At 71.9% G+C, this 228,004-nt stretch carries 203 protein-coding genes, 5 tRNA genes, 2 pseudogenes and 2 riboswitches (2 of these 212 only partly in view); of the genes and pseudogenes, 63 read left to right on the forward strand and 147 right to left on the reverse strand.

Translation table 11 applies throughout. From position 1 onward, the window contains the following. The 6 genes from ACGFZF_RS19560 to ACGFZF_RS19585 form a co-directional block, all read right to left on the reverse strand. Positions 1-669, reverse strand: the start of a protein-coding gene (locus ACGFZF_RS19560) for an acyl-CoA dehydrogenase family protein (protein WP_393555703.1). 1,320 nt of this gene lie to the left of the window's left edge; the window shows 669 of its 1,989 coding nt (coding positions 1-669); the start codon lies at positions 667-669; its stop codon lies beyond the left edge, outside the window. Between the two features lie 181 nt (positions 670-850). Continuing rightward, complete coding sequence (locus tag ACGFZF_RS19565; protein ID WP_393555705.1) at positions 851-1,999, reverse strand: winged helix DNA-binding domain-containing protein; 1,149 nt, start codon at positions 1,997-1,999, stop codon at positions 851-853. Positions 2,000-2,114: 115 nt separating this feature from the next. Then, a complete protein-coding gene (locus ACGFZF_RS19570; protein ID WP_147979945.1) occupies positions 2,115-3,560 on the reverse strand; it encodes an aldehyde dehydrogenase family protein in 1,446 nt (481 codons plus the stop codon). 139 nt (positions 3,561-3,699) lie between these two features. Further along, a complete protein-coding gene (locus ACGFZF_RS19575) occupies positions 3,700-4,671 on the reverse strand; it encodes an EamA family transporter (RefSeq protein WP_393555708.1) in 972 nt (323 codons plus the stop codon). A gap of 190 nt (positions 4,672-4,861) precedes the next feature. After that, positions 4,862-6,424 carry a PucR family transcriptional regulator gene (locus tag ACGFZF_RS19580; RefSeq protein ID WP_393555710.1) on the reverse strand — a complete coding sequence of 521 codons (1,563 nt, stop codon included), beginning with the start codon at positions 6,422-6,424 and terminating at the stop codon, positions 4,862-4,864. A 111-nt stretch (positions 6,425-6,535) separates the two neighbouring features. Further along, a complete protein-coding gene (locus ACGFZF_RS19585; protein ID WP_393555712.1) occupies positions 6,536-8,734 on the reverse strand; it encodes an ATP-binding protein in 2,199 nt (732 codons plus the stop codon). Positions 8,735-8,952: 218 nt separating this feature from the next. Here ACGFZF_RS19585 and gabT point away from each other — a divergent pair, with 218 nt between their 5' ends. Both gabT and ACGFZF_RS19595 read left to right on the forward strand, forming a co-directional pair. Then, complete coding sequence (gene gabT / locus ACGFZF_RS19590; protein ID WP_393555714.1) at positions 8,953-10,287, forward strand: 4-aminobutyrate--2-oxoglutarate transaminase; 1,335 nt, start codon at positions 8,953-8,955, stop codon at positions 10,285-10,287. Positions 10,288-10,375: 88 nt separating this feature from the next. Next, positions 10,376-11,137 carry a phosphatase PAP2 family protein gene (locus ACGFZF_RS19595; protein ID WP_393555716.1) on the forward strand — a complete coding sequence of 254 codons (762 nt, stop codon included), beginning with the start codon at positions 10,376-10,378 and terminating at the stop codon, positions 11,135-11,137. Here ACGFZF_RS19595 and ACGFZF_RS19600 read toward each other — a convergent pair. Further along, on the reverse strand, positions 11,103-12,908 hold the full coding sequence (locus ACGFZF_RS19600; protein WP_393555718.1) for a chitinase: 1,806 nt from the start codon (positions 12,906-12,908) through the stop codon (positions 11,103-11,105). The genes ACGFZF_RS19595 and ACGFZF_RS19600 overlap by 35 nt on opposite strands. Positions 12,909-13,122: 214 nt before the next feature. Beyond that, positions 13,123-13,647, reverse strand: a complete 525-nt coding sequence (locus ACGFZF_RS19605; RefSeq protein WP_393555720.1) for a hypothetical protein — start codon at positions 13,645-13,647, stop codon at positions 13,123-13,125. Positions 13,648-13,950: 303 nt separating this feature from the next. Between ACGFZF_RS19605 and ACGFZF_RS19610 the strand changes: the two genes are divergently transcribed. Continuing rightward, positions 13,951-16,284 (forward strand): MMPL family transporter, encoded by a 2,334-nt coding sequence (locus tag ACGFZF_RS19610; protein ID WP_393555722.1) that lies wholly within the window; start codon positions 13,951-13,953, stop codon positions 16,282-16,284. 84 nt (positions 16,285-16,368) lie between these two features. On the opposite strand, the gene ACGFZF_RS19615 is transcribed toward ACGFZF_RS19610, so the two are convergent. The 6 genes from ACGFZF_RS19615 to ACGFZF_RS19640 form a co-directional block, all read right to left on the reverse strand. Continuing rightward, the gene (locus ACGFZF_RS19615; protein WP_393555724.1) at positions 16,369-17,787 is read right to left on the reverse strand and encodes an NAD(P)/FAD-dependent oxidoreductase; all 1,419 of its coding nucleotides are present in this window, start codon (positions 17,785-17,787) and stop codon (positions 16,369-16,371) included. 37 nt (positions 17,788-17,824) lie between these two features. Next, the gene (locus tag ACGFZF_RS19620) at positions 17,825-18,619 is read right to left on the reverse strand and encodes an ABC transporter permease (RefSeq protein ID WP_356604420.1); all 795 of its coding nucleotides are present in this window, start codon (positions 18,617-18,619) and stop codon (positions 17,825-17,827) included. Continuing rightward, positions 18,619-19,551: an ABC transporter permease gene (locus tag ACGFZF_RS19625; protein WP_393555727.1), complete on the reverse strand. Its 933-nt coding sequence runs from the start codon at positions 19,549-19,551 to the stop codon at positions 18,619-18,621. The genes ACGFZF_RS19620 and ACGFZF_RS19625 overlap by 1 nt, the downstream gene beginning before the upstream one ends. Further along, positions 19,548-20,699 (reverse strand): ABC transporter ATP-binding protein, encoded by a 1,152-nt coding sequence (locus tag ACGFZF_RS19630; protein ID WP_393555729.1) that lies wholly within the window; start codon positions 20,697-20,699, stop codon positions 19,548-19,550. The genes ACGFZF_RS19625 and ACGFZF_RS19630 overlap by 4 nt, the downstream gene beginning before the upstream one ends. 80 nt (positions 20,700-20,779) lie before the next feature. Then, positions 20,780-22,027: a PotD/PotF family extracellular solute-binding protein gene (locus ACGFZF_RS19635; protein WP_393555731.1), complete on the reverse strand. Its 1,248-nt coding sequence runs from the start codon at positions 22,025-22,027 to the stop codon at positions 20,780-20,782. Positions 22,028-22,077: 50 nt separating this feature from the next. Then, entirely contained in the window at positions 22,078-23,592 is a 1,515-nt protein-coding gene (locus ACGFZF_RS19640; protein WP_356604428.1) for a gamma-aminobutyraldehyde dehydrogenase, read from the reverse strand. Positions 23,593-23,767: 175 nt separating this feature from the next. On the opposite strand from ACGFZF_RS19640, the gene ACGFZF_RS19645 reads away from it, so the two are divergent. Further along, entirely contained in the window at positions 23,768-24,319 is a 552-nt protein-coding gene (locus ACGFZF_RS19645) for an NADAR family protein (protein ID WP_393555733.1), read from the forward strand. 92 nt (positions 24,320-24,411) lie between these two features. Here ACGFZF_RS19645 and ACGFZF_RS19650 read toward each other — a convergent pair whose 3' ends face one another. Further along, positions 24,412-25,044, reverse strand: coding sequence for a DUF4190 domain-containing protein (locus tag ACGFZF_RS19650; RefSeq protein WP_356779398.1), 633 nt, complete (start codon positions 25,042-25,044; stop codon positions 24,412-24,414). A gap of 75 nt (positions 25,045-25,119) precedes the next feature. Here ACGFZF_RS19650 and ACGFZF_RS19655 point away from each other — a divergent pair, with 75 nt between their 5' ends. From ACGFZF_RS19655 to ACGFZF_RS19680, 6 genes are all read left to right on the forward strand, one after another. After that, positions 25,120-26,145 (forward strand): adenosine deaminase, encoded by a 1,026-nt coding sequence (locus ACGFZF_RS19655; protein WP_147979931.1) that lies wholly within the window; start codon positions 25,120-25,122, stop codon positions 26,143-26,145. A 94-nt stretch (positions 26,146-26,239) separates the two neighbouring features. Then, positions 26,240-26,932, forward strand: coding sequence for a glycerophosphodiester phosphodiesterase (locus tag ACGFZF_RS19660; protein ID WP_393555736.1), 693 nt, complete (start codon positions 26,240-26,242; stop codon positions 26,930-26,932). After that, on the forward strand, positions 26,929-27,714 hold the full coding sequence (locus ACGFZF_RS19665; protein WP_393555738.1) for an SAM-dependent methyltransferase: 786 nt from the start codon (positions 26,929-26,931) through the stop codon (positions 27,712-27,714). The genes ACGFZF_RS19660 and ACGFZF_RS19665 overlap by 4 nt, the downstream gene beginning before the upstream one ends. Continuing rightward, positions 27,714-28,874 carry a sensor histidine kinase gene (locus ACGFZF_RS19670; RefSeq protein WP_393555740.1) on the forward strand — a complete coding sequence of 387 codons (1,161 nt, stop codon included), beginning with the start codon at positions 27,714-27,716 and terminating at the stop codon, positions 28,872-28,874. Before ACGFZF_RS19665 ends, ACGFZF_RS19670 begins: the two co-directional genes overlap by 1 nt. After that, positions 28,871-29,587, forward strand: coding sequence for a response regulator (locus ACGFZF_RS19675; protein ID WP_393555742.1), 717 nt, complete (start codon positions 28,871-28,873; stop codon positions 29,585-29,587). Before ACGFZF_RS19670 ends, ACGFZF_RS19675 begins: the two co-directional genes overlap by 4 nt. Positions 29,588-29,683: 96 nt before the next feature. Then, positions 29,684-30,859, forward strand: a complete 1,176-nt coding sequence (locus ACGFZF_RS19680) for a serine hydrolase domain-containing protein (RefSeq protein WP_393555744.1) — start codon at positions 29,684-29,686, stop codon at positions 30,857-30,859. Between the two features lie 65 nt (positions 30,860-30,924). Here ACGFZF_RS19680 and ACGFZF_RS19685 read toward each other — a convergent pair whose 3' ends face one another. From ACGFZF_RS19685 to ACGFZF_RS19695, 3 genes are all read right to left on the reverse strand, one after another. Beyond that, the gene (locus tag ACGFZF_RS19685; RefSeq protein ID WP_393555746.1) at positions 30,925-31,473 is read right to left on the reverse strand and encodes a hypothetical protein; all 549 of its coding nucleotides are present in this window, start codon (positions 31,471-31,473) and stop codon (positions 30,925-30,927) included. 103 nt (positions 31,474-31,576) lie between these two features. Continuing rightward, complete coding sequence (locus ACGFZF_RS19690; protein ID WP_393555748.1) at positions 31,577-32,107, reverse strand: HXXEE domain-containing protein; 531 nt, start codon at positions 32,105-32,107, stop codon at positions 31,577-31,579. Then, a complete protein-coding gene (locus tag ACGFZF_RS19695) occupies positions 32,104-33,267 on the reverse strand; it encodes an extracellular solute-binding protein (protein ID WP_393555750.1) in 1,164 nt (387 codons plus the stop codon). Before ACGFZF_RS19695 ends, ACGFZF_RS19690 begins: the two co-directional genes overlap by 4 nt. A 132-nt stretch (positions 33,268-33,399) precedes the next feature. Between ACGFZF_RS19695 and ACGFZF_RS19700 the strand changes: the two genes are divergently transcribed. Then, positions 33,400-34,314, forward strand: a complete 915-nt coding sequence (locus ACGFZF_RS19700; protein WP_393555752.1) for a DUF1963 domain-containing protein — start codon at positions 33,400-33,402, stop codon at positions 34,312-34,314. A gap of 152 nt (positions 34,315-34,466) precedes the next feature. On the opposite strand, the gene ACGFZF_RS19705 is transcribed toward ACGFZF_RS19700, so the two are convergent. Continuing rightward, positions 34,467-35,903 (reverse strand): gamma-aminobutyraldehyde dehydrogenase, encoded by a 1,437-nt coding sequence (locus ACGFZF_RS19705; protein WP_393555754.1) that lies wholly within the window; start codon positions 35,901-35,903, stop codon positions 34,467-34,469. 193 nt (positions 35,904-36,096) lie between these two features. Here ACGFZF_RS19705 and ACGFZF_RS19710 point away from each other — a divergent pair, with 193 nt between their 5' ends. From ACGFZF_RS19710 to ACGFZF_RS19730, 5 genes are all read left to right on the forward strand, one after another. Beyond that, positions 36,097-36,588 carry an Lrp/AsnC family transcriptional regulator gene (locus ACGFZF_RS19710; protein WP_393555756.1) on the forward strand — a complete coding sequence of 164 codons (492 nt, stop codon included), beginning with the start codon at positions 36,097-36,099 and terminating at the stop codon, positions 36,586-36,588. Beyond that, positions 36,573-37,961: an aspartate aminotransferase family protein gene (locus tag ACGFZF_RS19715; RefSeq protein WP_147979924.1), complete on the forward strand. Its 1,389-nt coding sequence runs from the start codon at positions 36,573-36,575 to the stop codon at positions 37,959-37,961. Before ACGFZF_RS19710 ends, ACGFZF_RS19715 begins: the two co-directional genes overlap by 16 nt. Positions 37,962-38,198: 237 nt before the next feature. Next, positions 38,199-38,933 (forward strand): ABC transporter ATP-binding protein, encoded by a 735-nt coding sequence (locus ACGFZF_RS19720; protein ID WP_393555759.1) that lies wholly within the window; start codon positions 38,199-38,201, stop codon positions 38,931-38,933. After that, positions 38,915-40,057 carry a hypothetical protein gene (locus ACGFZF_RS19725; protein ID WP_393555761.1) on the forward strand — a complete coding sequence of 381 codons (1,143 nt, stop codon included), beginning with the start codon at positions 38,915-38,917 and terminating at the stop codon, positions 40,055-40,057. Before ACGFZF_RS19720 ends, ACGFZF_RS19725 begins: the two co-directional genes overlap by 19 nt. A 196-nt stretch (positions 40,058-40,253) precedes the next feature. Beyond that, on the forward strand, positions 40,254-41,201 hold the full coding sequence (locus ACGFZF_RS19730; protein ID WP_393555763.1) for a hypothetical protein: 948 nt from the start codon (positions 40,254-40,256) through the stop codon (positions 41,199-41,201). A gap of 45 nt (positions 41,202-41,246) precedes the next feature. Here the strand turns inward: ACGFZF_RS19730 and ACGFZF_RS19735 are convergent, their stop codons facing one another. The 5 genes from ACGFZF_RS19735 to ACGFZF_RS19755 all read right to left on the reverse strand — a co-directional run bounded on the left by ACGFZF_RS19735 (position 41,247) and on the right by ACGFZF_RS19755 (position 47,090). Further along, a complete protein-coding gene (locus tag ACGFZF_RS19735) occupies positions 41,247-42,278 on the reverse strand; it encodes an ABC transporter ATP-binding protein (protein ID WP_393555765.1) in 1,032 nt (343 codons plus the stop codon). Further along, complete coding sequence (locus ACGFZF_RS19740) at positions 42,278-43,891, reverse strand: ABC transporter permease (protein WP_393556193.1); 1,614 nt, start codon at positions 43,889-43,891, stop codon at positions 42,278-42,280. The genes ACGFZF_RS19735 and ACGFZF_RS19740 overlap by 1 nt, the downstream gene beginning before the upstream one ends. A 53-nt stretch (positions 43,892-43,944) precedes the next feature. After that, entirely contained in the window at positions 43,945-45,009 is a 1,065-nt protein-coding gene (locus ACGFZF_RS19745) for a thiamine ABC transporter substrate binding subunit (RefSeq protein WP_393556195.1), read from the reverse strand. A gap of 104 nt (positions 45,010-45,113) precedes the next feature. After that, a riboswitch (TPP riboswitch) is annotated at positions 45,114-45,223 on the reverse strand. A gap of 29 nt (positions 45,224-45,252) precedes the next feature. After that, entirely contained in the window at positions 45,253-46,359 is a 1,107-nt protein-coding gene (gene rlmN / locus ACGFZF_RS19750) for a 23S rRNA (adenine(2503)-C(2))-methyltransferase RlmN (RefSeq protein WP_147979919.1), read from the reverse strand. Positions 46,360-46,496: 137 nt separating this feature from the next. Continuing rightward, a complete protein-coding gene (locus ACGFZF_RS19755; protein WP_393555767.1) occupies positions 46,497-47,090 on the reverse strand; it encodes a class I SAM-dependent methyltransferase in 594 nt (197 codons plus the stop codon). Between the two features lie 352 nt (positions 47,091-47,442). Between ACGFZF_RS19755 and ACGFZF_RS19760 the strand changes: the two genes are divergently transcribed. After that, positions 47,443-48,690 (forward strand): acyltransferase family protein, encoded by a 1,248-nt coding sequence (locus ACGFZF_RS19760; protein ID WP_393555769.1) that lies wholly within the window; start codon positions 47,443-47,445, stop codon positions 48,688-48,690. 86 nt (positions 48,691-48,776) lie between these two features. On the opposite strand, the gene ACGFZF_RS19765 is transcribed toward ACGFZF_RS19760, so the two are convergent. Then, positions 48,777-49,193 (reverse strand): arsenate reductase ArsC, encoded by a 417-nt coding sequence (locus tag ACGFZF_RS19765; RefSeq protein ID WP_393555771.1) that lies wholly within the window; start codon positions 49,191-49,193, stop codon positions 48,777-48,779. Between the two features lie 109 nt (positions 49,194-49,302). Here ACGFZF_RS19765 and ACGFZF_RS19770 point away from each other — a divergent pair, with 109 nt between their 5' ends. Both ACGFZF_RS19770 and ACGFZF_RS19775 read left to right on the forward strand, forming a co-directional pair. Beyond that, the gene (locus tag ACGFZF_RS19770) at positions 49,303-49,611 is read left to right on the forward strand and encodes an ArsR/SmtB family transcription factor (RefSeq protein WP_393555773.1); all 309 of its coding nucleotides are present in this window, start codon (positions 49,303-49,305) and stop codon (positions 49,609-49,611) included. A gap of 34 nt (positions 49,612-49,645) precedes the next feature. After that, on the forward strand, positions 49,646-50,416 hold the full coding sequence (locus ACGFZF_RS19775) for an aquaporin (protein ID WP_393555775.1): 771 nt from the start codon (positions 49,646-49,648) through the stop codon (positions 50,414-50,416). Positions 50,417-50,530: 114 nt separating this feature from the next. On the opposite strand, the gene ACGFZF_RS19780 is transcribed toward ACGFZF_RS19775, so the two are convergent. Next, the gene (locus ACGFZF_RS19780) at positions 50,531-50,893 is read right to left on the reverse strand and encodes a metalloregulator ArsR/SmtB family transcription factor (protein WP_356604479.1); all 363 of its coding nucleotides are present in this window, start codon (positions 50,891-50,893) and stop codon (positions 50,531-50,533) included. 241 nt (positions 50,894-51,134) lie between these two features. Between ACGFZF_RS19780 and ACGFZF_RS19785 the strand changes: the two genes are divergently transcribed. The 4 genes from ACGFZF_RS19785 (at position 51,135) to ACGFZF_RS19800 (ending at position 55,567) form a co-directional block, all read left to right on the forward strand. Continuing rightward, the gene (locus ACGFZF_RS19785) at positions 51,135-52,508 is read left to right on the forward strand and encodes an NAD(P)-binding domain-containing protein (protein ID WP_393555777.1); all 1,374 of its coding nucleotides are present in this window, start codon (positions 51,135-51,137) and stop codon (positions 52,506-52,508) included. Positions 52,509-52,545: 37 nt separating this feature from the next. Next, positions 52,546-53,010 (forward strand): ArsI/CadI family heavy metal resistance metalloenzyme, encoded by a 465-nt coding sequence (locus ACGFZF_RS19790; protein WP_393555779.1) that lies wholly within the window; start codon positions 52,546-52,548, stop codon positions 53,008-53,010. 7 nt (positions 53,011-53,017) lie between these two features. After that, positions 53,018-54,259 (forward strand): MFS transporter, encoded by a 1,242-nt coding sequence (locus tag ACGFZF_RS19795; RefSeq protein WP_393555781.1) that lies wholly within the window; start codon positions 53,018-53,020, stop codon positions 54,257-54,259. 207 nt (positions 54,260-54,466) lie between these two features. Then, positions 54,467-55,567, forward strand: a complete 1,101-nt coding sequence (locus ACGFZF_RS19800; RefSeq protein ID WP_393555783.1) for a hypothetical protein — start codon at positions 54,467-54,469, stop codon at positions 55,565-55,567. 171 nt (positions 55,568-55,738) lie between these two features. Here the strand turns inward: ACGFZF_RS19800 and ACGFZF_RS19805 are convergent, their stop codons facing one another. From ACGFZF_RS19805 to rpsB, 6 genes are all read right to left on the reverse strand, one after another. Then, entirely contained in the window at positions 55,739-57,355 is a 1,617-nt protein-coding gene (locus ACGFZF_RS19805) for an MFS transporter (RefSeq protein ID WP_393555785.1), read from the reverse strand. Positions 57,356-57,521: 166 nt separating this feature from the next. Then, positions 57,522-58,622, reverse strand: a complete 1,101-nt coding sequence (locus ACGFZF_RS19810) for a phosphatidate cytidylyltransferase (RefSeq protein ID WP_393555787.1) — start codon at positions 58,620-58,622, stop codon at positions 57,522-57,524. Then, positions 58,622-59,179, reverse strand: coding sequence for a ribosome recycling factor (gene frr / locus ACGFZF_RS19815; RefSeq protein WP_158990977.1), 558 nt, complete (start codon positions 59,177-59,179; stop codon positions 58,622-58,624). Before frr ends, ACGFZF_RS19810 begins: the two co-directional genes overlap by 1 nt. A gap of 94 nt (positions 59,180-59,273) precedes the next feature. Next, positions 59,274-60,038: a UMP kinase gene (pyrH, locus tag ACGFZF_RS19820; RefSeq protein WP_147979912.1), complete on the reverse strand. Its 765-nt coding sequence runs from the start codon at positions 60,036-60,038 to the stop codon at positions 59,274-59,276. A gap of 158 nt (positions 60,039-60,196) precedes the next feature. Continuing rightward, entirely contained in the window at positions 60,197-61,033 is an 837-nt protein-coding gene (tsf, locus tag ACGFZF_RS19825) for a translation elongation factor Ts (RefSeq protein ID WP_393555790.1), read from the reverse strand. Positions 61,034-61,145: 112 nt separating this feature from the next. After that, complete coding sequence (gene rpsB, locus ACGFZF_RS19830) at positions 61,146-62,054, reverse strand: 30S ribosomal protein S2 (protein ID WP_356775273.1); 909 nt, start codon at positions 62,052-62,054, stop codon at positions 61,146-61,148. A gap of 253 nt (positions 62,055-62,307) precedes the next feature. On the opposite strand from rpsB, the gene ACGFZF_RS19835 reads away from it, so the two are divergent. Beyond that, positions 62,308-62,778: a murein hydrolase activator EnvC family protein gene (locus ACGFZF_RS19835; RefSeq protein ID WP_393555793.1), complete on the forward strand. Its 471-nt coding sequence runs from the start codon at positions 62,308-62,310 to the stop codon at positions 62,776-62,778. Between the two features lie 139 nt (positions 62,779-62,917). On the opposite strand, the gene ACGFZF_RS19840 is transcribed toward ACGFZF_RS19835, so the two are convergent. The 17 genes from ACGFZF_RS19840 to ACGFZF_RS19920 form a co-directional block, all read right to left on the reverse strand. Beyond that, the gene (locus ACGFZF_RS19840; RefSeq protein ID WP_393556197.1) at positions 62,918-63,475 is read right to left on the reverse strand and encodes a TetR/AcrR family transcriptional regulator; all 558 of its coding nucleotides are present in this window, start codon (positions 63,473-63,475) and stop codon (positions 62,918-62,920) included. Positions 63,476-63,528: 53 nt separating this feature from the next. After that, positions 63,529-64,365, reverse strand: coding sequence for an RNA polymerase sigma factor WhiG (gene whiG, locus ACGFZF_RS19845; protein WP_393555795.1), 837 nt, complete (start codon positions 64,363-64,365; stop codon positions 63,529-63,531). A gap of 239 nt (positions 64,366-64,604) precedes the next feature. Further along, positions 64,605-65,885 (reverse strand): DNA-processing protein DprA, encoded by a 1,281-nt coding sequence (gene dprA, locus ACGFZF_RS19850; protein WP_393555797.1) that lies wholly within the window; start codon positions 65,883-65,885, stop codon positions 64,605-64,607. Next, on the reverse strand, positions 65,882-67,495 hold the full coding sequence (locus ACGFZF_RS19855; RefSeq protein ID WP_393555799.1) for a YifB family Mg chelatase-like AAA ATPase: 1,614 nt from the start codon (positions 67,493-67,495) through the stop codon (positions 65,882-65,884). The genes dprA and ACGFZF_RS19855 overlap by 4 nt, the downstream gene beginning before the upstream one ends. Then, on the reverse strand, positions 67,495-67,860 hold the full coding sequence (locus ACGFZF_RS19860; protein WP_356604504.1) for a YraN family protein: 366 nt from the start codon (positions 67,858-67,860) through the stop codon (positions 67,495-67,497). Before ACGFZF_RS19860 ends, ACGFZF_RS19855 begins: the two co-directional genes overlap by 1 nt. 441 nt (positions 67,861-68,301) lie before the next feature. Then, entirely contained in the window at positions 68,302-68,610 is a 309-nt protein-coding gene (locus tag ACGFZF_RS19865; RefSeq protein WP_008737534.1) for a DUF2469 domain-containing protein, read from the reverse strand. Positions 68,611-68,665: 55 nt separating this feature from the next. After that, complete coding sequence (locus ACGFZF_RS19870; protein ID WP_393555802.1) at positions 68,666-69,187, reverse strand: NUDIX hydrolase; 522 nt, start codon at positions 69,185-69,187, stop codon at positions 68,666-68,668. Continuing rightward, positions 69,184-69,924 (reverse strand): signal peptidase I, encoded by a 741-nt coding sequence (gene lepB / locus ACGFZF_RS19875; RefSeq protein WP_393555804.1) that lies wholly within the window; start codon positions 69,922-69,924, stop codon positions 69,184-69,186. The genes ACGFZF_RS19870 and lepB (ACGFZF_RS19875) overlap by 4 nt, the downstream gene beginning before the upstream one ends. Positions 69,925-69,987: 63 nt before the next feature. Continuing rightward, positions 69,988-70,920, reverse strand: coding sequence for a signal peptidase I (gene lepB, locus ACGFZF_RS19880; protein WP_393556199.1), 933 nt, complete (start codon positions 70,918-70,920; stop codon positions 69,988-69,990). Further along, a complete protein-coding gene (gene lepB, locus ACGFZF_RS19885; RefSeq protein ID WP_393555806.1) occupies positions 70,835-71,896 on the reverse strand; it encodes a signal peptidase I in 1,062 nt (353 codons plus the stop codon). The genes lepB (ACGFZF_RS19880) and lepB (ACGFZF_RS19885) overlap by 86 nt, the downstream gene beginning before the upstream one ends. After that, the gene (lepB, locus tag ACGFZF_RS19890) at positions 71,889-72,740 is read right to left on the reverse strand and encodes a signal peptidase I (RefSeq protein ID WP_393555808.1); all 852 of its coding nucleotides are present in this window, start codon (positions 72,738-72,740) and stop codon (positions 71,889-71,891) included. The genes lepB (ACGFZF_RS19885) and lepB (ACGFZF_RS19890) overlap by 8 nt, the downstream gene beginning before the upstream one ends. A 72-nt stretch (positions 72,741-72,812) precedes the next feature. Continuing rightward, entirely contained in the window at positions 72,813-73,163 is a 351-nt protein-coding gene (gene rplS, locus ACGFZF_RS19895; protein WP_393555810.1) for a 50S ribosomal protein L19, read from the reverse strand. Between the two features lie 129 nt (positions 73,164-73,292). After that, positions 73,293-74,114, reverse strand: coding sequence for a tRNA (guanosine(37)-N1)-methyltransferase TrmD (gene trmD / locus ACGFZF_RS19900; protein ID WP_393555812.1), 822 nt, complete (start codon positions 74,112-74,114; stop codon positions 73,293-73,295). Continuing rightward, positions 74,114-74,728, reverse strand: a complete 615-nt coding sequence (rimM, locus tag ACGFZF_RS19905; protein WP_393555814.1) for a ribosome maturation factor RimM — start codon at positions 74,726-74,728, stop codon at positions 74,114-74,116. Before rimM ends, trmD begins: the two co-directional genes overlap by 1 nt. Before the next feature lie 101 nt (positions 74,729-74,829). After that, on the reverse strand, positions 74,830-75,069 hold the full coding sequence (locus ACGFZF_RS19910; protein ID WP_005311361.1) for an RNA-binding protein: 240 nt from the start codon (positions 75,067-75,069) through the stop codon (positions 74,830-74,832). 2 nt (positions 75,070-75,071) lie between these two features. Continuing rightward, positions 75,072-75,512, reverse strand: a complete 441-nt coding sequence (gene rpsP, locus ACGFZF_RS19915; protein ID WP_137993109.1) for a 30S ribosomal protein S16 — start codon at positions 75,510-75,512, stop codon at positions 75,072-75,074. A 367-nt stretch (positions 75,513-75,879) separates the two neighbouring features. Next, positions 75,880-76,473 (reverse strand): hypothetical protein, encoded by a 594-nt coding sequence (locus tag ACGFZF_RS19920; protein ID WP_356604519.1) that lies wholly within the window; start codon positions 76,471-76,473, stop codon positions 75,880-75,882. Between the two features lie 436 nt (positions 76,474-76,909). On the opposite strand from ACGFZF_RS19920, the gene ACGFZF_RS19925 reads away from it, so the two are divergent. After that, the gene (locus tag ACGFZF_RS19925) at positions 76,910-77,656 is read left to right on the forward strand and encodes a class I SAM-dependent methyltransferase (RefSeq protein ID WP_393555816.1); all 747 of its coding nucleotides are present in this window, start codon (positions 76,910-76,912) and stop codon (positions 77,654-77,656) included. A gap of 47 nt (positions 77,657-77,703) precedes the next feature. On the opposite strand, the gene ftsH is transcribed toward ACGFZF_RS19925, so the two are convergent. The 6 genes from ftsH to ACGFZF_RS19955 all read right to left on the reverse strand — a co-directional run bounded on the left by ftsH (position 77,704) and on the right by ACGFZF_RS19955 (position 87,480). Further along, positions 77,704-79,626 (reverse strand): ATP-dependent zinc metalloprotease FtsH, encoded by a 1,923-nt coding sequence (ftsH, locus tag ACGFZF_RS19930; RefSeq protein WP_393555818.1) that lies wholly within the window; start codon positions 79,624-79,626, stop codon positions 77,704-77,706. A 131-nt stretch (positions 79,627-79,757) separates the two neighbouring features. Then, the gene (gene ffh, locus ACGFZF_RS19935; RefSeq protein ID WP_393555820.1) at positions 79,758-81,311 is read right to left on the reverse strand and encodes a signal recognition particle protein; all 1,554 of its coding nucleotides are present in this window, start codon (positions 81,309-81,311) and stop codon (positions 79,758-79,760) included. Positions 81,312-81,509: 198 nt separating this feature from the next. Next, entirely contained in the window at positions 81,510-83,957 is a 2,448-nt protein-coding gene (locus ACGFZF_RS19940) for a [protein-PII] uridylyltransferase (RefSeq protein WP_393555822.1), read from the reverse strand. 24 nt (positions 83,958-83,981) lie between these two features. Then, positions 83,982-84,320: a P-II family nitrogen regulator gene (locus ACGFZF_RS19945; RefSeq protein WP_069170469.1), complete on the reverse strand. Its 339-nt coding sequence runs from the start codon at positions 84,318-84,320 to the stop codon at positions 83,982-83,984. Beyond that, the gene (locus ACGFZF_RS19950) at positions 84,317-85,663 is read right to left on the reverse strand and encodes an ammonium transporter (protein WP_393555825.1); all 1,347 of its coding nucleotides are present in this window, start codon (positions 85,661-85,663) and stop codon (positions 84,317-84,319) included. The genes ACGFZF_RS19945 and ACGFZF_RS19950 overlap by 4 nt, the downstream gene beginning before the upstream one ends. Positions 85,664-86,004: 341 nt before the next feature. After that, positions 86,005-87,480, reverse strand: coding sequence for a hypothetical protein (locus ACGFZF_RS19955; protein ID WP_393555827.1), 1,476 nt, complete (start codon positions 87,478-87,480; stop codon positions 86,005-86,007). Between the two features lie 418 nt (positions 87,481-87,898). On the opposite strand from ACGFZF_RS19955, the gene ACGFZF_RS19960 reads away from it, so the two are divergent. Next, complete coding sequence (locus ACGFZF_RS19960) at positions 87,899-88,552, forward strand: bifunctional DNA primase/polymerase (protein WP_393555829.1); 654 nt, start codon at positions 87,899-87,901, stop codon at positions 88,550-88,552. Positions 88,553-88,656: 104 nt separating this feature from the next. On the opposite strand, the gene ftsY is transcribed toward ACGFZF_RS19960, so the two are convergent. Then, positions 88,657-89,868: a signal recognition particle-docking protein FtsY gene (gene ftsY / locus ACGFZF_RS19965; protein WP_393555831.1), complete on the reverse strand. Its 1,212-nt coding sequence runs from the start codon at positions 89,866-89,868 to the stop codon at positions 88,657-88,659. Positions 89,869-90,155: 287 nt separating this feature from the next. Here ftsY and ACGFZF_RS19970 point away from each other — a divergent pair, with 287 nt between their 5' ends. Continuing rightward, a complete protein-coding gene (locus ACGFZF_RS19970; protein ID WP_393555833.1) occupies positions 90,156-91,127 on the forward strand; it encodes an LLM class flavin-dependent oxidoreductase in 972 nt (323 codons plus the stop codon). 48 nt (positions 91,128-91,175) lie between these two features. Here the strand turns inward: ACGFZF_RS19970 and ACGFZF_RS19975 are convergent, their stop codons facing one another. The 4 genes from ACGFZF_RS19975 to ACGFZF_RS19990 form a co-directional block, all read right to left on the reverse strand. Then, positions 91,176-92,609 (reverse strand): sugar porter family MFS transporter, encoded by a 1,434-nt coding sequence (locus ACGFZF_RS19975; protein WP_393555835.1) that lies wholly within the window; start codon positions 92,607-92,609, stop codon positions 91,176-91,178. A gap of 214 nt (positions 92,610-92,823) precedes the next feature. Then, entirely contained in the window at positions 92,824-96,420 is a 3,597-nt protein-coding gene (gene smc, locus ACGFZF_RS19980) for a chromosome segregation protein SMC (RefSeq protein WP_393555837.1), read from the reverse strand. Between the two features lie 188 nt (positions 96,421-96,608). Then, a complete protein-coding gene (locus ACGFZF_RS19985) occupies positions 96,609-96,824 on the reverse strand; it encodes a hypothetical protein (RefSeq protein ID WP_147979862.1) in 216 nt (71 codons plus the stop codon). A 393-nt stretch (positions 96,825-97,217) separates the two neighbouring features. After that, positions 97,218-97,499 carry an acylphosphatase gene (locus tag ACGFZF_RS19990; protein ID WP_393555840.1) on the reverse strand — a complete coding sequence of 94 codons (282 nt, stop codon included), beginning with the start codon at positions 97,497-97,499 and terminating at the stop codon, positions 97,218-97,220. A gap of 191 nt (positions 97,500-97,690) precedes the next feature. Between ACGFZF_RS19990 and ACGFZF_RS19995 the strand changes: the two genes are divergently transcribed. Continuing rightward, the gene (locus ACGFZF_RS19995; RefSeq protein ID WP_393555842.1) at positions 97,691-98,677 is read left to right on the forward strand and encodes a CAP domain-containing protein; all 987 of its coding nucleotides are present in this window, start codon (positions 97,691-97,693) and stop codon (positions 98,675-98,677) included. 79 nt (positions 98,678-98,756) lie between these two features. Here the strand turns inward: ACGFZF_RS19995 and ACGFZF_RS20000 are convergent, their stop codons facing one another. Further along, on the reverse strand, positions 98,757-99,341 hold the full coding sequence (locus ACGFZF_RS20000; RefSeq protein WP_393555844.1) for a flavodoxin family protein: 585 nt from the start codon (positions 99,339-99,341) through the stop codon (positions 98,757-98,759). A 118-nt stretch (positions 99,342-99,459) separates the two neighbouring features. Here ACGFZF_RS20000 and ACGFZF_RS20005 point away from each other — a divergent pair, with 118 nt between their 5' ends. Continuing rightward, positions 99,460-99,870 carry a helix-turn-helix domain-containing protein gene (locus ACGFZF_RS20005; protein ID WP_356604548.1) on the forward strand — a complete coding sequence of 137 codons (411 nt, stop codon included), beginning with the start codon at positions 99,460-99,462 and terminating at the stop codon, positions 99,868-99,870. Positions 99,871-99,930: 60 nt separating this feature from the next. Here ACGFZF_RS20005 and mutM read toward each other — a convergent pair whose 3' ends face one another. The 9 genes from mutM to ACGFZF_RS20050 form a co-directional block, all read right to left on the reverse strand. Then, positions 99,931-100,791: a bifunctional DNA-formamidopyrimidine glycosylase/DNA-(apurinic or apyrimidinic site) lyase gene (gene mutM / locus ACGFZF_RS20010; protein WP_393555846.1), complete on the reverse strand. Its 861-nt coding sequence runs from the start codon at positions 100,789-100,791 to the stop codon at positions 99,931-99,933. Positions 100,792-100,967: 176 nt separating this feature from the next. Further along, positions 100,968-101,780, reverse strand: a complete 813-nt coding sequence (gene rnc, locus ACGFZF_RS20015; protein WP_393555848.1) for a ribonuclease III — start codon at positions 101,778-101,780, stop codon at positions 100,968-100,970. Between the two features lie 19 nt (positions 101,781-101,799). Continuing rightward, complete coding sequence (gene rpmF / locus ACGFZF_RS20020) at positions 101,800-101,973, reverse strand: 50S ribosomal protein L32 (RefSeq protein WP_030496967.1); 174 nt, start codon at positions 101,971-101,973, stop codon at positions 101,800-101,802. Positions 101,974-101,975: 2 nt separating this feature from the next. Continuing rightward, positions 101,976-102,707, reverse strand: a complete 732-nt coding sequence (locus ACGFZF_RS20025) for a DUF177 domain-containing protein (protein ID WP_261992311.1) — start codon at positions 102,705-102,707, stop codon at positions 101,976-101,978. 99 nt (positions 102,708-102,806) lie between these two features. Then, complete coding sequence (locus ACGFZF_RS20030) at positions 102,807-103,859, reverse strand: DivIVA domain-containing protein (protein WP_393555851.1); 1,053 nt, start codon at positions 103,857-103,859, stop codon at positions 102,807-102,809. A gap of 120 nt (positions 103,860-103,979) precedes the next feature. Beyond that, positions 103,980-104,471 (reverse strand): pantetheine-phosphate adenylyltransferase, encoded by a 492-nt coding sequence (coaD, locus tag ACGFZF_RS20035; RefSeq protein ID WP_187282810.1) that lies wholly within the window; start codon positions 104,469-104,471, stop codon positions 103,980-103,982. Positions 104,472-104,497: 26 nt separating this feature from the next. After that, entirely contained in the window at positions 104,498-105,082 is a 585-nt protein-coding gene (gene rsmD / locus ACGFZF_RS20040; protein ID WP_356604559.1) for a 16S rRNA (guanine(966)-N(2))-methyltransferase RsmD, read from the reverse strand. A 65-nt stretch (positions 105,083-105,147) separates the two neighbouring features. Further along, a complete protein-coding gene (recG, locus tag ACGFZF_RS20045; RefSeq protein WP_393555853.1) occupies positions 105,148-107,403 on the reverse strand; it encodes an ATP-dependent DNA helicase RecG in 2,256 nt (751 codons plus the stop codon). A 191-nt stretch (positions 107,404-107,594) separates the two neighbouring features. Beyond that, positions 107,595-109,220 (reverse strand): DAK2 domain-containing protein, encoded by a 1,626-nt coding sequence (locus ACGFZF_RS20050; protein WP_393555855.1) that lies wholly within the window; start codon positions 109,218-109,220, stop codon positions 107,595-107,597. A gap of 239 nt (positions 109,221-109,459) precedes the next feature. On the opposite strand from ACGFZF_RS20050, the gene rpmB reads away from it, so the two are divergent. Next, a complete protein-coding gene (rpmB, locus tag ACGFZF_RS20055) occupies positions 109,460-109,645 on the forward strand; it encodes a 50S ribosomal protein L28 (RefSeq protein WP_003957616.1) in 186 nt (61 codons plus the stop codon). Positions 109,646-109,819: 174 nt separating this feature from the next. Here rpmB and thiD read toward each other — a convergent pair whose 3' ends face one another. Then, the gene (gene thiD, locus ACGFZF_RS20060) at positions 109,820-110,626 is read right to left on the reverse strand and encodes a bifunctional hydroxymethylpyrimidine kinase/phosphomethylpyrimidine kinase (RefSeq protein WP_393555857.1); all 807 of its coding nucleotides are present in this window, start codon (positions 110,624-110,626) and stop codon (positions 109,820-109,822) included. Continuing rightward, the gene (locus ACGFZF_RS20065) at positions 110,623-111,585 is read right to left on the reverse strand and encodes a thiamine-phosphate kinase (RefSeq protein WP_147979850.1); all 963 of its coding nucleotides are present in this window, start codon (positions 111,583-111,585) and stop codon (positions 110,623-110,625) included. The genes thiD and ACGFZF_RS20065 overlap by 4 nt, the downstream gene beginning before the upstream one ends. Positions 111,586-111,824: 239 nt before the next feature. Between ACGFZF_RS20065 and ACGFZF_RS20070 the strand changes: the two genes are divergently transcribed. Both ACGFZF_RS20070 and ACGFZF_RS20075 read left to right on the forward strand, forming a co-directional pair. Continuing rightward, complete coding sequence (locus tag ACGFZF_RS20070; RefSeq protein WP_053137604.1) at positions 111,825-112,058, forward strand: Lrp/AsnC family transcriptional regulator; 234 nt, start codon at positions 111,825-111,827, stop codon at positions 112,056-112,058. A gap of 23 nt (positions 112,059-112,081) precedes the next feature. Next, complete coding sequence (locus ACGFZF_RS20075; protein WP_393556201.1) at positions 112,082-112,561, forward strand: DUF3515 domain-containing protein; 480 nt, start codon at positions 112,082-112,084, stop codon at positions 112,559-112,561. A 115-nt stretch (positions 112,562-112,676) separates the two neighbouring features. Here the strand turns inward: ACGFZF_RS20075 and ACGFZF_RS20080 are convergent, their stop codons facing one another. The 3 genes from ACGFZF_RS20080 to ACGFZF_RS20090 all read right to left on the reverse strand — a co-directional run bounded on the left by ACGFZF_RS20080 (position 112,677) and on the right by ACGFZF_RS20090 (position 115,668). Next, complete coding sequence (locus ACGFZF_RS20080) at positions 112,677-113,816, reverse strand: D-alanine--D-alanine ligase family protein (protein WP_393555860.1); 1,140 nt, start codon at positions 113,814-113,816, stop codon at positions 112,677-112,679. A 101-nt stretch (positions 113,817-113,917) separates the two neighbouring features. Further along, a complete protein-coding gene (locus tag ACGFZF_RS20085; protein ID WP_393555862.1) occupies positions 113,918-114,919 on the reverse strand; it encodes an NAD(P)H-dependent glycerol-3-phosphate dehydrogenase in 1,002 nt (333 codons plus the stop codon). Beyond that, positions 114,916-115,668: a lysophospholipid acyltransferase family protein gene (locus ACGFZF_RS20090; RefSeq protein WP_393555864.1), complete on the reverse strand. Its 753-nt coding sequence runs from the start codon at positions 115,666-115,668 to the stop codon at positions 114,916-114,918. Before ACGFZF_RS20090 ends, ACGFZF_RS20085 begins: the two co-directional genes overlap by 4 nt. A gap of 161 nt (positions 115,669-115,829) precedes the next feature. On the opposite strand from ACGFZF_RS20090, the gene cofC reads away from it, so the two are divergent. Together cofC and ACGFZF_RS20100 are read left to right on the forward strand one after the other, a co-directional pair. Continuing rightward, on the forward strand, positions 115,830-116,477 hold the full coding sequence (gene cofC, locus ACGFZF_RS20095; protein ID WP_361312035.1) for a 2-phospho-L-lactate guanylyltransferase: 648 nt from the start codon (positions 115,830-115,832) through the stop codon (positions 116,475-116,477). Positions 116,478-116,487: 10 nt separating this feature from the next. Continuing rightward, positions 116,488-116,694, forward strand: coding sequence for a hypothetical protein (locus ACGFZF_RS20100; RefSeq protein ID WP_393555866.1), 207 nt, complete (start codon positions 116,488-116,490; stop codon positions 116,692-116,694). A 221-nt stretch (positions 116,695-116,915) separates the two neighbouring features. Here ACGFZF_RS20100 and ACGFZF_RS20105 read toward each other — a convergent pair whose 3' ends face one another. The 4 genes from ACGFZF_RS20105 to leuC all read right to left on the reverse strand — a co-directional run bounded on the left by ACGFZF_RS20105 (position 116,916) and on the right by leuC (position 120,078). After that, positions 116,916-117,578 carry an HU family DNA-binding protein gene (locus tag ACGFZF_RS20105; protein WP_393555868.1) on the reverse strand — a complete coding sequence of 221 codons (663 nt, stop codon included), beginning with the start codon at positions 117,576-117,578 and terminating at the stop codon, positions 116,916-116,918. A gap of 143 nt (positions 117,579-117,721) precedes the next feature. Next, on the reverse strand, positions 117,722-117,949 hold the full coding sequence (locus tag ACGFZF_RS20110; protein ID WP_147979841.1) for a hypothetical protein: 228 nt from the start codon (positions 117,947-117,949) through the stop codon (positions 117,722-117,724). Positions 117,950-118,053: 104 nt separating this feature from the next. Beyond that, positions 118,054-118,647, reverse strand: a complete 594-nt coding sequence (gene leuD / locus ACGFZF_RS20115; protein ID WP_393555871.1) for a 3-isopropylmalate dehydratase small subunit — start codon at positions 118,645-118,647, stop codon at positions 118,054-118,056. A gap of 6 nt (positions 118,648-118,653) precedes the next feature. Further along, positions 118,654-120,078 (reverse strand): 3-isopropylmalate dehydratase large subunit, encoded by a 1,425-nt coding sequence (gene leuC / locus ACGFZF_RS20120; protein WP_393555873.1) that lies wholly within the window; start codon positions 120,076-120,078, stop codon positions 118,654-118,656. 181 nt (positions 120,079-120,259) lie between these two features. On the opposite strand from leuC, the gene ndgR reads away from it, so the two are divergent. Next, a complete protein-coding gene (ndgR, locus tag ACGFZF_RS20125) occupies positions 120,260-120,976 on the forward strand; it encodes an IclR family transcriptional regulator NdgR (protein ID WP_015036427.1) in 717 nt (238 codons plus the stop codon). A 121-nt stretch (positions 120,977-121,097) separates the two neighbouring features. On the opposite strand, the gene ACGFZF_RS20130 is transcribed toward ndgR, so the two are convergent. The 9 genes from ACGFZF_RS20130 to ACGFZF_RS20170 form a co-directional block, all read right to left on the reverse strand. Next, a tRNA-Glu gene (locus ACGFZF_RS20130) sits at positions 121,098-121,173 on the reverse strand. 41 nt (positions 121,174-121,214) lie between these two features. Then, positions 121,215-121,286: transfer RNA gene (locus ACGFZF_RS20135), tRNA-Gln, on the reverse strand. 16 nt (positions 121,287-121,302) lie between these two features. After that, positions 121,303-121,375, reverse strand: a tRNA-Glu gene (locus ACGFZF_RS20140). Between the two features lie 88 nt (positions 121,376-121,463). After that, a tRNA-Glu gene (locus tag ACGFZF_RS20145) sits at positions 121,464-121,536 on the reverse strand. 42 nt (positions 121,537-121,578) lie between these two features. Continuing rightward, a tRNA-Gln gene (locus ACGFZF_RS20150) sits at positions 121,579-121,650 on the reverse strand. 90 nt (positions 121,651-121,740) lie between these two features. Further along, positions 121,741-122,544: an HAD family hydrolase gene (locus ACGFZF_RS20155; RefSeq protein WP_393555875.1), complete on the reverse strand. Its 804-nt coding sequence runs from the start codon at positions 122,542-122,544 to the stop codon at positions 121,741-121,743. Positions 122,545-122,696: 152 nt separating this feature from the next. Next, positions 122,697-124,175, reverse strand: a complete 1,479-nt coding sequence (gene gltX / locus ACGFZF_RS20160) for a glutamate--tRNA ligase (RefSeq protein WP_393555877.1) — start codon at positions 124,173-124,175, stop codon at positions 122,697-122,699. After that, on the reverse strand, positions 124,168-124,953 hold the full coding sequence (locus tag ACGFZF_RS20165; protein ID WP_393555879.1) for a fumarylacetoacetate hydrolase family protein: 786 nt from the start codon (positions 124,951-124,953) through the stop codon (positions 124,168-124,170). Before ACGFZF_RS20165 ends, gltX begins: the two co-directional genes overlap by 8 nt. 80 nt (positions 124,954-125,033) lie before the next feature. Beyond that, on the reverse strand, positions 125,034-125,222 hold the full coding sequence (locus ACGFZF_RS20170) for a hypothetical protein (protein ID WP_393555881.1): 189 nt from the start codon (positions 125,220-125,222) through the stop codon (positions 125,034-125,036). A 548-nt stretch (positions 125,223-125,770) separates the two neighbouring features. Between ACGFZF_RS20170 and ACGFZF_RS20175 the strand changes: the two genes are divergently transcribed. The 8 genes from ACGFZF_RS20175 (at position 125,771) to ACGFZF_RS20210 (ending at position 136,085) form a co-directional block, all read left to right on the forward strand. Continuing rightward, a complete protein-coding gene (locus tag ACGFZF_RS20175) occupies positions 125,771-129,376 on the forward strand; it encodes a nitrate- and nitrite sensing domain-containing protein (protein ID WP_393555883.1) in 3,606 nt (1,201 codons plus the stop codon). 9 nt (positions 129,377-129,385) lie between these two features. Next, positions 129,386-129,799 (forward strand): roadblock/LC7 domain-containing protein, encoded by a 414-nt coding sequence (locus tag ACGFZF_RS20180; protein ID WP_147980025.1) that lies wholly within the window; start codon positions 129,386-129,388, stop codon positions 129,797-129,799. 131 nt (positions 129,800-129,930) lie between these two features. Continuing rightward, on the forward strand, positions 129,931-130,338 hold the full coding sequence (locus tag ACGFZF_RS20185; RefSeq protein ID WP_147979834.1) for a DUF742 domain-containing protein: 408 nt from the start codon (positions 129,931-129,933) through the stop codon (positions 130,336-130,338). Further along, entirely contained in the window at positions 130,319-130,909 is a 591-nt protein-coding gene (locus tag ACGFZF_RS20190) for an ATP/GTP-binding protein (RefSeq protein WP_147979833.1), read from the forward strand. The genes ACGFZF_RS20185 and ACGFZF_RS20190 overlap by 20 nt, the downstream gene beginning before the upstream one ends. 341 nt (positions 130,910-131,250) lie before the next feature. Continuing rightward, positions 131,251-134,469 carry a nitrate- and nitrite sensing domain-containing protein gene (locus ACGFZF_RS20195; protein ID WP_393555885.1) on the forward strand — a complete coding sequence of 1,073 codons (3,219 nt, stop codon included), beginning with the start codon at positions 131,251-131,253 and terminating at the stop codon, positions 134,467-134,469. 7 nt (positions 134,470-134,476) lie between these two features. Beyond that, entirely contained in the window at positions 134,477-134,890 is a 414-nt protein-coding gene (locus ACGFZF_RS20200; protein WP_147980024.1) for a roadblock/LC7 domain-containing protein, read from the forward strand. A 93-nt stretch (positions 134,891-134,983) separates the two neighbouring features. After that, positions 134,984-135,523, forward strand: coding sequence for a DUF742 domain-containing protein (locus ACGFZF_RS20205; protein WP_393555887.1), 540 nt, complete (start codon positions 134,984-134,986; stop codon positions 135,521-135,523). After that, the gene (locus tag ACGFZF_RS20210; protein WP_017235983.1) at positions 135,504-136,085 is read left to right on the forward strand and encodes an ATP/GTP-binding protein; all 582 of its coding nucleotides are present in this window, start codon (positions 135,504-135,506) and stop codon (positions 136,083-136,085) included. Before ACGFZF_RS20205 ends, ACGFZF_RS20210 begins: the two co-directional genes overlap by 20 nt. 206 nt (positions 136,086-136,291) lie before the next feature. Here ACGFZF_RS20210 and ACGFZF_RS20215 read toward each other — a convergent pair whose 3' ends face one another. The 4 genes from ACGFZF_RS20215 to ACGFZF_RS20230 form a co-directional block, all read right to left on the reverse strand. After that, entirely contained in the window at positions 136,292-136,489 is a 198-nt protein-coding gene (locus tag ACGFZF_RS20215; RefSeq protein ID WP_393555889.1) for an acyl-CoA carboxylase subunit epsilon, read from the reverse strand. 14 nt (positions 136,490-136,503) lie between these two features. Beyond that, entirely contained in the window at positions 136,504-138,087 is a 1,584-nt protein-coding gene (locus tag ACGFZF_RS20220) for an acyl-CoA carboxylase subunit beta (RefSeq protein WP_393555891.1), read from the reverse strand. 143 nt (positions 138,088-138,230) lie between these two features. Next, positions 138,231-140,576: a polysaccharide lyase 8 family protein gene (locus ACGFZF_RS20225; protein WP_393555894.1), complete on the reverse strand. Its 2,346-nt coding sequence runs from the start codon at positions 140,574-140,576 to the stop codon at positions 138,231-138,233. Positions 140,577-140,707: 131 nt separating this feature from the next. Further along, positions 140,708-144,565, reverse strand: a complete 3,858-nt coding sequence (locus ACGFZF_RS20230) for an endo-alpha-N-acetylgalactosaminidase family protein (RefSeq protein WP_393555896.1) — start codon at positions 144,563-144,565, stop codon at positions 140,708-140,710. A 330-nt stretch (positions 144,566-144,895) separates the two neighbouring features. Between ACGFZF_RS20230 and ACGFZF_RS20235 the strand changes: the two genes are divergently transcribed. Both ACGFZF_RS20235 and dnaN read left to right on the forward strand, forming a co-directional pair. Continuing rightward, positions 144,896-145,507, forward strand: a complete 612-nt coding sequence (locus ACGFZF_RS20235; RefSeq protein ID WP_393555898.1) for a YceI family protein — start codon at positions 144,896-144,898, stop codon at positions 145,505-145,507. Between the two features lie 347 nt (positions 145,508-145,854). Next, positions 145,855-146,985, forward strand: a complete 1,131-nt coding sequence (gene dnaN, locus ACGFZF_RS20240) for a DNA polymerase III subunit beta (protein ID WP_393555901.1) — start codon at positions 145,855-145,857, stop codon at positions 146,983-146,985. 52 nt (positions 146,986-147,037) lie between these two features. On the opposite strand, the gene ACGFZF_RS20245 is transcribed toward dnaN, so the two are convergent. The 8 genes and pseudogenes from ACGFZF_RS20245 to ACGFZF_RS20280 all read right to left on the reverse strand — a co-directional run bounded on the left by ACGFZF_RS20245 (position 147,038) and on the right by ACGFZF_RS20280 (position 156,964). After that, on the reverse strand, positions 147,038-148,372 hold the full coding sequence (locus tag ACGFZF_RS20245) for a hypothetical protein (RefSeq protein WP_393555903.1): 1,335 nt from the start codon (positions 148,370-148,372) through the stop codon (positions 147,038-147,040). Between the two features lie 77 nt (positions 148,373-148,449). Then, a pseudogene (locus tag ACGFZF_RS20250) lies at positions 148,450-150,786 on the reverse strand (glycoside hydrolase family 3 protein); the annotation flags it as partial. A 41-nt stretch (positions 150,787-150,827) separates the two neighbouring features. Further along, entirely contained in the window at positions 150,828-152,444 is a 1,617-nt protein-coding gene (cimA, locus tag ACGFZF_RS20255) for a citramalate synthase (protein ID WP_393555905.1), read from the reverse strand. A gap of 397 nt (positions 152,445-152,841) precedes the next feature. Continuing rightward, positions 152,842-154,176, reverse strand: coding sequence for an MFS transporter (locus ACGFZF_RS20260; RefSeq protein ID WP_393555907.1), 1,335 nt, complete (start codon positions 154,174-154,176; stop codon positions 152,842-152,844). A gap of 75 nt (positions 154,177-154,251) precedes the next feature. Next, positions 154,252-154,797 (reverse strand): TetR/AcrR family transcriptional regulator, encoded by a 546-nt coding sequence (locus tag ACGFZF_RS20265; protein ID WP_393556204.1) that lies wholly within the window; start codon positions 154,795-154,797, stop codon positions 154,252-154,254. A 231-nt stretch (positions 154,798-155,028) separates the two neighbouring features. Continuing rightward, entirely contained in the window at positions 155,029-155,718 is a 690-nt protein-coding gene (locus ACGFZF_RS20270) for an HAD family hydrolase (protein WP_393555909.1), read from the reverse strand. 87 nt (positions 155,719-155,805) lie between these two features. Then, the gene (locus ACGFZF_RS20275; RefSeq protein ID WP_393555911.1) at positions 155,806-156,822 is read right to left on the reverse strand and encodes an agmatine/peptidylarginine deiminase; all 1,017 of its coding nucleotides are present in this window, start codon (positions 156,820-156,822) and stop codon (positions 155,806-155,808) included. A 10-nt stretch (positions 156,823-156,832) separates the two neighbouring features. Further along, positions 156,833-156,964: a hypothetical protein gene (locus ACGFZF_RS20280; protein ID WP_393555913.1), complete on the reverse strand. Its 132-nt coding sequence runs from the start codon at positions 156,962-156,964 to the stop codon at positions 156,833-156,835. 109 nt (positions 156,965-157,073) lie between these two features. On the opposite strand from ACGFZF_RS20280, the gene ACGFZF_RS20285 reads away from it, so the two are divergent. Next, the gene (locus ACGFZF_RS20285) at positions 157,074-158,543 is read left to right on the forward strand and encodes a cytosine permease (RefSeq protein ID WP_393555915.1); all 1,470 of its coding nucleotides are present in this window, start codon (positions 157,074-157,076) and stop codon (positions 158,541-158,543) included. A gap of 103 nt (positions 158,544-158,646) precedes the next feature. Here ACGFZF_RS20285 and ACGFZF_RS20290 read toward each other — a convergent pair whose 3' ends face one another. The 5 genes and pseudogenes from ACGFZF_RS20290 to ACGFZF_RS20310 form a co-directional block, all read right to left on the reverse strand. Then, positions 158,647-159,735, reverse strand: a complete 1,089-nt coding sequence (locus tag ACGFZF_RS20290; RefSeq protein ID WP_356608095.1) for a branched-chain amino acid aminotransferase — start codon at positions 159,733-159,735, stop codon at positions 158,647-158,649. A gap of 241 nt (positions 159,736-159,976) precedes the next feature. Next, positions 159,977-161,017, reverse strand: coding sequence for a 3-isopropylmalate dehydrogenase (locus tag ACGFZF_RS20295; protein ID WP_393555918.1), 1,041 nt, complete (start codon positions 161,015-161,017; stop codon positions 159,977-159,979). Between the two features lie 512 nt (positions 161,018-161,529). After that, complete coding sequence (locus tag ACGFZF_RS20300) at positions 161,530-161,661, reverse strand: hypothetical protein (RefSeq protein ID WP_393555920.1); 132 nt, start codon at positions 161,659-161,661, stop codon at positions 161,530-161,532. A gap of 221 nt (positions 161,662-161,882) precedes the next feature. After that, a pseudogene (locus ACGFZF_RS20305) lies at positions 161,883-161,987 on the reverse strand (LysR family transcriptional regulator); the annotation flags it as partial. Beyond that, a complete protein-coding gene (locus ACGFZF_RS20310) occupies positions 161,944-162,072 on the reverse strand; it encodes a LysR family transcriptional regulator (protein ID WP_393556206.1) in 129 nt (42 codons plus the stop codon). The pseudogene ACGFZF_RS20305 and the gene ACGFZF_RS20310, both read right to left, overlap by 44 nt. Before the next feature lie 129 nt (positions 162,073-162,201). Here ACGFZF_RS20310 and ACGFZF_RS20315 point away from each other — a divergent pair, with 129 nt between their 5' ends. After that, positions 162,202-162,543, forward strand: coding sequence for a helix-turn-helix transcriptional regulator (locus ACGFZF_RS20315; RefSeq protein WP_356608102.1), 342 nt, complete (start codon positions 162,202-162,204; stop codon positions 162,541-162,543). Next, on the forward strand, positions 162,540-163,277 hold the full coding sequence (locus ACGFZF_RS20320; RefSeq protein ID WP_393555922.1) for a hypothetical protein: 738 nt from the start codon (positions 162,540-162,542) through the stop codon (positions 163,275-163,277). The genes ACGFZF_RS20315 and ACGFZF_RS20320 overlap by 4 nt, the downstream gene beginning before the upstream one ends. A gap of 85 nt (positions 163,278-163,362) precedes the next feature. On the opposite strand, the gene ACGFZF_RS20325 is transcribed toward ACGFZF_RS20320, so the two are convergent. Further along, positions 163,363-163,899, reverse strand: coding sequence for a GNAT family N-acetyltransferase (locus ACGFZF_RS20325; protein ID WP_393555924.1), 537 nt, complete (start codon positions 163,897-163,899; stop codon positions 163,363-163,365). 112 nt (positions 163,900-164,011) lie between these two features. Between ACGFZF_RS20325 and ACGFZF_RS20330 the strand changes: the two genes are divergently transcribed. Genes ACGFZF_RS20330 through ACGFZF_RS20345 form a run of 4 tightly spaced genes read left to right on the forward strand, consistent with a single transcriptional unit; the run spans position 164,012 to position 167,307 of the window. Next, positions 164,012-164,902 (forward strand): alpha/beta fold hydrolase, encoded by an 891-nt coding sequence (locus tag ACGFZF_RS20330; RefSeq protein ID WP_393555926.1) that lies wholly within the window; start codon positions 164,012-164,014, stop codon positions 164,900-164,902. Between the two features lie 35 nt (positions 164,903-164,937). Beyond that, positions 164,938-165,351: a hypothetical protein gene (locus ACGFZF_RS20335; protein ID WP_393555928.1), complete on the forward strand. Its 414-nt coding sequence runs from the start codon at positions 164,938-164,940 to the stop codon at positions 165,349-165,351. Between the two features lie 7 nt (positions 165,352-165,358). Further along, entirely contained in the window at positions 165,359-166,801 is a 1,443-nt protein-coding gene (locus ACGFZF_RS20340) for a hypothetical protein (protein WP_393555930.1), read from the forward strand. Then, complete coding sequence (locus ACGFZF_RS20345) at positions 166,798-167,307, forward strand: hypothetical protein (protein ID WP_393555932.1); 510 nt, start codon at positions 166,798-166,800, stop codon at positions 167,305-167,307. Before ACGFZF_RS20340 ends, ACGFZF_RS20345 begins: the two co-directional genes overlap by 4 nt. Before the next feature lie 61 nt (positions 167,308-167,368). On the opposite strand, the gene ACGFZF_RS20350 is transcribed toward ACGFZF_RS20345, so the two are convergent. The 3 genes from ACGFZF_RS20350 to ACGFZF_RS20360 form a co-directional block, all read right to left on the reverse strand. Further along, positions 167,369-167,605: a hypothetical protein gene (locus ACGFZF_RS20350; RefSeq protein WP_393555934.1), complete on the reverse strand. Its 237-nt coding sequence runs from the start codon at positions 167,603-167,605 to the stop codon at positions 167,369-167,371. Between the two features lie 135 nt (positions 167,606-167,740). Next, a complete protein-coding gene (gene pruA / locus ACGFZF_RS20355; RefSeq protein ID WP_393555936.1) occupies positions 167,741-169,381 on the reverse strand; it encodes an L-glutamate gamma-semialdehyde dehydrogenase in 1,641 nt (546 codons plus the stop codon). Between the two features lie 30 nt (positions 169,382-169,411). Next, positions 169,412-170,338 carry a proline dehydrogenase family protein gene (locus tag ACGFZF_RS20360; protein WP_393555938.1) on the reverse strand — a complete coding sequence of 309 codons (927 nt, stop codon included), beginning with the start codon at positions 170,336-170,338 and terminating at the stop codon, positions 169,412-169,414. Positions 170,339-170,534: 196 nt separating this feature from the next. Between ACGFZF_RS20360 and ACGFZF_RS20365 the strand changes: the two genes are divergently transcribed. Next, positions 170,535-171,647, forward strand: coding sequence for a PucR family transcriptional regulator (locus tag ACGFZF_RS20365; RefSeq protein ID WP_393555940.1), 1,113 nt, complete (start codon positions 170,535-170,537; stop codon positions 171,645-171,647). 43 nt (positions 171,648-171,690) lie between these two features. Here the strand turns inward: ACGFZF_RS20365 and ACGFZF_RS20370 are convergent, their stop codons facing one another. From ACGFZF_RS20370 to ACGFZF_RS20400, 7 genes are all read right to left on the reverse strand, one after another. Beyond that, positions 171,691-172,275, reverse strand: coding sequence for a TetR/AcrR family transcriptional regulator (locus ACGFZF_RS20370; RefSeq protein ID WP_393555942.1), 585 nt, complete (start codon positions 172,273-172,275; stop codon positions 171,691-171,693). Positions 172,276-172,360: 85 nt separating this feature from the next. Next, entirely contained in the window at positions 172,361-173,950 is a 1,590-nt protein-coding gene (gene serA / locus ACGFZF_RS20375; RefSeq protein WP_356608119.1) for a phosphoglycerate dehydrogenase, read from the reverse strand. Between the two features lie 270 nt (positions 173,951-174,220). Further along, a complete protein-coding gene (gene ilvC / locus ACGFZF_RS20380; protein WP_147979803.1) occupies positions 174,221-175,222 on the reverse strand; it encodes a ketol-acid reductoisomerase in 1,002 nt (333 codons plus the stop codon). A gap of 126 nt (positions 175,223-175,348) precedes the next feature. Continuing rightward, positions 175,349-175,873: an acetolactate synthase small subunit gene (gene ilvN / locus ACGFZF_RS20385; RefSeq protein ID WP_147979802.1), complete on the reverse strand. Its 525-nt coding sequence runs from the start codon at positions 175,871-175,873 to the stop codon at positions 175,349-175,351. A gap of 32 nt (positions 175,874-175,905) precedes the next feature. After that, a complete protein-coding gene (locus tag ACGFZF_RS20390) occupies positions 175,906-177,762 on the reverse strand; it encodes an acetolactate synthase large subunit (RefSeq protein WP_393555945.1) in 1,857 nt (618 codons plus the stop codon). Between the two features lie 205 nt (positions 177,763-177,967). Continuing rightward, a complete protein-coding gene (locus ACGFZF_RS20395; protein ID WP_393555947.1) occupies positions 177,968-181,192 on the reverse strand; it encodes a putative bifunctional diguanylate cyclase/phosphodiesterase in 3,225 nt (1,074 codons plus the stop codon). A 204-nt stretch (positions 181,193-181,396) separates the two neighbouring features. Beyond that, positions 181,397-182,359 carry a 2-hydroxyacid dehydrogenase gene (locus ACGFZF_RS20400; protein WP_393555949.1) on the reverse strand — a complete coding sequence of 321 codons (963 nt, stop codon included), beginning with the start codon at positions 182,357-182,359 and terminating at the stop codon, positions 181,397-181,399. 75 nt (positions 182,360-182,434) lie between these two features. Here ACGFZF_RS20400 and ACGFZF_RS20405 point away from each other — a divergent pair, with 75 nt between their 5' ends. Beyond that, positions 182,435-183,433, forward strand: coding sequence for an aldo/keto reductase (locus tag ACGFZF_RS20405; RefSeq protein WP_393555951.1), 999 nt, complete (start codon positions 182,435-182,437; stop codon positions 183,431-183,433). Between the two features lie 46 nt (positions 183,434-183,479). Here ACGFZF_RS20405 and ACGFZF_RS20410 read toward each other — a convergent pair whose 3' ends face one another. Continuing rightward, positions 183,480-183,968, reverse strand: a complete 489-nt coding sequence (locus tag ACGFZF_RS20410) for a MarR family transcriptional regulator (RefSeq protein WP_393555953.1) — start codon at positions 183,966-183,968, stop codon at positions 183,480-183,482. A gap of 95 nt (positions 183,969-184,063) precedes the next feature. Here ACGFZF_RS20410 and ACGFZF_RS20415 point away from each other — a divergent pair, with 95 nt between their 5' ends. From ACGFZF_RS20415 to ACGFZF_RS20425, 3 genes are all read left to right on the forward strand, one after another. Beyond that, positions 184,064-184,447, forward strand: a complete 384-nt coding sequence (locus ACGFZF_RS20415; RefSeq protein ID WP_393555955.1) for a hypothetical protein — start codon at positions 184,064-184,066, stop codon at positions 184,445-184,447. A 256-nt stretch (positions 184,448-184,703) separates the two neighbouring features. Further along, the gene (locus tag ACGFZF_RS20420) at positions 184,704-185,816 is read left to right on the forward strand and encodes a PQQ-dependent sugar dehydrogenase (RefSeq protein WP_393555957.1); all 1,113 of its coding nucleotides are present in this window, start codon (positions 184,704-184,706) and stop codon (positions 185,814-185,816) included. Between the two features lie 22 nt (positions 185,817-185,838). Continuing rightward, complete coding sequence (locus ACGFZF_RS20425; protein ID WP_393555959.1) at positions 185,839-186,090, forward strand: DUF6191 domain-containing protein; 252 nt, start codon at positions 185,839-185,841, stop codon at positions 186,088-186,090. 59 nt (positions 186,091-186,149) lie between these two features. Here ACGFZF_RS20425 and ACGFZF_RS20430 read toward each other — a convergent pair whose 3' ends face one another. The 6 genes from ACGFZF_RS20430 to ACGFZF_RS20455 form a co-directional block, all read right to left on the reverse strand. Next, the gene (locus ACGFZF_RS20430) at positions 186,150-189,206 is read right to left on the reverse strand and encodes an AAA family ATPase (protein WP_393555961.1); all 3,057 of its coding nucleotides are present in this window, start codon (positions 189,204-189,206) and stop codon (positions 186,150-186,152) included. 5 nt (positions 189,207-189,211) lie between these two features. After that, on the reverse strand, positions 189,212-189,397 hold the full coding sequence (locus ACGFZF_RS20435) for a hypothetical protein (protein ID WP_393555963.1): 186 nt from the start codon (positions 189,395-189,397) through the stop codon (positions 189,212-189,214). Positions 189,398-189,783: 386 nt separating this feature from the next. After that, on the reverse strand, positions 189,784-190,353 hold the full coding sequence (locus ACGFZF_RS20440) for a hypothetical protein (RefSeq protein ID WP_393555964.1): 570 nt from the start codon (positions 190,351-190,353) through the stop codon (positions 189,784-189,786). Between the two features lie 111 nt (positions 190,354-190,464). After that, on the reverse strand, positions 190,465-191,019 hold the full coding sequence (locus ACGFZF_RS20445) for a GNAT family N-acetyltransferase (protein ID WP_393555966.1): 555 nt from the start codon (positions 191,017-191,019) through the stop codon (positions 190,465-190,467). Then, positions 190,997-193,324, reverse strand: coding sequence for an MMPL family transporter (locus ACGFZF_RS20450; RefSeq protein ID WP_393555968.1), 2,328 nt, complete (start codon positions 193,322-193,324; stop codon positions 190,997-190,999). The genes ACGFZF_RS20445 and ACGFZF_RS20450 overlap by 23 nt, the downstream gene beginning before the upstream one ends. Before the next feature lie 280 nt (positions 193,325-193,604). After that, on the reverse strand, positions 193,605-195,704 hold the full coding sequence (locus tag ACGFZF_RS20455; protein ID WP_393555970.1) for a phosphocholine-specific phospholipase C: 2,100 nt from the start codon (positions 195,702-195,704) through the stop codon (positions 193,605-193,607). A 189-nt stretch (positions 195,705-195,893) separates the two neighbouring features. On the opposite strand from ACGFZF_RS20455, the gene ACGFZF_RS20460 reads away from it, so the two are divergent. Next, complete coding sequence (locus ACGFZF_RS20460; RefSeq protein ID WP_393555972.1) at positions 195,894-196,364, forward strand: DUF4265 domain-containing protein; 471 nt, start codon at positions 195,894-195,896, stop codon at positions 196,362-196,364. 305 nt (positions 196,365-196,669) lie between these two features. Here ACGFZF_RS20460 and gatB read toward each other — a convergent pair whose 3' ends face one another. From gatB to ACGFZF_RS20520, 12 genes are all read right to left on the reverse strand, one after another. Continuing rightward, the gene (gatB, locus tag ACGFZF_RS20465; protein WP_393555974.1) at positions 196,670-198,181 is read right to left on the reverse strand and encodes an Asp-tRNA(Asn)/Glu-tRNA(Gln) amidotransferase subunit GatB; all 1,512 of its coding nucleotides are present in this window, start codon (positions 198,179-198,181) and stop codon (positions 196,670-196,672) included. A 16-nt stretch (positions 198,182-198,197) separates the two neighbouring features. Continuing rightward, positions 198,198-198,431, reverse strand: coding sequence for a hypothetical protein (locus ACGFZF_RS20470; RefSeq protein WP_147980020.1), 234 nt, complete (start codon positions 198,429-198,431; stop codon positions 198,198-198,200). Positions 198,432-198,436: 5 nt separating this feature from the next. Further along, positions 198,437-199,936 carry an Asp-tRNA(Asn)/Glu-tRNA(Gln) amidotransferase subunit GatA gene (gatA, locus tag ACGFZF_RS20475; RefSeq protein WP_393555976.1) on the reverse strand — a complete coding sequence of 500 codons (1,500 nt, stop codon included), beginning with the start codon at positions 199,934-199,936 and terminating at the stop codon, positions 198,437-198,439. Between the two features lie 5 nt (positions 199,937-199,941). Then, positions 199,942-200,238 (reverse strand): Asp-tRNA(Asn)/Glu-tRNA(Gln) amidotransferase subunit GatC, encoded by a 297-nt coding sequence (gene gatC / locus ACGFZF_RS20480; protein ID WP_015036350.1) that lies wholly within the window; start codon positions 200,236-200,238, stop codon positions 199,942-199,944. A 164-nt stretch (positions 200,239-200,402) separates the two neighbouring features. Beyond that, on the reverse strand, positions 200,403-202,517 hold the full coding sequence (locus ACGFZF_RS20485; protein ID WP_393555978.1) for a putative bifunctional diguanylate cyclase/phosphodiesterase: 2,115 nt from the start codon (positions 202,515-202,517) through the stop codon (positions 200,403-200,405). 237 nt (positions 202,518-202,754) lie between these two features. Beyond that, a complete protein-coding gene (gene ligA / locus ACGFZF_RS20490; RefSeq protein ID WP_393555980.1) occupies positions 202,755-204,935 on the reverse strand; it encodes an NAD-dependent DNA ligase LigA in 2,181 nt (726 codons plus the stop codon). A 34-nt stretch (positions 204,936-204,969) separates the two neighbouring features. After that, on the reverse strand, positions 204,970-205,986 hold the full coding sequence (locus ACGFZF_RS20495) for a methionine synthase (protein ID WP_393555982.1): 1,017 nt from the start codon (positions 205,984-205,986) through the stop codon (positions 204,970-204,972). 28 nt (positions 205,987-206,014) lie between these two features. Continuing rightward, the gene (locus ACGFZF_RS20500) at positions 206,015-206,713 is read right to left on the reverse strand and encodes an SDR family oxidoreductase (RefSeq protein ID WP_356608156.1); all 699 of its coding nucleotides are present in this window, start codon (positions 206,711-206,713) and stop codon (positions 206,015-206,017) included. A gap of 13 nt (positions 206,714-206,726) precedes the next feature. After that, on the reverse strand, positions 206,727-207,197 hold the full coding sequence (locus tag ACGFZF_RS20505) for a hypothetical protein (RefSeq protein WP_393555984.1): 471 nt from the start codon (positions 207,195-207,197) through the stop codon (positions 206,727-206,729). A 101-nt stretch (positions 207,198-207,298) separates the two neighbouring features. Further along, the gene (locus ACGFZF_RS20510; RefSeq protein ID WP_393555986.1) at positions 207,299-209,080 is read right to left on the reverse strand and encodes an alpha/beta hydrolase; all 1,782 of its coding nucleotides are present in this window, start codon (positions 209,078-209,080) and stop codon (positions 207,299-207,301) included. Then, complete coding sequence (locus ACGFZF_RS20515) at positions 209,077-209,523, reverse strand: hypothetical protein (protein ID WP_393555988.1); 447 nt, start codon at positions 209,521-209,523, stop codon at positions 209,077-209,079. Before ACGFZF_RS20515 ends, ACGFZF_RS20510 begins: the two co-directional genes overlap by 4 nt. A 195-nt stretch (positions 209,524-209,718) precedes the next feature. Then, positions 209,719-210,258, reverse strand: a complete 540-nt coding sequence (locus ACGFZF_RS20520) for a TIGR00730 family Rossman fold protein (protein WP_393555990.1) — start codon at positions 210,256-210,258, stop codon at positions 209,719-209,721. A 123-nt stretch (positions 210,259-210,381) separates the two neighbouring features. On the opposite strand from ACGFZF_RS20520, the gene ACGFZF_RS20525 reads away from it, so the two are divergent. Further along, positions 210,382-211,191 carry an alpha/beta fold hydrolase gene (locus ACGFZF_RS20525; protein ID WP_393555992.1) on the forward strand — a complete coding sequence of 270 codons (810 nt, stop codon included), beginning with the start codon at positions 210,382-210,384 and terminating at the stop codon, positions 211,189-211,191. A 76-nt stretch (positions 211,192-211,267) separates the two neighbouring features. Here ACGFZF_RS20525 and mnmA read toward each other — a convergent pair whose 3' ends face one another. Next, entirely contained in the window at positions 211,268-212,395 is a 1,128-nt protein-coding gene (gene mnmA / locus ACGFZF_RS20530) for a tRNA 2-thiouridine(34) synthase MnmA (RefSeq protein ID WP_393555994.1), read from the reverse strand. Positions 212,396-212,456: 61 nt separating this feature from the next. On the opposite strand from mnmA, the gene ACGFZF_RS20535 reads away from it, so the two are divergent. After that, the gene (locus tag ACGFZF_RS20535) at positions 212,457-213,110 is read left to right on the forward strand and encodes an N-acetylmuramoyl-L-alanine amidase (RefSeq protein WP_393555996.1); all 654 of its coding nucleotides are present in this window, start codon (positions 212,457-212,459) and stop codon (positions 213,108-213,110) included. A gap of 31 nt (positions 213,111-213,141) precedes the next feature. Here the strand turns inward: ACGFZF_RS20535 and ACGFZF_RS20540 are convergent, their stop codons facing one another. The 11 genes from ACGFZF_RS20540 to ACGFZF_RS20590 all read right to left on the reverse strand — a co-directional run bounded on the left by ACGFZF_RS20540 (position 213,142) and on the right by ACGFZF_RS20590 (position 225,508). Further along, positions 213,142-214,305, reverse strand: coding sequence for a cysteine desulfurase family protein (locus tag ACGFZF_RS20540; protein WP_393555998.1), 1,164 nt, complete (start codon positions 214,303-214,305; stop codon positions 213,142-213,144). Positions 214,306-214,520: 215 nt separating this feature from the next. Beyond that, on the reverse strand, positions 214,521-215,360 hold the full coding sequence (locus tag ACGFZF_RS20545; protein WP_147979772.1) for a thioesterase family protein: 840 nt from the start codon (positions 215,358-215,360) through the stop codon (positions 214,521-214,523). A 23-nt stretch (positions 215,361-215,383) separates the two neighbouring features. Further along, on the reverse strand, positions 215,384-216,058 hold the full coding sequence (locus tag ACGFZF_RS20550; RefSeq protein ID WP_393556000.1) for a trimeric intracellular cation channel family protein: 675 nt from the start codon (positions 216,056-216,058) through the stop codon (positions 215,384-215,386). Between the two features lie 209 nt (positions 216,059-216,267). Beyond that, complete coding sequence (locus ACGFZF_RS20555) at positions 216,268-217,566, reverse strand: ABC transporter ATP-binding protein (RefSeq protein WP_393556002.1); 1,299 nt, start codon at positions 217,564-217,566, stop codon at positions 216,268-216,270. Next, positions 217,563-218,684 carry an ABC transporter ATP-binding protein gene (locus ACGFZF_RS20560; RefSeq protein WP_393556005.1) on the reverse strand — a complete coding sequence of 374 codons (1,122 nt, stop codon included), beginning with the start codon at positions 218,682-218,684 and terminating at the stop codon, positions 217,563-217,565. Before ACGFZF_RS20560 ends, ACGFZF_RS20555 begins: the two co-directional genes overlap by 4 nt. After that, positions 218,681-219,679 carry an ABC transporter permease gene (locus ACGFZF_RS20565; RefSeq protein WP_147979768.1) on the reverse strand — a complete coding sequence of 333 codons (999 nt, stop codon included), beginning with the start codon at positions 219,677-219,679 and terminating at the stop codon, positions 218,681-218,683. Before ACGFZF_RS20565 ends, ACGFZF_RS20560 begins: the two co-directional genes overlap by 4 nt. Positions 219,680-219,801: 122 nt before the next feature. Further along, positions 219,802-221,571 (reverse strand): ABC transporter substrate-binding protein, encoded by a 1,770-nt coding sequence (locus ACGFZF_RS20570; protein ID WP_393556007.1) that lies wholly within the window; start codon positions 221,569-221,571, stop codon positions 219,802-219,804. A 118-nt stretch (positions 221,572-221,689) separates the two neighbouring features. Next, the gene (locus tag ACGFZF_RS20575; protein WP_356608520.1) at positions 221,690-222,691 is read right to left on the reverse strand and encodes an ABC transporter permease; all 1,002 of its coding nucleotides are present in this window, start codon (positions 222,689-222,691) and stop codon (positions 221,690-221,692) included. A 313-nt stretch (positions 222,692-223,004) separates the two neighbouring features. Beyond that, positions 223,005-223,793 carry an enhanced serine sensitivity protein SseB C-terminal domain-containing protein gene (locus ACGFZF_RS20580; RefSeq protein ID WP_393556010.1) on the reverse strand — a complete coding sequence of 263 codons (789 nt, stop codon included), beginning with the start codon at positions 223,791-223,793 and terminating at the stop codon, positions 223,005-223,007. 41 nt (positions 223,794-223,834) lie between these two features. Beyond that, positions 223,835-224,575: an enhanced serine sensitivity protein SseB gene (locus ACGFZF_RS20585; RefSeq protein ID WP_393556012.1), complete on the reverse strand. Its 741-nt coding sequence runs from the start codon at positions 224,573-224,575 to the stop codon at positions 223,835-223,837. 261 nt (positions 224,576-224,836) lie between these two features. Further along, entirely contained in the window at positions 224,837-225,508 is a 672-nt protein-coding gene (locus ACGFZF_RS20590; RefSeq protein ID WP_393556014.1) for an AAA family ATPase, read from the reverse strand. A 141-nt stretch (positions 225,509-225,649) separates the two neighbouring features. Further along, a riboswitch (glycine riboswitch) is annotated at positions 225,650-225,761 on the forward strand. A gap of 170 nt (positions 225,762-225,931) precedes the next feature. Between ACGFZF_RS20590 and gcvT the strand changes: the two genes are divergently transcribed. The 3 genes from gcvT to glyA all read left to right on the forward strand — a co-directional run. Next, positions 225,932-227,056, forward strand: a complete 1,125-nt coding sequence (gene gcvT, locus ACGFZF_RS20595; protein ID WP_393556016.1) for a glycine cleavage system aminomethyltransferase GcvT — start codon at positions 225,932-225,934, stop codon at positions 227,054-227,056. Between the two features lie 100 nt (positions 227,057-227,156). Beyond that, entirely contained in the window at positions 227,157-227,537 is a 381-nt protein-coding gene (gcvH, locus tag ACGFZF_RS20600; protein ID WP_147979761.1) for a glycine cleavage system protein GcvH, read from the forward strand. Positions 227,538-227,558: 21 nt separating this feature from the next. Next, a protein-coding gene (gene glyA, locus ACGFZF_RS20605) for a serine hydroxymethyltransferase (protein ID WP_356775404.1) crosses the window boundary here: on the forward strand, positions 227,559-228,004 show its start. Its footprint extends 814 nt past the window's final position; the window shows 446 of its 1,260 coding nt (coding positions 1-446); it begins with the start codon at positions 227,559-227,561; its stop codon lies beyond the right edge, outside the window.

Raw genomic sequence — 228,004 nt, forward strand, 5'->3', positions numbered from 1 at the left:
GCCGTCCAGGACGTACGCGTCCCCGTCCGGCACCGCCGTCGTCGCGAGCCGGGCCGGGTCCGAGCCCACGTCCGGCTCGGTGAGCAGGAAGGCCGAGATGTCCGTCCGGGCCAGGCGGGGCAGGAAGGCGTCCTTCTGCTCCCGCGTACCGAAGATCTTCAGCGGCTGCGGTACGCCGATCGACTGATGGGCGGACAGCAGGGCGCCGATCGCGGGGCTGGCGGAGCCGACGAGCGCGAGGGCGCGGTTGTAGTACACCTGGGTGAGGCCGAGCCCGCCGTACTTCGGGTCGATCTTCATGCCGAGCGCCCCGAGCTCCTTGAGGCCGGCGACGACGTCGTCGGGGATCCGGGCCTCGCGCTCGATCAGCCGTCCGTCGATCCGGGTCTCGCAGAACTCCCTGAGCCGGGCCAGGAAGGCCTCCCCGCGCTCGACGTCCGCGTCGGCGGGCAGCGGGTGCGGGTGGATCAGGTCGAGTCGGAACCGGCCGAGGAAGAGCTCCTTGGCGAAGCTGGGTTTGCGCCAGTCCTGTTCACGGGCGGCCTCGGCGACCTGCCGGGCCTCGCGTTCGGTGACCTTGGGCGGTGGCGTCACCGGCCCGCCGCCGCCTGGCTCGCGGGACTGGTCGGGGTCCTGGGGGGTCTGGGGTTTCTGGGTGGGGGCCGACATGAAGGGGCTCACCTCGCCGCTGATCGGGGGGATCGTGAGGGCTCGTGGCTACCCGTCCGTAGTACCCGATTTCACCGCGTACGGAAAGACGAGGCGCCGGCCGGAGCCGCGTACCCCGGCCGGTTCCCGGTACCCCGGCCGGGGCCTCGTACGCCCGTGGCGGCGGGGGATGCGCCCGCCGTCACGGCCCGGTGGGCAGCAGGCGCACCTCGGCCGCCTCGGGGAGTTTCGCCCACCAGTGGCCGTAGCGGCCGTAGACCGACGCCTCGCGGCCGGCCAGCAGCTCCGCGAGGGACCGGGCCTCCTCGGCCAGCGCCTCCCAGACGGCGGAGGGGAGGGGATGGAAGGCCGTCGCCTCGATGCCGCCGTCCGCGGGACGCCACACGCCGGCGACGTAGCCGTCGACCAGCAGGGTGGGCAGCACGTCGCCGTTCACACGGATCACGAGACGGCGGTAGGCCGGGGGGATCAGGCGCGCCCGCTCGGCGTGGGCGAGCAGGACGCTGTCCCACATCGCCATGAGCCGCGGCGGGGCGGGGGTGTCCTCGGCCGGCCGCGGGGCGCCCGGGAGGTCGTACAGCGTGGTCCCGTCCGGCCCGTCGAGCCGCTCCACGGTGTCGTCCAGGCCGCGCAGCGCCTCGCGTACGGGCGCGCGCCGGACGAGGGCGAACTGCGCCATGTCCGCCACCGACGCGGGCCCGAAGCCCGACAGGTAGCGCAGGATCAGGGTCCGCAGCCCCTCCTGGTCGGCCTGCCGCCCCGTGGGCAGGGGCCCGGACCCGGCGGCGACGAAGGACGCCCGCCGGCCGAAGGACCACGGCCCGCCGGTCGGGGCGTGGTGGAGCGGCGCGTACCCCTTGAGGCCCCACCAGGCGCCGGCCGTCCTCTCGGCGCCGAGCCGCCGCTCGATCCACGCCTGCAGTTCGGGGGTGGTCCGGGGCCGGTCCGCGAAGGCCAGCAGTTCCGGCAGCAGCTCCTCGGCGTCCGCGGGCGTCAGTCCCGCGGCGGCGAAGCGTGCGCCCAGCCGGGAGCCGTGGAGCGTCTGCTGCATGGCGGCGCGGAACGGGGCGTAGTCGTCGGCGTGCACGGCGTGGAGGGTGATCCGCATCAGGGTCGCCTTGACCACGGAGCGGTCGGTGAAGGCGGCGTCCAGCTCGTCCGGCGCGAAGCCGGCGAGCCGGTTCCACAGCGCCAGGTAGGGCGAGGCGGGGTCCTGGGCCTGGAGGGCGACCACCCGCCGTATCCCGTCGAGGACGGGCAGGCGCTCCCGTTCCAGGAGGAGTTGGCGGCCGAGGGTGGCCCGGTTGAGTGCGCGCGCGGTGATCGTCACGGGGCGGATTCTGCCCTGCGCCTCCGACAGCGCGGCGGTAGGGCGGTGGCGGCATGTGAAGACGGCCGGAGCCCCCGCACAGTGGGCTCCGGCCGTCTCGTCCGCGGCGTACGACCTACAGCGCGAGGCCCGTGAGGACCAGCACCCGCTCGTACGTGTAGTCGTCCATGGCGTACTTGACGCCCTCGCGGCCCACGCCGGACTTCTTGGCGCCGCCGTACGGCATCTGGTCGGCGCGGTAGGAGGGGACGTCGCCGACGATCACGCCGCCGACCTCCAGGGCGCGGTGGGCGCGGAAGGCGGCCTGCAGGTCACGGGTGAAGACGCCGGCCTGGAGGCCGAAGTCCGAGTCGTTGACCGCGGCGAAGGCCTCGGCCTCGCCGTCGACCTTGGCGATCGTCAGGACCGGGCCGAAGACCTCGGCGCGGGCCAGGGTGACCTCGGCCGGCAGGTCGGTGAGGACGGTCGGGGCGTAGGTGGCACCCTCGCGCTTGCCGCCGGCGAGCAGCGTGGCGCCGGCCGCGACGGCCTCGTCGACCCAGGACTCGACGCGGCGGGCGGCGGCCTCGTCGACGAGCGGGCCGACGTCGGTGGCGTCGTCCGCCGGGTCACCGGTGACCTGGGCCTCGACGGCGGCGACGATCTTCGGCACCAGGCGGTCGTAGACGGAGGCGTCCGCGATCACGCGCTGCACGGAGATGCAGGACTGGCCGCCCTGGTAGTTGGAGAAGGTGGCGATGCGGGTCGCCGCCCAGTCCAGGTCCGCCTCGGTGGACCAGTCCGGCAGCACGACGGCCGCGGCGTTGCCGCCGAGCTCCAGGGTGCAGTGCTTGTGCGGCACGGACTCCTGGATGGCGTAACCGACCTTGTCGGAGCCGGTGAACGAGATGACCGGGAGGCGCTCGTCCTGGACGAGGGCGGGCATCCGGTCGTTCGGGACGGTCAGGATCGACCAGGAGCCGGCCGGCAGGTCGGTCTCGGCCAGCAGCTCGCCCAGGATCAGGGAGGAGATCGGGGTGGCCGGCGCCGGCTTGAGGATGATCGGGGCGCCGACGGCGATGGCCGGGGCGACCTTGTGGGCGCTGAGGTTCAGCGGGAAGTTGAACGGCGCGATGCCGAGGACGACGCCCTTGGGGATACGGCGGGTGAGCGCCAGCCGGCCGACGCCGCCGGCCTCGGTGTCGAGGCGCTGGGCCTCGCCGCCGTTGAAGCGACGGGCCTCCTCGGCGGCGAAGCGGAACACGGAGACGGCGCGGCCGACCTCGCCGCGCGCCCACTTGATGGGCTTGCCGTTCTCGGCGGAGATCAGCTGGGCGATCTCCTCGGTGCGCTCGGCGAGTCGCTTCGACACGTGGTCGAGGGCGGCGGCGCGGACGTGCGCCGGGGTCGCGGCGAACTCGTCGACGACGGCGTGCGCGGCGGCGACGGCCTCCTCGACCTGGGCCTCGGTGGGCACGCTGACCTTGCCGACCAGACGTCCGTCGAAGGAGTTCGTGACGTCGAAGGCGTCCTCGCCGGTGGCCTCGCGGCCGGCGAGCCAGAAGGCGTGGGTGGTCGTCATCGCGGCCCGGCCCCTTTCGTGTCGATGGGTGTCGCTGACTTGTCTGCGTGCCACGTTAGGGCCGAGGGGGCGCACGGTGGTTTGTCCGGTGTGGAGTAGTGGGTGGTACCCGTCCTGCCGGTTTGTCCGAACCGGCTGGTCAGCCGCGCCTCTCCGTCGACACGATGAGGCAGACGCCGCCGACGACGATGGCGCCGCCGAGCGCGATGGGCCAGGTCAGGGCCTCGTTCAGGACCAGGGCGCCGAGGAGGACGGCGACGACCGGGTTGACGTAGGCGTACGTGGCGACGAGCGGCAGCGGCGCCGCCTGGAGGAGCCAGGCGTACGCGGTGAAGGCGATCAGGGAGCCGAAGACGATCAGGTAGCCGAGCGCGACCCACGAGCGGCCGGACACCGCGGAGAGGTCGAGGCCGTGCTGCTCGCCCCGGAAGAGCCCGAGGGCGAGGCCGCCGAGGCCGCCGGCGATCATCTCGTACGCGCTGGCGGTGAAGGGGTTGGCGGGCATCGGGATCCGGGACGACGAGAAGGACCCGACGGACCACATCAGGGTGGCGACGATGACGAGGACGACGCCGCTGATCCGGACGTCGCCGCTCAGGCCGGGGAGGGTGAGCACGGCGAGGCCGGCGAGGCCGAGGAGGACTCCGGCGACGGCCCCGGCGGTGGGGCGCTCGCCGGAGCAGGCGCGCAGGACGACGACCCAGGCGGGCACGACGGCGATGAGCAGCGCGGCGAGACCGGAGGGGATGGAGGTCTCGGCGAGGACGACGAGCCCGTTGCCGCCGAGGATGAGGAGCAGGCCGATGACGACGGCCGAGGCCAGCTCCCGCGGAGTGACTTTGAGGACCTGGGGGCCCTTCCGCCAGGCGAGGAGACCGGCGAGGACGAGGCCGGCGGTGACGAAGCGGGTGCCGGCGGAGAGGAAGGGCGGCATCGTCTCGACGACGATCCGGATCCCGAGATAGGTGGATCCCCACACGACGTACACGATGCCGAGCGCGGCCCATACGGCGCCGGAGATCCGCCGCGGGGCGGCGGGCGTGCTGTCGGACAGGGGGGCGGCGGGGGTCGCCTGGACCTCGGAGGCCGGATCGACGGCAGGGCTTGTCATGACCAGGAGATTAGGGACTGAGCCGCCGGATGACCAAGAATTTTGCCCGGCATCGGGCAGCGGCGGACGATTTCCCGCGCCCGGAGGGGCCGCGAGGCGCGGGGGGCGACCGGCGGGGCACCTCTCGGAGGTGTCGCGTCGACCGGTCCGGATCAGCGCCGGGAGCCCGGCAGGATCGACGGGACGTTCCTCACGGCGTCACCGCGGTGTCCGCGCCGGTCGCCTTCAGGGCCAGCCACAGCTCCATCCGGACGTCCGGGTCGTCGAGCGAGCGGCCGAGGATCTCCTCGACCCGGCGCATGCGGTAGCGGAGGGTGTGCCGGTGCACGCCGAGGTCCGCCGCGGCCGCGTCCCACTGGCCGTGGCGCGACAGCCAGGCACGCAGCGAGGCGACGAGGTCGCCCCGGCCGGTGGCGTCGTGCTCGTACAGGGCGCGCAGCATGCCGTCCGCGAACGCCCGGACCGCGTCGTCGGCGAGCAGCGGCAGCACCGATCCCGCCGCCAGGTCCTCGTGCTCCACGAGGGCCCGCCCGCGCCGCCGCGCGACCGACAGGGCCTGCTCGGCCTGCTTGTACGCGGCCGCCGCCGCGATCGGCCCGGTCGGCGCCGAGAGGCCGACGACCAGGCCGGCCTCCTCGGCGTCCCGCTCGGCGTAGCTCTCGCAGGCGGCGACGACGGCGCCGCCGTCGCCGGCCAGGACGAGGAGCCGTTCGTCGTTCTCGGGTACGGCGAGGACCGTCTCGCCGGCCCGCGCCGCCGCCGACTCCAGTGCCTCGGTCAGGACCGGGAGCGGCGGCTCGCCATCCCGTTCGCCGGGCACCGTCTCGGCGATCAGCAGCCGGAACGGCGCGTCCAGGAGTCCGCCGTAGAGGTCGCCCGCCACGGCCCGGGCGTGGTCGGGCTGGCCGGACAGCATCATGCGGAGCACCGCCGCGCCGAGCCGCCCTTCGGCGGCCTGGAGCGAGCGCGAGCGCTCGGTCGTCAGGGTGAGCAGCGCGATCGCGGAGTGCACGGCGTACCGCTCCGCCGTCCCCAGCGGCGCCCCGGTGCCGACGGCGAGGGCGCCCCGCACCCGGCGTCCGGAGCCCAGCGACTGGAGCTCGACCCGGTCGTCGGTGCCGCCGACGACGGCACTCGCGGGCGCCGGGCGCTCCCGGAGGCGTTCGACGTCGGAGGTCAGCCGGGCGGCGCGCCGGGCGGCCCATTCGGGCGACACGGCGAGGACGGCACCGGAGGTGTCGTAGAGCGCGGCCCAGCCGTCCACGTGGGCCGCGAGCCGGGCCACCACCGCGTCCGGGCCCTCGGCGAGCGCGGCCCGGGTCAGCTCGCGCTGGGCCTCGAAGCCGGCGGTGACGGCCCGGTACTGGTCGGCGGCGATCGCCGCCGACACGGCCTTGCTGATGGCGAGGAAAGGCGTCCGCCGCGGCACTTCCAGCAGCGGCAGTCCCTCCGCCGAGGCCGCCTCGACCAGCGCCGGGGGCACGTCCTCGTAGTTCACGCCGACGGCGAAGCCGAGCCCCACCACGCCCGCGCCGAGCAGCCGGCGCACGTAGCGGAGCATCGCGTCGGCGTCGCCGGCGTCCAGGGTCAGCCCGGTGGTGAGCAGCAGCTCGCCGCCCTCCATGTAGGGCACGGGGTCGGCGAGCTCGCTGACGTGGGCCCAGCGCACGGGGGTGTCCAGGCCGTCCTCACCGGCCCGGACGGTGAGTTTGAGCGCCGAGTGCTGGACGAGGGACGCGAGGGTGGGCGGCATGGGACCGTCGAACCTTTGGGCAGAGGACTGCGGGGCGACTGCGCACGCAGCGGAGAGCGCCGCTCCGACGAACGACGCCCCCGATTGTGCCAGGGCCCACCCGGTCCCGCGTCAGCTCCGCAGATCCACCAGGAGCGGCGGCGTGTGCTCGCCGCGCACGTGGGTCAGGGACAGCACGGCGTGCCCGGCGGGGACGGCGTGCGCCAGGTCGGAGGCCGACCACCGCTGCCGCTCCACCTCCCGTACGGTCACGGCCTCGGCGGTCGCCGCCTTGCCGGTCACCACCCGCCGCATGAAGTGGAGGGCCTTGGTCAACGGCTCGTCGGAGATGATCTGGCGGTTGGTGACGTCGCGGGTCTGCACCCACTCGGTGCCCCAGGTCTCGGCGAACCGTCCGCCGTCCCAGGGGGCGATGCCGGCGAACGCCATCCGGCATCCGACGGCCCCGAGGAGCGGTCCGCGCAGCGCCTCCGGCACGTCCTCCAGACTGCGCAGGGCGAGGACGACCCCGGCGTTGGCGGAACGCAGCCGCTGCACGGACCGGACGGACTCGCCGGTGACGGTGTACGTGGCGTCGTCGAGGACCAGGCAGGCGAAGAGCGAACGGTCGCGACGGGCCAGGATCGCCTCGGAGAACTGGGCGAGCAGCAGCCGGGAGACGATCCGGGAGGCCTCGGCGTGCCCGCGCTCGGGCAGGTCGACCCGGACCCGCAGCGGATGCTCGACGGCGTGCAGGGAGAACTGACGGGTCTCGCCGTCTGTGCGGAAGAAGCGGGCGAACGCGGGCCGGTCCAGGAAGGCGATCCGCTCCGCGAGGAGTTCTCCGACGTCGTCGCCGCGTGCGGCCTGCCGCTGCCGGGCGTCGAGCTCCCGCAGCTGGGCGGGGTCGTCGCCGACGGCCGCGCGCAGCGCGTCGAGGGCGCCGGGGGTGCCGCCGAGCAGTTCGCGCAGTTCGGGCACGGCCGGGAAGCGGCCGTGGGCGGCGCGGAAGGGGCCGATCAGCTGGGCGAGCGCGGTGGCGGCCCGGCGGCTGTCGGCGACCAGGTCGCCGACGAGCGCCTCGGCGAGGATCCGCGCGGCCTCGTCGGGGTCGTCGGCCCCGCCGTAGAGGTCGAGGTCGTGGGTGGAGTCGGGCCGGCCGACGGAGACGACGACGTCGAAGGACTCGTCGGGGCCGAGGGCCGAGCCGTGCGAGGTGACGGCCACGACGGCGGCGCGGTTCGCGAGGGCCTGGAGGCAGAGCGACTCGACGACCGGCCGCACGAGCCGCACGGTCTTCCCGGCTCCCGCGGGCCCGACGGCGAGCAGCGAGGTCCCGAGCAGCCCCGGCTCCAGGGCGACGCCGGTGGTGCGGCGGGCGTAGGGGTTGCGGGGGTGGTCGGCGGCGGTGCCGATGAGCACCTGCGCGGTGGCCAGGTCGTGGGTGGCGCTGCGGACGGGCAGGTCGCGGACGCCGGAGGGGTGGCCGCAGGCGGCGGCACCGCGGGTGCGCACCGCCTCCGTGAAGGCGGCGAGCCGCTCGGGCCGGGTCCGTACGCCCTGCCAGGCACGGCGGATCCGGGCGTAGTCGACGTCCCCGAGGGTGCCACGGCGGGTGGCGTCGGCGAGGGTGCCGGCGGCCTCGGTGAGCCCGGCGTCGCGGAGCTCGGGCCAGTCCACCGGGTCGGCGGCGGGCGGGGGCGGCGGGGGCGGGGCGTCCTTCTTGTGCGCGTAGCGGCGCCAGATGTCCGGCACGTGGCCGATCCGGGCGAAGAAGACCAGGAATCCGCCGCCGACGAGGGTGTAGTACGCGTAGCTGGCGGTGGCCCAGGTCTCGGCGTCCGTGCGCCAGGAGTCCGGGGTCAGGACCAGCAGGGGCCAGAGCCAGTAGCGGCCGAGGTAGCCGTTCCACAGCAGGGACCACAGGAGCCAGCCGCTGAGCAGCGAGATCACGGCCCCGGCGAACAGCCGGCGCGCGGGTACGAGATCCGGCTCCTCCTGCGGGCGGGGCCGGTGGCCGAGCCGCCAGACTCCGGGCTCGGCGGCCGGCCGGGGGATCCGGAGCCATTCGGCCACCCCGACGCGGGTGGGGGCGTGGGCGGGCGGCGGCGGGACGACGGACCGCGTGTGCGGGACCACCGGACCGGCGGGCGGTACGAGCCGGTCCGCGGGGTGGGCGGACGGCTGCTGCTCGCCGTCCGCCGGGGGGCCGGCAGCGGGCTCCCGGGCGGGACCGGACGCCGTGGCACCCGGGTCGGCCGTGAACCCCGCCGGGCGCGGGACCGCGCCTCCCCGGGTGTCGCGTGACTCGTACGTGCCGTCGGTCTCCATGAACCCCTGCCCCCTGACCAGCCAGGTCGCCGCATCTGTGCCACCGTCAATCTAGTGGGCACGGCCCGGCCCGGAGCGGTTTCGCCGCCGCCATGTCCACACCGGACAACGACAGGCCCCCCAACACTCCCTATCGGCGCATGCCCGTACCCCTCCCGCGCGCCTAGCCTGCGGAAGAAACCCACACAGTGCGTCCAGAACACCCCCAGGAGCCCCGCATGACCGCCCTTCCGCAGGAGCGCCGCGTCGTCACCGCAATTCCCGGCCCGAAGTCGCAGGAGCTTCAGGCCCGCCGCCTCGACGCGGTCGCCGGTGGCGTGGGCTCCGTGCTTCCCGTGTTCACCGCCAGGGCCGGCGGCGGCATCATCGAGGACGTCGACGGCAACCGTCTGATCGACTTCGGCTCCGGCATCGCCGTGACCTCGGTCGGCGCCTCCGCCGAGGCCGTGGTGCGCCGTGCCGCCGCCCAGCTCGCCGACTTCACGCACACCTGTTTCATGGTGACGCCGTACGAGGGCTACGTGGAGGTCTGCGAGGCGCTCGCCGAGCTGACCCCGGGCGACCACGCCAAGAAGTCCGCGCTGTTCAACTCCGGCGCCGAGGCCGTCGAGAACGCCGTCAAGATCGCGCGTTCGTACACCAAGCGCCAGGCCGTCGTCGTCTTCGACCACGGCTACCACGGCCGCACGAACCTCACGATGGCGCTGACGGCGAAGAACATGCCGTACAAGCAGGGCTTCGGCCCGTTCGCCCCCGAGGTCTACCGCGTGCCGGTCGCCTACGGCTACCGCTGGCCCACCGGCCCGGAGAACTGCGGCCCCGAGGCCGCGGCCCAGGCGATCGACAACATCACCAAGCAGATCGGCGCCGAGAACGTCGCCGCGATCATCATCGAGCCGGTCCTCGGCGAGGGCGGCTTCATCGAGCCGGCCAAGGGCTTCCTGCCGGCGATCGTGAAGTTCGCCAACGACAACGGCATCGTCTTCGTCGCGGACGAGATCCAGTCCGGCTTCTGCCGCACCGGCCAGTGGTTCGCCTGTGAGGACGAGGGCATCGTCCCCGACCTGATCACGACCGCCAAGGGCATCGCGGGCGGTCTCCCGCTCGCCGCCGTCACCGGCCGCGCCGAGATGATGGACTCCGTGCACGGCGGCGGCCTGGGCGGCACCTACGGCGGCAACCCGGTGGCCTGCGCCGGTGCGCTGGGCGCGATCGAGACGATGAAGGAGCTCGACCTCAACGCCAAGGCCGCGCACATCGAGTCGCTCATGAAGGCCCGCCTGACGGCGATGGCCGAGAAGTTCGACGCCATCGGCGACATCCGCGGCCGTGGCGCGATGATCGCCATCGAGCTGGTGAAGGACCGCGCCACCAAGGAGCCGAACCCGGAGGCCGCGGGCGCGCTGGCGAAGGCCTGCCACGCCGAGGGCCTGCTGGTCCTGACCTGTGGCACGTACGGCAACGTGCTCCGCTTCCTGCCGCCGCTGGTCATCGGCGACGATCTGCTGAACGAGGGACTCGACATCATCGAGAACGCGTTCGCACAGATCTGACGTACCGTGTGAAGAAGCTGTGGGGGGCCGATGGCGGGATGGCGATCCGGCTGTCGGCCCCCCTTTCTCTGACGTACGGTCTTCGCAGATGAGAGAAACACCCCGCCCGCAGGGATCTGCGAGCGACTCCGGGACGATGCAACCCCAGCCCCGCCCCGGCCGTGCCCTCGCGCACACCACTGGAGCCTCTGGCTCCGGAACTCCTCACCGATCGGATGGCCGCCCGCCCCACACCCCCCGGGGCGCGCGGCAGCCCGATCCCGTCGGCCGCCCCGGAACCACCCCCCCTGTTCCGGGACGGCCGACTTTCTTCTGTGCGCTCGTGCTGCTCGCCCTCGTCACGTGGCAGGTCCTGGTCGACGGGCCGCTGGCCCGCATGGACGAACGCGTCTCCCGTCCGCTGGTCGGCACGGTTCCGCGCGGCCTGGCCGAACTGGGCGCCGATCTCGGCAACATGACGGTGGCCCTGCCGGTACTCGGGTGCGCGATGGCGTACGCGGCCTGGCGGGGACGGCGCGCCGCGGCCCTGTACGCGGGCCTCGCGATGGTCCTCGTCCCGGTCCTGGTGATCCCGCTGAAGGAGTGGACCGCCCGCCCGGGCCCGCTGGAGCCGTGGGCCGCCGGCTACTACCCCTCGGGGCACACGGCGACGGCGATGGTGGCCTACTTCGGCGCGGCGTTCCTGGTCTCGCGCCGGCTGCTGCCCGTCGCCGCCGTGCTGACGGCGGCGACGGGCGTGGGGCTGGTCCTGCGGGGTTACCACTGGCCGCTGGACGTGCTGGCCAGCCTCTGCCTGGGAGTGCTGATCCTGACCGTCAGCTCCAGTTGTACGCGTCGAAGTTCCGGCTGAACTCCCCGTTGTTGAACCGGTCCCAGTTGATCGACCAGGTCATCAGGCCGCGCAGGCCGGGCCAGGTGCCGTGGGTCTGGTAGCTGCCGCAGTCGGTCTTCCTGGTCAGGCAGTTCAGCGCCTTGTTCACCTCGGCCGGGCTGGTGTGGCCGTTGCCCGCGTTCACGGAGGCGGGGAGGCCGATGGCGACCTGGTCGGGACGGAGCGCCGGGAAGACCCGGGAGGTGTCGCCGGCGACCGGGAAGCCGGTGAGGAGCATGTCGGTCATGGCGATGTGGAAGTCCGCGCCGCCCATGGAGTGGTACTGGTTGTCGAGGCCCATGATGGAGCCCGAGTTGTAGTCCTGCACGTGGAGCAGGGTGAGGTCGTCGCGCAGGGCGTGGATGACCGGGAGGTAGGCGCCGGCGCGCGGGTCCTGGCCGCCCCAGGGGCCGGAGCCGTAGTACTGGTAGCCGAGCTGGACGAAGAAGGTCTCCGGGGCCATCGTCAGGACGAACTTCGCGCCGTACCTGGCCTTGAGGGTCTTGACCGCGGAGACGAGGTTGACGATCACCGGGCTGGTGGGGCTGCGGAAGTCGGTGTCGCCGGTGTTCAGCGAGAGGGAGTGGCCCTCGAAGTCGATGTCCAGGCCGTCGAGGCCGTACTCGTCGATGATCTTCGAGACGGAGGAGACGAAGGCGTCGCGGGCGGCCGTGGTGGAGAGCTGGACCTGGCCGTTCTGGCCGCCGATGGAGATGAGGACCTTCTTGCCCGCGGCCTGCTTGGCCTTGATCGCCGCCTTGAACTCGGCCGGCGACTCGACGCCAGGGCACTCGGTGGCCGGGCAGAGGCTGAAGCGGATGTCACCGGAGGTCACCGAGGTCGGCTCGCCGAAGGCGAGGTTGATGACGTCCCACGAGTCGGGGACGTCGGCCATGCGGGTGTAGCCGGAGCCGTTGGCGAAGCTGGCGTGGAGGTAGCCGACCAGGGCGTGGGTGGGCAGCTGGCCCGGGTTGCCGCCGCCTCCGCCGCTGGTCGTGGTGGCCGTGACGGTCGCCGACGCGGGCGACTCGCCGGCGCTGTTCGCGGCGGTGACGCGGAAGCCGTACGTGGTGGAGGCGGCAAGTCCGGTGACCGTGGCCGAGGTTCCGGAGACCGTGAGGATCTTCGTTCCGCCCTGGTAGACGTGGTACGAGGTGGCCCCGGAGGAGGCCGACCAGCTCAGCGGGACGCTCGACGACGTCGGCGAGCCGGCCGTGAGGCCGGTGGGCGCGGCGGGGATCCCGACGGGGGTGCCGCCGGGTCCGGTCAGGCTCAGGTCGTCGACGTGGTAGCCGCCGGTGCCGTACCAGCCGTGGGTGTAGATCGTCACCGAGGTCGTCGACGGACCGGTGGTGAAGGTGGTCGACAGGCGCTGCCAGTCGGGGGCGGACTGGGTCCAGGTCGACACGTCGGTGGTGCCGGTACCGGAAGCGCCGAGGTACACGTAGCTGCCACGGACCCAACCGCTCAGCGCGTAGGCGGAGTTCGGGGCGACGGTGACGGTCTGGGAGCACTGGGCGCGGTCGCTGCCCGCCGGCGTGGCCAGCAGGGCCTTCGTACCGCCGTGGACGGGTGACGAGACGACGGCCCCACTGCCGGCCGTGCAACTCCAGCCGTCCAGGCCGGACTCGAAGCCGCCGTTGCGGGCGAGTTCGGTGTCGGCCGCCTGGGCGGCGGGGGTCAGGGCGACGAGTCCGCCGGCGGCGAGCACGCCCGCCAGCGCGAGGACAAGGGGTCGGGAGCGGTCCACAACTGCCTCCGGGGGTGGGGGAATCGACGTGGGAGCGCGCCACAGCATGGTCCAGACCAATCAAGTGGTCAAGACCTCTGCCCGGTACGGCGCCGCCCGCGCCGGTCCCCGGGGAGCGGCGGCGGTCGCGGGCGGGAGCGGCGGTCGGGATCGGCGGCGGTCGCCGCCGGGGGCGGGCCGCCGCCCCCGGAACACGCGACCCGCCGGACAACCCTCAGCGCCCGGGTCCCGCACCGGCCTCCCCGGCTCCCCCGCGCGCCCCGGGTCCCCCGACCTCTCGGATCTCCCTGCCCTCTCCGGCCAGCCGGCCCGCCGCCTCGTGCATCGCCAGTTCCAGGAGCGCGGCGTCCGTCAGGGTCCCGGTGCCGTCCGGAGCCACCAGCCAGCGCATCCCGCCCGCGACGCGACCCGGGTACGGCACGGCCATCCACGTGCCGAGGCCCGCTCCGCGCACCCCCGTCCCGAGCCAGCGGGCGGCCGTGCCGGGCGGCACGAAGAATCCCGTGCGGGCGTCGCCGAAGTCGGCCAGGACCGGCCCCGGCCGGTCCACGAGCCGGGTCAGCACGTCGAGCGTGGGGTAGCCCAACTCCCCCGGCAGGATCAGCACGTCCCAGCGCCGGCCGGCGGGCAGCAGCGCCACCCCGAGCGGGTTGCGCTCCCATTCCCACCGGCACGCGTCGGGATCCGGCGCCACCGACGCCAGCCACTCCACCGCGGTCCTGGCCCCCGAACCGGTCATCGTCAACGGCCTCCTCACTGTGCGGACACGGTGTCCGCACACGGGAGAGCGCGGAAGGTGACGATCATTACGCGGGTTCGGGTCACGGATTCAGGGGGAACTGGATCATCTCCCGTCCCGCGGGGTGCGCCCCCGGCGCGCATCCGAGTGGACGCGCCCGTTCGGGTGGACGGCGCGGGACCGGGTCGGCGGCTCCGCCACCCGTCCGGCCAGGCGTGTTCCCATGAGCCTCCGCGTGTCCGCCACGACACCGCCCGCCTCGGCCCCTCCCCCTCCTCCGCCGTCCTCGCCACGGGAGTACCCATGCCGTTCCCGCAGTCCTCGGACCCCTCGCACGGCACGCCGGGGGGTGCCCCGGCCGCCGGGAAGAGCCCTCGCTCCGGCAAGGGCCTGCTGCGGCGGATGGGCGAGTGGTCCGCCCGTCACTTCGTGATCGTGCTGGTCGCCTGGGTCGTGGCGCTCGTCGCCCTGCTGGCGCTCAAGAACGCCTTCGGCGGCGAGTACTCCGACAACTACTCGCTGCCGGGCACCCAGTCCCAGGAGGGACTCGACGTGCTGCGCGCGCACGAGCCCGCCGCCGGCGGCTACAGCTCCCAGGTGGTGCTGTACGACGGCGCCAAGCCGCTCACCGACGTGAGCGACCAGGTCTCGTCCGCCGTGGAGTCGCTGCAGAAGCTGCCCCACGTCCTGAACGCCACGAGTCCGCTGCCCGCGCCGGGCACGCAGCCGCCGACCCCGCCGCCGGGCACCCCGAACGTCGGCCCCCTGTCGACCGACGGCAAGACCGGGTACATCACGGTCCGCTTCGACGTCCAGCCCGGCACCCTCGGCGACGGCTACCTGGCCGGCGTGGACGCCGCCGTCCAGCCGCTGCGCTCCGCCGGGGTCGAGGTCGAGTACGGCGGCTCGCTGGGCGAGCTGGCCCGGCCCGAGCCCGACGACCGGGTCAGCGAGACCATCGGCTTCGCGGTCGCGATCATCGTGCTCATCATCGGCTTCGGCAGCCTGATCGCCGCCGTGCTGCCCCTGGTCACCGCGCTGGTCGCGGCCCTCTGCGGCCTCTCCGTGCTCGGCCTCCTCGCCGCCGTGTGGACCTTCGCCACCGTCTCCCCCACGCTGGCGACGATGATCGGCATCGGCGTCGGCATCGACTACGCCCTCTTCCTGATCACCCGGCACCGGCAACTCCTGATGAACGGCATGGATCCGGTGGCCGCGGCCGGGATGGCGACCGCGACCAGCGGCCGGGCCGTCCTCGTCTCGGGCTGCACGGTCGTCATCGCCCTGTCGGGGCTGTGGGTGTCCGGACTGAGCTTCATCGGCCTGCTCGGCCTGGCCGCGACCTCCACCGTGGTCACGGCCGTCATCGGCGCGCTCACCCTCGTCCCGGCGATGCTCGGCCTGATCGGGCGCCACATCGACCGGCTCCACCTGCGCAAGCCGGTGGCCGAGGTCGAGCCCCAGGCCGAGGGGGACGAGGCCCAGGGCACCTGGCACCGCTACGCCCTGCGTGTGGAGCGCCGCCCCTGGTGGTTCCTGACCGCGGGCGTCGTCATCCTCGCCGTGCTCTCCATCCCGCTGTTCTTCATCCAGCTCGGACACATCGGCGACGGCGCGGATCCCAAGTCGTTCACGGACCGGCGGGCGTTCGACCTGATGTCCTCGGCCTTCGGGCCGGGCTCCAACGGACCGCTGACCCTGGTCATCGACCAGACCTCGGTCCCGGCGGCCGACCGGTCCGCGCTGGCGAGCCAGGCGCAGAAGGCGCTCACCGGGGTACCGAACGCCGCCCTGATCACCCCGCTCACCCCGACCTCGGACGGCGACGTCCTGATCGCCACGGCCTACTCGGTGGCCGCCCCGCAGGACGAGCTCACCACGTCGCTGACCAACCACCTGTCCGACGACGTCCTCCCGCAGGCGGTCAGCGGCACGACGGCGGCCACGTACGTCACCGGGACCACGGCCGCGCAGATCGACTTCCTCGACATCGTCTCCAGCCGCCTCCCGCTCATCATCGTCGTGGTCGTGGGCCTGGCCTTCCTGGTCATCCTGGTGGTCTTCCGGGGGCCGCTCGTCGCCCTCAAGGCCGCGCTGCTGAACCTGCTGTCCATCGCCGCCTCGTACGGCGTCGTCGTCGCCGTCTTCCAGTGGGGCTGGGGCGGGCCGGCGCTCGGGGTGTCCGGCGACGTCCCCATCGAGAGCTACGTGCCGATGATGATGTTCGCCATCGTCTTCGGTCTGAGCATGGACTACGAGATCTTCCTGCTGTCCCGCGTGCACGAGGCCTGGCTGCGCACCGGCGACGCCAAGGCGAGCGTGGCGCACGCCCTGGAGATCACGGCCCGCGTCATCACCTGCGCGGCGCTCATCATGGTCAGCGTCTTCGCCGCGTTCATCGTCAGCGACAACATCGTGATCAAGATGATGGGACTCGGCCTGGCCGCGAGCGTGCTGATCGACGCGACGATCGCGCGTCTGCTGCTGGTGCCCGCCGTGATGACCCTGCTCGGCGAGCGGGCCTGGTGGACCCCCCGCTGGCTGGACCGGATCCTGCCGCACGTGGACACCGAGGGCGAGGGCGAACTGGCCGCCGCGGGAGGCACGGGCGGGGCGGGGTCGCGGCCCGCGCCGTGACCCCGGCGGGGCACCTCGCACGCGAGGTGTCCCGCCGGTGGTGGAACCCGGGCCCGTCCGGGGCCGACACCGCCCGGACAGGATCTAGCTGTCGAAGCCCAGCCCCAGGCGGTCCATCGCCTTCAGCCACAGGTTGCGCCGGCCGCCGTTCTCGTCGGCGCGGGCCAGCGACCACTTGGTGATGCCGATGCCCGCCCAGGCGATCGGCTCGGGCGGGAACGGCAGCGGCTTGGAGCGCACCATCTCCAGGTCCGTCCGCTCCGTGCGCTCCCCCGCGAGGAGGTCGAGCATCACGTCCGCGCCGAACCGGGTGGCGCCGACGCCGAGGCCGGTGAACCCGGCCGCGTAGGCGACCTTGCCGCGGTGGGCGGTGCCGAAGAACGCCGAGAAGCGGGAGCAGGTGTCGATCGCGCCGCCCCAGGCGTGGCTGAAGCGGAGTCCCTCCAGCTGCGGGAAGCACTGGAAGAAGTGCTCGGCGAGCTTGAGGTACGTCTCGGGGCGGTGGTCCATCGCCGCGTTCATCCGCCCGCCGAAGGGGTAGATCGCGTCGTAGCCGCCCCACAGGATCCGGTCGTCGGCGGTGATGCGGAAGTAGTGGAACTGGTTGGCGCTGTCCCCGAGCCCCTGCCGGTTCTTCCAGCCGATGGAGGCGAGCTGTCCGGGGCTGAGCGGCTCGGTCGTCAGGGCGTAGTCGTAGACCGGGACGGTGTAGGGCCGGACCCGCTTGACCAGCGACGGGAAGACGTTCGTGCCCAGCGCGACCCGGCGGGCGACGATCCGGCCGTACGGGGTGCGCACGCCCATGCCGGCGCCGACGGGGACCAGTTCCAGGCCGGGCGTGTTCTCGAAGATCCGTACGCCCAGCTCCCGGCAGGCCCGCTTCAGCCCCCAGGCGAGCTTCGCCGGGTTGAGCATGGCGACTCCGCGGCGGTCCCAGAGGCCGCCGAGGAAGGTCGGGGAGTCGACCTCCGCGCGGACCGCGTCCCGGTCGAGGAGTTCGAGTCCGTCGCCCAGGCCGAGCCGGCGGGCCGTCTCGTGGACCTCGGCGAGCTCCTGGACCTGGTGCGGCTCGGTGGCGACGTCGATCTCGCCGGTGCGCTCGAAGTCGCAGTCGAGGGAGTAGCGGGCGACCGCCGCCTCGATGGCGTCGAGGTTGCGCTCGCCGAGCCCCTCCAGCGTGGCCAGCTCGTCCGGCCAGCGGGCGAGCCCGTTGCCGAACCCGTGGGTGAGGGAGGCGGCGCAGAAGCCACCGTTGCGACCCGAGGCGGCCCAGCCCACCTCGCGCCCCTCGATCAGAACGACGTCCCGCTCCGGCTCCCGCTCCTTGGCGAGAAGTGCGGTCCACAGGCCGCTGTAGCCGCCGCCGACCACGAGGAGGTCGCAGTTCTCCGTGCCGGTGAGGGCGGGGAGGGCGCCGGGCTTGCCGGGGTCTTCCAGCCAGAAGGGGACGGGCTGGGCGTCCGAGAGAGATCGTGCAGCGGTACGCATGGCGTCTGGGGCCATGGTTTCCAACTCCTTCAGGGCGTGCTCGGGGTCGTGCTCACTGTGCTGCCGCCTTGCGGCGCCGGTTCGTGACGATCTGACCGGCTACCACCACCAGTACGGCAATGATGAACATCGCCGTGCCGATGACGTTGATCTGGACGGGCGTGCCGCGCTGTGCCGAACCCCAGACGAACATGGGGAACGTGACGGTGGAGCCCGCGTTGAAGTTGGTGATGATGAAGTCGTCGAACGAGAGCGCGAAGGCGAGCAGCGCGCCGGCCGCGATGCCGGGGGCGGCGATCGGCAGCGTCACCCGGACGAAGGTCTGCACCGGGCCGGCGTAGAGGTCGCGGGCGGCCTCCTCCAGGCGCGGGTCCATCGACATCACGCGGGCCTTGACGGCGGTGACGACGAAGGACAGGCAGAACATGATGTGGGCGATCAGGACCGTCCAGAAGCCCAGCTCGGCGCCCATGTTGAGGAAGAGCGTGAGCAGCGAGGCGGCCATGACGACCTCGGGCATCGCCATCGGCAGGAAGATCAGCGAGTTGATCGCGCCGCGCGCCCGGAACCGGTAGCGGACCAGCGCGAAGGCGATCATCGTGCCGAGGACGGTGGCGCCCAGCGTCGCCCAGGCGGCCAGCTGGAGCGACAGGGAGAGCGAGCCGCACATGTCGGCGACGCCGCACGGGTCCTTCCAGGCGTCCAGCGAGAACTTCTGCCAGGCGTAGTTGAAGCGCCCGTTCGGCTTGTTGAACGAGAACACCATCACGACGATGTTCGGCAGGATCAGGTACGCGAGCGTCAGCAGGCCCGCGATGACGACCAGGTGCTGTCGTATCCAGCGCATCAGACGAGATCCTCCGTTCCGGCGCGGCGGATGTAGACGGTGACCATGACCAGCACGATCGCCATGAGGATGAAGGACAGCGCGGCCGCCGTCGGGTAGTCGAGCACCCGGAGGAACTGCGACTGGATGACGTTGCCGACCATCTTGGTGTCGGTGGAGCCCAGCAGTTCGGCGTTGACGTAGTCGCCGCTGGCCGGGATGAAGGTGAGCAGGGTGCCCGAGACGACGCCCGGCATGGAGAGCGGGAACGTCACCTTCCGGAAAGTCGTCGCGGGTGAGGCGTACAGGTCCTGCGCGGCCTCGTGGAGCCGGCCGTCGATCCGCTCCAGCGAGGTGTAGAGCGGAAGGATCATGAACGGCAGGAAGTTGTAGGTCAGACCGCAGACGACCGCCATCGGGGTGGCCAGGACCCGGTCGCCCTCGGTCCAGCCGAGCCAGCTGGTCACGTCCAGGAGGTGCAGGGCGTTCAGCGCGTCGACCACGATGCTGTCGTCCGCGAGGATCGTCTTCCACGCCAGGGTCCGGATGAGGAAGCTGGTGAAGAACGGCGCGATCACCAGGACCAGCAGCAGGTTCCGCCAGCGGCCGGCCTTGAACGCGATCAGATAGGCCAGCGGGTACCCGAGGAGCAGGCAGAGCAGCGTGGCCGTGCCGGCGTAGAGCAGGGAGCGGACGAACTGCGGCCAGTACTCCTGGAAGGCGTCCCAGTAGGTCTGGAAGTGCCAGGTGACCTCGAAGCCCTTCTCCAGGGAGCCGGTCTGCACGGAGGTCGACGCCTGGTAGACCATCGGCAGCGCGAAGAAGACGAGCAGCCAGATGATGCCGGGCAGCAGCAGCCAGTACGGGACGAGCCGCTTGCGGGTGGAGGGCTTGCGCGTCACCGGTTCCTCGACCGGCGCCGCTTCCTCCTTCGTCAGGGTGGAGGTGCTCATCCGGCGTCCTCCACCGTCTCCACGCCCGCGTCGATGTCCTGAGAGGCGTCCAGGCCGAAGGTGTGCGCCGGGTTCCAGTGCAGGACGACCTCGGCCCCGGGGACGAGGCGGGCGTCCCGCTCGATGTTCTGCTCGTAGACCTGCAGCTCCGCGCCCGCCGGGCTGTTCACCACGTACTGCGTGGAGACGCCGATGAAGGAGGAGTCGGCGATCCGGCCGGTGACCCTGTTGCGGCCGTCGGGTATCGACCCCGCGTCGTCGGCGTGGGCGAGCGAGATCTTCTCGGGGCGGACGCCGACGAGGACCTTGCCGCCGGTGCGGACCGTCGCCGAACAGCGCTCGGCGGGCAGTCGGAGCTTGCCGCCGCCGGCCGTGACGACGAGGTCCGCGCCGCCGCTCTCGGCGACCTCGGCCTCGATCAGGTTGGAGGTGCCGAGGAAGTTCGCGACGAACGTGGTCCGCGGGTTCTCGTACAGGTCCGCGGGGGCGCCGAGCTGCTCGACCCGGCCGCCGTTCATCACCGCGACCTGGTCGGCCATCGTCATGGCCTCCTCCTGGTCGTGGGTGACGTGGATGAAGGTGATGCCGACCTCGGTCTGGATCCGCTTGAGCTCCAGCTGCATCTGGCGGCGCAGCTTGAGGTCGAGGGCGCCGAGCGGCTCGTCGAGGAGCAGCACCTGCGGGTGGTTGATGAGCGCGCGGGCCACGGCGACGCGCTGCTGCTGGCCACCGGAGAGCTGGTGCGGCTTGTGCCGGGCCTTGTCGCCGAGCTGGACGAGGTCGAGCATGTCGGCGACCTGCTTCTTCACCGACTTGATGCCGCGCCGGCGCAGACCGAAGGCGACGTTCTCCTGGATGTCCAGGTGCGGGAAGAGCGCGTAGGACTGGAAGACGGTGTTGACCGGCCGCTTGTACGGCGGCAGGTCGGTGACGTCCTTGTCGCCGAGGAAGACCGTGCCGGTGGTGGGGTCCTCCAGCCCGGCGATCATCCGCAGGGTGGTGGTCTTGCCGCAGCCGGAGGCGCCGAGGAGGGCGAAGAACGAGCCCTGCGGAACGGTCAGGTCGAGCGGCCGGACGGCGTGGAAGGAGCCGTAGGTCTTGCTGATCCCGGTGAGACGGACATCGCCGCCGGTGTTCGTGTCAGTCATGGGTTGCGGTCCCAGGTCGTGGTGAGGAGTGGACGGCGTACATGGCCTGCGGGCGCGTGCGCCGGACTCGGCGCACGCGCTCAGGCGCCGATGAGCTTGGCGAACTTCTCTTCGTACGCCGTCTCCTCCGCGCTGGTGAGCGAGCGGAAGGCGTGCGACTTCGCGGCCATGGCCTTGTCGGGGAGGATCAGCGTGTTGGCGGCGAGCTCCGGGTCGATCTTGGCGAGCTCGTCCTTCACCCCGTCGACCGGGCAGACGTAGTTGATGTAGGCGGCCAGCTGGGCGGCGACCGGAAGCTCGTAGTAGTAGTCGATGAGCTTCTCGGCGTTGGTCTTGTGCCGCGACTGGGCGGGGACCAGCAGGTTGTCGCTGGAGGTGATGTAGCCGGCCGACGGGATGGAGAACTTGATGTCCGGGTTGTCGGCCTGGAGCTGGATGATGTCGCCGGCCCAGGCGAGACAGGCGGCGATGTCGCCCTTGTCCAGGTCGGAGGTGTAGTCGTTGCCGGTGAAGCGGCGGATCTGCTTCTTGTCGACGCCCTTCTGGAGCCGCCCGATCGCCGCGTCGTAGTCGGCGTCGGTGAACGCGCCCGGGTCCTTGCCCATGTCGAGCAGGGTCATGCCGACCGAGTCGCGCATCTCGGTGAGGAAGCCGACCCGGCCCTTGAGGGCGGGGTCGTCGAGCAGCTGGGTGACGGAGTCGACCTTCTTCCCGCCGGTCGCCTTGGAGTTGTACGCGATGACCGTGGAGATACCGGTCCACGGGTACGAGTACGAGCGGCCCGGGTCCCAGTCGGGGCGCCGGAACTGCGCGGACAGGTTCGCGTAGGCGTTGGGCAGGTTGGCCGGGTCCAGTTTCTGCGCCCAGCCGAGCCGGATGATCCGGGCGGCGAGCCAGTCCGTGACGCATATCAGGTCACGGCCGGTGTCCTGGCCCGCCGCGAGCTGCGGCTTGATCTTGCCGAAGAACTCGACGTTGTCGTTGATGTCCTCGGTGTACTTGACCTTGATCCCGGTGCGCTTGGCGAAGGCCTCCAGGGTGGGGCGGGACTTCTCGTCCTCGCTGACGTCCATGTACTCGGTCCAGTTGGAGAAGGCGACCTGCCTCTCCTTGGCCGAGAAGTCCGTGGAGGCGGGCCCCTTGTCCTCCCGCTTCGCCGGCGGGATCCCGCAGGCGCTCAGACCGGCCAGTGAGCCGATGGTGAGCGCACCGACACCGCCGGCGCGCAGCATCGAACGGCGGCTGAGGGCGCCCCGGCCGCTGGTGAGGCTGCGCCGCATCGCGGCCAGCTGCGCCGCGGACAGGCTGTCGGGCTCGTACTGCTCCATGCGCTGTGCCCTTTCGGGATGGTGTTCGCCGCTGGTCGGGCGACAGGCTGCTATCGGTCCCCGAAGATCGTGCGGTGCCAGTCCTTCGCGGCGACCGCTGTGTTGTCGTACATCACGTGCTTGACCTGCGTGTACTCCTCGAAGGAGTACGACGACATGTCCTTTCCGAACCCGGAGGCCTTGTAGCCGCCGTGCGGCATCTCGCTGATGATCGGGATGTGGTCGTTGATCCACACGCAGCCCGCCCTGAGCTCGCGGGTGGCGCGGTTCGCCCGGAAGACGTCGCGGCTCCATGCGGAGGCGGCGAGGCCGTACGGGGTGTCGTTGGCGAGCCGGATGCCCTCGTCGTCGCCGTCGAAGGGCAGGGCCACCAGGACCGGACCGAAGATCTCCGACTGCACGACCTCGCTGTCCTGCGCGGCGCCGGTGATCAAGGTCGGACGATAGTACGCGCCGGCCTTGAGGTCACCGCCCGGCGCTTCGCCGCCGGTGACGACGGTGGCGTAGCCGCGGGCGCGGTCGACGAACGCGGCGACGCGGTCGCGGTGCACGTGGCTGACGAGCGGCCCGAGGTCGGTGGCGGGGTCGAAGGGGTCGCCGAGACGGACGGTCTCCATCAGTTCGGCGACGCGCGCGACGAAGGCGTCGAAGAGCGGACGCTGGACGTAGGCGCGGGTGGCGGCGGTGCAGTCCTGGCCGCTGTTGATGAGCGAGGCGGCGACGGCGCCGTGGGCGGCGGCCTCCAGGTCGGCGTCGTCGAAGACCACGAAGGGGGCCTTGCCGCCGAGTTCGAGGTGGAGGCGCTTGACGGTGGCCGTGGCGATCTCGGCGACGCGCCGGCCGACGGGGGTGGAGCCGGTGAACGAGGTCATGGCCACGTCGGGGTGGCCGACGAGGTGCTCGCCGGTGGTGCGGCCGGCGCCGGTGACGATGTTGACGACGCCGTCGGGGATCCCGGCCTCGGTGGCCGCCTGGGCGAACATCAGCGAGGTCAGGGGGGTGAGCTCGGCCGGCTTGAGGACGATCGTGTTGCCGGCGGCGATGGCCGGCAGGACCTTCCAGGCGGCCATCTGGAGCGGGTAGTTCCACGGGGCGATGGAGCCGACGACGCCGATCGCCTCGCGGCGTACGTACGAGGTGTGGTCGCCGCTGTACTCGCCGGCCGACTGGCCCTGGAGGTGGCGGGCCGCCCCCGCGAAGAAGGCGGTGTTGTCGACGGTGCCCGGGACGTCGAACTCGGTGGTGAGCTTGACGGGCTTGCCGCACTGGAGCGACTCGGCGCGGGCGAGGTCGTCGGCCTGCTCGGCCAGGACGCCGGCGAAGCGGTGCAGGGCGTCCGAGCGCTCGCCCGGGGTCGCCCCGGACCAGCCCGGGAAGGCGTCCCGCGCGGCGGCCACGGCGGCGTCCACGTCCGCGGTGGACGCGAGTTCGTAGGTGAACACGCGCTCGCCCGTCGCCGGGTCGACGACGCTGTGCTCCTGACCTGAGGTTCCGGGCCGCAGACGCCCGCCGATGTACTGCGCGCCGTCCGCGAAGCGGTCCGTTGCCTGGAAGCGGTTGCCCATGACGCTCTCCGTTGTTCCAGATCGAATTGAGTGCCGATCCTGACAGAGGGACAACCGTCCAACAAGTGATTCCGTTGTTGCCTTTTGGTTACGCGACGGAATCGGTCGACCAAGTGTCGAGGGGTCGGTCATTTCAGCGTACGGAGTGTCCGTGGCGGCTGTCAGACTCGCGTGCATGGGGAATCTGGAACAGCTGACGGAGCAGGTCAGCAGGGGTGAACGTGTGAAGTGGCTGCTCTTCTGGGGGCACCGGCCGATGCCGGACGGCCGGCTCTCGGCGAGCTGCCTGAGCCAGTGGTGGCCGTCACCCTTCGAGGTCGACGGCGTGCGCTACGCGACGGCGGAGCACTGGATGATGGCGTCGAAGGCACGGCTCTTCGGGGACCCGGAGGCCGAGCGGGCCGCGCTGGACGCCGCGACGCCCGCGCAGGCGAAGAACGCCGGGCGGCTGGTGCGCGGCTTCGACGACGCGGTGTGGGAGCGGGAGCGCTTCGGGATCGTGGTGGAGGGCAGCGTCCACAAGTTCTCGTCGGACGAGGCGCTGCGCGGATACCTCCTCGGCACGGGCGGCCGGGTCCTGGTGGAGGCCAGCCCGCTGGACCGCATCTGGGGCATCGGCCTGGCCGCGGACGACGCCCGGGCCAAGGACCCGGCGCGCTGGCGCGGCCTGAACCTGCTGGGCTTCGCCCTGATGGAGGCCCGGGAGCGCCTGCGCACGGGGGTGTGACCGGGGCGTGGAGAAGCGGCCGGGGCGAGGGTCCGCCGCACATGCCGAGGGCGCGTGATCGGCGATCACGCGCCCTTCGCTCCGGACTGGCCCTAGCGGCGCGTCTCCACGACCAGGTGCGTCGCGAACGGGTCGTCCTCGTCGTCGAAGGACGAGGAGTCCTGGGCGATCGCCCAGATGATGAAGCCCAGGAACACCGCGCTCACGAGCGTGCCGATCGCGCCGAGCACGATGCCCGCGATCGCCATGCCCCGGTTCGTCGCCTCGCCCCGGCCCGCCTTCTTGAGGCCGATGACGCCGAAGATCAGCGCCAGGATGCCGAGGATCGCCCCCAGGCCGTACAGGCAGAAGCCGGCGGTCGCGATGATGCCGAGCACCATCGAGGCCGTGCCCATGCCGTTCGACGGCTGCTGCTGCCAGCCGGGCTGCCCGTAGCCCCCGCCGCCGCCGTAGGACGGGTAGCCGGGGTACCCGTAGCCCGACGTCGCCGGGGTGACCGGCGGGGTCGGCGCGGTGGGGTAGCCGTAGCCGCCCGGAGCGACCGGAGGCGGCGGCACCTCGCCGGTCGGCATCGACGTCATCGTCGGCTGGTCGTGCACGTGCGGCACCGGCGGTGTCGCCGGCGAGGGCGACGGCTTGCTCAATTCCACGCCGTCGCGGTTCGGCGGAGCCCACGGGTCCGCCGGGTCGTACCCGCCCTGCGGCTGGTCGCTGTTGTCAGACATGGGCCTCCCCCATCGTGGTCACGTCATGCTACGACCTCCCCCCGACAGGCGAACGGCCCGGCCTACGATGTCCCGATGACCGATCTCCACCCCTTCATCGCGGGGCTTCCCAAAGCAGAGCTGCACGTCCACCACGTCGGCTCCGCCTCTCCCCGGATCGTCGCGGAACTGGCCGCCCGACACCCGGACTCCAAGGTCCCCACGGACCCCGAGGCCCTCGTCGACTACTTCGTGTTCACCGACTTCGCCCACTTCATCGACGTCTACCTGTCCGTCGTGGACCTGATCCGCACCCCGGAGGACGTCCGGCTGCTGACCTACGAGGTCGCCCGTGACATGGCCCGCCAGAACATCCGGTACGCCGAGCTGACGATCACCCCGTACAGCTCGACCCGCCGGGGCATCGACGAGCGCGCCTTCATGGACGCCATCGAGGACGCCCGCCGGGCCGCCGAGGCCGAGCTGGGCGTCGTGCTGCGCTGGTGCTTCGACATCCCCGGCGAGGCCGGACTGGAGGCCGCCGAAGAGACCGCCCGCCTCGCCGTCGACCTGCACCCCGAGGGCCTCGTCGCCTTCGGGCTCGGCGGCCCGGAGATCGGCGTCCCGCGCCCGCAGTTCAAGCCGTACTTCGACCGGGCGATCGCGGCCGGCCTCCACTCCGTCCCGCACGCCGGCGAGACGACCGGCCCCGAGACCATCTGGGACGCGCTGAACGAGCTCGGCGCCGAGCGCATCGGCCACGGCACCAGCGCCGTGCAGGACCCCGAGCTGCTGAAGTACCTTGCCGAGCACCGGATCCCGCTGGAGGTCTGCCCGACCTCGAACATCGCCACCCGGGCGGTCCTGGACCTGGACGAGCACCCGGTCAAGGAGATGGTGAAGGCCGGCGTCCTGGTGACGATCAACAGCGACGACCCGCCGATGTTCGGTTCGGACCTGAACAACGAGTACGCGGTCGCCGCCCGTCTGCTGGAGCTCGACGAGCGGGGCCTGGCGGCCCTCGCCAAGAACGCGGTCGAGGCCTCCTTCCTCGACCCGGCCGGCAAGGCCCGGCTGGCCGCGGAGATCGACGACTACACCGAGAAGTGGCTGTCCCGCTGACCCTCCGCCCACCGGTCCCCCGGGAGGGCGCCGGCCGCCGCGCGCACCCCGTCGGGTCCGGACGCCCGGCCGTGGATGCCGCGACAATGGCCGCATGGACCACGTCACTGTCGTAGGCCACCGCGGCGACCCGTACCGCGTGCGGGAGAACACCGTCCCCTCGATCGTCTCGGCGATCGAGGGGGGCGCGGACACCGTCGAGATCGATGTCCGGCTCACCGAGGACGGCGTGCCCGTCCTGCTGCACGACGACGGGCTGAAACGGCTGTGGGGCCACGACGTCGCGCTGGCCGATCTCACCCTGGAACAGGTCCGCGACATGACCTATGACGAGATCCCCACGCTGCGCGAGGCGCTGATCGCGGCCGGCTCGCGCCGGCTGATGATCGATCTGCCGGGCGGCGACGAGGGCTCCGTCCGCACCGTCGTCGGCATCGTCCGGGAGTGCGGCGCCTCCGAGCGGGTCCTCTACTGCGCGGGCGGCGTCGCCATGCTCCACGTGCGGGCCGCGGACCCGTCCGCCGAGATCGCGCTGACGTGGACGTCGCTGGCCCCGCCGCGGACCGCGCTGCTCGAGGCGGTCCGGCCGCGCTGGCTCAACTACCGTTTCGGGCTTCTGAGTCGGGCCTTGGTGGACAAGGTGCACAGGGACGGCTACCTGGTCTCGGCCTGGACGGCGGACACCCGGCACTCCATGCGTAAGCTGATCGCGCACGGCGTGGACTCCATCACCACCAACCGGGTGGACGCCCTCGTCGCCGAACTGCGAAGGGGTGCTCCGAGGTGACCGGGACCGACAGGATCCGTACCGACGTCGCGCACAACGCCCGCGTGTGGAACTACTGGCTGGGCGGCAAGGACAACTACCCGGTGGACCGGGCCGTCGGCGACCAGGTCACCGGCTTCTACCCGAGCATCGGCGAAGTCGCCCGCGCGGACCGGGCGTTCCTCGGCAGGGTGGTGACCCACCTGGCCGGCGAGGCGGGCGTCCGCCAGTTCCTGGACATCGGCACGGGCCTGCCGACGGCCGACAACACCCACGAGGTCGCCCAGCGCGTCGCGCCGGACTCCCGCGTCGTCTACGTCGACAACGACCCGATCGTCCTGACGCACGCCCGGGCCCTGCTGACCAGCGCCCCGGAGGGCGTCACCGAGTACGTCGACGCGGACGCGCGGCAGCCGGAACGGATCCTGGAGGCGGCGGCGCGGACCCTGGACCTGTCGCGGCCGGTCGCGGTGATGATGCTCGGCATCCTCAACTTCGTGCTGGACACGGACGAGGTCCGCGGCATCGTGCGGACCCTGATGGACGCGGTGCCCTCCGGCAGCCACCTCGTCCTGACCCACCCCACCCTGGAGCCCGGCCTGGGCGGCGAGGGCAACGCCGAGGCGATGGCGTTCTGGAACGAGAACGCCACCCCGCCGATCACCGCCCGCACCCGCGCCGAGTTCGCCTCCCTGCTGGAGGGGCTCGACGTGCTGGAGCCGGGCATCGTCTCGTGCGCGAGCTGGCGGTTCGCCCCGGCGAGCGAGGTGGCGCAGTTCGGCGCGGTGGGCCGCAAGCCGTAATGGACCTGCGGGGGGAGGTACGGGACCGGTGGGAGCGGGCCCGGATGGTGGGGGCGGCCAACCCGTGGGCGGTCGACATCGGGCTGGCGCTGCTGGTGCAGGCGGCGATGACGCTGCCGTTCGTGGTGCCCCGGCCGGCCGAGCTGGAGCCGGCGACCTGGCCGGCGTACGGCATGACGACGCTCATGGTGGTCCCGCTGGTCTGGCGGCGCCGCGCGCCGCTGACCGTGCTGCTCGCGATCCTGGCCGCCGGCAGCGTGTACCAGCTGGCCCTGGAGGGCCCGGGGCAGCCGCTGCCCTACACGGGCCTGGTCATCGTCTACACGATCGCGATGCTCGCCCCGCCGTGGCAGCGGCTCGTGACCGCGCTGCTGATGCTCGTCGCCGTCCCGTGCTCCGTCTGGCTCAACACCCGGTCGGCCCGGGAACTGACCTTCTCCCTCTTCGTCTTCGCCGCGGCCTACGTCTTCGGCCGGCTGACCGTCACCCGGCAGCGGGCGGACCGGGTCGAGGCCGAGCAGGCCGCGGCGCGCGAACGGGCCAGGATCGCACGGGAGATGCACGACATCCTGTCGCACGCGGTGAGCCTGATGATCGTGCAGGCCGAGGCCGGGCCGGTGGCGGTACGGACGGCTCCGGACCGGGCGGAGGCCGCGTTCGACGCGATCTCCGAGACCGGCCGGGACGCGATGGCGCAGCTGCGCCGGATGCTGGGGGTCCTGCGGGAGGGCGACGGTCCGGGTGATTCCCCGCGTGCTCCGCAGCCGGACATCGCGGCGCTCCACGAGCTGGTGGAGCGGGTGCGGGCCAGCGGGCTCGACGTCGGGTACGAGACGTCCGGCGGCGTGCGGACGCTGTCCGCGGCGACCGGGGCGACCGTCTACCGGATCGTGCAGGAGGCGCTGACGAACGTGGTCCGCCACGCGCACGCGCGCAGCGCCTCGGTCCGGCTGAGGTACGCGGAGGGTGTCCTGGGGATCGTGGTGTCGGACGACGGGCGCGGGGCCCAGCCGGGATCGGCCGGGCACGGTCTCGTGGGCATACGGGAGCGCGCGGCGGCCCACGGCGGCACGGCGGTCACCGGTCCGGGTCCGGGCGGCCGGGGCTTCGAGGTGCGGGTGGAGATCCCCGTAACCTCTGGTGCGGAGGTGGGGAGTTGACGATCCGTGTGGTGGTGGCGGACGACCAGGAACTGGTCCGCAGCGGCTTCGCGATGATCCTGGACGTCCAGCCGGACATCGAGGTCGTCGCCGAGGCGGGCGACGGCGCGGAGGCGGTCGAGGCGGTGCTCCGGCTCGCACCGGACGTGGCGCTGCTCGACATCCGGATGCCGCGGACCGACGGCATCGAGGCCTGCCGGGCGATCAGCGAGCGGAGCGACTGCCGGACGGTGATGCTGACGACCTTCGACTCCGACGAGTACGTGTACGAGGCGCTGCACGCGGGCGCCAGCGGCTTCCTGCTGAAGGACGTGCGCCGGGACGACCTGGTGCACGCGGTGCGGGTCGTGGCGCGGGGCGACTCGCTGCTCGCGCCGTCGGTGGCGCGGCGGCTGGTGGAGCAGTACACCCGCCCCTCGGTCCGGCCGCGCCGGACCCATCCGGCCCTGGACGCGCTGACCGGGCGTGAGCGCGAGACGCTGCTGCTGCTCGCGCGCGGTCTGTCGAACGCCGAGATCGCCGCGGAGCTGGTGGTCAGCGACCACACGGTCAAGACGCACGTCGGGAACGTGCTCGCCAAGCTGGGGCTGCGCGACCGGATCCAGGCGGTGATCTGCGCGTACGAGACCGGACTGGTCGCGGCCGGCACGGCCGCTCCCCCGGCCGGGGGAGGCGGGGCGCGCGCGGACTCCCCCGCGTCGGGGAGGAACTGACCCGGGGAAGACCGCCGGTGCGGGCGATCCGCGCGACGGCGCAGGTCAGCAGGATGGAGCCATCGAGAACAACGGCTCGCACCCACGGAGTTGACCATGAAGCGCACCACCCGCACCCTGCTCGCCGCCGCCCTGGTCCTCGGGGTCGCCGCGGGCCCGGCGGTCGTCCCGGCGGTGGCCGCCGGCCCGGGCACCGCCCTCGCGGTGTCCGCCCCGCCGCTGGGCCCGGCCCTGGAGGCGGCGATCGCCGGACTGCCGACGGCCGACGCGACGGCGGCTCTGGTCCGGGCCGGCGGCACCGAAGGCGTCTGGCGGGGCAGTTCGGGCGTGCACGACCTGCGGACCGGCCGCCCGGCCGACCCCGGCGCCCGCTTCCGGGCCGGTTCGGTGACGAAGGTCTTCACGGCGGCGGTCGCCCTGCAGCTGGCCGCCGAGGGGCGGCTGGACCTCGACCGGACGGCCCGCTCGTACCTGCCTGACCTGGTCCCCGCCCGCTACGGCGCGGTCACCGTCCGCCAGCTGCTCGACCACACGCACGGCATCCCGGCCCCGGACTTCCCGGGCGAGACCGTCGAGGAGTGGTACGCGCACCGCTTCGACGTCCACGACCCCCGGGAGACGGTGCGTTCGGCGACGGCGAAGGAGCCGGAGTTCGCGCCCGGGACGAAGCAGCACTACCTCAACATCGGCTACACGATCGCGGGCCTGCTGATCGAGCGCGTGACGGGCGACTCCTACGAGCACCAGGTCACCGCCCGCGTCCTCCGGCCGCTGGGCCTGCGGGGCACGTCCCTCCCGGGGGCCGACCCGCACATCGCCGGCCGTCACAACCACGGCTACCAGACGATGCGGCTGGCCGACGGGACGACGGGGCTGCGGGACGTGACGGTGTGGGGGACGACGGACGGCTGGGCGGCCGGGGACATCATCTCCACCACGGCCGATCTGGAGCGCTTCACGCGGGCCCTGTTCCGGGGCGACGTGGTGCGCGGCCCGCTGCTGGAGGAGATGTTCACGCTGCCGAAGGTCGCGGACGCGAGGACCGGCGCCCCGGCGGCCTACTCGGTGGGGCTGTCGATGAAGAAGCTGGGCGGCAGGGAGGTGTGGGGCAAGACGGGCGGCCGGTGGGGCTACAACGCGGCGATCGCCTCGACCCGGGACGGTTCGCGCACCCTCGTGTACAGCGTGAACTCCACCGACGCCAAGGGCCAGGACATGAACAGGGTCGCGCTGAACCTCATGGTGGCGGCCTTCGGCCCGCCCTCCGCCTGACCGCCGGCGGTCCCGGTGCGGCGGCGGGTCGGCCGGTGGCCGGCGCCGCCGCCCCCGTCAGCGGCTCAGGAGACCGCGGCCGCCGGCCGCGTCGTCGGCGGGGCGGCCGTCAGGCCCTCCAGGCGCTTGATCATCCGCCGCACGACCAGCAGTGGGACCACGCCGACGACACCGAACGACATGTCGATGACCGACCACCAGAAGGGGATGTCCCGGATCGGTCCGCAGATCAGGGCGAGCGGGATGATGCCGGCGCAGGCGATCATGCCGAACTCGACGACCCAGATGTTGCGGACCGGGTCGCGGTAGGGCCCGTAGAACGCGACGGCGATGACGAGGTGGGCGAAGGCCAGCCAGTCGGTGCCGTACAGCACGAAGGGGTACTCCGCGTCGGCGGTGTCGAGGCCGACGCGCACCCGCCGGATCCAGTCGAGCAGCCCGGGGAAGAGGTCGGCGGCGGGGCTCGCCCAGGACGTCAGCGCGCTCTCGGCGAGGTGGAGTTCGGTGACCAGCGGGAAGGCGGTGAGGCCGCTGAGCACCAGGCAGACGATGAAGACGACCAGCCAGACGCGGATGCGCTTGAGGAGGGCTCTCGGCCCGTTCGTGTCGCTCATGGCAGCACCCTACGCCCCTCATGAACGTGTTCAAAAATCGGGTCGCCCCTGAGCTCCGGACGCCGGCCGCCCCCGCGATCACCCGGCCTTCACCGTCGGCCGCTCACCCGCGCCGGGTCACCCGCCGCGCCACCGTGTGCGCGGCGACGGTGGCGCCCGCGGCCACCGCGAGTCCCGTCACGGCGTCCCTCGCCCGGGCCGGCCGCAGGACCCCCGCCCGCTTCAGCCGCCCCCTGGCCCAGAGCGTGAAGGGGACGACGAGCAGCGGCGAGGTGACCGAGCCGGGCGTGCAGCCGCGGACCACGGCGGCCTGGGCGAGGTGGACGAGCCCGTGCAGCCCGAAGCCGTTCAACGCGGCCTGGTAGAAGGCGGACCGCCCCTTCGAGCGTGCCCCCGCGACGGCCGCGGCGGCGACCACGGCGCCCATCACGGCGACGGCGGCCGCGAACTCCCGCTCGTCCACTCCCTCCATGGCCTTCCAGACGGGCTCCGGCACCTCGGGGAACCGCTCGCGCAGCTCCGGCAGCCGCTCCCGGACCCAGCGCGGTCCACGCGCGAGCTCCTCGGCGTCGTGCAGCGCCCAGGCGACGAACAGGCCATACGTCACAGTCGAGTTCACGAGGATGGAACTCACAGCCCGACGATCGAGTTCCACCTCCTGGCGAACCCGGCGCGCTCCTCGGAGGTGATGTCCCGGGCGATGGCGAGCCGCCGGCGCATCGCGTCGTCCGGGAAGATCAGCGGGTCCTCGGCGAGAGCGGCCAGCTCCTCGTCGCGGGAGTCGGCGAGGACGTCACGGGCGGCGGGCACCGGGCACACGTAGTTGACCCAGGCGGCCAGTTCGGCGGCCACCTCGGGCTCGTAGTAGTAGTCGACCAGGGCCTCGGCGTTGGCCTTGTGCGAGGCGAGGTTGGGGATCATCAGCGACTCGGCCCACAGCTCGGCACCCTCCTCGGGGACGACGAACTCGATGTCGGGGTTGTCGGCCTGGAGCTGGATGACGTCCCCGGAGTAGGCCTGACAGGCCAGGACGTCGCCGGTGGAGAGGTCCTTGATGTAGTCGTTCCCGGTGAAGCGGCGGATGTGCTTGCGCCGTACGAGCCCCTCGACCTGTTCGCACAGCGCGTGGAAGTCGTCGCCGGTCCAGCGGGTCACGTCCACCCCGTTGCCCTGCATCAGCAGGGCGAAGGACTCGTCGAGCCCGGACAGCAGGGTGACCCGGCCGCGCAGGTCGCCGGCCCAGAGGTCCCTGGTCGAGCGGATCTCCCGGCCCAGCTTCCGGCGGTTGTAGGCGATGCCGGTGATCCCGGACTGCCAGGGCACGCTGTGCAGCCGGCCCTCGTCGAAGGCGGGGCCGCGCAGCTGCGGATCGAGGTGCCGGGTGATGTTCGGCTGCCGGGAGCGGTCCATCTCCTGCACCCAGCCGAGCCGCACGAAGCGCGCGGCCATCCAGTCGCTGACGACGATCAGGTCCCGGCCGGTCTCCTGGTGGTTCATCAGCGCGGGGCTCACCTTGCCGAAGAACTCGTCGTTGTCGTTGATCTCCTCGGTGTACCGGACGGAGATCCCGGTCCGCTCGGCGAAGGCGTCGAGTGTGGGGCGCTTGGACGTGTCGTCGTCGTCGGTGTCGATGTACAGGGGCCAGTTGGCGAAGTCGAGGACCCGGTCGCGCGCGGACAGGTCGCGCCCGGACCGGCGGCCGGGCTCCACGTAGGCGGCGGGCACCCCGCAGCCGGCCGTCGCCATCAGGCCCGCGGCGCCGCCGAGTCCGCGCAGCAGGGTCCGGCGGGACATGGTGTTCCTCGCTGTCGCTCTCACCCGAGCAGCCTCCCCCTGCGCCCCGCGCCGGGGCAATGGACGCTCCGTCTCCCCCGCGGCCCCTGCCCCGACACCTTGTCGATCACGGGGCGTCGTAGGTTGTGCGCCATGGCCGACGCCCCGCTCCGCACGACCCCGCCGCGCCCCGTCGACGTGGAGGCGCTCTTCCCCGAGGTGGTCCCCTACCGGCGGGAGGCCGTACGGCTGCATCCGCGCCGCGGTGAGCCGGGCGTGCTGGACAGTTCGGTCGGCGGGCCGCTGCTGTGGCCGGCCTCGGAGGCGTGGCCGCACTGCGAGGACGAGCACGTGGGCACCGAGTACAGCCCGGTGCCGCGGCCCGGGCCGGTGCCGCTCGTCCCGGTGCTCCAGCTGTACGCCCCCGACGTGCCCGAACTGCCGTTTCCCCAGGGCACGGACGTGCTTCAGATGCTGTGGTGCCCCTTCTACCACGCGCACGACTTCGGCTGGTCGCCGCGCCCCGAGCTCTACTGGCGGGACAGCGGCGCCGACGAGGACGTCCTGCCGGCTCCTCCCCCGCCGCCCGGAGCCCGGGAGAACTACCTGCCCGACCCCTGCGTGCTGCACCCGGAGCGGGTGACGGAGTACGCGCAGTGGGACCTGCCGGAGGAACTGCACGACGCGCTGGACGCCCGGTTCGAGGCCCTGGAGGCGAGCACGGGCTGGTCGTACTGGTACCACCTGTCGGTGGCGGAGGGGATCAAGGTCGGCGGCTGGCCGTCCTGGTGCCAGGAGCCGCGCTGGCCGGACTGCCCCGACTGCGGGCGGCGCACGGAACATCTGCTGACGGTCTCCAGCGCCGAGTTCGACGGTGCCTCGTGGCGGTCCTGGCTGCCGCTGGAGGAGCGGCCCGCGGAGGGCACGGTGCGGGATCTGCCGTACGAGGACCGGCGGGCGCTCCAACGGGCGCCGGGGCTGATGATCGGCGACATGGGCGGCCTGTACGTCTTCGACTGCCGGCACTGCCCCGACCGGCCGTTCTCCTACGCCTCGGACGGTTCGTAGGCCGAGGGCTCCCGGAGCGGCCGGTCGCCGGCCCGCGCCCCGTGCCGACGCGGGGACGGCGCCCGGTCCGGCCGCGGGAACCGCCCGCACGGTCCGGACGCGCGGACGGGCGGCCGGGGAGGAACCCGACCGCCCGTCCGTGTTCAGGGAGTTCAGCCCAGGGACGTCATCACGTGCTTGATGCGCGTGTAGTCCTCGAAGCCGTACGCCGAGAGGTCCTTGCCGTAGCCGGACTTCTTGTAGCCGCCGTGCGGCATCTCCGCGACCAGCGGGATGTGGGTGTTGATCCAGACGCAGCCGAAGTCGAGGGACTTCGACATGCGCATCGCGCGGGCGTGGTCCTTCGTCCAGACCGAGGAGGCGAGGGCGAACTCCACGCCGTTGGCGAACTCCAGGGCCTGCTGCTCGTCACGGAACGACTGCACCGTGATGACCGGGCCGAAGACCTCGTTCTGGACGATCTCGTCGTCCTGCTTCAGGCCGGAGACGACGGTCGGGGCGTAGAAGTAGCCCTTGTCGCCGACGCGGTGACCGCCCGACTCGACCTTGGCGTGGGCCGGGAGGCGCTCGATGAAGCCGGTGACCTGCGCGAGCTGGTTGGCGTTGTTCAGCGGGCCGTAGAGCACGTCCTCGTCGTCCGGCAGGCCGGTCTTCGTGTCGGTGGCGGCCTTCGCGAGCCGGGCCACGAACTCGTCGTGGATGGACTCGTGGACGAGCACGCGGGTGGCGGCCGTACAGTCCTGGCCGGCGTTGAAGAAGCCCGCCACCGAGATGTCCTCGACGGCCTTGTCGATGTCGGTGTCCTCGAACACGACGACGGGGGCCTTGCCGCCGAGCTCCAGGTGGACGCGCTTGACGTCCTTGGCCGCCGACTCGGCGACCTGCATGCCGGCGCGTACCGAGCCGGTGATGGAGGCCATGGCCGGGGTCGGGTGCTCGACCATCGCCTTGCCGGTCTCGCGGTCGCCGCAGATGACGTTGAAGACGCCCTTGGGAACGATCTGCCCGATGATCTCGGCGATCAGGACGGTCGAGGCGGGGGTGGTGTCCGAGGGCTTGAGGACGACCGTGTTGCCCGCGGCGAGCGCCGGGGCGAACTTCCACACGGCCATCATCATCGGGTAGTTCCACGGCGCGACCTGGGCGCAGACACCCACCGGCTCGCGGCGGACGATCGAGGTCATGCCCTCCATGTACTCGCCGGCCGAGCGGCCCTCGAGCAGGCGGGCGGCACCCGCGAAGAAGCGGATCTGGTCCACCATGGGCGGGATCTCCTCGCTCGCGGTGAGGGCGACCGGCTTGCCGGTGTTCTCGACCTCGGCGGCGATCAGGTCCTCGGCCCGCTCCTCGAACGCGTCCGCGATCTTGAGGAGGACCTTCTGGCGTTCGGCGGGCGTCGTGTCGCGCCAGGCCGGGAACGCCGCGGCCGCGGCGTCCATCGCGGCGTCGACGTCGCTCTGGCCGGAGAGCGGAGACGTGGCGTAGACCTCGCCCGTGGCCGGGTTGACCACATCGATGGTCCGCCCGTCGGCGGCGTCCCGGAACTCCCCGTTGATGTAGTTACGCAGCCGGCGCAGCTCGGTGGTCACTTGCCACCCCTCCTGTCGTTCAGAGTTCATTCTGTCCCGATGGGTGAGACACCCCCACAGTAGTCGCTCGGCGGACGCTTTCGACAGGCCCGACAGCCCCCAACTTCGGATTCAGTGAGATGATGGAGCCGAAACAACGAATTTCATCGATCCGGGCTTGCCAGACAGACGAGTCCCGGTGCAGAGTGAGCTCGTGGCCAGTCAAAGCGCTAACTCCAGGACCGGATCCGGCTCGTCCCCGACGATCGATGCCGTCTCCCTGGCGATCATCGAGCAGCTACAGGAGGACGGTCGCCGTCCCTACGCGGCGATAGGCAAGGCCGTCGGCCTGTCCGAAGCCGCCGTGCGGCAGCGCGTCCAGAAACTGCTCGACCAGGGCGTCATGCAGATCGTCGCCGTCACCGACCCGCTCACCGTGGGGTTCCGGCGGCAGGCGATGGTGGGCATCAACGTCGAGGGCGACCTGGACCCGGTGGCGGACGCGCTGACGGCCATGGCCGAGTGCGAGTACGTGGTGATGACCGCGGGCTCCTTCGACCTGATGGTGGAGGTCGTCTGCGAGGACGACGACCACCTGCTGGATGTGATCAACAAGCGCATCCGCACCCTCCCCGGCGTGCGCTCCACCGAGAGCTTCGTCTACCTCAAGCTCAAGAAGCAGACCTATATGTGGGGAACCCGATAGCCGTGAGCAACTCCCGCAGCGATCTCTCCAAGTCCGCCTACGACCACCTGTGGATGCACTTCACCCGCATGTCGTCGTACGAGAACAACCCCGTCCCCACCATCGTCCGCGGTGAGGGCACCTACATCTACGACGACAAGGGCAGGAAGTACCTCGACGGCCTCGCCGGCCTGTTCGTGGTCCAGGCCGGCCACGGCCGCACGGAGCTCGCCGAGACCGCCGCCCGCCAGGCCAAGGAGCTCGCCTTCTTCCCGGTGTGGTCGTACGCCCACCCCAAGGCCGTCGAACTGGCCGAGCGCCTCGCCCACGAGGCCCCGGGCGACCTCAACAAGGTCTTCTTCACCACCGGTGGCGGAGAGGCCGTCGAGACGGCCTGGAAGCTGGCCAAGCAGTACTTCAAGCTGGTCGGCAAGCCCACCAAGTACAAGGTCATCTCCCGCGCGGTCGCGTACCACGGCACCCCGCAGGGCGCCCTGTCGATCACCGGCCTGCCCGGCCTGAAGGCCCCCTTCGAGCCGCTGGTCCCCGGTGCGCACAAGGTGCCGAACACGAACATCTACCGCGCCCCGCTCTTCGGCGACGACCCCGAGGCCTTCGGTCGCTGGGCCGCCGACCAGATCGAGCAGGAGATCCTCTTCGAGGGCCCCGACACCGTCGCCGCCGTCTTCCTGGAGCCGGTGCAGAACGCCGGCGGCTGCTTCCCGCCGCCGCCCGGGTACTTCCAGCGGGTCCGCGAGATCTGCGACCAGTACGACGTGCTGCTCGTCTCCGACGAGGTCATCTGCGCCTTCGGCCGCCTCGGCACCACCTTCGCCTGCGACAAGTTCGGCTACGTGCCGGACATGATCACCTGCGCCAAGGGCATGACGTCGGGCTACTCCCCGATCGGCGCGTGCATCGTCTCCGACCGGCTCGCGGAGCCGTTCTACAAGGGCGACAACACCTTCCTGCACGGCTACACCTTCGGCGGCCACCCGGTCTCCGCCGCCGTCGGCCTCGCCAACCTCGACCTGTTCGAGAAGGAGAAGCTGAACCAGCACGTGCTCGACAACGAGGGCAACTTCCTGTCGACCCTGCAGAAGCTGCACGACCTGCCGATCGTCGGCGACGTCCGCGGCAACGGCTTCTTCTACGGCATCGAGCTCGTCAAGGACAAGGTCACCAAGGAGTCCTTCAACGACGAGGAGACCGAGCGCGTCCTGTACGGCTTCCTGTCGAAGGCGCTCTTCGAGAACGGTCTGTACTGCCGCGCCGACGACCGTGGCGACCCGGTCATCCAGCTGGCCCCGCCGCTGATCTCCGACCAGTCCACGTTCGACGAGATCGAGCGGATCCTCCGCGAGACCCTCACGGAGGCCTGGACGAAGCTGTAAGGCGCCTCGCGACCCACGCCGCCCTCACGGCGTGAACGGCCCGGGCATGCCGCCATCCGAGTGGATGACGGGGTGCCCGGGCCGCGTGCTGTCCGTACCGGCGGATCCGAATCCTTACGGTGCCCAGTGACCGACAGGACCGTCTCTTCGTTCCCCCGGACGGGGGAAGCACGGGGGACCACACATCAGATCCGACGCTCCTCCGATCCGACTCGATCCGACTTCGAGGTGTACGCGATGGCCCCACCGGACAACGACGTGCTCTGGGCGCGTTCCCTGCACTACTCCCTGGGGGGATCGACCGCGCTGAGCGGGGTCTCCCTCGGGGTCCGCGAAGGCGAGATCCTCGCCCTGGTCGGTCCGCGCGGCAGCGGCAAGACCGCGCTGATGCACTGTCTGTCCGGCCAGGCCGTCGCCCAGCAGGGCGAGGTCTGGTTCAACAGCAGCCCCGTGCACACCATGACCGGGCCCCAGCGCGAGCGGCTCCGCAGGGACCGGTTCGGCTGGATCGACCCCGAGCCGGGGCTCGTGCCGGAGCTGACCACCTGGGAGAACGCCGCCCTGCCGCTCCTGCTGCGCGGGGTGTCGCACCGGAGCGCCAAGGCCGCCGCCATCGAGTGGCTGGAGCGGCTCGACATCGGCATGTGCGCGCGCCGGCGCCCGCACGCCCTCAACCAGTCGCAGCGGCAGCGGATCGCGATCGCCCGCGCCCTGGTCACCACCCCGACGGTGCTCTTCGCCGACGAACCCACCGCCTCCCTGCACAGCGCCGACGGCGCGCAGGTGCTCCGCACCCTGACGGCCGCGGCCCGCTCGCACCGCATCACGGTGCTGCTCGCCACCCACGACGCCGAGGTGGCCACCCTCGCCGACCGCGCGGTCGGCCTGCTGGACGGGCGCCGCGTGAGTGCCGGCTCCCTGCCGCCGACGAACGGGGCGGAGGGCGTCGCCGCGTGCTCGCTCTCCGTCTAGTCCGCGGCACCCATCCCCTCGTCCTGCTGCGGCGGCTCCTGGTCGCCGCGGCGGCGGCGGGGGTCGGCTTCCTTCTGCTGTGCACGCTGGGGTACGCCGTGGGCCATCCGGACCGGTCGGCCTCGTCCGTGCTGCGGCTGCTGTGGTGCGTGATCCCGCTGGCCGCGACCGCGCACTTCGCGGTGGCGGTGGCCCGTACGGATCCCAGCACCCGGCCGCGGCCGGGGCTCTCGGCGATCGGGCTCGGCCCGGCCCGGCTGACGGCGCTCGCCGCCGCGTCGACGGCGGTCTCCTGCACGCTGGGCTCGATGCTCGCCCTGCTGTTCTACCTGCACCTGCGCGGCGACATCACCGGCCTGCCGTTCGACGGCGCCGCGGCCGAACTGCTCGCCGCCGACCAGCCCCTCCCGCTGGCCGCCGCGCTCACCCTGCTCGCGATCCTGCCGGTGGTCGCCTCGACGGCCGCCGGGCTCGCCCTGCGGCCGCGGAAGCCCGTCGCGCCCGAGGGCGCGGAGCGGACGACCCCGTCGGGGCTGCCCTGGGGCGTCGCGCTGCTCGCCGTGGGGCTGGCCGTGGAGACGTACGCGGGCCAGGGCGGCGGGAACGGCGACTTCCCGCTGCCGGGCCGCTTCGAGGCCAGCCCGGGAGGCGTCCTCGCCGGCTGGGTCCTCACCGCCGTGGGTCTGGCGATGGCCGGGCCCGGTCTGACCCACTGGTGCGGCCGCCTGCTGCAGGCGGTCCGGCCCGGCGCGGTCCGGCTGCTGGCCGGGCGCGTCCTGATGGACGAGTCCCGCCGCATCGGGCGCCCCCTGGGCGTGGTGTGCGCGGTGGCGTCCGGAGCGGTGGCCGCGGTCACCCTGTACGGGTCCGGGACGGGCGACTTCGGCCCGCTGACCGGCCTGGGCGCGGCGCTGGTGATGTCCTGCACGACGGCGACGCTGCTGACGGCGACCCTCGAATCGAAGCAGTGCCGCGCCCACACCACCGAGGCGCTGCTGCGCCTGGGCGCCCCGCCCACCGTGCTGCGCACGGCCGCGCTGCTGCGGGCGGGCGCCCTGCTGGCGGTCTTCCTGCCCCTGACCTGGCTGGTCGGAGAGCTCGCGGCCGTCCCGCTGGGCGCCTGACCGGCCGCGCGATCCCGGCTCCCGGCGCCCGCTCCCCGACGGCGGCGACCCGGGAGCCGACGCACCGGACCACCCGGATCCGGCCGTCCTGGCCGGAGGCCGGAGGCAACTTCGCCGCCCGGTATCCCGTCTGTCCCGGGGACGACGCAGGAACAGCACACGGCGGGGATGCCGTACGACGGAAACGGAGCCGCCAGTGCTCACAGGACTGCTCACCGCGGTCGCCGCCTCGCTCTGCTACGGCACGGGTTCGGTCCTGCAGGCGGTCGGCTCCCGCAGGTCCGCCCGCCGCGAGGCGGCGGCCGGACAGCTCAGCCGGCACGGCGGCCCGAGCCTGTCCTCGACCGCGAAGGCGGCGATGACCTGGGAGTTCATCGTCGGCACGATCCTCGACTTCGTCGGCTTCGGGCTCGGGGCCCTGGCCGCCCGGATGCTGCCGCTGTTCCTCTCGCAGACCGTGATCAGCGCCAATCTGGTGATCACGGCGGTCCTGAGCATCCGGCTCCTCGGGATCCGCCTCACCCGCGCGGAGTGGACCTCGATCGGGGTGGTCTGCTCGGCCCTGGTGCTGCTGGCGAGCGCCGCGGGCCCCGAGGGCAGCGGGCACACGTCCCTCGCCACGCACGGGTGGCTGCTCGCGGTCTCCGTCCTGCTGATGGCGGGCGGCACCGTCCTCGTCCGGCGGCTCGGCGCCCGCGCGGCGGTCCTGGCCGGTCTCCTCTCGGGCCTGGGCTTCGGCGCGCTCGGTGTCGGGGTCCGGGTGCTGAACGGCATCGACCCCTTCGACCCGGCCGCGCTGCTCGCCGATCCGGCGCTGTACGCGATCCTCGTGGCCGGCGCCGGCGGCATGTACCTGCACACGGTCGCGTTGCAGATCGGTTCGGTGAACGGGGCGACGGCGGCGCTGGTCGTCGGCGAGACCGTGCTCCCCGGCATGATCGGCGTCTGGTGGCTGGGCGACGCCTCGCGCCCCGGGTTCGCCTGGCTCGCCGTGGCCGGGTTCGTCCTGGCGGTGGCCGGCGCGGTGGCGGTGGCCTGGTTCGGGGCGCCGGAGGGCGAGCCGACGGCAGGCGCTCCGGTGCCGGACGCCCGCCGGGGCGACGGCGCCGCGCCCGCGGCCCGGGAGCCCGCCGCGACTCCGTGAGCACGGCCCCCTCCCCGTGTGCCCCGGTGCCGCCCGGGCGCGCGGTCAGCCGGAGGTGGCGTCCGCCAGGAGCACGACCTCGGCGGGCGCGAAGGTCACGCCGACACGGGCTCCGGCCTCCGGCGCGTCGTGCAGGGCGCACTCCGCCTCCAGCGCGGGCCCGTCGTCCGGGCGGAGCCGTACGGCCACGCGGCTGCCGCGGAAGGTCCGGGCCTCGACCGTGCAGGTCAGGCCGTCCGCGGGGGCGCCGAGCCGCACGCCGCCCGGGCGCACCAGGAGCCGGGCCGCACCGCGCGGCGACCCGTCCGGGACCGGGATCCGGCCCCACACCGTGTCGGCGGAGCCGGCGGCCACGGTCGCCGCCACGACGTTGTCGAAACCGAGGAAGCGCGCCACGAACTCGGAGGCCGGCCGCTGCCAGACGTCGAGCGGCGTGCCGGACTGGGCGATCCGGCCGTCGCACATGACCACGACGCGGTCGGCGAGGGCGAACGCCTCGCCCTGGTCGTGGGTGACGGCCAGCACCGTCGTTCCCAACCGGCCGAAGAGGTCGCGCAGTTCGGTGACCAGCCGTTCCCGCAGCCCGCGGTCGAGCTGGCCGAGGGGCTCGTCGAGCATCAGCAGCCGCGGCCGCGGCGCGAGGGCGCGGGCCAGCGCGACCCGCTGCTGCTCGCCGCCGGAGAGCGAGGCGACGGCCCGCCGCCCCGCTCCGGGAAGGCCCACGAGGTCGAGCAACTCGGCGACCCGGGCCTGCTGTTCGGCCCGGCCGACGCCGTGCATCCGCAGGCCGAAGGAGACGTTGCCGGCGACGTCACGCTGGGGGAAGAGCTGATGGTCCTGGAACATCAGGCCGACGCCCCGCCGGTGCACCGGCACCCCGGCCTGGTCGGTGCCGCCGAGCAGGACCCGGCCGGCGTCCAGCGCCTGCAGGCCGGCGACGGCCCGCAGCAGGGTGGACTTCCCGCTGCCGCTCGGCCCGAGCACGCACACGATCTCGTGCTCGGCGACCTCCAGGTCCACCGCGTCGAGCACCGCGCGGTCGCCGAACCGTACGGTCGCGTCCGTGAGGGTCAGCATCAGAACTCCCCGGAGGTGCGGTCGGTGCGCAGCCGTTCGAGCAGGAGCAGGGACACCGCGCACACCACCATCAGAATCGTCGAGAGGGCCATGGCCTGGCCGTAGTTGAGCTCACCGGGCCGGCCGAGCAGCCGCGCCACCGCGACCGGCAGCGTGGGGCGGTCGGGGCGGGCGATGAAGACGGTCGCGCCGAACTCGCCGAGGGAGACGGCGAACGCGAAGCCGGCCGCGATGAGCAGGGCGCGGCGCACCAGCGGCAGGTCCACCTCGCGCCAGGCGCGCAGGGGCGAGGCGCCGAGGACGGCAGCCGCCTCGCGGAGCCGGTCGTCCACCGCGCGCAGCACGGGCAGCATGGTGCGGACGACGAAGGGGACGCCGACGAGCGCCTGGGCGAGGGGGACGAGGATCCAGCTGGCCCGCAGGTCGAACGGCGGCTCGTCGAGGGTGATCAGGAAGCCGAAGCCGACGGTGACGGCGGAGACCCCGAGCGGCAGCATCAGCAGCGCGTCGAAGCCGCGGACGAGGCGGCCGGCCCGCCGGGTCAGCGCCGCCGCGGCCAGTCCGCCGATGACGACGGCGATGACGGTGGCGACGACGGCGTACTGGAGGGAGTTCGCGAGGGTGTCCGTCAGCGGGACGAGGAAGGTGCCGAAGGCGTCGACCTCCTGCAGGGCCCGGTAGTAGCCGAACCCGTACCCCTCCGGGGTGTCGAGGGACCGTTCGACGAGGACCGCGAGCGGGAGCACGAGCAGCAGGGCGATCGAGAGCAGGACGGCCCCGAACAGCGTCCACTGGCCGAGGCCCCGGGGGCGTCGCGCGGTCCGCTCGGGGGCGACGAGCCGCAGCGCGGTCTCCCGTCGCCGGACCGTCCGGGCGTGCACGGCGAGGATCGCGCCGACGGCGACGAACTGGACGATCGTGAGCACGGCGGCCGTGCCGAGGTCGAAGCGGTCGACCGTCTGCCGGTAGATCTCCGTCTCCAGGGTGGAGTACGTCGGTCCGCCGAGGATCTGGACGACGGCGAAGGACCCGGCGGTGAAGAGGAACACCATGAGGGCGGCGGCGCCGACCGCCGGGACGAGGGCCGGCAGGGTCACCTTCCGCCAGGCGGTCCAGCGGGAGGCGCCGAGGACCCGGGCGGCCTCCTCCTGCCGCGGGTCGAGCTGGGCCCACAGCCCGCCGACGGTCCGGACGACGACGGCGTAGTTGAAGAAGACGTGGGCCAGGAGGATCGCCCAGACGCCGTTGTCCAGGCGGACGCCCCACAGCTCGTCGAGGAGCCCGCGGCGGCCGACGAGCGCCAGGAAGGCCGTGCCGACCATGACGGTGGGCAGCACGAAGGGGACGGTGACGACGGCGCGCAGGACCCCCTTGCCGGGGAAGTCGAAGCGCGCGAAGACGTACGCGCCGGGCAGCGCGATCAGCAGGGTCAGCGCGGTGGAGGCGAGCGCCTGCCAGAGCGTGAACCACAGCACGTCGAGGATCTCCGGCCGGCCCAGGGTCTGCGCGAACCCGTCGAACCACCGGCCGCCGTCGCCGCCGAGACCGCGCTCGACGATGGAGGCGACGGGCCAGGCGAAGAACAGCCCGAAGAACGCGACGGGCACGGCCATCAGGCCGAGCCGCGCCGCGCTCCCGCGCACGTCCCGCCGCCGGGCTTCGCGGTCTACTTCAGAACGAGCGAGGACCACGACTTGATCCACTCGTCACGGTTCTCCGCGATCTTCTCGGGGGCCATGGTCTGCGGCTTGTCGACGACCACGCCGTGCTTGGTGAAGAGCTCGGGCAGGGTGGCGTCCTCTGCCACCGGGTTCACGAACATCTGCAGCGGCATGTCGTCCTGGAACTTCTTGGAGATCAGGAAGTCGATCAGCAGCTTGCCGCCCTCGGGGTTCCTGGCCCCGTCGAGCAGGCCGGCGAACTCGGTCTGCCGGAAGCAGGTGCCGGTGGAGACGCCGGTGGGGGCGGTCTCCGGCTGCGGCTCGGAGTAGAGCACCTCGACGGGCGGGCTGGAGGCGTAGGAGACGACCAGCGGCCGGTCTCCCTTGGCCTTCCGGCCGCCCGCGGAGCCGGAGAACTCCTGGTTGTAGGCGAGCTCCCAGCTGTCGACGGTCTTGACGCCGTTGGCCTTGAGCTTGGACCAGTAGTCCTGCCAGCCCTGGTCGCCGTACTGGGCGGCGGTGCCGAGCAGGAAGCCGAGGCCCGGGGAGGAGCGCTCGGGGTTCTCGACGACGAGCAGGTCCTTGTAGGCGGGCTTCGCCAGGTCGTCGAAGGTCTGCGGGGGCGCGAGCTTCTTGTCGGCGAAGTACTCCTTGTCGTAGTTGACGCAGATGTCGCCGGAGTCGATCGGGGTGACCCGGTTCTCCTTGTCGAGGCGGAGCGCGGCCGGGACCCGGTCCAGGCCCTTCGCCTCGTAGGGGACGAAGATGCCGTTGTCGAGGGCGCGGGACAGCAGGGTGTTGTCGACGCCGAAGAAGACGTCGCCCTGCGGGCTGCCCTTGGTGAGGATCTCCTTGTTGACGGCCTCGCCGGCGTCGCCGCTCTTGACGACCTGGACCTTGAGGCCGGTCTGGCGGGTGAACTCCGCCAGGACCTCCTTGGAGGCGTTGAAGGAGTCGTGGCTGACGAGCTTCACCGTCTTGGGGGTGCTCGCGGTGTCCTTGCCGTCGGACCCGCCGCAGGCGGCGAGGGTGGTGACGCCGAGCGCGGCGACGAGCGCCGCGGCGGCCATCTTCTTGGTGCTCACTGGATTTCCTCCTGGGTGTGACCAGGAAGAGACGCGGCCCCACCCGCCCGGCCATGGAGTTCCATGGCCGCGCGGGCAGGGCGCAACAGCTCGAGTAACGACCGAACTTCCTACCCAGAATGACCTGGGCGAGGTTCAGAGGGTCTGCGGCCTGACGGTGCCGCACTCTCAGCGCTGTGGCGCTCCCCTGTCGGAATATGCATCTGTGTTCGAGCTCAGGCTACAAGGTCAGCGCTCCGCCGCCGCAAGCTGTCCACAGGCGCCGTCGATCTCCTGGCCACGGGTGTCACGGACGGTGACGGGGACGCCGTGGGACGCGATGGCCTCGACGAACGCCTTCTCGTCCTCGGGCCGGGACGCGGTCCACTTGGATCCGGGCGTCGGGTTCAGCGGGATGAGGTTGACGTGCACCCGCTTGCCCTTGAGGAGCCGGCCGAGCAGGTCGCCCCGCCAGGCCTGGTCGTTGATGTCCCGGATGAGGGCGTACTCGATGGAGATCCGGCGGCCGGACTTCTCCGCGTACTCCCAGGCGGCGTCGAGGACCTCGCGGACCTTCCAGCGGGTGTTGACGGGCACCAGCGTGTCGCGCAGTTCGTCGTCGGGGGCGTGCAGCGAGACGGCGAGACGGCACTTGAAGCCCTCGTCGGCGAACCGCAGCATCGCCGGCACGAGGCCGACGGTGGACACGGTGATGCCGCGCTGCGAGAGCCCGAGGCCGTCCGGCTCGGGGTCGGTGAGGCGGCGGATGGAGCCGACGACGCGCTTGTAGTTCGCGAGCGGCTCGCCCATGCCCATGAAGACGATGTTGGACAGCCGCGCGGGCCCGCCGGGCACCTCGCCGTCACGCAGCGCGCGCATGCCGTCGACGATCTGGTGCACGATCTCGGCGGTCGACAGGTTCCGGTCGAGGCCGGCCTGCCCGGTCGCGCAGAACGGGCAGTTCATCCCGCAGCCGGCCTGCGAGGAGATGCACATGGTGACCCGGTCCGGGTAGCGCATGAGCACGGACTCGACGAGGGTGCCGTCGTGCAGCCGCCACAGCGTCTTGCGGGTGGTGTCGTCGTCGCACGAGATGTGCCGGACCACGGACATCAGGTCGGGCAGCAGCTCCCCCTGCAGCTTCTCGCGGGAGGCCGCCGGGATGTCGGTCCACTCGGCGGGGTCGTGGGCGTACCGCGCGAAGTAGTGCGTGGACAGCTGCTTGGCGCGAAACGGCTTCTCACCGATCGCGGCGACGGCTTCCTTGCGCTCGGCGGGCGTGAGGTCGGCGAGGTGCCGCGGCGGCTTCTTGGCTCCGCGCGGGGCGACGAAAGTGAGTTCTCCGGGCTTGGGCATGGTGCTACCAGTGTCGCAGACGCGGGCACGTGGCCCGGGGCGGAAGCCTGGGGTGGCGGTCGTCCGGGAGCGTTCCTGGTCGCCTTTGGGCACCCCATCGCGGACGAGGACCTGGCCGGCATGCCGCTGCCGACCGCTCAGCGGGCGATCTTTCCGACCAGGATGAACTCGTTGTACGGGAAGACCTTGCCGACGTTCCGCGGGAAGGGGAACGAGTAGGTGCGGTCGACGGTCAGACCGATCTTCTCCGCGTGGCCGCGCAGCCCGTCGAAGTCGACGAAGCGGACGTGGGTGGCGTCGGTCTTGTAGCCGGCCTCCTGGGGACAGATGAGGACCACGGAGCCGCCCGGCTTCACCAGCGGCAGGTACTGCTCCAGGACCGAGTTCCCCAGCGCCTCGTCCATGTGCTCCAGGACATGGGCGCACAGCAGGCTGTCGAAGGAGCCGGGGCCGCAGTCGGGCGCCTCGAAGAGCTCTTCGGAGGTGTAGGCGGTGAGCCCCCGCTCACGGCACGTCCGGACGGACGTGGCGTTGTGGTCGACGCCGACGCTGTCCGGTCCGCAGTTCAGCAGGTTGCGGCCGATGCCGCACCCGACGTCCAGCACACGGCCCAGACCGAGACGCTTCAGGTTCCACCGGTACGGGGCCTGGGTCGGCAGAAGCCGCTTGATTCCCGAGTTCTCCAGGCGGGCGAGGCGCTTGGTGTAGTCGGAGGACTCCGTACCGGACATCTGGCGACCACCTTTTCTTGACCGGGGGCTGGTGCGGCAGGAGAGAGCCTCTGGCCGATGGACGACATCCTAAGGTTGCGCGCCATCTCGGCCATGCATGATCAACACGCATGGGAGGTTGGGCGCCGCGTCATGCGACACCACGCTTCAGGTTGCCCAGAGCGCACGGGAAGTGCGCCTCGCGTCACCGGCCCTCTTCACCCCGAGCCACCGAGCCGGTTGTGACTTGAGGCACATCGAACCGCTTTTAACTGAGCGTTTATTCCGAAATGTCCCGCCCTGGATATTCGAACTGGACATCCTTTTGGCCTCAGCAGAAGATGTGGCGTTATCGAAAGCTAGGGAACTCTTCATGCAACGCGGTTTCGCGCTGCGATGGTCGCATGGCACCGTCGCCGAGCTGCTCACCGGTCGCCGCAACAGCCTCGGACTCCTCAGGCTCGTCCTGGCCTCGGCAGTGGTCGTCTCTCACGCCAGGATCCTGGGCTACGGCGGCAAGGAGTACCTGCACTCCTTCAGCGGAGGGCAGACCGACCTCGGCAAGCTCTCGGTCTACGGCTTCTTCGTACTGTCCGGGATCCTGGTGACCCGCAGCGGCATGCGACTGCCTCTCGGCCGCTTCCTCTGGCACCGCGCGCTCCGGATCTTCCCCGGCTTCTGGATGTGCCTGATCGTGGCAGGCTTCGCCATCGCCCCGGTCCTGTACTGGAAGCTCCATTCCACACTGGACGGCTTCAACGGGACGCACGGTCCACTCGACTACCTGACGGCGAACTGGGCTGTCGCGACCAACCAGTACGACATATCCGGCGTCATGACCGATGCCCAGTCAGCCGGCCTCGTGCACAACGGTGCGTTCAACGGTGCGCTGTGGAGCCTTCGCTACGAGTTCCTGTGCTATATCGCCGTCGCCACCTTGGCAGTGGTCGGTGTCCTGACCCGCGCCCGACGTGCGGTCGTCCTCGTCGCCATGGCCCTCGGCCTGACGGTCGTCAGCCAGGCCGGCACGGACGCCTTCTGGGCCGGCCCCTACGACGCACACCTCCTGCACAACTTCCAGCTCCCGCCGTTCGGACAGATCAACCCCTCCTTCCTGGTCTACCTCGGCTTCGCCTTCGCCCTCGGCGCGGTCATCGAGCTCTACAAGGAGCGCATCCCGGTAAGCGACCCCCTGGGTCTCGCCTCCTTCGCCGTACTCGTGGGCAGCCTCCACTACGGCTACCTGTTCACCGTGGGCATCCCCGCGTTCGCCTACCTGCTCGTGTGGCTCGCGATACGCCTGCCAGCCGCTTTCCGCCGCGTCGGCGCGAAGCACGACTACTCGTACGGCATCTACATCTACGGCTTCCTCGTCCAACAGACTCTCGCGCTACTCGGCTACACCCGCTGGGGCCTCGCCGCCTACCTCGCCCTGACCTTCGCCTGCACCATCCTCATCGCCGTACTCTCCTGGCACCTGGTCGAACGCCCCGCCATGAAGCTCAAGGACCTGCGCCTCAGGAAGGACGACCACTCCGACCACGGCGCATCCACGACAATCATCGAGGCGCCCCCTGCGACCGAGCGGGCCCATGCGGGCTCCTCAGGCCGGCGACCGTGATCAGCTCGGTCGCGGGTCGGTGAGGTCTCCTCTTCTCGGGCGCCCCGGGCAGGGCGTGGCGGGGCGGAAGCCCGGGTTGCCGGCGGTCACGCCTTCCGCGTCGCGTCGATCTCGGCGATGAGGCCCTCGATGAGGGTCCTGATCTCGTCGCGGATGGGGCGGACGGCGTCGACGCCCTGGCCGGCCGGGTCCTCCAGGGCCCAGTCGAGGTACTTCTTGCCGGGGAAGATCGGGCAGGCGTCGCCGCAGCCCATGGTGATGACGTAGTCGGACGCCTGGACCGCCTCGGTGGTGAGGACCTTCGGCTGCCGGTCGGAGATGTCGACGCCCACCTCGGCCATGGCCTCGACGGCGGCCGGGTTGACCCGGTCGCCCGGGATCGAGCCGGCGGAGCGGACCTCGATCCGGTCCCCGGCGAGGTGGTCCAGGAATCCGGCGGCCATCTGGGAGCGGCCCGCGTTGTGGACGCAGACGAAGAGCACGGAGGCGAGCGGAGCAGTCATCGGTTCATCCTCGGGGGACGGCGCGGTCGCGGCGGGAAGCGCCGACCGGGCAGGCAACGAGATCAGCCAGGGCTGGCATCAGCCCGAAGTGATGTGACAGTATCAGCCCATGCTGACGTCAGTCGATACTGATCTGATCCGGGTCCTGGGCGATCCCCTGCGCCTCCAGATCGTGACCCTGCTCGCCCGCGAGACGCTGTGCACCACCCACCTCGTGGAAGAGACCGGCGCCAAGCAGACCAACCTCTCGAACCACCTGAAGGTGCTGCGCGAGGCCGGGGTGGTGGAGACCGAACCGTGCGGCCGGTTCACCTACTACCGGCTCAAGCCCGACGTCATCGACGCGCTCGCGGGGCAGTTCGCCGCCCTCGCCGAGACCGCGCGCACCCACGCCGACACCAAGAGAGCCTGCCCGTAGCCTCTCGCCCCACCTGCCGAGGAGACCCCCGCCCGTGACCGCCACCGAGCCCGCAGTGAGCGACGCCATAGCCACCGACGCGTCGCCGCAGCCGGCGTCGGGCGCCGCCGCGCCCCGCACGCCGCTCGTCGCACGTGCCGCCGCCGAGCTCGTCGGCACCGCGGCCCTGGTGGCGATCGTCGTCGGTTCCGGCATCCAGGCCACCCGGCTCACCGACGATGTCGCGCTGCAGCTGCTCGCGAACTCCACCGCCACGGTCTTCGGCCTCGGCGTCCTGATCGCCCTGCTGGGGCCGGTCTCCGGCGCCCACTTCAATCCGGCCGTCACCCTGGCCGAGTGGTGGACCGCCCGCCGCGGCGGCACCGGGGTCGACGCGCGCGAACTCGCCGCCTACGTCCCCGCCCAGGTCGTGGGCGCGATCGCGGGCGCGGTACTGGCGGACGCGATGTTCGGCGAGCCGCTCGTGAAGTGGTCCACGCACGACCGCTCGGCAGGGAACCTGCTGCTCGGCGAGGTCGTGGCGACGGCCGGCCTGATCCTGCTGATCTTCGGCCTGGCCCGTACCGACCGGCTTCGCTTCGCACCCGTCGCGGTCGCCTCGTACATCGGCGCCGCCTACTGGTTCACGTCGTCCACGTCCTTCGCGAACCCCGCGGTGACGATCGGCCGGGCCTTCACCGACACCTTCGCCGGCATCGCCCCCGCCTCCGTCCCCGCCTTCATCGGCGCGCAGCTGATCGGCGCCGTCGTGGGCCTGGCCCTGGTCGCGGTGATCTTCGTACGCGGCACCACGGACACCGACTGACACACGTCGCGGATGCGAGGGAGCTCGGCGGCGGCCGGGCGGAGCTCGCCACCGGTCACCTGGCGCCAGGCGATGCGGGCGGTCCCAGGAGCGGGTACGGCGACGTCCGGGGCCTCAGGCCTCGGCGGCCTTGGTGAGCAGCTGTCCCATCGCGGCGAGGACGGCGGGCTCGACACGGTAGTACACCCAGGTCCCTCGCCGTTCGGAGGAGAGCAGGCCGGCTTCCTTCAGCTTCTTCAGGTGGTGGGAGACCGTGGGCTGGGAGACTCCGACGTCGGAGATGTCGCAGACGCAGGCCTCACCACCCTCGTGCGAGGCGACCGCGGAGAAGAGCCGCAGCCGGACGGGATCGCCCAGGGCCTTGAACATGGCCGCGGTCCGCTCGGCCTCCTCCGCCGTCAGCGGGCGCTCGTTCAGCGGCGGGCAGCAGGGCTCGACCTCGGGCTCCAGCAGCGGCAGCACCTTCACATTCGACATATGTCTATGTTGACACATGTCGAACCAAGCTCCTAGGGCGCAGCGAGCACGGAGCCCTCGCGCGGGCTCTCCGGTCGACGCGTACGGCCCGGCCGGCTCGCCGCTCACGATCGTCGCGCACTCGACGCGCCCCACTCGCCCACCCTCAAAATCGATGAACGTCTATGTTGACGCCCATCGATACAGGTGCCATTCTGGAGACGCAAGAGATCGACAGACGTCGAAACACAAGGGGATCGCCATGAACGCCACCGCCACCGAGCAGCTGCCCGTCGTGGTCATCGGAGCCGGCCCGGCCGGGCTGGCCGCCGCCGCCCATCTGGTCGACCGCGGTCTGGAGCCGCTGGTCCTCGAGGCCGGTGCGCAGGCGGGCGCGGCGGTGCGCGAGTGGGCGCACGTACGGCTGTTCTCGACCTGGGGCGAGGTCACCGACCAGGTGGCCGAGAAGCTGCTCGCCCCCACCGGCTGGGTGAAGCCGGAAGCGGACACCTACCCGACGGGCGGCGACTGGGCCGAGAAGTACCTCCAGCCTCTCGCCGATGTCCTCGGGGACAGGGTTCGCGTCGGGGCCCGGGTCACCGGCGTCTCCCGCGTCGGCCGCGACAGGATCGTCGACGCCGACCGCGACACCCAGCCGTTCACGGTGCACGTCGTCCACGCCGACGGCCGTGAGGAGAGGATCCTCGCCCGCGCCGTCGTCGACGCCTCCGGCACGTGGACCATCCCGAGTCCGGCCGGCGGCGACGGACTCCCGGCGCTGGGCGAGCGTGCGGCCGCCGACCGCGTCTCGTACCGCGTCCCGGACCTCAAGGACCCCGCCGCACGGGCACGTCACGCCGGAAAGCGCACCGCCGTCATCGGCTCCGGAGCCTCCGCCTTCACCGCCCTGGCCTCCCTCTCCGAGCTCGCGAAGGCCGACGACGGAACCGGGACGCACGCCACCTGGATCCTGCGCCGGGGCATCTCCGGATCCACCTTCGGCGGCGGCACCGCCGACCAGCTCCCCGCCCGCGGCGCCCTCGGCCTCGCCGCGAAGGCCGCCGTCGACGAGGGCCACGCGGACGCCGTCACCGGCTTCCGCACCCAGGCGATCGAACGCGCCGGCGAGCAGCTCGTCCTGGTCTCCGAGGACGGCCACCGCCTCGACCCGGTCGACGAGGTCATCGTCCTCACCGGCTTCCGCCCCGACCTCACCTTCCTCGACGAACTCCGCCTCGGCCTCGACGAGCGCCTCCAGGCCCCCGTCGAGCTCGCGCCGCTGATCGACCCGAACCAGCACTCCTGCGGCACGGTCTACCCGCACGGCGTGAACGAGCTCTCCCACCCGGAGCCCGGCGTGTACCTGGTCGGCATGAAGTCCTACGGCCGCGCCCCGACCTTCCTCGCCCTCACCGGCTACGAGCAGGTCCGCTCCGTCGCCGCCGCGATCGCCGGCGACCACGAGTCCGCCGAGCGCGTCGAACTCGTCCTGCCCGAGACCGGAGTCTGCGGCGGCGCCGGCCTCTTCGACCAGCCGCAGACCGAGGAGACGGCCGACGGCGGCGGCTGCTGCGCCCCCGCTCCCGCTCTCATCCGGATCGGCGCCGACGCCCCGGCCGCCTCCGGCGGCTGCTGACCCGCACGGATCACCCACTCACAGCAGGAGGACCGCCATGTCCCGTGTACAGCTCGCCCTCCGCGTACCCGACCTGTCGGCGTCCGTCGCCTTCTACACCAAGCTCTTCGGTACCGAGCCGGCCAAGCTCCGCGACGGCTACGCCAACTTCGCCGTCACCGAGCCCCCGCTCAAGCTCGTCCTCATCGAGGGCGCCGACGGCGACGACACCCGCCTGGACCACCTCGGCGTGGAGGTCGACAGCACCGACGCCGTCCACGCCGCCACCGCCAGGCTGGCCCAGGGGGGCCTCGCCACCACCGAGGAGAACGACACCACCTGCTGCTACGCCCTCCAGGACAAGGTGTGGGTGCACGGCCCCGGCCGCGAACCCTGGGAGGTGTACGTCGTCAAGGCCGACGCAGACACCCTTGCCAAGCAGCCGGCCGGCACGTGTTGTGCCGGCCCGGAAGGCGCCGGGACCGAGGAGCGTGCACCGGTCGCTGCAGGCGGATGTTGCTGATCCCACGATGACGGAACTCCACACCCGCGGGGCCTCGACCGGAGCAGGGGACCGGTCGAGGCCCCGCGCCGTCCTGCCCGCGCTGTGCGCCACTCAGATCACCGGCTGGGGAATCGTCTACTACGCCTTCCCCGTCCTGAATCCCCAGATCACCGCCGACACGGGCTGGTCCACCAGCACCACCATGGCCGCCTTCTCGCTCGCCCTGGTCATCTCCGGCCTCGCCGGCATCCGCGTCGGCCGCATCATCGACCACCACGGCCCCCGCACGGTCATGACCACGGGCTCCGCCGCAGGTGTCGTGAGCCTGGTCATCGTGGCCCTCGCTCCCAACGCGCCGGTCTTCTTCGCCGGTTGGATGCTCGCCGGACTCGCCATGTCCGCCACCTTCTACCAGCCCGCCTTCGCCGCCATCACCCGCTGGTGGGCCCCCGGCCACGTCCGCGCCCTCACCATCGTCACCCTCGCCGGCGGACTCGCCTCCACCGTCTTCGCACCCCTCACCGCCGCCCTCGCCGATCACTTGTCCTGGCGCGCCACCTACCTCGTCCTCGCCGCGATCCTCGCGGCCGTCACGATCCCCGCCCACGCCCTCGCCCTGCGAGCCCCCTGGCCCCCGGCCCCGCCCGCGCCCGACCACACCGACGACACCCCGAGGACAGTCGTCCGCAGCCGCCCCTTCCTCCTGCTCACGCTCGCGTTCACCCTCTCGGCGTTCGCGATGTACGCCGTCGTCGTCACCCTCGTCCCGCTCCTGATCGCACGCGGCTACAGCACCACCCAGGCCGCCTGGGCCCTCGGCCTCGGCGGCGCCGGCCAGACCCTCGGCCGTGCCCTCTACGCCCCGCTCACCCGCCACACCGGAACGACCACCCGCACCGTCGTCCTCATCACGCTCGGCGCCCTGACCACCGCGGCCCTCGCCGCCGTCCCCGGCCCCTACGGCCTGCTCATCGCCGCGTCGGTCGCGGCGGGCGTGGTCCGCGGCAACCTCACCCTCCTCCAGGCCACCGCCGTCACCGACCGCTGGGGCACGCGGCACTACGGCCGGCTCTCCGCGATCCTCGGTGCACCCGCCATGACCGCCGCCGCCCTCGCCCCCTTCGCCGCCGCCCTCATCGCCCCGCGCATCGGCGGCATCCCCCAGCTCTTCCACCTGCTCGCCGCACTCGCGCTGGCAGCCGCCCTCGCCGCCGCCACCGTCCGGGGAACGGGCACCGGCGGTTCCCCGGAGCAGGTTCGCCTCTGACGGCGGCCGGCCCGGGCGGCCCCGTACCGTCCTGCCCGGGGCGGAAGCGGGCAGCGGGTGGGCGCCGCCGGACGTCACGGACGGTCTCCGGGCCCTCAGGGCCCTCGGACCGGTCACCGAGTGAGGCGGCCCTGTCCACGAGCCGCGATTCGGCACGAGCCCCTACCTCCGATAATCGACACACCATCAGTAACAGGGGGAGCAGCCGTGTCGATCACCAGAGCCATAGCCAGGACTCACCCGACCATCGCCCGGGCGCTGGCGCGCGAACGGCTGCGGGAGCGACGAGCCTGCCGAGCGGCGGGCGAGCAGGCCCTCACCCACCTGGATCTCGCCCTCACAGGCCTGGGGCTCGCCACCGACGGCCTGCCGCACACCCGCTTCGGCCTCGTCGCCTGGTTCTCGGTCCCCGGCGACCGCGGAGTCCGCTCGTTCGGGGCGGGCGCCGTCGCCGGCTTCCTGACCACCACCCTGCTCACGCAGTGGCTGTTTCCTCTGGAGATCGACGCACTGCGCCCGGTCGTCTCCGACCGGTTCGCCGACCAGGCGCTCCTCGCGTTGAAGTACCAGAGCGTGTCCGACCTCCTGCGACACCATGGCGCGCCCATCGCCCCCATCGTGACGGCCCTCCTGATCATGCTGGTCACGATGCTCGCCGTCGGCTCGGCCCTCGGCTACCCGCTCGTCGCGGGGTTCCGCCGTCGCCGCCCCGACTTTCCCTACGCACTCCTGGGCAGCACGGCACGCGCCCTCAGCCTGTGCGCGATCCTCTACGCCTCGGAACCCGCCGACCGGCACCGGACGATGCGCGAGCTCGACAGCCGCTCCCGCCGGATCGAGGAGAAGGTGCTCAGCGCCTACCGCGACTCCCGCCTCATCCCCCGCCGATCACACCGCATCGCGCCCGCCCGGCAGCACGCCCGGCACGTCGCCGCGGCCCTCAGGCAACAACTCGCCCAGATCGACGTCGACCCCCGCCAAGGGGCCCGCCAGTACGCCGCGATGGTCGCCGAGATCGGGGAACGCTACGCCCAGGGCAGGCTGAGCGGCCTCCTGCCCGAGGAGAAGCTCGCCGGCGTCACACCGCCTTCCCCGGCCCTGACCGCCTTCCGCGAGACACTCCACATCGCCGGCGGAATCGCCGCCGCGGTCCTCGCCGCCATCGCCACCGCGGCGCTCCTGCCTCGACTCGGCTTCGTCCCCGATGACCTCCGCCCCTGGCTGGTCGCGGGCGTCGCCGCCGTCGCCGGCATCCTCACCGCGGGCTGGCACCGCGTGGCCCGCCTCGTACCGCTCCTCGGCCCCTGAGAGGGCACCGTCCGGCCCGCTCCCGCCAGGTTCCTCGACATGAAGATCGGGGAGCTGGTGGCGGCGGGCCGCCGATCCGACGCTCGGCCCGAAGGAGGCCGGCAGGCTCGACGAGACGATGGCCCTGATCACCGGGACGGCCGGTTCCTGACGCGCCCGTGACGCCTCCGCTCAGGTCGTGGGGGCTCGGGGCTGGGTGCGGGGGATGCGGGAGGTGAAGAAGAGCGCCACGAGGGAGGCGCCGGCGAGGATCGCGAGGGCGGCCCGCAGGCCGTCGAGCCGGGCGGCCTCGTTCGCGTCCAGGGCCGCCTGGGACACCTCCGGGCTGGTGCCCGCCTCGTCGAGGGCCGCAGTCAGCTGGGCGTCCGAGAGGAACGGGACGCCGCTCTGCAGCTCGACGACGGCCTGGCTCTTGACCTGCTCCGGGATCGCCTCGTTCCGCTCCACCGAGCTGAGGAACGAGGCGGTGAGCGCGGCGATCATCAGTGAGCCGGCCAGGGCCGTGCCGATCGAGGCGCCGAGGTTGGTGACGGCGTTCTGGATCCCGCCGACCTCCGCGCTCTGCCGGTCGGGCACCGCGGACACCGTGACCGAACCGAGCTGGGACGCCAGGGCGCCCATCCCGAGTCCGATCAGCAGCAGCGGGATGGTGACGATCTCCGCGCCGGCGTCCGCGTCCAGCGCCGCCATCAGGACGATCGCGCCGGCGAACAGCGCCAGCACGCCGAGCCGCACCACGCGCCGCGGCGACACGTCGGGGAGGAAGCGGGGGATCAGGACGGCGGCGCCCAGCAGAGTGAGCGACAGGGGCAGGATCCGCGCGCCGGTCTGGAGCGCGGACAGGCCGAGGGCGACGGACAGGTAGAGCGGGACGACGAAGAAGACGCCCATCTGCACCAGGTACTGGAAGAAGAACATCGTCAGGCCGCCGGTGAGCTGCCTGTTCCGCAGCATGGCCGGGTCGACCAGGGGCTCCCGGCCGTTCCTGACGAGCCGGGTCTCCCAGCGCAGGAACAGGTACACCAGCAGCAGGCCCGCCATCATCAGCCACACGACCATGGACACCCCGAGCCAGGCGGGGGCGTCGGGCTTGGGCTGGACCCAGCCCCATTCGTCGGAGCGCAGCACGCCGTAGACGAAGATTCCCAGTCCCAGGGCGGACAGCAGTGCACCGACGAGGTCGATCCGCGGGTGTGCGTCGTCGACGGCGTCGGCGATGCGGCGGGCGAACACCAGGATGACGAGCACCACCAGGACCTCGCCGGCGAAGACCCAGCGCCAGGAGAAGTACGTCGTGGCGACGCCGCCGATCAGCGGGCCGAGCGCGATGGCCACGGCTCCCGCCGCCGCGACGATGCCGTACGCGGCGGCCCGCCGCTCGGTGGCGAAGTTGCCGGCGACCAGCGCCACGATCGAGGGCAGGATGAGCGCCGCCCCGAGGCCTTCGAGAAGTGCCCAGCCGAGCAGCAGCACGGTCAGGTTCGGCGCGAGTGCCGTGGTGAGCGAACCGCAGCCGTAGACGAAGCAGCCGATCATGAAGGCCCGCCGGCGGCCGATCAGCACGCCGACCTTGCCGCCGGGGATCATGAACATCGCCATCACCAGCGTGTAGGCGGTGATGGCGCCCTGGATCCCGGTCACCGTCGTGCCCACGTCCTCGGCCACGGTCGCGATCGAGACGTTCATGACGGAGCTGTCGAGCGCCATCAGGAACTGGCCCGCCGCGAGCGTCAGCAGGACGAGACGGGCCCCAGCGGGTGCGCCGTCGGCGCCTGCCTTGGATGCCATGACCGCATTGTCCCCACGCACCCCGGTTTCGGCTCGGTGACCGCACTCCCCCGCGGCCGGCCCGGACCGGTGTCCGCTCCCACGGGGCCCGCCGCGGGGCGCCGGGGACATGCGAAGGGCCCGCCGTCCCGGAGGACGACGGGCCCTTCGGCCACACGTGTAAGGATCAGGTCGAACCGACGAAGATCACGAACAGCAGCCACACGACCGGGGCCGTCGGCAGCAGCGAGTCCAGCCGGTCCATGATCCCGCCGTGCCCCGGCAGCAGGGTGCCCATGTCCTTGATGCCCAGGTCGCGCTTGATCATCGACTCGCCGAGGTCGCCGAGCGTCGCACTCGCCGCCACCGCGAGACCCAGCAGCAGACCCTGCCACCAGGCACCCCCGTCGATCATGAACTCCATGCACAGCGCACCGGCCGCCATCGCGAACGCCACCGCCCCGAACAGGCCCTCACGGGTCTTTCCGGGACTGATCCTCGGCGCCAGCTTGTGCTTGCCGAAGCGCCAGCCGATCGCGTACGCCCCGGTGTCGCTGACGACCGTCAGGACCAGGAACGTCAGCACCCGCTGCGGGCCGTCGTCGGCGGTGAGCATCAGCGCCACGAACGTCGCCAGGAACGGCACGTAGAACGCCGCGAAGACACCCGCCGTGACGTCCTTCAGGTAACCCTCGGGGGGCTCCGTCATCCGCCACACGAGCACCGCGAGAGCCGTCAGGGCCATGGCGACCCAGGCACCCTCCGGCCCCCGCACGTACCCGGCCACGACCATCGCCGCGCCGCCGACCGCGAGCGGGACGAGCGGCGCCTTGATGCCCTTGCGCTCCTGGAGGCGGGAGGTGAGCTCCCACAGTCCGACGACGACGGCGACCGTTATGACGCCGACGAACGCGGCCTTCCAGATGAACAGCGACGCGATGATGACGGCGCCGAGCCCGACGCCGACCCCTATGGCCGCACCCAGGTCTCGCCCCGCGCTCTTCTTCTGCGGGGGCTTCGGAGCCGTAGCAGGCTGGTGCGGGCTGGGCATGGGCTCCTGCGGCTTCTCGTCACGGGACGGGTTCTCGTCACGGAACAGGGGACCGCTCAGGCGAGCGGCCCCCCGGTCGTCATCCTGGTCTCCGGCGGCCGGAACGTCGGGCACGATGGGCATGCGCCGAGTCTGCGCCGCGTTCTGCCCATCGAAGGGGGGACCCGCCGGATGGGGCCCCTGGTCGGGTCCCCAGTAGCCGGTGCCGGCCGGGGCCCCCCAGGAAGAGTCGTTCATCAGACCTCGAGCAGCTCGGCTTCCTTGTGCTTGAGCAGCTCGTCCACCTGCGCGACGTACTTCGCGGTGGTGTCGTCGAGCTCCTTCTCGCCCCGACGGCCCTCGTCCTCGCCGACCTCGCCGTCCTTGACCAGCTTGTCGATGGTCTCCTTGGCCTTGCGGCGCACGGAACGGATCGAGATCTTCGAGTCCTCGGCCTTGCCCTTGGCGACCTTGATGTACTCGCGGCGGCGCTCCTCGGTGAGCTCCGGGAACACCACACGGATGATGTTGCCGTCGTTGCTCGGGTTGACGCCGAGGTCCGAGTCACGGATCGCCTGCTCGATGTTGCGCAGCGCGCTCTTGTCGAACGGGGTCACCACGGCCATGCGCGGCTCGGGCACCGAGAAGGACGCCAGCTGATTGATCGGCGTGATCGCACCGTAGTAGTCGGCCACGATCTTGTTGAACATCGCCGGGTGCGCACGGCCGGTGCGGATCGCGGCGAAGTCCTCCTTGGCGACCACGACGGCCTTCTCCATCTTCTCCTCGGCCTCGAGGAGGGTCTCTTCGATCACCACTTGCTCCTGCGTGTCGTCGCGTCTTGTCCTGCACGGTGTACGACCGGCAGGGCTCTGTCCATCCCCTCGCGGGGTGGTACCCGGTTCAGGCTCAGGCCCGGGTGCCCTGGTCGCTCACGAGAGTGCCGATCTTCTCACCCTTCACCGCGCGCGCGATATTGCCCTCGGCGAGCAGTTCGAAGACGAGGATCGGCAGGGTGTTGTCACGGCACAGGGTGATGGCGGTGGCGTCGGCGACCTTGAGGTCGCGGGAGAGCACCTCGCCGTACTCCAGCGCGTCGAACTTGACCGCGTCGGGGTTGGTCTTCGGGTCCGAGTCGTAGACCCCGTCGACGCCGTTCTTGCCCATCAGCAGGGCCTCGGCGTCGATCTCCAGGGCACGCTGCGCGGCCGTGGTGTCGGTGGAGAAGTACGGCATGCCCATGCCCGCACCGAAGATGACCACGCGGCCCTTCTCCAGGTGGCGCACGGCACGCAGCGGGATGTACGGCTCCGCGACCTGGCCCATGGTGATGGCGGTCTGGACGCGGGAGTCGATGCCTTCCTTCTCCAGGAAGTCCTGGAGGGCGAGGCAGTTCATGACGGTGCCGAGCATGCCCATGTAGTCGGAGCGCGCCCGGTCCATGCCGCGCACCTGCAGCTCTGCGCCGCGGAAGAAGTTTCCGCCGCCGATCACGACCGCGATCTCCGCACCGTCGCGGACGACCGCGGCGATCTCGCGCGCGATTTTGTGCACGACGTCGGGGTCGACGCCGAGTGCGCCGCCGCCGGCGAATGCCTCACCGGACAGCTTCAGCATGAAGCGTCCGGCCTTTTTGCCGTGGATGTCGTCGCCCTGTGCGGCGCCCTGGTTCATGGAGATCTCCTCGTGCACATACGACGAAGGCCATTGCCGGTGGGTCCTTGCGGTTTCCCCTACGGCAATGGCCTCCTCGTCAGATCTGCGGTCGTCCTACGCGAACGCGGACAACCGCTTCAGACCCTACCGGGGTCCGGCGTCCGTTGCGTACGGACTCAGATGCCGACCTTGATACGCGTGAAGCGCTTCAGGGTGACACCGGCCTCGTCCAGGATCTGCTGGACGGACTTCTTGTTGTCCAGCGCGTACGGCTGGCCGAGCAGCGTGGCGTCCTTGAAGAAGCCGTTGACGCGACCCTCGACGATCTTCGGGAGCGCGGCCTCGGGCTTGCCCTCGGCGCGGGTGGTCTCCTCGGCGACGCGACGCTCGGTCTCGACGACCTCGGCCGGAACGTCCTCACGGGTGAGGTACTTCGGCGCGAAGGCGGCGATGTGCTGCGCGACACCCTTGGCGATCTCGGCGTTCTCCTTGTCGAACTCGACGAGGACACCGATCTGCGGCGGGAGGTCGGGCATGGTGCGGTGCATGTAGGCCGAGACGAAGCCGTCGGCGTACTGCGCGAAGCGGTCCAGGACGATCTTCTCGCCGAGGTTGGCGTTGGCCTCGTCGACGTACGCCTGGACGGTCTTGCCGGGCTCGATCTCGGACGCGAGCAGCGCCTCGAGGTCGGCCGGGGAGGTGGCGGCGACGTGCGCGGCGAGCGCGTTGGCGACGGCCTGGAACTTGTCGCCCTTGGCGACGAAGTCCGTCTCGCACTTCAGCTCGACGAGGACACCGGAGGTGTTGTCGTCGGCGATGACGGAGACGACCGCGCCGTTCTCGGCGGAACGGCCCTCGCGCTTGGCGACGCCCTTCTGGCCCTTGATGCGCAGGGCCTCGACGGCCTTGTCGACGTTGCCCTCGGCCTCGTCCAGCGCCTTCTTGCAGTCCATCATGCCGGCGCCGGTGAGCTCACGGAGCTTCTTGACGTCAGCGGCGGTGTAGTTCGCCATGAGTCTGAGTTTCTCTCTCGAAGTCTGAAAGATCTACGGGTGGACGGCGGGGGCGACTCGCCCCCGCCGTCGACATCCGAAACAACCGGACCTGTGAAGGTCAGGCCGTGGGTCAGGCCTGCTCGCCCTCGGCGGCCGGGGCCTCAGCGGCCGGAGCCTCGGCGGCGGGCGCCTCAGCGGCCGGAGCCTCGGCAGCCGGAGCCTCGGCCGGCTTCTCGGCGGACTCGTCCGAGTCGGCCTTCTTCTCGCCCTCGAGCAGGTCGCGCTCCCACTCGGCGAGGGGCTCGCCGGCGGCCTTCTCGCCCGGCTTCGAGTCGCCGGTCGCGGCGCCGGAACGGGCGATGAGGCCCTCGGCGACGGCGTCGGCGATCACGCGGGTGAGCAGGGTGACGGAGCGGATCGCGTCGTCGTTGCCCGGGATCTTGTAGTCGACCTCGTCGGGGTCGCAGTTGGTGTCGAGGATCGCGACGACCGGGATGTGGAGCTTGCGCGCCTCACCGACGGCGATGTGCTCCTTCTTGGTGTCGACGATCCAGACGGCGCTCGGCACCTTCTGCATCTCGCGGATACCACCGAGGGTCTTCTCCAGCTTGGCCTTCTCGCGGGAGAGGACCAGGAGCTCCTTCTTGGTGAGGCCGGACGCGGCCACATCCTCGAAGTCGATCTGCTCGAGCTCCTTGAGGCGCTGCAGACGCTTGTAGACGGTGGAGAAGTTGGTGAGCATGCCACCGAGCCAACGCTGGTTGACGTACGGCATGCCGACGCGCGTCGCCTGCTCGGCGATGGCCTCCTGGGCCTGCTTCTTCGTACCCACGAACATGATGGAGCCGCCGTGCGCGACGGTCTCCTTGACGAACTCGTAGGCGCGGTCGATGTACGACAGCGACTGGAGCAGGTCGATGATGTAGATGCCGTTGCGCTCGGTGAAGATGAAGCGCTTCATCTTCGGGTTCCAGCGACGGGTCTGGTGACCGAAGTGGACGCCGCTCTCCAGCAGCTCCCGCATCGTGACGACGGCCATGGCCGTATCTCCTTGGGTTTCTCGGTTATGTCCTGACGCCCCGGCGCGCCGTGCCACGAAGGACCGAAAGGCGCTGCCACGACCGGTGAAGGTGGTGGCGGGGCGTGCGAAGTCGACCCGGTGACCCGGGTCGCCATAGAAAGTGTACGGGACCCGGGGGGTGCCAGGTGACGGCACTGTCCACAACCGGCCGGTAGTCCACAGATATCCGCCATGATCCCCACGAATCCCCCCGCCACGAGACCGTTTCCCCATGCACCTCACGACATGGATCCTCACGCTCGCCCTCACGTGGCCCGTCGGCCCCGCACCCCCGGACGTGCTCCGCGGCTGGGAACCACCCGCCGGGCCGTACGCCCCGGGCCACCGCGGCGTCGACCTCGCCGCACCCCCGGGCACCGACATCCGCGCGACCACGCCCGGCCTGGTCACCTTCGCGGGCCCCGTCGCCGGCCGCGGCGTCCTCACGATCACCCTGCCCGGCAGCGGCGACCCGCCCCTGCGCACCACCTACGAACCCGTGACACCCCTCGTCACCCGCGGCGACACCGTCACCCGCGGCCAGGTGGTGGCCACGGTCGCGACCCCACCCCCGGACACGGCACCGCACTGCCCACGGTCCTGCCTGCACTGGGGCCTGCTGAGAGGCGACACCTACCTGAACCCCCTGCTCCTGCTCCATCGGCCCGCGACGCGCCTCCTGCCGGTCACCGGGGTGCCCTAGGGAGCGCAACAGACCAGGGCGACGGGCGACGACTGCGCGGCGCGAGACAGGGCCGCGCGCGAGCACAACCGAAGGGGCGGGGACGGGGAGGGAGGGGCGGGGGCGGGGGGGCGGGAGGGGAGGGCCCCGGAAGGGTGGGTCAGCCGCGGACGCCGCGGAGCGCCATCGTGACCGCCGCCTCGGTGATCCGTTCCGGGTCCTCGGCGGCGCCGAGTTCGATGCGGCGGACGGCCGCGTCGACGACGCCCTGGAGGAGCATCGCGCCGAGGCGGGGCTGGTCCTGGCCGAGGTCGCCGAGGGCTTCGACGATCATGGCGACGAGTCCGCCGTGTGCGGCGCGGATCTTCTCGCGGGCTCCGTCGTCCAGCTCGCTCACCGAGATCGCGACGACGGCCCGGTGGCGGCGGTCCCCGACGAGCTCCAGCTGCTTGCGGACGTAGGCCTCGACCTTGCCCTCGGGGTTCGCGGCGCCGGCCATGGCGGCTTCGACCTCCGCCGCCCAGACGGGGAAGTCGACGGCGCACAGCTCTTCGACGACGGCGGCGCGGGAGCGGAAGTACTCGTACACCGAGGAGCGGGCGAGGCCCGTGCGCTCGGCGAGGGCGGGGAAGGTCAGCGCCTCCGTACCGCCTTCGGACAGCAGGGATCGCGCGGCGTCCAGCAGGGCGCCTCGCTGCATCGTCCGGTGCTCGGCCACACTGGCCGCTCGAATCCTGGGCACGGCTCCACTGTACGACCGGCCCTCCGGAGTCAGCGCCCCACATCGGCCAGCTTGGCGCGGAGCTGCAGGACGGACTTGGTGTGGATCTGGCTGACGCGGCTCTCGGTGACGCCGAGGACGTGGCCGATCTCGGCGAGGGTGAGCCCCTCGTAGTAGTAGAGCGTGACGACGGTCTTCTCCCGCTCGGGGAGGGTGTTGATGGCGCGGGCGAGGAGTCTTCGCAGTTCGCGGTCCTCGGCGACCTCGACCGGGTTGTCGGCGGCGGTGTCCTCGAGGGTGTCCATGAGGGACAGGCGGTCGCCGCCCTCGCCGCCGACGTGCAGGAGCTCTTCGAGGGCGACGACGTTCGCCAGGGACAACTGGCTGAAAACGGTGTGCAGTTCCTCAAGGGTGATGTCCATCTCCGCGGCGACCTCGCTCTCGGAGGGCGTGCGGCGGAGCTGGGCTTCGAGGGTGGCGTAGGCGCGCTCCACGTTGCGGGCCTTCTGGCGTACGGAGCGGGGGATCCAGTCGAGGGCACGTAGTTCGTCGATCATCGCGCCGCGGATGCGGGTGATGGCGTAGGTCTCGAACTTGATCGCCCGTTCGACGTCGAACTTCTCGATGGCGTCGATGAGTCCGAAGACTCCGGAGGACACGAAGTCGGCCTGTTCGACGTTGGACGGCAGACCGACGCTGACGCGGCCGGCGACGTACTTGACCAGGGGCGAGTAGTGCAGGATCAGCTGTTCGCGCAGTCGCTCGTCGCCCGTGTCCTTGTACGACCGCCACAGCTCGTCGAGCGATGTCGGTGCGGGCGGTCGCACGGTGCCCCGGGCTGCTGGGGGCACCGCAGCGCGGTCAGACCCGGAGGTGTGCTGGGGCATGCGTTGCCTTGAGCCGTTCTGCCGTGGAGTGATTCTGGCTGTGTGTCCGGTGGGGAATCCTGGTGAGCGTAGCGTGACTGGACTGTTGCGGTGAGCGAACCTCTGCGGATCGCACCGGTCCGGGGGGACGCGCTCGCCCACATCTTCGAACCCGGGCCGTGGCGCGTACCGGCCCCTCGGATGCGGCCGACAGAACTCGTTTGTTCATCGGCATCACCTTTTCACCCGAATGCTCCAGGTCAAGTACCGCCTCGCCGGGCGTTCGGCCGCTCTCTGGCGTGGGTCGTCAACTTCCATTCGTCCGTGTGTCGTTCGACGAACCCGAGGGAGTGGAGTTCGTACAGCCGGGCGAGGGTGTCGTCGGGTGAGGTGCCGGCTCGGCGGGCGATCTCGGTGGCGGGGGTGGCGTGGCGGGCGGGGAGGGCTTCCAGGACGCGGGTGCAGCCGGGGTCGAGGAGGTCTCGGGGAAGGACGGGGCCGCGTCGTTCGGGGGCGAGTTCGCCCATGTCGCCGATGAGTTCGACGATGTCGTGGACGTCGGTGACGAGGGTGGCGTCGGTGCGCAGGAGTTCGTGGACGCCTGCGGAGAGGCCGCTGCTGACGGGGCCGGGGACGCCCATGGTGTGGCGGCCGAGGCGTTGGGCGGCGCGGGCGGTGACGAGGGAGCCGCTGCGGTGTTCGGCTTCGACGACGACGGTGCCGCGGGTGAGGGCGGCGATGACGCGGTTGCGGAGGATGAAGCGGCTGGGGGTGGGGTGGCTGCCGGGTGGGAGTTCGCCGATGACCAGGCCCTGTTCGGTGATGCGCCGGATGAGGCCGGCGTGGCCGCGCGGGTAGGGGGTGTCGACGCCGCAGGCGAGGACGGCGACGGTGGCGCCTCGGGCGGCGAGTGCTCCTCGGTGGGCGGCGCCGTCGATGCCGTAGGCGGCTCCGGAGACGACGACCCAGCCGCGTTCGGCGAGGTCGGAGGCGAGGGTGGTGGCGGTGTGGGCTCCGTAGGGCGTGCAGGCGCGGGCGCCGACGAGGGCGACGGAGCGCAGGGCCCAGGTGCGGAGGTCGGCTCGGCCGTGGATCCAGAGGCCGATGGGCCGGGTGTCGCCGAGGTCGTCGAGTTGCCGGGGCCATTCGGTGTCGCCGGGGATGACGAGTCGGCCGCCGTGGGCGTGGATGGTGTCGAGGTCGCGCTCTGGTCGGGCGTCGGCGGCGCGTCGTCGCCAGCCGTCGACGCGTCTGTCGCTGGTGCCGGGAAACGGTGTCGTGCCGGGGAAGGGCGCCGTCTCGATGGCTGGGGGTGGGGCGGAGGAGTGCGCGGCACGGGGTGGGCGCGCGGCACCGGGCGGGGCGCTGGGTGGGGGTGGGGTGTCCGGGGTGTCCGGGGTGTTTGTGGTGTGAGGGGCGTGGATGCGCTGGAGGAAGCCGGTGGCTCCGTATCGGCGGATCCAGCGTCCGGCGTGTTCGTCGCCGGGTTCGACGATGCGGGTCAGGGCTGCGCGGGCGAGGCGTTCCTCGGGGGTGTTCACGGCCGGGCTCCTGTCGTGGCGGGGACGCCTCGGGCGATACCGGTGCGCAGTTCGAGGGCGAGGTCGACGTCCTGGGTGTCGGGGCGGTCGTGTCCGGCGAGGTCGGCGACGGTCCAGGCGACGCGCAGGACGCGGTCGAGGCCGCGGGCGGTGAGGAGTCCGCGGTCGATGTCCCGTTCGGCGGTGGCGAGGGCGCCGGGGTGGACGAGGTAGCGGGTCCGCAGTTCGTGTCCGGGGATTTCGCTGTTGACGGTCCAGGGGGTGCCGGCGAGGCGGGCGGTGGCGCGGGCGCGGGCTTCTCGGACGCGGTCGCCGACGGTGGCGGTGGTCTCGGCGCGGCCGGCTTGGGCGAGGAGGTCGGAGCGGGTGACGGGTTGGGCTTCGACGCGCAGGTCGATGCGGTCGAGGAGGGGGCCGGAGAGTCGTGCCTGGTAGCGGCGGATGAGGGAGGCGGGGCATTCGCAGCCGGTGCCGTGGAGGCTGTGGCGGCCGCAGGGGCAGGGGTTGGCGGCGAGGGCGAGGAGGAAGCGGGCGGGGAGTCGGACGACGCCGGCGGCGCGGGCGACGACGACGTGTCCGGATTCGAGGGGCTGGCGGAGTGCGTCGAGGGCTTTTGCGGAGAACTCGGGGGCTTCGTCGAGGAAGAGGACGCCGCGGTGGGCGAGGGAGACGGCGCCGGGGCGTGGGAGTCCGTTGCCGCCGCCGACGAGGGACTGCATGGTCGCGGAGTGGTGGGGGGCGCAGTAGGGCGCGCGTCGGACGAGGGGTTCGCCGGGCGGGAGGATGCCGGCGACGGAGTGGACGGCGGTGACTTCGAGGGACTCGTGGCGGGTGAGTGGGGGCAGGATGCCGGGGAGGCGTTCGGCGAGCATGGTCTTGCCCGCGCCGGGTGGGCCGGAGAGCAGCAGGTGGTGGCTGCCTGCGGCGGCGACTTCGAGGGCTCGGCGGGCGGTGTGCTGTCCGGCGACGTCGGCGAGGTCGGGTCCGTCGGCGGGGTCGGCGGCGAGGCCGGTGCCGATGCCGGCTCCGGGGACGAGGAGTCCGGCGAGCATGGCGTCGGGGCGGCCGTCCTCGGGTGGTTCTTCCGTGGGGACGGGTTCGTCGGTGAGGACGGCGATGAGCTGGCGGAGGCTGCGGACGCCGAGGACGGAGACTCCGGGTACGAGTGCGGCTTCGCCGGCGGTCTGTTCGGGCACGACGACCTGCTGGTAGCCGGCTTCGGCGGCGGCGAGGACGGCGGGGAGGACTCCGCGGACGGGGCGGACGCGTCCGTCGAGTCCGAGTTCTCCGATGAGGACGAGGTCGGCGATGACGCGGGGGTCGATGCGTTCGGCGGCGCCGAGGACGGCGGCGGCGACGGCGAGGTCGAATCCGCTGCCTCCTTTCGGGACGGAGGCGGGGCTGAGTCCGACGGTGAGTTTCTTCTGGGGCCATTCGGCGTCGGAGTTGACGATGGCGGCGCGGACGCGGTCGCGGCTTTCGCTGAGGCTCTTGTCGGGGAGTCCGACGAGGGTGAAGGCGGCGACTCCGGCTTCGAGGTCGGCCTGGACTTCGACGACGACGCCTTCGACGCCGACGAGGGCGACGGAGCAGGTGCGGGCGAAGCCCATCAGGCCACCCCCTGGGCGTGGGTGATCTCGGGGGCGCCGTGGCGGGGCAGGATGATGCCGATGAGGTCGATGCGGATGCCGCCGGGGGGTGGTGCTCCGCCGTGGCGGTCGAGCCAGCAGGCGGCGAGGCGTTTGAGCCGGTCGGCCTTGGTGGGGGTGACGGCGGCCATGGGGTGCTCGTAGGTGCCGTCGCGGCGGGTCTTGACCTCGCAGACGACGACGGTGTCGCCGTCCTGGGCGACGATGTCGATCTCTCCGGTGCGTCCGCAGCGCCAGTTGCGGGCGAGGACGGTCATGCCGGTCTCGGTGAGCCGGCGGGCGGCGAGGTCTTCTCCGTAGCGGCCGAGTGCCGTGGTTGCGTTCATCGGTACCACCTCCGGCACCGACTGTGACGGGTGGCGACCTCGCGTGTGCGGCGCTGTGGACGGTGGGCGGTCTGTGGAGAACCGCCTCACTCGTGGGGGTGGTTTCCGGCAGCGTCCCGGCCTGGCGAAGGCGGGCTTCGGGCGGCCGTCGGCCGTGGCGGAGGGTGCGTGCGTTCCGAGCCAGGGGGCGGAAGCGGGGCCCTCTCGGCGCCGCCCGCCGGGTGGACCAGGCGCGTCCGGTCCCGTTCCGCCGGGCACCGCCGTCCTGGCCCGCCGGGCACCCGGTCCCGGTCCGCCGGGCACCAGCCCCTGCCCGCCAGGCCTCGGGCCCGGACCTCGGGCCCGGAACCGCCGGGCGCCCGGAAGCGCCGCGCCCCCGCCGAACCGCCGAACCGCCGAACCACCGGGCCTCCCGCTCGGCAGCCGGGGCAGGCTTCCCGGTCAGCTGCCGGGCAGCTCCAGGTCGGTCTTGTTGAGCTCCTCGATGTTCACGTCCTTGAACGTGAGCACGCGGACCTGCTTGACGAAGCGGGCCGGCCGGTACATGTCCCAGACCCAGGCGTCTGCCATGGAGACCTCGAAGAAGACCTCGCCCTGGACCGAGTGCACCTGCATCTCGTAGTCGTTGGTGAGGTAGAAGCGACGCTCGGTCTCGATCACGTATTTGAACAGCCCGACGACGTCGCGGTACTCCCGGTAGAGCTTCAGCTCCATCTCGGTCTCGTACTTCTCGAGGTCCTCGGCGCTCATGGCATGTTCCCCTTCAGCCGTGCGTCCCCCCATTGTGCGGCAGGCATTCGCACCCCTAGGCGATTTCCGGGGCGAGAACCACCGGTGCACTCGGAGGTCCCTCGTCGAGCAGCGTGCGCAGCAGCTCGGCGAGTCTGGTCGGGTACACCGTCTCACGCGTCGCCGACAGTTCGGCGGAGGTCCACCACCTCAGGCCCGAGACGCTGCGTTCCTCCAGCTCGGTCAGGGCCCGGGGGCCGGTCTCGGTGCGGGTGGTTCGTGCCAGGTAGTACCACTCGTCCTGGTCCCAGCGCCGCCCGTCGAAGGGGAAGGAGCAGGTGCGTCGCCAGAGGACGGGGCCGAGGGCGATGCCGGTGATGCCGGTCTCCTCGGCCACTTCGCGGCGTGCGGCCTCCTCGTGGGTCTCGTCGCCCTCCAGCCCGCCGCCGGGGGTGAACCACCAGGTCTGCGCGGGGTCGTCGGGCTCGTGTCCGTGCAGGAGGAGGATGCGGTCGTCCGGGTCGAGGAGGACGACGCGTGCCACGCGCCGCGGCTCCGCGCCGTGGGTGTCCGCCGTGGCCCCCGTGCCGTGCGTCATGCGTTCACCGTCTCCGTCTCCTTCTTCCGTCGTCCGCCGAGCCGGCTCGCCACGGGTCCGTACGCGGCGCCGAGCAGGATGAGCGCGCATCCTCCGACGATCGCGTAGAAGAGGAGCGTGACGGGCCCGGGCCGCGAGATGCCGCCGGGGAGTGCCGCGAAGCCCGTGGGGCGCTCGACGACGCCGGTGGAGGGCCAGGCGACGGCGTCGACCCGGGCGGTGACGCTGGAACGCGGGACGGATCCCTGGCCGGCCTCCTGGAGGTGGACGCGGGAGTCCATGGAGTTGTGGCGTTCGTCGCCGAGGAGGAAGAGGTTGTCGGCGGGTACGGTCGCCGAGAACTCCTGTCCGGAAGCCGGGGCACCGGCCCGCAGATACGGTTCGTCGATGGGCTCGCCGTTGACGGTGAGCCGTCCGTCGGCGTCGCAGCAGGCGATCTTGTCGCCGCCGATGCCGACGACCCGCTTCACCATCGGGCCGCCGCCCCACACCGGGTCGTCGAAGACGACGATGTCGCCGCGCCGGACCTCGTCGCCGTCGATGCGCTGGGCCAGGACCCGGTCGCCGACGTTGACGGTGGGCGTCATGGAGTCGGTGGGGATGGTGTAGGGCGCGTAGAGCACGGCGCCCCAGGCGAAGCCGCCGAGGAAGAGCAGACAGCCGACGGCCACGGCGAGCCCCGACAGTGTCCTGCCGAGGCGGCCGTGGCCGCCGTCCGTCCGTATGGTTCCGCTCATCCCAGTGCTCCCCACCTCAGAGGCCGGTTCGTCGATCTGGGACGGCACCCTACCCGCGGGTCGCTACTCGGCGGTATGCCGGGAGACGACCCGCTTCCTGCGCCACAGGACCAGCGGGAGGGCGCCGGCGAGGCCGGCCGCGGCGGGTGCCAGGGCCAGGGCCTGGTTCAGGCCGGGCTGGTCGAACGTGGCGGGGACGGGGAGCGTCGCCCAGCGGGTGACGGGCCAGGCGACGACGACGGCGCGGCCGACGACCTCGTCGTTGGAGACGGTTCCCCTGCCGGGGAGTTCCTGGTGGAAGCGGGAGTCCAGCGAGTTCTGGCGGTTGTCGCCCATCACCCAGATGCTGTCCTTGGGGATGGTGATCGGCCCGAACGGGCGGTCGCCGCACGGCGTGGAGCCGGGGGCGAGGTACGAGGCCTCGTCGAGCGCCTTGCCGTTGACGATGACCTTGCCGCCCTCCTTGCAGGAGACGGTGTCGCCGCCGATGGCGATGACGCGCTTGATGAGGTCCTTCTCCTCCGCGGACGGCATCAGGCCGATGAAGCTGAGGAACTTCTGGACGGCGTTGGGCTCGGGCGTGGGTTCGCCGCCGACGAGCCAGCCGCCCGGGTCGTGGAAGACGACGACCTCGCCGCGCTCCGGCTCGGAGCCGAACCAGGGGGTCAGCTTGTCGACCAGGACGCGGTCGCCGCGCTGCAGGGTGTTCATCATCGATTCCGAGGGGATCGAGAACGCCTGCACGAGGAACGTCTTGATCAGCAGCGCGAGCACCAGCGCGATGCCGATCAGGAGGGGCAGTTCCTTCCAGAAGGAGCGGGGCTTCTTCGCGCCCTTGCCGGGCTCACCGGTCTCGCCGTCGTTGCTTCCGCCGTCGGCGTCCGAGGGGTCGCCGGGCCGGCCTGCGGATTCATCCGTCATGGCGACCGGCGACTCGGCGAGCCGCTGGGGTCCCTTCTCGGGCTCGTCGTGTCCGGATCGTGCCCCGACGGCCAAATCCCCCACATCCACTCCTCAGTCCGTGCGTTCGCCTGACCCAGAACAGGGACAGGCCCACCACTCCCATAACGAGCGGGAGTTCCGCAGGGGTCGGGAGCCAGGGCAATCCGTTCAGATTCCGCGAGGACACACTATGCGACACACCGAGCGCGGTCGAAGATCCCGAACGCGCGTCCGGTACGGCGGCGAAGGTCTCCCTTTCCTCCAGCCGGCGCCAGTGGCCGACGGGCCAGGCGATCACGACGGCTCGTCCCACGACCTCCTCCTCGGAAATCGTCCCCCGGTCCTTCTCGTCGAGGTGGAAGCGTGAATCGGCGGAGTTGGACCGGTGGTCGCCCATGACGAAGATCCGTCCGGGCGGCACCTTCACCTCGAACCTGATCTTCGAGGGTTCGTTCCCCGGGTGTACGTAGGGTTCGTTCAACGGTACGCCGTTGACAGTGAGCCGGCCGTCCTTGCCGCAGCACGCGACGGTGTCGCCGCCGACCGCGACGACCCGCTTGATCAGGTCCTGTTCGTCGGCGGAGGGCAGGAGTCCGATGAAGGTCAGCGCCTGCTTGGCCTGCTTGACGCCGACCGGGTCGTCCTCCGTGGACGTGGTCTCGTCCTGGAGCCAGTTGCCGGGGTCCTTGAAGACCACGACGTCGCCGCGCTGCGGCGTGGAGCCGAACCAGGGCGTCAGCTTGTCGACCAGGACCCGGTCGTCGATCCGGATGGTCTGCTCCATGGATCCCGAGGGGATCACGAACGCCTGGACCAGGAAGGTCTTCAGGACGAGCGCGATCAGCAGGGCGACGGTGATGAGGAGCGGGATCTCCTTGACGGCGGAGCGCTGACGGCGGCGCTTGACCTTGCGGGCGAGGCGGCGCCGCTCCGCACGGCCGGGCATGGAGCGGCTGTCGAAGGCGGACCGGGTGCCCGTGGGCAGCGGGGTCTCGGCGCGGCTTCCGGGCGGCCGTCCGCGGTTACCCATGGCGGCCCGCCGCGGGCGCGGGTACGGCGTCGAAGGCGGCGGTCGGCGGCACGACGGACCAGCGGCCGAAGGGCCAGCCGATCCAGTCCGCGCGTCCGATCACCCGGTCGACGGGCACCATGCCGCCGCCCGGCTGCCCCAGGTGGTCACGGGAGTCGCTCGACTGACTGCGGTGGTCGCCCATCACCCACAGGGTGCCCTGCGGTACGACGATGTCGAAAGGGACTTTCGAGGGAGCGTCACCCAGGTGGACGTACCACTCGTCGACCGGCACGCCGTTGACGGTGAGCCGGCCGTCCTTGCCGCAGCAGACCACGCGGTCGCCGCCGACGCCGACGACGCGCTTCACGAAGTCGGTCTCGTCGGGCTCGGCGAGGCCGAGGGCCGCGGCCGCGCCGTGCAGCAGGCCGGTCACCGGGTTCTCCCGCGGGGGCTCCTGGACGAAGGAGCCGGTGCCGTCGAAGACGACGACGTCGCCGCGCTCGGGTGCGTCGCCGAAACGGTACGCCAGCTTGTTCACCAGGATCCGGTCGCCGACCTGGAGGGTCGGTTCCATCGAGCCGCTGGGGATCAGGAACGGCTGGAGCACGAAGTGGCTCAGCAGCAGGAGGAAGACGACGCAGGCGGCGCCGACGAGTCCGGTACGGCGCCATGAGAGCCGGAACGGGCCGCGTCCGCCGGTCGCGTCCGGCCCGTCGCCCCCGGGGGCGGTGTCCGGTGCGGGTGCCGCCTCCGGCGACGGCGCCGCGGCGGAACGGGGCCCGGACATACGCGCGGAGCGCGACCGCTCCTCCGTCTCGCCGGAGGAGCGGTCGCGCTCCGTGTGCTGTGCTTCGGTGTCCATCGGGGGCAGAGCCTATCCGGCCGCCCTGTAAGTTCTACGTCCGAAGCACCGCGCGGTCGGTGAGCCGGGGGCTCAGCGGTCGCGCTTCTCCTTGATCTTCGCAGCCTTGCCGCGCAGCTCACGCAGGTAGTAGAGCTTGGCGCGACGGACGTCACCGCGGGTCACGAGCTCGATCTTCTCGAAGATCGGGCTGTTCACCGGGAAGGTGCGCTCGACACCGACGGAGAACGAGACCTTGCGGACCGTGAAGGTCTCGCTGACGCCCGAGCCCTGGCGGCGGATGACGACACCCTTGAACTGCTGGATACGGGAGCGGTTGCCTTCGATGACGCGCACGTGGACGTTCACGGTGTCGCCGGGGCGGAAGGCGGGGAGGTCGGTGCGGAGCGAAGCCGCGGTGACCGAGTCGAGCAGGGAGGCCATGGTGGTCTCTTTCCTCGCTGATGCCACAGGTCATCAGCGGTACGTTCGAAAGTGGATGGAGCGCCGGTCGTACCGGGCGGGCGTCGTTCCCCCTGTGGCAGGGGCGCACGCAGGACAAACGGCAGCGGCCTATTCTTCCACGCCGTCCGGCCTGCGCCAAAATCGGCCGCCCGGCTCGGGGGCCCAGCCCATCATGGAGAGGATCTCCCGGTCCTTCTTGTCGAAGTCCGCGGGGTCGCAGCGTTCGATCAGGTCCGGCCTGTTGGCGGCGGTGCGGCGGAACGCCTCGTCCCGCCTCCAGCGCGCGATCTTCCCGTGGTGCCCGCTGAGCAGGACCTCGGGGATGGCGCGCCCGCGCCACTCGGGCGGCTTGGTGTAGACGGGGCCTTCCAGGAGGTTGGCCATGGCGCCGGGGGCGAAGGAGTCGTCGCGGTGCGACTCGGCGTTGCCGAGGACGCCCGGGAGGAGCCGGGCCACGGCCTCGGTGACGACGAGGACGGCGGCTTCCCCGCCGGCGAGGACGTAGTCCCCGATGGAGACCTCGTAGACCGGGAGGCGGGTGGCGTACTCGTCGGTGACGCGGCGGTCGATGCCCTCGTAGCGGGCGGGCGTGAAGATCAGCCAGGGCCGCTCGGAGAGTTCGACGGCGAGTTCCTGGGTGAAGGGGCGGCCGCTGGGGGTGGGGACGACGAGGGCGGGGCCGTGGGCGCCGGCCTCGAAGCCGTCCGCGACGATCTGGTCGAGGGCGTCGCCCCAGGGGTCGGTCTTCATGACCATGCCCGGCCCGCCGCCGTACGGGGTGTCGTCGACGGTGTTGTGGCGGTCGTGGGTCCACTCGCGCAGGTCGTGGACGTGGACGTCGAGCCGGCCGCGGGCGCGCGCCTTGCCGACGAGCGAGACGTTCAGCGGTTCCAGGTACTCGGGGAAGATCGTGACGACGTCGAGGCGCATCAGGAGGCGTCCTCGTCGGCGCGGCCGGTACCGGCGTCGGTGCCGGACGCGGCCTCGGGGGCCTCGTCGGCGTCCTCGGCGTCGCGCGCGGACGCGATCTCGGCGCGGTCGTCGATCAGTCCGGGCGGCGGGTCGATCACGGCCCGCTGCTCCTCCAGGTCGATCTCGGTGACGATCTCCTCGACGAAGGGGATCATCAGCTCGGTGCCGTCGGGCCGCTCGACGATGAAGAGGTCCTGGGACGGCAGGTGGGAGATCTCGGTGATCCGGCCGACCTCGGTGCCGTCGGCGAGGACGACGTCCAGGTCGATCAGCTGGTGGTCGTAGTACTCGTCCTCCTCCTCGGGCAGCTCGTCGGGGTCGACGTCCGCGATGAGGAGGGTGTTGCGCAGGGCCTCGGCCGCGGTGCGGTCGCGTACGCCCTCGAAGCGCAGGAGGAGCCGGCCGCTGTGCACCCGGCCGGTCTCGACGGTCAGCGGTCCGGTGCCGGCCGGGTCGGTGCTGAGGACGGCTCCGGGGCTGAGCCGGAGCTCGGGCTCGTCCGTACGCACCTCGACGGTGACTTCGCCCTTGATGCCGTGGGCGCGGCCGATCCGCGCGACAACGAGCTGCACGAGTGGTTTCTCTCCTGTCGGGGGACGACGACGGGCCGGGGCGGGCTCGAAAGCCCTCCCCGGCCCGTGCCGGCGTATTCGACGAATACAGCCGACTTCTCTCAGCGAACCTGGTCCACGTCGACGAGGTCGACGCGGATGCCGCGGCCGCCGATGGCGCCCACGACGGTTCGCAGTGCACGCGCGGTGCGGCCGTTGCGGCCGATCACCTTGCCGAGGTCGTCGGGGTGGACCCGGACCTCCAGCACACGGCCGCGGCGCAGGTTGCGCGAGGCGACCTGCACATCGTCGGGATTGTCGACGATGCCCTTCACGAGGTGCTCGAGAGCCTCCTCGAGCATGCTCAGGCCTCGGTCGACTCGGTGGACGCGGCCTCGGCCTCGTCCGCCTTCTTGTCGGCCTTCTTCGCCTTCGGGGTGATGGCCTCACCCTTGGCGTCGTCACCCTCGAGGGTCTTGGCGAACGCGTCGAAGGAGGCGCGCTTGTCCTCCTTCGTCGCCGGCTGCAGCAGCGGCGCCGGGGCCGGCAGGCCCTTGTGCTTCTGCCAGTCGCCGGTGAGCTTCAGGATGGCGAGGACCGGCTCGGTCGGCTGGGCGCCGACGGACAGCCAGTACTGCGCACGCTCCGAGTCGACCTCGATCTTGGAGGGGTTGTACGTCGGGTGGTACAGACCGATCTCCTCGATCGCGCGACCATCGCGGCGGGTGCGCGAGTCGGCGACGACGATACGGTAGTGCGGCTGGCGAATCTTGCCGAGGCGCTTGAGCTTGATCTTGACTGCCACTGGAGTGGTGTCTCCTGGTCTTGACGTGGTTGGGCACATGAGATGCCACGTGGGGTTGCGGTACTCGGGTGCCCGATGGACGCGTCAGCCGGAGGAGAGAGGGGTCCTGTGCGGCTGTCGAGTACAGCTAGCCATTGTGCCACATGCGCGCGCCGCGCCGGACCGGGGGACGGCCGGGGAGCGGTGCGCGGACGGGGCGGTTCTCCGCGGGCCCGGACGCGGGGCCGTTCCGGCGCAGGGGGCCGGGAAGGGCGGGGAACCCCCGATACCCACCCCGCACCCGCCCCCGTACGCCGGACGGCCGTCGTGCGTCCGGACCGCCCGGCGTCGCGGACCGACGCGGGCCCCGGGCGGTCGGGCCGCCGGATCAGCCGGCCGCGCCCACCGATTCGGGGATGCGGAAGGGCTTCCCGCAGCCGCCGCAGACGATCGGCGCCTGGGCGAGGACCGAGGGGACCACGCGGACGTTGCGACCGCAGTCGCAGACGGCCTTGACCCGGACGCCGCCGCCGGAGGATCCGTGCCGGGCGGCCGGGCCGCGGAAGGAGCGCTTGGTGTCGGCGGCCGTGGCGACCGTGTGCGCCTTGAGGGCCCGCTGGAGCCGCTCGATGGTGGGGCGGTAGCGGCGCTTCGCCTCGGGGTTGAGCGTGACCAGCGAGAAGCCGCTGCTGGCGTGCGGTTCCTCGGAGTGGTCCAGGCCCATCTCCTCGGCGATCGCGAGGAATCTGCGGTTGTGATAGCGGCCGGCGCGCGAGGTGTCGCGGACTCCTCGGGCGGCGGCGATGCCGTGGACTGCTTCGTGGAGCAGTCGTTCGAAGGAGAGCTCGGCGCCACAGGCGGACGAGGACTCACCGATCAGGGACTCGGGCGCGGCAAGGTCGGGCAGCTCGGGGTGGTACCGCTGAATGTCGGCCCACGCCTGTGCCAGCTCTGCGGCGAGAACAGGGGGTGTCGTGCTCACGTCGGGTACAACGAGCCGGAACGCCCCCGGGTTCCATTCCGGGGCATCCCAAATATTTTGCACGTACCCGTCAGTTGCCCTTGATGTGTCCCGACGAGGGCCAGTGCGCCGATCTGCGGAGAAGTCCGCACAGCTCGCGGCAAGCCGGTGCGTAGCGGCGCATACGCCCCTGGGCGTAGGTCCGGCGTACGGGCCGAGGGGGGTGTGGCAGGGACAGTACCCGGTGCCGGGTACCCGGGCGGCACCGCCCCCACGCGGGCCGAGGGCCCTTCGGCGTGAATTCGCCCGTGCGTCCGCGTGACGGGCCGATGCCGCGAAGAAGTCGTGCGGCTCCACCACTGGACGCGGGGACGGATGCGCAGTTCCCTGACATACGGGGGGATGCGGGCGCACATGTACGGGGGCCGTCGACCAGCCACTGATTGGGGCGCATTCCATGACACCTACGCTCGTCCCGCACCACCCCGCGCGTGACTGGGCCGAGATCCAGGAGCGCATGCTCGTGCCGCTCTACGAGGCGGTGTACGACCGTCTCGGCGTGGGCCCCCGGTCCCGCGTCCTCGGCCTCGGCTGCGGCTCGGGTCTGGCGCTGCTGATGGCCTGTGCGCGGGGCGCCCGGGTCACCGGCGTGGACCGTGACCACGCGCGCGTGGAGCTGGCGCGGGAGCGGATGCCGGAGGGTGAGGGGCACACGGTCGTCGAGGGCGGTCCGCCGGAAGCGGGGGACGTGGCCGGTGGCGCCTTCGACGTGATCACGGCTTTCCACGGCACGGCGGAACTCGGGCCGGATCTGGTCGCCGTCACCCGTTCGGCTCAACCTGGCGCGGCGGTCGTGGTGGCCGGCTGGGGGCCGCCGGAGCGGTGTGCGACGGCGTCGGTCCTGCGGGTGGCCGCGCGCCTGACGGGCTGGAGCCCGTCGCGTCGCGACGACCTGGAGGAGGTGGTGGCCCGTGCGGGTCTGCGGCCGGACGGTTCGGGGCGGGTGTCCTGCCCCTTCGGCTACGCGAATCCGGACAGCGCGGTGCGGGGCCTGCTGTCGACGGGAGACTTCGACGCGGCGATCCACGCCACGGACCCCTCGCAGGTCGAGAAGGAGATCCGGGAGGCGCTGGAGCCCTACGTGCGCCCCGACGGCACGGTGTGGATGCCCAATGTCTTCCGGTACCTGATCGCGCGGACCTGAGCCTGCGGTCCGCGGGGCGGAGCGCCGGCGGTCCGTGCGGCGCGGGGTCAGCCGTCCTTCGTGAGCCGGGTGATCCCGGCCGCGCGGTAGGCCTCGTCCTCCTCCAGCGTCTCGTTCTCCAGGAGAGCGGCGGCCAGCGCGTCGAGCCGGTCGCGGTGGTCGTGGAGCTGCCGGAGGGCGCTCGCGTAGCACTCGTCGACGATCCGGCGCATCTCGTGCTCGACGGCGTCGAGGGTGGCGGGGGCCGCCGACAGCCCGTACGCCTGCTGGGCGTCGCTCGGGATGGCGGTGAGGCGGCCGACCCGCTCGCTCATGCCCCAGCGGCCGACCATGCCGCGGGCGATGTTGGTGACCTGTTCCAGGTCGCTCTCGGCGCCGGTCGTGACCGCGTCGAAGACGACCCGTTCCGCCGCCATGCCGCCGAGGGCTCCGATGATCCGGCCGCGCAGGTACTCCTCGGTGTACGCGTACCTGTCGGCGTCCGGGGTCGACAGGGTGACGCCGAGGGCCCGGCCCCGCGGCACGATGGTGATCTTGCGGACGGGGTCGGCGCCGGGCTGGAGCATGCCGAGGAGGGCGTGGCCGCTCTCGTGGTACGCGGTGCGGCGTCGTTCCTCTTCGGCCATGACGAGCGGGCGTTCGGCGCCCAGCTGGACCTTCTCCAGGGCGTCGGAGAGGTCGGACTGGGTGACGGCCTGCTGCTGGCGTTTGACCGCGAGCAGGGCGGCCTCGTTGGCGAGGTTGGCGAGTTCGGCGCCGGTCATGCCGGGGGTGGTGCGGGCGACCTGGACGAGGTCGACGTCCTGGGCCAGGGGGATCTCGCGGGTGTGGATGCGGAGGATGGCTTCGCGGCCACCGCGGTCGGGCGGGTTCACGTGGACGACGCGGTCGAAGCGGCCGGGCCGGGTGAGGGCGGGGTCGAGGACGTCGGAGCGGTTGGTGGCGGCGATGACGATGACGCCCTCGGAGCCGGTGAAGCCGTCCATCTCGGTGAGGATCTGGTTGAGCGTCTGCTCGCGTTCGTCGTGTCCGCCCATGCCGGAGCCGGCGCCGCGGGCCCGCCCGATGGTGTCGATCTCGTCGATGAAGATGATGGCGGGTGCGACCTTGCGGGCCTCCGCGAACAGTTCGCGTACCCGTGAGGCGCCCACGCCGACGATCATCTCGATGAACTCCGAGGCGGAGGCGGAGAAGAACGGCACGCCCGCCTCGCCCGCCACGGCCCGGGCGAGCAGGGTCTTGCCGGTGCCGGGCGGGCCGGCGAGGAGGACGCCGCGGGGCATCTTCGCGCCCATCGCGCGGTAGGCGCCGGGGTTCTTGAGGAAGTCGACGACGTCGTTGAGCTCGCCCTCGACCTCGTCGATGCCGGCGACGTCCGCGAAGGTGGTGCGCTTGTCGCCCGCCTCCAGTTCGACGGGTCTGGGCGGGGCCTTGCGGCCCAGCATCCCGCCGGCGCCGCCCATGCCGGCGCTCATCCGGCGGGCGATGAACACCCAGAGGACGACGAGCAGCAGCATCGGGGCGAGGGAGATCAGCAGGTTGACGAGGAAGCTGCGTTCCGCGACGACGGGCTTGGCCGTGACGGTGACGCCCTTGGCGGTCAGCTCGTCCCAGAGGTCGTCGTCGGCGAAGGCGGGGCGCTGGGTCTCGAACTTGGTGTAGTCGCCGTCGCCGTCGGGGACGGGCTGCTTGTTCTTCAGCTGCCCCTGGATGGCGTCGCCCTTGGAGTAGATCTTGGTGACGTTGCCCGCGTTCACCTGCTTGCTGAACTCGGTGTACGAGATCGTCGGCCCGTCGCCCTCGTTGAAGAAGGACAGGACGAGGTTGGCGAGGACGTAGACGACGAGTGCGGTGAGGATGAGGCCGCCCCAGCCGCCGGGCATCTTCCGTTTGGGGGGCGGGGGCGGCGGGGCCCCTTCCGAGCGCCACGGCTGGTCGGTCCGGTCGCGCGGGGGCACGGGGTTGGCCACGCTGCTCTCCTCGGGGCGGCAATGGCCTCAGTATGGGAGAAGCGGATCATCGGGGCATTCCGGGTGGTCCGGGCGGACGACGAGGGGCCCGGAGCGGTTCCTCACCGCTCCGGGCCCCTGGTCACCGGGTCTCAGCCCATGAACTTCTTGAACTCGTCGGGGAGCTCGAAGTCCTGTCCGCCCTGGCCGGCGGCGGGCAGTCCGAACGCGCCGCCTGCCTGCGCCTGCTCGCGGCGCTCGGCGGCCGCCTGCTCCTCGGCCTTGCGCTTCATCGGGTTGCCGCTCTTGCGCTTGCCCTTGGCCTGCTTGACCTGCTTCTTCTGCCGGCCGGGGCCGCCGCCCATGCCGGGGATCCCGGGCATGCCCGGCATGCCGCCGCCCTGGGCCATGCGGGACATCATCTTGCGGGCCTCGAAGAAGCGCTCGACCAGGCCCTTGACGGCGCTGACCTCGCTGCCGGAGCCCTTCGCGATACGGGCGCGGCGGGAGCCGTTGATGATCGTGGGGTCCTGGCGCTCGGCCGGGGTCATCGACTTGATGATGGCGGCCGTGCGGTCGACGTCGCGCTCGTCGATGTTGTTGATCTGCTCCTTCATCTGCCCCATGCCGGGGAGCATCCCGAGGAGCTTGCTGATGGAGCCCATCTTGCGGACCTGTTCCATCTGGGCGAGGAAGTCGTCGAGCGTGAACTCCTGGCCCTTCTTGGACGCCAGCTTGGAGGCCATCTTGGCGGCCTCTTCCTGGCTGAAGGTCTGCTCGGCCTTCTCGATGAGCGAGAGCATGTCGCCCATGCCGAGGATGCGGGACGCCATGCGGTCCGGGTGGAACGCGTCGAACTCGTCCAGCTTCTCGCCGTTGGAGGCGAACATGATCTGGCGGCCGGTGACGTGCGCGATGGAGAGCGCGGCACCACCGCGGGCGTCGCCGTCGAGCTTGGAGAGCACGACGCCGTCGAAGCCGACGCCGTCGCGGAAGGCCTCCGCGGTGTTGACCGCGTCCTGACCGATCATGGCGTCGACGACGAAGAGGACCTCGTCGGGGCTGACGGCGTCGCGGATGTCCGCGGCCTGCTGCATCAGCTCCTGGTCGATGCCGAGGCGGCCGGCGGTGTCGACGATCACGACGTCGTACTGCTTGGTCCGCGCGTACTCGACGGAGTCCTTGGCGACCTGGACGGGGTCGCCCACGCCGTTGCCGGGCTGCGGGGCGTAGACGGCCACGCCGGCGCGGTCGGCGACCACGCTGAGCTGGTTGACGGCGTTGGGGCGCTGGAGGTCGCAGGCGACCAGCAGCGGGGAGTGGCCCTGGCCCTTGAGCCAGAGGCCGAGCTTTCCGGCGAGGGTGGTCTTACCGGCACCCTGGAGACCGGCGAGCATGATGACGGTGGGCGCGGTCTTGGCGAACCGCAGGCGCCGGGTCTCGCCGCCGAGGATGCCGACGAGCTCCTCGTTGACGATCTTGATGACCTGCTGGGCGGGGTTCAGCGCCTGGGAGACCTCGGCGCCGGTCGCCCGCTCCTTGACCTGCTTGATGAACGCCCGGACGACGGGCAGGGCGACGTCGGCCTCGAGGAGGGCGATACGGATCTCGCGCGCGGTGGCGTCGATGTCCGCCTCGGACAGGCGCCCCTTGCCGCGGAGGTTCTTGAAAGTCGCTGCAAGGCGGTCGGAGAGGGTGTCGAACACGGCGGTCGCGGATCCTCGGTGTCGGGGGCGGGCGGACGGATTGCCCTCCAGGGTATCGGGTACCGCGCGGGATCCGGGGCGGGGATTCCTCACCCCGTGGGCGCGGCCGGTCCTCGCGGCGGCCTTCGGGGCGGAGCGGGGCCCCGGGCGGGCCCCACCGGCCTCGTCGGCCCCACGGGTCTCCCCCGCTCCCCGCACTCACCCGCGCAGGGCCGTCTCCAGGGTCTCGGCGACCTTCGTGGCGTCCGTCGTCGTCAAAGGGGCGCCGGTGCCGTCCGTCACGTAGAAGGCGTCGACCGCGTTCGCGCCGAGGGTGGAGACGTGGGCGCTGCGGACGCGGACGGCGGCGGCGTCCAGGGCGCGGCCGATGCGGTGCAGGAGGCCGGGGGCGTCCTGGGCGCGGACCTCGATGACGGTGGCGAGGCGGGAGTCGCCGGCCGCGACGGTCACGCGGGGCGGTGGGGCCGTCACGCCGCGGCGGCGCGGGTAGGCGGCCTCGCGTTCGGCGAGCCGGGCGGGGATGTCCAGGGAGCCGTCGAGGGCGCGGACGAGGTCGGCGCGGAGCCGGGCCGCCTGGGGCAGGGAGCCGTACTCGGCGGCGACGCGCCAGCTCAGGACGAGGACGGCGCTCGCGCCGAGCTCGGTGGGGAGTTCGATGGCGCGCAGGTCCATGGCGCGGACGGTCAGCCGGTGCAGGGCGAGGACGCCCGCGGTGGCGGGGAGGACGCCCGGCTGGTCGGGCAGCGCGATGTGGAGTTCGACGCCGACGGGTTCCGGTTCGTCGCCGGCGTTCTCGGTTTCGGCGTGCAGGGAGAGGACGGCTTCCCCGGTGCGCAGGGCCTCGATCGCGAGTCGTTCCTGTTCGGCGCTGGGTGCGGAGGGTTCCGGTTCGGTGGCGGGCTCGCCCGCGAGGACGCCGGCCACGCGTGTGACGAGGTCGGCGACGAGGGAGGCGCGCCAGGTGGACCAGGCGGCGGGGCCGGTGGCCAGGGCGTCGGCCTCGGTGAGGGCGTGGAGGAGTTCCAGGGCGCCGGGGGTGCCGACGGCGGTGGCGACCGCCTGGACGGTCGCGGGGTCGTCGAGGTCGCGTCGGGTGGCGGTCTCGACGAGGAGCAGGTGGTGGCGGACGACGGTGGCGATGACGCCGACGTCGGCGCGGTCGAAGCCGATGCGGGTGGCGACGTCGCGGGCGATGGTCTCGCCGGCGACGGAGTGGTCGCCGGGCCAGCCCTTGCCGATGTCGTGGAGGAGGGCGGCGACGAGGAGGAGGTCGGGCCGGCCGACGCGGCGGGTCAGGGACGAGGCCCGTACGGCCGTCTCCACGAGGTGCCGGTCGACGGTCCAGGTGTGGACGGGGTTGCGCTGGGGGCGGCAGCGGACGCGTTCCCAGTCGGGGAGGAGGCGGGTGACGAGTCCTTCGGCCTCCAGGGCCTCCCAGACGGGGACGGCCGGTTCTCCGGCGCCGAGCAGGGTGACGAGTTCCTCGCGGGCTTCCGCGGGCCACGGCACGGGCAGGGGTTTGGCGGTGGCGGCGAGGCGGCGTACGGCGTGCAGGGAGATCGGCAGGCCGGACTGGGCGGCGGCGGCCGCGGCGCGCAGCGGGAGGACGGCGTCGCGTTCGGGTTTGGCGGTGCGGGCGAGGACGACCTCGCCGTCCATCTCGACGACGCCCTCGGCCAGCGGGGTGCGTTCGACGGGTTGTTTCGTGCCGCCGGACCGGCCGCCGAGGAGGGAGCGGAGCCGGGGGCGGCCGGAGCGCGCCTTGAGGACGCGGGTGACCTCGCGCCAGGTGACGTCGGTGGCGTAGGAGATGACGCGGGCGGCTTCGTACACCTCGCGGAGCAGGGTGTCGGCGTCGAGGAGGCCGAGTTCCCGGGCGACGGCGTCCTGCTCCTGGAGGGCGAGGCGGTCGGTGGCGCGGCCGGTGGCGAGGTGGAGGGCGTCGCGGGCGTCGAGGAGGCGGCGGCGGGCGCCGTCGAGGCCCTCGCGAGGGGCGTCGGCGAGCCAGGAGGCGGCGACGGCGCGCAGGACCTGGGCGTCGCGCAGGCCGCCTCTGGCCTCCTTGAGGTCGGGTTCGAGGAGGTACTGGAGCTCCCCCATGCGTTCGGCCCGCTCCCGGCAGAGTTCGTCGAGTTCGGGCAGGCGCTCGGGGGCCTGGTTGCGCCAGTCGGCGAGGACGGTGGTGCGCAGGGCCGTGACGAGGCCGAGGTCGCCGGCGACGTGCCGGGCGTCGAGGAGCCCGAGCTGGACCTTGAGGTCCTCGCCGGCGGTCGTGCGGGCCTCGGCGGGGGTGCGGACGGAGTGGTCGAGGGCGAGGCCGAGGTCCCAGACCGGGTACCAGATGCGGTCCGCGAGGGTGGCGACGGCGCCCGGGTCGGCGGTGCCGTCGTGCAGCAGGAGCAGGTCGAGGTCGCTGCGTGGGGAGAGCTCGCCGCGTCCGTAGCCGCCGACGGCGACGAGCGCCACCCCTCGTGGCGGGCCGGCGGCGGTGAACAGTCCGTTCAGCCAGTCGTCGGTGAGCCGGGCCAGGGCGGAACGGCGCGGCGGCCCGGACTGCGCCTTCTCACCGAGAAGGCGCAGCCGGGCCGCCGCGTAGCCGCTGGGTCCCGAGTCTTCCGCTTGTGTGTCCACTTCGAGGCTCGTCACCCGGCAGCTCCCTGGTTCGCGTGCTTACAGTGCGTCCGGACCGCGTTCGCCGGTACGGACCCTTACGGCCGTCTCGACGGGCACGCTCCACACCTTGCCGTCACCGATCTTGCCGGTTCGGGCCGCCTTGACCACGACATCGATGAGCTGTTCGGCGTCCTCGTCCTCGACGAGGACCTCGATGCGGATCTTGGGGACGAGGTCGACGGTGTACTCGGCACCGCGGTAGACCTCGGTGTGGCCGCGCTGGCGGCCGTATCCGCTGGCCTCGGTGACCGTGAGGCCCTGGACTCCGAAGGCCTGCAGGGCCTCCTTGATCTCGTCCAGCCGGTGTGGCTTCACGACTGCGGTGATGAGCTTCATGCGTCCACCTTCTTGGTCTCCGGGGCGGCAGGGGCGAGGACGGCGGTGGAGCGCGAGGAGGCGCCGCCGCCGGCTCCGCTGAAGTCGTACGCGGTCTCGGCGTGCTCGACCTGGTCGATGCCGGAGACCTCGTCGTCCTCGCTGACTCGCATGCCCATCGTCTTGTCGATGATCAGTGCGAGGAGCGCGGACGCGATCAGAGAGTAGGCGAGGACCGCGAAGACTCCGATGGCCTGCTTGCCGAGCTGGTCGAGGCCGCCGCCGTAGAAGAGGCCCTTGGCGTCGGACTGGACGCCGCCGGTGGCGAAGAAGCCGACGAGGAGGGAGCCGATGACTCCGCCGACGAGGTGGACGCCGACGACGTCGAGGGAGTCGTCGTAGCCGAACTTGTACTTGAGGCCGACGGCCATGGCGCAGACGAGGCCGGCGACGGCGCCGATGGCGATCGCGCCGAGCGGGGAGCAGGAGCCGCCGGAGGGGGTGATGGCGACGAGGCCGGCGACGGCGCCGGAGGCGGCACCGAGGGTGGTGAAGGAGCCGTGGCGGATCTTCTCGTAGAGCAGCCAGGCGAGCATGGCGGCGGCGGTGGCGACCTGGGTGTTGACGAACATCACGGCGCCGACGCCGTCGTCGTTGCCGAGCCAGGATCCGGCGTTGAAGCCGAACCAGCCGAACCACAGGAGGCCGGCGCCGAGCATGACCAGCGGGAGGCTGTGCGGGCGCATCGGGTCCTTCTTGAAGCCGACGCGCTTGCCGATGACGAGGATGACGCCGAGGGCCGCGGCGCCGGCGTTGATGTGGACGGCGGTGCCGCCGGCGAAGTCGATGACACCCATCTCGAAGAGCCAGCCGCCGGCGCCCCAGACCCAGTGCGCGACCGGGAAGTAGACGACGGTGACCCAGAGGGTGATGAAGAGGGCCCAGGCGGTGAACTTCACCCGGTCGGCGAGGGCGCCGCTGATCAGGGCGGGGGTGATGATGGCGAACATCAGCTGGAAGACGGCGAAGACGTACACCGGGATGGTGTAGCCGTCCCAGAGTTCGGTGATGCCGATGCCGCTGAGGCCGACGTATTCGGAGGACCAGCCGACGATCGAGCCGGAGTCGGTGCCGAAGGCGATGCTGAAGCCGTAGAGCACCCACAGGATCGTGACGATCCCGAGGCTGATGAAGCTCATCATCAGCATGTTGAGGGTGGACTTGACGCGGACCATTCCTCCGTAGAAGAAGGCCAGCGCCGGGGTCATCAGCATGACCAGGGCGGAGCAGATGAGCATGAACCCGGTGTTCGCGGCAGACAGCTCGGGGGCGTCTGCGGCCAGGGTCGTGATGGCTGGTGCCATCGGCGTCTCCTCGTCGTCGGTACGGCCTGTGCGGGGGCGGGGCCGGAGGGCGGCTTGGCCGTGAGGGGTGGCCGGTTATGGCCCAGAGGTTGGCGCAGCGCCGTTTCCGCCGATGCCGCTCGATGTTTCGGCGCAGTGACGAAGGGGTGGGGCGTGTTACGCCGCTGTGAACCCCTGGGTCACGGACATGTAACGGCGGGGCCTTCCGGGCCGGGCGGCCGGGGACGCGGACCGGCCGCGGCAGCAGTCCCTGTGTCCTTGCGGCGGGGGAGCCGAGTCGGGCAGTACGGGAGGGCTGTCGCGGCCGGGGTTCGGTGGCCCGCGGGGGCGGGGCCGTGGGGTCAGACCGCTTCGGCGGCCTCGGGGAGCAGGGCGGTGAGGCGGTCGGTGAGCTGGACGACCTCGGCGACGTGACCGTAGTCGCGGGCGGCGGTGTCGACGGTCTTGCGCAGGCGGGTGTTGACCCGCTCGGACCGAACGCTGCGGGCGACGCCGAGGGCCTTCTCGGCGAGGAGGGCGGACTGCTCGGGTTCGCGCTTGAGGAGGTGCACGGTGGCCATGCCGATGAGGTTGAGTGCGTACGAACGCTGGTGCTCGGGGTCCTTCTCGAAGAGGGCGACGGCCCGCTCCATGACGGGTTCGGCGAGGGAGGCGTAGGTCGGGGAGCGTCCGGCGACGTAGGCGAGGTCGCGGTAGGAGTGGGAGTTCTCGCCGTTGAGCTCGGCCTCGGAGAAGAAGCGGATCCAGTCGGGTTCGGGCTCGCCGTCGAGGCCGACGTCGGCGAAGGTGTCCTCGGCCATCCGGACGGCGCGCTTGCACTTGCTGGGCTGGCCCATGTTGGCGTAGGCGCGGGCCTCCATCGCATACAGCATCGCCTGGGTGCGGGCGGTGGCGCAGTCCCGGCTGCCGTACTGGGCGAGGTGGATGAGTTCGAGGGCGTCGTCGGGGCGTCCGAGGTGGATCATCTGACGGCTCATCGAGGACAGGATGTACGAGCCGAGCGGCTTGTCGCCGGCCTCCTTGGCGGCGTGCAGGGCGAGGACGAAGTACTTCTGGGCGGTGGGCTGGAGGCCCACGTCGTAGCTCATCCAGCCGGCGAGTTCGGCCAGTTCGGCGGCGCAGGCGAAGAGCCGTAGGGCGACGGCGGCCGGCTGCGGTTCCTGGAGGAGGTCGGTGACCTCGTGGAGCTGGCCGACGACGGCCTTGCGGCGCAGTCCGCCGCCGCACTGGGCGTCCCACTGGCGGAACATCGCCGTGGTGGATTCGAGGAGGTCGAGTTCGCCCGGGGACAGGCGGTGGGGGCGGCGGGTGTCGAGCACGGGCTCGGGGCGCTCGGGTTCGCCGGCCGGGGTGGGCACGAGCCAGCGCTGCATGGGTTCGATGAGGGCAGGCCCGGCGGCGAGCGAGAGGGCGGAGCCGAGGAAGCCGCGGCGGGCGAGCATCAGGTCGCTGCGGGAGAACTCGCTGAGCAGGGTGACGGTCTGGGGGCCGGCCCACGGCAGGTCGACGCCGGAGACGGAGGGCGACTGGTGGGCGGTGCGCAGCCCGAGGTCCTCGATCGCGACGACGGAGCCGAAGCGTTCGGAGAACAGCTCGGAGAGGATCCGCGGGATGGGCTCGCGGGGCTGTTCGCCGTCCAGCCAGCGCCGGACGCGGGAGGTGTCGGTGCTGATGTGGTGCGCGCCCATCTGGCGCGCCCTGCGGTTCACCTGACGCGCCAGCTCGCCCTTCGACCAGCCGCTGCGCACGAACCACGAGCTCAGCTGCTCGTTCGGGCGCTTGCCGGCAGTCGTTCCGTCTGCGCCGTTGCCGCCCACAGGAATGCCCCCATCCACATCAATGCCCTTGTTGCGCGAACCCCTATCAGAATGCCGCGAGTTGCGGCGTCCGTCTGGAGCTTGCACTCCTTCGAACTGGAAAACGGGTTGCCTCCGGCATACCCACGCGCGCATCGACTCCAGGGCTCGTGTACCGAAAGTAATCCTACGATCACCCCTCTCGCGAGGGGGATTCAAGAATCGCCACCATTCGCCACCCCTTCGAATGAACTCGCCTGGCGCCGGACGCGATTCACTTGACATGCGACGAACCAGGGGTCGGCGGGGTGTTGCGCGAGGAGGCGCGCGCGGCGGTCCGCACCACCCTTCCCGCGACGGTGCGCCAGCCATGGACACGGAGCGTGAGGGGGCGACACCCGGTCGTAACCACCGGCGCGTCCGACCCGTTGGAGGGGGCATGGGCTTCACGATCGGCGGCATCCGTGAGATGAGGACCGGCTCACGACGCCGCGTCCGCACCACGGAGTGCACGGCAGTGGCGGAGTACACCGGACTGTGGGGCTGGGACGTGCTCCCGGGAGCGAGGGCCGCCTCCGGCCAGTGCTCCTGCGGGGACCCCTCGTGCCCGGCTCCGGGGGCGCATCCGCTCCCGTTCGCCGAGGGCGTGCCGGCGGGCGCGGGCCTGGACGAGGCGACGCGGGCCTGGTCGGGGTACCCGGGAGCGGCCGTGCTGCTGCCGGTGGGACGGTCCTTCGACGTGATCGAGGTCGCGGAGGCGGCGGGCCGGCGGGCGCTGGTCCGGCTGGAGCGGATGGGCCTCCCGCTGGGTCCGGTGTGCGCGACGCCGACCGGGCGGGCGCAGTTCTTCGTGGCGCCGGGGGCGGCGGCGGAGCTGCCGCGGCTGCTGTACCGGATGGGCTGGGACGACGCCGATCTGGACCTGGAGGGCCTCGGGACCGGCACGCACATCACGGCGCCCCCGTCGGACCTCGGCGGCCTCGGTCCGGTCCGCTGGCTGCGGCCGCCCACGCTGGACACCGCGGGGGCGCCGCCGCAGGCACGGCTGCTGCTCGGCACCCTGGCGTACATCTGCCACCGCAGCCACTCCTAGCCGCCCCCGCTCCCCCGCCGGTCGGGCACCGGCGGGTCGCGGGGGCCGGTACACGACGAAGGCCCCGCCGTCGGGCGGGGCCTTCATCGTGCGTGCGGAGTGCGTCAGTCGCCGATCAGGGCGTCGACGAAGGCGCCCGGCTCGAACGGGGCCAGGTCGTCCGGGCCCTCGCCCAGGCCGACCAGCTTGACCGGGACGCCCAGCTCGCGCTGGACCGCGACGACGATGCCGCCCTTGGCGGTGCCGTCGAGCTTGGTCAGCACGATGCCGGTGATGTCGACGACCTCGGCGAAGACACGGGCCTGCACGAGGCCGTTCTGGCCGGTGGTGGCGTCGAGGACGAGGAGGATCTCGTCGAGCGGGCCGTGCTTCTCGACGACGCGCTTGACCTTGCCGAGCTCGTCCATCAGGCCGGTCTTGGTGTGCAGCCGTCCGGCGGTGTCGATCAGGACGACGTCGGCGCCCTCGGCGATGCCCTCCTTGACCGCGTCGAACGCGATCGAGGCGGGGTCGCCGCCCTCGGGGCCCCGTACCGTCCGCGCGCCGACCCGCTCGCCCCACGTCTGGAGCTGGTCCGCGGCCGCGGCCCGGAAGGTGTCCGCGGCGCCGAGCACGACCGAGCGTCCGTCGGCGACCAGGACACGGGCGAGCTTGCCGGTGGTGGTGGTCTTGCCGGTGCCGTTGACGCCGACGACCATGACGACGCCCGGGGTGTCCGCGCCGCTCTCGGTCTTCACGGCGCGGTCGAAGTCGCCGAGCAGGGTGACGAGCTCCTCGCGGAGCAGGCTCTTCAGTTCCTCGGGGGTGCGGGTGCCGAGGACCCTGACCCGCTCGCGCAGGCGCTCGACGAGCTCCTGGGTGGGAGCGACACCGACGTCCGCGGTCAGCAGCGTCTCCTCGATCTCCTCCCAGGTGTCCTCGTCGAGGTGCTCGCGGGACAGGAGCGTGAGCAGCCCCTTGCCGAGCGAGTTCTGCGAGCGGGCGAGCTTGGCCCGGAGCCGTACGAGACGGCCCGCGGTCGGCTCGGGCACCTCGATGGCGGGCAGGGCCGGCTCTTCGACGACCGGCGGTTCCTCGACGGCGACCGAGCCCTCGGCGGCCGGGAGGTCGACCTCCTCGACGGTGCGGCGTGGTTCTTCCCGCGGTGCCTCCGCCTCGTCGCCGACATGCGGTTCGGCGGGCGGAGCGGTGATGGTCGGCGTGGTGGACGGACCGGCCGGCGGCAGCTGCTTCTTCTTGCGGCCGCTGATCACGAGCCCGCTGGTCACGGCGATCGCGACGACCAGAGCGATGACTACAGCAAGGATGAGTTCCATAACCCGACCAGTATCGGACACGATGGCGCCCGAGGTCCGCACCTCCCGTCCGGGTCTCGCCGAACCCTCACGTCAGGCGGCGCCGCGAGGGGTGTCCGGTGGTCCGCCGAGCCGGGTGTGCCGCTTCTCACGACGGGCGCGGGCCCGGATCGCGCCGTGGCGCCGCCCGGGCTCCGGCGGACAGGGCCGCGGCGGGTGCCGGGGTCCGCGGGACTGTTTCCATCTGACGCGACGTCAGATACCGTCCCCCTTCGCCGGCCTTCCACGCTCGCGGAGGGGGACTTCCCATGCCCTTCACAGTCGTACGGTTCAACCTCGTCGATCCGCGGGGGACGCCGGAGTCCCTCTCGGAGCGCTATCGCGCCGCGCTCGCCATGGCCGCGTACGCCGACGAGCACGGTGTCGACACGGTGCAGACCGAGGAGCACCACGGTGTCGCCGACAACTGGCTGCCCTCGCCGTTCGCCTTCGCCGGCGCGGTGTTCGGCGCGACCCGGCGGATCGCGGTGACGGTCTCGGCGATCATCGGCCCGCTGCACGATCCGCTGCGGCTCGCCGAGGAGATCGCGGTGCTCGACCTGCTCAGCGGCGGGCGTCTGGTGACGGTGGCGGGAATCGGCTACCGGCCGGAGGAGTACGAGGAGCGCGGCGTCGACTGGGGCCGGCGCGGCAAGCTCCAGGACCTGCTCCTGGAGACGCTGCTGCAGGCGTGGTCCGGCGAGCCCTTCACGTATCAGGGGCGGACGGTGCGGGTCACGCCGCGGCCCTTCACCCGGCCGCATCCGCTGCTGCTGGTGGGCGGCTCCTCGAAGGCGGCGGCGCGGCGGGCGGCCCGGCTGGGGCTGCCGTTCTTCCCGAGCGCCCACCTGCCCGAGCTGGAGGCGTACTACCGGGAACGGTGCGCGGAGTACGGCACCGAGGGCTGGACGATGATGCCGGCGCGGGAGACGCCGCTGCTGCACGTGTCGGAGGACCCGGACCGGTGCTGGGCACGGTACGGGGAGCACTTCCTGCACGAGGCCCGCACCTACGCCTCCTGGCAGTCGAAGGACATCCGCTCGGCGGTGCGGTCGACGGCGACGACGACGCGGGAGCTGCGGGCCGAGGGGGTGTACCGGATCGTCACGCCCGACGAGTGCGTGGCCCTGGGGCTGGAGAGCCTGGTGCTGCATCCGCTGTGCGGCGGGATGCCGGTGGACGAGGCGTGGCGGAGCCTGCGGTTGTTCGGGGAGGACGTACTGCCCCGGCTCGGGGCATAGGACCCTGAGCCGGGGCAGTACGCGTGTCGAGGAGAGGGGCAGCGGGGATCAGCCCATCTCCTCCAGCGCCTTGCCCTTCGTCTCCTTGACGTACCGGAGCACGAAGGGGATGGAGAGCACGGCGAAGACCGTGTAGATGATGTAGGTGCCGGAGAGGTTCCAGTCCGCGAGGGACGGGAAGCTCGCGGTGATGGCCCAGTTGGCGATCCACTGCGCGGAGGCGGCGACGCCCAGGGCGGCGGCGCGGATCCTGTTCGGGAACATCTCGCCGAGGAACACCCACACCACGACGCCCCAGGAGAGGGCGAAGAAGAGGACGAAGACGTGGGCGGCGACGAGCGCGACGACGCCCTGCGTCTCGGGGAGCTTGCCGTCGACGAGGTCGGCGGAGAAGGCCCATGCCTCGACGGCGAGGGCCACGGCCATGCCGACGGAGCCGACGAGCGCGAGCGGCTTGCGGCCCACCCGGTCGACCAGGACCATCGCGATCACGGTGCCGATGATGTTGATGATCGACGTGGTGAACGAGTAGAAGAACGAGCTGGACGGGTCGATGCCGACCGACTGCCAGAGCGTCGAGGAGTAGTAGAACGCGACGTTGATGCCGACGAGCTGCTGGAAGACCGAGAGTCCGATGCCGACCCAGACGATGGGCAGCAGGCGGAAGCGGCTGCCGGAGACGAGCAGGTCCCTGAAGGTGGACTTGTGCTCGCGGCGCATCGCCTGCTCGATCTCGGCGACGCGGTGGTCGAGGTTGACGGCGTGGCCCTCGACCTCGGACAGGACCTCCTTGGCCTTGTCGACCTTGCCGACCGAGATCAGGAAGCGGGGGGACTCGGGGATGGCGAAGGAGAGCAGGCCGTAGAGCAGGGCGGGGACGACCATGACGCCGAGCATCCACTGCCAGGCTTCGAGGCCGCCGATCTCGCCGCGCTGGTCGCCGTCGGCGAGCTGCAGGATGCCGTAGTTGACGAGCTGGGAGATGGCGATGCCGATGACGATCGCGGCCTGCTGGAAGGAGCCGAGGCGGCCGCGGTAGGCGGCGGGGGCGACCTCGGCGATGTACGCCGGGCCGATCACCGAGGCCATGCCGATGGCGAAGCCGCCGATGATCCGCCAGAACGCGAGGTCCCACAGGGCGAAGGGCAGCGCGGAGCCGACGGCGCTGATGGCGAACAGCACGGCGGCGATCTGCATGCAGCGGATGCGGCCGATCCTGTCCGCCATGCGGCCCGCGGTGGCGGCGCCGATGGCGCAGCCGATCAGGGCGATGGCGATGACCTGGGCGAGCGTGCCGGAGCCGATGTCGTAGCGGTCACGGATGGCCTCGACGGCACCGTTGATGACGGCGCTGTCGTAGCCGAACAGGAAACCGCCCATGGCGGCCGACGCCGTGATGAAGATGACGTGGCCGAGGTGGTCCGGGTGGGCGGAGCGCCCTTCGGAAGGCGGCGGCGTGGGCGCCTGCGCGGTGCTGGTCACATGGACTCCTGGGGGCTCCGGCAGCGTCGCCGGGGCGTGGGGGGCGAGCCCTTCAAGTGGCGCACAACTTCACGCCGCCCACCACTTGAAGGTAAAAGTATCGCTGCAGAGACTATTCCTTCAAGTTTCGAAGTCAACACCCGCCCTCCTGTACATCCGGGGAAGCGGCGAGCCCACTTGTATTCAACTCTTGAATGTGATCAAGGTCGGATCCCTAGCGGAGTCGCTGGCTGATGACCTTCGATACCCCGTCGCCCTGCATGGAAACGCCGTACAGCGCGTCGGCGACCTCCATCGTCCGCTTCTGGTGGGTGATCACGATCAGCTGAGAGGACTCCTGGAGCTCCTGCATGATCCGGATCAGCCGCTGGAGGTTGGTGTCGTCGAGCGCCGCCTCGACCTCGTCCATCACGTAGAAGGGGCTGGGGCGCGCCTTGAAGATGGAGACGAGCATGGCCACGGCGGTCAGCGAGCGCTCGCCGCCGGAGAGCAGCGACAGCCGCTTGACCTTCTTGCCCGGCGGGCGGGCCTCCACGTCCACGCCGGTGGTCAGCATGTTGTCCGGGTCGGTCAGGATCAGCCGGCCCTCGCCGCCCGGGAAGAGCCGCGAGAAGACGCCCTCGAACTCCCGCGCCGTGTCCCGGAACGCCTCGGTGAAGACCTGCTCGACCCGGATGTCGACCTCCTTCACGACCTGAAGGAGGTCCGCCCGGGTCTTCTTCAGGTCCTCCAGCTGCTCGGAGAGGAACTGGTGACGCTCCTCCAGCGCGGCGAACTCCTCCAGGGCCAGCGGGTTGACCTTGCCGAGCTGCTGGTACGCCCGTTCGGCGGCCTTGAGGCGCTTCTCCTGCTCCGTTCGGACGAACGGGCGGGGCTGGTTGCGCGGATGGCCCGGGTCCTCGGGGAGCTCCTCGCCCTCGGCCGGCGGCGACGGCGGCACGAGCTGGTGCGGGCCGTACTCGGAGACCAGCCCGGCCGGTTCGACGCCCAGTTCCTCCAGCGCCTTCGTCTCCAGCTGCTCGATCCGCATCCGCTTCTCGGCGCCGAGGACCTCGCCGCGGTGGACGGAGTCGGTGAGCTTGTCGAGTGCGGCCTTCAGCTCGCGGCCCCGGGTCCGGGCGGTGGCCAGGCCCTGCTCACGCGCGCCCTTGGCGGCGTCGGCGAGTGCGCGCTCCTGCTCGGCGCGGACGAGGGAGACCTCGACGTGGGCGAGCAGCTGGCGGGCGCCCGCGGCGACGGCCGTGGCGACCTCGGCCTCGTGGCGCAGCCGGGCCCGGCGCTGCTCGGCCCGGGCGCGCGCCTCTCGTTCGGCGCGGGCGCCCCGGTCGAGGGAGTCGGCCCGGCCGGCCAGGCCCTTGACCCGTTCCTCGTGGGTACGGAGCTGGAGACGCGCCTCCATCTCGGTCTGCCGGGCGTTGGCCCCGTCGGCGGCGAGCCGGTCCCGCACGGAGGTGTCGGGCTCCTCCTCGGCCGGGGCCTCCTCCGCGACGAGCAGGCGTTCGGCGAGTTCCTCGGCCTCGACGACGGCCCGTTCCAGGGCTTCCTGGGCTCGGGCGGCCGCGGCCGCGGTCCGCTCCGCCTCCCCGGCGGCTCCGCGTGCCTGGCCGGCGAGCCGGCCGAGCTGCTGTGCCACGGCGGACTTCTCGCGGTCGGCGGCGCGGCGGACCTCGGCGAGCTCCTCGACCAGGGCGGCGGCCGCGGCCCGGCGACGGCCGGCGTCCTCCTGGGCGGCGGCCAGCTCGGCGCAGCGCACGGCGAGCCCTTCCAGCTCGGCGGCGGCCTCGTCGACGGAGGCCTGCACCTCCAGGAGACTGGGCGCACCGGCCGAACCGCCCTGGGCGAAGTGCGCCCCGAGCAGGTCTCCCTCGGCAGTGACGGCGGTGAGGTGCGGCGAGACCCGGACGAGCTCCTCGGCCTCCTCCAGCGTGTCGACGACGACGATCCCGTCGAGCAGCCGGCGTACGGCGCCCATGAGTTCCTCGGGCCCGCGGACGAAAGCGAGGGCGGGCCGCGGCCCGGCCGCCTGCTCCGCCGCGTCGGCGCCGACAAGCGGGCCGGAGCCGTGCGGGCCGCCGGGTCGGTGCGGCTCCGGGCCGCCGGCCAGGAGGATCGCCGCGCGGCCGGCGTCCTGCTTGCGCAGCAGGCGCAGTGCCTCGGCCGCCGAGGCGGGACCGGAGACGGCGATCGCGTCCGCGGCCGCCCCCAGGGCGGCGGCGAGGGGGATCTCGTGGCCGGGGGTGACCGTGAGGAGCTCCGCGGCCGGTCCGAGCAGGCCGTCCAGCGTGTCGTGGGCGTTCAGCAGCGCACCGGTGCCGTCCTTGCGCCGCAGTCCCAGGGCCAGTGCCTCGTGGCGGGCGTGGGTCGCGGCCCGGCGGCGCTCGGCGAGGGTGGCCGCCTCCCGGGCCTCCGTCGCCGCGGACTCCGCCGCGGCGAGGTCTCGGCGGGCCTCCTCGTACCGCTCTCCGCGGGCGCTGTCGTCCGCGTCGAGCCCGTCGACCTCCGCCTTGAGCTGCTCGTACTCCTCCTGGGCGAGGACCGCGCGTTCCTGGGCCTCGTCGCGCGCGGAGGCCAGCCGGTCGATCTCGGCCTGCGCCGAGGCCGCGCGGGAGCGGGCCGCGTTGACCTGGCCGTGCAGCCGGGCGAGGCCCTCGCGCCGGTCGGCGATGGCCCGGGCCACGTCCTTGAGGCGGCGCTCCTCCACCGTCAGTTCGCGCTCCAGTTCGGCGCGGTGCGCGACGGTGTCCTCCAGCGCCCGCTCGGCCGCTTCCAGGGCGGCCTCCAACTCGGCCTCCTGTTCGCGGATCCGCGCGGCCTCGCGTTCCATGTCCTCCGGATCGCGGCCCCGCCGTTCCTCCGCGGGCTGCGCCGTGGCGCTCTTCACCCGCGCGTCGGCGAGCGAGATCGTGCCGCGGACCCGTTCGGCGAGCTGGGAGAGTTCGTACCAGGTCTGCTGGGCACGCTGGAGCCGCGGGGCGAGCCGGCGGACCTCGTCCTCCAGGTCCGCCTCGTCCGCGAGCGCGGCCCGCAGCCGGGACTCGGTGCTCTCCTTGCGGGCCAGGAGCGCGGCCTCGTCGGCGACCTCGGCCTTCAGCGCCTCCTGGAGGCGTACGAGATCGTCGGAGAGCAGCCGCAGGCGCGCGTCGCGCAGGTCGGCCTGGATGACCGCGGCCCGGCGGGCGACCGCCGCCTGGCGGCCGAGCGGCTTGAGCTGGCGGCGCAGTTCGTCGGTCAGGTCCTGGACGCGCGCGAGGTTGGCCTGCATCGCGTCGAGCTTCCGCAGCGCCTTCTCCTTGCGCTTGCGGTGCTTGAGTACGCCGGCGGCCTCCTCGATGAAGGCGCGGCGGCCCATCGGGTCGGCGTGCAGGACGGAGTCGAGCTGGCCCTGTCCGACGATGACGTGCATCTCGCGGCCGATGCCGGAGTCGGAGAGCAGGTCCTGGATGTCCAGCAGCCGGCAGGTGTCGCCGTTGATCTGGTACTCGCTGCTGCCACCCCGGAACATGATCCGGGTGATGGTGACCTCGGCGTAGTCGATGGGCAGCGCGCCGTCGGAGTTGTCGATGGTCAGCGAGACCTCGGCGCGACCGAGCGGCGGCCGCCCGGTCGTGCCGGCGAAGATGACGTCCTCCATCTTGCCGCCGCGCAGCGACTTGGCGCCCTGCTCGCCCATGACCCAGGACAGCGCGTCCACGACATTGGACTTGCCGGATCCGTTCGGCCCCACGACGCACGTGATTCCGGGTTCGAACCGCAGCGTGGTCGCGGAGGCGAACGACTTGAAACCGCGAAGGGTGAGGGCCTTGAGATGCACGCCCCCGGACTCTACCCGGGAGTGTGCGTTTCACCCATGAACGTGCAGGGCAGACCCTCCCTCGAAGGAGGGGTGGGGCATGGGGGACGCCAGTGAGCGAAGAAGGAAGGGACGCCGGAGCGCCCCTTGCATATCTGGCTGTGCCGGCGTGAGTGTTTCTCACCTCGCCCCGGCACGGGGCTGAACGATCAGGTGAGTGCAGGCTCCGCCTGGGGAACGTCGAGGTCGATGCTGTCCAGCAGCGACTCTCCGTGCTGTGCGGCGGCAGCGTTGAGCGCGTCGTTCTCGTCCTGAATCCGTACAAGCTCGGACTCGAGGTCCTGGACGCGCTGCTGAAGCCGTCGCATCTCGGCGAGGAGTCGCGGGTCGGAGCCGCCGACGTAACCGAGAAGCGCCTTTGCCATGATGGATGGTCCTCCACACTGAGTGACCGACCGAAGTGGTGTGGGTCGTGAGGGATTCGCACCCGCGGTGCTCGACAGCACAGGTTGTCGTGCCGATTCCTACTGCCAAACAGCTAAGGTGCGCGGGGATTCCAGAGTCTCACCAAAAAGTTTGACGGTCAACACGATCACACCCCGTATCAAGGGGCGACCGGGGGGCCTGCGGCCGCGGATACCGCGGCGGCGCCTCGCAACTCGGTGCCTCAGGGGCGTGGAGATCATCCTTACCCGCGCAGCCTTCCACGGCAAGGCCCTCTCCGCAACCACCAGGCCATTTCCCCTTCAGGGGGCCTTCTTCGAACGTACGCCCGGCGGCCGTGCGGGTCACCGGGCAGCGTCGTGTCGACATGATCGTCAGCGGATCGCGAAGCTGTCGTAGCCACCGCGCGGAGTGCCCCATATCTCAGTGACTCCGTCCACGCGGCCGGGCGTGTCACCGGAGCGCAGCCACTCCAGCAGGCGGTGGCAATTCTCACTCGGGCCCTCGGCCACGACCTGGACGCGGCCGTCGTCGAGGTTGAGCGCGAAGCCGACGAGGCCTCCGATCTCCAGAGCATTTGCCCTGGTGAACCAACGGAAGCCCACTCCCTGTACCCGGCCGCGCACCCACGCGGTGCACCGAACGTCTTCAGTCATGACCGTACGTTAGCGGGCGAATTCCCTGCACATCACACCGCCCCGGCCCTGTCATCGCGTACAGTCCCCACGCAACGAGAGTCACCCGATCGGGTGCGCTCCATATGACACGAACTGGCGATTGCAAAGATCGGCAACTCGCACAGCACGGCTCAGCACAGAGCACTCAGGTCGTCAGGAAGGCAGAGCAGATGGGACGCCACCGTCGCTCCGGCGCCGCGCCCGCCGCAGAAGGATATGCGGATGGCTCGGACAGCCGGCACCCGGGTACCCCTCGCAGGAGGCCGGTCCGCACCGGACTTCTCGGCGCCTCCGCGGCCGTCGCGGTGGGCGCGGCGGTCGCCGTCGCCGCGGGTCTGCTGCCCGGCGGGAGCAGTGACACCGTCGGCAGCGTCAGCGCGGAGGCCCGGAAGACGGAGTCCCGGCAGGCCCCGGAACTGCTGACGCAGCAGGGCGGCGCCTCGGCGACCCCTTCGATCGAGACGAAGCGCACCGGCACCGGCACCGGCACCGGCACCGGCAAGGCGGCCTCGCCCTCCGCGAAGCCGAAGCCGAAGCCGACGACGAAGCCCAAGCCGAAGCCGACCCCTTCCCGGACCACCGCCTCCCCCGCGCCGAAGAAGACGGCGGCTCCGAAGCCGAAGCCGAAGCCGGCCGCTCCGAAGACCACCGCCGCCCCGGCGCCCGAGAAGACGGCGGCCGAGCCGTCGCGGACGGCGGCGCCGAAGAAGCCGGCCCCCACGACCCACAAGCCGGTGGAGCGCACGCAGGCCCCGTCCCCTGCCGCCCCGGTCGGCCGTGACACCGCCGCGGCGACCGAGGTCGTCCGGCTGGTCAACCAGCAGCGGGCCCTGGTGGGCTGCACCCCGGTGACCGCCGACTCCAGGCTCGCGGCTCTGGCCGACGCCTTCAGTCAGGACATGGCCGCCCGCGGCTTCTTCGACCACACGGACCCGGACGGCGCCAGCCCGTGGGTCCGCGCCCAGAAGGCCGGCATCGCGAGCATGGGCGGCGAGAACATCGCGCGCGGTCAGGTGGACGCGGCGGCGGTGATGCAGTCCTGGATGGGCAGCGACGGGCACCGGGCGAACATCCTGAACTGCGACTTCAAGACGATCGGCGTCGGCGTGCACTTCGCGGACGGTGGTCCGTGGTGGACGCAGGACTTCGGCTACTGAGGCACGAAGCCCCCGAAGCACGTCGAAGGGCCCCGTCACCGATCGGTGACGGGGCCCTTCGACGTACCGCCGTGGCGCGTCAGCGCGCGGCGCGGCCGGCCGCGAAGGTGCGGGCGGTCTCGGCGACGCGGCGGCCGAGGTGCTCGGCGGTGGCCAGGTCGGCCTTGTGGACGTCCTCCGGCCCCTGGTCGTTGTTGGACTGGGCGGCGGCGCCGGCGAAGAAGCCGAGGCGGTTGATGTCGTTCTCGGAGGCCTCGCTGGAGTTCCAGCCCGGCTTCAGGCCGAGGTTGACCCAGTGCATGCCGTGCTGACCGGCCAGGATCTGGAAGAACTGCAGGGTGTGCAGCTTGTCGCCGCTCTTGGACGCGGAGTTGGTGAAGCCGGCGGCCAGCTTGTCCTGCCAGGCGTCGGAGAACCAGCGCTTGGAGCTCTCCTCCGCGAAGGCGTGGAACGCGCCGGACGCGGTGCCCATGTAGGTCGGGGAGCCGAAGACGATCGCGTCGGAGGAGTCGAGCAGCTCCCACTGGGCGTCGGTGATCTCGTCGACCTTGACCAGGTGGACGGTGGCGCCGGTGTCGGCGGCCCCGGCACGGACGGCCTCCGCGAGGACCGCGGTGTGGCCGTAGCCGGAGTGGTACGCGATGGAGACGACAGGGGTGGTCACAGGAAAGCTCCTCATCGGCAGGGAATGCACCAGAAGTAGAGCACTAACTATTCGGAAGCGCAACCTACCAGTTAGCGCACCCCCTGGGTCAGCGCTGTGCCGGAGTATGGTGGAGGGCATGACTGACGACCTCGCGACGGAGTGCCCGGCCGGTGACCTCGGGTTCGACGTGTTCGCGCGGGCCTGCCCGTCGCGCGGCACGCTGGAACACGTGACCGGACGCTGGGGCAGCCTCACGCTCGGGGCGCTGTACGACGGCGGCTTCCGGTTCAACGAACTGCGCCGCAGGGTCGACGGCGTGAGCGAGAAGATGCTGTCGCAGACGCTGCACGCGCTGGAGCGCGACGGTCTCGTCCACCGCGAGGCACAGCCGACGAACCCGCCGCGGGTGGACTACACCCTCACCCCGCTGGGCCGGGAGATAGCCGAGCGACTGCTCGGCCTGATCCAGCTGGTCGAGGGCCGGATGCCGGAGGTCCTCTCGGCGCGCCGGACCTACGACGAGGAACGCGCCCCCGTCCCGTCCTGAACCCCGACCCGGCGGCCATGGAGGGTCACGGGTGGGCCGTGACCGGTCCGGCGTCCCGCGTCAGAGCGACGGACGCAGGGGGCGCTGGCAGCGCGGACAGAAGTAGCTGGACCGGTTCATCCAGGGGCGCCGACGTATCGGAGTACCGCACCGGCGACACGGCTCGTCCTCGCGCCCGTAGGCGTCCAGCGAGCGGTCGAAGTAACCGGACTCGCCGTTCACGTTGACGTAGAGGCTGTCGAAACTGGTCCCGCCGGCGGCGAGGGCCGCGTTCATCACGTCCCGTACGTGGCCGAGCAGTTCGGCGGAGCGGGGGCGGGTGAGAGTGGCCGTGGGGCGGTCGTAGTGCAGTCGGCTGCGCCACAACGCCTCGTCGGCGTAGATGTTCCCGACCCCGCTGATCAGCGACTGGTCGAGCAGCGCCCGCTTGACGGTCGTGCGGCGCAGGCGCAGCGCGGCCTGGAAGGCGGCGTCGTCGAACTCCCGGTCGAGCGGGTCGCGCGCGATGTGCGCGATGACGTCCGGCAGTCCGTCGGGGGTGTTGTCGTGCAGGGAGAGACCGCCGAAGGTGCGCTGGTCGACGAAGCGCAGCTCGGTGCCGAGTCCGTCCTGGAAACGCACGCGGACGCGCAGGTGCTTCTCGTCCGGCGCGGTCTCGGGCTGCACGAGCAGCTGGCCGCTCATGCCGAGATGGCCGAGGACGGAGCTGTCCGAGTCCGCGAGGGGGATCCAGAGGTACTTGCCGCGCCGGCGGGCGGCCCCGAACCGGTGTCCCTTCAGCCGCGCCGCGAAGTCCGCGCCGCCCGCCGGATGCCGTCGCACGGCCCGCGGGTGCAGCACCTCGACCTCGCCCACGGTCCGCCCGTCGACCCACCGCTCCAGCCCGCGCCGTACGACCTCGACCTCGGGCAACTCGGGCACGGGACTCCTCCGCGGGGATACGGGAACGCTGCCGAAAGCCTATCGCCCGCGGGGAACCGGGCGGGCCCGGTCCGCTGCTGCCGGGAGCGCCGGGGCGCGGCAGGGGGTGTTCACACGACCGCCCGCCCCCCGGAACGGGGGACGGGCGGGATGCCTGTGCGAAGGGAGCGTGCGAGTCAGGCCGACGGGAGGTCGGCGGCGGTCGGCGCCCCGCCGTTCTCCTCCTGCGGACCGGTCTCGCCGGCCTCGGCCGCGGCCTTGGCCGCCGCCATGCGCTCGTCCGCGGCCGCGCGGATCGCGCGCCACGCGGACTCGGCGGCCTGCTGCTCCGCCTCCTTCTTGCTGCGGCCGGTGCCGGTGCCGTACGAGACACCACCGACGCGGGCGGCAGCAGTGAAGGTCTTCTCGTGGTCCGGGCCCTCTTCGGAGACGAGGTACTCGGGCACGCCCAGACCCTCGGCCGCGGTGAGCTCCTGGAGACTGGTCTTCCAGTCCAGGCCGGCACCGAGGTTCGAGGACTTCTCGATGAGCGGGTCGAAGAGCCGGTGCACCAGCTCGGACGCCGCATCGAGGCCCTGGTCGAGATAGACCGCGCCGATCACCGCTTCCAGGGTGTCGGCGAGGATGGACGCCTTGTCCCGGCCGCCCGTGCCCTCTTCGCCCCGGCCGAGCCGGATGAAGAGGCCGAGTTCGAGGCCGCGGCCGACCTCCGCCAGCGCACGCGAGTTGACCACCGCGGCCCGCAGTTTGGCCAGCTGGCCCTCGGGCAGGTCGGGGTGGGTGCGGTACAGCGTGTCCGTGACCACCAGGCCGAGCACGGAGTCCCCGAGGAACTCGAGACGCTCGTTGGTGGGCAGACCGCCGTTCTCGTACGCGTACGAGCGATGCGTCAGCGCACGCACCAGAAGGGCGGACTCGAGCTGATACCCGAGCCGCCCTTCCAGAAGCGTGTGGGACGAGGCAGTGTCCGTCTTGTTGGACTCAGACATTGCGCCTCTCACCAGCCACTCAGACCGAGAGGACCTGGCGCTTGTTGTAGGTGCCGCAGCTCGGGCACGCGATGTGCTGCTGCTTCGGCTCCTGGCAACGCTCACACGAAACCAGGGTGGGGACCGCAGCCTTCCACTGCGACCGGCGGTGGCGCGTGTTGCTGCGCGACATCTTCCGCTTCGGAACAGCCACGGCTACTTCTCCTGCTTCTCGGCGGCGCTCTGAACGTCGTCAGATGCAGTGCCGCTCATGTTGTCCTTCTCATCGGTTCCCAGCGAACCGGCGAGATCCTGCAGTGCCGCCCAACGAATGTCGACGGCGTCATGGTGGTGGTCCGGGTGGTCGTTCAGGTTGGTTCCGCAGTCGGAACACAGCCCCGCACAGTCCTCCCGGCACACCGGCTGCATCGGCAGTGCGAGCACGACCGCATCACGCAGCAGGGGTTCGAGGTCGAACATGCCGTCCTCGAGGGGGATCATGTCCTCGTCGGCCTCGGCTTCGTCGTCCGCGGCCGCCTTGGAGCGGCCCCGGTCGTCGGAGTCGGGGTACGAGAACATCTCCTGGAAGTCCACGTCGAGATCGATCTCGACGGGCTCCAGACACCTTACGCACTCCCCCTCGGCCGATGCACGGGCGGTGCCTGTGACGAGCACCCCTTCCATGACCGACTCGAGACGGAGGTCGATCTCCACGGGCGCGCCCTCCGGCACACCGACGACTCCTTCGACACCGAGGTGCTGGGGAGCCGCCACCGAACGCGAGAGCCGCTGAAGGGCACCAGGACGCCGCCCCAGCTCGTGTGTGTCGAACACGAGGGGGTTGCGGTGGTCGAGGCGCGTGCTCAGGGTTCTTCCTGCTTTCGGATCGTCGAGGGGGCTGCCGCGTCCACCGGGTGGGGCGAAGCGGGCAGCAAGGATCGCGGGCATACGCGCGACCGAAGAGCCAGGATACTGGACGCTTCGCCCAGGACCCAATCCGGGCCCCGAGCGCATGATCGCCACGTGCCCCGCGGGATCGGACGGAAGCTAGTGGCCCTGCTCGTACCGGCGCAGCTGCTCCAGGTCGATCATGCTCGTGTCGAAGAAGCTGGTCTCGTCGAGCGCGGCCTGCTGGTGCGGTGCCTGCTGCTGCACCTGCTGCTGGTAGCCGTACGGGTCCTGCTGCTGGGGCTGCTGGTACGCGTACGGGTCCTGGGCCTGGTAGGCGTAGGGGTCCTGGCCGACGCCGTACTCGCTCCCCGCGTAGGTGACGCCGGCCGCGTACGCGTCCTGCGGCTGCTGGGGGTAGCCGTACGGGTCGGGCTGCTGCGCCGGGATCTGCGGGGCGGCCGGCTGCTGGGCCGGCTCGGGGTCGGCCAGTTCCGCGAGTCCGGCCAGGTAGTCCGCGTCGCTGGTGTGGACCGCGCCGCCCGCCGCGTCCTGGGCCGCCATGTGGGCCCCGAGGTCGTCGGTGGCGATCCGCCCGTGCAGCTTCTGCCGGCCGCGGCCGACCGCCTCCAGGGTCTTGCTGAGCACGGCCTCGAAGGCGCCGAGTTTGGCGTCGACGTACTCGTCGGCCCGCTGGATCAGGGTCTGCGGGTCGGCGCTGTACTCGGGGGCGTCCTCGTCCGCGTACCCCTGCTCGTCGAGGCCGGGGCCGCGGCCGAGGAGCTTCTCGCGACCCCGGTCGACGGATCCGATGGTCTTGTTGAGGACGACCTCGAAGTTGGCGAGCTTGGAGTCGACGTAGTCGTCGGCCTCGGCGCGGATCTCCTCGGCCTCGCGGCGGGCCTCGCCGAGGATCCGGTCCGCCTCGTCCTGGGACTGGCGGGCGACCTGGGTGTCGGAGATCAGCGACCCGCGCTCGGCGTGGGCGACCTCGATGATCCGCTCGGCCTCGCGGCGGGCCTGCTCGACCATCTGCTCGCGACCGCCGAGGAGCTCCTGGGCCTGCGCCAGCGAGCCCGGCAGGGCCTCCCGCACCTCTTCGAGCGCGGCGAGCAGCTCGGCGCGGTTGACCACGCAGGACGCCGACATGGGCATGGAGCGGGCGTTGGTGATCGTCGCAACGATCTCGTCGAGCTTCTTCTGCACGTCCACCGGGTGCTCGCCACTCTCTACAGCTGGATGGAGACGGACGGGACGACTGTAAGGGCAGTCGGCGCCCGTCCGACACCGGGTGACCGTGAGTGACGGACCGTCAACGGCCGTCGCTCGCGGTCACGTAGAGGAGCGCTGCTCGGCGAGGCGCGCGGTGAGCCGGCCGAGGACGGCGGGCGGCACCAGGTGGGAGACGTCGCCGCCCCACGCGGCGACCTCCTTGACCAGGGAGGACGACAGGAAGCTGTAGGTGGGGTTGGTCGGCACGAACAGCGTCTCGACGCCCGAGAGGCCGTTGTTCATCTGGGCCATCTGCAGCTCGTAGTCGAAGTCGCTGACCGCGCGCAGCCCCTTGACGATGGCGGGGATGTCGCGCTGCTTGCAGAAGTCGACGAGAAGGCCGTGGAAGGCCTCGACCTCGACGTTGCCGAAGTCGGCGGTGACCTCGCGGATCAGCTCGATCCGCTCGTCGACCGTGAACAGTCCCTTCTTGGACTGGTTGATCATCACCGCGACATGTACGACGTCGTACAGCTTGGAGGCGCGGGCGATGATGTCGAGATGTCCGTTGGTGATGGGGTCGAATGACCCCGGACAGACGGCGCGGCGCAACTTGGGTCCCTCGCTCTCCGGTCCGGTCATCGTGCGTCTTCGCACGTAGAGGCGGCGCGACCGTACCAAAACGTTCCCTCGCCGTAGCGACGGGCCCGCAGTGGTTCGAAACCGGCCGGCCAGCCGAATTCCCCGCCTCGGGTGCTGCGCTCCACGGTGACGAGGGCATCGTCTCCGATCCAGCCCCCGGAGCGGAGTGTGAGGAGGATCTCCCGAAGATCGTCGTCCGAGACGGCGTACGGCGGGTCGAGGAAGACCAGGTCGTAGGGGGTCGCGGGGGCCGGTCCCGTGACGATCTGCTCCGCCTTGCCGGTGCGGACCTCGGCGCCGGGCAGGCCGAGCGCCCGGACGTTCTCGCGGACGGTCTTCGCGGCTCGGGCGTCGGCCTCGACGAGGAGCGCGTGGGCCGCGCCGCGGGAGAGGGCCTCCAGACCGACGGCGCCGGAGCCGGCGTAGAGGTCGGCGATCCGGGCCCCGTCGAGGGTCCCGAGGAGCGCTTCCCAGGTGGAGAAGAGGCCTTCGCGTGCCCGGTCGGAGGTGGGGCGGGTGCCGTTGCCCGGCGGTACGGCCAGTCGGCGTCCGCCGGCGGTGCCGGCGATCACGCGGGTCATCTGAGGTCCTCGTCCTTCGCTGAGATCGGTATCTCCACGATATGGCCGGGGGCGGGTCCGTGAGGTCACCCCTTCTCCAGGAACTCCTCCCGCTCCTTGTCCAGGAGGGCGTCCAGGGCGGTCCGCAGGGCGGGATGGGACTCCAGCTCAGGGTCGGTGCGGACGACGGCGGTGGCCTCCTCGCGGGCGGCGGCGATGACCTCCTCGTCCTCGATGACGGTGAGCATCCGCAGGGAGGACCGGACGCCGGACTGGGCCTGGCCGAGGACGTCGCCCTCGCGGCGCTGTTCGAGGTCGATCCGGGAGAGCTCGAAGCCGTCGAGGGTGGAGGCGACGGCTTCGAGGCGACGGCGGGCGGGTGCGGCCTCGGGCATCTCGGAGACGAGCAGGCAGAGCCCGGGGGCGGAGCCGCGGCCGACCCGGCCGCGGAGCTGGTGGAGCTGGGAGACGCCGAAGCGGTCGGCGTCCATGATGACCATGGCGGTGGCGTTGGGGACGTTGACGCCGACCTCGATGACGGTGGTGGCGACCAGGACGTCGACGTCGCCCGCGGCGAAGCGGCGCATCACGTCGTCCTTGTCGTCCGGGTGCATCCGGCCGTGCAGGACCTCGACCCGCAGCCCGGCCAGCGGGCCGGAACCGAGCTGCGCGGCCACGTCCAGGACGGCGAGCGGCGGGCGCTTCTCGGCGTCGTCCTCGGGCGCGGCCTTCTTCTTCGCGCCCTTGGCCGCCTTGCCGCCCTTGCCGTTCTCGTCCTCGCCGTCGCCGATCCGGGGGCAGACCACGTAGGCCTGGTGGCCGTTCTCCACCTCCTCGCGCACCCGTTCCCAGGCGCGCGCGAGGAAGTGGGGCTTGTCGGCGGCGGGCACCACGTGGCTGGCGATGGGGGAACGGCCGGCCGGGAGCTGGTCCAGGACCGAGGTCTCCAGGTCGCCGAAGACGGTCATGGCGACGGTGCGCGGGATGGGGGTGGCCGTCATGACCAGGAGGTGCGGGGTGCGCTTCTCGCCCCGGGTGTGGCCCTTGCCGCGCAGGGCGTCGCGCTGTTCCACGCCGAAGCGGTGCTGCTCGTCGACGACGACCAGGCCCAGGTCGTGGAACTGCACCTTGTCCTCGATCAGCGCGTGGGTGCCGATGACGATCCCGGCCTCGCCGGTGACCAGGTCGAGCAGGGCCTGGCGGCGGGCGGCGACTCCCATGGAGCCGGTGAGCAGCACGACCTTGGTGGCGTGCTCGGAGCCGCCGAGCATGCCGCCCTCGGCGAGTTCGCCCATCATCTCGGTGACGGAGCGGTGGTGCTGCTGGGCGAGGACCTCGGTGGGCGCCAGCATGGCTGCCTGTCCGCCGGCGTCGACGACGGCGAGCATGGCGCGCAGGGCCACCATCGTCTTGCCGGATCCGACCTCGCCCTGGAGGAGGCGGTGCATGGGGTGTTCGGTGGCGAGATCGTCGAAGATCTCCTTCGTCACGCGCCGCTGGCCGTCGGTGAGGGTGAAGGGCAGCTTGGCGTCGAAGGCGTCGAGGAGGCCGTCGGGGGCGGGTCGGCGGGCGACGGCGAGCAGTTGGGTGTCCGCGTAGCGGCGGCGGGCGAGCGCCACCTGGAGGACGAAGGCCTCGTCCCACTTGAGCCGGTCGCGGGCCTGCGCGATGTCCGCCTTGGTGTGCGGGCGGTGGACCTTCCGGAGGGCGTCGGGGAGGTCGGTGAGGCCGCGTCCCTCGCGCAGGGCGGTCGGCAGCGGGTCGACGAGTCCGCCCCAGTCGGTGGCCTCCATGGAGTCCAGGGCGATGGAGACGGACTGCTCGATCGTCCAGGACTCCAGCTGCTTGACGGCCGGGTAGATCGGCAGCAGTTCGCTCGCGAAGGCCTTGGCCGTCTCGTCGCTGGTGTCGGCGTCGAGGAGCTTGTACTCGGGGTGGGAGAGCTGGAGCTTGCGGTTGAAGACGCCGACCTTGCCGGCGAACATCCCGCGCCGCCCGGGCAGCAGCTCCTTCTGGTGGAAGAAGACCGCGCGGCCGAAGAAGACCAGCTGCATCCTGCCGCTGCCGTCGGTGATGGTCACCTCCAGCCGCTGACCCGTGCCCCGCCCGCCCTTGTTGAAGGTCAGCACGCGGGCGTCGGCGACCTGGGCGACCACCGTGACGTGCTCGTCCAGGGGCAGTTCGCCGAGCGCGGTCAGCTCCCCGCGCTCGGCGTAGCGCCGGGGGTAGTGGTGGAGCAGGTCCCCGACCGTGTGCAGGTCGAGGTGCTCGGCCATCACCTTGGCGGTGGCGGCGCCGAGCAGCTTCTTCAGTGGTTCGTCGAGCGCGGGCACGGGCTCCATTGCACACCACGGGACCGACAACCGTCCCGCAGGCCGGGAAGATCCCGGGCGGGGTGTCTCGTCGATCGGCCGGATCGGCCGGGAGTCCGCCGGGTCGCCGGCACCGCGCGACGCCCCCGAGGCGGGTGGGGCGCGGGGCGGGCGGACCGCGCCGGCGGCCGGGCGGTCCCCGCTCCCCGTGCGGTCGGCCGCTACTCCACGCCGATCAGGAGCGGCGGCGCTCCGGCGCCCGCCTGGTAGGTCGTCGTGTCGACGGCCAGGTAGGTCTCGCGGACATGGCGTTCGAGGGCGGCCGCCAGGGACGGGGGCGTGCCGTCGGCCACGATGAGGGTGACCAGTTCGCCTCCCGCCGAGAGCATCCGGTCCAGGACGGTCCGGGCGGTGGTGGTCAGGTCGTGGCCGATCACCGCCACGTCGCCCTCGATCAGGCCGAGGACGTCGCCGGCCTGGCAGACGCCCGCCGAGGTGAAGGACTGCCGTTCGGCGACGGCGAGTTCCGCGTACCGGGTCGCGCCGGCCGCCGCCGTCATCGCGACCACGTCCTCGTCGAAGCGCCGGTCCGGTTCGTGGACGGCGAGGGCCGCGATGCCCTGGACGGCCGCGCGGGTCGGGATCAGGGCGACCCGGATGCCCTCCGCGCGGGCCTGTTCGGCGGCCGCGCCGGCGGTGTGCCGCAGGTCGGTGTCGTTGGGCAGGAGGACCACCTCGCGCGCGTGGGCCCGCCGGATCGCCTCGACCAGGTCGCCGCTGACCGGCGGCCGTCCCGGCCGGGCGAGCAGGGTCGTCGCTCCGGCGGCCTCGCACAGCCCCGCGAGCCCCTCCCCCGGCAGGACGGCGACCACGGCCCGCTGGGCGCGCTCGGGTGCCTCGGCGGCGCCGGGGAAGTGGGTGATGCGGATCCGGTACGGCCGGCCGGCCTCCACGCCCGCCTCGACGGCGGCTCCCGCGTCGTCGGTGTGGACGTGCACGTTCCACAGTCCGTCGCCGCCCACGACGACGAGGGACTCGCCCAGCGCGTCGAGGCGGGCCCGGAGCCGTTCGACGGCCGGGTCGGGGGCCTCCAGGAGGTAGAGGACCTCGAAGGCCGGGCCGTCCCCCGTCGCGCAGTCCTCGGCCGCGAGCGGGCGGTGCGGCGGTGCGGTGACGGGTCGGATCTGCACCTCGCCGGAGACGGCCTCGACGAGCGCTCCGAGGACCGTCACCAGTCCCCGCCCGCCGGCGTCCACGACCCCTGCGCGCTCCAGCACGGCGAGCTGTCCCGGGGTGGCCGCCAGCGCCGTCCGGGCCCCGTCGTACGCCCGGCGGGCCACCGTGACCAGGTCCCCGCCGGCCGCGCAGGCGCCGGCGGCGGCGCTCGCCACGCTGAGGATGGTGCCTTCGACGGGGTGGGCCACGGCCTGCCGGGCCGCCTCGGCCGCGGCGGCGAGCGCGCGGGCCAGGTGATCACCGTCACGTCCGTCGGCGAGCACGGGGGTCATCCCGCGCAGCAGTTGGGAGAGGATCGTGCCGGAGTTGCCCCGGGCGCCGATCAGGGCGCCGTGCGCCATGGCCCGTATGGCCGCGGCGGGGTCGGGCCCCGCCGCCTCCCCGTCGGCGGCGGTGTCGGACGCGACCGCCACGTCCGCCGCGAAGACCTCGTCGACCGCCTGCACGGCGGACTCGAGGGTCAGGTAGAGGTTGGTCCCGGTGTCCCCGTCGGCGATCGGGTAGACGTTGATCGCGTCGATCTCCTCGCGTTCCCGGCCGAGCGCGTGCAGCGCCCGTACGCACCAGGACCGGACCGCTGCGGCGTCGAGGGTCTGCGCGGTCTGCGGCAACGGGTGATCCTCCTGCTAGGGGCCTCAGGGGCTGAGCTCACCGCAGGGTAGACCCGCTCGTGACCTGGGACGGGGGCGGGGGCCGCGGTGGCCATGGTAGTTTCGTTCCACGGAAGCAGTCGTTGTATGCTGCTTCGGTTGCCCGATGAGAGTCGGGCCATTCCCCCGGCAAGCCACTTCAGAACTCTGATTCCGGTGCGCCGGATTTCACTGTAAATCTGAAGTCTTTGGAGTGACCCGTGGCTGCCAACTGCGACGTCTGCGGCAAGGGGCCGGGCTTCGGCAACAACATTTCGCACTCGCACCGCCGTACGTCTCGTCGCTGGAACCCGAACATCCAGCGTGTGCGTGCCGTGGTCGGTCGGACGCCGAAGCGGCTCAACGTCTGCACCTCGTGCATCAAGGCCGGCAAGGTCTCGCGCTAAGTGATGCTCCCCGCGCAAGTGGGGAAGATCCCGCCGACGTTTTGTCGTAGCGCAGCCCCTGCGGTTGCCTTGAAAGGCCGGTTCACCTCGGTGAACCGGCCTTTTGCCATGCCCGGAAACGCCTAGGTTCCGGCTCCGGGCGACCCTCCCGGGCTCGTGCCGGAACCGGTCCTCTCAGACCTGGCCCCGCGTGCGCCAGGCGTGGTCGACGGGACCGATGCCGGCCCCCAGGCGGAAACCGGCGGCGATGGCGCCGGTGACGTACTCCTTGGCCTCGTGCACCGCCGCCGGCACCGTCAGGCCCTTGGCCAGTCCGGCGGCCACGGCCGAGGCGAGCGTGCAGCCCGTCCCGTGGGTGTGCCGGTTGTCGAGACGCGGTGCGCGCAGCCAGTGTTCCTCGCCGCCGTCCGTGAGCAGGTCCACGGCGCCCGACCCGGCGGGCAGGTGGCCGCCCTTGACGAGGGCCCAGCGTGGTCCGAAGGCCAGGATCGCCTCGGCTGCCCGCCGCATGCCGCTCTCGTCCTCGACCCGTACGCCGGTGAGCTGCGCCACCTCGTCCAGGTTGGGCGTGGCGACCGTCGCGCGGGGCAGCAGCCGGGTGCGGACGGAGTCGAGCGCGGAGGCGGCGAGAAGGGCGTCCCCGTGCTTGGAGACGCCGACCGGGTCGACGACCACGGGGGCGTCCGTCCCGGCGAGGAGGTCGGCGACGGTCTCCACCAGGACGGTGGAGGCCAGCATGCCGGTCTTCACCGCCTGGACGCCGATGTCGTCGACCACGGCCCGGTACTGGGCCCGCACGGCCTCCTCGGGCAGTTCCCAGGCGCCCTGGACGCCCCGCGAGTTCTGCGCGGTGACGGCCGTGATCACGCTCATGCCGTGCACGCCGAGAGCGAGCATGGTCTTGAGGTCGGCCTGGATGCCCGCGCCGCCGCCGGAGTCGGATCCGGCGACGGTCAGCACCCGGGGCGGCGCGGTGGTCACTCGGTGGCCCCGAAGTGGTCCCAGCCGCCCTTGCTGTGCCAGGGGGCACCGTCCACGGTGACCTGGGGCAGTGCGGAGGGGTTCAGGACCTCGCCGATGACCTTCCAGCGGGCGGGCAGCTTCACGTCGGGCGGGAAGGTGGCCACGATGGCGTGGTCCTCTCCCCCGGTGAGCACCCACTGCAGCGGGTCCACGCCGACGGCCTGGCCGATGTCGTTCATCTGGGTGGGAATGTCGATGAGGCCGGAGCGCAGGTCGATGCGGACCTTGCTGGCCTCGGCGATGTGGCCGAGGTCGGCGATGAGGCCGTCGCTGACGTCGCACATCGCGGTGGCGCCGAGCCCCGCGGCGGCGGGACCCGCGTGGTAGGGCGGCTCGGGCCGCCGGTGGGCCTCGACGAAGGCGCGCGGGGAGCGGAAGCCACGGGAGAGGACGGCGTATCCGGCGGCGGACCAACCGAGCCAGCCGGTGTAGGCGACGACGTCGCCGGGCTGGGCTCCGCCCCGGGTCACGGGGTCGTGGTTGCGCAGGTCGCCGAGGGCGGTGATGGCGACGGTGATGGTGTCGCCGCGGACGACGTCGCCGCCGACGACGGCCGCGCCCGCCACCTGGCATTCGTCCCGCAGTCCGTCCATGAGCTCAGTGGGCCAGGTGACCGGGAGCTCGGCGGGGACGACCAGGCCGAGGAGCAGCGCGGTGGGGACGGCGCCCATGGCCGCGATGTCGGCGAGGTTCTGCGCCGCCGCCTTGCGGCCGACGTCGTAGGCCGTCGACCAGTCACGGCGGAAGTGACGTCCTTCCAGCAGGATGTCCGTGCTGGCCACCACGCGCCGGTCGGGTGCGGAGACGACCGCGGCGTCGTCGCCGGGGCCGATCCGTACCGCCGGGGTGGAGGTGAGCCGGGAGGTGAGCTCCTTGATGAGCCCGAACTCCCCCAACTCGCCGACTGTGCCCTTCACCGCGTCTCACCTCGTGTCGTCGTGCCGGACGTGCGTGCCCCGCTCCGCGGGTCGCGAGCCGCCACCGCGCCGGATACCGTCAAGTAGACCGTCAACTTCTGTCGTGCGTACGCCACACCGTGGGCGCCCCCGGGCGCGGAGGTCTCCCCGCGGCCCGCGGCGACGCGGTACCGTGGCGAACCTTTCTGCAGGTTCATTCATCTCCCCCCAATGATCCTCGTGGCCGCCCTGGAGGTTCCGTGGTACAGGCTTACATCCTCATTCAGACCGAGGTGGGCAAGGCGTCGACCGTCGCCGAGACCATCTCCAAGATCCCGGGGGTGATCCAGGCCGAAGACGTGACAGGCCCGTACGACGTGATCGTCCGAGCCCAGTCCGACACGGTCGACGACCTCGGCCGCATGGTGGTCGCCAAGGTCCAGCAAGTGGACGGCATCACGCGCACCCTCACCTGCCCGGTCGTCCATCTGTAGCCCCCGTCTACCCTTGGCCGGTGATGTCCTCCCACCGGCCTTTCGGCCTGCCCTTCGCCGCCGCAGCGGCCGCGTTGCTGCTGGGCGCCGCGGGCTGCTCCTCCACGGACGCGAAGGCGTCGGTCCCGGTTCCCAGCCCTCCGGCGGAGGAAGCCGCCTTCTGCCGGGCGCTGGCGAAGGTGCTTCCCGACACCGTGGCGGGGCTGGAACGGACCGATCCGGAGCCTGACTCCGAGCTGACCGCCGGGTGGGGGGACGCGGCGATCGTACTGCGCTGCGGCGTCCCCCGGCCCGAAAAGATGAACGATCCCCAGGCGCACGCAGTCGAGGCCGACGGCGTGAACTGGCTGCTGGAGGAACGGCAGGGCGACGGCCCCCGGTTCACCACCACGTACCGCAAGGCGTACGTCGAGGTGACGCTGGACGAGCGGTACGCGCACGACGTCGGCCCGCTGGCGGATCTGGCGGGTCCCGTCGCCGGGACCGTGCCCCCCAGCCTGTGATCCGCCCGCGCCGTGAGGCGGGGTGCGGGCCGGGGGACGGCGGCTCGGGGCACCGCCCGAAGGCGCTGCCCCGGCGGTCCGGGTCTGTCCGCCCGGACAGGTCCTGGGGCTTGCCCTAGCGCAGGCCGGTGGAGCGGGTCAGCGCGGCCTGGATGAGGCGGTCGACCAGCTCCGGGTAGCTCACGCCGCTCTCCTGCCACATGCGCGGGTACATCGAGATCGGGGTGAAGCCGGGCATGGTGTTGATCTCGTTGATCACGAACTCGCCCTCGTCGGTGAGGAAGAAGTCCGCGCGCACCAGGCCCTCGCAGGACACGGCCTCGTAGGCGGCGACCGCGAGGCGCTGGACCTCGGCGGTGGCCTCGTCCCCGATCGGCGCCGGGACGATCCCGGAGGCCGAGTCGATGTACTTGGCCTCGAAGTCGTAGAAGTCGTGGTCCGTGACGGGCGGGATCTCGGCCGGCACGCTGGCGCGCGGGCCGTCCTCGAACTCCAGGACGCCGCACTCGATCTCGCGTCCGCGCAGCAGCGACTCGACGAGGATCTTGGGGTCGTGGCGGCGGGCTTCCTCGATGGCCTCGTCCAGGCCGGAGAGGTCGTCGACCTTGGTGATGCCCATCGAGGAGCCGCCGCGTGCGGGCTTCACGAAGAGCGGCCAGCCGTGGGTCGCGGCGAACTCCACGATCCGCTTGCGGGCGGCGGCCGGGTTCTGGTCCCACTCGCGGGGCCGGACGACCTCGTAGGGGCCGACGGGCAGGCCGAAGGAGGTGAAGACCCGCTTCATGTACTCCTTGTCCTGGCCGACGGCGGAGGCGAGGACGCCCGCGCCGACGTAGGGGACTCCGGAGAGCTCCAGGAGGCCCTGGAGGGTGCCGTCCTCGCCGTAGGGGCCGTGGAGCACCGGGAAGACCACGTCGACCTCGCCCAGCGCCTTGGGCACGGCGCCGGGCTCCGTGTGGACGACCTCGCGGTTGGCCGGGTCGACGGAGAGGACGACGCCGCCCTTCTCGGACTCGGTGAGGTCGGCGACGCTCGGCAGGGAGCGGTCGGCGATGGCCATCCGCTCGGGGGCGTCGGCGGTCAGCGCCCAGCGGCCGTCGGTGGTGATACCGATGGGCAGCACGTCGTACTTGGTCCGGTCGATGGCGCGCAGGACGGCACCGGCCGTGACGACGGAGATGGCGTGCTCGGAGCTGCGTCCGCCGAAGACGACGGCCACGCGCGGCTTGCGGGGGCTCTGGGTGTTCTCGCTCATATCGCGATGAGCGTACCTTGCACCTCCGGCGGGCCCGAGGGCCTGGTCCGCCGCGCGCGGGTCGTGTCCCGGAAGGTCCCGGTCCGCCGGTTCGGGCCTGGTCAGCGGCGCTCGGACTTGGCGCTGCGCGACATCAGTTCCTTGAGGGCGACGATGGGCGGCTTGCCCTCGTGGACGATGGAGACGACCGTCTCGGTGATCGGCATGTCGACCCCGTGGCGGCGGGCCAGATCGAGCACGGACTCGCAGGACTTGACGCCCTCGGCGGTCTGCTTGGTCGCGGCGATGGTCTCCTGGAGCGTCATGCCGCGGCCCAGGTTGGTGCCGAAGGTGTGGTTCCGGGACAGCGGCGAGGAGCAGGTGGCGACCAGGTCGCCGAGGCCCGCGAGGCCGGAGAAGGTGAGCGGGTCGGCGCCCATGGAGAGACCGAGGCGGGTGGTCTCGGCGAGGCCGCGGGTGATGAGGGTGGCCTTGGAGTTGTCGCCGAGGCCCATCCCGTCGGCGATGCCGACGGCGAGCCCGATGACGTTCTTGACCGCTCCGCCCAGTTCGCAGCCGACGACGTCGGTGTTGGTGTAGGGGCGGAAGTAGGGGGTCATGCAGGCGCTCTGGAGGCGTTGGGCCACGCTCTCGTCGCTGCACGCGACGACGGCGGCGGCGGGCTGGCGCGCCGCGATCTCCTTGGCCAGGTTGGGCCCGGTGAGGACGGCGACGCGGTCGGAGGGGACCTTCGCGACCTCCTCGACGACCTCGCTCATGCGCTTGGCGGTGCCGAGTTCGACGCCCTTCATCAGGGAGACGAGGACGGTGCCGGGGGCCAGCAGGGGCGCCCACTCGGTGAGGTTGCGGCGCAGGGTCTGCGAGGGGACGACGAGGACGGTGAAGTCGGCGTCGCGGGCGGCCTCGGCGGGGTCGGTGGTGGCCCGGACGTTCTCCGGGAGGACCACGCCGGGCAGGTAGTCCGGGTTGGTGCGGGTGGTGTTGACCGCCTCGGCGAGTTCGGGCCGGCGGCCCCACAGGGTCACCTCGCAGCCGGCGTCGGCGAGCACCATCCCGAAGGCGGTCCCCCACGATCCCGTGCCGAAGACTGCTGCCTTGGTCACTTCATCCCTTCCCCTGCGGCCTTGCGCCGCTGTTCCATCCGGGCCTTGCGGTGGTCGTACGGCTCGCCGGGCGCCTTCTCCCCGCGGACGTCCTCCAGGAGCGCGGTGATCGCGGCCATGATGACCTCGGTCGCCTCGCGCAGCACCTCGGGCGTCGCCTCCAGGTCGTGGAAGCGGGAGAGGTCGACGGGCGGGCCGGCCTGCACGATCAGCGTCTTGCGCGGGAACAGGCGGAACTTGTTCTCCTTGGCGTACGGCGGCATGGCGAGGTTGGCGCCCCACTGGGCGACCGGGATGACGGGGGCCCTGGTGAGCAGCGCGACGCGGGCGGCGCCGGTCTTGCCGGCCATGGGCCACATCTCGGGGTCGCGGGTGAGGGTGCCCTCGGGGTAGAACGCGACGCACTCGCCGCGCTCGATGGCGTCGACGGCGGCCCGGAAGGCGTCCAGCGCGTTGGTGGTCTCGCGGTAGACCGGGATCTGTCCCGTGCCGCGCAGCATCGTGCCGACGAACGAGCCTTTGAAGAGGCCGGCCTTGGCGAGGAATCGCGGGACCCGTCCGGTGTTGTACTGGTAATGCGCGTACGACAGCGGGTCCAGGTACGAGTTGTGGTTGACGGCGGTGATGAATCCGCCGTCCGCCGGAATGTGTTCCGTTCCGCGCCAGTCCCGCTTGAAGAGAACCACCAGCGGCGGTTTAGCGATGACCGCCGCCAGGCGGTACCAGAAGCCGATTCTGCGGCGGGACACTCGGACACCTTCCTCTGGGACTGGGTTTGCAGGGGGTCAAGTGTCGCCCCATGCCCCTGGTCTGTCGAGGACACCGTACGCCTCGGGTTCCCGGTCCCGCCGGGCGCCGGGCCAGCCGCCCGTCGGCCGGCCGCACCGGGCGCCGGGTCACAATGGCCCCGATGAACACCGATCCGGATGGCGGCTGGTCCCTGGTCGTCCCCCTGAAGCCCCTTGTGCGGGCGAAGAGCAGGCTCGCGGCCGCCGCCGGGGAACGGTTGCGTCCACGGCTGGCGCTGGCGTTCGCGCAGGACACCGTGGCCGCGGCGCTGGAGAGTCCCGGCGTGCGGGATGTGGCGGTCGTCACGGACGATCACGCCGCCGGGCTCGCGTTGGCGGCGCTCGGGGCGCGGATCGTGCCCGACGTGCCGGCCGCGGGGCTCAACGCGGCGCTGGCGCACGGGGTGCGGGCGGTGCGCCGGTCGCGCCCGGGGGCCCGGGTCGCGGCGCTGAACGCGGACCTGCCCGCGCTGCGGCCGGCGGAGCTCGGCCGGGTCCTGGCGGTGGCCGGAGAATTCCCGCGGGCATTTCTCGCGGATGCGGCCGAAATCGGTACGACATTCCTCTCGGCGGGCTCCGGAGTAGAATTGGCACCTGCTTTCGGAGGGCCTTCACGCCGGCGGCATTTGTCGTCAGGGGCCGTGGAAATCCGGCTCGCGGGGGTCGATTCCGTGCGCCGGGACGTGGACACCGGCGAGGATCTGGCGGCGGCGCTCGCGCTGGGTGTCGGTCCGCGGACGGCCGCCCGCTGGGAACGCGCGGCCGGATAGGCTGCTGTCCATGCAGGCGACCGCGTTCACGTACGACCCCGAGACCCGCAGCGGCAGTGTGCTGCTCGACGACGGCACCCCCGTGGAGTTCGGGACCGAGGCCTTCGACGCGGGCGGACTGCGTCTGCTGCGGCCGGGGCAGCGGGTGCGCATCGAGACGGAGCCCGCGGGCGATTCCGGGCCGCGCATCACGCTGATCACGCTGCAGACCCTCTGAACCGTCGGCGGAATACCGGCGGAATTCGGCCATCCGGGGAGAGTCCGGCGTTCCGGACCGCCGCCGGGGCGATCGGCGCGTTCGGTACGGTCCGTCGGGGGGCGGGGTAGGTACCCGACGACCGCGCGCGTCTCAGGAACGCGCCGCGGGCCGGGCTCCCCGCGAGGGAGTCCGGCCCGGCGTGTGAGTGGCCCTTGGCCCTGGTGCCGCTTACAGATGCGTTACTTCTTGGCGGCGGTCTTCTTGGCGACGGTCTTGCGCGCCGTGGTCTTCTTGGCGGGCGCCTTCTTCGCCGTGGCCTTCTTCGCCGGCGCGGTCTTCTTGGCGACGGTCTTCTTGGCCGTGGCCGTGGTCTTCTTCGCGGGGGCGGCCTTCTTGGCCGCGGCCGTGGTCTTCTTCGCCGTCGTGGTCTTCTTGACGGCCACCTTCTTCGCGGCCGTGGTCTTCTTGACCGCGGTCTTCTTGGCGGGGGCCGCCTTCCTGGCGGCGGCCTTCTTCGCGGTGGTGGCCTTCTTCGCGGCGGCCTTCTTCACGGTCGCGGAAGCGCCGCCGGTGAGGCTGCCCTTGGGCGCCTTCTTGACGGAGACCTCGCCACCCTTGGGCAGCTTCTTCGAGCCGCTGACCAGGTCCTTGAAGCCCTGACCCGCACGGAAGCGCGGAACAGAGGTCTTCTTGACCCGCACCCGCTCACCCGTCTGCGGGTTGCGCGCGTACCGGGCCGGACGGTCGACCTTCTCGAACGAACCGAAGCCGGTGACCGAGACCCGGTCCCCGCCGACCACGGCACGCACGATCGCGTCCAGCACCGCGTCGACAGCGTCCGCGGCCTGCTGACGGCCGCCGAGCTTGTCGGCAATCGCTTCTACGAGCTGCGCCTTGTTCACGTCTTCCCCTTCGGAGACATTGCCAGAACGAAAGTGTTCAAGCTTTTTCGCACGTTAGGCATGTATATACCGCAAATCAAACACGAAACGGGCTAATCACCCTAGTGCCGCAACGCAGAAGTCCCGTTGCGGAGTTCCTGGTGTCAGTCGTCTTCAGGGAATCGGCCCTCGTCGAGGTCCTTCATCAACCGGTCCAGACGCGTTGCCGCGTCCGCGAGATCGTGCTTCGCCGCCGCCGTCACGACCAGCAGCTTCCGGGACAGCGCCATCCTTACGCCCTCCGGGACTTGCAGTGAGCGCACTCTTGTGTGCGCTTCCTTCAATCGGGCGGCGACTGCCTCGTAGAGCTCGAGTTGGCTGTCGCGTTCCATGCACCGATTGTGCCATCTAGGGCGAGTTGTCGCCCGACGGGGTCTCAACAAGCGACTGCGCCCCCCACCGGACGGTGGGGGGCGCAGTCGTGGAAAAGCGCTGCTCAGGCGGTAATTGTACGGGGCTTGAAGGCCGGCCGTGCCGCCTCGTAGGCCGCGATGTCCGCTTCGTTCTGAAGGGTGAGGCTGATGTCGTCCAGCCCGTTCAGCAGCCGCCAGCGGGCGTTCTCGTCGAGCTCGAAGTCGGCGTCGATCCCGGCCGCGAGGACCTTCCGCTGCTCCAGGTCGACGGTGATCTCGGCGGTGGGGTCGGCCTCGGTCAGCTCCCAGAGCGCGTCCACGACCTTCTGGTCCAGGACCACGGTCAGGAGCCCGTTCTTCAGCGAGTTGCCGCGGAAGATGTCGGCGAACCGGGAGGAGACGACGGTCTTGAAGCCGTAGTTCTGCAGCGCCCAGACGGCGTGCTCACGGGAGGAGCCGGTGCCGAAGTCGGGGCCGGCCACCAGGACCGAGGCGCCCTGCCGCTCGGGGCGGTTGAGCACGAACTCGGGGTCCTTGCGCCAGGCCTCGAACAGGCCGTCCTCGAAGCCGTCGCGGGTGACCTTCTTCAGCCAGTGCGCGGGGATGATCTGGTCGGTGTCGACGTTGCTGCGGCGCAGCGGGACGGCCCGGCCGGTGTGGGTGGTGAAAGCTTCCATGGTTCCTCAGACCCCCGCGGGCGTAGCGACGTCGGACAGATCGGCCGGGGAGGCCAGGTGGCCCAGTACGGCGGTGGCGGCGGCGACCTGGGGCGAGACCAGGTGGGTCCGGCCGCCCTTGCCCTGCCGGCCCTCGAAGTTGCGGTTGGAGGTGGACGCGGAGCGCTCACCGGGTGCCAGCTGGTCGGGGTTCATGCCCAGGCACATCGAGCAGCCCGCGTGCCGCCATTCGGCGCCGGACTCCTTGAAGACCTTGTCCAGGCCCTCCTCGACGGCCTGCAGGGCGACCCGGACCGAGCCCGGGACGACCAGCATGCGGACGCCGTCGGCGACCTTGCGGCCGCGCAGCAGGTCGGCGGCGTTGCGCAGGTCCTCGATGCGGCCGTTGGTGCAGGAGCCTACGAAGACGGTGTCGACCCGGATGTCGCGCAGCGGCTGCCCGGCGGTCAACCCCATGTACTCCAGGGCCTTTTCGGCGGCCAGGCGCTCCGAAGCGTCTTCGTACGAAGCCGGGTCGGGGACGTGCGCGGAAAGCGGCGCGCCCTGGCCCGGGTTGGTGCCCCAGGTGACGAACGGCGCCAGGGAGGCGGCGTCGATGACGACCTCGGCGTCGAAGACCGCGTCCTCGTCGGACTCCAGGGTCTTCCAGTACGCGACGGCGGCGTCCCAGTCCTCGCCCTCGGGGGCGTGGGCGCGGCCCTTCAGGTAGGCGAAGGTGGTCTCGTCGGGGGCGATCATGCCCGCGCGGGCGCCGGCCTCGATCGACATGTTGCAGATGGTCATCCGGGCTTCCATCGAGAGCTTCTCGATGGCGGAGCCGCGGTACTCCAGGATGTAGCCCTGGCCGCCGCCGGTGCCGATCTTCGCGATGATCGCCAGGATCAGGTCCTTGGCCGTGACGTCGTCGGGCAGCTCGCCGTCGACGGTGATGGCCATCGTCTTGGGGCGGGCCAGCGGCAGCGTCTGGGTGGCCAGCACGTGCTCGACCTGGCTGGTGCCGATGCCGAACGCCAGCGCGCCGAAGGCGCCGTGGGTGGAGGTGTGGGAGTCTCCGCAGACCACGGTCGTGCCGGGCTGGGTCAGGCCCAGCTGCGGGCCGACGACGTGGACGACACCCTGCTCGACGTCGCCCAGCGGGTGCAGCCGTACGCCGAACTCGGCGCAGTTCTTCCGCAGGGTCTCCAACTGCGCGCGGGAGACGGGGTCGGCGATCGGCTTGTCGATGTCGAGGGTCGGGGTGTTGTGGTCCTCGGTGGCGATGGTGAGGTCGAGGCGCCGCACCGGGCGGCCGTTCTGACGCAGGCCGTCGAACGCCTGGGGGCTGGTCACCTCGTGCAGCAGGTGCAGATCGATGAAGAGGAGGTCGGGCTCGCCCTCGGCGCGCCGGACGACATGGTCGTCCCAGACCTTCTCCGCGAGTGTCCTACCCATCGCTTTCCCTCCGGCCGGCGTGGTGTGCCGGCACTTCTAGAGACATGTGGGCCCACGTCCGTACCCCACGCGCCGGACGCCGGCAGCGGACCCGATTGGTCCGCGGGCCGCACGTACAGGTTCGCAAGTTCCCAGGAAAATTGAACTTGCGTTTCACAGAGTGAGACGCGAATATCGTTGCATGGACAACTCTAGCGGCGTAGGCGTTCTCGACAAGGCAGCCCTTGTCCTGAGCGCCCTGGAGTCCGGTCCGGCCACCCTCGCAGGTCTGGTCGCGGCGACGGGACTCGCACGACCCACGGCACATCGACTCGCCGTGGCACTGGAACACCACCGGATGGTGGCGCGCGACATGCAGGGCCGGTTCATCCTCGGACCGCGCCTGGCGGAGCTCGCCGCCGCGGCCGGTGAGGACCGTCTGCTCGCCACGGCGGGCCCGGTGCTGACGCACCTGCGCGACGTCACCGGCGAGAGCGCCCAGCTCTACCGCCGCCAGGGCGACATGCGCATCTGCGTGGCGGCTGCCGAGCGCCTCTCGGGCCTGCGGGACACCGTGCCGGTCGGCTCGACGCTGACCATGAAGGCCGGCTCCTCCGCGCAGATCCTGATGGCCTGGGAGGAGCCCGAGCGGCTCCACCGCGGTCTTCAGGGTGCCCGGTTCACGGCGACGGCCCTGTCGGGCGTACGGCGCCGCGGCTGGGCCCAGTCGATCGGCGAGCGGGAGCCGGGCGTCGCGTCCGTCTCCGCGCCCGTGCGCGGTCCCTCGAACCGCGTCGTGGCCGCCGTGTCGGTCTCCGGCCCGATCGAGCGCCTGACCCGCCACCCGGGCCGTATGCACGCCCAGGCGGTCATCGACGCCGCCGCCCGCCTCTCCGAGGCGCTCCGCCGCACCGGCTGATCCTCCGCTCCTCCGTCCGATCCGGCCCACCGCTCCAACGCCGCAGCGGTGGGCCGGAGTTGTGTGTGTGCCGTGGCCGGACGACGAAGAAGCCCTCCCCCGAAGGGAAGGGCTTCTCTCGTGGTACCCCCGACCGGATTCGAACCGGCGCTACCGCCTTGAGAGGGCGGCGTGCTAGGCCGCTACACAACGGGGGCCTTGCGGATCAGATCCGCGTTTGCAGATGAGCTCTGCAGAGCTGGCCTACCAGGACTCGAACCTAGAATGACGGTACCAGAAACCGTAGTGTTGCCAATTACACCATAGGCCATGGTGGGTTGAACCAGTACCCCCGACCGGATTCGAACCGGCGCTACCGCCTTGAGAGGGCGGCGTGCTAGGCCGCTACACAACGGGGGCCCTAGCGATCCCATCCGGCACCGGAGTGCCGGATGATGTCACCACATGATCACCGGGTGCGACCCTGGTGATCCGCAGGATGGATCTGTACCCCCGACCGGATTCGAACCGGCGCTACTGCCGTGAGAGGGCAGCGTGCTAGGCCGCTACACAACGGGGGCTTTGCGGATCAGGATCCGCGTTTTGCAGATGAGCTCTGCGAGCTGGCCTACCAGGACTCGAACCTAGACTAACGGAACCAGAAACCGTCGTGCTGCCAATTACACCATAGGCCACCAAAACTCAATCCCTTGCGGGGATCTTGTTCGGGTTGTGCTCCGTGGGTTTCGGCCTTTCGGCTTGCTCCCCTCGGCGCAGGAAGAACATTACCCGAAGGTGTCCGGCGCTCCAAAACGGGTATCCCCGCCCAGCAGCGGAGGGAGCTGGTGGAGGTCGGTGATGCGGGTCAGCTCCGGCCGCCCGCCGGTCCCCGCACGGTCCAGCCAGATGCCCAGGAGGCCGGCCTCGACGGCTCCGCGCGCGTCGATGTCGGGCTGGTCGCCGACGTACGCGACCTCCTGCGGCGGCAGGCCCAGGGCGGCGCAGGCGGCGTGGAAGGCCTCGGCGGCCGGCTTGGCGAATCCGAGTTCGGCGGCGCACACGACGACCTCGAACCGGTCGCGCACGCCGAGGACGCGCAGTTTGCGCTCCTGGTTGTGGATGCTCGAGTTCGACAGGACGGCGTGACGGTAGTCACCCGCCAGCAGGTCCAGGACGGGCACGGAGTCGGGGAAGAGCTCCCACGCGGCCTCGTAGTGCGCGAGATAGCGCCCGAACCAGGCGTCGGCCTCGGCCGCGCCCAGGTCCTCCCGCCCCAGGAAGTCGCGCACGCGCTCGCGCCGCTGCTCCTGGAAGTCGACGCCGCCGGCCTCGAAGCGCCGCCAGTGGACGACCGTGAGCTCCTGCCACCGGCGGAGGGCCTCGGCGACGGAGCCGAACCCTCCGGACCGCTCCCCGGGCGCCCCGCCGGCGTCCGCGGCCCGGTCACCGGCCGAACTCCCTGACAGGTCCCCGGAAGGGCCCAGGGCGAGGCCCTCGGCCGCGAGATGGTCGCGCATGCCCGCGAGGTCGGCGCGGGCGTAGTCGAAGAGGGTGTCGTCGATGTCCCACAGGACGGCGCGAATGACCATGGACCCACGGTACGTGAGCCTCGACACATCGACGGCTGTCAGGAGTCGCCGCAGCGGTGTGCGGGCGCGGGCTCCGCGCACGGCCGCACCGCTCCCGCGACGACGACGAGGCCCGGACCCCTGGCGGGGTCCGGGCCTCGGTGTGCATCGCCCTAGGCGGCGAGCTTCGCCAGGGCCGCGTCGATGCGGGCCAGGGTCTTCTCCTGGCCCAGGATCTCCAGGGACTCGAAGAGCGGCAGGCCGACCGTGCGGCCGGTGACGGCGACGCGGACCGGGGCCTGCGCCTTGCCGAGCTTCAGGCTGTGCTCCTCGCCGGCGACCAGGACGGCGTTCTTGAGCGACTCCGGGTCGCTCCAGTCCGCGGCCAGGAGCTTCTCGCGCGCGGTGGTGAGCAGCGCGGCCGGCTCGCCCTTCATCGCCTTGTCCCAGGAGGGCTGGTCGAAGACGGGCTCGGGCAGGAAGAGGAAGTCGACGTTGGCCGTGATGTCCGAGAGGACGGTGACCCGCGTCTGGGCGTAGGGGGCGATGGCCTCCCACGCCGCGCGGTCGAAGTCCTCGGGAGCCCACGCGGCGTGCGGGGCCTGCAGCCACGGCTCGCAGGCCGCGGTGAACGCCTTCTCGTCCAGCATGCGGATGTGGTCGGCGTTGATCGACTCGGCCTTCTTGAGGTCGAAGCGCGCCGGGTTGGCGTTCACGTCGGCGATGTCGAACTTCGCCACCATCTGGTCGATGGTGAAGAGGTCCTGGTCGGCCGAGAAGGACCAGCCGAGCAGGGAGAGGTAGTTCAGCAGGCCCTCGGGGAGGAAGCCGCGCTCCCGGTAGAGGTTGAGGGAGGCCTGCGGGTCGCGCTTGGAGAGCTTCTTGTTGCCCTCGCCCATCACGTACGGGAGGTGACCGAAGGCCGGGATCTCCTTGGCGACGCCCAGCTCGATCAGCGCCTTGTAGAGCGCGATCTGGCGCGGGGTGGAGGACAGCAGGTCCTCGCCGCGCAGCACGTGGGTGATCTCCATGAGCGCGTCGTCGACCGGGTTGACCAGGGTGTACAGCGGGGCGCCGTTGGCGCGCACGATGCCGTAGTCCGGGACGTTGTCCGGGGTGAAGGTGAGCTCGCCGCGGACCAGGTCGTGGAAGGTGATCGGCTCGTCCGGCATCTTGAAGCGGACGATGGACTCGCGGCCCTCGGCGCGGTAGCGCTCGATGCGCTCGGCGCTCAGGTTGCGGCACGTGCCGTCGTAGCCCGAGGGCTTGCCGGCCAGGCGGGCCGCGTCGCGACGGGCTTCCAGCTCCACGGCGGTGCAGAAGCAGTGGTAGGCGTACCCGCCGTCGAGCAGCTTCTCCGCGACGTCCCGGTAGATGTCCATCCGCTGCGACTGGCGGTACGGGGCGTGCGGGCCGCCGACCTCGTCCGGTCCCTCGTCCCAGGTGAAACCGAGCCAGCGCAGCGAGTCGAGCAGCTGCTGGTACGACTCCTCGGAGTCCCGCGCCGCGTCGGTGTCCTCGATGCGGAAGACGAACGTGCCGCCGTGGTGGCGGGCGAACGCCCAGTTGAAGAGGGCGGTGCGGACCAGGCCCACGTGGGGGTTGCCGGTCGGGGAGGGACAGAAACGTACGCGGACGTTCGCGTTAGCCACGCTTGATCACCCTGTTGGTGAGAGTGCCGATGCCTTCGATGGTGACGGCGACCTCGTCGCCGACGTTGAGGGGGCCGACCCCGGCCGGAGTGCCGGTGAGGATGACGTCGCCGGGAAGGAGCGTCATGGCCTCGGTGATGTGGACGACCAGGTCCTCGACGGAGCGGATCATGTCGCTCGTGCGGCCGAGCTGGCGCTGTTCGCCGTTGACCGTGGCCTGGATGGTGAGGTCGCCCGGGTCGAGCTCGGTCTCGACCCAGGGCCCGAGCGGGCAGCTGGTGTCGAAGCCCTTGGCCCGGGCCCACTGCTTCTCGCGCCGCTGGGCGTCGCGGGCGGTGACGTCGTTGGCACAGGTGTAGCCGAAGACGACGTCCTTGACGCGCTCGCGCGGCACCTCGCGGCACATGCGGCCGATGACCACGGCCAGTTCGGCCTCGTGGTGCAGCTCGTTCGAGAAGGAGGGGTACTCGATGGCGTCGCCGGGGCCGATCACGGAGGTGGTCGGCTTGAAGAAGGCGACCGGGACGTCCGGGACCTCGTTGCCGAGTTCGGCGGCGTGCTCGGCGTAGTTGCGGCCGATGGCCACGACCTTGTTGGGGAGCACGGGAGGCAGGAGCCGTACCTTGCTCAGCGGGACCTTGGTGCCGCTGAGCTCGAAGTCCGTGTACGGGATGCCCTTGATGATGTCGAGGACCAGGCCGCCGGAGTCGACGGTTCCCTCGCCCTCGACGGCGCCGAAGGCGACATTGCCGTCGATGGAGAATCTGGCGATGCGCACGAGTGCTGTCGCCCCTCACTTGCTACTGGCTGGAGTCTGACGCTCCAGGCTAACGCGGCGAGGGGCGCCGCCACCGCCTCTTAAAGGGCGGGCTGCGGCGTCGCGGGGGCGGTCATGAGGACCGTGCGACGCGGGTTGGCGGTCTGCGTGGGAAGGTCGGCCGCGTGCTCCGGCTGGGCACCCAGGTCGAGGCGGGCGGCGTCCTCGAGGTGGGCGAGCGTCGTACGGCGGGGGTTGGCCGTGGAGCGGAGCACCATCGTCGTCTTCATCACGGGTGGGAGACCTCTACAGAGTGGGGGCACTTGTAAAACGTCAGGCTAAGCATGCGGCTCCCTTCGAATGCATGGGGAAGGCACCCGTCCGTGTGTGAGTTTGCTCACGGCCTGACGGACAAGCCGGACATTACAGGCGACGTCCGAGTGTCAAACAAACGGACATTACGCCACTGAATGCTCCATTCCGCTCCTGATCATCGCGACTGGGACACTAGGGCCACGTGGGCCTTTGGGAGTGATACGCCCGATTCCTCCGTGATCATCTTCTACATGGGGTGACGCGATGTTCACGGGTTGTTATACCTCTCGTGGCCCGACACCCAGCCCTTGTTGGAGATCCGGCACTGTGCTGGAATTCCACGCACCGTCGCGGGCTTCAAGCCGGCGCGCAGGGGGCGCAACGCAGCGCCGGGTGAGCGGCGGGAAGGGGGATCTGCGCCGGTCACCGACGACCACCATGGGGTGCATTCCGCACCCCGAGACGCCGACACCGTCCGCTCCGTTCACCCGGAAGGACGCCTGGTCCAGAGGTTGCGACGCTAGTGCAGGGACGTTTCAAGAGGGATGGCAGCGCTGCGGCCGAGCAGGAGCCGCGCGCCGGAACCGACCGCGGTTCCTCGGCCCCGCACACCCAGACCCCTGGGCAGGGCACGGCCGGCGAGGGCGGTGACGCTTCCAAGCGGGGTGGTTCCACCGGCGCGGCCGCGCCGCCACCGATCAAGACCGAGGTCGACTCCGGCCCCCGAATAGCGCTGCGGAACTGGCGCATCTCGACGCGCCTGGTGGCGCTGCTGACCCTGCCCGTGGTCGCGGCCACCAGCCTCGGCGGCATCCGCATCAGCGAGTCGCTCCAGGACATGGAGCAGCTGGAGCACATGCAGCTGCTGACCAAGATGACCAAGGAGGCCACGGACCTCGCGAAGGCCCTCCAGGTCGAGCGCGACAACTCCGCGGGTCCCCTGTCCAACGGCCGTTCGCCGAACGACTACCAGGTCGCCCAGCCGCGCACCGCCACCGACCGGGCCCAGAAGGAGTTCCTGGCCGCCACCGAGGGCATCGGTGACACCGAGGGCGACGAGGCCCTGCAGGGCATCCGCCAGAGCGTCAGCCAGATCACCGCGCAGATCGTCAAGATCAAGGCGATCCGGGGAGAGGCCTACACCCAGGCCTCGCACTCGGTGACGGTCGAGGCGTACAGCCGGCTCATCCGGTCCCTCCTCAGCCTGTCCCAGGACATGGCCCAGGCGACCAGCAACCCGGAGATGATCAAGCGCACCCGTGCGCTCGCCGCCTTCTCCTCCGCCAAGGAGTACGCCTCCATCCAGCAGGCGATCATCGCCGCCGGTCTCCCCTCCGGTGACGACAAGCGCGGCAAGCTGGAACCGGGCGACCGTCTCTACGGTGAGGCCGCCCGCGAGAGCGAGGACGTCGAGCTCAAGACCTTCGCGACGATCTACGAGTCGGCCGGCGGCGACGCCAACGAGCTGATCGCACCGCTGACCACCGGCAACCCCTCCATCGAGGCCGCCGACGAGTACACGGGCCGTGTCCTGAGGAGCTCCACCGGCCTCGACAACATCACCGCCCGCGGTCACCTGAACTTCACCGACGAGTACGGCACGAAGATCACCGCGATGAACACCATCGAGGCCACCCTCCTCGGTGAGATGGAGAGCAAGGCCCGCGAGCTGCGCTCCGAGTCGCAGCGCGAAGCGATCATCAACGGTGCGCTGATCCTCCTCGTGCTCGGCGTCTCCCTCGTCGGCGCCTTCGTCGTGGCCCGGTCCATGATCCGGTCGCTGCGCCGGCTCCAGGACACCGCCACGAAGGTCGCCCAGGAACGCCTGCCCGAGCTCGTCAAGCAGCTCTCCGAGACCGACCCGCAGGACGTCGACACCTCCGTCGAGTCCGTCGGTGTGCACTCCCGGGACGAGATCGGCCAGGTGGCCGCGGCCTTCGACGACGTGCACCGCGAGGCCGTCCGTCTCGCCGCCGAGCAGGCGCTGCTGCGAGGCAACGTCAACGCGATGTTCACCAACCTCTCGCGCCGTTCGCAGGGCCTCATCCAGCGTCAGCTCTCGCTCATCTCCGAGCTGGAGTCCCGCGAGGCCGACCCGGACCAGCTGTCCTCGCTGTTCAAGCTCGACCACCTCGCCACCCGCATGCGCCGTAACGGTGAGAACCTCCTCGTCCTCGCCGGTGAGGAGCCCGGCCGTCGCTGGACCCGTCCGGTCCCGCTGGTCGACGTCCTGCGTGCCGCCGCGTCCGAGGTGGAGCAGTACGAGCGCATCGAACTCGCCGCCGTCCCGGCGACCGAGGTCGCCGGCCGCGTCGTCAACGACCTCGTGCACCTCCTCGCCGAGCTGCTCGAGAACGCCACGTCGTTCTCCTCGCCGCAGACGAAGGTCCGGGTCACCGGTCACGCCCTGCCCGACGGCCGGGTGCTCGTCGAGATCCACGACACCGGCATCGGCCTCTCACCCGAGGACCTCGCCGCGATCAACGAGCGGCTCGCGTCGCCGCCCACCGTGGACGTCTCGGTCTCGCGCCGCATGGGTCTGTTCGTGGTCGGCCGCCTGTCCCTGCGACACGGCATCCGCATCCAGCTGCGTCCGTCGGACTCCGGCGGCACCACCGCGCTCGTCATGCTCCCCGTCGACGTCGCCCAGGGCGGCAAGAAGCCGGCCCCCAAGCAGGGTGCCGGCGGCCAGGGCGCGATGCCGCAGGGCAACTCCGCCCCCGGCGGCCGGCTCGCCGGCGGCCCGGGTGCGTCCGGTGGTCCCGGCGGCGGTCGTCCGGGGCTCGGCGGTGCGCCGTCCTCCGCGGCCGGCCGGCTCGGCGCCGCGTCGGGTGCCCCGCGCGGCCAGGTCGGCGCGGGCAACGGTCCGCGTGCCGCGCTCCCCGGCCAGAACGGTCCCCAGGGGCCGGGTCAGGGTCAGGGCAACCAGGGTCCGCAGACCGCGCAGCTCCCGCAGGTCCCCCAGGAGCCGCAGCGTCCGGGCATGGGCGGTGCGGGCGGGTTCGCCGGCGGCGCTCAGCGCGCCATCCCGTCCCGTACGGACGTCTGGGGCAACCAGAGCCAGAACCAGCAGGCCCCGCAGGCCCCCCAGCCGCAGCAGGCGCAGCACGCCCCGCAGCAGCAGGGGCAGCAGGGTGCCCACCCCAACCAGGGTGGCTACCCGCGTCCCGAGCTCCCCGGCAACCAGCAGCAGCGGCCGCAGTCCACCAGCTGGGGCAACGACCAGGCTCAGCCGGTCCGCCGTCCGCAGCAGGAGATGTCTCCGCTCGACGCGCCGCGTGGGCACGAGGAGCCGGACACCACGGGTCAGTACGCCCGTCCCGGAGCCCCGCAGGGCCCGGGCTCCACGGGTCAGTTCCCGCGGCCGGACTTCAACCAGCAGCAGGCCCCGCAGGGGTACCAGCCCGCACCGCAGGACCCGGCGTCCACCGCGCAGTTCCCGCGGCCGGACTTCAACCAGCAGCAGGGCTACCAGCAGCAGGCCCCGCAGCAGCCGGCTCCGCGTCAGCGTGGCGGCGGCGACTACGGTGCGCCGCGCCCCGCCGGCAACCTGCCCCAGCAGCCCCAGCAGCCGCAGCCCCGGCTCCAGCAGCCGCGTCAGCCCGAGGCCCTGCCTCCGGCGAGCGGTTCCGGCGACGGTCGTACCCCGCTGTACGACACGCTGGAGACCAACTGGTTCCACGGGCAGGCGCAGGGTCAGGCCCCGGGTCAGCCGGACGACGGCCGGACGCCGGACGCCGAGCGGACGACGCAGAGCCCGGCCGTGCCGCAGCAGCCGGCGCAGCGCCGTCCCGCCGCCCCCCAGGGCGCCGGCGACACGGGTCAGCAGGCCGCCGCATGGCGGACCTCCCCCAATGACGAGCTGGTGCGCCAGGCCGAGCGGGTGCGCAAGCCCGCGGCCGGCGGTGTCACCACCTCCGGGCTCCCGCGGCGGGTGCCGCGCGCCAACCTCGTACCCGGGACCGCCCAGGAGCAGGCCCACACGGCCGGCCCCCAGGTCTCGCGTGCACCCGACGACGTCCGTGGCCGGCTCACCAACCTGCGCCGCGGCATCCAGCAGGGCCGCCAGGCGGGCAACTCCACCACGGGCAGCTTCCACCTCGGCCCCACCCACCAGCAGGAGCGTTAGTTGAGCGCGATGAGCCAGGCGGCGCAGAATCTGAACTGGTTGATCACCAACTTCGTGGACAACACCCCAGGGGTGTCGCACACGGTGGTGGTCTCCGCCGACGGTCTGCTGCTGGCCATGTCCGAAGGATTCCCCCGCGATCGAGCCGACCAGCTGGCTGCGGTCGCGTCCGGACTGACCTCGCTGACCGCGGGCGCGTCCCGGATCTTCGAGGGCGGTTCGGTCGCCCAGACGGTCGTGGAGATGGAACGCGGGTTCCTCTTCCTCATGTCCGTCTCCGACGGTTCCTCCCTGGCCGTGCTCTCCCACCCGGAGTGCGACATCGGCCTCGTGGGCTACGAGATGACCCTGCTGGTCGACCGGGCCGGCAGTGTCCTCACCCCGGACCTCCGCGCCGAGCTCCAGGGAAGCCTGCTCCACTAGACACACACAAAACGGCAAGGCGGTGCGCCCCTCCGTACCGCCTTGTCCCACACCCCGTCCGGCCGCCCCCATCCGGCCCCCCACCGGCCCCATCAGACGGCAGACCTCTTGCTGTCACGCCCGGAGGATTCATGACCCCGCCCCCCGCCTCTCACGATCCGTACGGCGCCTCACTCGACGAGTCGTACGGACATGAAGGCGACCAGCCGCTGGTACGTCCTTACGCGATGACCGGCGGCCGGACCCGGCCGCGGTACCAACTCGCCATCGAAGCGCTGGTCAGCACCACCGCCGACCCGGCGCACCTCGCCACGCTGCTTCCCGAGCACCAGCGGATCTGCCACCTGTGCCGCGAGGTCAAGTCGGTGGCGGAGGTGTCGGCCCTGCTGTCGATGCCGCTGGGGGTGGCCCGGATCCTCGTCGCCGACCTGGCGGAAGCGGGCATGGTGGCGATTCACCAGCCGGGCAACGGAGAGGCCGGCGGCACGCCGGATGTGACACTGCTGGAAAGGGTGCTCAGTGGACTTCGCAAGCTCTAGCGGGGGTGCCGGCTCTCCGAGCCGGTCGACCACCAGCGCGAAGATCGTGGTGGCGGGTGGCTTCGGCGTGGGCAAGACCACGTTCGTCGGCGCCGTCTCGGAGATCAACCCGCTGCGTACCGAGGCGGTGATGACCTCGGCGTCGGCCGGGATCGACGACCTCACGCACACCGGCGGCAAGACGACGACGACCGTCGCCATGGACTTCGGCCGCATCACCCTGGACCAGGACCTGATCCTGTACCTGTTCGGTACGCCCGGTCAGGACCGCTTCTGGTTCATGTGGGACGACCTCGTGCGCGGCGCCATCGGCGCCGTCGTCCTGGTCGACACCCGCCGCCTCGCCGACTGCTTCCCGGCCGTCGACTACTTCGAGAACTCCGGCCTGCCGTTCGTCATCGCCCTCAACGGCTTCGACGGACACCAGCCCTACCAGCCCGAGGAAGTCCGCGAGGCCCTGCAGATCGGCCCCGACACCCCGATCATCGTCACCGACGCACGCCACCGCGCGGACGCCAAGAGCGCCCTCATCACGCTGGTGGAGCATGCGCTGATGGCACGACTCAAGTAGGCGGACGTCTACGGCAGTTGTCGTAGGCCCCTGCTGGGGGCGGCCTGTGTCCTTTGACACGGTCCGCCCCCGCCCTTCATAACGTTTCGAATGAGAATTGGGCGGCCCCGGACACCCGACGCATCCGCGCGGTGCCACTGCGCTCACATGAGCCCCGCCATTTGGCGGGGCTCGCTCTTTATGCCCGATTTATCTGCGGCCTGGACCACTGAAAACCGTCCCTTCCGGCTGTTTGGTAGGGACACCGTTCACGTGCTGCAATTCATGAACTCCCGAGTAGTACGGCCCTGAACGAAACACCGGCACAACGTAGGTGCCGACGCCGAGAGGTTGTTGGTCGAGTGAGGCGAAGCAAGGAAGGCTCCGCGGAGCAGCAGGCGCGAGGCAACTTCACGCCGGCACGCACGGCGGCGCCGCCCGTCGAGGTACCCGCGACGCCCCAGGCCGCGAGCGGCACGGGCAGTTCGAGCAAGTTGTCCCCGCGTAACTGGCGGGTGCCCACGAAGCTGAACGCGATCCTCCTCATACCCGTGCTGGTCGGCCTCATCATGGGCGGCTTCCAGGTGAAGGGGTCGATCGACACCTGGCAGGAGGCGCAGAACGCCGAGAAGACGGCGCTCATCGTGCGCGCCGCCTCGGAGTACGGCCAGGCCCTCCTCAACGAGCGTGACCTGACCGCAGCGCCCCTGCTGACGGCCAGGACGGCCGAGGACCGGCAGAGCGACGCCGTCGCGCAGGCCTACGCCGCCACCGACGAGGCGAAGGTCAAGTTCGACGAGGCCGTCAAGAACATGCCCGAGGGCGAGGGCATGGAGCGCCGCCTGGGCCTCTTCCGCACGGCGGAGCCCAAGCTGAAGGAGCTGCGCAAGGTCGCGTACTCCAAGTCGCTCGACCCGGTGCTCACCCAGACCCGGTACACCGACGTCCAGCACTACCTGATGGAGTTCTCCAACGAGCTCGGTCTGGGCACCGGCAACATCACCAGCTACGGCCGGACGGTCTACGCCGTCCAGCTCGCCAAGGCGGCCGAGTCGCTCCAGCGCTCGATCGGCATGCAGCTCCTGGTGCGGCCCAGCGAGGACCCCAAGATCTTCGCCGCGCAGTCGGTGGCGTTCAACTCGTACAACTACCTGGAGCAGATCGCTCTCGGCGAGTACCAGTCCGGCGGCACCCAGGCCGACGTCGACCGCCTCAAGCAGGTCATGACGCAGAAGGCCACCGAGGGCGCCAAGCGGCTCACCGAGGCGCAGCTCAGCCCGCCGGTGAAGGGCGACCCGCCGTCGGTCTACGCGGGCCTGACGGACGCGATCGGCTCGGCCAAGGACGCCGACGCGATCAAGGACCTGCGCAGGGAGGACGTCACTCCCGAGACCTGGATGGGTGCGGCCACGGCGAAGTTCGACGGCTACACCGAGGTCGAGAAGGAGCTCGTCGACAAGGCCGTGACCGAGGCCGCCGAGATCTCCGACGACGCCAAGACGGACGCGTTCGTCAACGGTGGCATCGTCGTCATCGCGCTCCTCGCCGCGTTCATCGTGGCCGGCATCATGGCCCGCCAGATGAGCCGCTCGATGCAGCAGCTGCGCACCGCCGCCTTCGGCATCGCCGAGCAGCGTCTGCCGATGCTGGTCGACCAGCTGTCGCGTACCGAGCCCGGCCGCGTCGACACCCGGGTCCAGCCCATCCCCATCGACACCCAGGACGAGATCGGCGAAGTCGCCCGCGCCTTCGACCAGGTCCACCGCGAGGCCGTCCGGCTCGCCGCCGAGCAGGCCATGCTCCGGGGCAACGTCAACGCGATCTTCACCAACCTGTCGCGGCGCAACCAGTCGCTGATCGAGGGCCAGCTGACCCTGATCACCGACCTGGAGAACAACGAGGCCGACCCGGACCAGCTGGAGAACCTCTTCCGTCTGGACCACCTGGCCACCCGTATGCGCCGCAACGGCGAGAACCTCCTGGTCCTCGCCGGCGAGGAGCCCGGCCGCCGCTGGGACCAGCCGGTCCCGCTGGTCGACGTCATGCGCGCCGCCTCCTCCGAGGTGGAGCAGTACGAGCGCATCGAGCTCGCCGGTGTCCCGGAGGCCGAGATCCACGGCCAGGCCGTGACCGACCTCGTGCACCTGCTCGCCGAGCTCCTGGAGAACGCCACCACGTTCTCCTCCCCGCAGACCAAGGTCCGCGTGACCGCGACCCGGCTGCCCGACGGCCGCGTCATGGTCGAGATCCACGACAAGGGCATCGGTCTCACGGCCGAGGACTTCGCGGACATCAACCACAAGCTGGCCAACCCGCCGACCGTGGACGCCGCCGTCTCGCAGCGCATGGGCCTGTTCGTGGTCGGCCGACTCGCCGACCGGCACGGCATCCGGGTCCAGCTCCGCCCCTCGGGCGAGCAGGCGGGCACGACCTCGCTGGTCATGCTCCCGGACGCGATCACCCACGGTGGTGGCGGCGAGTCGCTGCCCGAGAACGACTTCACGGTCTCGCAGATCATCCCGCAGCAGGGCCAGAACGCCTTCGACCCCGGCCCGCAGCAGCCGATGCGGACCGCGGCGGAGCTCGGCTTCGACGACTCCCGCTACGAACAGCCGGGCGAGGAGCGCCAGCTCGACCCGGTGAACCGCTCGCTCCAGCGCGAGGAGCGCCGGGCGGCCCTGGAGGCCCAGGCACAGGGTGGCGAGCGCCCGCTGTTCCGGGACGAGCTCGACCCGTCGCAGCAGGGCTACGTACAGCAGGAGCACGAGCAGGGCTACGCTCCCGAGCAGGAGTACGTACAGGAGTACGCATCCGACTTCGGTCGCGCTCCCGAGCACGCCGGGTACGACGGCGGGCCGGCCCAGGACGGTGGCTACGGCCAGTCCCCGCAGGGCTACGACGGGTACGGCCAGCCTTCCGGCGGCTACCCCGAGCCCACCTATGCGGAAGCCGCGTACCAGGGCCAGGACCAGGGCCAGGCGCAGTACGGCAACTCCTACGACCCGCAGGCCCAGCAGGGCGAGTGGGCTGGTCAGGGTGCGTACCAGGGTGAGTACGGTCAGCAGTACGGAGCAGAAACGGAATCTGCTCCGAGCGCTCCCGAACAGGCTCCTGAGCGCGTAGGCTTCGAGCGTCCGGGTTCGACCCCGAACCCCACCCCGGATGCCGCGCACGCGCTGACCGACGCCGGTCTGCCGCGCCGTGGCGGCAACGCCGCCCAGGTGCCCCAGGCCGCGCAGCAGCAGCCGCCCGCACGGGCGGCTCAGCAGAACGAAGCCGCCGGTTCCGACGACTGGCGCTCGGCCAACGACGAGCGCTGGGAGCGGGCCGAGAAGCTCCGCGAGCCGAAGGCGGGCGGGGTCACCCCCTCCGGTCTTCCTCGACGGGTCCCCAAGGCCAATCTGGTCGAGGGAACGGCGGAGCAGACCCCGCAGGGCGGCCCACAGGTCTCCCGCGCCCCCGAGGACGTGCGGGGCAGGTTGAGCAACCTGCGCCGTGGCGTTCAGCAGGGACGCAGCGCGGGAACGGACACGAACGGATCGGGCCTCGGCCCGGGCAGTACCTACAACCAGGAGCGTTAGTGTGAGCATGAGCCAGGCGGCGCAGAATCTGAACTGGTTGATCACCAACTTCGTGGACAACACCCCCGGGGTGTCCCACACTGTGGTGGTCTCCGCCGACGGACTCCTGCTGGCGATGTCCGAGGGCTTCCCCCGGGACCGAGCCGACCAGCTGGCGGCCGTCGCCTCCGGACTGACCTCGCTGACCGCGGGCGCGTCCCGGATCTTCGAGGGCGGTGCGGTCAACCAGACCGTCGTGGAGATGGAGCGCGGCTTCCTCTTCATCATGTCGATCTCGGACGGCTCCTCGCTGGCCGTGCTCTCGCACCCGGAGGCGGACATCGGCCTCGTGGGCTACGAGATGGCGTTGCTGGTGGACCGCGCGGGCAGTGTTCTGACACCTGACCTCCGTGCGGAGCTTCAGGGAAGTCTTCTCAACTAACAGACAGACAGTGCGTTTCGCGCCACCGCACCGTAAGGTGCGGTGGCGCGGTTCCACAGGGACATGGACCGCGAGGCAGTCGGAGGAGGAGACGTGGGAACACCCCCGGGCGGAAGTCCGTTCAATGGTTTTGGTGGTCAGCAGCCGCACGGTGATGCCGGACAGAACCACTTCAACTTTCCTTCCGCGCCCAGCAGACAGGGTGTACAGCAGCCCTATCAGCAGCCCCAGGCCCAGCCGTCGCCCGTGGGCGCGCCCCGCGCCTCCCGCGGTGCGGGCGGTTCGGGTACGCACAACCCGCTGGTTCGTCCCTACGCGATGACCGGCGGCCGTACCCGGCCGCGCTACCAGCTCGCCATCGAGGCGCTGGTCAGTACGACGGCCGATCCGGCCCGGTTGCAGGGGCAGTTGCCCGAGCACCAGCGGATCTGCCGACTGTGCTTCGAGATCAAGTCGGTCGCCGAGATCTCGGCACTTCTCTCCATTCCCCTCGGCGTTGCCCGGATCCTCGTCGCCGACCTGGCGGAGGCCGGACTTGTCGCCATCCACCAGCCCGGCGGCGACGAAGCCGCCGGCGGTCAGCCAGACGTGACACTGCTCGAAAGGGTGCTCAGTGGACTTCGCAAGCTCTAGCGGCGGCGCGGCCCGTTCAACCACCAGCGCGAAGATCGTGGTGGCGGGTGGCTTCGGCGTGGGCAAGACCACGTTCGTCGGCGCCGTCTCGGAGATCAACCCGCTGCGTACCGAGGCCGTGATGACGTCTGCGTCCGCGGGCATCGACGACCTCACGCACACCGGCGACAAGACGACGACGACCGTCGCCATGGACTTCGGCCGCATCACCCTGGACCAGGACCTGATCCTGTACCTGTTCGGTACGCCCGGTCAGGACCGCTTCTGGTTCATGTGGGACGACCTCGTGCGCGGCGCCATCGGCGCCGTCGTCCTGGTCGACACCCGCCGCCTCGCCGACTGCTTCCCGGCCGTCGACTACTTCGAGAACTCCGGCCTGCCGTTCGTCATCGCCCTCAACGGCTTCGACGGACACCAGCCCTACCAGCCCGAGGAAGTCCGCGAGGCCCTGCAGATCGGCCCCGACACCCCGATCATCACCACCGACGCACGCCACCGCGCGGACGCCAAGAGCGCCCTCATCACGCTGGTGGAGCACGCCCTGATGGCACGTCTGCGGTAACCGTCCCCCCGGGTTCCGCGAGAGGCCCCCGCAGCCGTCCGGCTGCGGGGGCCTTCGCGTGTCCCGGCCGGTCGGTGCCGGCGGGCGCGTCCGGTGCGGGACGGGCCGTGGCGGCGGGGCGCCGCGGCGGATGTCCGGCATGCCGAAGGCCCCCGTCTCCCGGAGAGGGAGGCGGGGGCCTTCGGGTCTGCGCTGTCTCTGCGCTGTCAGCCCTGCCAGGAGTGGGAGGGGCGGAAGCCCGACTGGCGCTCCAGGCGGCGCCAGCCGGCCGTGGAGGGGGCGTCGGAGGACGTCTCGGCGGGCTGGGAGGCCGCCCGGGCGAGCAGGACCGCGGTGATCGCGGCGAGCTCCTCGGGGTCGGCGTGGCCCTTCTCGACGCGGAGAAGGTTGGCAGGCGTGGTCACGTCAGTGGCTCCTCTTACTGAGGCGGGTTGCCGTGCTTGCGGGACGGCAGGTCGGCGTGCTTGGTGCGGAGCATGGCGAGAGACCTGATCAGGACCTCACGCGTCTCGGCGGGGTCGAGGACGTCGTCGACCAGACCGCGCTCCGCGGCGTAGTACGGGTGCATCAGCTCGGCCTTGTACTCCTTGACCATGCGGGCCCGCATGGCCTCGGAGTCCTCGGCCTCGGCGATCTGCTTGCGGAAGATGACGTTGGCGGCACCTTCGGCGCCCATCACCGCGATTTCGTTGGTGGGCCAGGCGTACGTCAGGTCGGCGCCGATGGACTGGGAGTCCATCACGATGTATGCGCCGCCGTACGCCTTGCGCAGGATCAGCGAGATCCGGGGCACGGTCGCGTTGCAGTACGCGTACAGCAGCTTCGCGCCGTGGCGGATGATTCCACCGTGCTCCTGGTCGACGCCCGGGAGGAAGCCGGGGACGTCCAGAAGAGTGATGATCGGGATGTTGAAGGCATCGCACATCTGGACGAAGCGAGCGGCCTTCTCGGAGGCCTCGATGTCCAGGACGCCGGCCAGCGACTGGGGCTGGTTGGCGACGATGCCGACGACCTGGCCGTCCAGCCGGGCCAGGGCGCAGATGATGTTGCGGGCCCAGCGCTCGTGGATCTCCAGGTAGTCGCCCTCGTCGACGAGCTCCTCGATGACCTTGTGCATGTCGTACGGACGGTTGCCGTCGGCGGGCACCAGGTCGAGCAGGACGTCCCCGCGGCGGTCCGCAGGGTCCTCCGAGGCGACGGTCGGCGGGTTCTCGCGGTTGTTCTGCGGCAGCATCGACAGGAGGTAGCGCACCTCGGCGATGCAGGTCTCCTCGTCGTCGTACGCGAAGTGCGCGACGCCGCTGGTCTCGGCGTGCACGTCCGCGCCGCCCAGGCCGTTCTGGGTGATCTCCTCACCGGTGACCGCCTTGACGACGTCCGGTCCGGTGATGAACATCTGCGAGGTCTCGCGGACCATGAACACGAAGTCCGTGAGGGCCGGGCTGTAGGCGGCGCCGCCGGCGCACGGGCCGAGCATGACCGAGATCTGCGGGATGACGCCCGAGGCGCGGGTGTTGCGCTGGAAGATGCCGCCGTAGCCGGCGAGCGCCGAGACGCCCTCCTGGATACGGGCGCCGGCGCCGTCGTTCAGCGAGACGAGCGGGGCGCCGGCCGCGATGGCCATGTCCATGATCTTGTGGATCTTGGTGGCGTGGGCCTCGCCCAGCGCGCCGCCGAAGATCCGGAAGTCGTGCGCGTAGACGAAGACCGTGCGGCCCTCGACCGTGCCCCAGCCGGTGATGACACCGTCGGTGTACGGCTTGCGGGCCTCCAGGCCGAAGCCCGTGGCGCGGTGCCGGCGCAGCTGCTCGACCTCGCTGAAGGAACCAGGGTCGAGCAGCAGCTCGATGCGCTCGCGAGCGGTCAGCTTGCCCTTGGCGTGCTGGGCCTCGGTCGCCCGGTCGCTCGGTCCGCGACGCGCCTCCTCACGGAGGGCGTGCAGCTCGGCAACACGGCCACGGGCGTCGGTCGGCTCGCTCGGGATCTGGTCCACAACGGTCATGTACCGACCCTACGAAGCCGACCAAGGAAATCCCGCCGTCGACTCCGTACAGTCTCCCGCGCGGATTCCTGGTGGGGCTGGACAGAACCATGCCCCCACCCGGCCGAGTCGACAGCCAGACACCCCTGGCGTTTGTAGGATCCCTATACAAGCACCCTGCACTGGTGGGTGGCTCCCGCGACACCCGGCGTGATCGTCAGCCGCAGGGACCGCCCGGTGGACCGGACCTCCACCGAGGGGTCGTGGCCGATCACCCGACGGGCCGGCCCGTCCCAGACGACCTCGAAGGGCTGCCCGCTGCGGGGCGGCTCGGAGATCCGGAGGTCGAGGACCGATCGGCGCCGGCGCACCAGCACGCTCGCGGGGGCGGTGACCGTCAGTCGCCCCACCGTACCGGCCCGCCAGAAGTTGGCGGCCGTCAGCCCCAGGGAGGGGACGGCGATCGCCTGCCGGTCCACGGTGTTGTCCAGGACCGTCAGCCAGCTGCTGTCGGCCGCCCGGGCGGCCAGGGTGCGGCGGGAGGCCCCGGGCATCAGCAGGTACGCGTACGAGGCGTCGACCGGGTCCGTGCCGTGGTCCAGCCAGAGCGTCTGGTAGCCGCGGGCGCGGCGCTCGGTGGAGCTGGTGGTGTTGATGTCGCTCCAGGCCCCGGTCCGTTCCTCGCGCAGGGTGCGCAGTCCGGCCGTGCCCTCGGGAAGGACCCAGCCGCCGTGGCCCTCCAGGTGCGCCCACCGGTCGGCGGTGGTGAGGGGCTGGGCGCGGTCCTCGACGAGGAGGCGGTTGTCGACGACGGTCTCCACGGGGACACCGTCGGCGGCGGTGATGCCGGCCCCGAGGCAGATGACCGTGTCGGCGGCGCAGAACCAGGACTTGCGGGCCTCCAGGGTGGAGCCGAGCCCCTTGACGTGCTGCCCGACGGCGGCGAACTCGCCGTCGGTGGCTCCGCCGACCCACTGCACGGCGGGCCGGTGCGCGCCCCACTCGCCGCCCGCGCGGTCGGCGAGCCGCCGGGTGGAGACGGTCGTACCCGGCAGACGGTAGGGGTCGACGGTGGGCCAGAACCAGTCGGTGTACTGGGCGTCGGATCCGGCGCCCGGGCCCCACCAGTAGAGCATCCCGGCCCCGGTGTGCCAGCCGCGCGGGTTCTCGCCGTTGCCGCACTCGTAGGAGGAGACGCGCTCCGAGGCCATGGAGATGTTGGCGGCCCAGCCGGGGCGGCGGTGCACGGCGCGGTCCATGGCGGCGAAGAGGGTGTGGCCGGTGGGTTCGGGGGCGGCGGGGACGGGTGCGGCGGCGACCGCGTGGAGCCGGGCGAGGTCGGCGACGCCGAACTGGCGGGCCGTGAGGACCGGGGTGACGGTGTCCCGTTCGATCCAGCCCTTCACGCGCGCGTGCCACCGGTCCCGTTCGGCGGCGCTCGCCCCGCCGGCCAGGAGGGCGATGGCGGCGATCAGGCCCTGGCCGTGGAAGTGGTCGGAGCGCATGATCCGCCGCTCGTCGCTCTTGAGGTAACCGCGGCTGACGGCACGGCCGTTGACGCTGTCCATCATCAGGCCGTTGTAGATCAGGGGCGCGTAGGCCTTCTCGACGCTGTCGAGGATGATCTGGCGGTTCGGGTCGGTGACGGCCCACGTGGAGCCGGCGAGCAGGGTGAAGAGCCGGCCGAGTCCGTCGAGCATGACCTGCCCGTACGTGCCCGAGTAGGCGACCCAGGTGTGCTGGATGAAGGATCCGTCGGCGTACAGGCCGTCGCCGCGGGTGACGTACGGGAAGACGGGCGAGAGCGCGTCGCGGGCCAGGGCGGTCTTGGCGGGGGCTGCGCCGAGGATGCCGCGGAGGGCGACGGAGCGGCAGAGGTCGACGCGGTTGGCGCCGGTCGAGGTGCCGCTGTAGTCGGTGAGCACGGCGTCGGGGATGAAGTGGTCGACGGCGGCGCAGGCGGCCTCGATCCGTTCGGCGCCGAGGTGGGGGTGGAGGACGGCGACGATGTCCATGAGCAGCCGGGGGCTGCCGATCTGCCACTCCCACCAGTTGCCGTAGCGGACGGTGGCGGCGTGGTAGATCCGGGCGGAGAGATGGTCCAGGCCGCGGACGACGTCGGCGAGGAGGCCCGTGTCGCCGGTGAGACCCGTGCCGGGCTGGGCGTACGCCTGCGTCATGGTCCAGAGGCGGCTGTACGACTGCGTGATGCCGGACGGCGGGTCGAACGAGAGGCCCGGCCACAGGGAGGTGTCCGTCGGCGCCATCGAGGCCCGGAACGTGCGGGCGAGTGCGCCGGTCTCGGCGAGGCGGGTGGCGTACGGCTCGGCCCCGGCGTCGAAGCCGGAGCCGAGCTGGATGCCGATCCAGCGCTGCCGCAGCGTCTCGGACTCCTCGGCGAGCGAGGCCGGTTCCGCGGCGCGGGCGGCGGGGAGTGGGACCGCGAGGGTGGCGGCGGTGGCGGAGGCGGTGAGGAGGAAGGTACGTCGGGACCAGGCGGGGACGGGCACGGGGAGCCTCCCGGGGGAAGTGGTGTAGACCGGTTGGGGCCGGTCTAACACCGGCTCTCCGACGCAATCAATGAGCACCGCACGGCGGGGTGGAAGCGCTTTCCGTCGACTCCCACCCCGCCAGGTCCCGCTCAGCCGGAGCAGTGGAAGCGCGCGTTCCCCCAGTCCGCGTGGTCGTTGCCGTTCCCGTCGCCGCCGTCGCCGGCGACCAGGTCGACGTAGGAGGCCCCGGTGACGTCGGCCGTGAGCGACCAGGCCGGGTCGGCGGCCCTGAGCACCGGTGACTTCACCTTCTCCGTACCGTCGGCGAGGACGCTGAACTGCACGGTGCCGCGGGTGGACTGGACGTCGTCCACACCGACCTCGGCGGTGAAGGAGCGGCAGGAACCGCCCAGGTAGTAGCGCACCGCGGCCGGGGCGTGGGTGCCGAGTCCCTTGGCGTAGGCCACTCCCCCGATCCGCAGCGGGCTGCCGTCGCCGCTGCCGGTCTCGCCGTTGGACAGGTCGCGCTCGACCGGCCCCCAGCCGTTGGCCGACGACGTCCAGTCCAGGTCGCTCGCCCAGCTGTCGGTGGTGGGCGGCGGGGGCAGCGTGCGGACCGTGGTGGTCGCGGTCAGCTTCCGGGCCTGGCCGCCGACGGTGTACGTGACCGTGGCGTCGAGCGGGTAGCCGCGGTAGGCGGCGTCGACCGGAGGGGTGACCTTCCAGCCGGCGGTGGCCTCGGCGCCCGCCGCGACCGTTCCGACGGCGACCGGGGCGGCCGGCTCCGCGGTCCAGCCGGCGGGGAGCGCGAGGGTCGCGGTGACGGCGTCGACCGCGCTCGCCTCGTCGTTGGAGAAGGTGGCGGTGACCTCGTTGGCGCGGCCCGGCTCCAGGGTGTCCGGCGCGGCGAGGCCGAGGGTGCCGCAGGCGGCCCGCTCGGGGGCGGGGCCCAGGTCGGTGACGGTGAAGCCGTCGAGGACGAAGTCGGCGCCGTCGGGCGCGTCGGCGCGCTTGCGCAGGCCGGTCCAGGTGTCGCCGCAGCCGGCGGTCACCGTCTGGGCGAAGTGGGCGGTGGTGCGCTGCTGCCCGATCGGGGTCCGGCGGGTCTCGACGGCGCGCCCGTCGCCCCGGGTGCGGTCGTAGCCGGTGACCCACTCGTAGGCGCCGGCGTGGCTCGACTGGTAGTCGTACTCCACCCGGTAGGAGTGCCCGTCCTCCATCGGGACGGTCCAGGGCGCGGTCCGGTAGACCAGGCCGCTGTTCTCGTCGTGCGACTTCAGGGACTCGGCGCCCTCGACGACGTCGTCGACGAGCTTTCCGTTCCAGCCCGCCCGGGTGTACGGGGCGTGCAGCTGGGCGATGTGGGTGCGCGGGTCGGTCGTGCCGCCGGCGTCGCCCTTGAGGAACGGCCCCCAGCCCTGGTCGACGGCCTCGAAGTCCTCGTGGACGACGGTTCCGGGGCCGGCCGCGGGGGCGCCGGCGACGATCCGGACGTCGTCGATCCGGACGGCGGCGGCGCTGCCGGCCGCCGCCTCGATCCGCAGCGCCGCCGTCCCGCCGCGCGGGGCGGTGAAGGTGACCTTGGCCCGCTGGAGCCGGGTGCCGTTCCAGTCGGAGGCGGCGACCCGGTCCTCGAGGGCGGAGCGGGCGACGGTGACGGACCCGCCGCCGATCGAGAGCGTGGTCGGCCGGGTCTTCCCGGGCTCGACCTCGACGAGGGCGGAGGCCGTGTACCGCTTGCCGGGGACGAGTCCGCTGACCTGCTGGCGGACCGAGGCGGCGGCGGCGCCGGTGAGCCGGGCGCTGTTGCGGCCCTGGCCGTCGGTGTCGCGGGCGACCGTGCCGGTGGTGGTCCAGGCCGTGAGCCGGGCGTCGTTGAACCCGGGGTCCTGGACGGGGGTGCCCTCGCCCCAGCGCGGGTCGCGCGGCTCGGGGGCGCGGTCGGGGTAGAGGACGTAGGGCTGTCCGGCGGCCGCGTCGAGGGTGATCCGCCCGTCCACGGGCCGGACGGTGCCGGTCTTCACTCGGCCGTTGTCGGTCAGCCGGTAGACGGTGTACGAGCCGGTGCCGGCGACGGCCCAACTGCTGCTGCCACCGGTCCTGTTGTAGTGGTAGAGCTTCTTGCCGCCGTCCCACGGCAGAAGGTAGGACTCGCCGTCCAAAACCTTGCGGCCGTGGTCGTAGAAGGTGCGCCGGCCGTTCTCGACGGTGCCGCGGACCTCGCCGGTGAAGGTGATGTCGTCGCCGTTCCAGCGGGTGATGCGCTGCTGCTGGAGGTACTTGGCGGGCAGGTTCTTCTGCCAGACGTTCGCGGTGAAGCGGTTCCAGTCCGTCTCGCCGGTCCAGCCCTCGAAGTCCACCAGGGCGGTCTGTCCGAGGACCGGGTGGGCGTTCCAGACGTCCTTCTCTCCGTTGCGGACGAAGCGGACGATCTGCGAGTTGAGGCCCTTGTTGGTGGCGCCGCCGTAGTCCAGGTCGTTGGCCCAGTGGGACCACAGGGAGGCCCGCTCGAACTTGTCGGACCACTCGGTGGCGACGTTCCAGCCCTGGGCCTGGACGGCCTGCACGGTCTTGTCGGCGATCCAGCCGTGGGTGTAGTAGACGTCGATGTAGAGCATCGACAGGTTCGGGTCGGTCTCGTCGCGCAGCTGCTGGAAGCGGCGGGCGAGGTCACCGCTGTTGATGTCCCGGCGCTGGTCGATGTAGTAGCTCTGGTTGAGCCAGTTCCAGCCCGGCCTGGTCCTGTCGACGAGGGTCTCGCTGAAGTTCCTCGCCTCGGGGTACGCCTCGGTGGCGTTGACGTGGACGCCGAAGCCCGCGCCCCACTTCTTCCCCTCCTTCAGCAGCTTGTTGAGGTCGGCGAGGCCGCCGGCGCGCTTGTTGTAGTTGCCGCCGTAGTCGGGGTGGGCGGAGTCGTGGCCCTCCGAGCCGTACCCCTTGAGGAGGGCGAACTGGCCGAGGCCGTCGGTGGCGAGCGAGATCCGCTTGACGTCGTCGAGGGTGCGCAGGAAGGGGTGGGTGGCGTTGCTGGCGAAGTTGAACGGGATGTGGGCGATCACCCGGTCGGGGGTGGCGTCGCTGCCGGGGGCCTTGATCCCGATGCCGCGGAAGGCGATGGCGCCGTCCTGCCAGTCGGTCCGTCCGTCGGCGTTGGCGTCGGGGGTGACGACCACCTTGGCCCAGGGCAGGCCGGCACCGCTCTCGGGCCGCGGGGCACCCTCGCCGCGGTAGGTCCACTGGCCGGACCAGACGCCGACGCGGGTCTCGGTGCCGTTCCTGCGGGCCTGGTGCCAGAAGCGGGCTCCGTCCCGGGCGGAGGCGCCGGCGGGCTTGTCGTAGCTGGAGTTGGACTCGACGGCGGCGGCGAGGGAACCGGTGTTGACCAGGGCGTAGCCGGCCCCGACGGGGTTCGCCTCGGGGGCGGTGGCGTCGGTGACCGCCGCGAAGACGTCGGCGGTCCGGGTGGAGTCGGGGTCGAGGCGGGTGAAGGCGGTCTGCGCGCCACCGTCGGCCGATCCGACGGAGACCAGGTCGTGGCCGGGTATGTCGAGGGTCCCGACACGGAAGGCGGCGGTGTCGCGGACCGCGGTGACCTTGAAGGTGGTCGTCCGGTCGGCGACGCCCAGACTCGCGTCGATCTCGACCCCGGGCAGGTCGGGGAAGGTCAGGGTGTACGCGGCGGCGGCCGCGGTCACGACCGGGGCGCCCTGGACGTGGACGGGGTACGCCGTGCCGTTGAGGACGACCCGTGTCACCGGGGCCGTGCTGCCGAGCAGGCGGGCGCCGGTCGCCCTGTCCGTGTACGACAGGACCCGCGGGAAGTCCTCGGCGACGGCGACGGACAGCCGGTCGGAGCCGATGACCAGGGCGGCCCCGGCGGCGGCCTCCGCGGCCACCGGCGCCGCCGCCGGTTCGGCGAGGGCGGGCCCGGACAGGGCGAACACGGCGGATGACGCGGCGGCGAGAGCGCAGGCCGCAGGGACTCTTCGCGACTTGGGGAGGGACATGGGGACTAGTTGGCCCGGGCGGCACGGGACCGTCAACGAGATCGCGGCACAGCGGCCCCGGCAGTCCAAGAACCGCCGTCGCTCAGTCCAAGTCCGGCCGCGGGAGGCGGGTCGCCGCCCGGGATCGCGGGGCGCCGGACCGGCCGGACGGCCGGTGGTTCCGCGGTCCCGGACGTGGGCGGGACGGGCGGCCCGGGACGCGGAAGCGGAAAGGAATCCAGAAGATGTTGAACTTTGAACGGAATGGGTCTACAGTCAATCTCGTTGAAGGTTCAACCGAACCGAACACAAGTGCCGCCTCCCCCGCGCACCGTCCCCAAGGAGCACGTCATGGGCATCTTCAACCGCAAGAACGACACCGCCGCCACCGCCGTCGCCACCCTCCCCGTCGACCCGGCCCTGGCCGCGCTGACCGGCGACTACACCATCGACCCGGCCCACAGCAGCATCGGCTTCACGGTCCGCCACGCGATGGTCACCAACGTGCGCGGCTCCTTCGGCGAGCACGAGGGCACGCTGTCGCTCGACGGCTCGAACCCGGGCGCCTCGGCCGCCTCGATCGACGTCACGATCGCCTCCATCGACACGGGCATCGCCGACCGCGACGGCCACCTGAAGAGCGGCGACTTCTTCGACGCCGAGCAGTTCCCGCTGATGAGCTTCCGTTCCACCGAGGCGGCGCAGCTGGGCGGCGACAAGTACCGCGTCACCGGCGACCTGACCATCAAGGACGTCACCCGCCCGCTCTCGATCGACCTGGAGTTCAACGGCACGGCCACGGACGTCTACGGCAACGAGCGCGTCGGCTTCGAGGGCTCGGCCGAGATCCTGCGCTCCGACTGGGGCCTGACCTGGAACGCGGCCCTGGAGACCGGCGGTGTGATGGTCAGCGACAAGGTCAAGCTGAACTTCGACATCTCCGCGATCAAGAACGCCGCCTGAGCCCCGCGCCCCCGCGAGGGGGCCGAGCACCCCGAGCGCGCCCGCCCTCCGCAGCAGCGGAAGGGCGGGCGCTCGGCGTTCCGCCGGCCGGTCCGTCCCGGCACCGGACCCATCCGGGCAGGGCGGGGCTCCCCCGCCGCGCGGGCCGGGGCGTTGTCAGTGGCGTTGGCTAAGGGCTGTCCCGCAATCCGCGGTGGGTTGGCGCACGGCGTCGGATGCGGTACATCGCAAGGCGGAGGGTCGTCCTCATACTGGGCGTATTCGGGCGATCCGACAACGCGGCGAGGGGCCGTAGCCGGCGTCGTGCGCCCGCCGGGGATTGCGGGACAGCCCTTAGCGTCCGCGCCATGGAATTCCGCATCGACAGCAGTGCGTTGACCGAAGCCGTGGCCTGGGCGTCCCGCGTCCTGCCCGCCCGTTCGTCCGTACCCGTGCTGGGCGGGCTGCTTCTGGAGGCTGCGGACGGCGGGCTGAGGATCTCCGGCCGGGACTACGAGGCCTCGGCCCGCATCGAGCTGGCGGCGGACACCGAACGGGACGGCCGGGCCCTCGTGCTGGGACGCCGGCTGCTCGACATCTGCAAGGTGCTCCCCCGGGGCACGGTCGAGTGCGCGATCGAGGGGGCGCGGCTGTCGGTGACCGGCGGCGGCGCCCGGTTCGGGCTCTCCCTGCTGCCCCTGGACGACTATCCCGCGCAGCCGGCGCTGCCCGTGTTCCGGGGCACGGTGGAGGCCGGGGCGTTCGCCGAGGCGGTCGCCCAGGTCGCGGTGGCGGCGGGCCGGGACGACTCGCTGCCGGTCCTGACGGGCATCCGGCTCGCCCTGGACGGCACGACCATGACGCTGGCCGCGACCGACCGGTACCGCTACGCGGTGCGGGCGCTGGAGTGGAAGCCGGAGCCCCCCGGGCACGAGGCGGGCACGGACGGCGCGGCGGCCGAGGGGATCGACGTGGTGGTGCCGGCCCGCCGGCTGACCGAGATCGCCCGTTCCCTGACCACGGCGGGTCCGGTACGACTGGCCCTGGACGCCGGCTCGATCGGTTTCGAGAGCGCGCGCACCCGCACCACCACCCGCCTGCTCGACGGGCGCCTCCCCCGCCACGACAAGCTCTTCGCGCTCGGGGAGCACGCGGTCGCCGAGACGGCGCTGGCGCCGCTGACGGAGGCGGTGGGCCGGGTCGCGGTGGTCGCCGAGGGCGACAGCCCGGTCCAGCTCCGCTTCACCGAGGACGCCGTCCACCTCCGGGCGGGGTACGAGGACGACGTGGCCTCCCAGCGCCTGCCGGCCGTCCTGGAGGGCGCGGAGTCCCTGACGGTCGCCTTCAACCCCGGGTACCTGCTGGACGCGCTGTACTCCTTCGCCTCGGACTCCGTCCGCTTCCGGCTCCTCGGCCCGGGGCAGCGCGCCCTGCTCACCGACGCGTCGGGCACCACCCACCGGCACCTGCTGATGTCGGTCCGGGCGCCACTGGTCTGACCGGCACGGGCCGCGGCCGGGACGATCCCCGGCCGCGGGCCCGGCGCCGGCGTCAGAACCCGCCGCCGCCGTCGAAGCCGCCGCCACCGCCGAAGTCGCCTCCGCCGCCGAAGCCACCCGAACCGAAGTCGCCGGAGCTGAAGTCACCGCCCGAGAAGTCACCGCCCTGGAAGTCTCCGCCGCCGTACTCGGAGGCGTAGGCCGGGGTGGCGAGCATCGAGCCGAGCATCGTGCCGACGAGGAGGCCGGGGAGCATGCCGCCGAAGTAGCCGCCCGCCCAGGGGCCGTAGGCCGGGCCCGCCTCCCAGTACGGGCGGCGGACGCCGTCGGCGTCGACGGTGCGGGTCATCGGGTCCCGGCCGTCGTCCAGGCGGGCGGCGTCGGCGGCGCAGACCGGGACCTCGCGGGTGGCGCCGCCGGCCGGGGTCCAGACGCGGTCCTCGGTCGAGGGACCGTGGCGCGGGTCGAAGAAGCACGGGGACCGGCGTTCGGGCAGGGGGCGGGCCTCCCGCCGCGCGGCCAGGACGGCGAGCGAGAACCGGCCGTCCTCCAGCTGCTCGGTCACCGGCCGGACGTCGTGCGGGCGGGTGGCGGAGCCCATCAGGGACTTGGCCTTGTCGTAGGCGTCGAGGGCGTGTTCGTAGTCGCCGCGCATGGCGTCGTCCGCGCCGGGCTCGGCCGGGTGGAAGTCCAGGTGCTCCAGCTCCTCGCCGAAGGCGGTGATGTCCTCGTCGACGACGACCCGGAGCTTGTCGAGGGCCGCGCGCTCCTCGGCCTCCTTGCGGAGGCGGTTGCGCCGGGTGATCGCGTAGGCGCCGGCGCCGCCCGCGACGACGACCGCGCCGAGGGTGATCAGCCCGCCGACCGGAACGCCGTCACTCGTGCCGCCGACGCCGCTCCAGGAGGCCGGGGCGGAGCCGCGCATGGTCGGCAGGGCCTGGTCGACGAAGTTGTTCAGCTCGGTGACGGCGTCCACGCCGGGCTGGCGCACCGAGGTGACGAGGTTGTCGACGGCGGCGCGGGACATGACCGCGCGGTCGGCGCCGGCGTCGAAGCCGTCGCCGAGGCGGACCGCGTAGAGGCCGGTGACGCCGGTCTCGGTGCGCAGGTTCCGCAGCAGGTTGTCGGCGGGGAACTGGTTGTTCGCGGGAAGGACCGCCACGAACAGCGCCTTGTCCGCGTCCTTGATCTTCCGGGCGAGGGCGTCCGCCTGCGCCGCGGACATCTGGTCCGCCGCGCCGGGGTCGACGTAGACCGGGCCCTGCTTCAGCGCGTCGGCGGCGTCGGGAATCCCCGTGGCCCTGGCCCCCGCGGTAGGGGCCAGGACCAGGAGCAGCAGCATGAGAAGCCCGCCGACGGCCGACAGCATGGGAATCCTCGTCCTCATATCACCTCGATTACCCGTAAAGAGGCATATTCAGACCTACTGATCGGACAGCTGTGCGGTCAGCGCGCGACGGCCCTGGTGGTGAGACCCCATCCGTACGGGAACTGCGGGTCGTAGCCGCGGTCGCCGGCGTTCAGGGGCAGCTGCCCGGCGGAGCGCGGCCAGGTCAGCGGCAGGCGCCCGGAGAAGGCCCGTCGGCCGTAGAGCACGTCGGCGACGCCGTCGCCCTCGCTGCCCGGCAGCCAGGAGGCGACCAGCGCGTCGATCTTCCCGAGCCGGTCGCCGAGGAGCTGCGGACGTCCTGAGACGACCAGCACCGCGCACCGCATCGCCGCGCAGACCCGGTCGACGGCCTTCCCGTCGTCCTCGGACAGCTCCAGGTCGTGGCCGTTGACGCCGACGTCGCCGACCCCCTCCGCGTACGGCGTCTCGCCGACGACGACCACCCCCACGTCGTGCCCGGCGGTCGGCGCCGAGGCGTCCTCGGAGTAGGTGACCCGCGCCCGTGGATCCGCCCTGCGGATGCCGTCCAGGATGGTGGTGCCCCGGATCGCGCGGCCACCGGCGCCCTGCCAGCCGACGGTCCACCCGCCCGCCTGGTGGGCGAGGTCGTCGGCGTTGGAGCCGGCGACGTACACCCGCTGCCCGGTCCGCAGCGGCAGCAGGCTCCCGCCGTTCTTCAGGAGGACCTGCGAGCGGGCGACGGCCTCCCGGGCCGCGGCCCGGTGCTCGGCGGAGCCGATCCCGGCCAGGTGCGTGGTGTCCGCGTACGGCTTCTCGAAGAGCCCGAGCCGGAACTTCTGCTCCAGTACCCGGCTGACGGCGTCGTCGATCCGGGCGGTCGGGATCCGGCCGGCGGCGACCTCGTCGGCGACGATCCGGCCGAACTCCTTGTACGTGAGCGGGGCCATGTTCATGTCGATGCCGGCGTTGACCGCGTCCCGTACGTCGCTGACGGCGTCCCCCGGCATCTGGTCGACGGCCTCCCAGTCGCTGACGACGATGCCCCGGAACCCGAGCTCGCTCTTCAGCACGCCGCTGATCATCTCGCCGTGCGAGTGCATCTTCACCGGTCCGCCGCGCGCCCCGGTCAGTTCGAGCGAGGAGAAGGAGGGCATGACCGAGCCCGCGCCGAGACCGATCGCCCGCCGGAAGGGGGCGACGTGCACGGCCTCCAGCTCACCCCGGTCGATCCGGGTGACGCCCTGGTCGATGAGGTACGGCGGCCGGCCGGAGCCGTAGGCGGTGCCGCCGTCGCCGACGAAGTGCTTGGCGGTGGCGAGGACCTTGTCGTTGCGGGCGAGGTCCCGGCCGTCGGCGGCGCCCTGGAGCCCCCGGACGGCGACCGCCATCGAGGCGACGAGCTCCGGGTCCTCCCCGAAGGACTCGTAGGTGCGGCCCCAGCGCACGTCGCGCACGACGCACACGCAGGGCGCGAAGTTCCAGGCGATCCCGGTGGCCCGCACCTCCTCGGCGGTGATCGCGGCGAGTCGCTCGACGAGCGCGGGGTCCCGGGCGGCGCCGAGCCCGATGTTGTGCGGCATGACCGTGGCGCCCTGCACGAAGGAGTGTCCGTGCACGGCGTCGGTGGCCAGGAGCAGCGGGATCTGCAGCCGGGTGGCGCGCGCGTACCACTGGTAGGTGTCGGTGACCTTCCGCCATGCCGCCGGCGGCTGCGCCGGCGAGCCCGCCGCCTCCGCCTCGTAGATCACCGAGCCCAGGGCGTAGGAGGTGATGTCCTCGTGGGCGGCGAGGGTGTTGCGGCCGGCCTGGGTCATCTGGCCCGCCTTCTCGGCGAGCGTCATCCGCCCGAGGAGGTCGGCGACCCGCTCCCGGACGGGGAGTCCCGGGTCGAGGTACGGCAGCCCGTGCGCGTCGACGACGACCAGCGGGTCGCGTTCGGGACCCGCGGCCCCGGTCACGTCGAGGGTGACCGGGACGGTCTCGGCGACCTCGGGGGCACGGTCGCGGACGGTGGCGACCTCGACGGTCCGTACGGCTCCGGGCCGGCTGCCGACGGGGAAGGTGACCGTGCCGGAGGCCACCCGGTAGTCCCGTCCGGGCCGTGCGGTTCCCGGACGGGTGACGGCGCCGGGCGCACCCGCCGCCCCGCCGCGCGCCGCGGGGCCGGGGCCGGTGGCGCGCACGGGTGCGGAGGTCGTCCACCGGACCGTCACCGGGTGCTCCAGGGGGCGGGCCGAGTCGACGGTGAGGCGGACGCGGGCCGTGCCCCCCTCGGCCACCGTGGTGACCGGGGAGGCGGTGACGCGTACCGGGCCCGGGGACCGTGCGGTCGCGGGCCCGGCGGCTGTCGCTGTCGCGGTGAGGCATCCGGTGAGCACGGCGCCGGCCGCGACGGCCGCCGCCGCGCCCGTCCGCGCCGCACGGAAGGTATGACCAGTCATACTGGACATGCTGGGGTGTACCGGGCCCGGAGAACCGGTACGACGCGCGGCTACTCGGCCGGGTCGATGCCCACCCGCAGCAGTCCGTAGGTGAAGGCGTCCTCCAGGGCCTGCCAGGACGCGGCGATCACGTTCTCGCCGACGCCGACGGTCGACCACTCGCCGTTGCCGTCGCTGGTGGTGACCAGGACCCGGGTCGTGGACTCGGTGCCGTGGCGCCCCTCCAGGATGCGGACCTTGTAGTCCACCAGCTCGAACTTGGCGAGCTGCGGGTAGATCCGCTCCAGGCCGACCCGCATCGCCCGGTCGAGGGCGTTGACGGGGCCGTTGCCCTCGGCGGTGGCGACGATCCGCTCGCCCTTGGCCCAGAGCTTCACGGTGGCCTCGTTGGCGTGGGTGCCGTCGGGCCGGTCCTCGACGATCGCGCGCCAGGACTCCGTGCGGAAGTAGCGGCGGGCCCGGCCCTCCGCCTCCTCGCGGAGCAGCAGTTCGAAGGAGGCGTCCGCGGCCTCGTAGGTGTAGCCCCGGAGTTCGCGCTCCTTGACCCGCTCGACCACCCGGCCGACGAGCTCGCGGTCGCCGCCGAGGTCGACGCCCAGCTCCTTGCCCTTGAGCTCGATGGAGGCGCGTCCGGCCATGTCGGAGACGAGCATCCGCATGGTGTTGCCGACCTGCTCGGGGTCGATGTGCTGGTACAGGTCGGGGTCGACCTTGATGGCGGAGGCGTGCAGTCCGGCCTTGTGGGCGAAGGCGGAGACGCCCACGTAGGGCTGGTGGGTGGAGGGCGTCAGGTTGACGACCTCGGCGATGGCGTGGGAGATCCGGGTCATCTCGGCGAGCGCGCCCGGGGGCAGGACCGTCTTGCCGTACTTGAGTTCCAGGGCCGCGACGACCGGGAAGAGGTTGGCGTTGCCGACCCGCTCGCCGTAGCCGTTGGCGGTGCACTGGACGTGCGTGGCGCCGGCGTCGACGGCGGCCAGGGTGTTGGCGACGGCGCAGCCGGTGTCGTCCTGGGCGTGGATGCCGAGGCGGGCGCCGGTGTCGGCGAGGACGGTGGCCACGACGGCCTGGATCTGGGCCGGGAGCATGCCGCCGTTGGTGTCGCAGAGGATGACGACGTCGGCGCCGGACTCGTGGGCCGCGCGGACGACGGCCTTCGCGTACTGCGGGTTGGCCTTGTAGCCGTCGAAGAAGTGCTCGCAGTCGACGAAGACCCGGCGACCCTGGGAGCGCAGATGCGCGACGGTGTCGCGGACCATCTCCAGGTTCTCGTCCAGGGTGGTCCGCAGGGCGAGTTCGACGTGCCGGTCGTGGGACTTGGCGACGAGCGTGATCACCGGGGCGCCGGAGTCGAGGAGGGCCTTGACCTGCGGGTCGTCGGCGGCGCTGCCTCCGGCCCGGCGGGTCGCGCCGAAGGCGACGAGCTGTGCGTGCCGGAAGTCGATCTCCTGGCGGGCACGCGCGAAGAACTCCGTGTCACGCGGGTTGGCGCCGGGCCAGCCTCCCTCGATGAAGCCCACGCCGAACTCGTCGAGGTGCCGCGCGATGGTCAGCTTGTCCGCGACGGTGAGGTTGATGCCCTCGCGCTGCGCCCCGTCGCGCAGCGTGGTGTCGAAGACATGGAAGCTGTCGTCGGGACGCGGGCTCGCGTCGGTCTCCGTGGTCATGACTGTGATGGCTCCTGTCGGATGTGGCTCCGGAAGGTATGGATCCACTTGCCCCCATTTTTCACGCGCCGTCCGTCTCCGGCGACGGTGGGGCCGGAAAACGAAAAAACCCCTCGCGGGTGCGAGAGGTCTGCGCGCGGGTCTGGGGCACGGTGTCCACTGCCGCGGGGATCGAGCCACGGGTCAGCGGTCACTGCGGACCGGCGCGCTGCTGCCGATAATCATGGTGGGAGCGAGCACGCCCGCAGTCTCCCACACCGACCCCGTCCCGTGGACACGGATCTCACGATGCGGTCAGGTCGCCGGACGGCCGGGCGGACCGGCCCCGCGCGAGGAGGCGCGGGGCCGCGCCGGTGCGGTCCCCCGGTCCCCCGGGAGACCGCGTGCCGGCGGCGCCTCAGCGCGTGGCGGCCGGGGTCTCCGCCCGGTCGCGCGGGGGAACCGGCGCGTCGGTACGGCCGACCCGGCCCAGGTCGATGTCGCGTGTCTCGCGCATCGTCAGGTAGACGATCAGCGAGACGGCCGCGCAGCCCGCCACGTACCAGGAGTAGCCGGACTCGATCCCCGCGTCCTTGAACCACAGCGCCACGTACTCCGCCGTGCCGCCGAAGAGCGCGTTGGCGACGGCGTACGGCAGCGCCACGCCCAGGGCGCGGATGCCGGTCGGGAAGAGCTCCGCCTTCACGCACGCGTTGATCGAGGTGTAGCCGGTGACGACCACCAGCGCGAGGAGCGAGAGACCGAGCGCGGGCCAGAACGAGCCGGCGTGCCGGAGCATCGTCATGATCGGCACGGTGAGCAGCGTGGAGCCGACCGCGAAGGTGATCAGCAGCGGGCGGCGGCCGATCCGGTCGGACAGCCGTCCCGCGAGCGGCTGGAGGCAGGCGAAGACGATCAGCGCGCAGAACGAGACCAGGGTCGCGGTCTGCTTGGGCAGCCCGGCGGAGTTGGAGAGGTACTTCGTCAGGTAGGTGGTGTACGTGTAGTACGCCACGGTGCCGCCCATGGTCAGGGCGACGACGAGGAACGCCTCGCGCCGGTGCGCCCAGAGCGCCTTGAGCGTGCCCTTCTCGCCGCCGGAGACGCCTTCGTCGGCGGACTCCTCGTAGACGTCGGTCTCCAGCATGTTGCGCCGCAGGTAGAAGACGACGGCCGCGCCGAGCGCCCCGACGACGAAGGGGATGCGCCAGCCCCAGCTGTGCAGGGCCTCGGCGGACATCGTGCGCTGCAGCACGATCTGCAGGCCGAGACCGACGACCTGCCCCGCGGTCATCGACACGTACTGGAAGCTGGAGGCGAAGCCGCGGTGCTCCGGGGCGGACGCCTCGGTGAGGTACGTGGCGCTGGCGGCGTACTCGCCGCCGACGGACAGGCCCTGGAGGAGCCGGGCCACGAGGAGGACGGCCGCGCCGCCGTAGCCGGCGACCGAGTAGGTGGGGGCGACGGCGATCAGTACGGCCGACGCGGACATCAGCGTCACGGTGAGGGTGAGCGCCGCCTTGCGGCCCTTGCGGTCACCGACCCGGCCGAGCAGCCAGCCGCCGACGGGCCGCATGAAGAATCCGACGGCGAAGATGCCGGCCGTGTTCATGAGTTTGGCGGTGTCGTTGCCCTCGGGGAAGAACGCCCCCGCGAAGTAGGTCGCGAAACTCGCGTACACGAACCAGTCGAACCACTCGACCATGTTGCCGGCCGAGCCGACCCAGATCTTCTTCCAGTGCTCTCGTCCCATGGACCGGAACCGTGCCGGACGACGCGGACGCGCAACAAGGGTGTAGCGCGCAACGATCGGGAGTACTTACGTGCCTTACGGTCGCACCAGCAGACTCTGTTCGACGAACTCCCGTACGTGTTGCAGGACTTGCTCGCGACCGAAGCCGGGGATGCCGACCGCCACGTGGACGCTGAAGCCGTCGAGCAGGGCCCGCATCCGGGCGGCGAAGCGGTCGGGGTCCACGGCCCGGAACTCACCGCGGGAGATGCCCTCGGCGAGGAGCGCCACCAGGTCGCGGTGCCAGGCCCCCTCGATGGCGGCCTGCCGGGCGCGGGCGTCGTCGCCGGCTCCCTGGTACCGGTTCCAGACCTCCAGCCAGAGCGTCCAGTGCGGGTCGCGCGGGCCGTCGGGGACGTACACGTCGACGTACCCGTCCAGCCTTTCGCGGGCGGTACCCGGCCGCGACAGCAGCGCGCTGCGTTCGGCGCCGAGGCGCCCCTCGCTCCACTCCAGGGTCTGCAGCAGCAGCTCGTCCTTGGTGCGGAAGTAGTAGAGGAGGTGCCCGCTGCTCATGCCGACGTCGCGCCCGAGCCCGGCCATGGTCAGCCCGTCGAGTCCGCGCGCGGCGATGGTGTCCATGGCGGCGGCGAGGACGTCCTCGCGAGGCGGGGCGGCCTGGTTGCGGCGGCGGGAGCCGGCGGGCGGGCTGGTGCGGGTCACTCGTACGTTCTACCTCATCCCCCGTCCGGCCCCATGGCCGAAGGCCTCACCGGGGGGGCGGGCGCGCTCGGGGGTGTCGTGTCGATCAGGCCGGGTCCGGTCGCGTGATCAGGGCCGCCCCGGAGGGCGGGCCGCCGCCCCACCGCTCCGTCACAGCAGGTCCAGGACGGCCCCGAGGGCATCCGGCCGGCGGTCCGCGGGCAGGTGGTCGACGAAGTGGACCGGGCAGCCCAGCGCCGCCGCGCCGCCGTCCGCGACGCGGTCGTCGCCCACCATGAGGACGTCGGCGGGCGCCCGGCCGAGCGCCTCGCAGGCCGTCGCGAACAGCGCGGGATCGGGCTTCTGCACCCCGTGCTCGAAGGACAGCACGTACGCGTCGATCAGCGGGTCCACTCCGTGGTCACGGAAGAGCGGGCGCAGGTCCCAGCCGATGTTGCTGACGACGGCGACGGGCACGCCCCGCCGGCGCAGCCCTTCGAGAGTGGCCACGGTGTCCGGGTAGGGCCGCCAGGCCGCCGGTTCGAGGTGCCGGTCGTACAGCGCGTCGGCGAGCCCCGGAGCGGGCAGGCCGGCCTCCCGGGCGAGGGCGGTGTACGCGGCGCGGTGCTGCCCCGCGGTCAGGTCGCGCGCACGCCACAGCGGCTCCAGTGCGGCCGGCAGGGAGCGCGGCGAGGCCCCGCCCGGCAGGGCGCCGGCCTCCTCCAGCCGCCCTGCGCAGGCGAGGAGTTCGGTCTCCGGCAGGTCGATCCCGGAGTCGGTCACGACGGCGCGCAGCCATTCCTCGGTCGGCTCGACGCGGAAGAGGGTCCCGGAGAAGTCGAACATGACGCCCTTGATCATGGGGCCGATCCTGTCCCGGCCCCGGAGCGCGCGCAAGACCGCCCCCGGTCGCCGCCCGCTCGGCGGCGACCGGGGACGGAGCCGGGATCAGACCTTCGGCTGCTGCTGGGTGATGCAGTGGATGCCGCCGCCGCCCGCGAAGACGGCGCGCGCGTCCACCAGCGTCACGGTCCGCTCGGGGAAGAGCCGGCGGAAGATGCCCGCGGCGACCTCGTCGTTCGGGTCGTCGAAGCCGCACAGCACCACGCCGCCGTTGCACAGGTAGTGGTTGATGTACGAGTAGTCGACCCAGTCGCCCTCCTCGTCCTTGAGGACCGTCGGGGCCGGGATCTCCACGACCTCCAGGGCGCGGCCCTTCGCGTCCGTCTGGCGTCGGAGGATGTCGACGTACGTCCGCGAGCGCTCGTGGTCGGGGTGCGCCGGGTCCTGCTGACTGTGGACGACCACGACGCCCGGCGCCGCGAAGGCGGCGACGATGTCGACGTGTCCCTGCGTGCCGTACAGGCCGTAGTCGCCGGCCAGGCCGTGCGGGAGCCAGATGGCCTTCGTGGTCCCGAGCTTGGCGTGGATCTCGGCCTCGACCTGCTCGCGGGTCCACTCCGGGTTGCGCCCGGCGCCGAGCTGGACCGTGTCGGTCAGCAGGACCGTGCCCTCTCCGTCGACGTGGATCGCGCCGCCCTCGTTCACCAGGGGGCTGCTCAGCACCGGCACGCCCACCAGGTCCGCCACCTGACGGGCGATCTTGGAGTCGTGCTCCCAGCGGGCCCAGTCCTGCGCGCCCCAGCCGTTGAACACCCAGTCCACGGCGGCGAGCTCGGAGCCGTCCACGACGAAGGTGGGGCCGATGTCCCGCATCCAGGCGTCGTCGAGCTCGCGTTCCACCAGTTCGACGTCCGGCCCGAGCAGGGCGCGGGCGGACTCGGCGCCGCCCCGCCCGACCACCATCGTCACCGGCTCGAAGCGGCGGACGGCGCGGGCCACCGACGCCCAGGCGGCGCGGGCCTCGGCGAGTTCCTCCTCGTCGGTGAAGGTGGGGTTGGGGCCCGGCCAGGCCATCCACGTGCGCTCGTGCGGGGCCCACTCGGGCGGCATACGGAAAGTCATGGTTCGGGTCCTAGAGGAAGTAGGGGCGGTCGAGGGAGAGGGACTCGGCGGCGGCCCGGGCGACGAAGGCGCCGACGAGCAGGAGCCGGTCACGTCCGGCGGGGGTCAGTCGCACCTGGCGCACCTCCTGTTTGAACGTCACTCTAAATGCTGAAGTCCAGTCTTCCAAGCATTGACGCGACCTCCTCGCGTGGGTCACATTGAGCGGCACTCAAATTCTGGCGAACGGCGCACACCACAGGGAGTCCCGCATGCCGATAGAACAGCGCGGAGTCGACACCGTCCCCGAGGCGGAACGCACCAGCGGTCCCCGCGACCTCCTCTCGATCCTGCTCGGCTCGAACCTGTGCCTGGGCGTGATCGTCTTCGGATGGCTTCCGGTCTCCTTCGGTCTCGGGCTGTGGGCGTCGGTGACCTCCGTCGTCGCCGGCACGCTCGTCGGGGTGGCCGTCACGGCGCCGCTCGCGCTGGTCTCGCTGCGGACCGCGACCAACCTCTCGACCTCCAGCGGCGCCTTCTTCGGCGTCCGCGGCCGGCTCGTCGGCTCGGTGGTCGGCCTGCTGCTCTCCCTCGGCTACACCGCGCTGACCCTGTGGATCGGCGGGGACGTGATGGTGGGGACGCTCGCCCGGCTGACCGGACTGCCGACCGGCGGCGTCGCGCACACCGTGGTGTACGCGGTGCTCGCGGCCTGCACGGCCGTCGGCGCGGTCCACGGCTACCGGCTCCTGCTGCGGCTCAGCAAGGCGCTCACGGTCGGGATGACCCTGCTGCTCGCGCTCGGACTCGTCGCCTACGCCGGGGACTTCACCACGGTCGCCCCTCCGGACACCCCGTACCTGCTCGGTTCGTTCTGGCCGACCTGGGTGCTGTCCGCGGTCGCGGCCGGACTCAGCGGCCCGGTCGCCTTCATCACCCTGCTCGGCGACTACACCCGCTACGTCTCCCCCGAGCGGTACAGCACGCGGACGGTCTGGCGGACCACCTGTCTGGGCCTGCTCGCCGGCCTGCTGGTCCCTCAGCTGTTCGGCACCTACACGGCGTTGGCGGCCCGCGGCGGCCTGGACTACGCGGGCCCGCTCGTCGCGGCCTCGCCCGTCTGGTACCTGGTGCCGCTGCTGCTCGCGGCGACCGCCGGCTCGGTCGGCAACGCGGGGCTGATGCTGTACTCGATGGGCCTCGACCTCGACGCGATCCTGCCCCGCGCGACGCGCGCACGGGCGACGCTGGTGGTCGCCGTGGTGGCGACCGCCTTCGTCTTCCTGGGCCACTTCGCCTCGGACGCGCAGACGGCGATGACGTCGTTCGTCCTGCTGCTGACGGCGATCGGCACGCCGTGGGCGGTGATCACCCTGATCGGCCACGCACGGTGCGGCGGGGTGTACGACCCGGAGGCGCTCCAGGTCTACAACCGGGGGACCCGGGGCGGCGCGTACTGGTACCGGGCGGGCTGGCACCCGCGGGCCACGGCGTCCTGGGCGATCGGCGCGGCGGTGGGCCTGGCCGGGGTCTCGACCCCGCTGTACGAGGGTCCGCTGCTGGACCTGACCGGCGGGATCGACTGCAGCTTCGTGCTGTCGGGACTCGTCGGCGGGGCGCTGTACGCGGCGCTGACGCCGGGGACGGCCGCCGAGCGGGCGCGGGCCGCCGAGCGGGGACGGGACCAGCGGTGGGACGAGGGACGGGACCGGGGACGTGACGAGGAGCCCGTCGCTTCCTGAAGCCACGGGGCGCCCGGGGCGCGCGGGCACCGGAAACGCGGGAAGCCCCCGGGGCGGCCGCCATGGCCGCTCCGGGGGCTTCCGCCGTCCGGGGTCCCGGGGTCTAGCCCAGCTCGTGCGTCCAGCCGTGGACGTCCTCGGCCTTGCCCGTCTGGATCGCGAGGAGCGCGTCGCGCAGCTTCATCGTGACCTCGCCCGGCTGCCCGCCGGACTGCTGCCACTCGCCGCGCGCCGACTTCACCGTGCCGACCGGCGTGATCACCGCGGCCGTGCCGCAGGCAAAGACCTCGGTCAGGGTGCCGTTCTCGCTGTCGGCCTGCCACTGGTCGATGGAGACACGGGTCTCCTCCGACTCGAACCCGAGGTCCTGCGCCAGGCGGAGCAGCGAGTCACGGGTGATGCCGGCCAGCAGCGAGCCGGTCAGCGTGGGGGTGACGATCTTGTTCCCGTACACGAAGTACAGGTTCATGCCGCCGAGCTCCTCGACCCACTTGTGCTCCACGGCGTCGAGGTACGCGACCTGGTCGCAGCCCTTCGCCGCGGCCTCGGCCTGGGCGAGGAGGGAGGCAGCGTAGTTGCCGCCGGTCTTGGCGTCGCCCATGCCGCCCGGGACGGCGCGGACGCGGTCCTCGGAGAGCCAGATGGAGACCGGCTTCACGCCGCCGGGGAAGTACGGGCCCGCCGGCGAGGCGATGACGACGAACAGGTACTCGTTGGCCGGGCGGACACCCAGGCCGACCTCGGTCGCGATCATGAAGGGACGCAGGTAGAGGGAGTCCTCGCCGCCGTGCGCCGGAACCCACGCCTTGTCCTGCTGGACCAGCACGTCGCAGGCCTCGATGAAGGTCTCGACGGGCAGCTCCGGCATGGCCAGCCGCTGGGCGGACGCCTGGAACCGGCGCGCGTTGGCGTCGGGGCGGAAGGTGGCGACGGAGCCGTCGGGCCTGCGGTACGCCTTCAGGCCCTCGAAGATCTCCTGGGCGTAGTGCAGGACGTTGGTGGCCGGGTCGAGGGAGAGCGGGCCGTACGGCACGAGCTGACCGTCGTGCCAGCCACGCCCCTCGGTCCACCGGATCGTCACCATGTGGTCGGTGAAATGGCGGCCGAATCCGGGGCTGGCCAGGATCGCCTCGCGCTCCGCGTCGGACAGCGGGCTGGAGGAGGGCTTGAGCTCGATGGTGGGCGTCGTCATGAGTGCTTGTCCTTCACCGGTTGTGTGTGACGGACCGCGCTCACGCCGCTATCAGTGCTCTGCTAGGACGTCCGAGCTTTCCCGCATGCCGCGGCCCCACGTCCGATTATCGCTCGTGGGGGACGGTGCACGGAAACGGTGTGTGCGTGGTCCATGAGGGGATGGTGACACCCGACGCCCACACAGGTACAGCCGCCGGGTGCAGTTGCGACCCGGCGGCTGTGATGGAGCAGTCGGCGGGTCAGCTCGCTACGCGTACCGCGAGCGCGTCGCCGATCTCTTCCGTGGTCCGGACGGAGTCCCCGCGCTCGGTCAGGTCGGCGGCCACGGCGGCCTCGACCCGGGCCGCCTCGGCCTCGTGCCCGAGGTGGCGCAGGAGGAGCGCGACGGAGAGGACGGTGGCCGTGGGGTCGGCCTTGCCCTGGCCCGCGATGTCCGGCGCGGAGCCGTGGACCGGCTCGAACATCGAGGGGAACTCGCGGCTCGGGTTGATGTTGCCCGAGGCGGCGACGCCGATGCCGCCGGAGACGGCCGCGGCGAGGTCGGTGATGATGTCGCCGAAGAGGTTGTCGGTGACGATCACGTCGAAGCGGGCCGGGTCGGTGACGAGGAAGATCGTCGCCGCGTCCACGTGCAGGTAGTCGGTGGTGACCTCGGGGAACTCCGTGGCGACCTTGTTGAAGATGTTGGTCCAGAGGTGTCCCGCGAAGGACATGACGTTGTTCTTGTGGACCAGCGTCAGCTTCTTGCGGGGACGGGCCTGGGCGCGGGCGAAGGCGTCCCGGACCACGCGCTCGACACCGAAGGCCGTGTTCACGGAGACCTCGGTGGCGACCTCGTGCGGGGTCCCGGTGCGGATCGAACCGCCGTTGCCGGTGTACGGGCCCTCGGTGCCCTCGCGGACCACGATGAAGTCGATCTCCGGCTCGCCCTTGAGCGGGGTGGAGACGCCGGGCAGCAGCTTCGACGGACGCAGGTTGACGTGGTGGTCGAAGAGGAAGCGGAGCTTCAGCAGGAAGCCGCGCTCCAGGACGCCGGAGGGGACCGACGGGTCGCCGATCGCGCCGAGCAGGATGGCGTCGTGCTGCTTGAGGGCCTCGGCGTCCGCGTCGGTGAGGGTCTCACCGGTGGCGTGGTAGCGCCGGGCGCCGAAGTCGTACTCCTTGGTCTCCAGCTTCACGTCCTGCGGAAGGACTGCGGCGAGGACCTTGAGGCCCTGGGCCACGACCTCCTGGCCGATGCCGTCGCCGGGAATGACTGCGAGATCGATGCTGTGAGACATGTCGGCACCCTACTCCTCGTCCCAGTGCCTGACACGTTCTGTCCACGATGCGGACCGTTCGCGTCGTGCGCGAGCAGATCCCGCGGGGCGCGTGGCCGTCGGAGCGGAAGGCGGGCGGGGCAGGACGGCACCCCTCGGCACCCGGGCGGGCGCACGGCGGCCACCGGGGGCTCACGCGGTCCCCGCCGGCCGCCGGATCGGGGCGGATCGGCTCGGGGCGCGGCGAAACGGAAGCACGACGACCCCGGCCGGGGCGTCCGGCCGGGCCGTGTCGAGCATGGTCGCGCCGGGTGCGTCGACGCGCCACGGCGTGGAGCGCGCACGGGGGCGCGCCGGGGCGGTCGGAACCGGACCGCGGGGCAGGAGCACCCGAGTCCGGCGCGGACCGGTCGCGGGGCCGGGCGGGCCCGGCCGGCGATCAGGTCGGGGCCGGGGCGGTACGGCGCACCGGCCCGGACGGTCCTACCGGCGGCCGGTCCCGCGAGCGACGGTCACGTCGGCGAGCGGTCTCGTCAGTGACCCGTCTCGCCACCGTTGTCGCGGCGGTCGAGGGCCCGCTGGAGGGCGGCCGCGGCGTTCTTGCGGGCGTCGTCGCTGGGGTGGGTGGCGGTGTGGCGGACACGGCGGGCGGTCTGAGTGGTCATGAGGGATCGACTCCTTGAGATCAGTGATGATCCGAGATCAGTGGTGATCGAAGGCGCCGGAGGGGGCGGGGAGCGCCGCCGCAGGGGTTACCTGCACAGGGGCATCGCGCTCTCGACCGCCATTCGCTGATGAAGCGAGACGTTCGGCTCCTACAAAGCTAGGACAGGCACCCGCATCTGTCTCCACAATTACTCGGACTTCCTACTATCTGAGACGGCGATCAGCCCGCGCCGCCCCGGAGCTCCCGGATGAGCGCCCGTACCGCCAGGGATCTCGCCGGCTCAGGAGTGGTGACGTAGCCGACGGACCGGGTGCGAGACGGCGGACTGCGTCATGCCGAGAGCCGCGGCGGCGGCCGAGAAGCCGCCGGCACGCCTGGCGACGGCCGCTGGACGTGACGGGTGACGCAGGGCTTCGACCGCATCGTGGACGCGTTCCTCGGCTTGCTGCGCGGCGAGAACGTCGGGAAGGCGCTGGCCTCCCGATCAGGCATCGCTATCTAGGTTGTGTTCCTACCTAGCTGGTGGTGGGATGTGCCCATGGCCGCCGACCGTAGATCCAGCTGGCTCAAGGGAGTCCTCGACCTGCTCGTGCTTTCCCGCCTGACCGACGGCGAGAGCTACGGGTACGAGATCGCCAAGGCCCTCGCGGAGGCGGGGCTCGGCGAGATCAAGGGCGGGACGCTGTACCCCGTCCTGAACCGGCTGGAGGAGGCGGGCCTGGTGGAGGCCGAGTTCCGGGCCGCCGAGCGCGGGCCGGGCCGCCGGTACTACCGGCTCACCGAGCGGGGCCGTACGAGCCTCGCGGCCGAGAGCGGGGCCTGGCTGGCCTTCCACCGCTCCGTACAGACCATGCTGCGACCAGGGGGACGGACACCATGACGACGGACACCTACTTCGAAGAGCTCGCCCAGGCCCTGCGCGGCTCGGGCGTGCCCGAGGCGCAGGTCGCCGCGACGGTCGAGGACCTGCGCGGGCACCTCGCGCGGACGGGGACGGACGCGCGGGCGGAGTTCGGTCCGGCCGCCGCCTTCGCGGCGCAGCTCGGGGGCCTGGCGCCGCCGCCCGGCGAGCCCGACGAGCGGGCGGAGAGGTGGACCTGGACCGCCGACCTCTTCAACGACCGCCGGATGCTGGAGATCCACGGGGACCAGGGCTGGGAGGTCGAGTCGCTCGACGCGCTCGGCCGGTTCGTCTGCCGCCGCGCGCCGGGGGTGGCACTGCGCTGGGAGTACCGGCGCGAGGTGGTCGGTGGGCGGCGACGGGACAAGATCCTGGGCGAACTGGAGCCCGAAGGCTGGGAGTTGTGCGGCGAGTGGCTGGTGTACGGCTACTTCAAGCGTCCGAAGGCGGCGAGCGCGGGTCCGGCGGGCGAACTGGCGGCACCGCCAGCGACCCCGCGGGAGTGGCTGTTCCTGAGCCGTCGAGGCAAGGTGGCGCTGGTGATCTGGGGGGTCGCCGTCCTGGCGCTCCTCGGCGCGGCCCTGTCCGGGCTGGGGCTGCCCGGATACGTCATCGCGCTGTTCGGTGTGGGCTGGGCGATCTCGGCGACGTACACGGCGAAGCTGGAGTCGGAGGCGGGATACGCCCGCCGTGGCGGCTCGGCCGGGCGCTGACGACGGCGGGTCGCCGCCGGCGCCAGGGGCGCCCTGCCGATCGGGCCGGACCACCGAGAGCCCTGCCTGATCGACAAGGCGCCCCCTAGAGCACGTCGCCGTCGCGCCAGTCGAAGACGAGCGGAGCCGCGGGAGCCGGGAGCACCCCGCCCGCGGCCGGGCGAAGGAAGGTGCTGCCCTCCTCGTCCGGGAGGTCGATCACGCCGTCGGGCGCGAGGGCCTGGATCCGGCCGCTCCACACCTCCCAGCCGCGCGCCCGGTAGAGCGCGGCGCCCTCGTCGGAGGCGGACAGCGCTCCGAAGGCGTAGGTCCCGTCGATCACCCGCTCCAGCTCGGCCATGACGGCGCCGCCGAGGCCCTCCCGGCGCCGGTCGGCGCGGACGGCGACACCTTCGACGTATCCGACGCGGTACGAGCGGCCGTCGTACCGGATCCGGCGCATGACGACGCTGCCGTGGGCGGCGACGCCCCGTCCGTCCTCGATCCAGGCGTGGACGCCGCCCAGGGCGTGGTCCCAGTCGTCGTCGGAGAAGTCGCCGTCGAAGGCGTCGTCGAGCATCTCCCGCACGGCGCGCAGCCGTTCGGCGCCGACGGCGTGGGTGGGTGCGGTCCTCACGGTCATGCCCACAGTCTGCCCGCCTCTCAGTTCTAACCTTCTAAAATCCATTGACAGGTTAGAAAGGCGCCTGCTTGACTCCTCTTGTCACCAGTGAACACGCTTCGAGGGGTTAGAGATGGCCATCACGCTCCCGGTCCACCACCGCACCGCCATCGTCCGCGGCCACGAGATCCACTACCGCGAGGCGGGCCCGGCCGACGCGCCGGCCCTCCTGCTGCTGCACGGCTTCCCCACCAGCTCGCACATGTTCCGCGACCTGATCCCGCTGCTCGCCGACCGCTACCACCTCATCGCGCCCGACCATCTGGGCTTCGGCCGCAGCGCCGCCCCGTCGGCGAAGGAGTTCGACTACACCTTCGCCGAACTGGCTTCGCTCACGGCGGAGTTCACCGAGACCATCGGCCTCGGCAGGTTCGCGCTCTACATCCAGGACTACGGCTCCCCCATCGGGCTGCGCCTCGCGCTGGCCCACCCCGAACGCGTCACCGCCATCGTCAGCCAGAACGGCAACGCGTACGACGAGGGCCTCGGTGCCGACGCCTGGGCACCGGTCCTCGCGATGATCGCCGATCGCACCCCCGCCACCGAGGAGCCGGTCCGCGGCATCCGTTCGCTCGACGGCATCCGGTGGCAGTACGAGACGGGCGTCCCGGCCGAGTACCGCGACCTCCTCAGCCCGGACGCCTGGCACCACGACGCGGCCCTGATGGCGCGGGACGGCCAGGACGACATCCAGCTGGACCTGATCGGCGACTACGGGAGCAACTTCGCGCTGTACCCCGCCTTCCAGGAGTACTTCCGCACGAGCCGGGTGCCCCTGCTCGCGGTCTGGGGCGAAGGGGACGAGGTCTTCGTCCCGGCGGGCGCGCGGGCCTTCCGCCGGGACCTCCCGGACGCGGAGATCCACCTGCTGCCCACGGGCCACTTCGCCCTGGAGACCCACGCCCCGGCGATCGCCGGGCTGATCGGCGATTTCCTCGAACGGACTGTCGGACCGGCCGTATAGGGTCGTACGGCACGACGCCGAACACGGGGGTGGACATGGCGTTCGATGACGAATGGTCCCGGATCAGGACCGAGACGACCACGATGCGACTCGACCAGCTCGACGGGGGTGGAGGTGGTGGCGGAACGTCGCAGCCGGGCCTGAAGACCGCGCCCGACGAGAAGAAGGCCGCGGCCAGGGTCATCCAGGACATCCTGGAACCGGATACGAAGACCGCGGGCGATCACGCCGACGCGTCGACCACGGCCGCGAAGACGGAGTTCGCCGGCTGGCAGACGGGCGCCGCGCTCAAGACCGTCGAGGAGACCTGGACCGGCCAGGTCAAGACGCTGCTCGGACGGCTGGGCGGCGAGAAGGCCTCTCTCGGTGGGGCCGGACTCTCCTTCCAGGTGCAGGAGTTGAAAACCCGGGATGGTTTCCAGCCCCTGGCGCCCGGACCGAAGGAGTAGCACGGCTGTGCTCACCTACCACGAGGTCATGACGACCGACTTCGGCAGGCTCGCGACCGCCGCCACGGCCTGGGACGGTATGGCGGACAAGTTCGAGACGCTGGGGACGACGTACGAGAAGAAGGTCCGGTCCACCACGACGAGCGGTGACTGGCTGGGCCGGGCCCAGCAGGTGGCCGGTCCCAACCTCGCCGTCACGCGCAACGAGTACAACGGCGCACAGGTCCAGGCGCGGACGGTCGCCATGCTGCTGCGCGAGGCGAGCACGCTCTTCACCGAGCTGAAGGGAAAGGTGAAGGCGGCGGTCGACGAAGCCGTGGCGGCGGGGATGAAGGTCAGCGAGGGAGGGGTCGCCTCGTTCGACTTCTCCAAGGTCGACGCCCCGGACGCCCGTGCCGTCCGCCACGATCCTGACCTCCCGGAGGTGGAGCGTTCATGGACCCGGCGGATCCAGCAGGCCGTGGACGCGTTCGACGAGGCCGACACCGGGGTGAAACTCGCGCTGATCGACGCCGTGACGGACAGAGATTTCCAGGACGGCACGTTCGGTGGCTTCAACGGCAGCCGCCCGTACGCCTCCCTCAGGGAGGCGGCGGCCGCGGAGAACATGCCCAAGGACCGGGCGAAGGTCGCCGAATGGTGGAGCAGGCTGGATCCCGTGACCCGGGGGATCCTGCTGGAGGAACGGGGCGAGGAGCTGAAGAGGGCGGGGATCCTGGACGCCTTCACCTACAGGTGGGAACAACCGGACGTCGGCGCCGGACCGTTCGGGGTGGAGGAACCGACGGCGCGTGACTACTGGATCCTCTCCCAGGCGAAAATGGTCCAGGGCGGTGGTGACGCCTTCGGCCAGAGCATGGCGAGCCGCAACATGGCCCACTATCTCGGCGCGACCGGAGAACCACTGACGCTGGACGTGGACCGCTTCCTCCAGGACGAGCCGGAGTTCAGGGCCTCCATCGAGCAAAGGCACATCGGTGCCGAGCAGGCGGCCTGGCGGCAACAGGCCCTGGACGCCTACGAGAGGTCCGGCGGCAGGCCGGTGGCCATCCCGGTGGAGAGTGCGGCGGTCGGCCAGGACTTCCTGCGGGAGTCCGACTGGTACTACGCCGTGAACGGACACCAGCAGAACGTCTCCGGCATGGTCACCGTGGCGCCCGGTGCGGACGGCAAGCCCAAGGTGTCCCTCGACTACCAGGTCAACGTCTGGGACCGGTACAACTGGGACGAGGGCAAGTCGGTCAACATCGGCCCCATCCACATCCCCGACACCGACATGCAGCGCCTCCACACCACCGGGCTGGCCCAGGAGTACGACATGCGAGGCTCCAGCTCGGTACGCCACCAAGACCTCACGGACGTTCCCGGCCCGAGCGCGGTACCTGAGGTCGACCCGGGCCGGGACCACACACGCAAGGACCCGGAACGGGGCCGGGAGGAGAATCGATGATCGCGGCACGTCTGGGACGGGTCATGTGCGCCATCACCCTCCTCGGGCTGCTCGGAGCCTGCTCGACGGCACCGGACGACCGCTCCGGAGGGAGCCGCTCCCGAGAGTGGGACAAGAAGGCAGGGGCTCCCGAGGCTGCCGCGTTCATGAGGGTCGATGTCCCCGCCGACGCCACCGAGGTCAAGGGCGCCCGTCAGCTGAACTTCCAGGACGACTCCTACCTGCTGTCCTTCGCCACGAGCCCCGGGGCGGCCGAGACCATCGGGAAGCAGTTCGAAGGCCAGGGGCCGCTGGAGGTGAAGACTCCCCTCGCCACACCGATCCCTCCCGGCACGCCCTTCGCCCACCTCGGGCTGGCGGAGCCGGACACCCTGCGGGGAGTCCGCTGGGCCGGCGTCTGCCCGCCCTGTGTCAAGGACAAGCAGCGCAGGCACATCCAGTGGATCGAGGTCTACCTCCAGCAGCTGGACGCCGACCGCACCCGCGTCTACCTGCGAGCCTGGTGACCGCGCCAGGGACGCCCCGCGCATGACGACCGCCCCCGGCTCGGGGACGGGGGCGGTGGGGTCAGGCCGTGGCCTTGCGGAGCTGGTCGTTGAGGGCGCCCAGCCAGGTGGTGAACTCCTCGCGGTCGGTTTTCCCGACACCGCACAGCGCCGCGACCTGGGCGTCCGTGAGGCCGCCGGGGCCGGACACGGTCAGCAGCCGGTGCAGCCGGGTCATCACGGCCGTCAGTCGCTGCGCGTCGGGATGGTCGATCATGTCCATCCCGTGGCCGGGGCCAAGCGTGGTCGAACCGGGCATGCCGCGCCTCCTCGCCTCGTCTCCCCCTCACAGCAGCCTAAGCCCGCCGCATGAGAACCGCCCCCGTCCTCGGTTGGGGGACCAAGGAGGGGGGCGGTGTCGGGGGCGGGCCTCCGCACGGAGGCCCGGGGGGCGTCAGCCCATGTGGGGGTAGCCGTACTCGGTCGGCGGGACCAGCGTCTCCTTGATGGCGCGGGTCAGCGTCCAGCGCATCAGGTTCTGCGGGGCGCCGGCCTTGTCGTTCGTGCCGGAGGCGCGGCCTCCGCCGAACGGCTGCTGGCCGACGACGGCACCGGTCGACTTGTCGTTGATGTAGAAGTTGCCCGCGGCGAAGCGGAGCTTCTCCATCGTGTGCGCGGTCGCGGCGCGGTCGCCGGAGATGACCGAGCCCGTCAGGGCGTAGTCCGAGACGGACTCCATCTGGGTCAGCATGGCGTCGTACGCGTCGGCGGAGCTGTCGTCGTACACGTGGATCGCGAGGATCGGGCCGAAGTACTCGGTCGTGAAGACCTCGTTCTCCGGGTCGGAGCACTCGATGACGGTCGGGCGGACGAAGTAGCCCTCCGCGTCGTCGTAGGTGCCGCCGGCCACGATCGTGCAGGTCTCGTCGGCCTTCGCGCGGTCGATCGCGGCCTTGTTCTTGGCGAACGAACGCTCGTCGATCACGGCGCCGATGAAGTTCGACAGGTCGGTGACGTCACCCATCTTGATGCCGTCGACCTCGGCCGCGAACTCCTCCTTGAAACCGTCGTTCCAGATGGAGGCCGGGACGTACGCACGCGAGGACGCCGAGCACTTCTGGCCCTGGAACTCGAAGGAGCCGCGGGTCAGCGCGGTCTTCAGGATCGCGCGGTCGGCACTGGGGTGCGCGACGACGAAGTCCTTGCCGCCCGTCTCGCCGACGATGCGCGGGTAGGAGCGGTACTTCTCGATGTTGTTGCCGACCGTCTTCCACAGGTGCTGGAAGGTCTTGGTCGAGCCGGTGAAGTGGATGCCGGCCAGGTCGGGGTGGTTCAGGGCGACCTCGGACACGGCGATGCCGTCACCGGTGACCAGGTTGATGACGCCCTTGGGCAGACCGGCCTCCTCCAGGAGCTCCATGAGGAGCACCGCGGAGTGGGTCTGGGTCGGGGACGGCTTCCAGATCACCACGTTGCCCATGAGGGCGGGGGCGGTGGGCAGGTTGCCCGCGATGGCCGTGAAGTTGAACGGCGTGATCGCGTAGACGAAGCCCTCCAGCGGGCGGTGGTCCAGTCGGTTCCACACGCCCGGGGAGTTCGCCGGCGGCTGCTCGGCCAGGATCTGGCGGGCGTAGGCCACGTTGAAGCGCCAGAAGTCGACGAGCTCGCACGGGGTGTCGATCTCGGCCTGCTGGGCGGTCTTGGACTGGCCCAGCATCGTGGAGGCGGCCAGCGTCTCGCGCCAGGGGCCGGCGAGCAGCTCGGCGGCGCGCAGGATGATCGCGGCGCGGTCGTCGAAGGACATCGCGCGCCAGGCCGGGGCGGCGGCCAGGGCGGCGTCGATGGCCTCCTGGGCGTCCTGCTCGGTGGCGCCGGCGAAGGTGCCGATGACGGCCTTGTGGTTGTGCGGCTGCACGACGTCGACGCGCTCGCCGCCGCCCATGCGCTTGACGCCGCCGATGGTCATCGGCAGGTCGCGCGGGTTCTCGGCCAGCTCCTTGAGCTTCGTCTCCAGACGGGCGCGCTCGGGGGAACCGGGGGCGTAGCTGTGCACCGGCTCGTTGACCGGAGCGGGGACCTGGGTGACAGCGTCCATGAGTCTCGTTACTCCTTGTGAGAGGTGGGCTCAGCCCTTGGTGAGGATGGAGCGGGCGAAGAAGAGCAGGTTGGCCGGCTTCTCCGCGAGGCGGCGCATGAAGTAGCCGTACCAGTCGGTGCCGTAGGCCGTGTAGACGCGCATCCGGTGGCCCTCGGCGGCGAGACGGTGCTGCTCCTCGCTGCGGATGCCGTAGAGCATCTGGAACTCGTACTCGTCCAGCTTGCGCCCGGCGCGGCGCGCCAGCTCCTGGCCGATGGAGATCAGGCGCGGGTCGTGCGAGCCGATCATCGGGTAGCCCTCGCCCTCCATCAGGATCTTCATGATCCGGACGTAGGCCTTGTCGATCTCCGACTTGTCCTGGAGGGCGACGGAGGCGGGCTCCTTGTAGGCGCCCTTGACGATGCGGACCCGCGAGCCGTCGGCGGCGAGGCGGCGGGCGTCCTCCTCGGTGCGGAAGAGGTACGCCTGGATGACGCAGCCGGTCTGCGGGAAGTCCTTCCGCAGCTCCTGGTGGATGGCGAACATCGAGTCGAGGGTGGTGTGGTCCTCGGCGTCCAGGGTGACCGTGGTGCCGATCGCGGCGGCGGCCTCGACCACCGGGCGGACGTTGGCGAGGGCGAGCTCGTGGCCGCCCTCCAGCGCCTGGCCGAACATCGAGAGCTTCACCGACATCTCGGCGCGCTCGCCGAGGCCCAGCTCCTTGAGCCGGCCGACGAGCTCCAGGTAGGCGTCGCGGGCGGCGTGGGACTGCTCGACGGTGGTGATGTCCTCACCGACGACGTCCAGGGTGACCTCCAGGCCGCGGCCCGTGATCTCCTCGACGATCGGGATGACGTGGTCGACCGTCTCGCCGGCGATGAAGCGGTCGACGACCTGCTTGGTCCCGGGGGCGGCCGACACGAAACGGCGCATCTTGTCGCTGCGCGACGCGGCGAGGATCACGGGACCCAGCACGGGGCACCTCCAGAAGGGCAGGGTGTCGAAAGAGGCTGATACCCGAACGCACGGAACGAAAGGGGAACAGCACGGAGAACCACCGTGAAACCTAAGGATCGCTCCGATCCTGTGCCATCGACAGCTGTCACGCATCCGCGGACGGCATCTCAGACATTTGTATGAAGGCGGGGGCGCGGAGTGCGAGAATGTCCGCGTGAAGGGCGATTACCAGGAGCTGGTGGACGAGATCTCCGGACTGCTCGGCGCGCCGGCCACGCTGGAGAACCGGGATTTCGGGCTGATCGCCTTCGGGGCCCACGACAGCGACGACGACAGCGCGATGGACCCGGTCCGCACGCGCTCGATCCTGACGAGGAAGTCGACCCCGGCGGTCCGCGCCTGGTTCGAGGGCTTCGGCATCACCCGGGCGACGGGCCCGGTGCGCATCCCGGCGGCACCCGACGCGGGCGTCTACCGGGACCGGATCTGCCTCCCGGTACGCCATCGCGGCGTCGTCCTCGGCTACGTCTGGCTCCTCGACGCCGAACCGGGCCCGACGCCCGCCCAGCTCACGGCGGCGATGGAGGTCGCCACCCGGATCGGCGGCCTCCTCGCGGACGAGGAGCGCGCGGGCACCGACCTGTCGCGCGAGTTCGCCGCGGTCCTGACCGCCGGGCGGGGCTGGCAGAGCGACATGGCCGTCGCGGCACTGCGGGCGGCCCTCGGGCCGAGCGCGGACGGCCTGCACACGGTCGTCTGCGTGGCCCCCTGGCAGGGCGAGGCCCCGTCGGTCCGGGCGGTGCCCGGGGCGGCGGCGGTCGCCACGCTGCCGGAGAGCGGCTCCCTCGCGGTCCTGGTCCGGCTGCGCACGGCCGAGGACCTCTCCCCCGCCGAAACCGCGGCGGACCGGCTGCGCGGCACGGCGCCGGCCGGTGTCGCGACGCCGCTGCGGGGTCTCGTGGGGCTTCCGGCGGCCTGGCACGAGGCCGTCACGGCGGCCCGCGCGGTCACGGCGCAGCCCTCGCTCGGCCCGGTCGCACGGTGGTCGGGGATCGGGCCGTACCGGCTGCTCGCGGCGCTCCCCCACCCCGAGGCCGATCCCGTCGTCGCCCCCCTGCTCGCCCGTGCCCACGCCGAACTGGCGCGCACCGCGGAGGTGTTCCTGGACAACGCGGGCCAGGCGGGCCGCACGGCGGCGGCGCTCGGCGTGCACCGGCAGACCCTCTACTACCGTCTCTCCCGGGTGGAACAGCTCACCGGGCTGGACCTGGACGACGGCGAGGACCGACTGCTCCTGCACATGTCCCTCAAGGCGGCCCGGCTCTAGGGGGCGTCCCTAGATCCTGCCGATCTTGCCGGGACCGGGGCCGTCAGCCCCGCTCGCCCATCATGATCCTGAGCCCCTCGGTCAGGTCGTCCGCCGTCGGGGCCGTCTCCGGGTCCACCACCCACTGGATCATCACGCCGGTGGCGAGCGCCTGACAGAGCAGTCCGGCGACCCTGGCCTTCTCCGGGTCGGCCTCCGGGTCCAGGCCGAGGAACGCCTCCGCCATTCCGAGGCGGCCTTCCCGCTGAGGCTCCTTGATCGCCTCCCGGAGCTTCTCGTCGTCGTCCAGGCGGGTGACGATCTCGGTCTGCAGCTTCCAGACCGGGCGGCTGGCCGCGGCCGCCGCGATGACCTGGTCCCAGACGGCGTGGAAGCGCTCGTACGGGTCGGCCGACGGCTCCTCGCGGGCCTCCTGGCCACCGTCCGCCGGGCCGACCCGGTGGCCCCACTCCTCGGTCAGCGCGAGGAACGCCTGCTGGAGCAGGGCGTCCTTGGAACCGTAGTGGTAGCCGATGGAGGCCAGGTTGGTGCCCGAGGCGGCGACGATGTCGCGGGCCGTCGTGCGGGCGTAGCCCTTCTCCAGGAGGCAGCGCTTGGCGCCGTCGAGCAGATCTTCGCGGTGTCCCATGACAGCACTGTACCCGGACCATAGACGTCCGTGTAAGACGATCGTCTACGGCCCGGGTACGGGTGCCGTCACGGGACGGCGCGGCTCAGATCAGGTTGACCGAGCGGGCCGAGTTCGCGCCGATGGCCGCCGAGATCTCGGTCAGCACCGTCGCGGGGACGGTGTCGTCCACGGTGAGCACGACGAGCGCCTCGCCGCCCTCCTCGGTCCGGGAGACCTGCATGCCGGCGATGTTCAGACCGGCCTCGCCGAGGATCCGACCGACGGTGCCTACGACACCCGGGCGGTCCTCGTAGCGCAGCACCACCATGTGGTCGGCGAGCGCCAGGTCCACGTCGTAGTCGCCGACCGCCACGATCTTCTGCAGGTGCTTGGGGCCGGCCAGCGTGCCGGAGACCGCGACCTCCTCGCCGCTCGCCAGGGTGCCGCGCACGGTGACCACGTTGCGGTGGTCGGGCGACTCGCTCGACGTGGTCAGCCGGACCTCGACGCCGCGCTCCTGCGCGAACAGCGGGGCGTTGACGTACGACACGGTCTCGTCGACCACGTCCTCGAACACGCCCTTGAGCGCGGAGAGTTCGAGCACCTTGACGTCGTGCTGGGTGATCTCGCCGTACACCTCGACGTCGAGCCGCGCGGCGACCTCGCCCGCGAGCGCGGTGAAGATCCGGCCGAGCTTCTCGGCGAGCGGCAGACCCGGCTTCACGTCCTCGGCGATGACGCCGCCCTGGACGTTGACCGCGTCGGGGACGAGCTCGCCGGCGAGCGCGAGGCGCACCGAACGGGCGACCGCGATGCCGGCCTTCTCCTGGGCCTCGTCGGTGGACGCGCCGAGGTGCGGGGTGCAGACGACCTGGTCCAGCTCGAAGAGCGGGGAGTCGGTGCAGGGCTCCTTCGCGTACACGTCGAGGCCGGCACCGGCGACCCGGCCCTCCTTGAGCGCGGTGTACAGCGCCGCCTCGTCGACGATCCCGCCGCGCGCGGCGTTGACGATCCGGACGCTCGGCTTGACCTTGTGCAGGGCCTCGTCGCCGATGAGACCGAGGGTCTCCGGGGTCTTCGGCAGGTGGACGGTGATGAAGTCGGCGACCTCCAGGAGCTCGTCCAGGGCCAGCAGCTTCACCCCCATCTGGGCGGCGCGGGCCGGCTGGACGTAGGGGTCGTACGCGACGATCTTCATGCCGAAGGCGGACATCCGCTGGGCGACCAGGACGCCGATGCGGCCGAGGCCGACGACACCGAGGGTCTTCTCGCTGAGCTCGACGCCCGTGTACTTCGACCGCTGCCACTCGCCGTTCTTCAGGGCGGTGTTGGCCTGCGGGATGTTGCGGGCGGTGGCGACGAGGAGACCGCAGGCCAGCTCGGCGGCGGTGACGATGTTGGAGGTCGGGGCGTTCACGACCATCACGCCGGCCTTGGTGGCGGCGGAGACGTCGACGTTGTCCAGACCGACGCCGGCGCGGGCGACGACACGCAGCTTCTTGGCGGCGGCGATGGCCTCCGCGTCGACCTTGGTCGCGGAACGGACCAGGATGGCGTCCACGTCGGCGATGGCGGGGATCAGCTCGGCGCGGTCCGCGCCGTTGCAGTGCCGGATCTCGAAATCCGGGCCCAGCGCGTCGACGGTGGCGGGCGACAGCTCTTCAGCGATGAGTACGACAGGTTTCGAGCTCACGTGAGTCCTCACAGATCCAGTGCGGACGGCCGTCCCGACGGCCGCAGGCGGTGGAGGGGCTTGCCGCGTGAAAGCGCACGACGCTGTGGGCCTGACGCGAATGTTGTTGAGCAGTGTAGTGGTGAGTCGGCGCTGTTCATGCGCCTCGTAGGCAGGATCACTCGTCCGTGGTTGGACGGCCTGTCCAACGATCGGGAGCGGGGCCGGACACTGTGTCGCGGCCCCGTTCCCCCCACACCCCCGGGGGGCGTGGGGGGACTCCCGGAAGGCTTACGCCTCCTCGTCGTTCACCCAGCTCATGAGCTTGCGCAGCTCCTTGCCGGTGGTCTCCAGGAGGTGGTTGGCATCCTGGGTCTTGTACTCGTTGTACTTCTTCAGACCGCCGTGGTACTCGGCCATCCACTCCTTGGCGAAGGTGCCGTCCTGGATCTCCGCGAGGACCTTCTTCATCTCGGCCTTGGTGGCGTCCGTGATGATCCGCGGGCCGGTGACGTAGTCGCCCCACTCGGCGGTCTCGGAGACCGACCAGCGCATCTTCTCCAGGCCGCCCTCGTACATGAGGTCGACGATGAGCTTCAGCTCGTGCAGGCACTCGAAGTAGGCGATCTCCGGCTGGTAGCCGGCCTCGGTCAGGGTCTCGAAGCCCGCCTTGACCAGCGCCGCGGTGCCACCGCAGAGGACGGCCTGCTCACCGAACAGGTCGGTCTCGGTCTCCTCGGTGAAGGTCGTCTTGATGACGCCGGCGCGGGTGCCGCCGATGCCCTTGGCGTACGAGAGCGCCAGCGCGAAGGCGTTGCCGGTCGCGTCCTGCTCGACGGCGGCGATGCACGGAACGCCGCGGCCCTCCTCGTACTGGCGGCGGACCAGGTGGCCCGGGCCCTTCGGGGCGACCAGGGCGACGTCGACGCCCTCGGGCAGCTTGATGAAGCCGTAGCGGACGTTGAGGCCGTGACCGAAGAAGAGCGCGTCGCCCTCCTTCAGGTTGTCCTTGATGGACTCCTCGTAGACCTGGGCCTGGATCGGGTCCGGGGTCAGGATCATGATGAGGTCGGCCTCGGCCGCGGCCTCGGCGACGGAGACGACGCGCAGGCCCTGCTCCTCGGCCTTGGCCTTGGACTTCGAGCCCTCCTGCAGACCGACGCGGACGTCGACACCGGAGTCACGGAGGGACAGCGCGTGGGCGTGGCCCTGGCTGCCGTAACCGATCACCGCGACCTTGCGGCCCTGGATGATGGACAGGTCGGCGTCGTCGTCGTAGAACAGCTCGGCCACTGGAATCTCCTTGATGTGCTGGTGTTGCGTCCCACCGTACGGCGGGGAGCGGAAGGGAAGTCTTCGGGTCTCGCCAGGCGGACCGCCGGATGGGCCGGCGAGGACCGCCCGGCGGCCGGGGGTCGGTCAGGCGCTGCGGTCGAGGGCCCGCAGGGACCGGTCCGTGATGGACCGGGAACCACGCCCTATGGCGATCGTGCCGGACTGGACGAGCTCCTTGATGCCGAACTGCTCCAGCATCTTGAGCATCGCCTCGAGCTTGTCACTCGAACCGGTGGCCTCGATGGTGACCGCCTCGGGCGAGACGTCCACGGTCTTGGCGCGGAACAGCTGGACGATCTCGACGATCTGGGACCGGGTCTCGTTGTCGGCGCGGACCTTCACCAGCACGAGCTCGCGCTGGATCGCAGCGCTGGGCTCGAGTTCGACGATCTTCAGGACGTTGACCAGCTTGTTGAGCTGCTTGGTCACCTGCTCCAGGGGCAGGTCCTCGACATTGACCACGATGGTGATGCGGGAGATGTCGGGGTGCTCGGTGACACCGACGGCGAGCGAGTCGATGTTGAAGCCGCGGCGGGAGAACAGGGCGGCGATCCTGGCCAGGATGCCGGGGGTGTTCTCCACCAGGACGGAGAGCGTGTGCCTAGTCATGTGCGTCGTACCTCTTCCTACGGCTCTTCGTCTCAGTCGTCTTCGTTGTCGCCGAAGTCGGGGCGGACGCCCCGCGCGGCCATGACCTCGTCGTTGGAGGTGCCGGCGGCGACCATCGGCCACACCTGGGCGTCCTCGTGGACGATGAAGTCGACGACGACCGGGCGGTCGTTGATGGCGTTGGCCTCGGCGATGACCTTGTCCAGGTCGGCCGGGGACTCGCAGCGCAGCGCGACACAGCCCATGGCCTCGGACAGCTTGACGAAGTCCGGGATGCGGGTGCCCTTCGAGGGCTCCAGGCCGGTCGCGTCCGGGCCGGAGTGCAGCACGGTGTTGGAGTAGCGCTGGTTGTAGAAGAGGGTCTGCCACTGGCGGACCATCCCGAGGGCGCCGTTGTTGATGATGGCGACCTTGATCGGGATGTTGTTCAGGGCGCAGGTGACCAGTTCCTGATTGGTCATCTGGAAACAGCCGTCGCCGTCGATCGCCCAGACCGGGCGGTCCGGCTGCCCGGCCTTGGCGCCCATGGCGGCGGGGACGGCGTAGCCCATCGTCCCGGCGCCGCCCGAGTTCAGCCAGGTGGCCGGACGCTCGTAGTTGATGAAGTGCGCGGCCCACATCTGGTGCTGGCCGACGCCGGCGGCGTAGATGGTGTCGGCGGGGGCGAGTTCGCCGATGCGCTGGATGACCTGCTGCGGCGAGAGGCTGCCGTCCTCCGGCAGGTCGTAGCCGAGCGGGTAGGTCTCGCGCCAGCGGTTCAGGTCGCTCCACCAGGCGGTGTAGTCGCCCTTGACGCCGTCGCTGTACTCGGCCTGGACGGCCTGGACCAGGTCGGCGATGACCTCGCGGGCGTCGCCGACGATCGGGACGTCGGCCGCGCGGTTCTTGCCGATCTCCGCCGGGTCGATGTCGGCGTGGACGATCTTGGCGAACGGGGCGAAGCTGTCCAGCTTGCCGGTGACGCGGTCGTCGAAGCGGGCTCCGAGGGCGACGATCAGGTCGGCCTTCTGCAGCGCGGTGACGGCGGTGACCGCACCGTGCATGCCCGGCATTCCCACATGCAGCGGGTGGCTGTCGGGGAACGCGCCCAGCGCCATCAGGGTGGTGGTGACGGGGGCGCCGGTGAGCTCGGCGAGGACCTTCAGCTCGGTGGTGGCACCGGCCTTCAGGACGCCGCCGCCGACGTACAGCACGGGCCGGCGGGCGGCGGTGATCAGCTTCGCCGCCTCGCGGATCTGCTTGGCGTGCGGCTTGGTCACCGGACGGTAGCCGGGCAGGTCGGTCTGCGGCGGCCAGCTGAAGGTGGTCTTCGCCTGCAGGGCGTCCTTGGCGATGTCGACGAGGACCGGGCCCGGGCGGCCGGTGGAGGCGATGTGGAACGCCTCGGCGATCGTCCGCGGGATGTCCTCGGCCTTGGTGACCAGGAAGTTGTGCTTGGTGATCGGCATCGTGATGCCGCAGATGTCCGCCTCCTGGAAGGCGTCCGTGCCGATGGCCTTCGAGGCGACCTGGCCGGTGATCGCGACCAGCGGGACGGAGTCCATGTGGGCGTCGGCGATCGGGGTGACCAGGTTCGTCGCACCGGGACCCGAGGTGGCCATGCAGACGCCGACCTTGCCGGTGGCCTGCGCGTAGCCGGTCGCGGCGTGGCCCGCGCCCTGCTCGTGGCGGACCAGGATGTGGCGGACCCGCGTGGAGTCCATCATCGGGTCGTACGCGGGGAGGATGGCGCCGCCCGGAATACCGAAGACGGTGTCGGCCCCCACTTCCTCGAGAGAACGGATGAGGGACTGCGCACCCGTGACGTGCTCGACAGTGGTGGCGGTCGGTCCGCCGTTACGGGCCCGCGGCTGCGGATGGTGCCCGGTGGCCTGCTCGGTCATCAGCATTCTCTTCTCGAAGCAGAGGGTTTTTGCGAGGGTTTGGGGTGAGCCGGTGCAACAAAAAACCCCTCGTGCCGGGAGGCAAGCGAGGGGAGCGCGTCGGGAGCTTTCTCAGCGGGGCCTTCATGGCCCTGCTTCAGCCGACGCGCTTTCCAAGTACGAGAATTCGGGTGCGCATGGCACCGACCCTCTCCCCGACGCACTACCAGTGTCAAGTGGGTGGGACAGGCGTCTCATTATTTGAGCGGATCGAGGGATGGTTTCCGGCCGTCGCGGCGGTCGCCACCGGTCCGCCCGCACCCCCGCTGAGCACCGGCAACGCGGATTCGCCGGGGAGCGGGTACTCGTCCCGGACGAGCGCGCGGCGCAGCCGGTACTCGTCGAGCGGGCCCGAGAAGGCCATGCCCTGGCCGTGGGTGCAGCCCATGGTGCGCAGGGCCAGTACCTGCTCGGGCACGTCCACGCCGTCGGCGACGGACTGCAGCCCGAGGTCGCCGGCGATCCGGAGCAGTCCGCTGGTGATCTTGCGCAGCCGGGCGGACTCGACGACTCCCTCGACGAGGCTGCGGTCCAGCTTCAGGACGTCCACGGGGAGGCGGCGCAGGGCGTTGATGGCCGCGTAGCCGCTGCCGAAACCGTCCAGGGCGATCCGTACGCCCAGTCGGCGCAGGGCCACCAGGCGCTGCTCCAGCTCGTCGAACGAGGTCCGCGGGTCGTTGTCCGCGAGCTCGATCATCAGGGATCCGGACGGCAGCCCGTGCCGGGTCAGCAGGGCCTCGACGGAGTCCAGCGGCAGGGAGCGGTCCAGCAGCCGCCGGGCGGAGAGCCGGATCGAGACCGGGGTGAAGTGGCCGAGTCCGGCCCGCTCGGCGGCCTGTTCGACGGCCTCCTCCAGGATCCAGCGGCCGAGCTCGGCGGTGCGTTCGCCCTCCCTGGCGTTCGCCGTGTCGGCGACCCGCAGGAACTCGGCCGGGGTGAAGAGGATGCCCTGGGCGGAGCGCCAGCGGGCCTGGGCGGCCACGGCGGTGATCCGGCCCGTGGACAGGTCCACCACCGGCTGGTGGAGCAGGGCGAACTCGCCGTCGTGCAGCGCGGTGCGCAGCCGGGCCGCGAGTTCGGTCCTGCGGACGACGTCGTCCTGCATCTGCGGGGCGTAGAGCTCGACGCGGTCCTTGCCGCCGGCCTTGGCGCGGTACATGGCGAGGTCGGCGTTGCGCAGCAGGTCCCCGGCACTGATCCCGGGCTCGGCGAAGGCGACTCCGATGGAGGCCGCGACGCGTACCTCGCGCGCGCCGTCGAGTCGGTACGGCTGCGAGAGCGTGAGGCGCAGCCGGTCGGCGATCTCCTGGACCTGGCCCTCGCGGGCGGTCCGGTCCCGGCCGCCGTCGCCGAGGATGAGGGCGGCGAACTCGTCGCCGCCGAGGCGTGCGGCGGTGTCCCCGGTGCGCACGGAGTCCTGGAGTCGGCGCGCGGCCTGGACGAGGAGCTCGTCGCCCGCCTGGTGGCCGAGCCGGTCGTTGACGGCCTTGAAGCCGTCGAGGTCGATGAAGAGCACGGCGGTGCCGGGGTCGGAGGAGCGCCGTCCGGCGAGCGCGCCCCTGACCCGTTGGGTGAACAGGGCGCGGTTGGGCAGGTCGGTGAGCGGATCGTGCTCGGCGTTGTGCTGGAGCTGGGCCTGGAGCCGGACGCGTTCGGTGACGTCCCGGCTGTTGAAGAGCAGCCCGCCCTGGTGGCGGTTGACGGTGGACTCGACGTTGAGCCAGTCGCCGCGGCCGGAGCGGAAGCGGCATTCGATCCGGGTGGTGGGTTCCTCCGCGGGGGGCACGGCCAGGAAGCGGCGCACCTCGTGGACCACGCCGCCGAGGTCCTCGGGGTGGATGAGGGAGGCCAGCTCCTCGCCGATCAGGTCCTCGGCGTCCCGTCCGTAGACCCCGGACGCGGCGGGGCTGACGTAGCGGAGCACTCCGGTGGGCGCGGCGATCATGATGACGTCGCTGGACCCCTGCACGAGGGACCTGAAGTGGTTCTCCTTCTGGGCCAGTTCGTGGGTGAGGGCGATGTTGTCCAGCAGCATGATGCCCTGCCGCACGACCAGGGCGAGCACGACCGTGCAGCCGGTGAAGACGACCACGCGGTCCACTCTTCGTCCCTCGACGACGTTGTACAGGATGCCGAGCGTGCAGACGGCGGCGGCCAGGTACGGGGTGAGGGCGGCGAGGGATCCGGCGACGGGGCGGCTGGGCAGTCGTTGGCCGCGCGCGGCGGGGGCCGCGGTGTCGGGGCCTCGGCGCGCGCCCCAGGGCGCGTAGGCGAGGAGCAGGGAGCCGGCGAACCAGCCGGCGTCGAGGAGCTGGCCCGAGGTGTAGTTCTCGCGGAGCAGCGGCGAGGTGAACAGGGCGTCGCAGAGGACGGTGAGGGCGAGTGCGGCGATGGCGGTGTTGGTCGCCGAGCGGTTCACCTGGGAGCGGCGGAAGTGCAGGGCCAGCACCATGCTGACGAGCACGATGTCGAGCAGCGGATAGGCCAGGGAGAGGGCGGCGCGGGCGACGCTCTCCCCCTCGAAGTGCGTGGTGTGCGCGAGGGCGAGGCTCCAGGAGAGCGTCAGCAGGGAGCCGCCGATGAGCCAGGCGTCGAGGGCGAGGCAGACCCAGCCGGCCCGGGTGACGGGCTTCTTGGCGAGGACGAGCAGACCGACGATCGCGGGCGGCGCGAAGAGGAGGAAGAACAGGTCGGCGAAGGACGGGCTGGGCACCTCCTGGCGGAGCACGACCTCGTACCAGCCCCAGACGGCGTTGCCGACGGCGGCCATCCCGGAGGAGAAGGCGAAGAGCAGCCAGGCGGGGCGGAAGCGGTTCTCGCGCACTCGGGCGTAGAGGAAGCAGGAGACGCAGGCGGCGAGCGCCGCGACGCTGAGTCCGAAGTCGCCCATGATCATGGCCAGTTCCACGGAGCCCCAGCCGAGGGCGGCGCCGGTGGCGTAGCCCGCGCAGACCAGCCCGAGGACGATCTGGGCCGCGACCGCGCCGACCCCGTTGCGGGCGGGGCCGGGCCGGGCGGGGCCCGTGCCCTCGGTTTCCTGAGCGCGGGTGGCGGGCGCGTGCGGCTCCGGGCCGGGGCGGCCGGGGCCGGGCCGCGCCGTCCCGGCGACGCCCCCGCCGTCCGGACCGCCGGCACCGGCGTCACGGGTGCCGACACCACCGGCGCCGCCGACACCGGCCAGGGTCCGCCGGCCGAGGAGCATGCCCGGGGTGCTCATCGCGCCTCCCGGCGGGGTGTCGGGGCTCCGCTCCCCCGGTGGCCCGCCCGTACCCGTGGGTTCGTCGGGGTCGACGGAGCGGGTGGCCTGGCCCGGAATGGCGTGGCCGCCGCCCGTCGGGGTCGCGGGGCGTGCGAGGGTCGCCGACGGCGGCCCCGCCGCGTCGGATCGTCGGTCCATCGGCCGCACTTCACCCGCCACCCCCCTCGGTACCTGATGACCCTTCACGTTGCTCCCCGGCGTCAGCCCGTACTCGACGCAGCCCCCCGCCCTGGGGACGATACACCAGAGTCGTCACTCAGGGACAGGGTCGCTCTACTCTGCGTGACGGAATGAGAGCTCACAGCAGGCGTATCAGGGGGCGCGCGGCGCCGGGGCGCCCGCTCAGGTGGTGAGGACCACGTTGGCCAGCGGCTCCCCCGCGGCGAACCGGCGCAGCTGGGCGGCGAGCAGCCGCTTCGCGCGGGGCAGGAACGCCGAGGTGGAACCGCCGACATGGGGGCTCACCAGCACACCGGGAGCGTGCCACAGCGGGTGGCCGGGCGGCAGCGGTTCCGGATCGGTGACGTCGAGGGCCGCCGTGATCCGGCCGCTCTCCACCTCCTTGAGCAGGGCGGCCGTGTCCACCACCGGTCCGCGGGCCACGTTCACCAGCAGGGCGCCGTCCTTCATCCGGCCCAGGAAGCCGGCGTCGGCGAGGTGCCTGGTCGCGGGCGTGAGCGGAGTGGAGAGCACCACCACGTCGGCCTGCGGCAGCAGCGCGGGCAGCTCGGACAGCGGGTGCACCGGGCCGCGCTCCGTGGTGCGGGCGGAGCGCGCGACGCGCACCACCCGCGCGCACTCGAACGGCGCGAGCCGGTCCTCGATGGCGGCACCGATCGACCCGTATCCCACGATGAGGACGGACTTGTCGGCGAGGGCCGGGTAGAAGCCGCCCCGCCACTCCTCGGCGTCCTGGGCGCGCACGAACCCGGGGATGCCGCGCAGCGAGGCGAGGATCAGCGCGAGGGTGAGCTCGGCGGTGCTGGCCTCGTGGACGCCCCGTGCGTTGCACAGCTCGACACCGGCGGGCAGCAGTTCGAGTCCGGGTGTCACGTGGTCGATCCCGGCGGACAGCGTCTGCACGGCGCGCACCGAGGTCATCGCGGCGAGCGGCCGGACGGCGACCTCGGAACCCTTCATGTAGGGGACCACGTAGAAGGCGCAACGGGCCGGATCGGCGGGGAAGTCGGGCCCGCCGTCCCAGAAGCGGTAGGAGATTCCTGACCCGCCCGGCTCGGGCAGTCCGTCGATCTCGTCCGCCGCGAAGGGAAGCCACACGTCAGGGGTGCTGTCGTCGAGTGTCATGTCCGGGAGGCTATGCGATGGATCCCGCATGCCATTGGTTACTTTGGGGGGCGTCACAGGGAGGGGTAGCAGCGGGTGGAGCGCAGGACTATCGGGGCGGCGGCGCTCGACGTGGGCGCGGTCGGCCTGGGCTGCATGCCGATGAGCTGGGCCTACGACACCTCGCAGCAGCGGGGCGACCGCTCGCTGCGGACGGTCCACGCGGCGCTGGACGCGGGCGTGACCCTGCTCGACACCGCGGACATGTACGGGCCGTTCACCAACGAACTCCTGGTGGGGCGGGCCCTGAAGGAGCGTCGGGCGGAGGCGTTCGTGTCGACGAAGTGCGGCCTGCTCGTCGGCGACCAGCATGTCGTCGCCAACGGCCGCCCCTCGTACGTGCGTCGGGCCTGCGACGCCTCGCTGCGGCGCCTCCAGACGGATGTCATCGACCTCTACCAGCTGCACCGGGCCGATCCGGAGGTGCCCGTCGAGGACACCTGGGGGGCGATGGCCGATCTGGTCTCGGCGGGCAAGGTGCGCGCGCTCGGGCTGTGCGCGGTGGGGGCGCGGGCGTCCCGGCGCGGCGGCTCCGACCGGTACGAGGGAACGATCCGCCAACTCGAGCGGATCCAGCAGGTGTTCCCGGTGAGCGCGGTGGAGGCGGAACTGTCGGTCTGGTCGCCCGAGGCGCTGCGGCGGCTGCTGCCGTGGTGCGAGGCGCGCGGTGTCGGGTTCCTGGCCGCCATGCCGCTGGGCAACGGCTTCCTCACGGGCACGCTGACGCCGGGCGGCGGCTTCGAGCCGGACGACCCGCGGGCCCGGCATCCGCGTTTCACGGCGGAGATGATGGCCGCGAACCAGCCCGTGGTGGCCGGGCTGCGGCGGGTGGCCGCGAGACACGGCGAGGAGGTCACGCCGGCGCAGGTGGCGCTGGCGTGGACGCTGCGGCAGGGCCCGCACGTGGTGCCGATCCCCGGGGCGAAGCGGGAGGCCTGGGCGGTGGAGAACGCGCGGGCGGCGGAGCTGCGTCTGGTGGCGGCGGACCTGACGGAGATCGCCGGTCTGCCGGCCCCGCGGGGGTCCTGGGACTGAGGCGTGTGGCGAGAGTCCCGCCCCGGCCGGAGGCCATGGGCTCGGCTCAGCCCCGTTCCTCTCCGCCGACCGCGGCCTCATAGGCGAGCAAGGTGTCGACGAACAGTCGCCGCTGATCCGGCGTCAAGGGGGCCAGCGCCTTGCGCCACGCAGCCGCGCCCGGAGCGAGCCAGGCGGTGATCGCGGGTTGCTGCTCGTCCGCGATGCCGATGATCCGACGACGCCGGTCCGCCTCGTCCTCGCGCCGTTCCAGGATTCCCTTCCGGCTCAGGTCGCCCACCAGCAGGCTCACCGTCGTCGGCGCGACCTGCAGCCGGGCCGCCAGCTCGTTCACGGTCATCGGCCCGTCGAAGAGCAGGTAGGCGAGCAGCGAGAGGTGACGCGGCGCCAGCGCCAGGGACTGCAGCACCTCGGGCACGGGGATCCTCTTGGCCCGGCCCACCATCCGGGGCATGAGCAGCAGCAGGGCCCTCACGGTGTCGTCGACTCCTTTGTCGCCGCTCTCCGCGGCGTCACGCCTCTCGGGCCTTGACATCGCACACCCCTCCCTGTTTACCTTTGCCTTCAAAGGTATTTTGCTTTCAAAGCGAGCTTCCATCGTACGTACCGGCGTGAACGGAGTGGCCACCCATGCCGCATTTCAACGTGCACATCCGCGAAGAAGCCCTCGACGGGACGGTAGAACCGAAGCTGATCAGCGCCCTGACCGACGCCGTCGGTGCCGTCTACGGCGACGGGTTCCGCCGCCTCGTCGGGGTGGACCTGATGGGCATCCCCCGGCACCGCCGGGGCATCGGCGGCGAACCGGCCGACGACGACGCGCCTCTCGTCACCCTCAGCATGCGCGAGGCCGCGTATCACCTGCCCCAGGTCCCGGACGCACCCGCCCGCCTCGTCGCCGCCACCACCGACGCCCTCGTCGACGTGCTCGGCGAGGCCGTCCGCAAGCAGGTCATCGTGACGATCGTCGGCGTCCCCGACGGCCGCACCGGAGTCGCCGGCACGGTGGCCTGACGCGCGGGCGCAGGCCGGGGTGACCCGCATCCGGCCTGCGCCCGCGCCGACCCCGAAAGCCCGACCGGCGAAAGCCCCGGCCGGAAGCGCACGGCAACCCGGTGAACCGACCGGTCACGGCCCCGGGTCCTGCCGGGGCCCACCATCGCCGCCCCCCGATCCGCCCTGGTCCGGCCGGACCCCCTCCTCCCGGGGAACCCGATCGCCGTCAGCGGTGTTTCCAAGGTGGGGATCGCCGTGAGAAGGGATCGGGACCATGCGCCGAGCTGGTGTGGGAGCCGTGGCGGCAGCCGTCACGTGGGTGCTCGTGGCCGGATGCTCCTCGGAAGGGGCCGCGGGGCCCGGGCCGGAGCGCGGGTCGCCCGCGCCGTCCGGCTCGTCCGCGCCGCCGGGCACCCCGGAACGGGGGCGGGTGAAGGTGGCGAGCACGCTCACCACGGATCTCGACTCGCCGTGGGGTCTGGCCGCGCTTCCCGACGGCGACCTGCTGGTCTCCTCGCGCGACGAGCGGACGATCACCCGTGTCGACACCGCGACCGGACGGAGGACTCCGCTCGGCGAGGTGCCCGGGGTGGTGCCGGAGGGTGAGGGCGGGCTGCTCGGCCTGGCCTCGCGGGACGGCTGGGTGTACGCCTACTTCACGGCGGAGCGCGACAACCGCATCGTGCGGATGCGCCTCGGCGACCGGCTGGGCCCGCCCGAGGTGATCCTCTCCGGCATCCCGAAGGGGTTCGTGCACAACGGCGGCCGGATCGCCTTCGGCCCGGACGGGATGCTGTACGCCGGGACGGGCGAGACGGGGCGGACGGGCCTCGCGCAGGACCGGACGTCGCTGGGCGGGAAGATCCTGCGGATGACCCCGGAGGGCGAGCCGGCACCGGGCAACCCCTTCCCCGGTTCGCCGGTCTACTCGTACGGACACCGCAACGTGCAGGGCCTGACGTGGGACGAGGACGAGCGGCTCTGGGCGTCCGAGTTCGGCCAGAACACCTGGGACGAGCTCAATCTGATCGAGCCGGGGAAGAACTACGGCTGGCCGAGGGTGGAGGGCCGGGCCGGGGTGTCCGGCTTCGTGGACCCGGTGGCCCAGTGGAAGACGGAGGACGCCTCCCCGAGCGGGATCGCGTACGCCCGGGGCGCGGTCTGGATGGCCGGGCTGCGGGGCGAGCGCCTGTGGCGGATCCCGGTCCCGGCGGCGGGGGCGGAACAGTCGGGGGACCCCGAGGCGTTCCTCCAGGGTGAGTACGGGCGCCTGCGCACGGTCCTGGCGGCGGAGGGCGGCGGGCTCTGGCTGACGACCAGCGAGACCGACACCCGGGGCACGCCCGGGGCCGGCGACGACAGGATCCTCCGGCTGGAGGTCGAGTGAGGCGGCGGACACGATGTTCAACATGGCGGAAGAGTTCTTCGCACCGAGCCGCAAGCACACCGACGACGAGCGCCGGCGGCTGGCGCTGACCAGGGAGGACCTGGGCGACGGGGACCCTTCGCGGGGCCCGATAGACCTGACCTCGGGCCAGGTGACGATACGCGTCCCGGCCCCGGGTGACGCCCCGGCCGAGGACGCGCCGGCGGACCCCGCCCCGGACGACGGGGGCGGGCCGGGCGAACGCGCACCGGGCGAGGTCCCGCGCACCGAGTGACCGGACCTGCCGGGCCGTACCGGGCCGGGCCTCGGGAGGCGACCGGGTGCCGGTCCGTCCTACGGCTCCAGGAGGCGGAGGCGGTGGGCCAGTGCCGCCGCCTCCCCGCGGCCGGAGACGCCGAGCTTGGCGAGGATGTTCGAGACGTGGACGCTCGCCGTCTTCGGTGCGATGAAGAGCTCCTCGGCGATCTGCCGGTTGGTGCGGCCCGCGGCCACCAGGCGCAGGACGCCGTGCTCCCGCGGGGTCAGACCGAAGGTGTCCTCGTCGGCCTCGGGAGCGGCCGGGCCGGTGTCCGGGACGGTCAGGGAGAGGCGGCCGCGGGCGGCGAGCAGTTCCACGTCCTCGCGCAGCGGGCGGGCCCCCAACGTGACAGCGGTGGCGTGCGACTCCCGCAGCAGCGCCGCGGCCTCCTCGCGGCGGCCGCCCTCGGCCAGCAGGGCGTCGGCGAGCCGGTGCCGGGCGACGGCGAGCTGGTAGGGGCGCTCCACCGCCTCGTAGGCGGCGACGGTCTCGGCCCAGCGCTCGGCGGACAGGCGGCCCTCCGCCCGGCCCAGCTCGGCGGAGACGTGCAGGGAGTACGCCTGCCAGACCGGTGCCGCGATGGCCAGCGACCGGACGCAGCGGCGGATCAGGTCGAGCGCCTCGGGGCGGCCCTCGGCCGCGGCGGGCAGGCCGCGGGCGTCCGCCTCGGCGGTGACGGCGGCGAGCACGAGCGGCCAGCCGTAGCGCTGGGTGCCGGGCGGGAAGCCGCGTTCCGCGGCCTCGGCGAACTCGGCGCGGACGTCCGCGATCCGCCCCGCGGTGGCGGCCAGCAGCAGTTGGATCTGGGACATCGGCAGGGTGTACTGCGGCATCGGGTCCTGGGTGCCGTAGCTCTGGCGGGCGACGGCCAGTTGGGCCGCGGCCGTGGCCGACTCCCCGCGGGCGACGGCGAGCTGGGCCAGGCGCAGGGCGGCGGAGCCCCGCGGCCGGGCGCTCTGGCCCGCGTGCTCCAGCCACTCGCCCGCGCGCTGGGCCTCGTCCCACAGCCCCAGGGAGAACTGCGACTCCGCCTGGTTGGCGCGGATCCAGCCCTGGCTGTCGAGCAGGCCGCGGGAGCGGGCCATCGTCAGCCCGGCCTCGGCGACCTCCAGGGCCTCCCGGGAGCGGCCGAGTGCCTCCAGGTGGGAGGCGAGGTTGACATGGGCGCGGGCCGACTCGTGGAGCAGGCCGAGCGCCGCGGTCCGGTCGCGCACCTCGTACATCGCGGCGAGCCCGCCCTCCGGGTCGCCGGCGGAGACCATGAGCGAGCCGAGGGTGAGCCGGGCGCCGAGCTCGATCGGCTCGGCCTTGACCAGCCGGGCGTACTCGACGGCCCGCTCGGCGGAGGCGAGGCTCTCGGGCCCGGGCTGGTGGACCATTCCCCAGCCGGCGGCCACGGTGAGGACCGCGGCGTGCACGGCGGACGGGGGCAGTCCCTTGACGAGTTCCTGGGCGGTGGCGATCTCGGCCCAGCCGTCGGAGCGGCCGAGGCCGGACATGATGCGGGAGCGCTCGGTCCAGAACCACGCCTCGCGGAGCGGGTCACGGTCGCCGCCCTCCTCGCCGCCGAGGAGCCGCATGGCCATCTTGACGATCTTCAGGGCGCGTTCGCGCTCACCGCAGAGCCGGGCGGCCACGGCGGCCTCGGCCAGCAGGTCGAGGTAGCGCAGCGGGGTGGTCTCGGGGTCGCAGCCGCAGGGCGGGTAGGCCTCGGCGTAGTCCATCGGGCGCAGCGAGCTGCGCACGTCGTCGGGGACGTCGTCCCACAGTTCCATGGCCCGTTCCAGCAGCCGGAGTTGTTCGGCGTACGCGCAGCGCTTGCGGGTCGCGACGGAGGCGCGGAGCACGGCCGGCAGGGCCCGGGCGGCGTCGTGCGCCTTGTACCAGTAGGAAGCGAGCCGGGTCGCCCGTTCGTCGGCGCGGACGAGCGCGGGATCGGCCTCCAGGGCTTCCGCGTAGCGCCGGTTGAGGCGGGAGCGTTCGCCGGGGAGCAGGTCGTCGCTGACGGCCTCGCGGACCAGCGAGTGACGGAAGCGGTAGCCCTCGCCGTCCGGGACGGCGAGCAGGAGGTTGGCGCCGACGGCCGCGCGCAGCGCCTCGATGAGGTCGTCCTCGGCGAGTCGGCTGACGGTGGCGAGCAGGGCGTACTCGACGGTGGAGCCGCCCTCCGCGACGATCCGGGCGACCCGCTGGGCGTCGTCGGGCAGCGCCTCGACCCGGACCAGCAGCAGGTCGCGCAGCGAGTCGCTGAGGGCCGGGGAGACGCAGCCGGCCTCGCGGGAGACGACGAGTTCCTCGACGAAGAAGGCGTTGCCGTCGGAGCGGTCGAAGATCTGGTCGACCAGGGCGGCATCGGGTTCGGCGGCGAGGATGCCGGTGAGCTGGCGGCGCACCTCGGTGCGGGTGAACCGGGAGAGTTCGATGCGGCGGATGCTCCGCAGCCGGTCCAGTTCGGCGAGGAGGGGGCGCAGGGGGTGGCGGCGGTGGATGTCGTCGGCCCGGTAGCTGGCGACGACGACGATGCGGCCGCGGCGCAGCGTGCGGAAGAGGTAGGCGAGCAGGTGCCGGGTGGAGGCGTCGGCCCAGTGCAGGTCCTCCAGGACGAGGACGATCGTCCGGTCGGCGGCGAGCCGCTCCAGGAGCCGCACGGTCAGCTCGAAGAGGCGTGCGGTGGAGTCCTCGTTGTAGGGCTCGTGGCCGCCGATGTCGCCGAGTTCGGGCAGCAGCCGGGCGAGTTCGCCCTCCTGCCCGTCGGCGGCCGCCGCGAGTTCGCCGGGCAGGCGCCGGCTCAGCGAGCGCAGGGCCGCGGAGAAGGGGGCGAAGGGCAGTCCGTCCGCGCCGATCTCGACGCAGCCGCCGAGGGCGACGAAGGCGTCGCGGGCGCAGGCCGCGTCCACGAACTCCTCGATGAGGCGCGTCTTCCCGACGCCCGCCTCGCCGCCGATCAGCAACGCCTGCGGCTCGCCCGCGTGGGCGCGGGCGAGCGCGTCGGTGAGTGTTGTCAGTTCGTCCGCTCTGCCGACGAACACCGGGCTGACTGACCTGGTCTCCACGCCGGTGAGCATCGCACAGGTGTCGGCCGTGTCACCCATAAGGGTCAGGCGGCCCGGACGAAGCGGCCCCGCTCGGCGCCCACCCGCCCCTCGTCCTCGTGACCGCCACTGCGGCGCCCGAAGCGGCGGGCTCCCCTGGCGGCCCGGGCGGCCTCGTGGGACAGCCGCAGGGCGGCCGCCTCACGGAGCAGCTCGGCGTGGTGCATGCGGTGGATCTCGTACGCGAACATCTCGTTCTCCCCGGGGTGTCGGCATCGCTCCCTGCGATGCCTCCACTCTCGTCTCCCAGGGGGTGCGGCCACATCGGGCGACTGCCGCATGTTCGGGGTACGGGGGGCCTTAGGCGGGTCCGGGAGGGTACCTAGGGAGGCCCCTCATGGGGGGACAGGCCCTAGGGCCTGTCTTCAAAGTCCCTCCCCCTGGGCTTCGCCCGGGAGGTGCCCCCAGCTCGCGGCGCCCGGTACCGCGCTCCCCCGTGGCCCTTCGGGCACGGGAGGGGCCCCCACGCTGCGTTGTCGAAGCGTCCGAGTACGTCCAGTACGCGGACGCTCCTCCGCCTTGCGATGCACGGCACCGGACACCGCGAGCCCGACCGGCGCTACTTTGAAGACAGGCCCTAGCCCGCGGTCGGCAGACTCAGGAACAGGTCGAAGTACATGCCGGCCGACAGGAACAGCCCGATGCCGCCGAGCACGGCTCCGGCCACGGCCACGGCCCGCACCCACGCCGGCCGCTCGGGGCGGGTGAGGACGACCACGGCGGTGATCAGGGCGAGCACGGCGAAGACGCCGTTGACGAGGGCGGTGGTGTGCCAGGCGTCGCCGTAGATCTCGGAGATCTGCTGGGCCGGGGTGCCGCCCTGCGCCTTGATCTGGCCGATGAGGGTCTCGCGCTCGCTGGCGACCTTGCCCATCCAGGTGCCGGTCAGGGCGGCGAGGCCCAGGGCGGCGGAGACGACGGCCGCGGCGCCCGCGCCCACGCCGGCGGCGGGGGTGGGCCCGGCGTCGTCGTCCGCCTCGTCGGCTTCATCGGCGTACGTCTCGTCGTGGTCGGCGGCCGGCTCGCGGTCCGGGCCGCCGGCGTGCTCGCGGTCCCGCTCGTCGACCCCCTCGAGGGCCTCCGCGCTCGCGTCCGTCTGCGCGGACTCGTCGGTCACCACGGTCTCGTCGGTCTTCGAAGCGTTCATGCGGCGCACGCTAGGCGGCCCGGATGAGAGGAGTCTTAACCGGACGGGCGCGGGCCCGGGAGAGCCGGCGGGCGGCCGCCGGGGCGGGTGCACCGGGGGACGTCCGGCCGGTCAGGCCTTGCGGGCCCTCCACTCCGGTGCGAGGACCGACCAGACCTCCATGTCGTGCCGCTTCCCGCGGTAGAGGTAGCTCTCGCGCAGCACGCCGTCCCGGGTCATCCCCAGCCGGCGGGCGACGGCGATGCTCGCCTCGTTCTCCGAGGCCGCCAGCCACTCGACGCGGTGGATCCCGCGCTCCTCGACCGCCCAGTCGATGATCACGCGGGCGGCCCGGGTGACCAGGCCGCGGCCGGCGGCGGAAGGCTCCAGCCAGCAGCCCGCCTCGGCGGTGCCGCCGGCCAGGTCCATGGTCCGGAAGAGCACCCCGCCGACGAGCCGGCCGTCGGCCCAGATGCCGTAGAGGCGGCCCGTGTCGTTCGCGGCCTTGTCGGCGTACGTCCGCAGGTAGGCGCGGGCGGAGTCCAGGTCGGCGACGAAGTCCGGCAGGGCGATGTAGCGGCCGACGAACTCCCGGCCGCGGTCCATGTGGGCGAGGAGTTCGGGGGCCTGCCAGGGCTCCAGCGGACGCAGCTCGGCGCCGTCGTCACCCAGTGATATCGCGAACATCCTCGTTCTCCTCCGCGGTCGGGACCGTCACGCGTTGCGAGGGGATCTTCGCACGCGGGCCGGCCGCACCGGCCGCGTCCCGGGGTCCCGCGACGAGGCCGGCGGGCACGTCCAGCTCCCGGACGTCCGCCTCGCGCGCGTCCGCGGCCGCGCGGCACTCCGGCGGCTCGATGCTGATCCGGGGCATCCGGCGGTCGAGCCAGCGCGGCAGCCACCAGTTCGCGCCGCCGAGCATGTGCATGAGCGCGGGCACGAGAAGGGTGCGCAGGACGAAGGCGTCCAGGGCTACGGCCGCCGCGAGGCCGATGCCGAACATCGCGATGACGCGGTCGCCGCTGAGGACGAACGCAAGGAAGACGGAGATCATGATGACCGCGGCGGAGTTGATCACCCGGCTGGTCTCGGCGAGGCCGACGCGGACCGCCCGCCGGTTGTCACCCGTCTCCAGCCACTCCTCGTACATCCGGCTGACCAGGAAGACCTGGTAGTCCATGGAGAGCCCGAAGAGCACGGACACCATGATCACCGGCAGGAACGGTTCGATCGGGCCCGCGCTGCCGAGGCCGAGGAGGTCGCTGCCCCAGCCCCACTGGAAGATCGCGACGACCACGCCGAACGCGGAGGCGACGGCCGCGACGTTCATCAGCGCGGCCTTCAGCGGGATGCCGACCGACCGGAAGGCGAGCAGGAGGAGCAGGCAGCCGAGCGCGATCACGACGCCCACGAAGAGCGGCAGCTTGCCGACGATGATCTCGGCGAAGTCGTCGTACGACGCGGTGACGCCGCCCACGTGCACGTCCAGCGACGTGCCGTTCTCGGCCGCCGGCAGGACGTCCTGGCGCAGCCGGTCGACGAGGTCGCTGGTGGCCTTCGACTGGGGGGAGGAGTCCGGTACGACGGTCAGGACCGCGGTGTCGCCGGCGCTGTTGTAGGTGATCGGCGAGACGGACTCGACGCCGCGGGTGTGCGCCAGCTTCGCCGGCAGGTCACCGAGGGCGACCCGGTCGTCGGCGCCGTCGATCCCGGCGACGAGGGTGAGGGGTCCGTTGACCCCGGGGCCGAACCCGTCGGCGAGCAGGTCGTACGCCTTGCGGGTGGTGGCCGTTCCGGGGTTGTTGCCCTGGTCGGAGGTGCCGAGGTGGAGCGAGAAGGTCGGCAGCGCCAGGATCAGCATGACGACGGCGGCGACGGCGCCGAGCAGCTTGGGGTGCCGCTCGACGAAGGCGGACCAGCGGGCCGCGAAGCCGGTGGGGAGCTCGGGCTGGGGGCCGTGCTCGGCCAGCTGCCGGCGTTCGCGCCTGCTGAGCGCCCGCATGCCGATGAAGGAGAGCAGCGCCGGGAGCAGGGTGACGGAGGCGGCGACCGTGAGGACGACGGTGAGCGAGGCGGCGATGGCGACGCCGTTGAGGAAGCCGAGCCGCAGGATCAGCATGCCGAGCAGCGCGATGCAGACGGTGGCTCCGGCGAAGACGACCGCGCGGCCCGTGGTGGCGACCGCGATCCGGGCGGCCTCCGCCACGGGGAGGCCGCGTTTGAGGCCCTTGCGGTGTCTGGTGACGATGAAGAGCGCGTAGTCGATGCCGACGCCGAGGCCGATGAGCATGCCCAGCATGGGGGCGAAGTCGGCGACCGTCATCACGTGACCGAGCAGGACGATGCCGGAGTACGCGGTGCCGACGCTGACCAGGGCCGTGGCGATGGGCAGCACGGAGGCGGCCAGCGAGCCGAAGGCGAGGAAGAGGACGACGGCCGCGACGACGACGCCGACGGCCTCGGCGACATGGCCGCCGGGGGCCTCGGTGAGGGCGACGGCGGAGCCGCCGAGCTCGACCTGGACGCCGTCTCCGGCGGCCTGCCGGGCGGTGTCGACGAGGGCCTGGGCCTGGGTCTCCGGGATGTCGTCGGCCTGGGCGCGGAAGGCGACCGTGGCGTAGGCGGTCCGGCCGTCCTCGCTGATCTGCGCCTGGGCGCCGGGGCTCTGGCCGTAGGGGGAGGTGACCGTGGCGATGCCGGGCAGCTCGGCGACCTCGTCGAGCATGCCGGTCATCCGCTGTTCGACGGCGGTGGCGCGGACGCTGCCCTTGTCCGTGTGCCAGACGATGGTGTCGCTGTCGCCGCCCGCGCCCGGGAATCCCGCGTCGAGGAGGGCGGTGGCGCGACCGGACTCGGTCCCGGGGACCTCGTAGTCGTTGGAGTACGCGCTGCCCGCGAGCGACGCCCCGGCGACGGTGCCGCCGAGGGCGACGAGCCAGAGCAGGACGGCGACGAGGCGGTGCTTGATGCACCACCGTGCGATAGCGGCCAAAGGACGTGCTCCCTGGGTGGTTCGTGGATCTTTGACCGGGAACAGCCCGCAAAGAACACATGGACCTACGTCAGGCCACTGTCGCAGCCTTACGTGATCCTTTGCCCCTTTCGTGTCGTTACTCACAGTGGCGCGGCGGAGGCCCGGATTTCGGCCCGGCACCCCTCGGACCTCGGTGTACTCGACCCGGAGCTCGGTCTGCCCGGGCCCGGCTCCCCCGCCCTGCGGCCCGGCCCCCCGGTCCGGCCCCCCCCCGCCCGGGCCTCCGCACGCCGCCGGGTCAGCCGGACACGCTCGGGCGGCCGTTCTCGACGTGGCCCATCAGGCGCCTGCGGAATCCGCCGGGAGCCGTCACCTCCACGTCGTACCAGCCGTGCGCGTCGGCGGCCGAGTGGACGACCGTGCGGCTCCGGCCGGGCTTGACGGTGAGCGTGCGGGTCCAGTCGCCGAGGTCGGCCTCGTCGACGTAGCCGAGCGGCCGGACGGTGAAGGTGAGGGCGGTGGCTCCGGTGTTGCGGACGGTGAGGTGCAGGTCACGGTCGTGGTGGTCGATGTGCGAGCCGAGCTCGGCGCCGCCCGCGGCCGGGCCCTCGAACTCGCGGCGGAAGCCGTTGGGGCCGGTGACCGTGAAGCGGTAGTGGTCACGCGTGAGCGGGACCGTCCACTGCCCCGTGCCCCGCACGTCCCGGTGCTGGGGAACGGAGAACTCGCCCGCGTACGGGTACAGGGCGAAGTGGGCGCTCGCCTTCCCCTTGTTGTCGAGCACGACGGTGACCGAGCCGTTCCCGACCCGCGCGGAGGCGTCCGGCTGGTACGGCAGCGGGCGCGCGGGGCGGCGGCCCGGCTCCTGGACCGGCATCCGCTGGACCTGCGGGGGCCGGGGCCGCCAGCGGCCGGTGAAGGGCGGTACGGCGCCGGGCGGCTCGATCTCCGGCCGGCGATGGGCGCGCCGGAAGTCGAAGGCGGAGGTCAGGTCGCCGGTGACGGCTCGCCGCCAGGGGGTGATGTTGGGTTCCCGGATGCCGGTGAGCCGCTCCAGGAAGCGGATCACGGAGGTGTGGTCGAAGGTCTCGGAGCAGACGTAGCCGCCGACCGACCAGGGGGAGACGACGAGCAGCGGGACGCGGATGCCCAGGCCGGTCGGCCGGCCCTGCCAGCGTTCGGCGTCACCGGCGGGGTCGTCGGCCGCCGGGACGGGCGGCGGCACGTGGTCGAAGAAGCCGTCGTTCTCGTCGTAGTTGATCAGCACGACGGTGTGCCGCCAGACGTCGGGGTGCGCGCCGAGGGCGTCGAGCACCTTGTAGACGAGGGTGGCCGACGCGATCGGCGAGGAGGAGCCGGGGTGCTCGGAGTCGATCGCGGACGGGACGAGGTAGGAGACCTCGGGCAGGGTGCCGGCGGCGACGTCGGCGCGGAAGGCGTCCGCGAGGCCGCCGGTCTCCACGCGGCGCAGTCCGCGCTCGAAGAGCGAGCGCTCCGCGTCGGTGAGCGTGGCGACGCCCTCCTCGAGGGCGGCGAGCAGCCGGGCCCGCTCGGCGGGGTCGTCCGTGTCTCGGACGGCGGCGTAGAAGGACTCCATGAAGGTGTGCCCGCCGGTGGCGGCGAGCGCCTTGCGGGCGATCTTCTTGAAGGTGGTGAAGAACTCGATGTTGTTGTCGGTGAAGTTCTCCCACTCGGTGTACGTCCTCCAGGTCCGCCCCGCCGCTTCGAGCCGCTCCGCGTAGGTGGGCCAGGGGTAGCCGGGGTGGGTGCCCTCGGCGTAGGCGGCGTTCGTGACGGCCCGGCCGCCGTCGGCCTCGTGGCCCGTCCAGCCGGACCAAAGGTGGTTCCGGTTCGGGCTGGTCGAGGTGTGGATGGAGGAGTGGTAGGCGTCGCAGACGGTGAAGGTGTCGGCGAGCTCGTAGTGCAGCGGGATGTCGCGGCGGTCGTAGTACGCCATGGTGGCCGCGGTCTTGGCCGGGACCCAGCCGTCCATCCAGCCCTCGCGCCAGGCCTTCGCGCCGCCGCTCCAGGAGTGGTCGAGGTCGCCGATGTACTGGAGGTCCTTCTGCTGCGCCGCGGCGGCGTCCCGGACCGGGAAGGGGAGCACCGTCCCGCCGAGCGGGGCGGGCTGCTCGAACACCGTCTTCCCGGTGGGCAGTTCGACGGCGTTGCGGTCGCCGAATCCGCGCACGCCGCGCAGGGTGCCGAAGTAGTGGTCGAAGGAACGGTTCTCCTGCATCAGGATCACCACGTGCCGGACCGCCGAGAGACCCCCGGACGGCGGACCCGCGGCCATCGCCGCCTGCAGGGACGGCGGAAGCAGCGAACCGGCCGCGGCGGCGCCGAGGGCGCCTCCGCCCAGGGCGAGCAGCCTTCTGCGGGACATCTCGGGTGCCAAGACCGACCTCCAGTCGACGGCCAATGGTTCGCCTTCGAGCCATTGGGGGTTCCGCGAGGGACGGTAGTGAGAGCGGGTGACCGAGAGAAGGCCGCGTGACGACCCGGTGGTGAACGTCCAAGAGGACAGCCGCTCCGTCCAAGCGATTTCCGGCCAAGCGGATCGGGGGGCGTACGGGATCCTGAGGGCATGACCGACGGACGCATCAAGATCTGGTTCCGCTTCGTGCCGCGGGAGGGATGGCTGCCCCAGGACACCGAGGGGCTGTGGGCGACCCCGGTGGGCCCCGACACGGCCCGTGTGGACAACGTGCCGTTCCTGCAGGACGGGGTGGCCCAGGACGACGTCGTCCGCTTCACCACGGACGCGGACGGCACCCGTTGGGCGGCCGAACGCGTGACGGCCTCCGGGAACTGCACCCTGCGGCTGCTTCCGGTCGCCGACGGCCCGCTCGGCCGCAGTGCGCAGGCGGTGCACGACCGCCTCTCCCCCTTCGGTCTGGGCGGAGAGGCGTTCAGCGGGGAGTTCCCCCTCGTCGCCCTCAACGTCCCGGCGGACGCGCCGTTCACCGAGATCAAGGAACTGCTCGTCCAGGGCACCCGGAAAGGCTGGTGGCACTGGGAGATGGGGTGCGCGACGGAGCGCTGGCAGGCGGCCTGACCCCGACCCTCCGGCGTGCCGGCCGCACCGAGACGACCGCACCGAGACCGCCACCGGCACACCGGCACACCGGCACACCGGCACACCGGCACCGGCACCCAGGGGGCCGAGGACCGGTGCCGCGCCGTCGGATGCCGCGCCGTCGGATGCCGCGCCGTCGGATGCCGATCCGTCGGATGCCGCGCCGTCGGATGCCGATCCGTCGGATGCCGATCCGCGGGCGGGACAGCGCGGGACACGAAAAGGCGGCCCGCACCGGAGAGTCCGGTGCGGGCCGCCCTCGTACGGTCCGGCGGTCGAGGGGCTCAGCCCTCGGTGACGCCCAGGCGCTCCAGGATGAGCTCCTTCACGCGCGCCGCGTCCGCCTGGCCGCGGGTCGCCTTCATGACCGCGCCGACCAGCGCGCCGACCGCCGCGACCTTGCCGCCGCGGATCTTGTCGGCGATGCCCGCGTTGCCCGCGATGGCCTCGTCGACGGCCGTGCCGAGCGCGCCCTCGTCGGAGACGACCTTCAGGCCGCGCTTCTCGACGACCTCGTCCGGGCCGCCCTCGCCCGCGAGGACGCCTTCGATGACCTGACGGGCCAGCTTGTCGGTGAGGTCGCCGGAGGCCACCAGTTCGGTCACCCGGGCGACCTGCGCCGGGGTGATCGACAGCTCGTCCAGGGCCTTGCCCGACTCGTTGGCAGAACGGGCCAGTTCGCCCATCCACCACTTGCGGGCCTGGTCCGCGGGGGCACCCGCGTCCGTGGTCGCGACGATCAGGTCGACCGCGCCGGCGTTGAGGATCGACTGCATGTCGTGCTCGGAGACGCCCCACTCCTCGCGCAGCCGGTTGCGGCGGACGCGCGGCAGCTCGGGCAGCTCGGCACGCAGCTCCTCGACCCAGGCACGGGCCGGGGCGACGGGGACGAGGTCGGGCTCCGGGAAGTACCGGTAGTCCTCGGCGTTGTCCTTGATCCGGCCGGACGTCGTGCTGCCGTCGTCCTCGTGGAAGTGCCGGGTCTCCTGCACGATGGTGCCGCCGGAGGTCAGCACGGCCGCGTGGCGCTGGATCTCGAAGCGCGCCGCCCGCTCCACGGAACGGAGCGAGTTGACGTTCTTCGTCTCCGAGCGGGTGCCGAAGGTCTTGGTGCCGTTGGGGCGCAGCGACAGGTTCACGTCGCAGCGCATCTGGCCCTTGTCCATCCGCGCCTCGGAGACGCCCAGCGCGCGGATCAGCTCGCGCAGCTCGGCGACGTAGGCCTTGGCGACCTCGGGGGCACGCTCACCCGCGCCCTCGATCGGCTTGGTGACGATCTCGATGAGCGGGATGCCGGCCCGGTTGTAGTCGAGCAGCGAGTGCGAGGCGCCGTGGATACGGCCGGTCGCGCCGCCGATGTGCGTCGACTTGCCGGTGTCCTCCTCCATGTGGGCGCGCTCGATCTCCACGCGGAAGATCTCGCCGTCCTCCAGCTGGACGTCCAGATAGCCGTTGAAGGCGATCGGCTCGTCGTACTGCGAGGTCTGGAAGTTCTTCGGCATGTCCGGATAGAAGTAGTTCTTCCGGGCGAAGCGGCACCACTCGGCGATCTCGCAGTTCAGCGCGAGACCGATCTTGATGGCGGACTCGACGCCGATCGCGTTGACGACCGGGAGCGAGCCGGGCAGGCCGAGACAGGTCGGGCAGGTCTGCGAGTTGGGCTCGGCGCCCAGCTCGGTCGAGCAGCCGCAGAACATCTTCGTCTTCGTGCCCAGTTCGACATGGACCTCCAGGCCCATGACGGGGTCGTACGCAGCGAGGGCCGCGTCGTACGACAGCAGTTCGGTGACGGTCACAGTGAGACTTTCCCTCTCAGCCCAGCAGGACGTCGTCGTCGCCCAGGCGCTTGAGCTCCCGGTACAGGATCGCCAGGCCGGTCGCGATGGCGGCCGCGGACACCGCGGCGTCGAGCAGCCGCAGGACGTCGTTGTCGTTACGGGCCAGCTTGGCCTGCTTGGCGACGCTGACCGCGCCGAAGGCGGTGCTGGCCAGCGAGACGTACAGACCGGTCTTGGACTTCTTGAAGTTCTTGGCCTTCTTTGCCATGGCACTCACAGCGACGGAGCCTCCTCAAGCAGCGGGTGACCCCACTTTTCCACGAAGGCGGCCTCGACGGCCGCGCCGACCTTGTACAGCCGGTCGTCCTTCATGGCGGGGGCGATGATCTGCAGTCCGACCGGGAGGCCGTCCTCCGGCGCGAGGCCGCAGGGCAGCGACATGGCGGCGTTGCCCGCCAGGTTGGTCGGGATGGTGCACAGGTCCGCGAGGTACATCGCCATCGGGTCGTCGGCGCGCTCGCCGATCGGGAAGGCGGTGGTGGGGGTCGTCGGGGAGACGATCACGTCCACCTCCTCGAAGGCCTTCTCGAACTCGCGGGTGATGAGGGTGCGGACCTTCTGGGCCGAGCCGTAGTACGCGTCGTAGTAGCCGGAGCTCAGGGCGTACGTGCCGAGGATGACGCGGCGCTTGACCTCGTCGCCGAAGCCGGCCTCACGGGTGAGGGCGGTGACGTCCTCGGCGGACCGCGTGCCGTCGTCGCCGACCCGCAGGCCGTAGCGCATGGCGTCGAAGCGGGCCAGGTTCGAGGAGCACTCGGACGGCGCGATCAGGTAGTACGCCGACAGGGCCAGGTCGAAGGTCGGGCAGTCCAGCTCGACGATCTCGGCGCCCAGCTCCTTGAGGAGCGCGACGGACTCGTCGAAGCGCTGCACGACGCCGGCCTGGTAGCCCTCGCCGCGGAACTGCTTGACCACACCGACGCGCATGCCGGCGACGGAGCCGTTGCGCGCGGCCTCGACGACCGGCGGGACCGGGGCGTCGATGGAGGTGGAGTCGAGCGGGTCGTGACCGGCGATGGCCTCGTGCAGGAGCGCCGCGTCCAGGACCGTGCGGGCACAGGGGCCGCCCTGGTCGAGGGAGGACGAGAAGGCCACCATGCCGTAGCGGGAGACCGCGCCGTAGGTCGGCTTGACGCCGACGGTGCCGGTGACGGCGGCGGGCTGGCGGATGGAGCCGCCGGTGTCCGTGCCGATGGCGAGCGGGGCCTCGTACGAGGCGAGGGCCGCGGAGGAACCGCCGCCGGAGCCGCCGGGGATCCGGGTGAGGTCCCAGGGGTTGCCGGTGGGGCCGTAGGCGCTGTTCTCGGTGGAGGACCCCATGGCGAACTCGTCCATGTTGGTCTTGCCGAGGATGACGACGTCGGCGGCCTTGAGGTTCTTCACCAGGGTCGCGTCGTACGGCGGGATCCAGCCTTCGAGGATCTTCGAACCGACGGTCGTGGGGATGCCGGCGGTGGTGAAGATGTCCTTGAGGGCCAGCGGGACGCCGGCCAGCGGGCCGAGCTTCTCGCCCCTGGCCCGCTTCTCGTCGACGGCGCGGGCCTGCGCGAGCGCGCCCTCGCGGTCGACGTGCAGGAAGGCGTGGACCTTCTCGTCGACGGCCTCGATGCGGGCCAGGTGGGCTTCGGTCACCTCGACGGCGGTGAGCTCGCCGGAGGCGATCTTCTGCGCGATCTCGGCGGCCGTGAGCTTGATGATGTGGGTGTCCGTCATGGTGATCAGTCCTCCCCCAGGATCTGCGGCACCTTGAAACGCTGCTGCTCCTGGGCCGGGGCGCCGGAGAGCGCCTGCTCGGGGGTGAGCGACGGACGGACCTCGTCCGCGCGCATGACATTGGTCAGCGGCAGCGGGTGGGAGGTCGGCGGAACGTCTTGGTCGGCGACCTCGGAGACGCGGGCGACCGCGCCGATGATGTCGTCGAGCTGACCGGCGAAGTGATCGAGCTCTTCGCCCTTCAGCTCCAGACGCGCCAGCCGTGCGAGGTGTGCGACCTCCTCGCGCGTGATGCCAGGCATGCAGCGATCCTCAGGGGTGAGTGTGTGTGGTTTGGGCCCAATCCTATGGGGCGTGGCCGTCCGACCGTTAAACGGTCGCCCCGGGCCGCCCCGGGACGGCGGCCCGCCCCGCTCCCGCGCCCCTCACCGCACGCCGGGCCGGGAGCGCGCGTCCCGGCCCCGCGCTACTGCACCACGTGCCCCGAGGGCTGGTCGACCTCCAGTGCCGCCGCCTCCTCGGAGGGCCTGCGCCAGCCGTGTTCGCCGCGGGCGCGCAGCCAGGCGGTGGTCTCGGCAGGCGGCATCGCGGCGGCGACCAGCCAGCCCTGGACTGCGTCGCAGCCCAGGTCCCGCAGCCGCTCCCAGGTCTCGTCGTCCTCGACGCCCTCGGCGACGACGAGCAGGCCCAGGGAGTGCGCCAGGTCCAGGGTGCAGCGCACGATCTCGGCGTCCTCGGTGTCGACGGCCAGCCGGGCCACGAAGGAACGGTCGATCTTCAGTTCGCTCACCGGGAGGCGCCGCAGGTGGACCAGCGAGGAGTAGCCCGTGCCGAAGTCGTCCAGGGACATCTTCACGCCGTGTCCGGTCAGCCCCGCCAGCGTGTCGGCGGCCCGCTGCGGGTCCTCCAGGAGCACGTGCTCGGTTATCTCCAGCTGGAGCGCGCCGGCCGGGACCCCGTGCCGGGCGAGCCGGGCCGCGACCGCGCCCGCGAAGCCGGGCGTGTGGACGTCCCGGGGAGAGACGTTGACCGCGACGGGCACGTACAGGCCCTGCGCGCGCCACCGGGCGACCTGCGCGAGCGCGGTCTCCAGGACGTACTCGGTGAGGTGCGGCATCAGGCCCGACGACTCGGCGATCGCGATGAACTCGTCCGGGGGGACGCGCCCGCGTTCCGGGTGCACCCAGCGGACCAGCGCCTCGAGGCCGGCCACCTGCCCGTCGAAGCGGACCTTGGGCTGGTAGTGCAGTTCGACCTCGCGGGCGTCCAGCGCGCGGCGCAGATCGCCGAGGAGCCCGAGCCGGTCGGGGGTGTTGGAGTCGCGCTTGGACTCGTACACCTCCACACCCGTCCGGTCCCGCTTCGCCTGGTACATGGCCACGTCGGCGCGGCGCAGCAGGCCCTCGGCGTCCAGGGCGTGGTCCGGGAAGACCGCGACGCCCGCGCTGGCCTCCAGGACCAGGGTGAGCCCGTCCAGGTCCAGCGGCGAGGACAGCTCGGCGACCAGGTGGCGGGCGACGCGCTGGGCGCTCGTGGTGGAGTCGGCGATGGGCAGGAGCACGGCGAACTCGTCCCCGCCGAGCCGCGCGGCCTCCGCCCCGCGCGGCAGGGCGAGCTTGAGCCGCTCCGCGATCTGGAGCAGCAGCCGGTCTCCGGCGAGGTGCCCCAGGGTGTCGTTGACCGAGCGGAAGCGGTCGAGGTCGATCAGGACGAGGGCGGCGCGCGCCCCTTCCCCCTCGGCCGCCTCCAGCGCGGTCCAGGTCCGCTCCAGGAGCCACTGCCGGTTGGGCAGCCCGGTGAGCGGGTCGCGCAGCTGCTCCTCGGCCCGGGCGCGGGCGATCCACAGGGTGGAGTCGAGGGCGATGAGGGGGACGGCGAAGAGCGGCAGCAGCACCGGCAGGGAGGCGGCCACGACGCAGATCAGCGGGGCGATGCCGAGCAGGGCGACCGCGACGAGTCCCTGCCGGATCAGGGCCGTCCGGGTGGCGGTGGGCAGCGAGGCGCCCTGGGGCGCGTGGGCGTACCAGAGCAGGAGCCGGGTCACGACGAGGTAGGCGCCCGCGGACAGCACGACCTCGGGGATGTCTCCGATCGTCCAGTCGAGTGGCTGCCAGGGCCGCTCGACGGACGGCGTGTCCCCGAAGGCGGCCAGCACGAGGGCGGCCGCGCCGATGCCCAGGACGTCGGCGGCGCCGTGCAGCAGGCCCTGTCGCCAGCGGTGGCGGCGGGCGGCGCCGACGAGCACGACGACGGTCATCGCGACGAGTCCGGCGGGCACCCAGCCGTACAGCAGGAGGACCGCGAGGGTGAGGGCGGCGCCGGAGCCGGTGCCGCCCCACCAGCGGTCACGGCCGAGGGCGACCAGGTGTCCGACGATGAGTCCGGTGAGGATCGCGAGGCACCAGCCCGCGGTGTCGCCGGGGAACAGGCCGTGACCGGTGCTCAGGGCCTCGTAGAGGCCGACCGCGAGCACGACGGCGGCAAGGGCCACCACCGCTCCGGGCAGCCCTGGGGTGATGCCCGCGAAGACCGCGCGGCCATGCGGCCGTGAGACCGGGGCGGCACTCTCGCTCGGTTTCATTCGTCCCTCTCACAGCCGGCGGTGCCGTTGCAACGCGATGGGCCGTTGTCTTGCCACCACGACCGACGGAGCCCAACGCGGCCGTGCACGACAGACGCACGTCACAACAGTAGGCCGCGGAGGGCTCCGACGGGCAGCGCTCTCCATGTCTTGCCCGAATGAGACCCGGCCACCCCTAACGATCTGGTATGCGCCGAACGGGTGACGATCCGGGGGTGGGACAGGAGGGACGGAGGGCTACCCGGCTGCCGGAACCGCCGCCTCCCGGGCCGCGTCGGGACCCTGCTCCAGCAGGACCGCGAACCCGTCCTCGTCCAGAACCGGAACCTTCAGCTGCATCGCCTTGTCGTACTTGGAACCCGGGTTGTCCCCTACGACGACGAAGTCGGTCTTCTTCGAAACGGAACCGGTCACCTTCGCTCCGCGGCTCTGCAGCGACTCTTTTGCGCCATCCCTGGTGAAGTTCTGCAGGGTGCCGGTCACGACGACCGTCATCCCCTCCAGCGGGCGCGGTCCCTGCTCCTCGTCGGCGCCCTCGTCCTCCAGACGGACGCCCGCCGCCCGCCACTTGCGCACGATCTCGCGGTGCCAGTCCTCCGCGAACCACTGCTTCACCGCGGCCGCGATGATCCCGCCGACCCCGTCGACGGCCGCCAGCTCCTCCTCGGTGGCCTGCTCGATGCGGTCCAGGGAGCGGAACTCGCGGGCGAGGGCCGCGGCCGCGACCGGGCCCACGTGACGGATCGACAGCCCGTTGATGAACCGCGCCAGGGGCCGCTCCTTGGCCGCGGCGATGTTCTCCAGCATCGACAGCGCGTTCTTGCGCGGCTCGCCGTTCTGGTTGGCGAAGACGAGGGCGGTCTTCTCCTCGCCGGTCTTCGGATCGCGCTTGGGCAGTCCGCTGTCCGGGTCCAGGACGTACGCCCGGATGGGCAGGAGCTGCTCGATCGTCAGGTCGAAGAGGTCGCCCTCGTCGACCAACGGCGCGGCGGTGGGCTCCAGCGGCCGGGTGAGCGCGGCGGCGGCGACCGCGCCGAACTTCTCGATGTCCAGGCATTCGCGACCGGCGAGGAACGCGACGCGCTCGCGCAGCTGGGCCGGACAGGTCCGGGCGTTGGGGCAGCGGAGGTCGATGTCGCCCTCCTTCATCGGCTTCAGCGGCGTGCCGCACTCGGGGCACTCGGCCGGCATCACGAACTCCCGCTCGGTGCCGTCCCGCAGGTCGGCGACCGGCCCGAGGATCTCCGGGATGACGTCGCCGGCCTTGCGCAGCACCACGGTGTCGCCGATGAGGACGCCCTTGGCCTTCACCACCTCCTGATTGTGGAGGGTGGCGAACTCGACCTCGGAGCCGGCGACCGTGACCGGCTCCACCTGCGCGTACGGCGTGACCCGGCCGGTGCGGCCGACGCCGACCTTGATGTCGACGAGCCTGGTGTTGACCTCCTCCGGCGCGTACTTCCAGGCGATCGCCCACCGCGGGGCGCGCGCCGTGGAGCCGAGCCGGCCCTGGAGCGGGATCTCGTCCAGCTTGACGACGACCCCGTCGATCTCGTGCTCCACGGAGTGCCGGTTCTCGCCGAAGTACGCGATGAACTCCCGCACTCCGTCCAGCGAGTCGACCACCTTGTTGTGCCGGGCGGTCGGCAGGCCCCACTCGCGCAGCAGCTCGTAGGCGTGGCTGAGGCAGTCGATGTCGAAGCCCTCGCGGGCGCCGATGCCGTGCACCACCATGTGCAGCGGGCGGGTGGCGGTGACCTTGGGGTCCTTCTGGCGCAGCGAACCCGCGGCGGCGTTGCGCGGGTTGGCGAAGGGCTTGTCGCCGGCCTCCACGAGGCGGGCGTTGAGTCCCTCGAAGGCCTCCATCGGGAAGTAGACCTCGCCGCGGATCTCGACGAGTTCGGGGATGCGGTCGCCGCGCAGCCGGTCCGGGATGTCGGCGATGGTGCGGACGTTGGGCGTGATGTCCTCACCGGAGCGGCCGTCGCCGCGGGTCGCCGCCCGGGTCAGCCGCCCGTGCTCGTATGTCAGGTTGACCGCGAGGCCGTCGACCTTCAGCTCGCACAGGAAGTGGTACCCGGAGGTGCCGACCTCGCGCGCGAGCCGCTCGGCCCAGGCGGCGAGTTCGAGGTCGTCGAAGGCGTTGTCGAGCGAGAGCATGCGCTCGCGGTGCTCGACGGAGGTGAACTCCGTCTCGTACGCCCCCGCGACCTTCTGCGTCGGCGAGTCGGGCGTCCGCAGCTCCGGGTACTCCTCCTCCAGGGCCTCCAGGGCGCGCAGGAGTCGGTCGAACTCGCCGTCGCTGATGACCGGCTGGTCCTTCACGTAGTACCGGAAGCGGTGCGCCTCGACCTGCTCGGCCAGGTCGGCGTGCTTCTCCCGTGCCTCGGCGGGCAGGGCCCCCTGTTCGACTGCCACCGTTACTCGTCCTCCCGTTTGCCTCGAAAACCCGTCACTCAGGGTTGTCCGCGAGCGATCTCGCCGCCCGGGCGCTGTGGGCGAGCGCCGCCCGGGCGTACGCCGGCGAAGCACCCGCGAGCCCGCACGTCGGGGTGACCACGACGGAATCGGCCAGAGTCCCCGGATTCAGCCCCAGTCTGCGCCACAGCGTCCTGACACCCATGACGCTACCGCCCGGGTCGGACAATGGGGCGTCGGTGGACGGCACCACGCCAGCGAAGAGGACGGTTCCGGACTCCACCGCCTCACCGATCGACTCCTCGTCACGCTCCGTGAGGAGCGAGAAGTCGAACGAGACGCCGGAGACGCCGGAGCGCCGCAGCAGCGCGAACGGCACGTCCGGGGCGCACGAGTGGACGACGACGGGGCCGTCGTGGACGGCGATCACCTCGCGCAGGGCGCTCTCGACGACCTGCCGGTCGACGGCCCGGTAGGTGCGGTAGCCGCTGGCGGTGCGGACCTGTCCCCGCAGGACGGCGGTCAGGGACGGCTCGTCGAGCTGAAGGACGGGGCGGGCGCCCGGCACCCGCCGGCGCAGCTCCGCCAGGTGGCCGCGCAGGCCCTCGGCGAGGGAGCCGACCAGGTCCCGGCAGGCCCCGGCGTCGCCCAGCGCGGCCTCGCCGCCGCGCAGTTCCAGCGCGGCGGCGAGGGTCCAGGGACCGACCGCCTGGACCTTGAGCGGGCCCTCGTAGCCCTGGGTGAACTCCTCCAGGGCGTCGAGGTCCTCGCCGAGCCAGGACCGGGCGCGCCGGGTGTCGCGCCCGGGCCGGTCGCTGACCCGCCACCCGCTGGGCTCCACGTGCGCGTACATCTCGACGAGCAGCCCGATGGTCCGCCCGATCATGTCGGCGCCCGGCCCGCGGGCGGGCAGCTCGGCCAGGAAGGGGAAGTCCTCGAAGGATCCGGCGACGGTCCTGGCGGCTTCCCGGGCGTCCCCGCCGGGCATGGACCCGACGCCGGTGGCGGGGCCCCGGAGGAAGGGGGTCTTCTCGTCGTTCGTGTCGCTCACCCGGGAAGCGTACGCGCGACAGCCGGGGCTACCGACCCGGCCGGACCGTCAGGTCGTTGATCTCGGCGTCACGGGGCAGGTCGACGGCGGTGAGGATGGCCGTCGCGACGGACTCGGGGTCGATCCACCTCGACGGGTCGTACTCCTTGCCCTCCTGCTGGTGGACCTTGGCCTGCATGGGGCTGGCGGTCCGCCCCGGGTAGACCGAGGTCACCCGCACGCCGTGGGCGTGCTCCTCGTGGCGCAGCGAGTCGGCCAGCGCCTTCAGCCCGTGCTTGGAGGCCGCGTAGGCACCCCATTCGGCGTGGGCGTTGAGCCCGGCACCGGAGTTGACGAAGACGACGTGCCCCTTCGAGACCCGCAGCTGCGGCAGGAAGTGCCGGGTGAGCTCGGCCGGGGCGACGAGGTTGACGTTGAGCTGGTGGTGCCAGGTCTTCGGGGTGAGCTCGCCGACCGGGCCGAGGTCGACGACGCCCGCGACGTGCAGGAGCGTGTCGACGCGTTCGGGCAGGGTCTGGTGCGAGAACGCCCAGGAGAGCCGGTCGGGGTCGGCGAGGTCCCCGACGAGCGTCCGCGCGCCGGGGAACGCGGCGGCCAGCTCCTTGGCCCGTCCCGCGTCGCGCGCGTGCAGCACGAGCTCGTCCCCGCGGGCGTGGAGCCGCCGCGCGACGGCCGCGCCGATGCCGGAGCCGGCTCCGGTGATCACATGAGTAGCCATGGGAGCCATGCTCGCATCCCGGTCACGACGAGGTGCCGGGGGCGGGTGGAGCGGCGGACCAGAAGTCGGAGCGGACGTGGGGGGTGGGGATCTTGCCCGGCGCGTAAGCGGGGCCGTTGGGCCGGGAAGTCGACTCGGCGACCGCGGACTCCTCGACGCAGGGGGTGTTGATGTCGAGGAAGGCCTGCCCCTTGTAACCGACCTCCACGGACAGCTCGAAGCCGTCGGGCGTCCTGGCGAAGATGGCCGGCATCTCCTCGTCCTGGTTCACGCCGGTGATCTCGTATCCGGACTTCTTCCAGAACCGCTCGATCACGCCGAGAAAGCTGCCACGCCGTTGCTCGGAGATGACGGTCGTCACGGCCCGCCGCCGGGTCACCGTGCAACTGCCGGACGTGGTCGTGTCGTGGGCCCACTGGAGCTTCGGTACGAACGCGTTCAGCGTTCCGTCGAGCATCGCGTCGGCGCGGTCCGCCGCTTCCTGCATGTTCATGTCCGTACTCGCTCCTCCGTCGCCCAGGCTTCCACACCCCGCCAGCACCGCGCCCGCCAGGATGACGGACCCGGCGAACAGAGCCGCCCGCCCCTGTCGCTTCATCGGTGGTCCTCCGTAGTGATCTTGTCGGACTGCCCGGCGACGATCCTGGCGATGTTCTTCGCCGACTCCGGGTCGAGGTCCGGCGTGAAGTACTGGGAGTGGGCGTCGAACCCGCCCCCTTCGAACACCATGCGGGGCCCGTCGTCGACCTTGAAGCGCTGCGCCCCGAAGGCCTCGCTCGCCGGGTCCTTGCCGAAGTAGACGTCGTCGTTGTCGATGTCGAAGAGGTCGCGCCCGACCCGAACCCCTGTCGGGCCTCCCAGTACCCAGCCGAGCTTCGCCTCGTCCTGCGTGGGCAGATGGGTGACCGGGTCGTTGTCGGCTGCGCCGACGAAGACGTGGTCCTTGCCCACGCCGAGCTCCGTCGCCTTCTGCGCGTCCACGCCGGGGCTGCCGAGCAGGATCACGTCGTCGACCCCAGGAATGCCGCCGGACTGCTTCGCGGCGGTACCCACGGTCAGCGAGCCGTAGGAGTGGCCGATCGCCGTCACGTGGGGGTCCTTGCCCTCGTTCGTCGCCGAGAGGCCCGCCATGAACTGGTTGTACGCCGGCGCGCCCCGCTGCGCGTCCCCCTTCGACATCACATCGACGTTCTGCGGGGCGTCGTAGCCGAGCCAGACGATCGAGGCGCTGGACGGGTCGATACGCCGGGCGCCGAGAGCCGTGTCCTGTGCCCGCTTCATCGTGTCCTCGACGAACTCGTCGTTCAGCTTGGTGCCCAGGCCGGGAACGTACGCCGACACGTTCTTCGAGGTGTCCGGGTTGCCGTATGCGACGATCGCGCGGCCGTTGCCCTCGTCGCCGATCCCGAGAAGGAACATCGGCGGGTTGCTCGGCTTGTCCAGCTTGTCCTTGATCATGCGGAGCGCGTCGAGCTTCGTCTCGGAGTCGCTGTCGTCCTTTCCTGCCAGCTCGTCCATGAGCACCGGCAGATGGTTCCGGTTCGCCTCGTCGCGGGCGGCCGCCGGAATCCCGTCCAGCCCGCCGATCATGTCGGGGGCGATCTCCAGGTATTCCTGGCGCTGTTCCTCGCTCAGAGCGTCCCACCACGCCTTGCGCTCGGCGGGACTCTTGCCGGACGGCAGGTCGTCGGCGAGGTAGGAGCCCGCAGTGGCGCGGACGTCGGCGGTGTCCCGGAAGACGTCCTTCATGGTCGCCTCGGTGACATCGAGCCCCTTGGCCGCCCGAAGGCCGTCCAGCGTCTTGGCGTACCGCGCGTCGATGTCACCGGCGGACCAGACCGCCCGGGCTATGCGGTCCGCAATCGCCTGGGCTTTCTCCGCGTTCGGGTTCATGGGCTTGAAGGTGCCGGGTGCGTAGTCACCGAAGGAGGGCCGGTCGAGCGGGAGGCTGCCCTTGACCTTGCCTCCGGGTGCCTCCTTGTCGCCGATCAGGGTCGTGGCGGTGGCGGCGGGGTACGTCAGGGACCCGTCGTCGTGGACGGTGAATTTCAGGGCCGCAGCCTCGTCCAGGGCCTGCTTCAGCTGCCGCTGGGGCTCGGCGAGATCGGCGGCGAGGCCGTTCAGCGCCGTCCGGACCAGACCGCACTCGGCTTGTAGGTAACGGAAGTTACGGCTGAGCCGTTCGAGCCTGCCGAGTGCGGCCTCGGCCGACTCACTGTCCTGGGTCTCGCGGAGCTTGGCCGACATCGCGCGGTCCACCCGGACGCGATCGGAGTCGGAACGTCCCGACACCTCGTTCCACTTGTCGCCCGCGTCCTCGAACTCGGACGGCTTTAGGTCGCGCAGTTGCTGCCACGTGAGGGGTGTGCGCGTCACCGCTTCTCCCCCGACTTCCCGTCGTTCCCGCCGGCCGCCTGGAAGGACTTCTCGATCGCGACCTCGGTCTCGCCCATCTCCTTGGCCACCTTGAGCAGGGCGCCTTCGAGCTGGTCGCACTCGTCCCGGACGGCGGCGAGGCGGTCCTCCCAGGACTTCAGCACGCTCCGGACGGCCGCCACGGAGGCGAAGCCCGCGGCGCTCGCCTCGATCCCCTCGTGGCCGGGGCCGAGCGCCGAGCGGCTCGTCCCGGTGCTGGTGCGCAGCTCACCGGCGATGCCGGACGCACTGGTCCACGGACCTCCGCTGTGCTCGAGCTTCTGCCGGCCGCCGGCCGTGCCCGGCTCCGGAGCCGTCGAGGCGAGTGTCATCCTCGCCCCGCCCTGGTCCGCACCTCCGTCGGTGGTGCCGAACAGCTCCTGCCAGCGCTCCGAATAGGGCATGCCCGCTCCCCCCTCGCCCTGTCGACCGCGCCCCCTGCGCGATCATGCTCGGCGAGGTTAACGCAGCACGCCGCAGCGTGCGCAGTCGCGAACCGGAACGGGGTGGAGGGAACCGTCCGGGGCATAGCAGGACTGCCCTGACCAGCGCAAGAGTGCGGCCCCTCAGTCGCTTCGCGGCCGCATCGGTGCGCGCACTCAGCGGATGCCGGCGGACTCCTCCAGGTACGCGAGCGCCGCGACGCCGTCCTCCGCGAAGAAGACCAGTTCGGTCAGCGGCAGCGGCAGGAAGCCCTCGTCCTCCATGCGCCGGAACTGCGTCTTCAGGCCGTCGTAGAAGCCGGCCGTGTTCAGCAGGACCACCGGCTTGGTGTGCTTGCCGTGCTTGCGCAGTTCCAGCACCTCGGTGGCCTCGTCCAGGGTGCCGGTGCCGCCGACCATGACCACGACGGCGTCGGACTTGGCGAGGAGCAGCGCCTTCCGCTCCCCGAGGTCCCGGGCGACGACCATCTCGTCCGCGTTCGCTCGGGCGGTGGCGGCGAGGAAGTCGACCGAGACCCCGACGAGCCGGCCGCCCGCCTCCTGCACGCCGTCGGCGACCACCTTCATCAGGCCGACGTCGGATCCGCCCCACACGAGCGTGTGCCCGCCCTTGCCGAGCAGCGTGGCGAACTCGCGCGCCGGGCCGGTGTAGCGCTCGTCGAGGTCGGCGGCGGAGAGGAAGACGCAGATGTTCATGGCTCCACCGTAGGGGGTGGTCCGGGGGCCGGCGGACCGCCCGGAACGGCCGGCCCGAGAACTTCCCGGTGAATTTCCCCCGCACACCGATGAGTTCCGCACACGGCCCCGGTCATCACTGGCATGGACGAGGCGAACAGCACGCTGAGCAGGGTCCGGGGACGGGTCACGTCGGCGGACGGCACACGGATCGCGTACGAGCGGTACGGCGACGGGCCGCCGGTGATCCTGGTCGGCGGGGCCCTCGGCACCGCCGCGGCCGAGCGGCCGCTGGCCGGGCTCCTCGCGTCGCGCTTCTCGGTGGTCGCCTACGACCGCCGGGGCCGCGGCGGGAGCGGCGACACCGGCCCGTACGCGGTGGGGCGGGAGATCGACGACCTGGCGGCCGTGGCCGACGAGGTGGGCGGCGACGTCACCGTGCACGGCACCTCGTCGGGTGGCGCGCTGGCTCTGGCCGCCGCGGCGGCCGGGCTGCCGATCGCCCGGCTCTCGGTCTTCGAGCCGCCGTACGCGACTGACACCGAGGTGCGGGAGGCGTTCGCCGCGCGCGGCCGGCGGCTGGTCGCGCTGCTCGACGGAGGGCGGCGCGACGAGGCACTGGAGCTGTTCCTGTCCGACGCGGCGGCACCGGAGGCGTCGGCCGGGCTGCGCGGGTCGGTCCGGTGGCCGCGGCTGGCGGAGGTGGCCCACACCCTCGCGTACGACCACGCGGTCCTCGGCGACGGGGTGGTGCCGGACGCCCTGCTCGGGTCGGTCGACGCGCACGTGCTGGTCGTCGACGGCGGTTTCAGCCCGGCCTGGACGCGCGAGGCGGCGCAGGCCGTCGCGGCGGCGCTCCCCCGTGGCCGGCACCGCACGCTGACGGGCCAGACCCCTCTGGTGGCGCCGCACGTCCTCGCGCCGGTCCTGGAGGAGTTCTTCGTCGAGGAGTGAGGCCGGGGCCGGCCCCGGTACCGCCGGCGCCCGTCCGGACCGAACCGGCCGGGCGGAACCGGCCGAACCGTCCGACTCAGACCGTGGCGTCGGCCGCGCGCCGGACCGTCGTCGCGATCGTCGCCGAACCGACCACGCGCGTGCCGTCGTAGAGCACGATCGCCTGTCCCGGGGCCACGCCCCGGACCGCCTCGTCGAAGGTGACGTGCAGCGTGCCGTCCGCCAGCTCCGCCGTCACCTCGGTCTCGCCGCCGTGGGCGCGCAGCTGGGCCGTGTAGCGGCCCGAGGCCGCCGGCGCCGTGCCGCACCAGCGCGGCTTGATCGCCGTCAGGGCCGTCACGTCGAGCGCCTCCACCGGGCCGACCGTGACGGTGTTGTTCACCGGCGAGATGTCCAGCACGTAGCGCGGCTTGCCGTCCGGCGCGGGGTGGCCGATCCGCAGCCCCTTGCGCTGACCGATCGTGAAGCCGTAGGCGCCCTCGTGCGTGCCGAGCTTCCGGCCCTCCTCGTCCACGATGTCGCCCTCGGCCGTCCCGAGCCGGGAGGCGAGGAAGCCCTGGGTGTCGCCGTCGGCGATGAAGCAGATGTCGTGGCTGTCGGGCTTCTTCGCCACGGCGAGCCCGCGACGCTCCGCCTCCGCCCGGATCTCGTCCTTGGTGGTCAGGGTGTCGCCCAGCGGGAACATCGCGTGGGCGAGCTGCTTCTCGTCGAGGACGCCGAGGACGTACGACTGGTCCTTGGCCATGTCGGACGCCCGGTGCAGCTCGCGGGTGCCGTCCTCGTTCAGGACGACCGTCGCGTAGTGGCCGGTGCAGACCGCGTCGAAGCCGAGGGCCAGTGCCTTGTCGAGCAGCGCCGCGAACTTGATCTTCTCGTTGCAGCGCAGGCAGGGGTTGGGGGTGCGGCCGGCCTCGTACTCCGCGACGAAGTCGTCGACCACGTCCTCGCGGAAGCGCTCGGCGAGGTCCCAGACGTAGAAGGGGATGCCGATGACGTCCGCCGCCCGGCGGGCGTCGCGCGAGTCCTCGATGGTGCAGCACCCGCGCGCGCCGGTGCGGAAGGACTGCGGGTTCGCCGAGAGGGCCAGGTGCACCCCGGTCACGTCGTGCCCGGCTTCGGCGGCCCGGGCGGCGGCGACGGCGGAGTCCACGCCGCCCGACATGGCGGCCAGGACACGGAGGGGACGGGGAGGAGTCGTAGTCATAGCCCCACCAGGGTACGGGTCTCCGGGAACCGTGGTCGCGTGAGTATGCGTTGACGATCACATGGGGAGCGAAGAAGCCAAGAGGGGGGTCGGGCGGCGCGCTGTGCTGCTCGGCGGTGGTGCCGCGGTGCTGGGCACGGCCGTGCTGGCCCGCGAGGAACTGCAGCGCGCCTGGTGGCGGCTGCCGGGAACGCAGCGGAAGCGGGTGGAGGGCGAGCTCGATCACAAGGGTGCGGAGTGGACGTCGGCGGCGCGGGCGAACTGGCGGCGGGCCGACCGGCCGGACGACTACGTGATCGACCGTGTGGTGATCCATGTCGTCCAGGGCAGCTACTCCGGTGCCCTGAAGGTCTTCAAGAACCCGGCGCACGGCGCCGCCACGCACTACGTGGTGCGCAAGGACGGGCACGTCGCGCAGATGATCCGCGAGCTCGACGTGGCCTTCCACGCGGGAAACCGGGACATGAACGAGCGGAGCGTCGGCATCGAGCACGAGGGCTTCGTCGACCGGCCGCAGGACTTCACGGCGGCGATGTACGCGGGGTCGGCGCGGCTGACCGCCGGGATATGCGCCCGCCACGGGATCCCTGTGGACCGGGAGCACATCATCGGGCACGTCGAGGTCGAGGGCACGGACCACACGGACCCCGGCCCCCACTGGGACTGGCCCCGCTACATGAGGCTGGTGGCGGCGGAGGCCGGGAAGCTGGGCTGAGCCGGGCGGTACGGGCCGGTCGCGGGCGGGCTCAGGTGAGTCCGGCGGTGAGGGCCCGTTCGACGGCCGGGCCGATCGCCGCGGCGACCGCCGCCACGTCCTCCTTGGTGGAGGTGTGGCCGAGGCTGAAGCGCAGGGTGCCGCGCGCCAGGTCCGGGTCGGTGCCGGTGGCGAGGAGGACGTGGCTGGGCTGGGCGATGCCGGCGGTGCAGGCCGATCCCGTGGAGCACTCGATGCCCTGGGCGTCGAGCAGCAGGAGCAGGGAGTCGCCCTCGCAGCCGGGGAAGCTGAAGTGGGCGTTGGCGGGCAGCCGGTCGACCGGGTCGCCGCCGAGGACGGCGTCGGGGACGGCGGCGCGCACGGCGTCGACCAGGTCGTCGCGCAGGCCGCCGACCTCCCGGGCGAACTCCTCGCGCCGCTCGGCGGCGAGCCGGCCGGCGACGGCGAACGCGGCGATCGCGGGGACGTCGAGGGTGCCGGAGCGCACGTGCCGCTCCTGGCCGCCGCCGTGCAGGACGGGGACGGGGCTGTACTCACGGCCGAGGAGCAGGGCGCCGATGCCGTAGGGGCCACCGATCTTGTGCCCGGAGACGGTCATGGCGGCGAGTCCGGAGGCCGCGAAGTCGACCGGAATCTGACCGAACGCCTGTACCGCGTCGGAGTGCAGGGGCACGCCGAACTCGGCTGCGACGTCGGCGAGTTCCCGGACCGGCATGATCGTGCCGATCTCGTTGTTCGCCCACATGACGGTGGCGAGCGCGACGCTCTCGGGGTCGCGTGCGAGGGCCTCGCGCAGGTCCTCGGGGTGGACGCGGCCGTACCGGTCGACGGGGAGGTACTCGACGGTCGCGCCCTCGTGGGTGGCGAGCCAGTCGACGGCGTCCAGGACGGCGTGGTGCTCGACGGGACCGCACAGGACGCGGGTGCGCTGGGGGTCGGCGTCACGGCGGGCCCAGTACAGGCCCTTGACGGCGAGGTTGTCGGCCTCGGTGCCGCCGGAGGTGAAGACGACCTCGCTGGGCCGGGCGCCGAGGGCGGCGGCGAGCGTCTCCCGCGCCTCCTCGACGGTGCGGCGGCCCCGTCGCCCTGCGGCGTGCAACGAGGAGGCGTTGCCTGTGACGGCGAGTTGGGCGGTCATCGCCTCGATCGCCTCGGGGAGCATCGGCGTGGTGGCGGCGTGGTCGAGGTAAGCCATGGTGGGTCGATTCTACGAGGCCGCTCCAGCTCCTCGGGCGCCTGGCCTGTTTGCGCCCCCGGCCGCGCGGGGCGGCCGTCCGGCCGGTCCGGCTCGGCCGACGCCGAGAGCGCCCCTGCGTCCCGGTACGCGGTGCGTACGGGAGGCCGCGAGGCGCTCTCGGTGACGTGTTTCGCCGGTCCGGGTCCTGTCCGGGCCTCGGTCCCGTCCGGGGCCTAACCGCGCGGGGCGCGGGCCAGCTGGCGGGACTGGGCGACGAGGCGGTCGGCGCTGTCCCAGACCTCCGCGTCCTCCTCCAGGAAGCCGCCGGCGAGGTTGCGGGTGGTGATGGCGACCCGCAGCGGGCCCGGGGCGGGGCGGCAGCGGATGTGGGTGGTCAGCTCGACCGTGGGGGTCCAGCCCTTGAGGCCCAGCTCGAACGAGGTCGGCGGCATCGCGTCGACGGTGAGCAGCAGGGACAGCGCGTCGGGCTCGCGGCCGTCGGCGAGGCCGAACCAGCCGCGCATCTCGCCCTTGCCGGAGGGCGCGCCGACGGCCCAGCCGACGGTGGCCGGGTCGAGGCGGATGTCGAGCCGGTCGGTGATGGCGGAGGAACCGGGGATCTCGGGCCGGGGGCCGTCCGAGGCGCCGAAGCACTGCTCGATGGGTGCCAGGGCCGGGGGTCGCGCGGCGGTGCGGACGTCGTCCGGGAGCGCGTCGAGGTCGCCGTACGAGGCGAGGACGCGGATGCGCTCGATCTCGGTGCCGTCCGCGTCGTACTGGTAGAGCGAGGCCTGTCCGGTGGAGAGGGTGCGCCCGGTGCGGACCGTCTCGGTGCGGATCACCGCGGGGCCCGGCACGGACGGGGTGAGGTAGTGCGCCGAGATGGTGAACGGGTCCGGGTGCGGCAGGTGCTCACCGAGCGCTCGGCCGAGCAGCGAGAGCAGGTAGCCGCCGTTGACGGCGGAGATGATCGTCCAGCCGGCGGACAGGTCGGCGTCGTAGATGCCGGGGGCGCGCAGGGTGACGGCGGTGTCGCGGTCGAACTCGCTCGTCGTCTCGATGCTCGTGCTCATGCCTTCGACGGTACAACAGAAGATTACTGAGCGGTAGCTTTTTCGGACTCCTCGCGGGCGGACGACCTGCGGTTCCAGGCGCGGGGCGCACGCCAGTGGTAGCGCATGGCGAGCAGGCGCAGGACGAAGGCCGTGACCACGGCGGCGGCGCTGGTGAAGGCGTTGAGGGCGTCGAAGCGGAGGCAGACGGCGACCATCGTGGCGCCGACCATCGCGGGCACGGCGTAGAGGTCGCGGTCCCAGCGCAGGAGGGAGGGGACCTCGTTGGCGAGCACGTCGCGCAGCACGCCGCCGCCGACGGCGGTGGCCAGGCCCAGCGCCGCGGAGGAGGTGAGGCCGAGGCCGTAGTCGTACGCCTTGGTGGTGCCGGTGACGCAGAAGAGCCCGAGACCGGCGGCGTCGGAGACGTTGACGGCGGTCTGGGTGCGCTCGACCTCGGGGTGGAGGAAGAAGACGAGCGCCGCCGCGACGAGCGGCATCAGGAAGTAGCCGAGATCGGCGAACGCCGCGGGCACGGCACCGATGATCAGGTCGCGCAGCAGACCTCCGCCGAGCGCGGTGACCTCGGCGAGGACGGCGATACCGAAGACGTCGAAGTTCTTGCGGACGGCGAGGAGGGCGCCGGAGATCGCGAAGACGAAGATGCCGACGAGGTCGAGCGCGTGTTGAACAGAGGGATTGAACAGTTCGTGGAGCACCGCCCAATTGTGCCGGTCGGGGGTGCGTGGTCCGACGGACGGCACCGGCGGGCGCGGCCGCGGGCCGGGCGGGCGCCCCCGTCCCGCCCGGTGACGTGCCGGGTCCGGGGTGCGCCGCACCGCGACCGCGAAGGGCCCCGCGCCGGACGGCGCGGGGCCCTTCGTACGGGAACCCGTGGCTCCCCGCCCCGTCGTCGCGGGGTACCGCGTCACTTCGCCGACGCGTCGCCTTCGGCGGGGGTGTCCTCCGACTCGGCGGACGCCTCCGCGGGCGCGTCCTCCTCGGCGGGCGCGGACGCCTCCGCCTTCGCGGTGGCCTCCTCGGACGCGGACGCGGACTCGGACGCCTCGGGCTTCGCGACCTCGGGCTTCGACGGCGTGGACGCCGCCTTCTCCGTCTTCGCGAGGACCTCCGCCGGCGCCTCCGGCTCGGGCGCCTCCGCCTCCGCTTTCTTCGCCGTGTCCTTCGACACCTCGACCGACTCCCGCGCCGCCGGGATCGTCAGACCCTCGGCGTTCTCCGGGTGGTGGCACGCCACGCGCTGGCCCGGGCGCAGCTCCAGGAGCGGGGGCTCCTCGGTCTTGCAGAGGCTCGTCGCCTTCCAGCAGCGGGTGTGGAAGCGGCAGCCCGGCGGCGGGGCGATCGGCGACGGGACGTCGCCGGTCAGCAGGATCCGCTCGCTCTTCTGGCCGCGGCGCCGGGGGTCCGGCACCGGGACCGCCGACATCAGGGCCTTGGTGTACGGGTGCATCGGCGACTCGTACAGGCTCTTGCGGTCCGCGAGCTCCACGATCTTGCCCAGGTACATCACGGCGATGCGGTCCGAGACGTGCCGGATGACCGACAGGTCGTGGGCGATGATCACGTACGTGAGGCCCAGTTCCTGCTGGAGGTCGTCCAGCAGGTTGACCACCTGCGCCTGGATGGAGACGTCCAGGGCCGAGACGGGCTCGTCGGCGACGACCAGCTTCGGCTTCAGGGCGAGCGCGCGGGCGATGCCGATGCGCTGGCGCTGACCGCCGGAGAACTCGTGCGGGTAGCGGTTGTAGTGCTCCGGGTTGAGGCCGACCAGGCCCAGCAGGCGCTGGACCTCCTTCTTGACCCCGCCCTCCGGCTCCACGCCCTGGAGCTTGAAGGGCGCCGAGACGATCGAGCCGACCGTGTGCCTCGGGTTCAGCGAGCCGTACGGGTCCTGGAAGATCATCTGGATGTCGCGGCGCAGCGGGCGCATGCCGGCCACACCGAGGTGCGAGATGTCCTTGCCCTGGAACTCGATCGAGCCGCCGGTCGGTTCGAGCAGCCGGGTGATCAGCCGGCCCATCGTCGACTTGCCGCAGCCGGACTCGCCGACCACGCCGAGGGTCTCACCCGGCAGCACCTCGAAGTCGATGCCGTCGACCGCCTTGACCGCCCCGACCTGGCGCTGCAGCAGCCCCTTCTTGATCGGGAAGTGCTTCACCAGGCCGGTGACCTTGAGCAGGGGCTCGGTGCTCTTGTTGTCGCTCACAGCTTCGGCGCAATCTCTTCGGTCCAGATCCGGGTCCGCTCCTCCTGCGGCATGTGGCAGGCGGAGTAGTGACGGCCGTGGCCCTCACCGACCGTCGCCAGCCGCAGCTCGGGGCGCTCCGTGCGCGTGATGCCGCCCTTGGGCACATCCGCGTACGGGCATCGCGGGTTGAACGCGCAGCCGCTCGGAACGTTGATCAGGCTGGGCGGGTTGCCCTTGACCGGGATGAGCCGGTCGGTCTGGTCCCGGTCGATGCGGGGCATGGAGCCCAGCAGGCCCCAGGTGTAGGGGTGCTGCGGCTCGTAGAAGACGTCCTCGGCCGATCCGCGCTCCACGCACCGCCCGCCGTACATCACCAGGATGTCGTCGGCGATCTCGGCGACGACGCCGAGGTCGTGGGTGATGATGATGACCGCGGAGCCGAACTCCTTCTGCAGGTCCCGGATCAGGTCGAGGATCTGCGCCTGCACGGTCACGTCGAGCGCGGTGGTCGGCTCGTCCGCGATGAGCAGCTCGGGGTTGTTGACCAGCGCCATCGCGATCATCGCGCGCTGGCGCATACCGCCGGAGAACTCGTGCGGGTAGCTGTCGAACCGCCGCGCGGGCTCGGGGATGCCGACCCGGTCGAGGAGTTCGACGGCCCGCTTGCGGGCGGTCTTCTTGTCGACCGGGTGGTGGACGCGGTACGCCTCCACGATCTGGTGGCCGACCGTGTAGTACGGGTGCATGGCCGACAGCGGATCCTGGAAGATCATCGCCATGTCACGGCCGCGCAGCTTGCGCACGGCCTCGGGATCGGCCGAGAGGAGCTCCTGGCCGTTGAGCCAGACCTCGCCGGAGATCCGGGCCTTCTGCCGGCCGTACTGGCCGACCGTGTGCAGGCCCATGATGCCGAGCGAGGTGACCGACTTGCCGGAGCCGGACTCGCCCACGATGCCGAGGGTCTTGCCCTTCTCCAGCTGGAAGGTGAGGCCGTCCACGGACTTGACGAGGCCGTCGTCGGTCGGGAAGTGGATCTTGAGGTCGCGTACGTCCAGGAAGGCGTCGGACGGCGCGGACTGTCCGGACCTGACCGGCTCGCCGAGGGCGGCGCCGGTCTTCGTCAGATTGTCCGTCATGCGAGCCTCACTCGGGGGTCGATCACCGCGTACAACAGGTCCACGACGAGGTTGGCGACGACCACGCAGGCCGCGGTGATGAGCGTGACCGCCAGGATCAGCGGCAGGTCGCGCTCGCTCACACCCTTGATCGCCAGCCCGCCGAGGCCGTGGAGGCTGAACGCGGTCTCGGTCAGGATCGCGCCGCCGACGAGGGCGCCGAGGTCCATGCCGAAGATGGTCAGGATGGGGGTCATGGTGGAGCGCATGGCGTGCTTGCCGAGCACGACCGGCTCGGGCAGACCCTTGGCCCGGGCGGTACGGATGTAGTCCTCGTTGAGGACCTCCAGCATGGTGGCGCGGGTGAGTCGCGCGTACATCGCCGCGTACAGGAAGGCGAGGGTCACCCACGGCAGCAGCAGGCCGCCGAACCAGCCGCCGAAGGACTCGCTGATCGGTACGTACGAGGCGTTGACCCAGCCCAGCTGCGTGCGGAAGACGAGCATCGCCAGCATGGCGGTGAAGAAGATGGGGAGCGAGACACCGGCGAGAGCGGTGATCATCGCGACACGGTCGATGACGGTGCCCCGCTTGAGCGCGGAGACCACGCCCGTGGTGACACCCATGAGCAGCCAGAGCACGGCTGCGCCGAGGACCATGGAGAGGGTGACGGGGAAGGCGTCGACCAGCATGGCCGAGACCTCCTGCTCCGTGCGGAAGGAGTAGCCGAAGCAGGGCGCGGCACAGTGGATCGTGTCGCCGCCACCGGTGTAGTCGCGACCGACGAAGATCCCGGAGACGAAGTGCCAGAACTGCACCAGGATCGGCTCGTCCAGGCCCAGCTTCTGCCGGATTCCCTCGATGGAGGCCGGATCCGCCTGCTTGCCGACGAACATCGCGGCAGGGTCACTGCCGGTCATCTTGGGGATGAGGAAGAAGATGCTGAGTGTCACCAGGGTGACGACGAGCAGCATCGCGACGACGGCGAAGAGCCGTCGGACTATGTATGCAAGCATGCGGTCGGCCGGTCGGCGGCTGGGGAACCCGATCGGGTTCCCCAGCCGCCGGCCACGGCCATCACCTGCCCTTCGGACCTAGCGGCGGGTGCGCCGTTGGAGCGAGTTGATGGAGACTCGGCTTACTTGACGACGCCGAGCGACGCGTAGTCGTAGCGGCCGTTGTAGGCGTCGGCCGTGTAGACGTTGGTCAGTCGCGAGGAACGCCAGATGATGTTCTTCTCGTGAGTGAAGGGCAGGTAGACCGCGGCCTCCGAGACCTTCGTGTTGATCTGCTTGTAGAGCTCGCCGGCCTTGGCCGGGTCCGTCTCCTTCAGCGCCTGGTCGAACAGGCCGTTGACGGCCGGGTCGTTCAGCTCCGAGAAGTTGTTGTTGCCGCTCTGCAGGATGAAGCGACCGTCGACCAGCGGCTGCAGGAAGCCCTGGCCGGACGGGAAGTCGGCGCCCCAGCCCATGATGATGATGCCGTAGCCCTTGTCCTTGACGACCTTCGGCGAACCGATGATGCCGGACGTCTGGGCGCCGTCGAACTGGTCGATCTGGGCGTCGATGCCGACGGCCTTCAGCGACTGCTGGAGGGACTCGGCGGTCGCGATCTCGATCTTCTTGTTGTTGCGGACCGCGATCGTGGTCTTGAAGCCGTTCGGCTTACCGCACTTGGCCAGGGCCTCCTTGGCCTTGGCGAGGTCCGGCTTGCCGGCGAGCTTGCCGTACGGGTCGGCGGCCGGGTCGGCACCCTTGATCGCCGGCGGCAGCATGTTGGTGGCGATGTCGCCACCGGCCTGCGGGCCGCCACGGGCGGTCTGGAGGGACTTGGAGTCGGCCGCGTAGATGATCGCCTTGCGGCACTCGACGTTGTCGATGACCGTCTGCGGGAAGACCGCGTAGCGGATGAAGCCCGTCTGCGGGTTGTCCGCGTTCTCCTTGTGCTGCTGGAGCACCTTGGCGCGGGCCGAGGCGCCGACACCCGTCGCGTTGATGTCGAGGTCGTACTCGCCCTCGATCAGACGGTTGTCCATGTCGTCGGCGTTCGTGGTGAACGTGACGCTGATCTTGTCCGGCAGGGCCTTGCGGATGCCGTCGGACTTCTCGTCCCACTTGTCGTTGCGGACGAGCAGGATGGACTTGTTGGGCTTGTACTCCTGCCACTTGTACGGGCCGGAGGAGAACGGCTTCAGGCCGTACTGCGCCTTGGTGTCCTTGTCCTGGCGGACCGGGGAGGCCGCGGGCATGGCCAGCATCTGCAGGAAGTCACCGTTGGCGACCGGCAGCTTGAAGACGATGGTCTTGTCGTCCGGCGTCTCGATGGCCTTCAGGCCGAGCTTGTCCGCGGAGGTGTCCTTGTACGGGCCCTTGTACTCGCCCTTGGGGTCGAGGACCTGCTGCAGGTAGATCGGGCCGCCGGAGATGACGTCCTGGGCCCAGATGCGCTCGATGCCGTACTTGATGTCCTTGGAGGTGATCGGCTTGCCGTCCTCCCAGGTCACCCCGTCCTTCAGCGTGAAGGTGTAGGTCAGGCCGTCGGCCGAGACCTTGCCGGCGTCGGTGGCGAGGTCGGGGACCAGCTCGGTGGAGGCGGCGCCCGGCGCGGACTTGAAGGTGACCAGCTGACGCGTGTAGTAGCGCGCGAAGTCCCACACGAAGCCGTAGTAACCGCGCTGCGGGTCCCACGAGTCGGCTTCCTGCGAGCCGATGAACTTGAGCGTGCCGCCCTTCTTGTCGGAGGCGTTGGCGACCTTGTTCACGCCGGCGTTGAAGCCGGGCGCGCCGGCCTTGCCCTTGCTGCCGCCGTCGCCGTTGCCGCCGCCACAGGCCGTGGTGACGACCATCGTGGCCGCGGCGAGCAGCGCGCCCGCGGCGATTCTGCGCCTCTGAGAGCTGTTCAGAGTCATGGTCTCGCAACCTCCGGAATAATGGCGGCCGTTACGGCGGTCCGCCGGTGGGACATGCCTCCTGTCGACAGCGGCAGGGGCTGGTCTGGGGCTGGTCTTGCGGTGTCGCGACGTTCGGTCAGCGGGAGCTCTTCGGGTCGAGCGCGTCGCGCACGCCGTCGCCGAAGAGGTTGAACGCCAGAACGGTGATGAAGATGGCGAGGCCGGGGATCACCATGAACAGGGGATCCGACTCATAGGTCGAGATGGCCGCCGACAGCATCTGCCCCCAGGAAGCGGTGGGAGGCTTCACGCCCGCACCGAGGAAGCTGAGCGCCGCTTCGGTGAGGATGTTGGTGGGGATCATCAGGGTCGCGTAGACCGTGATCGGGGCGATCAGGTTGGGCAGCAGTTCCCTGCGGAGGATGTAGAAGCGGCCCGCGCCCAGGCTCTGCGCCGCCTCGACGTACTCGCGGTTGCGCAGGGTCAGGGTCTGGCCGCGGACGATGCGGCCGACGTAGGGCCAGCCGAAGAAGCCGATGACGAGGACCAGTGCGGCGATGCGGACGCCCGAACCGTCCAGGCCCAGCAGCGAGTTCGGCAGCACCGAGACCAGGGCGATGGTGAAGAGCAGCTGCGGGAAGGCGAGCATGACGTCCATGACGCGGCTGAGGGCGGCGTCGATCCAGCCGCCGAAGTAGCCGGCGATGATGCCGAGGACGGTGCCGAGCAGGACCGCGAAGACCGCCGCGAGGAAGGCGACGAGGAGCGAGATCCGGGCGCCGTAGACGATGCGGCTGAAGACGTCGCGGCCGTTGACCGGCTCGACCCCGAAGAGGAAGTCGGAGCTGATGCCGCCGTAGGAGCCGATCGGGGTACCGAAGAGCGGGTCGATCTGGTCCTCGTGGAACTGGTCCGGCGGGTGGCCGAGGAGGCCCACGATCAGCGGAGCGCAGATGGCCACCAGGATCAGGAACAGCACGACGAATCCGCCGGTGAGGGCGAGCTTGTCACGCTTCAGCCTGGTCCAGGCGATCTGCCAGGGAGAGCGGCCCTCGATCACCTTGGCCGGGAGGTCGGACACGGCGTCGACGGGAACCGTCGACTCGGCCGCACTCGTCTCGTGCAGTGGTGCCGTCATCGTGGTGAGGACCCCTCTCGGCCGCCGGTAGCCGGCCCTTGCCCGCCGCGGGTAGCGGCTTGGTGGAACACACTCCTCGGGCGCAGGCCAGGAAGGCCGAACGCCCGGTGTTCCGGGGAGTCTTCAATGGGTTCGCGATCACCCGCCAGACCTGACGGGGAATGTTTGCTCAAACGTGATGCGGTCCTACGCCTTCCGTTATCCGGACGCAGTGATCGCGTGAGCGGACCATCTCGGCCGCTATTCGACCAGAACGGACATGTCTCCCAACTGCTCCGGAGCCGGATGCAATTGGGGTGACGGAACGGACGTATCAGTACGCTCGGGGCGCGGCGGGAGGGTAGCCGTAACCGGGGGCGTGCGGGGCGGGGGCGGCGTGCGCCTCGCGGTCGTAGAACGGGCGGGCGTTGGCCCGCAGCCACATCGTCACCGGGTCGTGATCGTCGGACATCGCGACGGTCGAGACCGGCAGCCCGTCGGGCACGGCGGAGATCGACTGGCGCATCATCCCCCGCACGGTCTCCACCGAGGCCGCGGAGGTGTCGTAGAGGTCGAGACCGATGGCGAGGTAGGGAGAGCCCAGCGCGGGCTGGACCCAGGCGCGGCGCAGCGACCGTACGGACGGGGTGCGGTGCGCGTTCTGGGTCAGCAGGGCGTAGAACTGGGGGATCTCCAGCGCGGGCTCGGACAGCCGCAGGGGTCCCGCGGGCATCCGCTCCAGGCCGGTGGCGATCCGCCGGAGGTCGGCCCACGGGATGCCGACGCCGCCGCCGGGGTCGTGCGGGTTCAGCCAGATGCCCCAGCGGTCGGGGTAGAGCGCGCGGGCGATGTCGCGGCCGGTGACGACCTCGTGGGCCCGGTTCCAGCCGGAGGCGGCGAGCTCCTGCGCGGAGGTCACGCAGGGGGCGTAGCCGAGGCCCTCAATCTCCATCTTCCCGTACTGGGCGTCCGGGGAGCCGGCCTGGCCCTGCCAGAGCAGCATCCAGACGTTGCCGTCGGCCAGGGCGTGCAGCAGCTGCTCGTACGCGTCGTAGCGTCCGGGTGTCACCTGGCGCAGCATGTGCTCGACCTGTCCGGCCGCAGCGGTGCCTGACGCGCTCACCGTGGGTCCCGCCCCTCTTTCGTCCACCGAATCTGCTTCATTTACGCGGAGGCCCGCTGGTAGAAGGGGCGCACGCGCTCCAGCATCCAGTCCCCCACCGGGTCCTGCGCAACGTCCAGCAGGATGAGATTGACCGGCCAGGCCACCTCGACCCGGCCGAGTGCGCGGCCGAGCGCGTCCAGGGGCGCGTTGCGGTCGACGCCGTCCCAGGTGGCGAGCTCGACGCCGACGAAGAGGGCGGGTTCGGTGCCCTCGACGCTGGCCAGGGCGCGCCGGGCGGTGACGACGACCCCGGTGGCGTCGAACTCGGCGGCCGCGGCGGAGAGGAAGTCGACCGGGTCGTCCTGCCAGTCGGGCTCGAAGAGGCGGACCCGGCCACCGGTCGCGGGGCCGTCCAGCGGGGTGCGGCCGACCCGGCAGAGTTCGGCCACGGCGGGCGGGGGCAGCGGGGCGCCGACGGTGCCGCCGGGGTTCACGGCGATGCCGAGCTGCGGCGGCAGGCCGCGGGCGAACTCCCGGGCCGGGGCGACGGTGAAGGACATGTGGCTGCCGACGCAGGCGAGGAACTGCTGCTCGGAGCTGAAGACGGGGACGTACGGGAAGCCGTCGATCTCCATCGTGGGCAGGTCGAGGTCGGTGCTGTCGGGGCCGCCGCCGTTCGGCAGGGGCACCCAGATCGGGCTCCGTCCGAGCACCTCGACGAGCCGGCCCCCGGCAGCGGGGTTGCCCAGTGAGGCGGCCAGCACCTCTTCGAGCTCGTTGCCCGGCCACGTAACGTCCACGGTTCTCGGTTCCCCTTCTCGCGCGAAGTCGTCACGCGCCCTCGGGGCAGAACCCTAACGCCGCCCTGACCTCGCCGTGGCCAGATACGCACGGAGCGCCTCGGTCCGTATCACCGTGCGCGCGCGTCGCCGCCGGTCGGCGGCCCCTCCGCGCGGCTCCGTACGGCCCCCCGCGCACGGTGCCGGGCCGAAATCCGCCGGGGCCCGGGGCGGCCGTCCCCACTCGCCCCCTTTCGGATCCGCCGTGGATCCGCCGGGCTCTCAGTCCTCGTCGCGGAAGGCGATCCGGCGCAGCGCGTCGGCCGCGTCCCGGTCGAGGAGGGTCGCCGAGGCGCATCCCGGGGGCAGGCTGCCCGACTCCACGGCGCGCAGCAGGCGGCCGACGGCCCGTCGGTGCCGGGCGAAGGCGTAGCCGGAGACCCCGCGGCCCCGCTCGCGCTGGCCCTCGCGGGCGGCGGCGGGGGTGACGTCGAGCATGATCAGGTGCAGGGCGCGCCCTCTTCGGCGGGCCTCGCGGGCGAGCCAGGCGCGCACCCAGGACTGGGTGCCGCAGTCGTGCACGATCACGCTCCGGCCGGCGCGCAGGTCCCGCCGCAGTCCGGCGTAGTGGGCGACGCGGACCAGTGGCCGGTAGACGGCGTAGGGCAGGAAGCGCGGCATGAGTGCCTCCCAGCGCTCCCGGGCGTCCTGCGAGTCGACTCCCCGGCCCTCGGCCGCGCGGGCCATCAGGGTCGACTTGCCGCTGCCGGGCAGCCCGGAGACCACGACCAGGTCACCGGCGGCGAAGGTCAGCGCCCGCGGCCCGCGGCCGGCCCGCTCGCGCAGGTCCCGCAGCAGAGGCGTGGCCTTGCCGCGCCGGCGGGTCCTGGCCCGGGCGCGTCCGGCCGGCAGTCCGGTGTCGGCCGCATAGGCGCCGGTCCGCTGGAACGTCATCGCTACTCCCCCTGTCGGGCCCTTGGGGAGCCCTTGCCCAAGAAGTGTAAAGAAACGGTAATGCGGCACAAGCGATTTGCCGATGAGACCCCGCGTGCAATGATGTGCGCGCCAAGCGCACACAACCGCATATCGGCCGCTCGAATCCGCGCGGGAGAGTCCTGGACAGGCTGTAGCACTGCTGTAGCAGTCCGGGCGCCGAAGGAGCAAGACCCTCCCTTGAATCTCTCAGGCCCCGTACCGCGTGGATGAGGCAGATCTGAAAAGCGAACCGCCCCGGGAGCACCGGTGCGGCTCCACCCAAGGTGCAAGCCGAGGATGCCCTCGGTGAACCTCTCAGGTTCCATGACAGATGGGGAGGATTGTCCTCACCCGTCATGCATGTCGTGCCCTGCACGCCCCCTGGGACTTGGGAGCCACCCCATGAGCAACGCCCCCCGCCTGACCGCCCTCGATGCCCTGCATCGTTCGCTGGGCGCGACCATGACCGACTTCGCCGGCTGGGACATGCCGCTGCGCTACGCCAGCGAGCGCGACGAGCACAACGCCGTCCGCACCAAGGCCGGTCTGTTCGACCTCTCCCACATGGGCGAGATCACGGTCACCGGTCCGCAGGCCGTCGAGCTGCTCGACCACGCGCTCGTCGGCAACATCTCGACCGTGGGCCTCGGCCGCGCCCGCTACACGATGATCTGCCAGGAGGACGGCGGCATCCTCGACGACCTGATCGTGTACCGGCTCCAGGAGCAGGAGTACATGGTCGTCGCCAACGCCTCCAACGCGCAGATCGTCCTCGACGCCCTCACCGAGCGCGCGGCCGGCTTCGACGCCGAGGTCCGCGACGACCGCGACGCGTACGCGCTGATCGCCGTGCAGGGCCCGGAGTCCCCCGGCATCCTGAAGTCCCTCACCGACGCCGACCTGGACGGCCTGAAGTACTACGCCGGCCTGCCGGGCACGGTCGCCGGGGTCCCCGCGCTGATCGCCCGTACCGGCTACACCGGCGAGGACGGCTTCGAGCTGTTCCTCAAGCCCGAGCACGCCGAGGGCGTGTGGCGGGCGCTGACCGAGGCGGGCGCCCCGGTCGGCCTGATCCCCTGCGGCCTGTCCTGCCGCGACACGCTGCGCCTGGAGGCGGGCATGCCGCTGTACGGGCACGAGCTGACCACCTCGCTGACGCCGTTCGACGCCGGTCTGGGCCGGGTCGTGAAGTTCGAGAAGACGACGAACGACGGCGCCTTCGTCGGCCGCAAGGCGCTGGAGGCCGCCGCCGAGCGCGCCGCGGGCAACCCGCCCCGCAAGCTCGTCGGCCTGATCGCCGAGGGCCGCCGGGTCCCGCGGGCCGGCATGCAGGTCGTCGTGGACGGCCAGGTCGTCGGCGAGGTCACCTCGGGTGCCCCGTCCCCGACCCTCGGAAAGCCGATCGCCATGGCGTACGTGGACGCGGCGCACGCCGAGCCCGGCACGCAGGGTGTAGGTGTGGACATCCGCGGCACCCACGAGCCGTACGAGGTCGTCGCGCTGCCGTTCTACAAGCGCGAGAAGTGACGTTCCCCCGGGCCGCCGGCGCCCGGGTCCATCTCACTTCACGTCTCATCTGGCAAGACCCACGTTCATCAGCACTCCCCCGATCCAGGAGAATCAGGTCATGAGCAACCCCCAGCAGCTGCGTTACACCAAGGAGCACGAGTGGCTGTCGGACGCCGAGGAGGGCGTCTCGACGGTGGGCATCACGGAGTTCGCGGCCAACGCGCTCGGTGACGTCGTCTACGCCCAGCTTCCCGAGGTCGGCGACACGGTCACCGCGGGCGAGACCTGCGGCGAGCTGGAGTCGACGAAGTCCGTCAGCGACCTGTACTCCCCGGTCACCGGCGAGGTCGTCGCCGCCAACCAGGACGTCGTGGACGACCCGTCCCTGGTGAACACCGCTCCGTTCGAGGGTGGCTGGCTGTTCAAGGTACGCGTCGCCGAGGAGCCGAAGGACCTGCTCTCCGCCGACGAGTACGCCGAGTTCTCCGCCGGGAACTGAGACCCCTTAGGGATCGAATTCATGTCGCTTCTGAACACCCCTCTCCACGAGCTGGACCCCGACGTCGCCGCCGCTGTCGACGCCGAGCTCCACCGCCAGCAGTCCACCCTCGAGATGATCGCCTCGGAGAACTTCGCTCCGGTCGCGGTCATGGAGGCCCAGGGCTCCGTCCTCACCAACAAGTACGCCGAGGGCTACCCGGGCCGCCGCTACTACGGCGGCTGCGAGCACGTCGACGTGGCCGAGCAGATCGCGATCGACCGGATCAAGGACCTGTTCGGCGCCGAGTACGCCAACGTGCAGCCGCACTCCGGCGCCTCCGCCAACCAGGCCGCCCTCTTCGCGATCGCCCAGCCGGGCGACACGATCCTCGGCCTGGACCTGGCGCACGGCGGCCACCTCACCCACGGCATGCGCCTGAACTTCTCCGGCAAGCAGTTCAACGTGGTCGCGTATCACGTGGACGA

This window comes from Streptomyces sp. NPDC048338, assembly GCF_043201055.1.
Lineage (GTDB): Bacteria > Actinomycetota > Actinomycetes > Streptomycetales > Streptomycetaceae > Streptomyces.

Coding starts and splice junctions, on each gene's coding strand:
- ACGFZF_RS20200 (WP_147980024.1), top strand. CDS start 134,477: ATGAGCCAGGCGGCGCAGAATCTGAACTGGTTGATCACCAACTTCGTG.
- gabT (WP_393555714.1), top strand. CDS start 8,953: ATGACCGCCCTTCCGCAGGAGCGCCGCGTCGTCACCGCAATTCCCGGC.
- ACGFZF_RS19795 (WP_393555781.1), top strand. CDS start 53,018: ATGACGGAACTCCACACCCGCGGGGCCTCGACCGGAGCAGGGGACCGG.
- ACGFZF_RS19735 (WP_393555765.1), bottom strand. CDS start 42,278: ATGCTGACCCTCACGGACGCGACCGTACGGTTCGGCGACCGCGCGGTG.
- ACGFZF_RS19720 (WP_393555759.1), top strand. CDS start 38,199: ATGGCCCCACCGGACAACGACGTGCTCTGGGCGCGTTCCCTGCACTAC.
- recG (WP_393555853.1), bottom strand. CDS start 107,403: ATGGAGCCCGTGCCCGCGCTCGACGAACCACTGAAGAAGCTGCTCGGC.
- ACGFZF_RS20420 (WP_393555957.1), top strand. CDS start 184,704: ATGCGCCGAGCTGGTGTGGGAGCCGTGGCGGCAGCCGTCACGTGGGTG.
- ACGFZF_RS20470 (WP_147980020.1), bottom strand. CDS start 198,431: ATGGCAAAGAAGGCCAAGAACTTCAAGAAGTCCAAGACCGGTCTGTAC.
- gcvT (WP_393556016.1), top strand. CDS start 225,932: ATGAGCAACGCCCCCCGCCTGACCGCCCTCGATGCCCTGCATCGTTCG.
- ACGFZF_RS19990 (WP_393555840.1), bottom strand. CDS start 97,499: ATGACTGAAGACGTTCGGTGCACCGCGTGGGTGCGCGGCCGGGTACAG.
- ACGFZF_RS19860 (WP_356604504.1), bottom strand. CDS start 67,860: ATGAACGCAACCACGGCACTCGGCCGCTACGGAGAAGACCTCGCCGCC.
- ilvN (WP_147979802.1), bottom strand. CDS start 175,873: ATGACTAGGCACACGCTCTCCGTCCTGGTGGAGAACACCCCCGGCATC.
- leuD (WP_393555871.1), bottom strand. CDS start 118,647: ATGGAAGCTTTCACCACCCACACCGGCCGGGCCGTCCCGCTGCGCCGC.
- ACGFZF_RS19585 (WP_393555712.1), bottom strand. CDS start 8,734: ATGGAGACCGACGGCACGTACGAGTCACGCGACACCCGGGGAGGCGCG.
- ACGFZF_RS20110 (WP_147979841.1), bottom strand. CDS start 117,949: ATGGAACGCGACAGCCAACTCGAGCTCTACGAGGCAGTCGCCGCCCGA.
- ACGFZF_RS20440 (WP_393555964.1), bottom strand. CDS start 190,353: ATGAACGCTTCGAAGACCGACGAGACCGTGGTGACCGACGAGTCCGCG.
- ACGFZF_RS19745 (WP_393556195.1), bottom strand. CDS start 45,009: ATGGCCGCCGCGGCGCTCGTCGCCGCGCTCGGCGTCACCACCCTCGCC.
- ACGFZF_RS19655 (WP_147979931.1), top strand. CDS start 25,120: ATGACCGATCTCCACCCCTTCATCGCGGGGCTTCCCAAAGCAGAGCTG.
- mnmA (WP_393555994.1), bottom strand. CDS start 212,395: ATGACTACGACTCCTCCCCGTCCCCTCCGTGTCCTGGCCGCCATGTCG.
- ACGFZF_RS19650 (WP_356779398.1), bottom strand. CDS start 25,044: ATGTCTGACAACAGCGACCAGCCGCAGGGCGGGTACGACCCGGCGGAC.
- ACGFZF_RS20390 (WP_393555945.1), bottom strand. CDS start 177,762: ATGCTGATGACCGAGCAGGCCACCGGGCACCATCCGCAGCCGCGGGCC.
- ACGFZF_RS20425 (WP_393555959.1), top strand. CDS start 185,839: ATGGCGGAAGAGTTCTTCGCACCGAGCCGCAAGCACACCGACGACGAG.
- ACGFZF_RS19610 (WP_393555722.1), top strand. CDS start 13,951: ATGCCGTTCCCGCAGTCCTCGGACCCCTCGCACGGCACGCCGGGGGGT.
- ACGFZF_RS19580 (WP_393555710.1), bottom strand. CDS start 6,424: ATGCCGCCCACCCTCGCGTCCCTCGTCCAGCACTCGGCGCTCAAACTC.
- ACGFZF_RS20505 (WP_393555984.1), bottom strand. CDS start 207,197: ATGAACATGCAGGAAGCGGCGGACCGCGCCGACGCGATGCTCGACGGA.
- ACGFZF_RS19570 (WP_147979945.1), bottom strand. CDS start 3,560: ATGACGACCACCCACGCCTTCTGGCTCGCCGGCCGCGAGGCCACCGGC.
- lepB (WP_393555806.1), bottom strand. CDS start 71,896: ATGGGTAACCGCGGACGGCCGCCCGGAAGCCGCGCCGAGACCCCGCTG.
- ACGFZF_RS19760 (WP_393555769.1), top strand. CDS start 47,443: ATGCAACGCGGTTTCGCGCTGCGATGGTCGCATGGCACCGTCGCCGAG.
- ACGFZF_RS20565 (WP_147979768.1), bottom strand. CDS start 219,679: ATGCTTGCATACATAGTCCGACGGCTCTTCGCCGTCGTCGCGATGCTG.
- ACGFZF_RS20080 (WP_393555860.1), bottom strand. CDS start 113,816: ATGAGCGAGAACACCCAGAGCCCCCGCAAGCCGCGCGTGGCCGTCGTC.
- ACGFZF_RS20005 (WP_356604548.1), top strand. CDS start 99,460: ATGACTGACGACCTCGCGACGGAGTGCCCGGCCGGTGACCTCGGGTTC.
- ACGFZF_RS19635 (WP_393555731.1), bottom strand. CDS start 22,027: ATGGAGCAGTACGAGCCCGACAGCCTGTCCGCGGCGCAGCTGGCCGCG.
- ACGFZF_RS20290 (WP_356608095.1), bottom strand. CDS start 159,735: ATGACGACGCCCACCATCGAGCTCAAGCCCTCCTCCAGCCCGCTGTCC.
- ACGFZF_RS19620 (WP_356604420.1), bottom strand. CDS start 18,619: ATGCGCTGGATACGACAGCACCTGGTCGTCATCGCGGGCCTGCTGACG.
- rplS (WP_393555810.1), bottom strand. CDS start 73,163: ATGGCCTCCCTGCTCGACTCGGTCACCGCGGCTTCGCTCCGCACCGAC.
- ACGFZF_RS19870 (WP_393555802.1), bottom strand. CDS start 69,187: ATGACGCACGGCACGGGGGCCACGGCGGACACCCACGGCGCGGAGCCG.
- ACGFZF_RS19835 (WP_393555793.1), top strand. CDS start 62,308: ATGCACCTCACGACATGGATCCTCACGCTCGCCCTCACGTGGCCCGTC.
- pyrH (WP_147979912.1), bottom strand. CDS start 60,038: ATGAACCAGGGCGCCGCACAGGGCGACGACATCCACGGCAAAAAGGCC.
- cimA (WP_393555905.1), bottom strand. CDS start 152,444: ATGACCACGGAGACCGACGCGAGCCCGCGTCCCGACGACAGCTTCCAT.
- ACGFZF_RS20400 (WP_393555949.1), bottom strand. CDS start 182,359: ATGACACTCGACGACAGCACCCCTGACGTGTGGCTTCCCTTCGCGGCG.
- ACGFZF_RS20485 (WP_393555978.1), bottom strand. CDS start 202,517: ATGAAACCGAGCGAGAGTGCCGCCCCGGTCTCACGGCCGCATGGCCGC.
- ACGFZF_RS20345 (WP_393555932.1), top strand. CDS start 166,798: ATGATCGCGGCACGTCTGGGACGGGTCATGTGCGCCATCACCCTCCTC.
- rnc (WP_393555848.1), bottom strand. CDS start 101,780: ATGTCTGAGTCCAACAAGACGGACACTGCCTCGTCCCACACGCTTCTG.
- ACGFZF_RS20540 (WP_393555998.1), bottom strand. CDS start 214,305: ATGGCTTACCTCGACCACGCCGCCACCACGCCGATGCTCCCCGAGGCG.
- ACGFZF_RS19985 (WP_147979862.1), bottom strand. CDS start 96,824: ATGGCAAAGGCGCTTCTCGGTTACGTCGGCGGCTCCGACCCGCGACTC.
- ACGFZF_RS19660 (WP_393555736.1), top strand. CDS start 26,240: ATGGACCACGTCACTGTCGTAGGCCACCGCGGCGACCCGTACCGCGTG.
- ACGFZF_RS20370 (WP_393555942.1), bottom strand. CDS start 172,275: ATGGGACACCGCGAAGATCTGCTCGACGGCGCCAAGCGCTGCCTCCTG.
- ACGFZF_RS19595 (WP_393555716.1), top strand. CDS start 10,376: ATGAGAGAAACACCCCGCCCGCAGGGATCTGCGAGCGACTCCGGGACG.
- ACGFZF_RS20275 (WP_393555911.1), bottom strand. CDS start 156,822: ATGACTTTCCGTATGCCGCCCGAGTGGGCCCCGCACGAGCGCACGTGG.
- ACGFZF_RS20330 (WP_393555926.1), top strand. CDS start 164,012: ATGGCCATCACGCTCCCGGTCCACCACCGCACCGCCATCGTCCGCGGC.
- ACGFZF_RS19645 (WP_393555733.1), top strand. CDS start 23,768: ATGGGGAATCTGGAACAGCTGACGGAGCAGGTCAGCAGGGGTGAACGT.
- ACGFZF_RS20315 (WP_356608102.1), top strand. CDS start 162,202: ATGGCCGCCGACCGTAGATCCAGCTGGCTCAAGGGAGTCCTCGACCTG.
- ACGFZF_RS20185 (WP_147979834.1), top strand. CDS start 129,931: ATGACCCCGCCCCCCGCCTCTCACGATCCGTACGGCGCCTCACTCGAC.
- ACGFZF_RS19810 (WP_393555787.1), bottom strand. CDS start 58,622: ATGAACGACTCTTCCTGGGGGGCCCCGGCCGGCACCGGCTACTGGGGA.
- ACGFZF_RS19970 (WP_393555833.1), top strand. CDS start 90,156: ATGCCCTTCACAGTCGTACGGTTCAACCTCGTCGATCCGCGGGGGACG.
- lepB (WP_393555808.1), bottom strand. CDS start 72,740: ATGGACACCGAAGCACAGCACACGGAGCGCGACCGCTCCTCCGGCGAG.
- ACGFZF_RS19695 (WP_393555750.1), bottom strand. CDS start 33,267: ATGTCCCGCCGGACCCTGCTGCGCGGACTCGGCGGCGCCGCGGGCCTG.
- ACGFZF_RS20170 (WP_393555881.1), bottom strand. CDS start 125,222: ATGAAGACGACGATGGTGCTCCGCTCCACGGCCAACCCCCGCCGTACG.
- ACGFZF_RS19995 (WP_393555842.1), top strand. CDS start 97,691: ATGGGACGCCACCGTCGCTCCGGCGCCGCGCCCGCCGCAGAAGGATAT.
- ACGFZF_RS20460 (WP_393555972.1), top strand. CDS start 195,894: ATGACCGACGGACGCATCAAGATCTGGTTCCGCTTCGTGCCGCGGGAG.
- ndgR (WP_015036427.1), top strand. CDS start 120,260: ATGGACAACTCTAGCGGCGTAGGCGTTCTCGACAAGGCAGCCCTTGTC.
- gatC (WP_015036350.1), bottom strand. CDS start 200,238: ATGCCTGGCATCACGCGCGAGGAGGTCGCACACCTCGCACGGCTGGCG.
- ACGFZF_RS20430 (WP_393555961.1), bottom strand. CDS start 189,206: ATGGGTGACACGGCCGACACCTGTGCGATGCTCACCGGCGTGGAGACC.
- ACGFZF_RS19575 (WP_393555708.1), bottom strand. CDS start 4,671: ATGACAAGCCCTGCCGTCGATCCGGCCTCCGAGGTCCAGGCGACCCCC.
- pruA (WP_393555936.1), bottom strand. CDS start 169,381: ATGGACGCTGTCACCCAGGTCCCCGCTCCGGTCAACGAGCCGGTGCAC.
- ACGFZF_RS19740 (WP_393556193.1), bottom strand. CDS start 43,891: ATGGCCGTGCCCGTCGCGTTCTTCGGGCTGTTCTTCGCCTGGCCCGTC.
- ACGFZF_RS20410 (WP_393555953.1), bottom strand. CDS start 183,968: ATGTCAAGGCCCGAGAGGCGTGACGCCGCGGAGAGCGGCGACAAAGGA.
- ACGFZF_RS20235 (WP_393555898.1), top strand. CDS start 144,896: ATGGGCATCTTCAACCGCAAGAACGACACCGCCGCCACCGCCGTCGCC.
- cofC (WP_361312035.1), top strand. CDS start 115,830: ATGAACACCGATCCGGATGGCGGCTGGTCCCTGGTCGTCCCCCTGAAG.
- ACGFZF_RS19950 (WP_393555825.1), bottom strand. CDS start 85,663: ATGGCACCAGCCATCACGACCCTGGCCGCAGACGCCCCCGAGCTGTCT.
- ACGFZF_RS19865 (WP_008737534.1), bottom strand. CDS start 68,610: ATGAGCGCCGAGGACCTCGAGAAGTACGAGACCGAGATGGAGCTGAAG.
- ACGFZF_RS19685 (WP_393555746.1), bottom strand. CDS start 31,473: ATGAGCGACACGAACGGGCCGAGAGCCCTCCTCAAGCGCATCCGCGTC.
- ACGFZF_RS20520 (WP_393555990.1), bottom strand. CDS start 210,258: ATGAACATCTGCGTCTTCCTCTCCGCCGCCGACCTCGACGAGCGCTAC.
- ACGFZF_RS19960 (WP_393555829.1), top strand. CDS start 87,899: ATGGGCTTCACGATCGGCGGCATCCGTGAGATGAGGACCGGCTCACGA.
- ACGFZF_RS19765 (WP_393555771.1), bottom strand. CDS start 49,193: ATGACTGCTCCGCTCGCCTCCGTGCTCTTCGTCTGCGTCCACAACGCG.
- ACGFZF_RS19700 (WP_393555752.1), top strand. CDS start 33,400: ATGGCCGACGCCCCGCTCCGCACGACCCCGCCGCGCCCCGTCGACGTG.
- ACGFZF_RS20300 (WP_393555920.1), bottom strand. CDS start 161,661: ATGACCACTCAGACCGCCCGCCGTGTCCGCCACACCGCCACCCACCCC.
- ACGFZF_RS19925 (WP_393555816.1), top strand. CDS start 76,910: ATGACACCTACGCTCGTCCCGCACCACCCCGCGCGTGACTGGGCCGAG.
- ACGFZF_RS19805 (WP_393555785.1), bottom strand. CDS start 57,355: ATGGCATCCAAGGCAGGCGCCGACGGCGCACCCGCTGGGGCCCGTCTC.
- ACGFZF_RS19680 (WP_393555744.1), top strand. CDS start 29,684: ATGAAGCGCACCACCCGCACCCTGCTCGCCGCCGCCCTGGTCCTCGGG.
- ACGFZF_RS19780 (WP_356604479.1), bottom strand. CDS start 50,893: ATGTCGAATGTGAAGGTGCTGCCGCTGCTGGAGCCCGAGGTCGAGCCC.
- ACGFZF_RS20295 (WP_393555918.1), bottom strand. CDS start 161,017: ATGTCTCACAGCATCGATCTCGCAGTCATTCCCGGCGACGGCATCGGC.
- ACGFZF_RS20155 (WP_393555875.1), bottom strand. CDS start 122,544: ATGGTCATTCGCGCCGTCCTGTGGGACATCGACGACACCCTCTTCGAC.
- ACGFZF_RS20575 (WP_356608520.1), bottom strand. CDS start 222,691: ATGACGGCACCACTGCACGAGACGAGTGCGGCCGAGTCGACGGTTCCC.
- ACGFZF_RS19630 (WP_393555729.1), bottom strand. CDS start 20,699: ATGACTGACACGAACACCGGCGGCGATGTCCGTCTCACCGGGATCAGC.
- ACGFZF_RS20270 (WP_393555909.1), bottom strand. CDS start 155,718: ATGATCAAGGGCGTCATGTTCGACTTCTCCGGGACCCTCTTCCGCGTC.
- ACGFZF_RS19640 (WP_356604428.1), bottom strand. CDS start 23,592: ATGGGCAACCGCTTCCAGGCAACGGACCGCTTCGCGGACGGCGCGCAG.
- ACGFZF_RS20525 (WP_393555992.1), top strand. CDS start 210,382: ATGGACGAGGCGAACAGCACGCTGAGCAGGGTCCGGGGACGGGTCACG.
- ACGFZF_RS20220 (WP_393555891.1), bottom strand. CDS start 138,087: ATGACCGTTGTGGACCAGATCCCGAGCGAGCCGACCGACGCCCGTGGC.
- ftsY (WP_393555831.1), bottom strand. CDS start 89,868: ATGGAACTCATCCTTGCTGTAGTCATCGCTCTGGTCGTCGCGATCGCC.
- ACGFZF_RS20560 (WP_393556005.1), bottom strand. CDS start 218,684: ATGACGGACAATCTGACGAAGACCGGCGCCGCCCTCGGCGAGCCGGTC.
- dnaN (WP_393555901.1), top strand. CDS start 145,855: ATGGAATTCCGCATCGACAGCAGTGCGTTGACCGAAGCCGTGGCCTGG.
- ACGFZF_RS20515 (WP_393555988.1), bottom strand. CDS start 209,523: ATGCCCTATTCGGAGCGCTGGCAGGAGCTGTTCGGCACCACCGACGGA.
- leuC (WP_393555873.1), bottom strand. CDS start 120,078: ATGGGTAGGACACTCGCGGAGAAGGTCTGGGACGACCATGTCGTCCGG.
- ACGFZF_RS20445 (WP_393555966.1), bottom strand. CDS start 191,019: ATGTTCGCGATATCACTGGGTGACGACGGCGCCGAGCTGCGTCCGCTG.
- ACGFZF_RS20535 (WP_393555996.1), top strand. CDS start 212,457: ATGGGGAGCGAAGAAGCCAAGAGGGGGGTCGGGCGGCGCGCTGTGCTG.
- ACGFZF_RS19670 (WP_393555740.1), top strand. CDS start 27,714: ATGGACCTGCGGGGGGAGGTACGGGACCGGTGGGAGCGGGCCCGGATG.
- ACGFZF_RS19625 (WP_393555727.1), bottom strand. CDS start 19,551: ATGAGCACCTCCACCCTGACGAAGGAGGAAGCGGCGCCGGTCGAGGAA.
- ACGFZF_RS20570 (WP_393556007.1), bottom strand. CDS start 221,571: ATGACTCTGAACAGCTCTCAGAGGCGCAGAATCGCCGCGGGCGCGCTG.
- ACGFZF_RS20245 (WP_393555903.1), bottom strand. CDS start 148,372: ATGAGGACGAGGATTCCCATGCTGTCGGCCGTCGGCGGGCTTCTCATG.
- ACGFZF_RS19945 (WP_069170469.1), bottom strand. CDS start 84,320: ATGAAGCTCATCACCGCAGTCGTGAAGCCACACCGGCTGGACGAGATC.
- ACGFZF_RS20285 (WP_393555915.1), top strand. CDS start 157,074: ATGCCGATAGAACAGCGCGGAGTCGACACCGTCCCCGAGGCGGAACGC.
- tsf (WP_393555790.1), bottom strand. CDS start 61,033: ATGGCGAACTACACCGCCGCTGACGTCAAGAAGCTCCGTGAGCTCACC.
- lepB (WP_393555804.1), bottom strand. CDS start 69,924: ATGAGCGGAACCATACGGACGGACGGCGGCCACGGCCGCCTCGGCAGG.
- ACGFZF_RS19785 (WP_393555777.1), top strand. CDS start 51,135: ATGAACGCCACCGCCACCGAGCAGCTGCCCGTCGTGGTCATCGGAGCC.
- ACGFZF_RS20230 (WP_393555896.1), bottom strand. CDS start 144,565: ATGTCCCTCCCCAAGTCGCGAAGAGTCCCTGCGGCCTGCGCTCTCGCC.
- rlmN (WP_147979919.1), bottom strand. CDS start 46,359: ATGCCCAAGCCCGGAGAACTCACTTTCGTCGCCCCGCGCGGAGCCAAG.
- ACGFZF_RS19910 (WP_005311361.1), bottom strand. CDS start 75,069: ATGCTCGAGGAGGCTCTCGAGCACCTCGTGAAGGGCATCGTCGACAAT.
- ACGFZF_RS19615 (WP_393555724.1), bottom strand. CDS start 17,787: ATGGCCCCAGACGCCATGCGTACCGCTGCACGATCTCTCTCGGACGCC.
- ACGFZF_RS20395 (WP_393555947.1), bottom strand. CDS start 181,192: ATGGACCGACGATCCGACGCGGCGGGGCCGCCGTCGGCGACCCTCGCA.
- ACGFZF_RS20260 (WP_393555907.1), bottom strand. CDS start 154,176: ATGGGACGAGAGCACTGGAAGAAGATCTGGGTCGGCTCGGCCGGCAAC.
- ACGFZF_RS20545 (WP_147979772.1), bottom strand. CDS start 215,360: ATGAGCACGAGCATCGAGACGACGAGCGAGTTCGACCGCGACACCGCC.
- ACGFZF_RS19855 (WP_393555799.1), bottom strand. CDS start 67,495: ATGGGCTTCGCCCGCACCTGCTCCGTCGCCCTCGTCGGCGTCGAAGGC.
- ACGFZF_RS19755 (WP_393555767.1), bottom strand. CDS start 47,090: ATGTCCGGTACGGAGTCCTCCGACTACACCAAGCGCCTCGCCCGCCTG.
- ACGFZF_RS19605 (WP_393555720.1), bottom strand. CDS start 13,647: ATGACCGGTTCGGGGGCCAGGACCGCGGTGGAGTGGCTGGCGTCGGTG.
- ACGFZF_RS20265 (WP_393556204.1), bottom strand. CDS start 154,797: ATGGACACCATCGCCGCGCGCGGACTCGACGGGCTGACCATGGCCGGG.
- trmD (WP_393555812.1), bottom strand. CDS start 74,114: ATGCGCCTCGACGTCGTCACGATCTTCCCCGAGTACCTGGAACCGCTG.
- rpsB (WP_356775273.1), bottom strand. CDS start 62,054: ATGGCCGTCGTCACGATGCGGGAGCTGCTGGAGAGCGGCGTCCACTTC.
- gcvH (WP_147979761.1), top strand. CDS start 227,157: ATGAGCAACCCCCAGCAGCTGCGTTACACCAAGGAGCACGAGTGGCTG.
- ACGFZF_RS20415 (WP_393555955.1), top strand. CDS start 184,064: ATGCCGCATTTCAACGTGCACATCCGCGAAGAAGCCCTCGACGGGACG.
- ACGFZF_RS19790 (WP_393555779.1), top strand. CDS start 52,546: ATGTCCCGTGTACAGCTCGCCCTCCGCGTACCCGACCTGTCGGCGTCC.
- ACGFZF_RS20350 (WP_393555934.1), bottom strand. CDS start 167,605: ATGCCCGGTTCGACCACGCTTGGCCCCGGCCACGGGATGGACATGATC.
- ACGFZF_RS20325 (WP_393555924.1), bottom strand. CDS start 163,899: ATGACCGTGAGGACCGCACCCACCCACGCCGTCGGCGCCGAACGGCTG.
- ACGFZF_RS20335 (WP_393555928.1), top strand. CDS start 164,938: ATGGCGTTCGATGACGAATGGTCCCGGATCAGGACCGAGACGACCACG.
- ACGFZF_RS20180 (WP_147980025.1), top strand. CDS start 129,386: ATGAGCCAGGCGGCGCAGAATCTGAACTGGTTGATCACCAACTTCGTG.
- gatA (WP_393555976.1), bottom strand. CDS start 199,936: ATGACGGACACCCACATCATCAAGCTCACGGCCGCCGAGATCGCGCAG.
- ACGFZF_RS20025 (WP_261992311.1), bottom strand. CDS start 102,707: ATGCCCGCGATCCTTGCTGCCCGCTTCGCCCCACCCGGTGGACGCGGC.
- ACGFZF_RS20435 (WP_393555963.1), bottom strand. CDS start 189,397: ATGTTCGCGTACGAGATCCACCGCATGCACCACGCCGAGCTGCTCCGT.
- ACGFZF_RS20500 (WP_356608156.1), bottom strand. CDS start 206,713: ATGGCTCCCATGGCTACTCATGTGATCACCGGAGCCGGCTCCGGCATC.
- ACGFZF_RS20320 (WP_393555922.1), top strand. CDS start 162,540: ATGACGACGGACACCTACTTCGAAGAGCTCGCCCAGGCCCTGCGCGGC.
- ACGFZF_RS20075 (WP_393556201.1), top strand. CDS start 112,082: ATGTCCTCCCACCGGCCTTTCGGCCTGCCCTTCGCCGCCGCAGCGGCC.
- ACGFZF_RS20100 (WP_393555866.1), top strand. CDS start 116,488: ATGCAGGCGACCGCGTTCACGTACGACCCCGAGACCCGCAGCGGCAGT.
- whiG (WP_393555795.1), bottom strand. CDS start 64,365: ATGCCCCAGCACACCTCCGGGTCTGACCGCGCTGCGGTGCCCCCAGCA.
- rsmD (WP_356604559.1), bottom strand. CDS start 105,082: ATGACCCGCGTGATCGCCGGCACCGCCGGCGGACGCCGACTGGCCGTA.
- ACGFZF_RS19770 (WP_393555773.1), top strand. CDS start 49,303: ATGCTGACGTCAGTCGATACTGATCTGATCCGGGTCCTGGGCGATCCC.
- ACGFZF_RS20590 (WP_393556014.1), bottom strand. CDS start 225,508: ATGACGTTCCAGCGGACCGGCGCCTATGCGGCCGACACCGGACTGCCG.